This window comes from Serratia proteamaculans (assembly GCF_008830365.1).
Lineage (GTDB): Bacteria > Pseudomonadota > Gammaproteobacteria > Enterobacterales > Enterobacteriaceae > Serratia > Serratia proteamaculans.
On sequence record NZ_WBKI01000007.1, the window covers coordinates 1 to 216,884 of the forward strand.

General features: G+C 55.3%; 200 protein-coding genes, 4 tRNA genes and 1 other RNA gene. 82 read left to right on the plus strand and 123 right to left on the minus strand.

The window, feature by feature from the left end:
• Positions 1–197 precede the first annotated feature (197 nt).
• Entirely contained in the window at positions 198–761 is a 564-nt protein-coding gene (gene gmhB / locus F8R23_RS20030) for a D-glycero-beta-D-manno-heptose 1,7-bisphosphate 7-phosphatase (RefSeq protein ID WP_112347203.1), read from the minus strand.
• 187 nt (positions 762–948) lie between these two features.
• On the opposite strand from gmhB, the gene metN reads away from it, so the two are divergent.
• From metN to proS, 6 genes are all read left to right on the plus strand, one after another.
• Positions 949–1,980: a methionine ABC transporter ATP-binding protein MetN gene (gene metN / locus F8R23_RS20035; protein WP_112347204.1), complete on the plus strand. Its 1,032-nt coding sequence runs from the start codon at positions 949–951 to the stop codon at positions 1,978–1,980.
• Entirely contained in the window at positions 1,973–2,626 is a 654-nt protein-coding gene (locus F8R23_RS20040; protein WP_012146460.1) for a methionine ABC transporter permease MetI, read from the plus strand. The genes metN and F8R23_RS20040 overlap by 8 nt, the downstream gene beginning before the upstream one ends.
• Positions 2,627–2,685: 59 nt before the next feature.
• Positions 2,686–3,501 carry a MetQ/NlpA family lipoprotein gene (locus F8R23_RS20045; RefSeq protein WP_004952177.1) on the plus strand — a complete coding sequence of 272 codons (816 nt, stop codon included), beginning with the start codon at positions 2,686–2,688 and terminating at the stop codon, positions 3,499–3,501.
• Between the two features lie 120 nt (positions 3,502–3,621).
• Entirely contained in the window at positions 3,622–4,026 is a 405-nt protein-coding gene (gene rcsF, locus F8R23_RS20050) for an Rcs stress response system protein RcsF (RefSeq protein WP_085118874.1), read from the plus strand.
• Positions 4,023–4,730 carry a tRNA (N6-threonylcarbamoyladenosine(37)-N6)-methyltransferase TrmO gene (gene tsaA / locus F8R23_RS20055; protein WP_112347205.1) on the plus strand — a complete coding sequence of 236 codons (708 nt, stop codon included), beginning with the start codon at positions 4,023–4,025 and terminating at the stop codon, positions 4,728–4,730. The genes rcsF and tsaA overlap by 4 nt, the downstream gene beginning before the upstream one ends.
• A gap of 123 nt (positions 4,731–4,853) precedes the next feature.
• Positions 4,854–6,572: a proline--tRNA ligase gene (proS, locus tag F8R23_RS20060; RefSeq protein WP_129937107.1), complete on the plus strand. Its 1,719-nt coding sequence runs from the start codon at positions 4,854–4,856 to the stop codon at positions 6,570–6,572.
• A 51-nt stretch (positions 6,573–6,623) separates the two neighbouring features.
• Here proS and nlpE read toward each other — a convergent pair whose 3' ends face one another.
• Genes nlpE through F8R23_RS20075 form a run of 3 tightly spaced genes read right to left on the minus strand, consistent with a single transcriptional unit; the run spans position 6,624 to position 8,302 of the window.
• Positions 6,624–7,307, minus strand: coding sequence for an envelope stress response activation lipoprotein NlpE (gene nlpE, locus F8R23_RS20065; protein WP_112347207.1), 684 nt, complete (start codon positions 7,305–7,307; stop codon positions 6,624–6,626).
• A gap of 29 nt (positions 7,308–7,336) precedes the next feature.
• Complete coding sequence (arfB, locus tag F8R23_RS20070) at positions 7,337–7,750, minus strand: alternative ribosome rescue aminoacyl-tRNA hydrolase ArfB (protein WP_112347208.1); 414 nt, start codon at positions 7,748–7,750, stop codon at positions 7,337–7,339.
• A gap of 3 nt (positions 7,751–7,753) precedes the next feature.
• The gene (locus tag F8R23_RS20075) at positions 7,754–8,302 is read right to left on the minus strand and encodes a YaeQ family protein (RefSeq protein ID WP_129937106.1); all 549 of its coding nucleotides are present in this window, start codon (positions 8,300–8,302) and stop codon (positions 7,754–7,756) included.
• A gap of 213 nt (positions 8,303–8,515) precedes the next feature.
• Between F8R23_RS20075 and F8R23_RS20080 the strand changes: the two genes are divergently transcribed.
• Entirely contained in the window at positions 8,516–8,716 is a 201-nt protein-coding gene (locus F8R23_RS20080; protein ID WP_012146467.1) for a YaeP family protein, read from the plus strand.
• Complete coding sequence (rof, locus tag F8R23_RS20085) at positions 8,709–8,966, plus strand: Rho-binding antiterminator (protein ID WP_368040125.1); 258 nt, start codon at positions 8,709–8,711, stop codon at positions 8,964–8,966. Before F8R23_RS20080 ends, rof begins: the two co-directional genes overlap by 8 nt.
• Before the next feature lie 69 nt (positions 8,967–9,035).
• On the opposite strand, the gene F8R23_RS20090 is transcribed toward rof, so the two are convergent.
• The 8 genes from F8R23_RS20090 to F8R23_RS20125 all read right to left on the minus strand — a co-directional run bounded on the left by F8R23_RS20090 (position 9,036) and on the right by F8R23_RS20125 (position 18,587).
• Positions 9,036–9,353, minus strand: a complete 318-nt coding sequence (locus F8R23_RS20090) for a c-type cytochrome (RefSeq protein WP_165366332.1) — start codon at positions 9,351–9,353, stop codon at positions 9,036–9,038.
• 18 nt (positions 9,354–9,371) lie between these two features.
• Positions 9,372–10,682, minus strand: coding sequence for a tRNA lysidine(34) synthetase TilS (tilS, locus tag F8R23_RS20095; RefSeq protein ID WP_151415933.1), 1,311 nt, complete (start codon positions 10,680–10,682; stop codon positions 9,372–9,374).
• Between the two features lie 56 nt (positions 10,683–10,738).
• Positions 10,739–12,187, minus strand: a complete 1,449-nt coding sequence (dtpD, locus tag F8R23_RS20100; RefSeq protein ID WP_129937104.1) for a dipeptide permease DtpD — start codon at positions 12,185–12,187, stop codon at positions 10,739–10,741.
• A 66-nt stretch (positions 12,188–12,253) separates the two neighbouring features.
• Entirely contained in the window at positions 12,254–14,395 is a 2,142-nt protein-coding gene (gene cadA, locus F8R23_RS20105; RefSeq protein ID WP_129937868.1) for a lysine decarboxylase CadA, read from the minus strand.
• Between the two features lie 91 nt (positions 14,396–14,486).
• Positions 14,487–15,836, minus strand: a complete 1,350-nt coding sequence (gene cadB, locus F8R23_RS20110; protein WP_129937103.1) for a cadaverine/lysine antiporter — start codon at positions 15,834–15,836, stop codon at positions 14,487–14,489.
• A 359-nt stretch (positions 15,837–16,195) separates the two neighbouring features.
• Positions 16,196–17,752, minus strand: a complete 1,557-nt coding sequence (cadC, locus tag F8R23_RS20115) for a lysine decarboxylation/transport transcriptional activator CadC (RefSeq protein ID WP_129937102.1) — start codon at positions 17,750–17,752, stop codon at positions 16,196–16,198.
• A gap of 88 nt (positions 17,753–17,840) precedes the next feature.
• Positions 17,841–18,230 carry a VOC family protein gene (locus F8R23_RS20120; RefSeq protein ID WP_099065018.1) on the minus strand — a complete coding sequence of 130 codons (390 nt, stop codon included), beginning with the start codon at positions 18,228–18,230 and terminating at the stop codon, positions 17,841–17,843.
• Positions 18,231–18,353: 123 nt separating this feature from the next.
• Positions 18,354–18,587, minus strand: a complete 234-nt coding sequence (locus F8R23_RS20125; RefSeq protein ID WP_012146476.1) for a glutaredoxin family protein — start codon at positions 18,585–18,587, stop codon at positions 18,354–18,356.
• A 149-nt stretch (positions 18,588–18,736) separates the two neighbouring features.
• Between F8R23_RS20125 and F8R23_RS20130 the strand changes: the two genes are divergently transcribed.
• Entirely contained in the window at positions 18,737–19,282 is a 546-nt protein-coding gene (locus tag F8R23_RS20130; protein WP_129937867.1) for a MarR family winged helix-turn-helix transcriptional regulator, read from the plus strand.
• On the opposite strand, the gene F8R23_RS20135 is transcribed toward F8R23_RS20130, so the two are convergent.
• The 18 genes from F8R23_RS20135 to rpsB all read right to left on the minus strand — a co-directional run bounded on the left by F8R23_RS20135 (position 19,279) and on the right by rpsB (position 41,269).
• Entirely contained in the window at positions 19,279–21,423 is a 2,145-nt protein-coding gene (locus F8R23_RS20135) for a lysine decarboxylase LdcC (protein ID WP_129937099.1), read from the minus strand. The genes F8R23_RS20130 and F8R23_RS20135 overlap by 4 nt on opposite strands.
• Before the next feature lie 134 nt (positions 21,424–21,557).
• A complete protein-coding gene (gene accA, locus F8R23_RS20140) occupies positions 21,558–22,517 on the minus strand; it encodes an acetyl-CoA carboxylase carboxyl transferase subunit alpha (RefSeq protein ID WP_085118517.1) in 960 nt (319 codons plus the stop codon).
• 12 nt (positions 22,518–22,529) lie between these two features.
• Positions 22,530–26,018 carry a DNA polymerase III subunit alpha gene (gene dnaE, locus F8R23_RS20145; protein WP_129937098.1) on the minus strand — a complete coding sequence of 1,163 codons (3,489 nt, stop codon included), beginning with the start codon at positions 26,016–26,018 and terminating at the stop codon, positions 22,530–22,532.
• Positions 26,019–26,101: 83 nt separating this feature from the next.
• Entirely contained in the window at positions 26,102–26,695 is a 594-nt protein-coding gene (gene rnhB, locus F8R23_RS20150) for a ribonuclease HII (protein WP_085118520.1), read from the minus strand.
• Positions 26,692–27,840 (minus strand): lipid-A-disaccharide synthase, encoded by a 1,149-nt coding sequence (lpxB, locus tag F8R23_RS20155; protein WP_129937097.1) that lies wholly within the window; start codon positions 27,838–27,840, stop codon positions 26,692–26,694. Before lpxB ends, rnhB begins: the two co-directional genes overlap by 4 nt.
• 3 nt (positions 27,841–27,843) lie before the next feature.
• Positions 27,844–28,632, minus strand: coding sequence for an acyl-ACP--UDP-N-acetylglucosamine O-acyltransferase (lpxA, locus tag F8R23_RS20160; RefSeq protein ID WP_012146483.1), 789 nt, complete (start codon positions 28,630–28,632; stop codon positions 27,844–27,846).
• 3 nt (positions 28,633–28,635) lie between these two features.
• Positions 28,636–29,091, minus strand: a complete 456-nt coding sequence (gene fabZ, locus F8R23_RS20165; protein WP_017893789.1) for a 3-hydroxyacyl-ACP dehydratase FabZ — start codon at positions 29,089–29,091, stop codon at positions 28,636–28,638.
• Between the two features lie 161 nt (positions 29,092–29,252).
• Entirely contained in the window at positions 29,253–30,275 is a 1,023-nt protein-coding gene (gene lpxD, locus F8R23_RS20170; protein WP_112347218.1) for a UDP-3-O-(3-hydroxymyristoyl)glucosamine N-acyltransferase, read from the minus strand.
• Positions 30,276–30,278: 3 nt separating this feature from the next.
• Positions 30,279–30,776 (minus strand): molecular chaperone Skp, encoded by a 498-nt coding sequence (gene skp, locus F8R23_RS20175; protein WP_112347219.1) that lies wholly within the window; start codon positions 30,774–30,776, stop codon positions 30,279–30,281.
• Between the two features lie 159 nt (positions 30,777–30,935).
• Positions 30,936–33,341 carry an outer membrane protein assembly factor BamA gene (gene bamA, locus F8R23_RS20180; RefSeq protein ID WP_112347220.1) on the minus strand — a complete coding sequence of 802 codons (2,406 nt, stop codon included), beginning with the start codon at positions 33,339–33,341 and terminating at the stop codon, positions 30,936–30,938.
• 35 nt (positions 33,342–33,376) lie between these two features.
• The gene (rseP, locus tag F8R23_RS20185) at positions 33,377–34,732 is read right to left on the minus strand and encodes a sigma E protease regulator RseP (protein ID WP_099065009.1); all 1,356 of its coding nucleotides are present in this window, start codon (positions 34,730–34,732) and stop codon (positions 33,377–33,379) included.
• Between the two features lie 28 nt (positions 34,733–34,760).
• Complete coding sequence (gene cdsA / locus F8R23_RS20190) at positions 34,761–35,609, minus strand: phosphatidate cytidylyltransferase (protein ID WP_112347221.1); 849 nt, start codon at positions 35,607–35,609, stop codon at positions 34,761–34,763.
• Positions 35,610–35,618: 9 nt separating this feature from the next.
• Positions 35,619–36,377 (minus strand): (2E,6E)-farnesyl-diphosphate-specific ditrans,polycis-undecaprenyl-diphosphate synthase, encoded by a 759-nt coding sequence (gene ispU, locus F8R23_RS20195; RefSeq protein ID WP_085118532.1) that lies wholly within the window; start codon positions 36,375–36,377, stop codon positions 35,619–35,621.
• Positions 36,378–36,655: 278 nt separating this feature from the next.
• A complete protein-coding gene (gene ispC, locus F8R23_RS20200) occupies positions 36,656–37,852 on the minus strand; it encodes a 1-deoxy-D-xylulose-5-phosphate reductoisomerase (protein ID WP_112347222.1) in 1,197 nt (398 codons plus the stop codon).
• Positions 37,853–38,009: 157 nt separating this feature from the next.
• A complete protein-coding gene (gene frr, locus F8R23_RS20205) occupies positions 38,010–38,567 on the minus strand; it encodes a ribosome recycling factor (protein WP_085118535.1) in 558 nt (185 codons plus the stop codon).
• 123 nt (positions 38,568–38,690) lie between these two features.
• Positions 38,691–39,416, minus strand: coding sequence for a UMP kinase (gene pyrH, locus F8R23_RS20210; RefSeq protein ID WP_085118537.1), 726 nt, complete (start codon positions 39,414–39,416; stop codon positions 38,691–38,693).
• A gap of 148 nt (positions 39,417–39,564) precedes the next feature.
• Positions 39,565–40,416, minus strand: a complete 852-nt coding sequence (gene tsf / locus F8R23_RS20215) for a translation elongation factor Ts (protein WP_085118538.1) — start codon at positions 40,414–40,416, stop codon at positions 39,565–39,567.
• Positions 40,417–40,543: 127 nt separating this feature from the next.
• Entirely contained in the window at positions 40,544–41,269 is a 726-nt protein-coding gene (gene rpsB, locus F8R23_RS20220) for a 30S ribosomal protein S2 (RefSeq protein ID WP_020828365.1), read from the minus strand.
• A gap of 356 nt (positions 41,270–41,625) precedes the next feature.
• Between rpsB and map the strand changes: the two genes are divergently transcribed.
• From map to F8R23_RS20240, 4 genes are all read left to right on the plus strand, one after another.
• Positions 41,626–42,420 carry a type I methionyl aminopeptidase gene (map, locus tag F8R23_RS20225; protein ID WP_112347223.1) on the plus strand — a complete coding sequence of 265 codons (795 nt, stop codon included), beginning with the start codon at positions 41,626–41,628 and terminating at the stop codon, positions 42,418–42,420.
• Positions 42,421–42,494: 74 nt separating this feature from the next.
• A complete protein-coding gene (gene glnD, locus F8R23_RS20230; protein WP_129937863.1) occupies positions 42,495–45,173 on the plus strand; it encodes a bifunctional uridylyltransferase/uridylyl-removing protein GlnD in 2,679 nt (892 codons plus the stop codon).
• A 43-nt stretch (positions 45,174–45,216) separates the two neighbouring features.
• Positions 45,217–46,041: a 2,3,4,5-tetrahydropyridine-2,6-dicarboxylate N-succinyltransferase gene (gene dapD, locus F8R23_RS20235; protein ID WP_085118544.1), complete on the plus strand. Its 825-nt coding sequence runs from the start codon at positions 45,217–45,219 to the stop codon at positions 46,039–46,041.
• 129 nt (positions 46,042–46,170) lie between these two features.
• Positions 46,171–46,560: a DUF3461 family protein gene (locus F8R23_RS20240; protein WP_006318690.1), complete on the plus strand. Its 390-nt coding sequence runs from the start codon at positions 46,171–46,173 to the stop codon at positions 46,558–46,560.
• 161 nt (positions 46,561–46,721) lie between these two features.
• Here the strand turns inward: F8R23_RS20240 and F8R23_RS20245 are convergent, their stop codons facing one another.
• The 3 genes from F8R23_RS20245 to F8R23_RS20255 are packed head-to-tail and all read right to left on the minus strand — an operon-like array spanning position 46,722 to position 48,304.
• Positions 46,722–47,171 (minus strand): flavodoxin, encoded by a 450-nt coding sequence (locus F8R23_RS20245; protein WP_129937093.1) that lies wholly within the window; start codon positions 47,169–47,171, stop codon positions 46,722–46,724.
• Positions 47,172–47,204: 33 nt separating this feature from the next.
• Positions 47,205–47,975: a tRNA pseudouridine(65) synthase TruC gene (gene truC, locus F8R23_RS20250; RefSeq protein ID WP_129937092.1), complete on the minus strand. Its 771-nt coding sequence runs from the start codon at positions 47,973–47,975 to the stop codon at positions 47,205–47,207.
• Positions 47,975–48,304 carry a YqcC family protein gene (locus tag F8R23_RS20255; protein WP_165366331.1) on the minus strand — a complete coding sequence of 110 codons (330 nt, stop codon included), beginning with the start codon at positions 48,302–48,304 and terminating at the stop codon, positions 47,975–47,977. Before F8R23_RS20255 ends, truC begins: the two co-directional genes overlap by 1 nt.
• 183 nt (positions 48,305–48,487) lie before the next feature.
• On the opposite strand from F8R23_RS20255, the gene F8R23_RS20260 reads away from it, so the two are divergent.
• Positions 48,488–49,726, plus strand: coding sequence for an MFS transporter (locus tag F8R23_RS20260; RefSeq protein ID WP_151415934.1), 1,239 nt, complete (start codon positions 48,488–48,490; stop codon positions 49,724–49,726).
• A 619-nt stretch (positions 49,727–50,345) separates the two neighbouring features.
• Here F8R23_RS20260 and syd read toward each other — a convergent pair.
• Positions 50,346–50,897, minus strand: coding sequence for a SecY-interacting protein (gene syd, locus F8R23_RS20265; protein ID WP_129937090.1), 552 nt, complete (start codon positions 50,895–50,897; stop codon positions 50,346–50,348).
• Between the two features lie 63 nt (positions 50,898–50,960).
• On the opposite strand from syd, the gene queF reads away from it, so the two are divergent.
• The 3 genes from queF (at position 50,961) to xni (ending at position 54,204) form a co-directional block, all read left to right on the plus strand.
• Positions 50,961–51,806 (plus strand): NADPH-dependent 7-cyano-7-deazaguanine reductase QueF, encoded by an 846-nt coding sequence (gene queF, locus F8R23_RS20270; RefSeq protein WP_129937860.1) that lies wholly within the window; start codon positions 50,961–50,963, stop codon positions 51,804–51,806.
• 215 nt (positions 51,807–52,021) lie between these two features.
• Positions 52,022–53,386 (plus strand): nucleotide 5'-monophosphate nucleosidase PpnN, encoded by a 1,365-nt coding sequence (ppnN, locus tag F8R23_RS20275; RefSeq protein ID WP_112347229.1) that lies wholly within the window; start codon positions 52,022–52,024, stop codon positions 53,384–53,386.
• A 62-nt stretch (positions 53,387–53,448) separates the two neighbouring features.
• Complete coding sequence (xni, locus tag F8R23_RS20280; RefSeq protein WP_151415935.1) at positions 53,449–54,204, plus strand: flap endonuclease Xni; 756 nt, start codon at positions 53,449–53,451, stop codon at positions 54,202–54,204.
• Positions 54,205–54,236: 32 nt separating this feature from the next.
• On the opposite strand, the gene rlmM is transcribed toward xni, so the two are convergent.
• From rlmM to F8R23_RS20300, 4 genes are all read right to left on the minus strand, one after another.
• Positions 54,237–55,340: a 23S rRNA (cytidine(2498)-2'-O)-methyltransferase RlmM gene (rlmM, locus tag F8R23_RS20285; RefSeq protein WP_099064997.1), complete on the minus strand. Its 1,104-nt coding sequence runs from the start codon at positions 55,338–55,340 to the stop codon at positions 54,237–54,239.
• Positions 55,333–55,728: a DUF423 domain-containing protein gene (locus F8R23_RS20290; RefSeq protein WP_099064996.1), complete on the minus strand. Its 396-nt coding sequence runs from the start codon at positions 55,726–55,728 to the stop codon at positions 55,333–55,335. The genes rlmM and F8R23_RS20290 overlap by 8 nt, the downstream gene beginning before the upstream one ends.
• A 51-nt stretch (positions 55,729–55,779) precedes the next feature.
• On the minus strand, positions 55,780–56,697 hold the full coding sequence (locus tag F8R23_RS20295) for a transcriptional regulator GcvA (protein WP_085118561.1): 918 nt from the start codon (positions 56,695–56,697) through the stop codon (positions 55,780–55,782).
• Between the two features lie 391 nt (positions 56,698–57,088).
• Positions 57,089–57,313 (minus strand): YgdI/YgdR family lipoprotein, encoded by a 225-nt coding sequence (locus F8R23_RS20300; protein ID WP_085118562.1) that lies wholly within the window; start codon positions 57,311–57,313, stop codon positions 57,089–57,091.
• A gap of 194 nt (positions 57,314–57,507) precedes the next feature.
• On the opposite strand from F8R23_RS20300, the gene csdA reads away from it, so the two are divergent.
• On the plus strand, positions 57,508–58,713 hold the full coding sequence (gene csdA, locus F8R23_RS20305; protein WP_151415960.1) for a cysteine desulfurase CsdA: 1,206 nt from the start codon (positions 57,508–57,510) through the stop codon (positions 58,711–58,713).
• A gap of 18 nt (positions 58,714–58,731) precedes the next feature.
• Positions 58,732–59,166, plus strand: a complete 435-nt coding sequence (gene csdE / locus F8R23_RS20310; RefSeq protein ID WP_112347231.1) for a cysteine desulfurase sulfur acceptor subunit CsdE — start codon at positions 58,732–58,734, stop codon at positions 59,164–59,166.
• Here csdE and tcdA read toward each other — a convergent pair.
• On the minus strand, positions 59,157–59,963 hold the full coding sequence (gene tcdA / locus F8R23_RS20315; protein WP_012146512.1) for a tRNA cyclic N6-threonylcarbamoyladenosine(37) synthase TcdA: 807 nt from the start codon (positions 59,961–59,963) through the stop codon (positions 59,157–59,159). The two genes, csdE and tcdA, sit on opposite strands and share 10 nt — an antisense overlap.
• 71 nt (positions 59,964–60,034) lie before the next feature.
• Positions 60,035–61,180 carry a murein transglycosylase A gene (gene mltA / locus F8R23_RS20320; RefSeq protein WP_129937087.1) on the minus strand — a complete coding sequence of 382 codons (1,146 nt, stop codon included), beginning with the start codon at positions 61,178–61,180 and terminating at the stop codon, positions 60,035–60,037.
• Positions 61,181–61,393: 213 nt separating this feature from the next.
• Between mltA and F8R23_RS20325 the strand changes: the two genes are divergently transcribed.
• From F8R23_RS20325 to F8R23_RS20335, 3 genes are all read left to right on the plus strand, one after another.
• Positions 61,394–61,470 (plus strand) — tRNA-Met (locus F8R23_RS20325).
• Between the two features lie 63 nt (positions 61,471–61,533).
• Positions 61,534–61,610 (plus strand) — tRNA-Met (locus F8R23_RS20330).
• 64 nt (positions 61,611–61,674) lie between these two features.
• A tRNA-Met gene (locus tag F8R23_RS20335) sits at positions 61,675–61,751 on the plus strand.
• Between the two features lie 105 nt (positions 61,752–61,856).
• Here the strand turns inward: F8R23_RS20335 and amiC are convergent.
• Entirely contained in the window at positions 61,857–63,110 is a 1,254-nt protein-coding gene (gene amiC, locus F8R23_RS20340; protein WP_099064992.1) for an N-acetylmuramoyl-L-alanine amidase AmiC, read from the minus strand.
• Positions 63,111–63,350: 240 nt separating this feature from the next.
• On the opposite strand from amiC, the gene argA reads away from it, so the two are divergent.
• Positions 63,351–64,676, plus strand: a complete 1,326-nt coding sequence (argA, locus tag F8R23_RS20345) for an amino-acid N-acetyltransferase (RefSeq protein WP_112347412.1) — start codon at positions 63,351–63,353, stop codon at positions 64,674–64,676.
• Between the two features lie 42 nt (positions 64,677–64,718).
• On the opposite strand, the gene recD is transcribed toward argA, so the two are convergent.
• The 12 genes from recD to rppH all read right to left on the minus strand — a co-directional run bounded on the left by recD (position 64,719) and on the right by rppH (position 83,318).
• On the minus strand, positions 64,719–66,569 hold the full coding sequence (recD, locus tag F8R23_RS20350; RefSeq protein ID WP_151415936.1) for an exodeoxyribonuclease V subunit alpha: 1,851 nt from the start codon (positions 66,567–66,569) through the stop codon (positions 64,719–64,721).
• Positions 66,566–70,117 carry an exodeoxyribonuclease V subunit beta gene (gene recB / locus F8R23_RS20355; RefSeq protein WP_129937084.1) on the minus strand — a complete coding sequence of 1,184 codons (3,552 nt, stop codon included), beginning with the start codon at positions 70,115–70,117 and terminating at the stop codon, positions 66,566–66,568. The genes recD and recB overlap by 4 nt, the downstream gene beginning before the upstream one ends.
• Positions 70,114–73,002 carry a pitrilysin gene (gene ptrA / locus F8R23_RS20360; protein ID WP_129937117.1) on the minus strand — a complete coding sequence of 963 codons (2,889 nt, stop codon included), beginning with the start codon at positions 73,000–73,002 and terminating at the stop codon, positions 70,114–70,116. Before ptrA ends, recB begins: the two co-directional genes overlap by 4 nt.
• A 179-nt stretch (positions 73,003–73,181) precedes the next feature.
• The gene (recC, locus tag F8R23_RS20365; RefSeq protein WP_151415937.1) at positions 73,182–76,553 is read right to left on the minus strand and encodes an exodeoxyribonuclease V subunit gamma; all 3,372 of its coding nucleotides are present in this window, start codon (positions 76,551–76,553) and stop codon (positions 73,182–73,184) included.
• 33 nt (positions 76,554–76,586) lie between these two features.
• Positions 76,587–76,961 (minus strand): prepilin-type N-terminal cleavage/methylation domain-containing protein, encoded by a 375-nt coding sequence (locus tag F8R23_RS20370; RefSeq protein WP_170287998.1) that lies wholly within the window; start codon positions 76,959–76,961, stop codon positions 76,587–76,589.
• Positions 76,951–77,397: a YgdB family protein gene (locus F8R23_RS20375; protein WP_129937082.1), complete on the minus strand. Its 447-nt coding sequence runs from the start codon at positions 77,395–77,397 to the stop codon at positions 76,951–76,953. The genes F8R23_RS20370 and F8R23_RS20375 overlap by 11 nt, the downstream gene beginning before the upstream one ends.
• Positions 77,394–77,972 (minus strand): prepilin peptidase-dependent protein, encoded by a 579-nt coding sequence (locus F8R23_RS20380; protein WP_112347239.1) that lies wholly within the window; start codon positions 77,970–77,972, stop codon positions 77,394–77,396. Before F8R23_RS20380 ends, F8R23_RS20375 begins: the two co-directional genes overlap by 4 nt.
• Positions 77,960–78,466, minus strand: coding sequence for a prepilin peptidase-dependent protein (locus F8R23_RS20385; protein ID WP_129937115.1), 507 nt, complete (start codon positions 78,464–78,466; stop codon positions 77,960–77,962). The genes F8R23_RS20380 and F8R23_RS20385 overlap by 13 nt, the downstream gene beginning before the upstream one ends.
• Positions 78,467–78,663: 197 nt before the next feature.
• A complete protein-coding gene (gene thyA / locus F8R23_RS20390; protein ID WP_112347240.1) occupies positions 78,664–79,458 on the minus strand; it encodes a thymidylate synthase in 795 nt (264 codons plus the stop codon).
• Positions 79,459–79,465: 7 nt separating this feature from the next.
• Positions 79,466–80,338, minus strand: coding sequence for a prolipoprotein diacylglyceryl transferase (gene lgt, locus F8R23_RS20395; RefSeq protein ID WP_151415938.1), 873 nt, complete (start codon positions 80,336–80,338; stop codon positions 79,466–79,468).
• A gap of 193 nt (positions 80,339–80,531) precedes the next feature.
• Entirely contained in the window at positions 80,532–82,778 is a 2,247-nt protein-coding gene (gene ptsP, locus F8R23_RS20400; protein ID WP_112347241.1) for a phosphoenolpyruvate--protein phosphotransferase, read from the minus strand.
• A gap of 12 nt (positions 82,779–82,790) precedes the next feature.
• Positions 82,791–83,318: an RNA pyrophosphohydrolase gene (gene rppH / locus F8R23_RS20405; RefSeq protein WP_012146527.1), complete on the minus strand. Its 528-nt coding sequence runs from the start codon at positions 83,316–83,318 to the stop codon at positions 82,791–82,793.
• Between the two features lie 696 nt (positions 83,319–84,014).
• Between rppH and mutH the strand changes: the two genes are divergently transcribed.
• The 4 genes from mutH (at position 84,015) to F8R23_RS20430 (ending at position 87,129) form a co-directional block, all read left to right on the plus strand.
• Positions 84,015–84,701 carry a DNA mismatch repair endonuclease MutH gene (mutH, locus tag F8R23_RS20415; protein WP_112347242.1) on the plus strand — a complete coding sequence of 229 codons (687 nt, stop codon included), beginning with the start codon at positions 84,015–84,017 and terminating at the stop codon, positions 84,699–84,701.
• Positions 84,702–84,796: 95 nt separating this feature from the next.
• Entirely contained in the window at positions 84,797–85,513 is a 717-nt protein-coding gene (locus F8R23_RS20420) for a TerC family protein (RefSeq protein WP_012146529.1), read from the plus strand.
• 169 nt (positions 85,514–85,682) lie between these two features.
• Positions 85,683–85,901, plus strand: coding sequence for a YgdI/YgdR family lipoprotein (locus F8R23_RS20425; protein ID WP_151415939.1), 219 nt, complete (start codon positions 85,683–85,685; stop codon positions 85,899–85,901).
• 187 nt (positions 85,902–86,088) lie between these two features.
• Positions 86,089–87,129, plus strand: coding sequence for an NADP(H)-dependent aldo-keto reductase (locus tag F8R23_RS20430; protein WP_012146531.1), 1,041 nt, complete (start codon positions 86,089–86,091; stop codon positions 87,127–87,129).
• A gap of 33 nt (positions 87,130–87,162) precedes the next feature.
• Here the strand turns inward: F8R23_RS20430 and lplT are convergent, their stop codons facing one another.
• From lplT to F8R23_RS20445, 3 genes are all read right to left on the minus strand, one after another.
• Positions 87,163–88,359 (minus strand): lysophospholipid transporter LplT, encoded by a 1,197-nt coding sequence (lplT, locus tag F8R23_RS20435; RefSeq protein ID WP_112347245.1) that lies wholly within the window; start codon positions 88,357–88,359, stop codon positions 87,163–87,165.
• Positions 88,359–90,512 carry a bifunctional acyl-ACP--phospholipid O-acyltransferase/long-chain-fatty-acid--ACP ligase gene (aas, locus tag F8R23_RS20440; protein WP_129937854.1) on the minus strand — a complete coding sequence of 718 codons (2,154 nt, stop codon included), beginning with the start codon at positions 90,510–90,512 and terminating at the stop codon, positions 88,359–88,361. Before aas ends, lplT begins: the two co-directional genes overlap by 1 nt.
• Before the next feature lie 242 nt (positions 90,513–90,754).
• Positions 90,755–93,013 carry a molybdopterin guanine dinucleotide-containing S/N-oxide reductase gene (locus tag F8R23_RS20445; protein ID WP_151415940.1) on the minus strand — a complete coding sequence of 753 codons (2,259 nt, stop codon included), beginning with the start codon at positions 93,011–93,013 and terminating at the stop codon, positions 90,755–90,757.
• A 219-nt stretch (positions 93,014–93,232) separates the two neighbouring features.
• Here F8R23_RS20445 and galR point away from each other — a divergent pair, with 219 nt between their 5' ends.
• Positions 93,233–94,252 carry an HTH-type transcriptional regulator GalR gene (gene galR, locus F8R23_RS20450; RefSeq protein ID WP_099063788.1) on the plus strand — a complete coding sequence of 340 codons (1,020 nt, stop codon included), beginning with the start codon at positions 93,233–93,235 and terminating at the stop codon, positions 94,250–94,252.
• On the opposite strand, the gene F8R23_RS20455 is transcribed toward galR, so the two are convergent.
• Positions 94,249–94,704, minus strand: coding sequence for a GNAT family N-acetyltransferase (locus F8R23_RS20455; protein ID WP_129937077.1), 456 nt, complete (start codon positions 94,702–94,704; stop codon positions 94,249–94,251). The genes galR and F8R23_RS20455 overlap by 4 nt on opposite strands.
• A 149-nt stretch (positions 94,705–94,853) precedes the next feature.
• Here F8R23_RS20455 and F8R23_RS20460 point away from each other — a divergent pair, with 149 nt between their 5' ends.
• Together F8R23_RS20460 and F8R23_RS20465 are read left to right on the plus strand one after the other, a co-directional pair.
• Entirely contained in the window at positions 94,854–95,864 is a 1,011-nt protein-coding gene (locus F8R23_RS20460; RefSeq protein WP_129937076.1) for a LacI family DNA-binding transcriptional regulator, read from the plus strand.
• 190 nt (positions 95,865–96,054) lie between these two features.
• Entirely contained in the window at positions 96,055–96,357 is a 303-nt protein-coding gene (locus tag F8R23_RS20465; RefSeq protein ID WP_085118626.1) for a helix-turn-helix domain-containing protein, read from the plus strand.
• A 33-nt stretch (positions 96,358–96,390) separates the two neighbouring features.
• Here F8R23_RS20465 and lysA read toward each other — a convergent pair whose 3' ends face one another.
• A complete protein-coding gene (gene lysA / locus F8R23_RS20470; protein WP_129937074.1) occupies positions 96,391–97,653 on the minus strand; it encodes a diaminopimelate decarboxylase in 1,263 nt (420 codons plus the stop codon).
• A 132-nt stretch (positions 97,654–97,785) separates the two neighbouring features.
• On the opposite strand from lysA, the gene F8R23_RS20475 reads away from it, so the two are divergent.
• Positions 97,786–98,709 carry a LysR family transcriptional regulator gene (locus tag F8R23_RS20475; protein WP_112347251.1) on the plus strand — a complete coding sequence of 308 codons (924 nt, stop codon included), beginning with the start codon at positions 97,786–97,788 and terminating at the stop codon, positions 98,707–98,709.
• Here F8R23_RS20475 and F8R23_RS20480 read toward each other — a convergent pair.
• Both F8R23_RS20480 and F8R23_RS20485 read right to left on the minus strand, forming a co-directional pair.
• Complete coding sequence (locus F8R23_RS20480; protein WP_151415941.1) at positions 98,699–99,853, minus strand: MFS transporter; 1,155 nt, start codon at positions 99,851–99,853, stop codon at positions 98,699–98,701. The genes F8R23_RS20475 and F8R23_RS20480 overlap by 11 nt on opposite strands.
• Before the next feature lie 317 nt (positions 99,854–100,170).
• Positions 100,171–101,079 carry a LysR family transcriptional regulator gene (locus F8R23_RS20485; RefSeq protein WP_129937073.1) on the minus strand — a complete coding sequence of 303 codons (909 nt, stop codon included), beginning with the start codon at positions 101,077–101,079 and terminating at the stop codon, positions 100,171–100,173.
• 109 nt (positions 101,080–101,188) lie between these two features.
• Between F8R23_RS20485 and F8R23_RS20490 the strand changes: the two genes are divergently transcribed.
• Together F8R23_RS20490 and F8R23_RS20495 are read left to right on the plus strand one after the other, a co-directional pair.
• Positions 101,189–102,073: an MBL fold metallo-hydrolase gene (locus F8R23_RS20490; RefSeq protein ID WP_112347253.1), complete on the plus strand. Its 885-nt coding sequence runs from the start codon at positions 101,189–101,191 to the stop codon at positions 102,071–102,073.
• Positions 102,074–102,149: 76 nt separating this feature from the next.
• The gene (locus F8R23_RS20495) at positions 102,150–102,800 is read left to right on the plus strand and encodes a DsbA family protein (protein WP_112347254.1); all 651 of its coding nucleotides are present in this window, start codon (positions 102,150–102,152) and stop codon (positions 102,798–102,800) included.
• Positions 102,801–102,848: 48 nt separating this feature from the next.
• On the opposite strand, the gene F8R23_RS20500 is transcribed toward F8R23_RS20495, so the two are convergent.
• Positions 102,849–103,556: a tetratricopeptide repeat protein gene (locus tag F8R23_RS20500; RefSeq protein ID WP_151415942.1), complete on the minus strand. Its 708-nt coding sequence runs from the start codon at positions 103,554–103,556 to the stop codon at positions 102,849–102,851.
• A 191-nt stretch (positions 103,557–103,747) separates the two neighbouring features.
• Here F8R23_RS20500 and F8R23_RS20505 point away from each other — a divergent pair, with 191 nt between their 5' ends.
• Positions 103,748–105,484, plus strand: coding sequence for an ABC transporter ATP-binding protein/permease (locus F8R23_RS20505; RefSeq protein ID WP_151415943.1), 1,737 nt, complete (start codon positions 103,748–103,750; stop codon positions 105,482–105,484).
• Between the two features lie 39 nt (positions 105,485–105,523).
• Here F8R23_RS20505 and agaF read toward each other — a convergent pair whose 3' ends face one another.
• The 6 genes from agaF to agaR are packed head-to-tail and all read right to left on the minus strand — an operon-like array spanning position 105,524 to position 110,204.
• Positions 105,524–105,958: a PTS galactosamine/N-acetylgalactosamine transporter subunit IIA gene (gene agaF, locus F8R23_RS20510; RefSeq protein WP_112347257.1), complete on the minus strand. Its 435-nt coding sequence runs from the start codon at positions 105,956–105,958 to the stop codon at positions 105,524–105,526.
• Positions 105,959–105,968: 10 nt separating this feature from the next.
• The gene (locus F8R23_RS20515; RefSeq protein ID WP_012146548.1) at positions 105,969–106,862 is read right to left on the minus strand and encodes a PTS system mannose/fructose/sorbose family transporter subunit IID; all 894 of its coding nucleotides are present in this window, start codon (positions 106,860–106,862) and stop codon (positions 105,969–105,971) included.
• Complete coding sequence (gene agaW, locus F8R23_RS20520; RefSeq protein WP_085118640.1) at positions 106,852–107,631, minus strand: PTS N-acetylgalactosamine transporter subunit IIC; 780 nt, start codon at positions 107,629–107,631, stop codon at positions 106,852–106,854. The genes F8R23_RS20515 and agaW overlap by 11 nt, the downstream gene beginning before the upstream one ends.
• A gap of 14 nt (positions 107,632–107,645) precedes the next feature.
• Positions 107,646–108,122, minus strand: coding sequence for a PTS N-acetylgalactosamine transporter subunit IIB (gene agaV, locus F8R23_RS20525; protein ID WP_085118642.1), 477 nt, complete (start codon positions 108,120–108,122; stop codon positions 107,646–107,648).
• Position 108,123: 1 nt separating this feature from the next.
• Positions 108,124–109,407, minus strand: a complete 1,284-nt coding sequence (locus F8R23_RS20530; RefSeq protein ID WP_112347258.1) for a D-tagatose-bisphosphate aldolase, class II, non-catalytic subunit — start codon at positions 109,405–109,407, stop codon at positions 108,124–108,126.
• A gap of 23 nt (positions 109,408–109,430) precedes the next feature.
• On the minus strand, positions 109,431–110,204 hold the full coding sequence (gene agaR / locus F8R23_RS20535) for a transcriptional repressor AgaR (RefSeq protein ID WP_112347259.1): 774 nt from the start codon (positions 110,202–110,204) through the stop codon (positions 109,431–109,433).
• A gap of 514 nt (positions 110,205–110,718) precedes the next feature.
• Here agaR and F8R23_RS20540 point away from each other — a divergent pair.
• Entirely contained in the window at positions 110,719–111,939 is a 1,221-nt protein-coding gene (locus tag F8R23_RS20540) for a CynX/NimT family MFS transporter (RefSeq protein ID WP_129937069.1), read from the plus strand.
• On the opposite strand, the gene F8R23_RS24190 is transcribed toward F8R23_RS20540, so the two are convergent.
• The 3 genes from F8R23_RS24190 to F8R23_RS20550 form a co-directional block, all read right to left on the minus strand.
• The gene (locus F8R23_RS24190) at positions 111,929–112,102 is read right to left on the minus strand and encodes a hypothetical protein (protein WP_170287999.1); all 174 of its coding nucleotides are present in this window, start codon (positions 112,100–112,102) and stop codon (positions 111,929–111,931) included. The two genes, F8R23_RS20540 and F8R23_RS24190, sit on opposite strands and share 11 nt — an antisense overlap.
• Positions 112,103–112,112: 10 nt before the next feature.
• Positions 112,113–112,226: a YmiA family putative membrane protein gene (locus F8R23_RS20545; RefSeq protein ID WP_085118647.1), complete on the minus strand. Its 114-nt coding sequence runs from the start codon at positions 112,224–112,226 to the stop codon at positions 112,113–112,115.
• Positions 112,227–112,625: 399 nt separating this feature from the next.
• On the minus strand, positions 112,626–114,278 hold the full coding sequence (locus F8R23_RS20550; RefSeq protein WP_129937850.1) for a multidrug ABC transporter permease/ATP-binding protein: 1,653 nt from the start codon (positions 114,276–114,278) through the stop codon (positions 112,626–112,628).
• Between the two features lie 153 nt (positions 114,279–114,431).
• Here F8R23_RS20550 and F8R23_RS20555 point away from each other — a divergent pair, with 153 nt between their 5' ends.
• The 3 genes from F8R23_RS20555 to lldD all read left to right on the plus strand — a co-directional run bounded on the left by F8R23_RS20555 (position 114,432) and on the right by lldD (position 118,442).
• The gene (locus tag F8R23_RS20555; protein WP_129937067.1) at positions 114,432–115,352 is read left to right on the plus strand and encodes a LysR family transcriptional regulator; all 921 of its coding nucleotides are present in this window, start codon (positions 114,432–114,434) and stop codon (positions 115,350–115,352) included.
• Positions 115,353–115,687: 335 nt separating this feature from the next.
• Complete coding sequence (locus F8R23_RS20560) at positions 115,688–117,268, plus strand: L-lactate permease (protein ID WP_129937066.1); 1,581 nt, start codon at positions 115,688–115,690, stop codon at positions 117,266–117,268.
• 34 nt (positions 117,269–117,302) lie between these two features.
• The gene (lldD, locus tag F8R23_RS20565) at positions 117,303–118,442 is read left to right on the plus strand and encodes an FMN-dependent L-lactate dehydrogenase LldD (protein ID WP_112347265.1); all 1,140 of its coding nucleotides are present in this window, start codon (positions 117,303–117,305) and stop codon (positions 118,440–118,442) included.
• Positions 118,443–118,564: 122 nt separating this feature from the next.
• Here lldD and F8R23_RS20570 read toward each other — a convergent pair whose 3' ends face one another.
• On the minus strand, positions 118,565–119,467 hold the full coding sequence (locus F8R23_RS20570) for a LysR family transcriptional regulator (RefSeq protein ID WP_129937849.1): 903 nt from the start codon (positions 119,465–119,467) through the stop codon (positions 118,565–118,567).
• A 140-nt stretch (positions 119,468–119,607) separates the two neighbouring features.
• On the opposite strand from F8R23_RS20570, the gene F8R23_RS20575 reads away from it, so the two are divergent.
• Genes F8R23_RS20575 through F8R23_RS20595 form a run of 5 tightly spaced genes read left to right on the plus strand, consistent with a single transcriptional unit; the run spans position 119,608 to position 124,892 of the window.
• Positions 119,608–121,146 (plus strand): MFS transporter, encoded by a 1,539-nt coding sequence (locus tag F8R23_RS20575; protein WP_129937848.1) that lies wholly within the window; start codon positions 119,608–119,610, stop codon positions 121,144–121,146.
• 41 nt (positions 121,147–121,187) lie between these two features.
• Positions 121,188–122,228 carry an HlyD family secretion protein gene (locus F8R23_RS20580; protein WP_129937847.1) on the plus strand — a complete coding sequence of 347 codons (1,041 nt, stop codon included), beginning with the start codon at positions 121,188–121,190 and terminating at the stop codon, positions 122,226–122,228.
• On the plus strand, positions 122,228–123,673 hold the full coding sequence (locus tag F8R23_RS20585; protein WP_129937846.1) for an efflux transporter outer membrane subunit: 1,446 nt from the start codon (positions 122,228–122,230) through the stop codon (positions 123,671–123,673). The genes F8R23_RS20580 and F8R23_RS20585 overlap by 1 nt, the downstream gene beginning before the upstream one ends.
• Positions 123,654–124,427, plus strand: a complete 774-nt coding sequence (locus F8R23_RS20590) for a siderophore-interacting protein (RefSeq protein WP_129937845.1) — start codon at positions 123,654–123,656, stop codon at positions 124,425–124,427. Before F8R23_RS20585 ends, F8R23_RS20590 begins: the two co-directional genes overlap by 20 nt.
• Before the next feature lie 21 nt (positions 124,428–124,448).
• A complete protein-coding gene (locus F8R23_RS20595; protein WP_129937844.1) occupies positions 124,449–124,892 on the plus strand; it encodes a universal stress protein in 444 nt (147 codons plus the stop codon).
• 55 nt (positions 124,893–124,947) lie between these two features.
• On the opposite strand, the gene F8R23_RS20600 is transcribed toward F8R23_RS20595, so the two are convergent.
• On the minus strand, positions 124,948–125,892 hold the full coding sequence (locus F8R23_RS20600; RefSeq protein WP_151415961.1) for a LysR family transcriptional regulator: 945 nt from the start codon (positions 125,890–125,892) through the stop codon (positions 124,948–124,950).
• 140 nt (positions 125,893–126,032) lie between these two features.
• On the opposite strand from F8R23_RS20600, the gene F8R23_RS20605 reads away from it, so the two are divergent.
• A complete protein-coding gene (locus F8R23_RS20605) occupies positions 126,033–126,422 on the plus strand; it encodes a tautomerase family protein (protein WP_129937843.1) in 390 nt (129 codons plus the stop codon).
• A gap of 44 nt (positions 126,423–126,466) precedes the next feature.
• On the opposite strand, the gene F8R23_RS20610 is transcribed toward F8R23_RS20605, so the two are convergent.
• Entirely contained in the window at positions 126,467–128,233 is a 1,767-nt protein-coding gene (locus tag F8R23_RS20610; RefSeq protein WP_151415962.1) for an ABCB family ABC transporter ATP-binding protein/permease, read from the minus strand.
• A gap of 214 nt (positions 128,234–128,447) precedes the next feature.
• Here F8R23_RS20610 and F8R23_RS20615 point away from each other — a divergent pair, with 214 nt between their 5' ends.
• From F8R23_RS20615 to cspE, 4 genes are all read left to right on the plus strand, one after another.
• A complete protein-coding gene (locus F8R23_RS20615; protein WP_112347269.1) occupies positions 128,448–129,017 on the plus strand; it encodes an HdeD family acid-resistance protein in 570 nt (189 codons plus the stop codon).
• Positions 129,018–129,172: 155 nt separating this feature from the next.
• Positions 129,173–130,102 (plus strand): curved DNA-binding protein, encoded by a 930-nt coding sequence (cbpA, locus tag F8R23_RS20620; RefSeq protein WP_151415944.1) that lies wholly within the window; start codon positions 129,173–129,175, stop codon positions 130,100–130,102.
• Positions 130,095–130,400, plus strand: coding sequence for a chaperone modulator CbpM (gene cbpM, locus F8R23_RS20625; protein ID WP_129937842.1), 306 nt, complete (start codon positions 130,095–130,097; stop codon positions 130,398–130,400). Before cbpA ends, cbpM begins: the two co-directional genes overlap by 8 nt.
• 1,158 nt (positions 130,401–131,558) lie before the next feature.
• Positions 131,559–131,771 carry a transcription antiterminator/RNA stability regulator CspE gene (gene cspE / locus F8R23_RS20630; RefSeq protein ID WP_085118662.1) on the plus strand — a complete coding sequence of 71 codons (213 nt, stop codon included), beginning with the start codon at positions 131,559–131,561 and terminating at the stop codon, positions 131,769–131,771.
• A 165-nt stretch (positions 131,772–131,936) separates the two neighbouring features.
• On the opposite strand, the gene F8R23_RS20635 is transcribed toward cspE, so the two are convergent.
• Positions 131,937–133,277: an anaerobic C4-dicarboxylate transporter gene (locus tag F8R23_RS20635; protein WP_151415945.1), complete on the minus strand. Its 1,341-nt coding sequence runs from the start codon at positions 133,275–133,277 to the stop codon at positions 131,937–131,939.
• Positions 133,278–133,565: 288 nt separating this feature from the next.
• Positions 133,566–134,507, minus strand: a complete 942-nt coding sequence (locus F8R23_RS20640) for an aromatic alcohol reductase (protein WP_129937059.1) — start codon at positions 134,505–134,507, stop codon at positions 133,566–133,568.
• Positions 134,508–134,594: 87 nt separating this feature from the next.
• Here F8R23_RS20640 and F8R23_RS20645 point away from each other — a divergent pair, with 87 nt between their 5' ends.
• Together F8R23_RS20645 and F8R23_RS24385 are read left to right on the plus strand one after the other, a co-directional pair.
• The gene (locus tag F8R23_RS20645; RefSeq protein ID WP_151415946.1) at positions 134,595–135,032 is read left to right on the plus strand and encodes a winged helix-turn-helix transcriptional regulator; all 438 of its coding nucleotides are present in this window, start codon (positions 134,595–134,597) and stop codon (positions 135,030–135,032) included.
• 127 nt (positions 135,033–135,159) lie between these two features.
• Entirely contained in the window at positions 135,160–135,288 is a 129-nt protein-coding gene (locus tag F8R23_RS24385; protein ID WP_255409002.1) for a hypothetical protein, read from the plus strand.
• 40 nt (positions 135,289–135,328) lie between these two features.
• Here the strand turns inward: F8R23_RS24385 and F8R23_RS20650 are convergent, their stop codons facing one another.
• Positions 135,329–136,270, minus strand: a complete 942-nt coding sequence (locus tag F8R23_RS20650) for an AraC family transcriptional regulator (protein WP_129937111.1) — start codon at positions 136,268–136,270, stop codon at positions 135,329–135,331.
• Positions 136,271–136,430: 160 nt separating this feature from the next.
• Here F8R23_RS20650 and F8R23_RS20655 point away from each other — a divergent pair, with 160 nt between their 5' ends.
• From F8R23_RS20655 to F8R23_RS20670, 4 genes are all read left to right on the plus strand, one after another.
• Entirely contained in the window at positions 136,431–137,264 is an 834-nt protein-coding gene (locus F8R23_RS20655) for an oxidoreductase (protein WP_151415947.1), read from the plus strand.
• Positions 137,265–137,442: 178 nt separating this feature from the next.
• Positions 137,443–138,057, plus strand: a complete 615-nt coding sequence (locus tag F8R23_RS20660; RefSeq protein WP_232810893.1) for a 2OG-Fe dioxygenase family protein — start codon at positions 137,443–137,445, stop codon at positions 138,055–138,057.
• Positions 138,054–139,283: a cysteine desulfurase-like protein gene (locus F8R23_RS20665; RefSeq protein WP_151415948.1), complete on the plus strand. Its 1,230-nt coding sequence runs from the start codon at positions 138,054–138,056 to the stop codon at positions 139,281–139,283. Before F8R23_RS20660 ends, F8R23_RS20665 begins: the two co-directional genes overlap by 4 nt.
• A gap of 174 nt (positions 139,284–139,457) precedes the next feature.
• Complete coding sequence (locus tag F8R23_RS20670) at positions 139,458–139,889, plus strand: hypothetical protein (protein ID WP_244953404.1); 432 nt, start codon at positions 139,458–139,460, stop codon at positions 139,887–139,889.
• 451 nt (positions 139,890–140,340) lie between these two features.
• On the opposite strand, the gene F8R23_RS20675 is transcribed toward F8R23_RS20670, so the two are convergent.
• From F8R23_RS20675 to xerD, 8 genes are all read right to left on the minus strand, one after another.
• Positions 140,341–140,895, minus strand: coding sequence for a recombinase family protein (locus F8R23_RS20675; protein WP_151415949.1), 555 nt, complete (start codon positions 140,893–140,895; stop codon positions 140,341–140,343).
• Between the two features lie 661 nt (positions 140,896–141,556).
• Positions 141,557–142,294 carry a hypothetical protein gene (locus tag F8R23_RS20680; RefSeq protein WP_151415950.1) on the minus strand — a complete coding sequence of 246 codons (738 nt, stop codon included), beginning with the start codon at positions 142,292–142,294 and terminating at the stop codon, positions 141,557–141,559.
• A gap of 525 nt (positions 142,295–142,819) precedes the next feature.
• Positions 142,820–142,893: transfer RNA gene (locus F8R23_RS20690), tRNA-Gly, on the minus strand.
• Between the two features lie 168 nt (positions 142,894–143,061).
• Positions 143,062–144,579, minus strand: coding sequence for a lysine--tRNA ligase (lysS, locus tag F8R23_RS20695; RefSeq protein ID WP_112347285.1), 1,518 nt, complete (start codon positions 144,577–144,579; stop codon positions 143,062–143,064).
• A 9-nt stretch (positions 144,580–144,588) separates the two neighbouring features.
• Positions 144,589–145,687 (minus strand): peptide chain release factor 2 gene (gene prfB, locus F8R23_RS20700; protein ID WP_099063837.1). Its coding sequence is split into 2 segments (ribosomal slippage): positions 144,589–145,611 and positions 145,613–145,687, totalling 1,098 coding nucleotides; the frame shifts between segments, so codons are not numbered across the junction.
• A 166-nt stretch (positions 145,688–145,853) separates the two neighbouring features.
• Positions 145,854–147,587, minus strand: coding sequence for a single-stranded-DNA-specific exonuclease RecJ (gene recJ / locus F8R23_RS20705; protein ID WP_129937828.1), 1,734 nt, complete (start codon positions 147,585–147,587; stop codon positions 145,854–145,856).
• A 6-nt stretch (positions 147,588–147,593) separates the two neighbouring features.
• Complete coding sequence (dsbC, locus tag F8R23_RS20710) at positions 147,594–148,310, minus strand: bifunctional protein-disulfide isomerase/oxidoreductase DsbC (protein ID WP_112347287.1); 717 nt, start codon at positions 148,308–148,310, stop codon at positions 147,594–147,596.
• A gap of 27 nt (positions 148,311–148,337) precedes the next feature.
• Entirely contained in the window at positions 148,338–149,237 is a 900-nt protein-coding gene (gene xerD, locus F8R23_RS20715; RefSeq protein WP_129937054.1) for a site-specific tyrosine recombinase XerD, read from the minus strand.
• A 107-nt stretch (positions 149,238–149,344) separates the two neighbouring features.
• On the opposite strand from xerD, the gene fldB reads away from it, so the two are divergent.
• The gene (gene fldB / locus F8R23_RS20720; protein WP_112347289.1) at positions 149,345–149,863 is read left to right on the plus strand and encodes a flavodoxin FldB; all 519 of its coding nucleotides are present in this window, start codon (positions 149,345–149,347) and stop codon (positions 149,861–149,863) included.
• Positions 149,864–149,903: 40 nt separating this feature from the next.
• On the opposite strand, the gene creD is transcribed toward fldB, so the two are convergent.
• From creD to sdhE, 5 genes are all read right to left on the minus strand, one after another.
• On the minus strand, positions 149,904–151,268 hold the full coding sequence (gene creD, locus F8R23_RS20725; protein WP_151415951.1) for a cell envelope integrity protein CreD: 1,365 nt from the start codon (positions 151,266–151,268) through the stop codon (positions 149,904–149,906).
• Between the two features lie 82 nt (positions 151,269–151,350).
• A complete protein-coding gene (creC, locus tag F8R23_RS20730) occupies positions 151,351–152,769 on the minus strand; it encodes a two-component system sensor histidine kinase CreC (RefSeq protein WP_129937827.1) in 1,419 nt (472 codons plus the stop codon).
• Positions 152,766–153,461 carry a two-component system response regulator CreB gene (gene creB / locus F8R23_RS20735; protein ID WP_129937051.1) on the minus strand — a complete coding sequence of 232 codons (696 nt, stop codon included), beginning with the start codon at positions 153,459–153,461 and terminating at the stop codon, positions 152,766–152,768. The genes creC and creB overlap by 4 nt, the downstream gene beginning before the upstream one ends.
• Entirely contained in the window at positions 153,461–153,883 is a 423-nt protein-coding gene (locus F8R23_RS20740; RefSeq protein ID WP_099063843.1) for a protein YgfX, read from the minus strand. The genes creB and F8R23_RS20740 overlap by 1 nt, the downstream gene beginning before the upstream one ends.
• Entirely contained in the window at positions 153,864–154,130 is a 267-nt protein-coding gene (gene sdhE, locus F8R23_RS20745) for an FAD assembly factor SdhE (protein WP_037418284.1), read from the minus strand. Before sdhE ends, F8R23_RS20740 begins: the two co-directional genes overlap by 20 nt.
• A gap of 323 nt (positions 154,131–154,453) precedes the next feature.
• Between sdhE and ygfZ the strand changes: the two genes are divergently transcribed.
• Positions 154,454–155,446: a tRNA-modifying protein YgfZ gene (gene ygfZ, locus F8R23_RS20750; protein ID WP_129937050.1), complete on the plus strand. Its 993-nt coding sequence runs from the start codon at positions 154,454–154,456 to the stop codon at positions 155,444–155,446.
• 84 nt (positions 155,447–155,530) lie between these two features.
• On the opposite strand, the gene trhA is transcribed toward ygfZ, so the two are convergent.
• Positions 155,531–156,205 (minus strand): PAQR family membrane homeostasis protein TrhA, encoded by a 675-nt coding sequence (gene trhA, locus F8R23_RS20755; RefSeq protein ID WP_129937049.1) that lies wholly within the window; start codon positions 156,203–156,205, stop codon positions 155,531–155,533.
• Positions 156,206–156,388: 183 nt separating this feature from the next.
• Here trhA and F8R23_RS20760 point away from each other — a divergent pair, with 183 nt between their 5' ends.
• Positions 156,389–156,997, plus strand: coding sequence for an HD domain-containing protein (locus F8R23_RS20760; protein WP_099063845.1), 609 nt, complete (start codon positions 156,389–156,391; stop codon positions 156,995–156,997).
• A gap of 50 nt (positions 156,998–157,047) precedes the next feature.
• On the opposite strand, the gene F8R23_RS20765 is transcribed toward F8R23_RS20760, so the two are convergent.
• Genes F8R23_RS20765 through F8R23_RS20780 form a run of 4 tightly spaced genes read right to left on the minus strand, consistent with a single transcriptional unit; the run spans position 157,048 to position 161,138 of the window.
• The gene (locus F8R23_RS20765) at positions 157,048–158,373 is read right to left on the minus strand and encodes an MFS transporter (RefSeq protein ID WP_129937048.1); all 1,326 of its coding nucleotides are present in this window, start codon (positions 158,371–158,373) and stop codon (positions 157,048–157,050) included.
• Positions 158,370–159,023, minus strand: coding sequence for a DUF4286 family protein (locus tag F8R23_RS20770; RefSeq protein WP_129937826.1), 654 nt, complete (start codon positions 159,021–159,023; stop codon positions 158,370–158,372). The genes F8R23_RS20765 and F8R23_RS20770 overlap by 4 nt, the downstream gene beginning before the upstream one ends.
• Positions 159,024–159,075: 52 nt before the next feature.
• Positions 159,076–160,425: an amidase gene (locus F8R23_RS20775; protein WP_151415952.1), complete on the minus strand. Its 1,350-nt coding sequence runs from the start codon at positions 160,423–160,425 to the stop codon at positions 159,076–159,078.
• Positions 160,425–161,138: a DUF2848 domain-containing protein gene (locus tag F8R23_RS20780; RefSeq protein ID WP_129937045.1), complete on the minus strand. Its 714-nt coding sequence runs from the start codon at positions 161,136–161,138 to the stop codon at positions 160,425–160,427. The genes F8R23_RS20775 and F8R23_RS20780 overlap by 1 nt, the downstream gene beginning before the upstream one ends.
• A 129-nt stretch (positions 161,139–161,267) precedes the next feature.
• Between F8R23_RS20780 and F8R23_RS20785 the strand changes: the two genes are divergently transcribed.
• On the plus strand, positions 161,268–161,945 hold the full coding sequence (locus F8R23_RS20785; RefSeq protein ID WP_129937109.1) for a GntR family transcriptional regulator: 678 nt from the start codon (positions 161,268–161,270) through the stop codon (positions 161,943–161,945).
• A gap of 90 nt (positions 161,946–162,035) precedes the next feature.
• On the opposite strand, the gene F8R23_RS20790 is transcribed toward F8R23_RS20785, so the two are convergent.
• The 3 genes from F8R23_RS20790 to F8R23_RS20800 all read right to left on the minus strand — a co-directional run bounded on the left by F8R23_RS20790 (position 162,036) and on the right by F8R23_RS20800 (position 163,590).
• Positions 162,036–162,308: a BrnA antitoxin family protein gene (locus F8R23_RS20790; RefSeq protein WP_390900953.1), complete on the minus strand. Its 273-nt coding sequence runs from the start codon at positions 162,306–162,308 to the stop codon at positions 162,036–162,038.
• 168 nt (positions 162,309–162,476) lie between these two features.
• The gene (locus F8R23_RS20795; RefSeq protein WP_129937043.1) at positions 162,477–163,223 is read right to left on the minus strand and encodes an SDR family oxidoreductase; all 747 of its coding nucleotides are present in this window, start codon (positions 163,221–163,223) and stop codon (positions 162,477–162,479) included.
• A 148-nt stretch (positions 163,224–163,371) separates the two neighbouring features.
• Positions 163,372–163,590 carry a hypothetical protein gene (locus tag F8R23_RS20800; RefSeq protein WP_041418694.1) on the minus strand — a complete coding sequence of 73 codons (219 nt, stop codon included), beginning with the start codon at positions 163,588–163,590 and terminating at the stop codon, positions 163,372–163,374.
• Between the two features lie 187 nt (positions 163,591–163,777).
• Here F8R23_RS20800 and F8R23_RS20805 point away from each other — a divergent pair, with 187 nt between their 5' ends.
• Positions 163,778–164,392 (plus strand): response regulator, encoded by a 615-nt coding sequence (locus F8R23_RS20805; protein ID WP_151415953.1) that lies wholly within the window; start codon positions 163,778–163,780, stop codon positions 164,390–164,392.
• A gap of 50 nt (positions 164,393–164,442) precedes the next feature.
• Positions 164,443–165,852, plus strand: coding sequence for a sensor histidine kinase (locus F8R23_RS20810; protein ID WP_151415954.1), 1,410 nt, complete (start codon positions 164,443–164,445; stop codon positions 165,850–165,852).
• A gap of 98 nt (positions 165,853–165,950) precedes the next feature.
• Here F8R23_RS20810 and F8R23_RS20815 read toward each other — a convergent pair whose 3' ends face one another.
• The 9 genes from F8R23_RS20815 to F8R23_RS20855 form a co-directional block, all read right to left on the minus strand.
• Entirely contained in the window at positions 165,951–166,916 is a 966-nt protein-coding gene (locus F8R23_RS20815; protein WP_129937040.1) for a quinone oxidoreductase family protein, read from the minus strand.
• Positions 166,917–167,291: 375 nt separating this feature from the next.
• Positions 167,292–167,498, minus strand: a complete 207-nt coding sequence (locus F8R23_RS24335; protein WP_242503268.1) for a hypothetical protein — start codon at positions 167,496–167,498, stop codon at positions 167,292–167,294.
• Between the two features lie 248 nt (positions 167,499–167,746).
• A complete protein-coding gene (gene gcvP, locus F8R23_RS20825) occupies positions 167,747–170,626 on the minus strand; it encodes an aminomethyl-transferring glycine dehydrogenase (protein ID WP_151415955.1) in 2,880 nt (959 codons plus the stop codon).
• 92 nt (positions 170,627–170,718) lie between these two features.
• Positions 170,719–171,105 (minus strand): glycine cleavage system protein GcvH, encoded by a 387-nt coding sequence (gene gcvH / locus F8R23_RS20830; RefSeq protein WP_085118731.1) that lies wholly within the window; start codon positions 171,103–171,105, stop codon positions 170,719–170,721.
• 45 nt (positions 171,106–171,150) lie between these two features.
• Positions 171,151–172,248, minus strand: coding sequence for a glycine cleavage system aminomethyltransferase GcvT (gene gcvT / locus F8R23_RS20835; RefSeq protein WP_099065327.1), 1,098 nt, complete (start codon positions 172,246–172,248; stop codon positions 171,151–171,153).
• A 543-nt stretch (positions 172,249–172,791) separates the two neighbouring features.
• Positions 172,792–173,994, minus strand: a complete 1,203-nt coding sequence (ubiI, locus tag F8R23_RS20840) for an FAD-dependent 2-octaprenylphenol hydroxylase (protein ID WP_129937038.1) — start codon at positions 173,992–173,994, stop codon at positions 172,792–172,794.
• Positions 173,995–174,077: 83 nt separating this feature from the next.
• Positions 174,078–175,256, minus strand: a complete 1,179-nt coding sequence (gene ubiH / locus F8R23_RS20845) for a 2-octaprenyl-6-methoxyphenyl hydroxylase (RefSeq protein ID WP_112347302.1) — start codon at positions 175,254–175,256, stop codon at positions 174,078–174,080.
• 4 nt (positions 175,257–175,260) lie between these two features.
• Positions 175,261–176,574, minus strand: a complete 1,314-nt coding sequence (pepP, locus tag F8R23_RS20850) for a Xaa-Pro aminopeptidase (protein ID WP_112347303.1) — start codon at positions 176,572–176,574, stop codon at positions 175,261–175,263.
• A gap of 60 nt (positions 176,575–176,634) precedes the next feature.
• Entirely contained in the window at positions 176,635–177,213 is a 579-nt protein-coding gene (locus F8R23_RS20855) for a YecA/YgfB family protein (RefSeq protein WP_099065323.1), read from the minus strand.
• 320 nt (positions 177,214–177,533) lie between these two features.
• On the opposite strand from F8R23_RS20855, the gene zapA reads away from it, so the two are divergent.
• The 3 genes from zapA to F8R23_RS20870 all read left to right on the plus strand — a co-directional run bounded on the left by zapA (position 177,534) and on the right by F8R23_RS20870 (position 178,723).
• The gene (gene zapA / locus F8R23_RS20860; protein ID WP_012146623.1) at positions 177,534–177,863 is read left to right on the plus strand and encodes a cell division protein ZapA; all 330 of its coding nucleotides are present in this window, start codon (positions 177,534–177,536) and stop codon (positions 177,861–177,863) included.
• Between the two features lie 41 nt (positions 177,864–177,904).
• Positions 177,905–178,087, plus strand: a non-coding RNA gene (gene ssrS / locus F8R23_RS20865) — 6S RNA.
• A 27-nt stretch (positions 178,088–178,114) separates the two neighbouring features.
• Positions 178,115–178,723 carry a 5-formyltetrahydrofolate cyclo-ligase gene (locus tag F8R23_RS20870; protein WP_129937037.1) on the plus strand — a complete coding sequence of 203 codons (609 nt, stop codon included), beginning with the start codon at positions 178,115–178,117 and terminating at the stop codon, positions 178,721–178,723.
• A gap of 45 nt (positions 178,724–178,768) precedes the next feature.
• Here F8R23_RS20870 and serA read toward each other — a convergent pair whose 3' ends face one another.
• Positions 178,769–180,007, minus strand: a complete 1,239-nt coding sequence (serA, locus tag F8R23_RS20875; RefSeq protein ID WP_099065321.1) for a phosphoglycerate dehydrogenase — start codon at positions 180,005–180,007, stop codon at positions 178,769–178,771.
• Positions 180,008–180,309: 302 nt separating this feature from the next.
• Complete coding sequence (gene rpiA, locus F8R23_RS20880) at positions 180,310–180,966, minus strand: ribose-5-phosphate isomerase RpiA (RefSeq protein WP_085118743.1); 657 nt, start codon at positions 180,964–180,966, stop codon at positions 180,310–180,312.
• Between the two features lie 203 nt (positions 180,967–181,169).
• Between rpiA and F8R23_RS20885 the strand changes: the two genes are divergently transcribed.
• The gene (locus tag F8R23_RS20885) at positions 181,170–182,063 is read left to right on the plus strand and encodes a LysR family transcriptional regulator ArgP (RefSeq protein WP_012146627.1); all 894 of its coding nucleotides are present in this window, start codon (positions 181,170–181,172) and stop codon (positions 182,061–182,063) included.
• Between the two features lie 49 nt (positions 182,064–182,112).
• On the opposite strand, the gene F8R23_RS20890 is transcribed toward F8R23_RS20885, so the two are convergent.
• The 3 genes from F8R23_RS20890 to F8R23_RS20900 form a co-directional block, all read right to left on the minus strand.
• The gene (locus tag F8R23_RS20890; RefSeq protein ID WP_129937036.1) at positions 182,113–182,844 is read right to left on the minus strand and encodes an oxidative stress defense protein; all 732 of its coding nucleotides are present in this window, start codon (positions 182,842–182,844) and stop codon (positions 182,113–182,115) included.
• Positions 182,845–182,967: 123 nt separating this feature from the next.
• Positions 182,968–183,585: an arginine exporter ArgO gene (argO, locus tag F8R23_RS20895; protein ID WP_129937035.1), complete on the minus strand. Its 618-nt coding sequence runs from the start codon at positions 183,583–183,585 to the stop codon at positions 182,968–182,970.
• A 123-nt stretch (positions 183,586–183,708) separates the two neighbouring features.
• Positions 183,709–184,527, minus strand: coding sequence for an IclR family transcriptional regulator (locus F8R23_RS20900; RefSeq protein WP_129937034.1), 819 nt, complete (start codon positions 184,525–184,527; stop codon positions 183,709–183,711).
• Between the two features lie 362 nt (positions 184,528–184,889).
• On the opposite strand from F8R23_RS20900, the gene F8R23_RS20905 reads away from it, so the two are divergent.
• From F8R23_RS20905 to araD, 11 genes are all read left to right on the plus strand, one after another.
• Positions 184,890–186,443, plus strand: a complete 1,554-nt coding sequence (locus F8R23_RS20905; RefSeq protein ID WP_112347307.1) for a sugar ABC transporter ATP-binding protein — start codon at positions 184,890–184,892, stop codon at positions 186,441–186,443.
• On the plus strand, positions 186,436–187,518 hold the full coding sequence (locus F8R23_RS20910; RefSeq protein ID WP_151415956.1) for an ABC transporter permease: 1,083 nt from the start codon (positions 186,436–186,438) through the stop codon (positions 187,516–187,518). The genes F8R23_RS20905 and F8R23_RS20910 overlap by 8 nt, the downstream gene beginning before the upstream one ends.
• 15 nt (positions 187,519–187,533) lie before the next feature.
• Positions 187,534–188,634 carry an ABC transporter substrate-binding protein gene (locus F8R23_RS20915; RefSeq protein ID WP_129937032.1) on the plus strand — a complete coding sequence of 367 codons (1,101 nt, stop codon included), beginning with the start codon at positions 187,534–187,536 and terminating at the stop codon, positions 188,632–188,634.
• Positions 188,635–188,646: 12 nt separating this feature from the next.
• On the plus strand, positions 188,647–189,507 hold the full coding sequence (locus F8R23_RS20920; RefSeq protein ID WP_129937031.1) for an SMP-30/gluconolactonase/LRE family protein: 861 nt from the start codon (positions 188,647–188,649) through the stop codon (positions 189,505–189,507).
• Positions 189,508–189,763: 256 nt separating this feature from the next.
• A complete protein-coding gene (gene yiaK / locus F8R23_RS20925) occupies positions 189,764–190,762 on the plus strand; it encodes a 3-dehydro-L-gulonate 2-dehydrogenase (protein ID WP_112347311.1) in 999 nt (332 codons plus the stop codon).
• 13 nt (positions 190,763–190,775) lie between these two features.
• Positions 190,776–191,246 carry a NanQ anomerase/TabA/YiaL family protein gene (locus F8R23_RS20930; protein WP_129937029.1) on the plus strand — a complete coding sequence of 157 codons (471 nt, stop codon included), beginning with the start codon at positions 190,776–190,778 and terminating at the stop codon, positions 191,244–191,246.
• A 109-nt stretch (positions 191,247–191,355) separates the two neighbouring features.
• Positions 191,356–192,651 carry an MFS transporter gene (locus F8R23_RS20935; protein ID WP_129937028.1) on the plus strand — a complete coding sequence of 432 codons (1,296 nt, stop codon included), beginning with the start codon at positions 191,356–191,358 and terminating at the stop codon, positions 192,649–192,651.
• Positions 192,651–194,141: an FGGY-family carbohydrate kinase gene (locus F8R23_RS20940; protein WP_151415957.1), complete on the plus strand. Its 1,491-nt coding sequence runs from the start codon at positions 192,651–192,653 to the stop codon at positions 194,139–194,141. The genes F8R23_RS20935 and F8R23_RS20940 overlap by 1 nt, the downstream gene beginning before the upstream one ends.
• Complete coding sequence (gene ulaD, locus F8R23_RS20945) at positions 194,138–194,794, plus strand: 3-keto-L-gulonate-6-phosphate decarboxylase UlaD (RefSeq protein ID WP_112347315.1); 657 nt, start codon at positions 194,138–194,140, stop codon at positions 194,792–194,794. The genes F8R23_RS20940 and ulaD overlap by 4 nt, the downstream gene beginning before the upstream one ends.
• A 1-nt stretch (position 194,795) precedes the next feature.
• The gene (locus tag F8R23_RS20950) at positions 194,796–195,656 is read left to right on the plus strand and encodes an L-ribulose-5-phosphate 3-epimerase (protein ID WP_129937026.1); all 861 of its coding nucleotides are present in this window, start codon (positions 194,796–194,798) and stop codon (positions 195,654–195,656) included.
• Complete coding sequence (araD, locus tag F8R23_RS20955; protein WP_129937025.1) at positions 195,650–196,351, plus strand: L-ribulose-5-phosphate 4-epimerase; 702 nt, start codon at positions 195,650–195,652, stop codon at positions 196,349–196,351. Before F8R23_RS20950 ends, araD begins: the two co-directional genes overlap by 7 nt.
• Before the next feature lie 42 nt (positions 196,352–196,393).
• Here araD and F8R23_RS20960 read toward each other — a convergent pair whose 3' ends face one another.
• From F8R23_RS20960 to F8R23_RS20970, 3 genes are read right to left on the minus strand one after another with little or no spacing between them, the layout of a single operon-like run.
• Positions 196,394–196,837: a cyclophilin-like fold protein gene (locus tag F8R23_RS20960; protein ID WP_165367308.1), complete on the minus strand. Its 444-nt coding sequence runs from the start codon at positions 196,835–196,837 to the stop codon at positions 196,394–196,396.
• Positions 196,838–196,886: 49 nt separating this feature from the next.
• A complete protein-coding gene (locus tag F8R23_RS20965; RefSeq protein WP_129937024.1) occupies positions 196,887–197,915 on the minus strand; it encodes an alpha/beta hydrolase in 1,029 nt (342 codons plus the stop codon).
• 12 nt (positions 197,916–197,927) lie between these two features.
• On the minus strand, positions 197,928–199,121 hold the full coding sequence (locus F8R23_RS20970) for an MFS transporter (RefSeq protein WP_129937820.1): 1,194 nt from the start codon (positions 199,119–199,121) through the stop codon (positions 197,928–197,930).
• 224 nt (positions 199,122–199,345) lie between these two features.
• Between F8R23_RS20970 and F8R23_RS20975 the strand changes: the two genes are divergently transcribed.
• The 3 genes from F8R23_RS20975 (at position 199,346) to F8R23_RS20985 (ending at position 202,717) form a co-directional block, all read left to right on the plus strand.
• Entirely contained in the window at positions 199,346–200,263 is a 918-nt protein-coding gene (locus F8R23_RS20975) for a LysR family transcriptional regulator (RefSeq protein ID WP_151415958.1), read from the plus strand.
• A 177-nt stretch (positions 200,264–200,440) separates the two neighbouring features.
• Positions 200,441–201,139, plus strand: a complete 699-nt coding sequence (locus F8R23_RS20980; RefSeq protein WP_129937818.1) for an RluA family pseudouridine synthase — start codon at positions 200,441–200,443, stop codon at positions 201,137–201,139.
• Between the two features lie 228 nt (positions 201,140–201,367).
• On the plus strand, positions 201,368–202,717 hold the full coding sequence (locus F8R23_RS20985) for an MFS transporter (RefSeq protein ID WP_151415959.1): 1,350 nt from the start codon (positions 201,368–201,370) through the stop codon (positions 202,715–202,717).
• Positions 202,718–202,749: 32 nt separating this feature from the next.
• Here F8R23_RS20985 and mscS read toward each other — a convergent pair whose 3' ends face one another.
• On the minus strand, positions 202,750–203,616 hold the full coding sequence (gene mscS / locus F8R23_RS20990) for a small-conductance mechanosensitive channel MscS (RefSeq protein WP_085118980.1): 867 nt from the start codon (positions 203,614–203,616) through the stop codon (positions 202,750–202,752).
• Between the two features lie 194 nt (positions 203,617–203,810).
• On the opposite strand from mscS, the gene F8R23_RS20995 reads away from it, so the two are divergent.
• On the plus strand, positions 203,811–204,479 hold the full coding sequence (locus F8R23_RS20995) for a DUF1345 domain-containing protein (protein WP_129937019.1): 669 nt from the start codon (positions 203,811–203,813) through the stop codon (positions 204,477–204,479).
• Positions 204,480–204,530: 51 nt separating this feature from the next.
• Here F8R23_RS20995 and fbaA read toward each other — a convergent pair whose 3' ends face one another.
• The 7 genes from fbaA to F8R23_RS21030 all read right to left on the minus strand — a co-directional run bounded on the left by fbaA (position 204,531) and on the right by F8R23_RS21030 (position 213,559).
• Positions 204,531–205,610, minus strand: coding sequence for a class II fructose-bisphosphate aldolase (gene fbaA / locus F8R23_RS21000; protein ID WP_099065300.1), 1,080 nt, complete (start codon positions 205,608–205,610; stop codon positions 204,531–204,533).
• A gap of 116 nt (positions 205,611–205,726) precedes the next feature.
• Positions 205,727–206,887, minus strand: a complete 1,161-nt coding sequence (pgk, locus tag F8R23_RS21005; RefSeq protein WP_099065299.1) for a phosphoglycerate kinase — start codon at positions 206,885–206,887, stop codon at positions 205,727–205,729.
• Between the two features lie 77 nt (positions 206,888–206,964).
• Positions 206,965–207,981, minus strand: coding sequence for an erythrose-4-phosphate dehydrogenase (gene epd, locus F8R23_RS21010; RefSeq protein WP_017893895.1), 1,017 nt, complete (start codon positions 207,979–207,981; stop codon positions 206,965–206,967).
• 366 nt (positions 207,982–208,347) lie between these two features.
• Positions 208,348–209,418 (minus strand): ABC transporter ATP-binding protein, encoded by a 1,071-nt coding sequence (locus tag F8R23_RS21015; RefSeq protein ID WP_112347322.1) that lies wholly within the window; start codon positions 209,416–209,418, stop codon positions 208,348–208,350.
• Positions 209,411–211,180, minus strand: coding sequence for an ABC transporter permease (locus F8R23_RS21020; RefSeq protein WP_129937017.1), 1,770 nt, complete (start codon positions 211,178–211,180; stop codon positions 209,411–209,413). Before F8R23_RS21020 ends, F8R23_RS21015 begins: the two co-directional genes overlap by 8 nt.
• Positions 211,181–211,383: 203 nt before the next feature.
• Positions 211,384–212,439: an ABC transporter substrate-binding protein gene (locus tag F8R23_RS21025; RefSeq protein ID WP_390900952.1), complete on the minus strand. Its 1,056-nt coding sequence runs from the start codon at positions 212,437–212,439 to the stop codon at positions 211,384–211,386.
• Positions 212,440–212,641: 202 nt separating this feature from the next.
• A complete protein-coding gene (locus F8R23_RS21030; protein ID WP_129937817.1) occupies positions 212,642–213,559 on the minus strand; it encodes a DMT family transporter in 918 nt (305 codons plus the stop codon).
• Positions 213,560–213,860: 301 nt separating this feature from the next.
• Here F8R23_RS21030 and F8R23_RS21035 point away from each other — a divergent pair, with 301 nt between their 5' ends.
• From F8R23_RS21035 to brnQ, 3 genes are all read left to right on the plus strand, one after another.
• Positions 213,861–214,193 (plus strand): tRNA-binding protein, encoded by a 333-nt coding sequence (locus F8R23_RS21035; protein ID WP_129937816.1) that lies wholly within the window; start codon positions 213,861–213,863, stop codon positions 214,191–214,193.
• Between the two features lie 36 nt (positions 214,194–214,229).
• On the plus strand, positions 214,230–215,111 hold the full coding sequence (locus tag F8R23_RS21040) for a 2OG-Fe dioxygenase family protein (protein ID WP_012146654.1): 882 nt from the start codon (positions 214,230–214,232) through the stop codon (positions 215,109–215,111).
• Positions 215,112–215,336: 225 nt separating this feature from the next.
• On the plus strand, positions 215,337–216,656 hold the full coding sequence (brnQ, locus tag F8R23_RS21045) for a branched-chain amino acid transport system II carrier protein (protein ID WP_129937815.1): 1,320 nt from the start codon (positions 215,337–215,339) through the stop codon (positions 216,654–216,656).
• Positions 216,657–216,708: 52 nt separating this feature from the next.
• Here brnQ and F8R23_RS21050 read toward each other — a convergent pair.
• Positions 216,709–216,884: transketolase-like TK C-terminal-containing protein (locus F8R23_RS21050; RefSeq protein WP_425326474.1), on the minus strand; the 176-nt coding region annotated here is incomplete at its 5' end.

Below are 216,884 nucleotides of genomic sequence, written 5' to 3' on the forward strand. Positions count from 1 at the left end.
GGTGGCGTATATTACGCTTTCCTCTTTCAGAGTCAACCCCTAAATTTCAGGATTTTTTCTCTTCGAACCCCGGAGACTCTGTGAAGTTGTTCACATGTTCCGTGTCGATGGAGGCGCATTATAGGGAGCTGGTTCAGAATGACAAGGGTTTATATTCACTTTTTATCTGACAGCTCACTATTCATGCATAACGTCTACTAAACCCGCTTTTTGATGGCTTCCGGCAGGTCTGCCAGGCTGTTTAACACCCAATCCGCCAGTTTCTCACCTTGTTCAGTGACCGGTTTGCCGGTACGCACCAGCACTTTGGTCCCGACGCCTGCCGCCATTGCTGCCTGCATATCTTCCGGTTTGTCGCCAACCATATAAGAAGCAGCCATATCAATGTTCAATTCCTGCTGCGCCTGCAATAACATGCCCGGTTGAGGTTTACGGCAGTCGCACACCTGACGGAACTCTTCTATTACTGCTTCTGGGTGATGCGGACAGAAATAGATGCCATCCAGGTCAACATCACGATCGGCCAGCGACCAGTCCATCCACTCGGTCAGGTACATAAATTGGTCTTCGCTGAACTTGCCGCGCGCGATGCCGGACTGGTTGGTCACCAAGACCAGTGCAAAGCCCATCTTTTTAAGTTCGCGACAGGCGTCAATCACGCCATCAATAAAGTGGAAATTATCGATTTCATGGACGTAGCCATGGTCAACATTAATCGTGCCATCACGATCGAGGAAAATTGCTGGAACGCTTTGTGTCACCGGTTTGCTCCTGAGGGCCTGAAAACGCGGACAGTATCGCATGTTTTACCCAGTACTGAGAACGGCAGAGAACCACGTTGATCGTTGACTTAGACGTCTAGACGCCTTAACATCTGACCCATACCTTGGTCCACGCCAAGGTTTACTTTTATCTAGCCACGGGCAACCACGCTAAAATAAGAAGAATATGATTAAACTTTCTAACATCACCAAAGTGTTCCAGCAGGGTTCGCGCACCATTACCGCGCTCTCTGACGTGACTCTTCACGTCCCTGCCGGGCAAATTTATGGCGTTATCGGTGCATCAGGTGCCGGTAAGAGTACTCTGATCCGCTGCGCCAATATGCTTGAGCGCCCAACCTCCGGCCAGGTACTGGTTGATGGACAGGATCTGACTTCACTGTCTGAAGGCGAACTGACGCGCGCTCGCCGTCAGATCGGCATGATTTTCCAGCACTTTAACCTGTTGTCCTCCCGTACGGTGTTTGGCAACGTTTCATTGCCGCTGGAGTTGGACAGCACCCCCCGGGCTGAAATCAAAAAACGCGTAACCGAATTGCTGGAACTGGTCGGACTGTCAGACAAGCATGACGCCTACCCGGCCAACCTGTCGGGCGGCCAGAAGCAACGCGTGGCGATTGCCCGTGCACTGGCAAGCCAACCCAAAGTCCTGCTGTGTGATGAAGCCACCAGCGCGCTGGACCCGGCCACCACCCGTTCAATTCTGGAACTGCTGAAAGACATTAATCGTCGTCTCGGCCTGACCATCCTGTTGATCACCCATGAAATGGACGTGGTGAAACGCATCTGCGATCAGGTTGCGGTTATCAGCCAGGGTCAATTGATTGAAAAAGACAGCGTCAGCGAAGTGTTCTCGCACCCGAAAACTCCGCTGGCCCAGCAGTTTATTCAAGCCACGCTGCATTTGGATATCCCGGACGACTACGCAAAACGCCTGGCACCGGAACGCAGTGGCGGCCGTCAGCCCCTTTTACGTCTGGAGTTCACCGGCCAATCCGTTGATGCGCCGCTGCTGTCAGAAGCTGCCCGTCGTTTCAACGTTAACAACAACATTATCAGTGCACAGATGGATTATGCCGGCGGCGTTAAATTCGGCGTGATGTTGGCAGAGCTGCATGGCAGTGATGAAGACGCGCTGGCAACGATTAAGTTCCTGCAGGAAAATCAGGTAAAAGTAGAGGTTCTGGGTTATGTCTGAGGCAATGATGTGGTTAATGGCTCGTGGCGTGTGGGAAACCGTCATGATGACCTTTGTCTCCGGCTTTTTCGGTTTCGTACTCGGCCTGCCGGTTGGCGTGCTGCTGTATGTGACCCGCCCGGGGCAAATCGCCGCCAACAACACGCTATATAGGACGCTGTCCGGGCTGGTGAACGTTTTCCGTTCCATTCCGTTCATTATTCTGTTGGTGTGGATGATTCCATTTACTCGTTTGATCGTCGGTACCTCGATCGGTCTGCAGGCAGCTATCGTTCCGCTGACCGTGGGCGCTGCGCCGTTTATTGCCCGTATGGTGGAAAACGCCCTGCTGGAGATCCCCTCAGGTCTGGTGGAGGCCGCCCGCGCGATGGGGGCGACCCCGATGCAAATCATCAAGAAGGTGCTGCTGCCGGAAGCCCTGCCGGGCCTGGTTAACGCCGCCACCATTACCTTGATCACTTTGGTGGGTTATTCCGCCATGGGTGGCGCAGTCGGCGCAGGCGGTCTGGGACAGATTGGCTATCAGTACGGTTATATCGGTTATAACGCCACAGTAATGAATACCGTATTAGTATTACTGGTGGTGCTGGTCTATCTGATTCAGTTCTTCGGTGATCGGATCGTCAAGGCCGTCACCCATAAGTAGTTTTACAGCAACTGCGCTCACACAGCGTATTTCAAATGCGAGTCTAATGAGGAAGGGATATGTCGTTAAAATTTAAATCCATCGCGGCAATCGGCGCACTGATCGGTACTCTGGCTCTGGCAGGCTGCGGTCAGGAAGAAAAAGATCCGAACCATATCAAAGTCGGCGTAATCGTGGGTGCTGAACAGCAGGTCGCTGAAATCGCGCAAAAAGTAGCAAAAGAGAAATACGGTCTGGACGTCGAACTGGTGACCTTCAATGACTACGTGCTGCCAAACGAAGCACTGAGCAAAGGGGATATCGATCTGAACGCCTTCCAGCACAAACCGTACCTGGATCAGCAGATCAAGGATCGCGGCTACAAACTGGTGTCGGTCGGTAACTCCTTCGTTTACCCGATTGCCGGTTACTCCAAGAAAATCAAATCGCTGGACGAACTGAAAGACGGTTCTCAGGTTGCCCTGCCTAACGACCCAACCAATCTGGGCCGCTCCCTGCTGCTGCTGCAGAAGGTTAACCTGATCAAACTGAAAGACGGTGTTGGCCTGCTGCCGACCGTATTAGACGTGACTGAAAACCCGAAAAACCTGAAGCTGGTCGAGCTGGAAGCCCCACAGCTGCCACGCTCACTGGACGATCAACAAATCGCCCTGGCGGTAATCAACACCACTTACGCCAGCCAGATTGGCCTGACGCCAGCGAAAGACGGTTTGTTTGTTGAAGATAAAGACTCACCGTACGTTAACCTGCTGGTTGCCCGCGAAGACAACAAAGACGCGGAAAACGTGAAGAAATTCGTTCAGGCTTACCAGTCTGACGAAGTGAACGAAGCAGCCAACAAGATCTTTAACGGTGGTGCAGTTAAAGGCTGGTAATCATTAATTACCGAATTTATTCCTATAATTGCAGGACGGGCTACGGCCCGTCTTGTTATTTCCACCATAGATTGCTTCAATAGCGCCACTTACCTATTCCATCAAGGCAGAGGAATCTCAATGCGTGCTTTACCTCTCTGTTTGTTAGCGCTTGCGCTGGCAGGGTGTTCGTCGCAGCGTTTTGCGCCCCCCTCAACAAACAGCACCAGCAAACCGGTAACAACCACTCCAACGAAAACCACGCCAGCAGCACGTCCGGCACCAGTTAAACTGTACAAAAGTGCAGAAGAATTAGTGGGTAAACCATTCCGCGATCTGGGTGAAGTCTCTGGTGAATCCTGCCAGACAACGGTACAGGATTCACCGCCGAATCTGGCGACCGCCCGTAAGCGTATGCAAATCCGCGCCTCTTATATGAAGGCTAATGCCGTGCTGTTGCATGACTGCCAGATTGTCAGCGGTGTTGCCGGCTGTTACCAACAGGCTATTTGCCAGGGTTCAGCGCTTAACGTTTCGTCCAAATGACCGAATTTGTTTTCAATCAGATCGGTACCATCCGTTCACCATATAAAGAAAAGTTCGCCGTTCCCCGCCAACCGGGGTTGGTCGAAGACGGTGGCGGTGAGTTAGTGCTGCTGCCGCCCTATAATCAGGCGGAAGCGGTACGCGGCCTCAGTGAGTTCAGCCATCTGTGGGTGATGTTTATTTTCCATCAAACCATGGAAGGCGGCTGGCGGCCCACCGTCCGGCCACCCCGTCTCGGCGGTAATGCCCGGATGGGGGTATTTGCCACTCGCTCGACCTTCCGCCCCAACCCGCTCGGCATGTCGCTGATCGAATTAAAAGGCATACGTGTGCAGGGCAGCGAAGTGGTGCTGGAGTTGGGCAGTCTCGATCTGGTTGACGGCACGCCGGTGGTGGATATCAAACCCTATCTGCCGTTTGCCGAAAGCCAGCCGCAGGCCCGCGCCGGGTTTGCTCAGGCGGCGCCCGCCGGGGATATGCCAGTATGCTTTGCCCCAGAGGCGGAACAACAGCTGCAGCAACATCAACAGCGTTATCCGCACCTGCGCCGCTTTATCAGCCAGGTGCTGGCTCAGGATCCGCGTCCCGCCTACCGCAAGGGGCAATCAGCGGAACGGGATTATGCCGTCTGGCTACTGGATTTCAACGTGCGTTGGCGAGTGGTGGATCAACAAACCGAGGTGCTGTCTCTCGACCTGCGTTAAAATTCCACCGTCTCTCTTTTGACAACCCGCTCGCACTGGTAAACTAAATTACTTTTGAAAATTTTGGCTGCCCTACTACTGGCAGCCGGTTGCAATTTGCAGTTCTAACGGAACCAAAACACCATGCGTACTAGCCAATATCTGCTCTCCACTCTGAAGGAGACACCTGCCGATGCCGAAGTGATCAGCCACCAGCTGATGCTGCGCGCCGGGATGATTCGCAAGCTGGCCTCCGGTCTTTATACCTGGCTGCCAACCGGCCTGCGCGTTCTGAAAAAGGTTGAAAACATCGTTCGCGAAGAAATGAACAATGCTAACGCGATCGAAGTTTGCATGCCGGTGGTACAGCCTGCCGATTTATGGCAGGAAAGCGGCCGTTGGGAACAGTACGGCCCTGAGCTGCTGCGTTTTGTTGATCGCGGCGATCGTCCCTTTGTGCTGGGTCCAACCCACGAAGAAGTGATCACCGACCTGATCCGTAACGAAATCAGCTCTTACAAGCAGCTGCCACTGAACTTCTTCCAGATTCAGACCAAGTTCCGTGATGAAGTACGTCCACGTTTCGGCGTTATGCGCTCACGTGAATTCCTGATGAAGGACGCCTACTCGTTCCATACCTCACAGGAATCTCTGCAGGCAACCTACGAAGCAATGTACGAAGCCTACAGTAAAATCTTCAGCCGTATGGGTCTGGACTTCCGTCCGGTGCATGCCGATACCGGTTCGATCGGCGGTAGTGCATCACACGAGTTCCAGGTGCTGGCCGACAGCGGTGAAGACGATATCGTGTTTTCCACCGGCTCCGACTTTGCCGCCAATATCGAACTGGCAGAAGCGGTTGCCCCGGCCGAACCTCGTGCTGCAGCCAGTGAAGAACTGCGCATTGTGGATACGCCGAATGCCAAGACCATCACCGAGCTGGTAGAGCAATTCCAACTGCCAGTGACAAAAACCGTCAAGACGTTGCTGGTACGGGCCAAAGAAGACAGCGGCCACAAGCTGGTTGCTCTGCTGGTGCGTGGCGATCACGAACTGAACGAAATCAAGGCCGAGAAGCTGCCGCAAGTTGCTGCTCCGATAGTCTTTGCCACCGAAGAAGAAATCCGCGCCATCGTGGGTGCAGGCCCAGGCTCACTCGGTCCGGTCAATTTGCAGGTTCCCGTGGTTGCCGATCGCAGCGTAGCGGCGATGAGTGATTTTGGTGCTGGTGCCAACATCGACGGTAAACATTACTTCGGCATCAATTGGGAGCGCGATCTGCCGCTGCCACAGATAGCCGATATCCGTAACGTCGTAGAAGGCGACGCCAGCCCGGATGGTAAAGGCACGCTGCTGATCAAGCGCGGTATCGAAGTGGGTCATATCTTCCAGCTCGGCACCAAATACTCCGAAGCGATGAAAGCTACCGTACAGGGCGAAGACGGCCGTAATCAGGTGCTGACCATGGGCTGCTATGGTATCGGGGTCACCCGCGTAGTCGCTGCCGCCATCGAGCAGAACCATGACGAACGTGGCATCATCTGGCCGGACGCTATTGCGCCGTTCCAGGTGGCGATTCTGCCAATGAACATGCACAAATCCTTCCGCGTGCAAGCGCTGGCAGAAGAGTTGTACAACACGCTGCGTTCCCACGGTATCGACGTGATCCTCGACGACCGTAAAGAGCGTCCAGGCGTGATGTTCGCGGATATGGAACTGATCGGCGTACCGCACTCTATCGTGATCGGCGATCGTAACCTCGACAGCGAAGAGATTGAATATAAAAACCGCCGTGTCGGCGAGAAGCAAATGATTAAAACTGGCGAAGTCATTGATTTCCTGCTGGGACAAATCAAGCGTTAATCCGCTACCGCAGAAACTAAAAACCCGCCTAGGCGGGTTTTTTTATGGCGTTTATTTGCTGTCGCAATTTTTACTACGGTCGAAGGCGATTTTTCCGTCCGGCACCAGCGCCTTCTCGGTAAGCCCCTCTTCCATTGACGGCTGAACGCTAAAGTGGCCATTCAGGGTCAGGAATACCGGTTCACCCGGCGTTTTGTACGCCTTGGCATAACCCTGCTCCAGCGCAATAGTATTGTCGACCGGGAAAGTCTTACCGGTGGCGCAGTCTTTAAACACCGCCGCATCCGCCATGTAGGTGTAGCTGCCTGTCAGCGACATCGGCGTTTTGGGCAAGGCTTTTTCTACCGGATCAAGGCGGTAATTTAGCTGCGATTCAATCGGCATGCCGGTTTGATCCAACATTTCCAAACTTTTACCCACCGGACGGAAATAGCGCTTATCGCCACGGCTGTCGGTCAGCACCAGCTTATCGGCGGTACGCGCCCATTTGCCGTAGTCAGCAAAGGTTTGATCGCCGTCTTTGGTGCCGCGATAGGTTTCCTGCAGCACGAAAGTGCCGTCTTTATCCAGGAACAGATTGGTATCCAGACCACCGCAGTCAGCACAAGGCAGTACGCCCTGATAACTTTGCTGCATCGCCTGAAGAGGTTGTTCTTTCGGCTGGTAGTGGTTATTACATCCCAGTAACGAAAGTGCCCCTGCCGCTAAAAACAGGGCCAGTGTAATTTTTTTCACAGTTATTCTCCTACTGTGTTCATGTGTCCTTAAGTACGGATCTTGCCGCGCAGCGCTTTAGTCGCGCCTTTGCGTACCTTGCCTTCCAGACGACGTAATTTTGCCCCTTTAGTGGGCTTGGTCGCCTTGCGTGTTTTTTCCACCACCATCGCCTGCTGGATCAACGTAACCAGTCTGGCCAGCGCCGCCTCGCGGTTTAATTCCTGGCTGCGATATTCCTGCGCTTTGATAATCACTACGCCATCGGCGGTAATTAAATGATTATTCAGGGCCAGCAGCCTTTCCTTATAATACTCTGGCAGGCTGGATGCCCGGATGTCAAAGCGCAAATGGATAGCCGTTGAGGTTTTGTTCACGTGCTGGCCACCCGCCCCCTGCGCGCGGATCGCCGTCAATTCCACTTCGTTATCCGGTATGGCTACGTTTCTTGACAGTTCAAGCACCGGTCACACCTGTGCCTGTTGCCATTCGGCAAACTGGATTTCCAGACTATTCTGAGCATCAGAAAGCCAGATAGTTCCCTCTTGCAGCGTGGCCTGCAGCGTCATATTGCGGCTGGCCAGCGCCGCCAGCTTGCCTAATTGTTCATCATCCAAAAAACGGATGCTTAGGTTTTTGTGGTTTGCCACTTTGCTCTGCATCGATTGCCACCATACGTGGCCCGCACGTTCGCCGTAAGCGTACAGCACTACTCGCGGTGACTGGTTGCAGGCTTTCTTGATGCGCTTCTCATCCGGCAGGCCCATTTCGATCCACATTTCCAGCCCGTTATGATCGTTACGTCGCCAAATTTCCGGTTCATCATCGGCGCTCAGGCCTTTGGTAAACACCAGACGCTCATCGGCATGGCAGATCCAGGCCAGCAGACGCAGCATCATGCGCTGTTCAGTTTCAGAAGGATGTTGGGCCAGAGTGAGCGTGGCGTCGTGGTAGAAGTGACGGTCCATATCAGCGATATTGACAGTGGCTTTATAAATAGTAGCTTTCAGCGCCATGGGTGACCTCATTATTATCAAGCGACAGTGTACTAGATTTGGCCCAACCGCGGCCAGCACGGCCGGGCAAAGCCCAGTGCGAAAGCCGCGCTGAGGTGCTAATAACTCCACAATAGCTGTGCTATAGTCGTCTAGGATAGAGTCAAGCTCCGAGTGCCTGCGCCTCATCGCTATAGGGCTTCGATGACGCAGAGGTTCTTAAGGGAGGAAACTGTGCAACAATACTGTGAGTTAGTACGCCGTTTTTACGCCGAGATCGGCAGTGGTGATCTCGGCTACGTGCCTGATGCGTTAGCATGTGTATTAAAGGCATTGGACGAAGTTGCTGCGAATAGCACGCTACCGTCCTCCGTTAGGGAACAGGCGGCCTTTGCCGCCGCTAACTTATTGGTGAGCGACTATGTTGATGAATGATGAGTACCAATCCATCAATTGCGATGACTATGAAAGCCTGGAACTCGCCTGTCAGCATAACTACATTCTGAAGCTGGAGTTACGCGACGGAGAAAAATTCGAAGGCAAAGCCACCGAGCTGAAGTTTACCAAGGGCGTTGAGTACCTGATTATCGATCGGGCCGGCGACGCTCTCAGCTTGCGTCTGGATCACATCCTCAGTTTCAGTCATCCGGAAATCGGTACCGTGGTCGTCAGCCTGTCTGATTGATTTAGCGGTAACGCCATCCCAACAGGGCAGCCCAACGGCTGCCCTCGTCATTTATGGTTTGAGACTGGCCTAGGGTTTGAGGCTGGAATAGTAGGCCGCCAGATCGGCAATATCCGCATCAGACAGCGGGGAAACGTAGGCTTTCATCACTTCCGCCTGCCCTCCGTTACGCTCACCTTTCTTATAAGCCTGCAACGCATGCTCCAGATACATGGCGTTTTGCCCAGCCAGATTCGGATACATGGGCATCGACACCTTCCCTTCAGCCCCATGGCACGCCATACAACTGGCGGATTTATCCTTACCCGCCGCCGCATCACCCGCCGCCATCGCCGGCAAACTGCACAATCCCAACATCACCGCCATTGCGCTCACAAATTTCATCATGGTTCCTCAGTCTAATTATTATTTTTTACGCCAATGCAGCCGCCAGGGTTGCTGCCCTTCGGGCACTTGTCCGGCCTCGCTGACAAAAACCCCCAACGCAGCGATAAGCTGGTCATCATAATAGATCAACGGAATACGCTCACGCTGCCACGGAGGAATACCCAACTCCTGCCACAGTTTTTTGATCGGACGAGAATGCGCGCGACCCAGGATGCGGTGTTTGCCCTGAGCGCTAAAACGAATGCTCACTTTTTGCTGTGATTGCGGCGCACGCAAACAGATGTCTCCTTCCCCACTGACCAGTTCACCCAACCCATCCGGCAGCATCAGCGAATCATCCAATGACCAGCTTAGACTGATTTCACGCAGATCGGCCATCAGCGGCAGCAGATACAAGCGGCGGCGGAAGCGGCGAAACTGATATTGCCCCAATTGCAGCTGGGGTTCGGCGTCCTCGCGGCTGAGCGTCACTTCTTCCCATAACCGCTGCAACTGTTCGCGAGAAGGCATGGTAACGCCAAATAGCGCGATCCAACGGCGCAACAAAGCAAAACGCCGGGCTGGCGAACACGTCAGTAACCCATCAATCGCCAGCGTACGGTCTTCGTCGAGCAACAAGTGCAGTTGCTCTGCCAGCAGCTCATCCAGTAATTGCTCCTGCTCGGCACACAGGCTGGCGCTACGCGCCGTCGCAGCGGCAAAATGCGGCCAGCGCTGGTTGAGCAACGGCAATATCTGCAGGCGCAGAAAATTGCGGTCGAAGCGCGAGTCCTGATTACTGTCGTCGTCAATCCAGCTGAGCTGATGCTGCTGCGCGTAGGCTTCCAACTGCTGGCGAGAGTGACCCAGCAGTGGGCGCAGCAAGCTATTCTCCCCCAGCGCTGTCTGTACAGCCATTGCCGACAGGCCCGCCGGCCCGCTGCCACGCTTTAGTGCCAGCAGGAAGGTTTCACATTGGTCGTCAAGGTGTTGTGCGGTAAGCAAGGTTTCACCGGCCGCCAGCGTAGAAGCGAAAGCAGAATAGCGTGCCGCCCGGGCTGCGGCTTCGATCCCCCCGTGCTGGCTATCAACCTGCACGTGCTGAACCACCAGGGGTAGCTGCCAGGCGGCGCATTGTTGCCGGCAGTGCGCCACCCACTGGTCGGCAAAAGCACTCAGACCGTGGTGCACATGTACTGCACGAAGCTGCAAGTCTGGCAATTGCTGGCGTAACCCCACCAGCAGGTGCAACAGCACGCTGGAATCCAGCCCGCCACTGAATGCCACCAACAAGTGCCGGTGTGCGCCCAATTGGCGGGCAAGCTGTGCAGATAATTGATTGCTATTCATTGATTAGGCTTAATGACGTCCAGATAGCTGCACGTTAACCCCCGTCATACCATCAATCAAGCATTAACCGCACGGATATGACGACCGGCCAGCAACCACCACATGGCCAACACGGCGACCACTGCCGCCGTGCATCCCAATGCCCACCAACCAATTTGTGCAAACAGGTGAACATAAGCTTGCGCCGTCGCTCCCGCAACCGGGTCTTCAGCGGTTTTACCGGCGATAATGCCGGCCAGGTAATTGGCTATCGAGCCGGTAGTCAGCATATAAATACCGGTCAGCACCCCGGTAGCGCCGGGGATATTCAGCCGGGTGATTTGTGCCATGGCGACCGGATCGATAAACAGTTCGGCAAGCCCCATCACCGACAGCCCGGCGATCATCAGGCTCATTGACCCTTGGCCGTAACGGGCGTTAAGCGCCATCAGGGTAAAACCGACGCCAATCAGCAGCAAACCAAAGGCGAACTTTCCCCAAATACGCAGGGTGCGACTGCCATTGCCGTTACCCCGCACCAACCAGGCCAGCATCACACCGCCAAACATCACGGCAAAAGCGTTAACCGACTGGAACAATGCAGTCGGCACCGTCCAGGAAAACCATTGGCGGTCGACAAAGCGATCGATAAACAGACTGATCGAGCTCCCCCCCTGCTGGGCAAAGGCCCAGAACAAGGTGCCCAACAACATCAACATCACTATCTGCCACAGCCCACGGCGCTGCACTGTTGTAGCCCGGGCCATTATACGGATCACCATCACGACGGCGGCGGCACACACCAGCATCAGTAATTGGCCGGCCAGGTCGTAAATGAACAGTGAAGTGAAGAACAGAGGGGCCAACAGCAGCATGGCACCAAGCCATACCCAGTTAGGTACCCGCAGCGTGGTGACGCACATCTGCGCCCGATCCACACCGCGCGTATGGCTGAAATGACGGCTGCCGAACAGGAAGATCGTCAACCCGGCCAGCATGCCGATACCCGCCAACGCAAAGCCGACGTGCCAGCCGTAACGTTCTGCCGCCAGCCCACAGGCAATCGGCGCCAGGATCGAGCCCACGTTACCGGCGGCATACAGCAGTGAAAAGCCCCCTTCCCGGCGCGAGTCCTGCGGTTGATACAACTCGCCCAGCAGGCAGCTGATATTGGATTTAAACAGGCCGTAGCCACAGATGATGATCGACAGCGAGAGATAGAGTGATTGTGTCGATACGGCGCTCAGGCCGAGCACGATATGGCCCAGCGTCATCAATACCGCTCCGGCAATGACCGCTACGCGGTTGCCCAGCAGGCGATCGGCAAGCAGGCCGCCGAGGATCGGCGTGACATAGACCAGAGAAGCGTAAGCGCTATAGAGGCTAATGGCGCGGCTATCGGAATAACCAAGTTGGTGGGTAAGATAGAGAATAAGTAACGCACGCATGCCGTAAAAGCTGAAATATTCCCAAATTTGTATGGCTACGACATAGTAGATTGCGCGCGGCTGTGAGGGTGTTTTCATGGTTTTCTCCCATCAGTCGGGGAACGACAAAAGGGGAAGCGCAAGCGCCTCCCCTTGTTAGTTCACTTATTTATCGTTTTTCAACACCTTCACGGTGTAACGTCCATCCGCCTGGCGATAAGCGCCATGGATATCAGTTTCGAAGCCTGGATAATGCGCGCCGATCTCGCACAGCATTTGCAGGAACTCCAGAACCGGACGGCTTTCCTCGGTGAGCATTTCACCCGGCATGACCAGCGGAACACCCGGAGGATATGGCAGGATCATGTTGGCATTCACTTTGCCCACCATGTCTTCCAAATAAACCTCTTCCACTTCACCGTGCAGTTCTTTCTGGAAGGCCTGGAACGGGTTCATTACCATCGCCGGCAGCACTTCAAAGGCGCGGTACATCAGGTCTGGCAGGTTATGGTGTTTCACCAGATTGTGAATGTTCTGGGCCAGTTCCTGGATGCGCATGTTTTCATAAAACTCTGGCGCCTCTTTGTACAGCGAAGGCAGCATGTTTTTCACCCGCAGGTTCAGATCGAACGAGCGTTTAAAGTCAGTCAGACCGCGCAGCAGGCTGAGAGCTTTAGTTTTGTCGATGCCGATACTGAACAGGAACAACAGGTTATATGGGCCGGTTTTTTCAACAATGATGCCGTGCTCATCAAGGTATTTAGCAACCAGACTGGCCGGGATACCAAACGACTCCATTTCGCCGTCTTTGCTCATCCCAGGAGTCAGCATGGTGACCTTGATTGGGTCAAGGTACATATGCTCGTTATCAATACCTTTGAAACCATGCCAGGCGCTGTCGGAACGCAGTGGCCAACATTCAGCTTCATCAATGTGCTCTGGCTGCCAAACGTCAAAGAACCAGCCTTCAGACTCGACGTTCAGGCGTTTGATTTCTTTGCGGAACTTAATAGCACGTTCAATCGAACCGTTAATCAGACGCTTACCGGCATTGCCTTTCATCATTGCCGCTGCGGTTTCGGTAGAAGCCACGATGCCGTAGTGCGGTGAAGTGGTAGTGTGCATCATGTAGGCTTCATTGAAGGTTTCTTCGTTGATGTCGCCTTTCACGTGGATCATCGAAGCCTGAGAGAATGCCGCCAGCAGTTTATGGGTGGATTGGGTTTCATAAATCACCTTCCCTTCCACGCGGCCACCGCTCATACCGCATTTGCCTTTATAAATCGGGTGGAAATTGGTGTAAGGCACCCAGGCAGAGTCAAAGTGGATGGATTTCACATCCAGCGTGCTCTTGATGAAATCAGTGTTATACAGCAGACCGTCGTAGGTCGAGTTGGTGATTACCGCATGTACCGGCCAGGTCGCGTTAGGCGTCTCTTTCACGCGTTTAGCGATAGTGGCGCGAGCAAATTCGCTCTGTGGAATACCACCGAGGATGCCGTAAGCATTACGAGTCGGGCGGAAATAAATTGGTGTAATGTCGCTCATCATCATCAGATGGGTCAGCGATTTATGGCAGTTACGGTCAATCAGCACGGTGCTGCCGGCAGGTGCAGAGTACATACCGACAATTTTGTTGGCGGTAGAAGTCCCGTTTGTCACCATATAGCTGCGTTCAGCGTTGAAGACGCGAGCAATATACTCCTCAGCTTCTTTGTGCGGTCCGGAGTGATCCAGCAGTGAACCCAGTTCGGAAACCGAAATAGAAACGTCGGATTTCATCGCGTTCGGGCCAAAGAAATCATAGAACAGGCTGCCGACCGGGCTTTTCTGGAAGGCGGTACCGCCCATATGACCCGGAGTACAGAAGGTGTATTTACCTTCACGCACGTATTTGAACAGCGCTTTGGTCAGCGGTGGCAGAATGGTGTCAACGTACTCGTCGGTGTTCTGTTTGATCTTGTCGGCAATGTCGTTGGCTGCACCGAGTGCATATTCAAAGAAACGCACCTGCATACGCAAATCGTTCAGGCTAACGTCCAGCGTTGAATAGGTGTTGGCAAAGGCATACAGCGGCATGTACTCATTCAATTCGCTGATTTCTTGGCACAGCTCAAGGTTGTATTTGTCCCAGTCGAAGATCACGCCGCACAGACGGGCATTATTCTCGATCAATTTGAGCAGGTCTTCGCGATCGTTAGGGTAGACAATGCGGAAGTTCAGTTTTTCCAACGCGTTGTGCAGTTCGCGGATGGGCTCTTCTTTGAAGTAGACACCCATGTGGTTCATGATAGCAATAACGTTCATAATCATTTCTCCAGGTAATGCGAGCCCCTTGCCATCACGGATGACAATAGTTACTGCAAGGGGCTGAATTAAGAAGTGGGTCAGTGCGTGCTTAGTGCGCTTTGGCCGTCGAGCTGTCGTCGATGGCTACAGCATTGGCTTTCGCTGTCTGACGGGTATTCATTTTGCGGGCGTAGAACATCAGGATGATCAGGCTGATGATGAAGGTACCGGCCAGTTCGAACGATTCGGCCCCCATCAGTGCGATGAAGCAGAAGCCACAACCCAGAACCGATGCAACCAGGCTCAGCAGGTTACGGATATTGACGCCTTCAAAGCGGATCAGGTCTACGCAAGAGTAGAAGTAAGGCAACATGGTCAGCAGCACCGCAATACCGGTCAACATCCCGAATAGATCGGAAGCCTTACCACCACCGGAGCTCATGGCAGTAATCAGCACCATGAGCGCGGTCATTTTGCAGCTGGCCAACAGCAGGCCTTTTCTAGGAATGCCGTTCTTATCCAGTTCGCCGTACACTTTCGGGAAGTTACCGTCGTTGGCGGCACGAACCCCAGCCTGGCCAACCAGCATCATCCAAGAACCGAGTGAAGTCAGGCAGGCAAAGGCGGTGAAGGCAGAGACCAGAGGTGCGGCCCAGTTACCCATAATGGCGGAGGCACTGACGGCGAACGGTGCGCCGCTGGCAGCCATTTGGCTAGCCGGGAACATACCGCTCATCACCTGAGTGGCCGCAATGTAGATAATCCCGGCCAGCGCGGTACCCAGCATGGTTGCCAGCGGTACGGTACGTTTCGGGTTTTTCACCATGCCGGTGCTCACGGCGGCAGACTCTACGCCGATGAACGCCCACAGGCACAGCAGAATACTTTTGATTACCGCATGGCTGTCGGTGGTACCGGAAGTGTTCCAGTTAGCGTGATAGGTTGCAGCGTCGAACCAATGCCAGCCCGCAGTCGCGGTCACAATAACCGGGATCAGCACCAACACCAGGCCGAGGGTGGTCAAGCGGCTGACCCAGGTCCCGCCAAGCAGGTTAACAAAGGTGAATATCCAGACGATGGCGATACAGGCAATACCTGCCGGTACCGGATTATTCAATTCAGGGAAGAAGGTAGAGAGATAAGAAACTGCGGTAATGCCGATGGCCAAATTACCGATCCAGTTCGCATGGTAATAAAGCACACCGGTCTGGAAACCGAATGCCGGGGATATTTCACCGGCATAAGCAATAGGGCCGCCCTGCTGTGGGTTTTTGGTGGCCAGACGCGCATAAACATAAGCCAGCGACATCGCACCAATAATGGAGATTACCCATCCCCAAATAGCGATAGAACCGAGACTTGCCAGGTTCGCGGGTAATAAGGCAATGCCGCTCCCCATCATATTACCGGCAACGACACCGGTGCAGGCAATAAGCCCTATTTTCTTAGATGAAGCCATGGTCAGTTTCTCCTGATTTTGATTTCTTATAAGTCTTGGTCGTTATGCAATTTTGCTAATGACCGGACTTGATAGTCAGGATGCTAATCATCGGCGGGAATAAAGTCCTAAAGATAAAGTGATATTACGCTCATGATCATACAAATGATAAATTGAGGTTTTTCATTCACAAATCAAGAGATAAATAGATGGTCAAGAAAAGATAAATATTCAATAAAAACAACAATATAAACATGTTAATCGCAATAACAAATGAGAATTCAAGAGGATAATTCATCAACGCTCGGGGTTATTTAACTTAACAAATAAAACACAACAAATAACACCGCCGAGCAATGATATCGCCCGGCGGTGTGAGATTATTGAGACTCTTTGTCTGGGTTGTAGTTTTCGAGGTAGGGAACTACGGTGTTAACTGAGGTATGGAAGACGGCATTGCGGATCCAATGCAAAGTATTCTCACCCGGACGTAGATTAAATGCGGTGATATAGGAGTCTGCAGCCAAACGGTTATGACCCTGCATCTCATAAACCTTGCCGAGCAACACATAATTCATCCATGACATCTGCAGCTCGATACCCTTATTTATCGCCTGATAAGCCTCATCGGTTTTCCCCTCCCCCAGCGCCTGTATCGTACGAATTTGCTGAATAATGGGGCTGTCTTTTAATGCCGGCAGTGTATCCAGGCGGGCGATCTCCGTCTCCAGTTGCGTCAGTTGCACGTTGTCAAAAGGTTGATAAGAGTTACGCAGCAAGTCCGCCAGCGCTTTTTCCGCCGCAACATAAATAAAGTCTGGAGAGCTTTTGGCCATCTCACCCAACAGGTTGCTGGCATGGGTCAGGGAATCGATATCCCCCTGGATCAGCAGCTGATGTGCCTGATAATACTGTTGCAGGGCCGGACCGGAGTTGGGCAACAGCTGCATCAGGCGCTGCTGCAGGGGTGCCGGCCACGGCTGATTAAGTGCAACAGACAGACTGCTCAGGAAGTCTTCCTGGATTTTTAGCTGGTTGTCCGTGGTCACAAAGTAACGCTTGTCCAGCATGATCGAGCTGTCCGCATTGTCCACCAGCCGCACCGACAGGAAGCATTGTTGCGCTCGATAATGGCGCTGGTTGACGAACTCTATGGTCAGTGATTTACCGGAACTGCTGGGTCCGGTGTAGTTATAGTTGGTTTGATCGTGTACCAGAAAGGTGGAATAGGTATTCAGCGAATCCGTCACCACTTCGCTCAGGCCGACAACATAGGAAAGTTGCGGCGTCCAGTTACTGCAACTGTTGCCACCCTGAATGCGGATATCAATATCACGCGGGTTCATCAGCACCGGCATCGTGGATTCCGGTATGCGCTGTGACAAAGTTGCTATAGCCACAAACACCACGCAGGCACTCAACGCGGTCAGGAAAGCCAACCAGACCCAAAACGGTGATTGACGGTAAAAAGGAACCGTCGATTTTGCCGCCGGTTTTTTTGCCACGCTGGGTTTAGGCGGCTCATAATCTATGCCGTCGTCTTCACTGCCATCTTCCGGCTCATGAGTAATGACCGCCACCTGTGGCACCGCAGGCATCGTCGCCTCTTCCCCTTCACACCACATTACCGGGGCGGCCAGCTTATAGCCGCGTTTGGGCACGGTAATAATGTATTCCGGGCTGTTACTGTCCCCGTCTTTCAAGTATTTGCGCAGTTCGGAAATACTCTGGGTCACCACATGATTGGTGACAATGTTGCGCTTCCAAACGTTGTCGATCAGCTCATCGCGACTCAACACCACATCCGGGTGTCGGGCGAAATATTGCAGCATATCGATTAAGCGGGGTTCCAACGCCAGTTGGCGCCCGTCACGGCTTATTTTGTTGTCTGCGGGAGTAACCAACCACTCACCAACGCGAAAAACAGGTTCTTGCATAGTGAAAATAACTCAAAAGGGGGTACGGCAAGCGCGGGATAATACCATATGAGGGCCTGGCCTGCGTCGATACGCCCCGATTAAGCATTCATACCTCATATAATTCTAGAGGTAGCCCATCAGGATCGCTGAAAAAAGTGAAGCGTGACTGGGTATAAGGATCGACACGCACCGGTTCACAAACCACCCCGGCAACCTGCAAGTGCTCAATGGCCTGCTCGATATCGTCGACGCTGAATGCCAGATGGCGCAGGCCACAGGCTTCCGGGCGGCTGACGCGGGCGGGCGGCGACGGGAATGAAAACAGTTCGATACTGTATTGACCATTGAGCGCCAAATCCGCCTTCCAGGAATCACGCTCTTCACGATAGAACTCACCCAACAGGGTAAAACCCAGAATATCGCAGTAAAAATGCTTACTGGCAGCATAATCTGAACCAATGACTGCGATGTGATGGACCTGACGTAGTGCCAACATGGTGATGCCTCATTATCGGTTTGATGAGGCACGGTATCCGGCGACGCGGGCAACGTCAACGGCAAAAAGCCCCGCAGCATAAGGCGGGGCTATCATTCAGCTATCTATAATGCCGCAGGCAGATCAGGCTTTAAGGTCAGCCAATGCTGCACCGTAGTTGATGTGCAGCACCTGCCCATCCACCACCAGCGCCGGCACGCTCTGTACTCCTGCTTTTTCTGCTTCGGCGATGCGCGCCGGTTTTTCACCCAGATGCACCACGTCCACCTGCACATCCTGGCTCAACAGACCCAACAACTGCTGCTCTGCGCTGACACAAACCGGGCAACCGGCATGATAGAAAACGGCCTTAGTCATGATAATTCTCCTTGGTTCTGACTGTGATGAGTGAAATGAACTCACATTTAGTTTCGATTCGAAACAAAATGCACAATAAATCCTCCCTCCTGACTTGTCAATATAGTTTTTAATCGATACTATTTTCACAACCTAATGAGGAGTACATATTGAGACTGTTTGATTTATTGGAGCGGCTGAATAGCCTGCAACGCAGCTGGCTACGCAACCATGAAGAACTGGATAACCTGCCCCCGGTGCAGTTGAGTGCGTTGTATTATCTGGCACGCTGCAACCATTACTCCAACACGCCGATGGCAGTGGCGGAATATCTCGGCCTGACCAAGGGCACAGTATCGCAATCGCTAAAAAAGCTGGAAAGTAATGGGATGATCGCCCGTACTGCGGATGAGAAGGACCGCCGTAGCGTCAGGTTAAAGCTGACCGACAAGTCACGTGTATTGATGGATGCCCTGTTCCCACCGGGCTATTTACAAAATGCGCAGGATGCCATGCAGCAGGACGGGGGGCAGTTGCTGGAACTGTTGACGCAGTTACTGCGCCAGTTGCAAAAGCAGGATGATAACGTGGCGTTATTCGGCGAATGCCATCGTTGCCGTTATCACCAGTGGCAGAACGGCCAACCATTTTGTGGGCTGACACAGGAACCGCTGCCATCAAGCAGCGTGAACCTGATTTGCCGGGAATTTGCTTAAGCCAGCGGCGTTTTCAGCACCTTCACCAGATAACGTCCGTCCTCGGTCAGCTTTGCGCCATGGATATCGGTTTCAAAGCCTGGATAACGTTCACCGATCGAGCATAGCATCAGCAGAAAATCGAGTACTGCGCGGCTCTCTTCGGTGATCATCTCCCCCGGCATAACCAAAGGTACCCCTGGCGGATAAGGCAGGATCATATTGGCCGCCACCTTGCCAACCAACTGATCCAGTTCGCAGGTTTCTACGTTGCCGCGCACCTGTTGCTGGAACATCTGATGCGGCGTCAGCTTCATTTCAGGCAGCACGTCAAATGCCCGTTGCATCAGGCCTGGCAGATCGTGCCGACGGATTAAACTGTGGATCCCAGCCGCCAAATCCTGAATGCGCATATTGCGGTAGAAATCCGGATCTTCCGCAAACAGATCCGGCAGCATGTTCTTCACCCGCAGGTTGAGATCGTAAGCGCGTTTGAAATCGGTCAGACCACGCAGCAGGCTCATCGCCTTGGTTTTATCAATGCCGATGCTGAACAGGAACAGCAGGTTATAGGGCCCGGTTTTTTCTACCACGATACCGCGTTCATCCAGGTATTTCGCCACCAGCGCCGCCGGTATCCCGCTATCTTCCAGCATGCCCAACTCATTCATGCCTGGCGTCAGGATGGTGACCTTGATCGGATCGAGGTACATGTGGTCGCAGTCGGTATTGCCGAAACCGTGCCAGTTATCATCCGGGTTCAGTGGCCAGCACTGCGCTTCGTCGATCTCCTCCGGCTGCCAGATGTCGAAGAACCAGCTATCGCTCTCCCCTCGTAACCGCTGTACCTCACGGCGGAAATGCAATGCACGCTCCACCGAGCGATTAATCAAACGCCGCCCCGGATTACCACGCAGCATCGCCGCCGCGGTTTCCATCGAGGCCACGATGCCATAATTCGGCGAAGTGGTGGTGTGCATCATATAGGCTTCATTAAAGGTGCTCTCATCGTAGTCACCCTTAATGTGGATCATCGAGGCCTGCGAAAACGCCGCCAGTAATTTATGCGTAGACTGGGTTTCGTAGATCACCTTGCCGGGCGTGCGCTCACCGCTCATGCCACTCTTGCCGTCGTAAATCGGATGGAAGTTGGTATAGGGCACCCAGGCTGAGTCAAAGTGAATAGAGGGCACGTCCAGCGTCTGTTTGATGTAGTCGGTGTTATACAGCAAACCGTCATAGGTAGAATTGGTGATCACCGCATGCACCGGCCAACTGGCATTAACCGTTGCCGCGACCCGGCCGGCAATGCTCTCATGGGTAAACTCATGCTGTGGGATGCCACCGAGAATGCCATAGGCGTTACGCAATGGGCGCAGGTAGATCGGGACGATATCGCTCATCATCAGCAAATGGCATAAGGATTTATGGCAGTTGCGATCAATCAATACCGTGCTGCCGGTCGGCGCCGAATACATGCCGACAATTTTGTTGGCGGTGGAGGTGCCGTTAGTCACCAGATAACTCTGTTCGGCGTTAAAGGTACGCGCTATATACTCTTCGGCCTCCAGATGCGGGCCGGTGTGATCCAGCAACGAACCCAGTTCGGTAACCGAAATCGAAACGTCGGCTTTGAGAGTATTGGCACCGAAAAAGTCGTAGAACAAACAGCCGACCGGGCTTTTCTGAAAGGCGGTACCTGCCATGTGCCCTGGGGTACAGAAAGTGTATTTCCCTTCACGCACGTACTTAAACAGCGCCTTGGTCAAGGGCGGCGTAATGGTATCGATATATTCGTCAGTGTATTGCTGGATGCGCTGGGCAATATCATCCGCCGCATTCAGGGCGTACTCGAAGAAATACAGTGCCATGCGCATTTCATGCAGGCTGACGTCAAAGGTGGAGTGGGTGTTGATAAATGCATACAACGGCAAATATTCATTCAGCTCGTTGATGTCGCTGCACAATTCCAGGCTGTAATCGTCCCAGTCAAAAATCACTCCGCAAATGCGCGCGTTGGCCTCGATCAGCTTTAACAGGTCACCGCTGTTTTTCGGATACACCAGTTGGAAATCCATTGCAGTCAGTGCGATGTGAAGCTCGCGGATCGGCTCGTCTTTGTAATAAACGCCAGTTGGGCTCATGATCGCGATGATATTCAACGGCTGCTCCTGTCAGTTAACCAGCAATCGTCTATAACAACATGAAAAACTCGGACTGTGTACCCCAAAAGCTCCCTTTTCATCAGCCCAAAAAAAACCGCCCGGAGGCGGTTTCTTGCAACACATGATAAAACTCAGCAGTAGCCGTAGTTCATCAGGCGTTGGTAACGACGGTTGCGCAACTCTTCGTTGTTCAGACCGTCGAGATCTTTCAGGTCAGCCAACAGCTGTGCTTTCAGCGAGGCTGCCATCGCCGGCACGTCACGGTGAGCAGAGCCCAAAGGCTCCGGGATCACCGAGTCGATCAGCTTCAGTTCTTTCAGACGCGGTGCGGTAATGCCCATCGCTTCTGCAGCCAGAGGAGCCTTGTCGGCACTCTTCCACAGGATGGAGGCACAGCCTTCCGGTGAGATCACCGAGTAGGTGCTGTACTGCAGCATATTCACTTTGTCGCCAACGCCGATAGCCAATGCACCGCCAGAACCGCCTTCGCCGATCACGGTGCATATCACCGGGATATTCAGACGAGACATTTCACGCAGGTTATGGGCTATCGCTTCTGACTGACCGCGTTCTTCCGCGCCCACACCAGGGTATGCCCCTGGAGTGTCGATGAAAGTGATCAACGGCAGTTTGAAGCGAGCAGCCATTTCCATCAGGCGCAGCGCTTTGCGGTAGCCTTCCGGTGCCGGCATGCCGAAGTTACGGCGGATTTTCTCTTTAGTTTCGCGGCCTTTCTGATGACCGATGATCATCACCGGGCGACCATCCAGACGAGCAATACCACCGACAATCGCTTTATCATCGGCATAGGCGCGATCGCCTGCCAGTTCTTCGAAGTCGGTAAAGATGTGTTTGATATAATCCAGGGTATAAGGACGGCGTGGGTGGCGTGCCAATTGGGCAACTTGCCAAGCCCCAAGATCGGAAAAAATCTTGCGCGTCAGCTCAACGCTCTTTTCACGAAGGCGCTGAACCTCTTCGTCCAGATTAATATCTAATTTTTCGTCTTGACGGCTGACTGCAGTCAGCGAGTCAATTTTCGCTTCCAGCTCTGCAATCGGCTGTTCAAAATCAAGAAAATTCAGACTCATAGCATTCCTATTTTAGTCAAATTCCAGTTCCACCTGCTCATTACCTACCAAAGTCCGCAAATCTATCAATAAGCGGTCGGTGGGCGTCACGCGCCAGGTTGCGCCAAAACGCAGCTTGGCCCGCGCATCTTCCCGTTGATAGTAAAGATGCACTGGAATCGTCCCCGAGCGATGGGGTTCCAAAGACTGACGGAGACGGTTCAAAAGCTGGTCATCAATTTGCCTGTCCGTCAGCGAGATAGCAAGTCCGCGAGCGTATTTTTCACGGGCTTCACTGATGTCCATTAGCTCGCGGGCCGTCATTTTAAGCCCACCGCTAAAGTCATCAAAGCTGACCTGTCCACTGGCGATCAGGATACGGTCTTTTTCCAATAAATGCTGGTATTTTTCTAACGCATCGGTGAATAACATCACTTCCAGACGGCCTGAACGGTCATCCAGCGTACAAATTCCGATGCGATTACCGCGCTTGGTGACCATAACCCGTGAGGCGATCACCAGCCCAACGGCGGTCGTCATTTTGCCCCGGTCCGTCGGATGCATATCTTTCAAACGCTGGCCACCGGCATAGCGTTCGATTTCCTTCAGGTACTGGGTGATCGGGTGGCCGGTAAGGTACAACCCCAGGGTTTCCCGTTCACCGTCCAGCACCACCTGCTCCTGCCAGAGGGGCACGTTGGCGTAGGATTGCTCCACCTGCTCCGGCGCTTCCGCCAGTACGCCAAACATGTCCACCTGGCCGATCGCTTCGGCTTTGGCATGCTGATCGGCCGCTTTCAACGCGTCACCCAACGAATTCATCAGCGCAGCGCGATGCGGCCCAAGGCGGTCGAATGCCCCGGACATGATCAGTTTTTCCAGAATACGGCGGTTCAGTTTTTTGATATCAGAGCGAGCACAGAGGTCAAACAGGTCTTTGAAATAACCCTGCTCGCCACTGTTACGCGCTTCAAGAATGGCTTCAATCGGCCCTTCCCCGACGCCTTTGATAGCACCGATGCCGTAAACGATCTCACCTTCGTCGTTAACGTGGAAATGATACTGGCCGCTGTTGATGTCCGGCGGCAGGATTTTCAAGCCCATGCGCCAGCATTCATCCACCAGCCCCACCACCTTATCGGTGTTGTCCATATCGGCGGTCATTACCGCCGCCATAAACTCGGCCGGGTAGTGCGCCTTCAGCCACAATGTCTGGTATGACACCAGTGCATAGGCGGCGGAGTGCGATTTGTTGAAGCCGTAACCGGCGAATTTCTCCACCAGGTCAAAGATTTTTACCGACAGCTCACCGTCGATGCCGCGTGATTTTGCCCCGTCCTCGAAACCGCCGCGCTGCTTGGCCATCTCAACCGGGTTCTTTTTGCCCATCGCACGACGCAACATGTCTGCGCCGCCCAGCGAATAACCGGCCAGCACCTGGGCAATCTGCATCACCTGTTCCTGATACAGGATGATGCCGTAGGTAGGCTCCAGCACCGGTTTAAGCGACTCATGCTGCCACTGAATATCCGGGTAGGAAATCTCTTCACGACCGTGCTTTCGGTCAATAAAGTTATCTACCATGCCTGACTGCAGCGGCCCCGGGCGGAACAGCGCCACCAGTGCGATCATGTCTTCGAAACAGTCGGGCTTCAGGCGTTTGATCAGGTCTTTCATGCCACGTGATTCGAGCTGGAAGACCGCCGTGGTCTCCGAACGCTGCAGCATGTCGAAGCTTTTCTTGTCCTCTAGCGGAATGGCGGCGATATCGATCGGTTCCAGCCCGGTTTTCGCGCGGCGAGCGTTGATCATCGCCAACGCCCAGTCGATGATGGTCAGGGTACGCAGCCCCAGGAAGTCAAACTTCACCAGCCCGGCGTATTCCACATCGTTCTTATCAAACTGGGTTACCGGATGCTGGCCTTCGGCATCGCAGTACAGCGGAGCGAAGTCAGTTATTTTGGTCGGTGCGATCACCACACCACCGGCGTGCTTACCGGCGTTACGCGTCACCCCTTCCAGCTTGCGCGCCATGTCGATCAGCGCTTTGACTTCCTCATCGGCCTCGTAGATTTCCGGCAACTGCGGTTCGGCGGCAAAGGCTTTTTCCAGCGTCATGCCCGGATCGGGCGGCACCAGCTTGGAGATGCGATCGACGAAGCCATACGGGTGACCCAGTACACGGCCCACGTCACGAATAACCGCTTTCGCCGCCATGGTACCGAAGGTAATAATCTGCGATACCGCCTCACGGCCGTACATCTCCGCAACGTGCTCAATCACCAGATCGCGTTTTTCCATGCAGAAGTCGACGTCGAAGTCAGGCATCGAAACACGTTCCGGGTTAAGGAAACGTTCGAATAGCAGGTCAAACTCCAGCGGGTCAAGATCGGTGATTTTCAGCGCATAGGCCACCAGTGAACCGGCACCAGACCCACGACCCGGCCCTACCGGCACGTCGTTGTCCTTCGACCACTGGATGAACTCCATCACAATCAGGAAGTAACCCGGGAAGCCCATCTGGTTGATCACTTTCAGCTCAATATCCAGACGTTCGTCGTATTCAGGGCGGCGCTCAGCACGTACCTGCGGATCCGGGAACAGGAACTCCAGACGCTCCTCCAGCCCTTCCTTCGACTTAAGGACCAGGAAATCCTCAGTGGTCATATCACCGGTTGGGAACTGCGGCAGGAAGTACTCGCCAAGGCGGATAGTCACGTTACAACGCTTGGCGATCTCTACGCTGTTGAGCAACGCCTCCGGGATGTCGGCAAACAGCTCGCACATCTCGTCTTCGTCACGCATGTATTGCTGCGAGGTATAATTACGCGGGCGCTTGGGATCATCCAGCGTGAAACCGTCGTGGATGGCAACGCGGATCTCATGAGCGTCAAAGTCATCCGCTACCAGAAAACGCACATCATTAGTGGCCACTACCGGCAGCCCACGTTCGGTCGCCAGGGCTACCGCTGCATGCAGGTAGTTTTCTTCGTCCGGCCGACCAGTACGGATCAGTTCGAGATAATAACTGTCGGGGAAATACTGCTGATAAAACTCCAGGCACTGCTCCACCTGCGGCTGGTTGCCGCGCAGCAGAAACTTGCCGACGTCGCCCTGACGGGCACCAGAGAGCAGGATAAGCCCTTCACGGTGCTCAATCAGCCAGTCACGATCGATGATCGGACCGGCGGCGCCGTAACCACGCTGATAGGCGCGAGAAATCAGCAACGTCAGGTTTTGGTAACCTTCATTATTGGCGGCCAGCACGGTGAGCTGCGCCAGCTCATCGCCCAGCACTTCGCTTTGCACATGAAAATCCGCGCCGATGATCGGTTTGATCCCGGCGCCGTGCGCGCTGCCATAGAACTTCACCAGACCACACAGGTTGGTAAAGTCGGTAATTGCCAAAGCAGGCATGGCTAACGCGGCAGCTCTTTTCACCAACGGTCCGATCTTGGCTAATCCATCAATCATGGAGTAGTCACTATGAACGCGCAGGTGAATAAAACGAGGTTCGGCCATATCCAGATACCTGAATCTAGGGGCTCAGCGAACTGAACCCGGGTTAACTCTATCGCGTGCCTGGCCCGGATAAGGCCGGCAGATTACAGCGCCAGCACCCTTCTGACCGGGGCAAAGCTGCGGCGATGATGTTCGGTCGCACCCAGCGCGGCCAGCCGCTCCAGATGGAAAGCGGTTGGGTAGCCTTTATGCTGCGCAAAACCGTAGTCCGGAAATTCCCGATCCAACTCAGTCATTTCGCGGTCACGCGTTACCTTCGCCAGAATGGACGCTGCGCTGATTTCCGCCACGCGGCTGTCGCCCTTCACCACCGCCTGCGAGCGCATCGGCAATTTCGGGCAGCGGTTACCGTCAATCAATACCATGTCCGGCGCGATATGCAATCCGGCAACTGCACGCTGCATCGCCAACATAGTGGCATGCAGAATGTTCAGTTGGTCAATCTCGTCCGGCTCGGCACGCCCCAAACTCCAGGACAGGGCCTTCTCGGTAATTTCGTCATACAACGCCAGACGGCGTTTTTCACTGAGTTTTTTCGAGTCCGCCAGCCCTACGATCGGACGCGCGGGATCGAGGATCACCGCAGCGGTCACAACCGCGCCCACCAAGGGGCCACGACCGACTTCGTCCACGCCGGCAATCAGCGTGGCGACAGGATAGATGAAAGGTTCAATCATGCTTTTGCCAGTTCCAACACAGCCTGAGCGGCCTGTTCATCGGCACCACAACGGATGCTTTGGTGCAAATTAAGGAAAGTCTGTTTCAGTTCGTCAGTTTGCGGACTATCTTCCAGCAGCGGCATTAGCGACGCCGCCAACTTGTCCGGCACGCAATCGTGCTGCAACAGTTCGGTGACGATTTCACGACCGGCCAGCAGATTTGGTAATGAGACATACGGCGTCTTCACCAGCCGTTGCGCTATCCAGAAGGTAAATGGTTTCATGCGGTAACCCACCACCATCGGGCATTTGGCCAGCATGCACTCCAGCGCGGCAGTGCCGGAGGCCAGTAATGCTGCGTCGCTGGCGATCATCGCCTCGCGCCCCTGGCCGTTGAGCAGGTGAACCCTTAACTCAGGGGCCACTTCGGCCTTGATGCGCTCGAACTGTTCGCGTCGCTTGGCATTAACCAGCGGCACCACCAGCTCCAGATCCGGATAGCGGGTGCGCAGCAACTGCGCCGTTTTCAGGAAATCGGCGCTTAGCATCTCGACTTCCGCACCGCGGCTGCCCGGTAACAGGGCCAGACAACGTGCATCCGGAGCTATGCCCAGCGTGGCGCGCGCAGCCAGTTTATCCGGTTGCAGCGGCATGGCGTCGGCCATGGTATGGCCGATAAACCGACAGGGTACGTTGAAACGATCGTAAAACGCTTTTTCGAAAGGGAGAAACGCCAGCACCAGATCGGTGGCTTTGCCTATTTTGAAAACGCGCTTTTGACGCCAGGCCCAAACGGACGGGCTGACATAGTGAATGGTGCGGATGCCGCGCTGTTTCAGACGACCTTCCAGGGTGATATTGAAGTCCGGCGCGTCGATACCCACAAACACGTCAGGCGCGAGATCGCTGAACCGGCGGGTAAGATCCTTACGGATCTTTAACAAGCGTGGCAGGCGCTCAAGCACCTCGACCACGCCCATTACCGCCAGTTCTTCCATTTCGTACCAGGTTTCGCAGCCTTCGGCCTGCATCAGCGGGCCGGCGACGCCAACAAAACGCGCGTCGGGGATCTGCGCCTTGAGCGCGCGGATTAAACCGGCGCCAAGAATATCACCGGAAGTTTCTCCGGCGACCAATCCGATGGTCAATGGGCGATTTTGCATAGGTCAGCGAATAATACCGCGGGTGGAACGACCAAAGAAATCAAGGAACTGCTGCACCACCGGCTGTTCTTTCGCCAGGGCTTCGATTTCTGTTTTCGCTTCATCCAGCGTTTTCTCGCTGCGATAAAGAATTTTGTAGGCGTTACGAATGGCCTGCATTTCATCTTTATCAAAACCACGACGCTTCAGGCCAACGGCGTTAACACCGAATGGCGTAGCGTGGTTACCCTGCGCGATGACAAAAGGAGGCACGTCTTGGGCAACGCCGGAACAACCGCCCACCATCACGTGAGTACCGATAATGCAGAACTGATGGATAGCCGTCATACCACCGATAATGGCATGATCATCAATTTCCACATGGCCGGCCAGCGTGGCGTTGTTTGCCAAAATACAGGAGTTACCCACCACACAGTCGTGCGCAACATGCACGTTAACCATCAGCAGGTTATCATTACCTACTTTGGTCAACCCAGTGCCCTGCGCTGTGCCGCGATGAATGGTGACGCTTTCGCGGATGCGATTGCGATCGCCAATCTCGACACGCGTCGGTTCACCCGCGTATTTCAGATCCTGATTCACTTCGCCAATAGAGGCGAACTGATAGATCTGATTATCGCGGCCGATTTTGGTCAAGCCATTCACCACAATGTGGGACTTCAGTACCGTGCCTTCGCCGATTTCCACCTGGGAGCCGACGTAGCAGAAGGGACCGATGTGCGCACCAGCGCCGATAACGGCGCCTTCTTCAATAATCGCGCTAGGATGGATAAAGGCGGTTTTGTCGATCACGGATTAGGCCTCCCGGCTGCGCGCACACATCATGGTTGCTTCGCAGACAATTTTGCCGTCGACGGTCGCCACGCCTTTAAAGCGCGTCAAACCACGACGAGTTTTCTCAAAGGTGACTTCCATGATCATTTGATCGCCAGGCACTACCGGTCGTTTGAAGCGGGCTTCGTCGATACCGGCAAAGTAATACAACTCACCCGGCTCCAACTTGCCGACGCTTTTGAACGCCAGAATACCGGTGGCCTGCGCCATGGCTTCCAGAATCAATACGCCTGGGAAAATCGGCTTACCAGGGAAGTGTCCCTGGAAAAACGGCTCATTTACAGATACGTTCTTCACCGCACGCAGGAATTTGTGCTCCTCAAACTCGAGGACGCGATCGACCAGCAAGAACGGGTAACGGTGAGGAAGCAACTCTAAAATTTCTGCAATATCCAGAGTATGAGTGTCAGTAGTCAAAATACTCTTCCTGTCTCTAAAAACTGATGGCATCAACAACACGGCCTGCGCTGCCCCCAATAAGGAGGAAGTCATGCAGGCCGCAAATTAACAACTCTTTGCGCTTTTGGTCTCATGACCAACGCGTTTCGTTTTGTACCCAGCGAGGCGGGCGGTAGTGATTAGTCTTTTCCGACTTTTCGTTCGACAGCTTTTAAGCGCTTGCTAATCTCATCGATATTCATCACCAACGCAGCGGTTTTACGCCAAACTTTGTTGGGTTGTAACGGAATGCCCGAAGAGTATACCCCAGGTTCGGTGATTGGTCGCATAACCATTCCCATTCCGGTGACAACAACTTTGTCGGCGATCTCCATGTGACCGTTGATCACGCTGGCTCCGCCGATCTGGCAATAACGGCCAATCTTCAGGCTACCCGCCATGATCACACCGCCGGCAACGGCAGTATTGTCGCCAATCACCACGTTATGTGCAATCTGACATTGGTTGTCGATGATAACACCATTCCCGATCAGGGTGTTATCCAACGCGCCGCGGTCAATGGTGGTGCAAGCGCCAATCTCGACGCGATCGCCGATGATTACCGTGCCCAACTGAGGGATTTTAATCCACTCGCCACGTTCGTTGGCATAGCCGAAACCATCAGCACCGATCACAGTACCTGATTGGATCAGGCAGCGCTGACCGATTTCGACTTCATGATAAATAGTTACGTTTGCCCACAGACGCGTATCCGCGCCAATGCGTGCACGTTTGCCGATAAAGCAGCCAGGACCGATAACCACGTTATCGCCCAGAACGGCGCCAGACTCGATCACCGCATTAGCGCCAATGGCCACATTCTGTCCCAGAGTGGCAGCAGGTGAGATAACCGCGCTTGGGGCGATATCCTGAGCCGGAGACGGCGTGGTATCCATCAGTTGCGCCATGCGCGCGTAAGTCAGGTAAGGGTTTTTAACCACCAGCGCCGCAGAACGGCAGTGTGGTAAATCCGCTTCGGTAAGCACTACTGCGCTTGCCAGGCAGGAAGACAACTGCTCTTGATAGCGGCTGTTTGACAAAAACGTGATTTGGCCAGCCTGTGCCGAATGCATAGAAGCAATGCCGGTGATGACGAGATCGCCATCACCGTGCAATTGTGCATCCAACTGCTGCGCTAGATCAGCCAGTCGAATTGAAGGCATGTGTTATTTAACCTGTTTCAGCACGTCAGCAGTGATGTCTTTAGAAGTCCCTGCATAGGCAACTGCGTTAGCATCGATGACTACGTCGTAGCCTTCTTTGCTGGCAACAGATTTCACAGCGTCCTGAATACGGCTCAAGATTTTGTTACGCTCTTCCATCTGACGGCGACGGTTGTCCTGCTCAAAAGCCTGTGCTTTCTGAGAGAACTGCTCGCGCTGTGCCATCACGTCTTTTTCCATCTTGCTGCGATCGCTGGCTTTCATGGTAGCGCCATCACGCTGCAAACGTTGCATTTTGGTCTGAAGGCTACGCTCCATGTTCTGAAGCTCACCCGCACGGCCTTTAAACTCGTTTTCCAGCTGTTTAGCTACGGTTTCACGAGCCGGCAACTGTTGGAAAATGCTGGAGACGTTAACTACAGCGATCTTATCTGCTGCCTGAACGCCAGCTGAAGCAGCCATTGCTAAACCGAGGCCTGCGGCACACAACCACTTTTTCACTATAAACTCCTTACCATCACCCATTTGTGTCATATGACACTTGAAGTACACAATCTGCCAGACTTATCCCGCAAAACAATGAGAATCATCTCTCTATGCTCTGACGGGCGCCTGGCATTTGCGATTCTTAATAACTGCTATGCCCAGAAGCGGGACCTGTTACCAGGTCTTGCCAATGTTAAACTGGAACTGTTCGGACTTGTCGCCTTCGTATTTCTTGATCGGGTTGGCATAAGAGAACACCAACGGACCCAAAGGTGACATCCACTGCAAGGCGATACCGGCAGAAACGCGGATATTGCTCGCTTTACTGTAGTCCGGAATATCGTACATGCTGGTCTGAGCGTCATTCTTCCAGTTGGTATCCCACACGGTCCCCGCATCCATGAACAAGGAGGTACGCACCGAGTTGGCGTATTTCTCGCTGATAAATGGTGTTGGCGTGATCAGCTCCATACTGGCGACGGCCATGGCGTTACCGCCCACCGCATCGTCAGAACTACACACAGCGGCGCCATTGGTACAGCTGTACGAGTTGGAGTTGTAGTATGCCGCTTTCGGACCAATGGTGTTGGAACCGAAACCACGCACGGTGCTCGAGCCGCCGGCGTAGAAGTTCTCGTAGAACGGCATTTCTTTGCCGCCCAGACCATCGGCATAACCCAGACGGCCACGACCCAACAGTACCCAGGTGCGATCGTCATTGATTGGGACGTATTGCACGCTGTCCAGCGTCATTTTGTAGTATTCGTTATCCGACCCCGGAATGGTGACTTTACCATTCAGCGTTGTGCGGTTACCCGAGGTTGGGAAATAACCCCGGTCAAGGTTGTTATAGGTCCAACCCAGGTTCAGCGTGAAGTCATCGGCAGAATAACTGGCCCGATCGGTCTTGTTCGGATCCAGCCCCATCGAGTCCAGATAACGCCACATGGCAACCTGAGGCTGCATGTTAGACAAGCCGTTATGCACGTAACCCAAGCCGGTGCGCAACGAGTTGTTTTCATTGATCGGGAAGCCCAGGGTGCCGTCGATACCATAACTCTTGTTGGTATAGTCGGACAGGTCCGCGTCATCGGCTTTAAAGTCGTTGTAGAAGATACGGCCACCCAAACTCACACCGTCAACGGTGAAGTACGGGTTGGTTACCGACAGCTCGGTGTAAGTCTGGTAGTCGTTCTTGGTACCGCTGATGCCGACGGAATAGCCGGTCCCCAGCCAGTTGTCCTGCTGAACGCCCGCCTGGAAGCTCACGCCGCTCTCGGTGCCGTAGCCGACGCCGAAGTTGAAGGTACCGGTGTTACGCTCTTTCACCTTGTAGGTGACGTCAACCTGATCCGCAGTACCCGGAACGCGCTGGGTTTCCACATCTACCGTTTCAAAATAACCCAAACGGTTCAGACGTTCTTTACCCTGCTCGACCTGAGCGTTGCCCAGCCACGCACCTTCCATCTGACGCATTTCACGGCGCAGTACGGAATCTTTACTGGTGTCGTTACCTTCAAACTTAATACGGCGCACATAGAAACGGTTGCCCGCATCAATGTTCACATGCAACTTCACGGTTTTATCCGCGTCGTTGATTTCAGGCTGGGTAGAAACACGCGGGTAAGCGTAACCATAACGGCCCAACATCGTTTTGACGTTGTCTTCCATCTTGGTCACTTTACTGCCGTTATACAGCTCACCTGGCTCAATCTTGGTCAACTGGGCAACTTCCGCCGAGTGGCCGGCCAGATTGCCGTTCACCACCACGTCGGTGAGCTTGTACTGCTCGCCTTCAGTGATATTGACGGTGATGTAAATGCCTTTTTTGTCCGGCGTCAGGCTGACCTGAGTCGAATCAATATTGAAGCGTGCGTAGCCGCGGTCCAGATAGAAACTGCGCAGGGTTTCGAGGTCACCCGCCAGCTTTTGCTTCTGGTATTTGCGATCGCCAACCACGTTCCACCACGGCACTTCATCACGCAGTTGGAAGCGTGAGATCAGTTCATCGTTGGTGAAGGCATGATTGCCGACAATGTTGATTTGTTGAATCTTGGCGGAAACCCCTTCCGTGAACACCAGTTTCAGGTCGACACGGTTACGCGGCAGCGGCGTGACAACGGCTTTCACCGAGGCACTGTATTTACCGACGCTGTAGTAGAAGTCTTCCAGCCCTTTTTCAATGCTGGATATGGTGGTGCGATCGAGCGCTTCGCCAACCCGAACGCCAGAGGCCTCCAGGTTTTGCTTGAGCATGTCATCTTTCACCGACTTGTTGCCGGAGAAAGTGATGCTGGCAATGGTAGGGCGTTCCTTAACCTGAACAATCAGCGTAGTACCATCGCGCAGCACGCGAACGTCCTCGAAGTTGCCAGTGGCAAACAAGGCACGGATGGTATTACTGATATCATCGTCAGTGACGGTATCGCCTACGCGAACCGGCATGTTGAGTAACGCCGCACCGACGGCGACTCGCTGCAGGCCTTCGAAATGAATATCCTTCACTACGAACCCGTCTGCACCGTATACGGTGGCGCTGCCAAACAGCAGCGACGCTATGAGCAACTTTTTCATCGCCATCGTTGTTATGCGTTCTTCCTAACCTATCCCCGCCCCTAAAGACGAGAAAAATCATTGAAAAGTGCAAGACCCATTAAAAGCACCAACACGATCGAACCTATGCGGTAACTGTAGTCCTGTACTCGCTCGGAAACCGGCCCACCCTTCAGCTTTTCTATCGCCAGGAAGAGGAGATGCCCACCATCTAACACCGGTAATGGGAACAGGTTGATGATACCCAGATTGACACTGATCAACGCCAGGAACATCAGATAATACACAAACCCGACCCCCGCTGACGCCCCTGCTCCCTGTGCAATCGAAATCGGGCCACTCAGGTTGTTCAGCTTTACATCACCGGTTATTAATTTACCCAGCATTTTGACCGTAAGGCTCATAAGCTGCCAGGTCTTGTCCCCAGCCTGATACAGCGCCGGGAAAGGTCCATACTGGCGAATCGTCTTATATTCGTCCGGCAGCGGCAGCACTTTCGGAATGATACCTGCAAACCCCACCGATTTGTCTTTTCCCACCGGCTTTGTATCCGGTATCAGCGTCAAAGACAAGGGGGCGCCGTTTCTTTCGATCTCTAAAACCAGCGGTTGCCCAGGGCCGTTATGGATCCGTTTAACCAACGTTTGCCAACGACCCAATAGCTGACCATCGACTTTAACGATCCTGTCCCCCGCTTGTAAACCTGCCTTTTGCGCTGCCGAGTTCGGCTGCACTTCGGCAAGGACAGATTCTATCTGTGGGCCACGAGGAATAATACCCAGCGCCACCACGGGATCCTGTTTGTCCGGCTCAAAATTCCACTGGCGCAAATCCAGGGTTTTCGTCACCACCCGAGAAGTGCCAAACGGCGCGATACCCACTTCGGTTTCTGCGTCGCCAATCTTCGCCACCAGAGCCAGACGAACTGATTCCCAATCAGGCGTTTCGATGCCATCTACGGACTTAAGTTCCATTCCTGGCGAAATTTCAGCGTTGGCCGCAATCGATTGGGGTGCTATTTCACCGATTACCGGACGGAAGCTGGGAACGCCGATAATGAAGACCAGCCAGTAAGCAAGGATAGCAAACAGGAAATTGGCGATAGGACCGGCACTGATGATAGCGGCGCGCTGCCAAACGGTTTTGTTGTTAAACGCCTGGTGGCGGAGTTCCGGTGCAACCGAATCAACCCGCTCATCGAGCATCTTCACATAACCGCCAAGCGGGATCAGGGCGATGACATATTCCGTGCCCTGACGGTCGGTGCGGCGCCATAAAGCGCGGCCAAAACCGATGGAAAAGCGTTCTACACGGACGCCGCAGCGACGGGCGACCCAAAAGTGCCCGAACTCATGCACGGTGATTAAAACACCGAGCGCAACAAGAAATGCGACTAAGTTCCAGAGCACGCTAACCATAATCCCTTCACTCCCCGCCATTGACGGATTAAAACACTAACAGCATCAGGCAGGCAAATACAGGCACTGCTGCGGTCAGGCTATCGATACGATCCAGTATACCGCCATGACCCGGTATCAAATGACCACTGTCTTTGATACCTGCTTCGCGTTTGAACATGCTCTCGGTAAGATCGCCCAGCACGGAAGCCAGCACGGCAATCACCGAACAAATCAGTAAGGTCGTCGGCACCACATTCAGCGGAGCGTACCGACCAAACAGCCAGGATATCAGGGCTGAAGTAATCAGGCCACCAATCAGCCCCTCCCAGGTTTTCCCCGGAGAAACTTTCGGCGCCAGCTTATGCTTGCCGAACAGTTTGCCGAACATATAGGCGCCGGAATCCGCACCCCAAACCAGTAACATCACATACAGCAGCCACCAGGCGCCGGTGAAGTGGTTCTGTTCATAACCGAACTGGCGCAGCGACAGCATGCCCCAGAAGAACGGCACTATGGTCAGCAGACCGAAAACCAGACGTATCGGGCGTGAGTTACGCCACAACGCAGCCGAGCCGGGATAAAACAGCACCAGCAACAGCGCTACCAGCCACCAGGCCAGCGACAACCACAACGGACCGCCGACCTGAAGCAAATGGACCGACTGGTGATAGGCCGGAATGCTGAGCAGCATCAACGCCAGCAGGAAGCCGCACAGTATCGCCAACCAGATACGCTGCGAGCGGGAGGTAAAACCGGCCAGTTGGCCCCACTCCCAGGCCGCTAACATGCACACCACGAGTGTTACCAGGGCAAAGCCCACCGGCGGCAGCAAAAACAGCGCCGCGATAACAATCGGAATTAAAACCAGAGCAGTTATGAGGCGATACTTCAGCAAAAGTTCCCCCTAGGACGCATCGGCGCCGATAGGTGTTGTTCCCCCGAAGCGACGCTCGCGTTGTGCAAATGCATTCAGCGCACCTTCAAAGACAAGTTCATCAAAATCAGGCCAGAGTACATCAGTAAAGTAAAGTTCGGCGTAAGCAATTTGCCACAGCAAGAAGTTACTGATGCGATGTTCTCCACCGGTGCGGATCACCAGATCCACCGGCGACAGATCGTTCATACAGACCCGCTCACCCAGTAATTCTTCGCTAATTTGATCCGGACGCAGTGAACCGTCCTTCACCTGCTCAGCCAGTTCCCTTACTCCCTGAATAATATCCCAACGGCCGCCATAGTTGGCAGCGATGTTGAGCGTCAGGCCATCGTTATTTTCTGTCAGTTGCTCAGAGCGACGGATCCGCTCCTGCAAGCGCGTGCTGAAACGGCTAATGTCACCGATCACTCGCAATCTGACGTTATGTTTATGCAGGCTTTTTACTTCACTGTCCAAGGCGCGGACAAAAAGCTCCATTAGGGCGGAGACTTCCTGCACCGGACGGTTCCAGTTCTCGCTGCTGAAGGCATAAAGCGTGAGTGCATCCAAATGGTTGTTGGCGGCAAAACTGACCGCACGACGTACCGATTTCACCCCTGCTTTATGACCGAAGACACGTAACTTACCCTGACGTTTAGCCCAGCGCCCATTGCCGTCCATAATAATGGCGACATGCCGTGGCCCCAGAGTGGACAGATTAGCCTCTTGTTGATTTGCGGACGACATAACTCGTACTTATTTCCTCAATAGAAATACAACTGCCTTTCCGGAACATCAGGCCCTTACGCGCAAAAAAAGCCGTGTGCCCGACACGGCTTTTCAGTCTGCCCTGCGATAGCCGGTAATCTGCGCTGCGCTACCGGCTTTCGAGATGTCAATCAGGCCATAATTCAACGGTATAACCGCTGAAAGGTGGCGCAGACTATACCACCTCAGCAAGGCCTGAACAAACGGCCCCACTGCGGCACGCGTAATTTGCGAACAAAATAGGATAATTGCCGGTATCAGTTACACAATGATTTAACCAATCCAACCGCAACCTCACGCGCATGACGATCTATTTCTAAGACCGCATCAATGCAGGACGGTTCCTGCAGTGACAGCCGTTCGACGACTTTTTGGTTCACTGTCGCAATATCGGTAAAGCGAATCTGTTCCTGCAGGAAAGCTGCCACAGCCACTTCGTTGGCCGCGTTCAGCGCGGTAGTTGCCGCCTGGCCCGCATCGAAAGCCTCAATCGCCAGATACAGGCAGGGATAACGTTCCCGCTCAGGTTCGGCAAAGGTCAGCGACCCGATACGGCAGAAATCCAGCGCTTCCACTCCAGAATTGACCCTCTGCGGGTAAGCCATCGCATGGGCGATCGGCGTACGCATATCCGGCGTGCCCAATTGGGCCAACACGCTGCCATCGGTGTAACGCACCATCGAGTGGATCACCGACTGCGGATGCAGAATCACTTCCATTTGTTCGGCCGAGGCGTTAAACAGCCAGCGGGCCTCGATATATTCCAGTCCTTTGTTCATCATGGTGGCGGAGTCTACCGAGATCTTGCGCCCCATCGACCAATTTGGATGGGCACAGGCCTGATCCGGCGTCATCGTGACAAACTGCTCCAGCGGCGTGGTACGGAACGGGCCGCCGGAACCGGTAAGCACGATGCGCGACACACCATGACTTTCTAATGAAGAGTATCCCAACTGACGCTGAATGCTCTCAGGCAAACTCTGAAAAATGGCATTATGTTCGCTGTCGAGTGGCAGTAATTGCGTCTTGCTCTGCTGTACCGCGTCCATAAACAGGCGTCCACAGGTCACCAGCGACTCTTTGTTCGCCAGCAGTACCTGCTTGCCGGCACGGATGGCCGCCAGCGTAGGCAATAGCCCGGCAGCGCCAACAATGGCTGCCGTAACTTGGTCGACGTCGTCCAGTGCCGCCAACTCACAGGCGGCCTGCTCGCCCACCATGACCTCGGTGGCAATACCGTTTTCCGCCAGCAGAGTACGCAGTTCACGCGCAGCGCCTTCGTCCGCCATCGCGGCATACGCCGGGCGAAACTCTATGCACTGTTGCGCCATGACCGCGACATTACGGCCGGCAACCAGCGCTTTAATCGCAAAAAGGTCGGGATTTGCCCTGACCACGGCCAGGGTACTGGTCCCCACTGAGCCGGTGGAGCCAAGAATAGTCAGTTGCTTCATGAGCTCACTCTGAATAACTGTCTGATGAGATCGGAGGTGTTCCAGTGTGTAACCTTGGCCACCGCTTGTCCATGATCAATCAGTACGATGAAACGGGATCTGCGCCACAAAAAACAAAGCGCCGCCCAGGCGACGCTTTTTTTCTGCGCGTTGCTGATTAGAAATCCATCAGCTCTTTTTCTTTATCCGCCAGAGCGGCATCCAGAAGTTTGATATAGGCATCGGTCAGTTTCTGAACGTCGTCTTGTGAACGACGATCTTCATCTTCGCTGATTTCTTTGTCTTTCAGCAGCGCTTTAACTTTATCGTTGGCATCACGGCGCACGTTACGAACCGCCACACGGCCCTGCTCTGCTTCGTTACGGACGACTTTGATCAGATCTTTACGACGTTCTTCAGTCAGCGGAGGCAGGGGAACACGGATCACGCTGCCGGCTGAGCTTGGATTCAGGCCGAGGTCTGAGGACATGATGGCTTTTTCTACCGCTGAACCCAGGGAGCGATCAAACAGGTTGATTGCCAGGGTACGGGAGTCTTCAACGGTCACGCTGGCCAATTGGCGCAGTGGCGTGGCGGAACCGTAGTACTCAACCATAATGCCGTCCAGGATACTTGGAGAAGCACGGCCGGTACGAATTTTGCTGATTTGGGTTTTGAATGCTTCTACGCTTTTTTCCATGCGTGAATCAGCATCTTTTCTAATTTCATTAATCACGTTGCGAACCCTTGAAAGCTGGATACTTGGCAGGCCATACCACAGTATAGCCCGTGAATTTTACTCAAGGAGAGCACGCGACGTCTGGCGTTGCCCGCTCCCGCTAAATTTGGCAGAACAGCTTTATTTGCCGATCAGCGTGCCTTCGTTTTCACCCATTACCACCCGGCGCAGTGCACCTGGCTTGTTCATGTTGAATACGCGGATTGGCAGACCGTGATCGCGGGCCAGCGTAAATGCCGCCAGGTCCATCACTTTCAGCTCGCGCTCCAGCACGTCCTGATAGGTAATATGTTCGTACAGTGTGGCATCCGGATTTTTAACCGGGTCAGCGGAGTATACACCATCCACTTTAGTTGCTTTCAATACCACATCCGCTTCGATCTCGATCCCGCGCAGGCACGCAGCAGAATCGGTGGTGAAGAACGGATTGCCGGTACCGGCAGCAAAGATCACTACGCGGTTATTGCGCAGCAGGCTGATCGCCTCGGCCCAGCTGTAGTTGTCGCACACGCCGTTCAACGGAATTGCCGACATCAGGCGGGCGTTCACATAGGCACGGTGCAGTGCATCACGCATAGCCAGTCCGTTCATCACGGTAGCCAGCATTCCCATGTGGTCGCCCACTACGCGGTTCATGCCGGCTTGTGCCAGACCCGCGCCGCGGAACAGGTTACCGCCGCCAATAACTACACCGACCTGAATACCCAGTTCGACCAGCTCTTTCACTTCCTGAGCCATGCGATCCAAAACGCTAGCGTCGATACCAAAACCTTCTGCGCCTTGCAGGGCTTCGCCACTCAGTTTAAGCAGAATACGCTGATATACGGGTTTTGCATTGGTTGCCATGGTGATCTGTCCTAAGAAGCAGTATTAGTATTGGGGATTTCAGCCGATGAAACGCGCCTGTGCTGTGTATCATGCCACAGGGCTTGCCACCGGTGTAATTCTGGCTGGATAAAATGGAACCGCCAGACGGCGGCTCCATTAACAGTCATTAAGACTGCTTGCTCATTGCTGCAACTTCAGCAGCAAAGTCGTTCTCAACTTTAGCGATGCCTTCGCCCACTTCGAAGCGGATGAAGTTAACCACGTCAGCGTTATGCTCTTTCAACACCTGGCCAACGGTTTTGCTTGGTTCGATAACGAAAGGCTGACCGGTCAGAGAAACTTCGCCGGTGAATTTCTTCATGCGGCCTTCAACCATTTTCTCTGCGATTTCTTTCGGCTTGCCAGACTGCATGGCGATGTCCAACTGAACCTGGTACTCTTTTTCTACCACTTCAGCAGACACATCTTCAGGCTTAACGAATTCAGGCTTGCTTGCCGCAACGTGCATGGCAATTTGCTTAACCAGCTCTTCGCTAGCGCCTGTAGCTGCGATCAGAACGCCGATACGCGCACCGTGCAGGTAGCTACCCAACACTTCGCCTTCCAGGGAAGCAACGCGACGGATGTTGATGTTCTCACCGATTTTCGCAACCAGCGCTACACGTTCTTCTTCGAACTGTGCTTTCAACACTTCAACATCAGTGATTTTGCCGGCAAAAGCAGCATCCAGCACTTTGTCAGCGAATGCCTGGAAACCAGCATCTTTAGCTACGAAGTCAGTCTGGCAGTTAACTTCCAGAATCAGACCGTAGTTGCCTTCAATCTTGGTTTTGATCACGCCGTCAGCAGCTACGTTGCCTGCTTTTTTCGCCGCTTTGATCGCACCAGATTTACGCATGTTTTCGATTGCCAGCTCGATGTCGCCGTTAGACTCAACCAGAGCTTTTTTACAATCCATCATGCCAGCGCCAGTACGCTCACGCAGTTCTTTTACCAGAGCAGCGGTAATATCAGCCATTTCTTTTTCCTCGGTTATCTCGCGTGGAGACAGTCTCATTCAGATAAGCAAAGGGGGCCTATAAAGGCCCCCCTAACCAACATATTCAATACCTGGTTAATAAGGGCTCAGTGACGAGCTTGCCTTATTATTCAGCTTCTACGAAGCTTTCTTCCGCTTGAACGGCCAGATCTTGAGAACGACCTTCACGGACGGCGGCAGCAACGGCAGTCAGGTACAATTTGATTGCACGGATTGCATCGTCGTTACCAGGGATGATGAAGTCAACGCCGTCTGGATCGGAGTTGGTATCAACGATAGAGAATACCGGGATACCCAGGTTGTTGGCTTCTTTGATCGCGATGTGTTCGTGATCAGCATCGATGACGAACAGAGCGTCAGGCAGACCACCCATGTCCTTGATACCACCCAGGGAGTTTTCCAGCTTGGCCAGTTCGCGAGTACGCATCAGCGCCTCTTTCTTGGTCAGCTTGTCAAAGGTGCCATCTTGAGACTGGATTTCCAGATCTTTCAAACGCTTGATTGACTGACGAACGGTTTTCCAGTTAGTCAGCATGCCGCCCAACCAGCGATGGTTCACGAAGAACTGGTCGCAGGTGTTAGCATATTCTTTTACCGCTTCGCTTGCTGCGCGCTTAGTACCAACGAACAGGATCTTACCTTTACGGGAAGAGATCTTGGTCAGTTCAGCCAGTGCTGCGTTGGCCATTGGTACAGTTTTTTCCAGGTTGATGATGTGAACCTTGTTACGTGCGCCGAAGATGAAAGGCTTCATTTTCGGGTTCCAGTAACGGGTTTGGTGACCAAAGTGTACACCGGCCTGGAGCATGTCGCGCATGGAAACAGTTGCCATGATTAAACCTCTATAGAGTTAGTTGGGGTTATGCCTCCACGTATCCCATAACGCCGACCCTGGCGGTGATAAATCACCTCAGGGCACCCCGGCGGATGTGCCGATACGTGTGTGTTATTTACACAAAGTGAGTGCAGTTAAAGTATTTTCGGCTTTTTCCGTCATTATCACAAGGACGAAGAGCGGATCTGCCGGCGCGCTTTATACCATAAACCCGCCCCCGACACCAACTTTTGTTACCAACCAAAGTCCTGCGAGAAATCAAATTTGGCAGCCTCAGGCCGGGCTGATACCATAAGAGACTGCTTCTTATTTCTTTCTGTTGTCGGCGAGCACGACACCTGCGGACGAATTTCATGGCAATTTCAATTAAAACACCTGATGACATCCAAAAAATGCGCGTGGCCGGCCGATTGGCTGCCGAAGTGCTGGAAATCATTGAGCCGCACGTCAAACCTGGCGTAACGACCGGCGAACTGGATCGTATCTGTCACGATCACATTACTAACCAGCAGCAGGCCATTTCTGCCTGTCTGGGCTACCACGGCTTCCCGAAATCCGTGTGTATCTCGGTGAACGAAGTGGTATGCCACGGCATCCCAAGCGATGACAAAGTCCTGAAAGACGGCGACATCGTTAATATCGACGTCACCGTGATCAAAGACGGTTTCCACGGCGATACTTCTAAAATGTTCATCGCCGGCAAACCGACCATTCTGGGCGAGCGCCTGTGCCGCATCACTCAGGAAAGCCTGTATCTGTCACTGAAAATGGTGAAGCCGGGCATCCGTCTGCGGAGCCTGGGCAAAGAGATCCAGAAATTTGTCGAAGCCGAGAATTTCTCGGTGGTGCGCGAGTACTGCGGCCACGGCATTGGCGAAGTGTTCCACGAGGAACCACAGGTACTGCACTATGACGCTGACGACGGTGGCGTGGTGTTGCAAGCCGGTATGGCCTTCACCATCGAGCCAATGGTCAACGCCGGTGATTACCGTATCCGCACCATGAAAGATGGCTGGACGGTAAAAACTAAGGATCGCAGCTTGTCGGCGCAGTATGAGCATACTATTGTGGTCACAGATAACGGCTGCGAGATAATGACGTTGCGCAAGGATGACACCATCCCCAACATCATTACGCACGAGATGTAAGCGCCGCGGCGTTTTGCCGCGATGCATGATGTCACAGGCCGGCTTTTGCCGGCCTTTTTTATGGGCTGCGTATTATGTCTGAAAACTTTCGCCAACAAGACACCTCGGTCATTGTGCAACAGGCCGTGCCGGAGCAGCCTGAATATCCCAACGCCTATGGCGATGAGGAGATCAACTGCATCGCGCTAAAACAGCGCCTTGAACAGTTCCAATTGTGGCTGGCGGCGGCATTCAACGCCGGCTCCAGCGCCGAAAGCCTGGTGGCCGCCCGCAGCGACTTTATCGACCGCCTGCTGCGCCGTCTGTGGATCTACCATGGCTTCGAGGATATCCCGGAAACCGCGCTGGTTGCCGTCGGTGGCTATGGCCGCGGCGAGCTACACCCGCTCTCGGACATTGACGTGCTGGTGCTCAGCCAGCGCCGCCTGAATGAACAACAATCCCAACGCGTGGGGGAATTTATCACCCTGCTGTGGGATCTGAAGCTGGAAGTGGGTCACAGCGTGCGAACGCTGGAAGAATGCCTGCTGGAAGGCCTGGCGGACCTGACCGTCGCCACCAACCTGATTGAGTCGCGGATGATCTGCGGCGATGTCGCGCTGTTCCTGCAAATGCAAAAACATATTTTCAGCGATGGTTTCTGGCCCTCGCCGCAATTTTTCCACGCCAAGGTGGTTGAGCAACAGGAACGCCATCAGCGATACCACGGCACCAGCTACAACCTGGAGCCGGATATCAAGAGCAGCCCCGGCGGCCTGCGCGATATTCACACGCTGCTGTGGGTGGCGCGTCGTCATTTTGGCGCTACCTCGCTGGACGAAATGGTCGGTTTCGGCTTTCTCACCCAGGCTGAACGCAACGAACTGAACGAATGCCAGAGCTTTCTGTGGCGTATCCGTTTCGCGTTGCATCTGGTGCTACCGCGCTACGACAACCGCCTGCTGTTCGATCGCCAGCTCAACGTGGCACAGTTGCTGCGTTATGAGGGGGAAGGCAACGAACCGGTTGAACGCATGATGAAGGATTTTTATCGCATGACGCGCCGCGTCGGTGAATTGAATCACATGCTGCTGCAGCTGTTCGACGAGGCCATTCTGGCATTGGATGCCACGGAAAAACCGCGGCCGTTGAACGATGATTTCCAATTGCGCGGTGATTTGATCGATCTGCGTGACGAGACGCTGTTCATCCGTCAGCCAGAAGCCATCATGCGGATGTTCTACCTGATGGTACGCAACCGTGAAATCAAAGGTATTTATTCCACTACCGTGCGCCAACTGCGCCACGCCCGTCGCCATCTGAAGCAGCCGCTGTGCACTATTCCGGAAGCGCGTGAGCTGTTTATGGCCATTCTGCGCCACCCAGGCGCGGTCTCTCGGGCATTGGTGCCTATGCATCGCCACAGCGTACTGTGGGCCTATATGCCACAGTGGGGCAAGATCGTCGGGCAAATGCAGTTCGACCTGTTCCATGCCTACACCGTCGACGAACACACCGTTCGCGTCCTGCAAAAGCTGGAAAGCTTTGCCGATGCCGAAACGCGACCGCGTCATCCACTGTGTGTCGAGCTGTATCCCCGCCTGCCGAATCCGGAACTGCTGCTGCTGGCCGCCCTGTTCCACGATATCGCCAAAGGGCGCGGTGGCGACCACTCGATCCTCGGCGCGGAAGATGCATTGGAGTTCGCAGCACTGCATGGTTTGAACTCCCGCGAAGCCCAACTGGTCGCTTGGCTGGTGCGCTGTCATCTGCTGATGTCGGTGACCGCCCAACGCCGCGATATCCAGGATCCGACCGTTATTCAGCAATTCAGCGCCGAAGTGCAGAGCGAAACCCGCCTGCGTTATCTGGTCTGTCTGACGGTGGCAGATATCTGCGCCACCAACGAAACCTTGTGGAACAGTTGGAAGCAGAGCCTGTTGCGTGAACTGTACTTCGCCACCGAAAAACAGCTGCGCCGCGGCATGCAAAATAGCCCGGACCTGCGCGAGCGCGTACGTCATCATCGCCTGCAGGCGTTGGCACTACTGCGCATGGACAATATCGACGAGGAAGCGTTGCACCGCATCTGGAGCCGCTGCCGCGCCGATTACTTCCTGCGTCACTCGCCCAATCAGTTGGCCTGGCACGCTCGTCACTTGCTGGCCCATGACTCCACCCAACCGCTGGTGCTGGTCAGCCGACAGGCAACGCGCGGTGGCACCGAAATTTTCATCTGGAGCCCGGACCGCCCGTACCTGTTTGCCGCCGTCGCCGGCGAGATGGATCGCCGCAACCTGAGCGTACATGACGCGCAGATCTTCACTAACCGCGACGGCATGGCGATGGACACCTTTATCGTGCTGGAACCGGACGGCAGCCCGCTGGCTCAGGATCGTCACACGGCGATCCGCCACGCGCTGGTGCAGGCCATTACCCAACGGGAGTATCAGCCGCCGCGCGTGCGCAGGCCCTTTTCCAAGCTGCGCCATTTCAGCGTGCCGACCGAAGTCAGCTTCCTGCCGACCCATACCGACCGCCGCAGCTATCTGGAACTGACCGCACTCGACCAACCTGGCCTGCTGGCCCGGGTGGGTGAAGTGTTCGCCGATCTGGACCTGTCGCTGCACGGCGCACGCATCTCCACTATCGGCGAGCGGGTTGAGGATTTATTTATCCTGGCCGACAGCGATCGACGCGCCCTTAACCCGGAAACGCGCAGAAAGTTGGAACAACGGTTGACAGAGGCCCTCAATCCAAACGATAAAATGTGATACAAGTAACCTTTTCGTAGACAACATCAGGACAGAGAACAGCATGCAGCAATTACAAAACGTTATTGAAAACGCCTTCGAACGCCGTGCGGAAATCACCCCGGCGAACGCAGACACCGTAACGCGCGAAGCGGTAAACCAGGTGATCGGCCTGCTGGACAGCGGCGCCCTGCGCGTTGCCGAGAAGATTGACGGTCAGTGGGTAACGCATCAGTGGCTGAAAAAGGCCGTGCTGCTTTCTTTCCGCATCAATGACAATAAAGTGATGGACGGTGCCGAAACCCGTTATTACGACAAGGTGCCGATGAAGTTCGCTGATTACGACGAAGCGCGCTTCCAGAAAGAAGGCTTCCGCGTAGTGCCACCAGCCACCGTACGCCAGGGTGCGTTCATCGCCCGCAATACCGTGCTGATGCCATCCTATGTGAACATCGGTGCCTACGTTGACGAAGGCAGCATGGTGGATACCTGGGCTACCGTCGGTTCTTGTGCGCAGATCGGTAAAAACGTTCACCTGTCCGGCGGCGTCGGCATCGGTGGCGTACTGGAGCCACTGCAGGCCAACCCGACCATCATTGAAGACAACTGCTTTATCGGCGCACGTTCAGAAGTGGTTGAAGGTGTGATCGTGGAAGAAGGTTCAGTGATCTCCATGGGTGTATACCTGGGCCAGAGCACCCGCATTTACGATCGTGAAACCGGCGAAGTGCACTACGGCCGCGTGCCGGCCGGTTCGGTGGTGGTTTCCGGTAACCTGCCGTCCAAAGATGGCTCTTATAGCCTGTATTGCGCAGTCATCGTCAAGAAAGTCGATGCCAAGACGCGCGGTAAAGTCGGCATTAATGAGTTATTACGCACCATCGACTAAAATAGACATGGCGGGTTAATCACCCGCCATTTTTTTATCTTCATTACGTGAGCAGTCACAGTCTCTGGCGCGGTTATTCGCCATAATCCCAGACCGTGGAATATAGTCTATTTATAAGGTGGCGCTATTATGTATGACAACCTGAAAAGCTTAGGAATCAATCAACCGGAAGATGTCGATCGCTATAGCCTGCGTCAGGAGGCCAATAACGACATTCTTAAGATTTATTTCCGCAAGGATAAAGGCGAGTTCTTTGCCAAGAGCGTGAAATTCAAATATCCGCGCCAACGCAAAACGGTGGTGGCAGACAATGCCGGCCAGGGTTACAAAGAAATCCACGAAATTAACCCGAACCTGCGTTATGTCATTGATGAACTGGATCAGCTATGCCAGCGCGATCAGGTGGAAGTGGATCTGAAGCGCAAAATTCTTGATGACCTGCGTCATCTGGAAGGCGTGGTCTCCCACAAGATTGCCGAGATCGAATCCGATCTGGAAAAACTGACCCGCGGTAAATAAGGGTTCAGCGAACTGGATCTACTGGACTTCATTTTTACCCTATGAATTTCGAGTTGCAGCTAGGCAGCCAACTTGCTCATCCCCAGGAGCTTACTTAAGTAAGTAACTGGGGTGTGCAAGTGCAGCTAACAACGCTGCAACTTGAAAGGCGACGGGTAAATCTATTTCAGCAACGTGCCCCATTTCGCGACCCACGGGCAAGAAACCACTTCCGGCTCCGGCTGTTCCATCGCATCGATTTCCAACACCTCACCCACGCGGGTGGCACCCTGCTCCTGCAACAGTGCATCAAACGCACGCCCGGCACCGCAGAAATTGTCATAGCTGCTGTCACCCAGCGCGATCAACCCATAGCGCAGCTCAGGTTGGTAGCCGACCTGGTCACGGATGGCGTGGAACAGCGGCGCAATGCTGTCCGGCAAATCGCCCTGGCCCGTAGTTGAGGTGATCACCAGCGCATGGTGCTGGCGGTAAAACTGCCAGGCCTCAAGCGTACCCTCTTCAAACAGTTTGACCTCGTGGCCCTGCTCGCTGAGGATAGTTTCAGCCTCTTCCGCCACCAATAATGCGTTGCCGTAGACCGTTCCCACGAAGATTCCAACCTGAGCCATTGCCCCTACTCCCTTCAATACCTTTGAAAATGATCAGTTATCCTGACCGCAAGCCGGGGGAAACTCAACCCTGGCAAGCTCAGGGATACTCTCTGTCCAGCCAAACTGTGACATGACGCCCTGCCAGCGTTCATCCCAGCGCGCAGAAAGATGCAGCGGCTCACCGGTTACCGGATGATTCAGTTGCAGATGACTGGCGTGCAGCATCAGGCGCGGGCAGCCAAAATACTGGGCCATACCCCGGTTCTGGTTCAGGTCGCCGTGTTTACTGTCGCCAATGATCGGATGGCGGATATGCACCATATGGCGGCGTAACTGGTGCTTGCGGCCATTTTCCGGCTTCAGTTCAACCAGGCTGTAGCGCGCACTGTCGTAACGGCCAATCGCCACCGGCATCTCAACCTGTGCCAACGGTCGATAATGAGTGACTGCCGGCTGTGGGCCTTTGTCCTTCGAAGCAAACTTGTCGGCGATCTTGTCCAGCTCTTCCGTCAACGGATAGTCGATGGTAGCGCCTTCCAGCACGTAACCACGCACCACTGCATGGTAGGTTTTCTGCATCTGATGCTGTTCAAACTGCTGCGACAGCAGCCGTGCCACCTCGCTGGACAGCGCCATCAACAGCACCCCGGAGGTCGGTCTATCGAGGCGGTGCACGGTATATACGTGCTGGCCAATCTGATCGCGCACGGTCTGCATCACAAATTGGGTTTCATGGCGATCCAGCCAACTACGGTGTACCAACCACCCAGAAGGCTTGTTCACCGCCACCAAATGCTCATCCTGATAAAGAATCTCAAGCATTATTGTGGCTCTTTATTCAGCATTTGATCCAGGCGCTGCAACAGCACCAACAGCGGCATGCAGTTGGGATCATTATCTTTCAACGCCTCTTCAAAGTAAGGCGTGATAGCAAAACGCGTCGGCAGCGGCGCTCCCGCATCCAGCAACGCGTACATGCGAGGCAGAAAGACCCACTGTAGCCAGGCTTCGGCCGACATGCTGTCTATGCAAAACGGCTCGGGGCTGGCGAAGGCTTCAGGCTCGGGCGGCATAGCTTGCCACAGCGCCAACTCTCGCATTGACTGTTCAATCGCCTGCAAACTATGGCGAACCTGATTTTGTATACTCATCTGCATTCCCGATCTGTTTAAACCATGATATTCAGCGGCACGGCTGAAAGGCGGCAAAGCATAGCATTTTACTTTTTATAGCCCAAATCCAGCTGAATTGATGGCATAGATACATTTGAACTGGTGGCCGGCACGGCCACACGGCACAATAAGTTCACCGAATAAACCACACAGATTAGACAGATGCCCGCAATCACACCGACAAAAAATCACGCCACGCCTGGCAAAGCCATGCTGGCTTCGGTCACCGGCTACGCCATGGACGGCTTTGACCTGCTGATCCTCGGCTTTATGCTGCCGGCCATCAGTATTGAAATGGGGCTAAGCTCCTCCGCCGCCGGTTCACTGGTCACCTGGACGTTGATCGGTGCCGTACTGGGCGGCGTGATTTTCGGCCACCTCAGCGATCGCTTTGGTCGTATCCGGGTGCTGACCATCACTATCCTGATGTTCTCATTGTTTACCGGTCTGTGCGCGTTGGCACAGGGCTACTGGGATTTGCTCGCCTACCGCACACTGGCGGGCATCGGGCTCGGTGGCGAATTTGGTATCGGCATGGCACTGATCGCCGAGGCCTGGCCGGCGGAAAAACGCAATCGCGCCTCGGCCTATGTGGGCATGGGCTGGCAACTTGGCGTGCTGGCGGCCGCCTTCCTCACCCCACTGCTGCTGGCGCATATCGGCTGGCGTGGCATGTTCCTGGTCGGGTTGCTGCCGGCACTGGTGTCATTCCTGATCCGCCGCACCCTGGGTGAACCGGAAGAGTTTGTCCGCCAGCAAAACAGCGGCCAACAGCTGTCGTTCACTCAGCGTGTGCAGCTACTGTTCAAGGACCGAGCCACCAGCAAGGCCAGCATCGGCATTTTTATTTTGTGCTCGGTGCAAAACTTCGGTTATTACGGACTGATGATTTGGATGCCGACTTACCTGGCAAAAAACTTCGGTTTCTCCCTGACCAAGTCCGGTCTGTGGACTGCAGTCACGGTGATCGGCATGACGTTCGGTATCTGGCTGTTTGGCGTGTTGGCCGATCGCTTCACCCGCTGGAAGATTTTTATCTGCTATCAGATCGGTGCGGTGGTGATGGTGGTTGTCTATGCACAACTTAGCGACCCCACGCTGATGCTGTTTGCCGGCGCGCTGATGGGGTTATTCGTGAACGGCATGATTGGTGGCTACGGCGCGTTGATTTCCGATACCTATCCGGTTCAGGCACGCGCCACTGCGCAAAACATCCTGTTTAATCTGGGGCGTGGCGTCGGCGGGCTGGGGCCATTGGTGATCGGCGCCCTGGTGACTCAGGTTTCCTTCACTGCGGCTATCAGCCTGCTGGCAGCTATTTATCTGCTGGATATCTATGCCACACTGTTCCTGCTGCCGAAAAAGCAGGGCAATGGCGATACGCTGGGGGCGATTGGTTAACAATTGAGATGGATTTGAGCAGGGGTAAGCATCCTGGATGCTTAAAACTTGACCTTGTATAAAAAGTTGAGGGCACTGCGCTAACAGTGCCCTCGGTTCGTTTTATAGCTGTCCCGCTACACAGTGTGCTCCCTGCTCAATCCTTGAAAACTTTTCCTGCGGCCATCCTGACCAAAACCATCCTGGCCCTATCCTGTAGCATCATCCTGACGCGGTTCCTCAGTCTTCATGACCCGCCAACCATCCTGTGCCGGCTCTCAATCTCCATCCTGGAGGTGTCCCTGGTTTCAATCCTGAAACATCCTGGCATCTCCTGACGCCTTCCTCCGCTCTTCACTGAACGCATCCACTTCTTCATCCTGAAGCTGCATCATCCTGATGCTTTCCAGCTCCACCGTATCCCTTCCGGTGAACATAAGATCGCTTAATTATCCCGGGTTCACAAGGGCTTACTGGCGGGCTGACAGGAAATTAACGCTAAGAGTTATCCTAAAGAAAATCTAACCAATTGATCTGGATAACAATAAACCCCATGCAAGCCAATGAGAGGGGAAAATTAAAAGCGATCTCTCACAGTCCGTGTGAGAGATCTCGCACACGGATCTCGCCGTAATTGGCCTCAAACACCCAACGTCGGGCGCAATGCATCGAGGAAATTGCCCAACGAAGCCGCCAGCAAAGTGCGTTTATCACTGCCAAACTGCTCCAGCACCACCTTGCCGCTGACGTTACACAGCGAGACCATGGTCATTTCTGATTCAGTGGTTGCCAGGAACAGCGTCGGCGACAGCTTCAGGCGCTTTTGTGTCACCAGATGGCCGATCAGGTTTTCCTGCAGGCGAATAAAGTCGTTCTCGCTCCAAACCTGTAACAGAGTCACGTAGTGCTCACCGAACTGCGCGCTCATGTCGCCTGCATACTGCTGGGTATAAAACAGGTTGATGTCCGGCTGCAAGCGCAGCTCGAGCGCCGTCTCTACCTTTTCCAGCGTCGCCGCCGGGGTAAACGGCTGCGGCAACCACAGCACTTCATCATCGCGATTTTCTACCAGGCAAGGCGACGGCACGCCGTACAGATCCTGGCTGGCTGGGGCATGACCACGCTCTTGCTGCCAAAGATCAACATAACGCTGGGTGAATTCACGCAGGGCGTGCGGTACATCATGGTCCATATTTTTTCTCGCATACGGTAAACTGGCGACCATTGTACCTATCTCTCACCAAGGTGACAGCAGATGTCCTCATATCAAGACCACCATGCCCTGTCGGCGCTAACGCTGGGTAAAGCCACCGCGTACCGCGACCATTACGACGCCACGCTGCTGCAGGCGGTGCCGCGCAGTATGAACCGGGAGCCGCTGGGATTATATCCGGACACCCTGCCGTTCCACGGTGCCGATATCTGGACGCTGTATGAACTCTCCTGGCTGAACGATAACGGCCTGCCGCAGGTCGCCGTCGGCGAGATCAGCCTTGATGCCGACAGCATCAACCTGATCGAATCCAAAAGCTTCAAACTTTACCTCAACAGCTTTAACCAAACCCAGTTCAGCGACTGGGAGGCGGTACGCAGCACCCTGCAACGCGATTTGTCCGCCTGCGCACAGGGCGAGGTCAGCGTCTCATTGTTCCGCGTCGATCAACTGGAAGGCAGTCCGATCGCCCGGTTAGAGGGTGAATGTATCGATCATCAGGACATCCGCATCGATAACTACGAATTCAATGCCGATTACCTGCAAAATGCCGCCGGTTCCCAGCAGGTGGAAGAACGGTTGGTCAGTCATCTGTTAAAGTCCAATTGCCTGATCACCAACCAGCCTGATTGGGGTTCGGTGCAAATCCATTATCGTGGCGCGCAGATCGATCGCGAGGCGCTGCTGCGTTATCTGGTGTCCTTCCGTCATCACAATGAATTCCACGAACAATGTGTCGAACGCATCTTTAACGATTTGCTGCGCTACTGCCAACCACAGAGCCTGACGGTGTACGCACGCTATACCCGCCGAGGTGGGTTGGATATCAATCCATGGCGCAGTAACACTGACTTTGTTCCATCACATGGTCGTCTGGCGCGCCAATAGTGCGAAGCATTGCTCAACAACTGAGCTAACGAGCGGTTTGTATTGGTAAAAACCAGGGGACGGCGGTAAGGTTAAATCAACAGCGCTCGGCGCTATGCCGGGCATTCCGGCAGGCCAACCCATAATGATGTTGCCGCCGTGCGCTCACTATAACGAGATGCTGTTCTGCTGCGTATGGATTACTACTGCCCCATTCCGGGTGCAAAGGAGTTACCTTGATTACACACATCAGCCCGCTTGGCTCTATGGATTTGCTGTCGCAGCTGGAAGTAGACATGCTGAAGCGTACTGCCAGCAGCGATCTATACCGTTTGTTCCGCAACTGTTCGCTGGCCGTCCTGAACTCCGGCAGCCAGACCGACAACAGCAAACAGCTGCTGTCGCGCTATGAAACCTTTGATATTAATGTCCTGCGCCGTGAGCGCGGGGTCAAACTTGAACTGGTGAATCCACCGGAAGACGCTTTTGTCGATGGTCGCATCATCCGTTCGCTACAGGCCAACCTGTTTGCCGTGCTGCGCGATATCCTGTTCGTCCACGGACAGATCGACAGCGCCGGTCGTTTCCAGCATCTGAATCTGGAAAACTCGGCCCACATTACCAATCTGGTGTTCTCTATCCTGCGTAACGCCCGTGCACTGCACCTCGATGAAGATCCTAATCTGGTGGTGTGCTGGGGGGGGCACTCGATCAACGAAAACGAATATCTGTACGCACGCAAGGTCGGTAGCCAATTGGGCCTGCGCGAGCTGAATATCTGCACCGGCTGTGGGCCAGGTGCCATGGAAGCGCCGATGAAAGGTGCTGCCGTAGGCCATGCGCAACAGCGCTACCACAACAGCCGCTTTATCGGCATGACCGAGCCGTCGATCATCGCCGCCGAACCGCCAAACCCGTTGGTCAATGAGCTGGTGATCATGCCGGACATTGAAAAACGCCTGGAGGCCTTCGTCCGTATCGCCCACGGTATCATTATCTTCCCGGGTGGTGTCGGTACGGCGGAAGAACTGCTGTATCTGCTGGGGATCCTGATGAACCCGGAGAACAGCGAGCAGGTATTGCCGCTGATCCTCACCGGGCCGAAAGAGAGCGCCAACTACTTCCACGTGCTGGATGAGTTCATCATGAACACGCTGGGAGATGAAGCGCGCCGTCACTACCGCATTATCATCGACGATCCTGCCGAAGTGGCGCGTCAGATGAAAAAAGCCATGCCGCTGGTGAAAGAAAACCGCCGTAATACTGGTGATGCCTACAGCTTTAACTGGTCTATCCGCATCGCGCCAGAGTTGCAGCTGCCGTTTGAGCCAAGCCATGAAAATATGGCGAATCTCAACCTGTATCCGGACCAGCCTGCCGAACAGCTGGCTGCCGCGCTGCGCCGTGCGTTCTCCGGCATCGTCGCCGGTAACGTGAAAGAAAATGGCATTCATGCCATCGAACAGTTTGGTCCGTACAAGCTGCACGGCGAACCGCAGATGATGAAGCAAATGGACAGCCTGTTGCAGGGCTTTGTTGCCCAGCACCGGATGAAACTGCCGGGCACCGCTTATGTGCCCTGCTACGAAATCGTCGCTTAATAAGCCATCCCGGGCGGCCTAATAACCGCCCTTCTTTTTTCTGATGCCTGACGTTGTTGCCCATGCCTATACACCTACTGATTGTCGATGCCCTCAACCTTATCCGCCGCATACACGCCGTGCAGAGTTCCCCCTGTGTGAATGCTTGCCAGCACGCACTGCAGCAGTTGATCCAGCACAGTCGACCAACGCACGCCGTGGCGGTGTTTGACGAAGATGACCGCAGTACAAGCTGGCGTCACCAAATTCTGCCCGACTACAAGGCGGGGCGTTCGCCGATGCCGGACAATTTGCAGCAGGAAATGCCGCAGCTGCGGCAGGCATTTGAATCGCTTGGCGTTGCCTGTTGGCATTCTCCGGGGAATGAAGCGGACGATCTGGCGGCAACGCTGACCGCCAAGATAGCAGGCGGCGGCCATCAGGTGACGATTGTATCCACCGACAAAGGCTATTGCCAACTGCTGGCGCCCAGCGTGCAGATCCGCGATTACTTTCAAAAACGCTGGCTGGACATGCCCTTTGTGCAGCAAGAGTTTGGCGTATCGCCACAACAATTGACGGATTACTGGGGGCTCGCGGGAATAAGCAGCAGCAAAATCCCTGGCGTGGCCGGTATTGGACCGAAGACGGCGGTATTGCTGCTACAGCAGGCAGGTTCGCTGGATGGAGTGTATCAGGGTTTGGAACAGGTGCCGGAGAAATGGCGCGGTAAACTGCAACAGCACCGCGAGATAGCCTATGTCAGTAAAAGGGTCGCGACCTTGCGAACCGATCTGACGTTAACCGGCAACCTGCAGCAACTGCGGTTACCGGTTTAAATCTGGGCGCAGCACAAGCAACGCCTTATCGATTATTCACGTTCGTCACGACGCCCCGCCACGGCCGACCACATACGGCGGACGTGGATAGTGACTTCTTCACGATCGTGATACAGCTGTTTGGCATGAATTTCTGAGCTGATCCCCGCCGCATCCAACGCTTCCTTGATCGACAGCAGGTTCTGCGAAACCTCTTCGTAACGTTTTTTCATCGGCAGTTTCAGGTTGAAGATCGCCTCACGACACCAGCCTTTCACCAGCCACTGGATCATCAAGCTGGTCACCTTCGCCGGTTTCTCCACCATGTCACACACCAGCCAGTAAATCTTGCTGCTGGAGGGTTCATATTTGAAGCCGTCGGCGCGGTGATGCGTCACCTGGCCGGTATCCATCAGGCTCTGCGCCATGGTGCCATTATCCACCGCATGCACCATCATGCTGCGTTGCACCAGTTGATAGGTCCAGCCACCCGGACAGGCGCCCAGATCGACCGCATGCATGCCGCTGCCCAAACGTTCTTCCCATTCATCGGCAGGAATGAACACGTGAAACGCTTCTTCCAGCTTCAGAGTAGAACGGCTCGGCGCATCGGACGGGAACTTCAGGCGCGGAATGCCCATATAGAACGGGGAGTTGTTGTTGCTGAAGGAGTAACCCACATAGCAGCAACCCGGCGCGATAAAGAATACGTGAACCACTGGACGGGTCTTGTTTTCTCGCGCCATCAACACCTTCTGCTCACGCATCGCCGCGCGCAATGGCACCGTCAGCTTGCGGCAGAACTTCAGCAGCTCTTTGCTTTCGTTGGTGTCCGGCACTTCCACTCGCAGCTCACCGCCACGATCGACCACGCCCATCAACATGCCGACAATCGGTGACACGCGGTCTTCCGGCGGCAAATCACGCAGCAACTCGCCAACCACCAGCATCTGACGGGCAAAAATCAGTTCACGGAACGGGATTTCCCGCGCCAGACGATCGGCATCATCAGGCTGATAGCACTCGAACAGCACATAACCGCTGTTATCTTTCACTCTGGCAAAACCGAATATTTCCAGCTCGGCTGCCTTGGCGGTAATTTCTGCCGCGCACTCTTTTTCAAAGCCTTGACGGCAATACAACGCAAGTCTATTCATGGCGCTCGGCCTTTTTCCTCAGACGCAAAGCGCCAATCAACATCAATGCCCAACCGATCAGGAAACACACGCCGCCAATCGGCGTGATGTAAACCCAGAACTTCAGGTGTGACAGCGCCAGACAGTACAGACTGCCGCTGAACAGTACGGTGCCGAGCGCCAACAGCGCCCCACTCCAATAAAACCACAGGCTGACGCGGCGTTGCATTGCCACCGCCAGTGCCAGGATCGCCAAAGTATGGAACCCCTGATAGTCCAGCCCGGTACGGATCCAGACCATCTCGTTGGCACCCAAGGTGCCACTTAATACATGTGCGCCAAACGCGCCCAGAGCAACAAATACAAAGCCGCTGATAGCGGCAAAAATCAGCATTGAACGACTGCTCATCGTTATTTACCTTTATTGAAAAAGCCGGCTGCGACAACACGGCGACCGGCCTTATTGTTCGTAGCGAAAGCGAAACTTTTCTTGTTCGCTGGCTGCCCGTGCCAGGATCCATTGACGAAAGGCGGCTATTTTACCCAGTTCTGCCTGACTGTCATGACATACCAGATAAAAAGCATTTTTACTGACCAATACTTCGTTAAAGGGACAGACCAGCCGCCCGGCTTCGATCTCGGTCTGCGCCATCACATTATTGACCAGCGCGATCCCCTGACCATGCACCGCCGCCTGAACCACCATGGCGCTGTGACTGAAAATCGGCCCCTGTTGCACGTTGATGTGCTGTAACCCCAACTGACGGGTATAGGCCAACCAGTCGCGGCGTGAAGTATCATGCAGTAGCGTGTGATAAGCCAGATCGCTCGTCACTTTTAACGCATGTTCTCCGGTCAGCAGGCTGGGCGAACACACCGGCAACAGATATTCCGCGTATAAACGTTCGGCTCGCAACCCGGTCCAGTTGCCGCGACCGTAGAAAATAGCCACGTCGACATCATCCGCCAGCTTGTCTTCTTCACGGTCTACCGCCTGGATACGGACATCGATTCCCGGATAAGCTGAGTTAAAGCCTGACAGCCGTGGCACCAACCACTGAATAGCAAAACTTGGGGGCAAACTGACGGTTAATGCCCCCTTGGCACTGCGTGCCTGCAGCTTGCGTGTCGCCTCATTAATAGAGGTGAAGATTTCCTTGATATCCAGGTAATAACTTTGCCCTTCTTCCGTCAGCAACAGCGAGCGGTTACGGCGTCGAAACAGCTTCAGGCCGAGGAAGTCCTCCAGCGACTTGATCTGGTGACTCACCGCGGCCTGGGTGACAAACAGTTCTTCTGCCGCTTTGGTAAAACTCAGGTGACGGGCAGCCGCGTCAAAGACCCGCAGTGCATTAAGAGGTGGTAAGCGTTTAGACATTTATTAGCTACTTTTGTGTAACAATAATCCGAGTGATTCGGCATAAAAAATCAGGCGGCGTTATCTGCCGTGCGATAGGCACCAGACAGCCAAGCGCTACCATTAGTTTTTTTAATCCGAGCCATTATAAATTGTCCGTTGAGCATGCGCCAGTAAATACCTATAGTGGCGGCACTTCCCGGGCCGGAACGAAAAGGGAGTGGGTGTCGAGGACGCCGATGAACTTTTGGCTTGTGGTTGTGATGTTGTGTTTGCAAATTGTCTGGCAATCCAGACGTGGTAGCTAAGCTACTGTTTTTCACTTCCTGTACATTTACCCTGTCTGTCCATAGTGATTTTATGCAGCACCGCAAGCTTTGCGGTGCTTTTTTTTGCCCATTTTGGGCCGAGATTACTGGTCGCTTTCAACCATTTCCTTCACGTCCGAGCGGTTGATCTGCTGCTCAACGCCGTTGGCATCTTTATAGCTGATCATGCCGGTGTCGTTATCCAACGCGGGTTTTCCTTTAGCGACAATGGTGCGTCCATCATTGGTCTGCATCACGTAGTTGCTGGAACAGGCGGCCAGGGTAAACGTTAGCATCAGGGCAGAGATAACTGCGGCTGTTTTCTTCATTGTGGACTCCTTGTAGTTTAAAATGCTGTAAAAACCTTTTATGTTATTTAACGCCATGACTTAGTGCGCACCTAACAGCATAACAAACTTGCCTATAATTTCCAGACGATGAATCCTAATATGCGGGATAGCTTGTCTCTGACGATAAAATAGGACAGGATCAGCCATTGACTCAAGCCAGTGACAATCAGGGTATGACACCTTTTAATCCCATCGCCTTTCGTAATCAGTTTCCTGCCTTGCAGCAAGCGGGCATTTATCTCGACAGCGCCGCCACCGCGTTGAAACCGCTGGCGGTCATCGCCGCTACGCAGCAGTTTTACCGTGACGACGCCGCCACCGTACACCGCAGCCAGCACCGGGCCGCACAGGATCTGACCGCGCGTTTCGAGCAGGCGCGCCAACAGGTTGCGACGCTGATCAATGCCCCTTCGGCCGATGACATTATCTGGACCCGTGGTACCACCGAAGCGATCAATTTGGTGGCTCAAAGCTATGCCCGCCCCCGCCTGCAACCGGGTGACGAAATTCTGGTGAGCGAAGCCGAACACCACGCCAATTTGATCCCCTGGTTGATGGTGGCGGAACAAACCGGTGCACGGGTGGTGAAATTGCCGCTTGGCGCTGACCGCCTGCCAGATCTGGCGCAGTTGCCAAGCCTGCTGAGCGATAAAACTCGCCTGCTGGCGCTGGGCCAAATGTCTAACGTCACCGGCGGTTGTCCGGATCTGGAGTTGACCATTCGGCTAGCCCACGGTGCCGGTGCCCGGGTGATGATCGACGGCGCTCAAGGCATAGTCCACTGCCCGGCTGACGTTCAGCGGCTGAACATTGATTTCTATGCCTTCTCCGGCCATAAGCTGTATGGCCCGACCGGCATCGGTGCGCTATACGGTAAAAGCGAATTGCTGGCGCAGATGGCCCCCTGGCAAGGCGGCGGCAAGATGTTGACTCAAGCGTCCTTTGAAGGCTTCACGCCGCAAAAACCACCGCACTGTTTTGAAGCCGGCACGCCAAATATCGCCGGTGTGCTGGGGCTGGCCGCCGCATTGGAGTGGCTTGGTGAGCAGGATCTGGCGGCAGCCGAGCAATACAGCCGCGAACTGGCCAACCTTGCCGAGCAACGACTGACGCAACTGCCGGGGTTCCGCAGCTTCCGTTGTTCTGGCTCCAGCTTGCTGGCGTTTGATATTGCCGGGATCCATCACAGCGATATCGTCACCCTGCTGGCAGAACAAGGTATCGCGCTGCGTGCCGGTCAACACTGCGCCCAGCCGCTGATGGCAGCGCTCGGCGTCAGCGGGACGCTGCGCGCCTCCTTTGCCCCCTACAACGCAATGGAAGATGTCGATGCCCTGGTGGCCGCACTGCAAAACGCCATCGACCTGCTGGCCGACTAAATGAATCCTGGAGAAGTTATGCTTGCCCCCCACCCCTTTGGCCGCGAAATAACCGGCGAAGCGTTGATAGATAAATTTACCGTGCTGAAGCAGTGGGAAGATCGTTATCGCCAACTGATCATGCTGGCGAAACAATTGCCGCCGCTGCCAGAGGCATTACGCGCAGCGGAAATGGAATTGAGTGGCTGTGAAAATCGGGTCTGGCTGGGGCATCAGTTACTGGCGGACGGCACGTTGCACTTTTACGGTGACAGCGAAGGTCGTATCGTACGCGGCCTGTTGGCGGTACTGCTAACGGCGGTAGAAGGAAAAACGCCACAGCAGATCGCAACGATAGATCCCCTGGCACTGTTCGAGCAACTGGCATTACGTGCTCAGCTCAGTGCCACCCGCGCCAGCGGACTGGCAGCGCTGGCCGCTGCCGTGAAGGAAATGGCAGCTCGCTACGCCTGACGCGCGGCTTTCGCCACCATCTTCTTCAGCGCATGGGAAACGGCGACAAAACCAAAGGTCGCGGTCACCATGGTTGCCGCACCAAATCCCGCACTGCAATCCATACGTTTTGGCCCTTCCGCGGTACTGCGTGACGCGCAAACGCTGCCATCCGGCTGTGGGTAAACCAACGGCTCGCTGGAAAATACGCAGTCAATGCCCAGCTTGCCCTTGCTGTTCTTCACCACGTTAAAATCATTTTTCAACCGCTCACGCAGCTTGGCCGCCAGCGGATCCTGAATGGTTTTGGCCAGATCGACCACTGCAATCTGGGTCGGATCTATCTGACCACCTGCTCCGCCGGTAGTGACCACCGGGATCTTGTAACGACGACAATAGGCCAACAGCGCGGCCTTCGGTCGCACGCTGTCAATCGCATCGATGACATAGCTAAAATTGTTATTCAGCAGCTCGGCAACGTTGTCCGCAGTAATAAAGTCGTCAATGCAGGTCACCCGGCACTCCGGGTTGATCGCCAGAATGCGCTCCGCCATCACTTCCGTTTTTGACTGGCCCACATGCTGACGCAGCGCGTGGATTTGGCGGTTGGTGTTGGTGACACAGACATCATCCATATCAATCAGCGTAATGGCACCGATGCCGGTGCGCGCCAGCGCCTCGGCCGCCCAGGAGCCCACACCGCCGATGCCAATCACGCAAATGTGCGCCTGGGCAAACAGCGCCAGGGCCTGCTGACCGTACAAACGTGCCGTGCCGCCAAAACGCTGCAGATAGGCTTCAGAATAGGCTGTGCTCATAACGCTTTAGTACCTTAACATTGCAAATGATAAGGGCCGGAGTGTCCGGCCCTTGCGGTCAATTGTTGCCGTTAGCGGGTAACCAACAGCGAGCCGCCGGAAGTAGCACCACGGGTCTGGCCGGTGAACAAAGGCGCATTAACGTTAGCACCCTTCAGCACCCAAACGCGGCCATAGTGGTTGTAGAAACCCGCCGAATGACCGGCATCCGGTCCGATGCCCTGGTACATATCGAAGTGCTGGCCTTTGATCGCCCCACCCACGTCCAGAGCTACCATCAGGCGCATCTCATATTTTCCCGTGAATTTACCCTTGTTGTCCAGCAACGGCACTTCTGCCAGCAGCGTGGTGCCCGCCGGGATCAGTGAACGGTCGGAAGCCACCGACGCCTTGGCGACCAACGGAACGGCACTGGCTCCCCGTACCGGCGCAAAGGACTCTGGACGGAAGAAGACAAAAGAAGGGTTTTGCTCCAACAGTTCACGTACTTCGGCGGCGCTGTGAGTATCCGCCCATTGACGAATCGCCTGCATCGACATATCTGCTTTAGCCACTTCGCCACGATCGATCAACACTTTACCGATACTGCGATAGGCATGGCCGTTCTTGCCGCCGTAGCCGAAGAACACCAGCGGCTGACCGTTGCCGTAATCCACATAACCGCTGCCCTGGACTTCCATCATAAAGTTGTCCATCAGCGAGTTGGTGTACGCCACAATATAGCGGTCATCCAATGCGCCCGAGTAAATGCCCGCGCGATCGGGCAGGCGGCCTTTACCTTTTGGCGGCATGCGGTACAGCGGATAACGGAACTCACCCTGTTGGGTGTAGCGCGCCTGCAGCACCGGCGTGTAGTAACCGGTAAATTGTACGTTGCCATAGCTGTCCACGCCTTCCATTTGATAAGCGCTGAGGCCGTATTGGTTCAGAGTACGAGTATCGGCACCGGACGCCATCCAGCTTTGTACTGCCTGAAAGGTGGTGTTGTTGCGATTAAAGAGTGAAGGAGAGGCGTATTTAATCTCCATCAGTTGATCCGAGTAATCCTTGGCATTCACCGGCACGCCCTTGGCATTGGGTTGATTCACCAACTCCAGCGACTGATCCAGGTGACCGTCCTTATATTGTTGTCCCCGGTCGGTCGGCTTGGAAGAACAGCCTGCCAGTACCGCTACCATTAACCCGCCCAGCAGGTATTTGCCCCAACGTCCTTTCATCGCGCACACTCTCTACATATATGATCTACCGGCGAACGATAACAAACGCCCATAGATAAAGGAATCGCCGCCAATAAAAAAAGCCATACGGCCAATAACGATGAAAAAGAACGCACATTGCGGACTAATCCAGCAGAAAGACTGTTTTAGTTCAATTAAATGCAAAAAGGGTTGCAACAAAATGCACGGAGAGTATAGTGCGCTTCCATCGGACGCGGGGTGGAGCAGCCTGGTAGCTCGTCGGGCTCATAACCCGAAGGTCGTCGGTTCAAATCCGGCCTCCGCAACCAACCGATATTGCCAGAGGCAGTATCAAGTAACGTGTTGGATTCGATGAAAAAGTATTATACGGACGCGGGGTGGAGCAGCCTGGTAGCTCGTCGGGCTCATAACCCGAAGGTCGTCGGTTCAAATCCGGCCCCCGCAACCAACCGATACTGTACCAGCGGTATCATATGAAATGTTGGTTTCGATAATACAAGCATTAAGACGGACGCGGGGTGGAGCAGCCCGGTAGCTCGTCGGGCTCATAACCCGAAGGTCGTCGGTTCAAATCCGGCCCCCGCAACCAATCTTAATGACTACAGATAAGCACCTTAACGGGTGTTTTTTTGTATCTGAAATCCGCCAAAAGCCGACCGGGCACCCGCCCAGTCCAGCCGTTCCCACTTTAGCTTTATCCTCTGCGCGCGGCCGCCCCGCCGTTGGCAAAGTACGCCTTGATACCCGCCAGAATAGATTCCGCCACCTGCTGCTGGAAATGCGTAGTGCGCAGCTTGCGCTCTTCTTCTATATTGCTGATAAACGCTGTCTCAACCAAAATAGAAGGGATGTCCGGCGCTTTTAATACCGCAAAACCGGCCTGATCGACCCGATTCTTATGCAAACGGTTAATTTTACTCATCCGGTTTAGCACTTCCTTACCGAATTTCAGGCTGTCATTGATGGTCGCCGTTTGTATCAGATCAAACATGGTGTGATCCAGATAGCGGTCACCACTCTTGCTGACGCCGCCAATTTGATCCGATTCGTTCTGGGTCTGCGCCAGGAACTTCGCCGCCGAACTGGTGGCACCTTTGGTCGACAATGCAAAGACCGATGAGCCACGCGCAGCCCGGCTGGTAAAGGCATCGGCGTGGATCGACACAAACAGGTCAGCACGTTGCTTACGCGCCTTCGCCACCCTCACCTTCAGCGGAATGAACACGTCTTCATTGCGCGTCATAAACACTTTCATGTTCGGCTCACGCTTGATTAGCGTGCTTAGCCGGCGGGCAATCTGCAATACGATGTCTTTTTCACGCGTTTTGAATTTACCTATAGCGCCTGGATCTTCGCCGCCGTGGCCGGGATCCAGCATGATGACAATAGGTCGATCGCGCCCTGCCTTACCGGCCTGTGGTGCTTCCGCCGGCAAAGTACGCTCAAGATCGCCCTTGTTGTAATCTTCCAGTAACGCCAACAACGGATCATAATCTTCGCCACTGCCGCCCTTGCTAGGATACAAGTCCATCACCAGACGATTGCGGTATTCCGGCACCGGCGCCAGGGTAAACATGTGCGGGCTGACGCTGCGTTTAAGCTCCAGCACCAGCCGGACGGTATTTTGATCAAACTGACCGACACGCGCCTGTTTCAGGTAGGGATCGTCGGCACGTACCTGCCCCACAATACCCTTCAGCACGCTATTGAGCTGCACGCCCTCGATATCCACCACCACACGGTCGGGATTGGTCAGCGCAAACTGCTTATATTTCAGTTCAACGTTAGATTCGAGCGTCACCCGGGTATAGGTGGAGGAAGGCCAGACGCGTACGGCGATGACATGCGATGAGGCGGCGACGCCTACGCGACTCACACTCAGCAACCAGCTTGCGGCAACCCCCTGCAATAAACGACGGCGGCCCAGATTGTGATTTGAGTTTGGCATGCGACTCCGGCAGTGGTAACAGATTCAAACAGATGAAAAAAACACCGGTCAAATAGGAATGCCGAAAACTTTAACCAATCATTCCGGCGCTGTCATCAGAAAATCTTTTTATGGTTTTTCAATTTATTAACGACTCAACGCCCATGGCAAAGAAATAGAGACAATTTCTCACTTGCCATTAGGGCTATAAAAGAATAAAAATACAAAAATATCGTATAAATATGCAAATGAGGTTTGGCCGTGAAGGAACGTAGTACAGAGCTGGTCCAAGGATTCCGTCACTCAGTTCCCTATATTAATGCCCACCGTGGCAAGACGTTTGTCGTTATGCTGGGTGGGGAAGCCATAGAACATGAGAACTTTGCCAACATCGTTAACGATGTTGGGCTACTGCATAGCCTGGGGATCCGTTTGGTGGTGGTTTATGGCGCGCGGCCACAGATCGACGTCAATCTGGCGCAGCATAATCTCGAACCGATTTATCACAAGCATACCCGCGTCACCGACGCCCATACGCTGGAATTGGTTAAACAGGCGGCGGGTCTGCTGCAACTGGATATCACCGCCCGGCTGTCAATGAGCCTCAACAACACGCCACTGCAGGGCGCGCATATCAACGTGGTCAGCGGTAACTTTATCATCGCTCAGCCGCTGGGTATTGATGACGGTGTGGACTACTGCCACAGCGGACGCATTCGCCGTATTGATGAAGAAGCCATCCACCGTCAGCTCGACAGTAACGCTATCGTACTGATTGGCCCGGTTGCCGTTTCCGTCACCGGTGAAAGCTTTAACCTGACCTCTGAAGAAGTGGCGACTCAGTTGGCGATCAAGCTGAAGGCCGAGAAAATGATCGGCTTCTGTTCATCCCAGGGGGTGACCAATCAGGAAGGCACCATCATTTCCGAACTGTTCCCCAACGACGCGCAAAAACGCATTGAAGAACTGGAAGAGAACGGCGACTACCACTCTGGCACCGTGCGCTTCCTGCGCGGCGCCGTGAAGGCCTGCCGCAGCGGTGTTCGCCGCAGCCACCTGATCAGCTATCAGGAAGACGGTGCGCTGGTACAGGAACTGTTCTCACGCGATGGTATTGGCACCCAGATCGTTATGGAGAGCGCTGAACAGGTGCGCCGGGCGACGATTAACGACATCGGTGGCATCCTCGAGCTGATCCGCCCGCTCGAGCAACAGGGTATTTTGGTGCGTCGCTCACGTGAACAATTGGAGATGGAGATCGACAAGTTCACCATTATTGAACGCGATAACCTGACCATCGCCTGTGCGGCATTGTATCCGTTCCCGGAAGAGAAAATCGGCGAGATGGCCTGCGTCGCGGTTCATCCCGACTACCGCAGTTCGTCACGGGGGGAAATGCTGTTACAGCGGGTGGAGAGCCAGGCGCGCCAGATGGGCCTGCGTAAACTGTTTGTCCTGACTACGCGCAGCATCCACTGGTTCCAGGAGCGTGGTTTCACACCGGCGGAAGTCGACGTGCTGCCGGTTGAGAAACAGGCGCTGTACAACTATCAACGTCGTTCCAAAATTCTGCTGGCGGACCTGTAATCCTTGGTGGGCGCAGCATGCTGCGCCCCTGCTCACTCTCACTCAGGCGGTGATCTGTAACCGCTCCGCCAACCCGCTGCGACGCTGGGTGGGGGTACGAATGGCTCGCATCAAAACCGCATCGATGGCATACAATGAAAGCTGCCTGCGAGCACGGGTGATCGCGGTGTACACCAATTCACGCGTTAGTACCGGCAGGAAATGATTGGGTAATACCAGTACCGTGTGATCAAACTCCGAGCCCTGCGACTTGTGCACCGTCATTGCATAAGCGGTTTCATGCGCTGGTAAACGGCTCGGCTGCACCGACTTAATGCTGCCGTCCGGCAGTTGGAAGTGAACACGTAGCTCGCCGGTCTCATCCCGCAAGGCAATGCCGATATCGCCGTTAAACAGCCCCAGAGCGCTGTCATTGCGACCAATCATCACCGGACGACCGGAATACCAACGCCCTGCGGCCCCCGGCTTGCGTTGGATCAGACCGGCGCGTTGCAGCCCCGTCTCAATGCGTTCGTTTAACCCAGCAATACCGAAGGGCCCCTCTCGCAGCGCACACAGCACCTGGAAACGACCAAACGCCGCCAGCACCGCCACCGCGTCCGCACCTGCGACCACCTGCTGCAGATAATCACGATAGCCCGTCACGCAGGCATCCAGCAGCGCCTGATAGTCTTGCGTTTCCGCCAACGGATAACCGCTAACGTCACTGAAACGGCCGTCGAGTGCCGCCAGTGCAAGCTTGCCATTGCCGGTATTCACCGCAGAGGCCAGTTGGCCAATGCCCGAGTTGGCATCAAAGCGATAGCTTTTGCGCAGCAGACACAGACTGTCGCGCACTGCGGCCTCCGCCTGGGCACTTTCGCCCTTCAACAGACAGCCGGTTAGCCGAGAGAGTTGCTCTGCGCGCGCCACGCTGTAACCCTGCTCGGCAAAGCGGCAGATATCTCCCAGTACCGCCCCAGCCTCTACCGAAGCCAGTTGATCGCGATCGCCCAGGAAGATCACCCGCGCCTGAGCGGGCAAGGCGGCAATCAAACGCGCCATCATTGGCAAGTCGACCATTGAAGCCTCATCGACCACCAGAACATCCAGATGCAGTCGGTTACCACTGTGATAACGCATGCGCTGACTGTTGGGCTGAGCGCCCAGCAGGCGATGGAGCGTGGAGGCTTCGGTGGGGAACAGCGCACGCTGCTCCGGGGTTAACGCCAGTTGTTTGCCCGCACTGCCTAACGATTCCGTTAAACGCGCTGCTGCTTTGCCGGTAGGCGCCGCCAACTGAATACGTAAACGGCGGCCCTCGGCAAGCTGCACCAGCGCCGCCAGTAATTTGGCGACAGTGGTGGTCTTACCGGTGCCCGGCCCACCAGAAATCACCGCAATGCGTCGCGTCGCGGCCACTGCTGCCGCAATTTTCTGCCAGTCGGGTTCATCAGTCGCTTTGCCAAATAATTGGTCGAGAATGGCGCGCAGTTCGGCTTCTTCAACCGCCTGAGGCAGGCTGTCGCTACTGATAAACTCGGCCACCTCACCCTCGTTCTGCCACATACGCTGCAGATACAATCGCTGCTGTTGCAACACCATCGGCATCGCGGTACTGCCATCGCCCACCGCCGCACTGGCCGACAGACGCCGCTGCCAACCGGCCACATCCAACTGCCCTGCCGCCAACCATGCGGCCTGTGCCAGCTCCGGCTGACGCCCGTCAAAGAGATTTTCCGGCAGCAGCTGTTCCAGCATCAGACAGACATGACCCGCACCGGCCTCTGCGCTGAGGCAGGCCGCAGCCAGCAGCATCTCCGGCTCGTCGCTCCCGGCCACCACACGGGCGAACTGCAGATCCAGCGGGCGCAACACGCCGAGTGCCTGCGCCTGTTCCAGTAGCGCGATCATGATTCATCCTCTGCCACAAGAGCCTCACCGCTGAATAACAAATCCATGCCTTCCACCAATTGCGCCTCCGGGCGGCAGGCGAAAATGCCATTACCCGGATGCTGTGCATCCACACCGCGCAGGAACAGATAAATCACCCCGCCGAAGTGCCGCTGATAATCATAATCCGGCAACCGATGGCGCAGATAGCGGTGCAGCGCCAACGTATATAGCTGATATTGCAGGTCATAACGGTGTTCTGCCATCGCCTGCGCCATCGCCGGTTGGGTATAGGCACTGCTGTCTTCACCCAGCCAGTTGGATTTGTAGTCCAGCAGGTAATATTTCCCCTGCCAGCAGAATACCAGGTCGATAAACCCTTTCAGCATCCCCTGCACCTGTTGGAAATCCAATTCAGGGCAGCGAGCAGAAAGGGGATCGTAGCTTTTCACCAGCTTATCCAGCTCATGCGCCTGCAACAGCTGCCCAATCGGCAGATAAAACTGCAGCTCGGCCTGTTTATGCTGCGGTACCAGCGCCGTTAACACGACACCGGTATCATTAAGCGGCGTGTTCAACAGCACCTGCATCCACGCCAGTAGTATCGGTTGCCAGTGATCGGCAAACCCTTGCTGTTGCAACTGCTCCAGCAACCACGCCTCATCGAGCGGTTGGGTAAAATCGAGTGTTTCAAACAGGCTGTGCAGGAAGGTCCCCGGACCGGCCCCCCGTGGGAAGGTATGCGGTGTGAGCGCTGGCTCACTCTCCTGAGCTTTTTCGCCGGCGGCATCGACATCCAGCCGTGGCAACAAATCCTGCATCAGGCCCGCGCCATGTTGTTGCAGGCCGGTATAACTGGTCACCCGCCAGAAATCCTGTACCTGACGCGGGAAGTGCTTCGCCGCCAGCTCAGTCAAGGCCGGCGTTTGCGGCAGCCAGGGCTGCTCGTCCAGCGTTTCTACCAGCGACAGCGCAACGCCTTCTCCGGCCAGCTGTTGCAGGCATTGCTGCAGATAAGCCGCATCGCCTGCCTGGCCGGACTGCACCAGATAACCCAGCGCGCTGCGGTGTAAATCGGTATCACCCTGTTTCTTGCGGGTGCCTTGAATCAATGGCGCAATGCCAATGCTGCAGTGGTACACCGAACGGGTCAGCGCGACATACAACAGACGTAGATCTTCTGCCAGCCGTTCCTCCTCCGCCCATTCGAGACTTTGTTCATCGGCGTTGAGATCCAGCAAGGCCTGGAAACTCTGGCGATCGTGGTACAGCACCTGTTGCTGCTGGCGGAAATTGCCGACGAACGGCAACCACACCAGATCGAACTCCAGGCCTTTAGATTTATGGATGGTGATCACCTGCACCAGATGTCGGTCGCTTTCCAGCCGCAGTTGCTGGTTATCGGACTGCCGGTTGGGCTGGGAAATCTGCTGTGCCAACCAACGCACCAGCGCATGTTCGCTGTCGAGCTGTGCGGAGGCTTCCTGCAACAGTTCCCCCAAATGCATCACGTCGGTTAACCGACGCTCACCACCGAGGCTGGCCAACAGGTTTTCCGCCAGATGACGCTGATTCATCACTTCACGCAGCATCGGCAACACGCCGCGGCGCAGCCAGAGCGTTCGGTATTTGTCGAACTCATTGACCAGCGCATCCCAGGCGCGCTCATCCTGGTTCAATCCGTCCAGCATTGGTGCATCCAGCCCCATCAGCCCGGTCGCCATGGCACTGCGCAGCGTGCGTTCCTGCTCCGGTGCCAGTACCGCCTGCAGCAGCCACAGCAGATCTTTGGCCTCTGGTGTATCGAATACGCTGTCACGGTTGGATAGATAAACCGAAGGTATGGCCAGCGCACTCAGGGCATCACGCACTAACGCCGCCTCATTGCGGCTGCGCACCAGTACGGTAATGTCTGACGCCTCTACTGCCCGCCGTTTTTCTCCGTCCACCAGCCAGGCCTGCTGGTCTTGCCCGGCACTGAGCCAATCGCGGATTTGCGTGGCGCACAGGCGTGCCATCAATTGTTGGTACTCACTAACGCCAACACCTTCCCCTTGCTGCAGCCAAAACTGCATCGCCGGCTGCGGTTGGTTTTGCAGCTCAAACGCCAACCCCCGGTTTTTCTCAGCGGCGGCAACTTCAATAAAGGGAATTTGGCCGAACAGGAAGGGTTTTTCCACCTGAGCAAACAGATGGTTAACGCTGCCCACCATCGACGGGGACGAGCGCCAGTTGGTTTCAAGTGTATAGTGGGCGCTTACCTCTGAACGGGCGCGCATATAGGTAAAAATGTCGGCACCACGGAAGGCGTAAATCGCCTGCTTGGGGTCGCCGATCAGCAGCAGGCCACATTCTGGCCTGCCGACATAGAGTTTTTGGAAGATGCGGTATTGCTGGGGATCGGTATCCTGGAACTCATCGATCATCGCTACCGGGTAACGCTGGCGGATCGCCTGCGCCAACCGTTCTCCACCGTCACTCTGCAATGCGCTATCCAGTCGGCTTAACAGATCGTCAAAGCCCAGTTCGGCGCGCTGACGCTTCTCCTGCTGAATGGACAACCGTATCTCGCTCAACGCCCGCGCCATGATCAAGTCACGTAACGTCAGCGGTTCATCGAACAGTTCGTCGATCGCCACAAACAGCGCATGCCGTGGCGGCTCGCCTTTTTTGGTTTTATCCAGCAGTACCGACTGGCGGAATTTATCCAGCTCTTTCGGCAGTTGATAGTCCTGAGTTTCCAGCACCACCCATTCACCCACCTTATGCAGCCAGTTGGGCAGATGCTTGCTGCTGTAACTGCGCTTATCAACGCCGGACTGGCTGATCAACGCTTCCAGATCGCCCGCTGCAGCGAGCCACTGCGCTTTAATGGCGTCAATGCGCGCCACAATTTGCTCATGGCGCATCAGCACCGTTTCTTCATCCTTCGGCGGCCGACGCAGCATGGGTGCTTCGCCGTGCAGGTAGCCGGAAAGATCGGCCAGCAGCGCTTCCGGGCCGCTCCATTCCTGGCTCACCGCCCGGGCAACACCAATCGGCAACGGATAACAATGGCGACGCCAAAAGTCCGCACAGGCCTGGCGGCGCAGCGGCAGTTCATCCTGCACCAGCGTTTGCTCAAACAGAATGCCGGACTCGAAGGCGTTGTGGGTCAGCATACGCTGGCAAAAACCGTGGATAGTGTAGATTGCCGCTTCGTCCATCTGCCGTTCGGCAGCCAGCAGCTGCGCGGCGGCATCGGGCAGATCGTCAATTTCCGCCATTAACGCGTTAAATAACGGATTCTTACTGGTGCCGCGCACGCAGGCAATGCGTAATCCATGGATATTGCTACGGATACGCCCGCGCAGCTCCTCGGTGGCGGCTTCGGTAAAGGTCACCACCAGGATCTCCTCAACCGTCAGCGGCCGGGGAAAGGCCGCTGCCTGGCCCAAGCCAAGCAGCAGGCGCAAATACAGCGCGCCAATAGTAAAGGTTTTACCGGTCCCCGCCGACGCTTCTATCAGCCGCTCGCCAAACAGCGGCAACGTTAACGGGTCAAGCCGCTGCGGGGCGGTCTCTGTCATGGTGTCGCCACCTTACGCGGCAGAGTTTTCTGCAGCGCAGAGGCGTTTGGATAAGTCACCCAGTTCGGCTGCACCGCATAATCCGCCTTCTCTTGCCCACTACCACTCACCTGCGACAGCACCGCCAACCCCTGCGGCTTAATCACCGCCTGGTGGAAATAATCCGCCAGTTTAGTCGGCGTCAGCTGTTTGATTTGCTCAATCAGCTTATGACGGGTATCAAATGCGAAGTTGCCACGGTCGAAGTCATTGGAGAAACGGCCGGCTTCTTCGCTCAGGGTTTGTGGACGCTGCTTCAATTCGTTGATCATCGCCTGCTTATACTGCTCGAAGTCCGCCGGTTTCATCTCGCGCAGGCGTTTCTCGGTTTTCGGGTAGAAATCCTGATAGCGCTGATACAGGTACGCCGGTTGCTTGCTGTTACTTTGCAGCAGGAAACCAATCCCCCACTGACGGCCGACGGACATCGGGAAAGCAAACACCGCGTAGCCCAGCTGTTCCTGAGTACGCAATTGGCTGTAGAACCATGGCTGGATAATTTGGCCAAGCAGCGAACTGTAAGCCATGCCGGTCACTTCGTCGTAGCCGGTCGGCACATACACTGCCGCCAGCGCCGAGTCGGTGCTGCTGCCTGCCCGCTGCAGATTGGCCAACTGGCTTTTAGTCACTTCAACGTCTTCGCCATGCCACCATTCAACACCGGTACAACCCAGACGGTGTTTCAGCGTGGAGGCCAGGGTATCCACCTGTTGCTTACTCATATTGCCCACCACCAACAACTCCGGCGTCGCCTCAGCCAGCAGGCTGTCACGGTAGGCCAGCACATCTTTCAGCGTCAGGGTTTTCAGCACCTCGCGGCGCTCAATGCGTTCTGAGTAAGGCACGCGAGAAACCATCTGCACCGGCTGGATCGCCAGCTCAAACGCTTTGCCCTTCTCGGCGGAATCCAACTGTTCCAGATACCAGGACTTGGCCTGCGCCAGTTGATCTTCGGTCGGCGTAAAGCTCGAGTAGCCCTCGATCAGGGAAGTCAGCAGTTGCGGCAAGCGCTGGGTAAAGCCGTTGGCGTTGAACTCCAGACCGTTGTTCGGCGAGGTTGAGAAACTCAGCCCGCCAACCGAAGCCTGGTAGCTCAGTTGATCCAGCGAAATCCCTGCCAGATAGTCCGTCAAAGAGAACAACACCTGGTTGCGTGCAGAATCCATGGTTTTTGCATTGCGGAACGCCACTGTGACGTCAGCCTTAGGCTCATCGGCAAAGTAACGGCTCGGCATATACAACACACGCAGGCCCGGTTGGTCGACCACCATCTCCGGTTTTTTAAACTCGTGTGAAGGCTTGGTCAGACTGAAATCATCCGGAATATACGGGTTCAGCGTGGGTAACGACAGGCTGATCCCTTTACCCAGTTGCTGCCACTGTTCAAAGCGCTGCGGGGTGATTTTATCGACCTGATAAGGCGCATTGACGAAGTAGGCCATCTTGTTATGCGGCTCATTCGGGCTGACGAACCAGATCCGCGCATTCTGTGGCGTCATGGCGTCCAGACGTTCGGCGATCGCCTTGGCGTCATAGCGGTCGGCCAGATAAGGCGAGTCCAGCGTATGTTCGACCGGCACGCGCAGCATGGTATCCACCAGCCATTCGATGTAATCCATATCACGGGTGATCGACGGATAGCGGAAATCCAGATTCAATACGTGGGAGATCTCATCAAAATAGCTTTGCTTGATGCCTTCGCTGCGCAACATTTTCAGATAGTTAAAGATGGCGGCGACAACTTCGTCACGCTTGGCCAAGCCTTTATCGGTCAATGAGACACTGATTGAGAATACGCCGCCGTTGCGATCCACCATAGGATCGGCCCCGGCATTGATGGCATCCGCCAGCCCCTGCTTTTGCAGCCAGTCAGACAGGGTATTTTGGCTGCGGTTGCCAATCAGGTAACTGATGTAGGTATCGGTCTTGCTGCGGAATTCAGCGCTGTTATTGTCAATGCGAAATTCCACTTTCAGCTGCTTGCGCGGCTGGGCCGGGACATAGTGAATAATGATGCCCTGCTGTTCAGGAGTGACCGCCGGGACTTTGATCGGCGGTACGCTGGCGTCACGGTTAGGCACCCGGCCAAAAGTTTTGGCCGCCAGTTCAGCCAGTTCCGGCAATGGCTGGTTGCTGTACAGCACCCCCATCATCAGATTGGCGGAATAATAGCGTTGGTAGAATGCCGTCAGCTCATCGTGCAGCTTGCTGCCCGGCTTGTCTTTTAAGGTATCAAGGTTACCGCCTGAGAAACGCGCACTGGGGTGTGCCGGGTTCAGCGTTTCTGCCCCGACCTGCGCCATGCGCATTCCGTCGCGTGAACGCGCCATTGTCAGCTCGGCATTAACCGCGTTACGTTCACGATCGGCATTGCCCGGCTCCAGCAGCGGTTCGGCGATAGCGTCCGCCATGCGGTCTACCGCCGGGGCCAGCGCGTCGTTTTCCACTTCCAAATAGAACGCGGTGCGATAAGAAGCGGTGCTGGCGTTATGGCTGCCACCGTGTTTCTTCAGGAACTCCGCCAGATTCTCCGCCTGCGGGTAGCGTTTGGATCCCATCAGCACCATGTGCTCCAGGTAGTGCGCCAACCCTAGCTGACTGTTCGGATCTTCCAGCGAGCCGACCGGCAGCGCCAGCGCCGCTAGTGATTTCGGTGCCTGAGCGTCGGAAACCAACAGCACTGTCATGCCGTTCGCCAACTTGATCGCCTGATACTGACGCGGATCGTGATCGCTTTTGTTGATCTTCTCCGCCAGCGGTTGCCATCCCTGTGCGGCCCAGCTCAACGGCGCCCAAAACATAACCACTAATACTAACCCGGTGATGCGGGCCAACTGTCTGCGCATATCCAAAATGAACCCCTATTCTGACGCCGTCGCGCCACATCCCTGACGTTGACGACGTACATAAAAACAACAAAAGCTATATGCCTGTACGTTATGTAAGACCGGAGCTAACCCCGATAGTTGAATATAACCCTGATTATTTTTACCACCTCAGGGCAATCAGTACCACCGGGGGATTGTTACCCAAGGTTATGCCGTGCCACCGGCAACAGATAACGCTCTGTTTCGGCCAGAATTTGCGCTAAATAAATATTGTCCAACTGGCGGAATACCCGTTGCACATAGGGATCCTCGCCTTCACCTGGAATACGCTGATCGCCCTGCCAGGTTTGCAACAGCTTGGCCCGGGCCTTGATTTGCACCTCTTCATCCCAGTCAATCTGCTGCGTCTCCGCCTGATAGCACTGGCTCAGCCACGCCCAGCCACTTTTGTTCAGCAGCAGCAACGGCTGACACAGACCGCGCTGGTAGCCGGCCACCAGTTCAGCCAATTGCTCATGGGCCTCTTGCGCACTTAACGCGGCAAAACGCCAGGCGGCCCCTTTACGTCCGTAAATGCGGCTTTCTCCGCTGCCACCGACGCAGCAGTACACCAGATGTTCCAGCCACAGCAATATACCGTCGACTGCCGATAAGGTTGACGGCCGCCAGCGCAGCAGCCCATCGTCCTGGACCTGATGTAGCCAGCCGCTGATGCGCACACCGGCAATGTCGATATCCAGTTCCAGGCTGTGCCCTTCGCTACGTTCGGCGCGTACCTGTTCGGCCAGCTCGGTCATCTCTTCCTGCTGCTTCTGCCAGTATATTTCGCCGAAGGGGCCAAAAGGCAACCCGCCGGCGGCACGCACCCGCTGAAACAAGCGGGCGGCGTCCCCACCGTCAATCAAAGTGTTCAGCAGTTGGCTATTAAACTGATAGCGACTGAGATTATCCAGAGTGAAGGGCTCTTCGTCCGGCAGCTCGGTTTCTTCCAGAATGAAACTGACCCCCAATCGCAGTTGGAAGAAGGCGCGGATCGGGTGGCGGTAGAACCGCAGTAAATCGTCCAGCGAGATCTGCGTTTTTTCATCCGGCAACAGGGGCTGATTAAACGCGGGATGCGCCGCGCCGCGCCGATCGGCGGCAGGTAACCATTCGGCGGCATAGCTCTGCGCTTCGCTATTGGGCAGGAAATTCTCGGCGGCAAACGGCATGCGTGAATGCCAGTTAAGCAAATGTTTACCCACCTGCTGTGCGCTGCTATCGGCGTCCAGGTTTTCATCGCCCGGCAGACAATAACTTTGCTCAAGGTACTCCAGCAGCTCGGTCACCAGCACCGAAGGAAAACGCTCGCTGTTATCCTGAATGGAGCGGCCAATAAAGCTGATATACAGCCGTTGTTGCGCCGACAGGATCGCCTCCAGGAACAGGTAGCGGTCATCATCACGACGGCTGCGGTCGCCGCGCTTCACCTGTTGCGCCATCAAATCAAAGCCTAGCGGTGGCAAGGTGCGCGGATAAACCCCGTCGTTCATGCCCAGCAGGCAGACCACTTTGAACGGGATGGAACGCATGGGCATCAGCGTGCAGAAGTTGATTTGTCCGGCCAGGAAACGTTGGCTGATGCGTTCCTGATCGAGACGTGCCGCCAGTTCATCACGCAGGATAGACAGAGGCACCTCATCGGGATAGCGTGCCGCCAGCCCAAATTCGAACAGCTTGTTCCACTGCTGTTCTATCAGCGCCAACACCACTTCCGTTTCGCCGTCCTGTTCAAAAAAGGTTTCCAGCAGTTGGCGGCACAGTGGCTGCCACTCCGGCAAACAACGCGCCTGCCCCAACCGTTGCCGCCAGCGGCTCAGCGCCGCCAGCAGTTCCGCCAGTTGCCCGGCCAGTTCGGCTACCAGCCCGCTCGACTCGTCATAGGGCAAAACGCCCTGCCAGTCGCCGGCATTGCTGTCCATGGCGTAACCCAGCAGCATGCGTGTAATACCGAATTGCCAGGTGTGCTGGCCGGTAGCGGGCAGATCCAGTTCACGTACGTTGTCGTCATCCAGCCCCCAACGCACGCCGGACTCGCCGACCCAGTGGCGCAACAGGCGCAGCCCTTCCTCCCGAATGGAGAACCGCGCTGCCAGCGCCGGAACCTCCAGCAAGGCCAGCACCTGCTCTGAGGTAAAGCGGCTCTGCGGCAGATCCAGTAATGAGATAAACGCCTGTAGCGCCGGGTGAGCCTGGCTGGCCTTGCGGTCAGAGATGGCAAACGGCAGGTAACGTTCGGGGGAAGCGTTACCGAATACCGCCTGAATATAAGGCGTATAGCTGTCGATATCCGCCACCATCACGATGATGTCGCGTGGCGTCAGCTCAGGATCGTCCGCCAGCATGCTCAACAGCTGATCGTGCAGTACTTCCACCTCACGCTGCGGGCTGTGGCAGGCGTGCAGGCTAATGGAGCGATCGGCCGGATCAAGCCGACGTTTAGTGACGCTGCTCTCCAGCGTTTCCGGTGTGGTACCGATAACCGCACTGTTCTTCAGCTCCAGCATATCGTGCTGAATAGCATGCAGCAGATTGTCCGCAGGGATATCAACAAAGGCAAAAACTTCCTCTGAGGATTCGATCTGCGAGAGTAAAAAGTGGTGGTCGCGCCCCAGCTTGCCCCATGAAGCCAGCAGCGGGTTTGGCAGGTCTTGCTCGCCGGCGTCGTTAAACAACCCGGCGGCATTATCAGGATCCCGGAATAACGAATATTCCGTTTTGTCGCGATAATGCTGCCGTTTACGGCTCTGCAATTTCGCCAGGAATGACTGGCTCTGAATGTCCCCCCAATAATAGCGGCACGGATTGGTGAACATCAGATGAATATCAATATGCTTGCCCAGCGCCTGCAACGCTTCCAGATACACCGGGGGCAACGCCGAGATACCGCAGATAAAGACCCGAGGTGGCAGCCCCGCCGGCGGGGTTTCCGCTTTCTCTAACGCGCTGATAAAACGGCGATACAGGTTGGCACGGTGCCATTCAGGCTGCCCCAATTCCTGAGTGTATTCGACCAACCGCGCCCATAACGGCGCTTGCCATTGCTGTGCCTCCGCCAGCCCATCAACAGGCTCACCCTGCTGCCAGCTTTCCAGCCATTGCGGGCGATACACCAGATATTGGTCAAACAGGTCAGCCACCCGACCGGCAAGCTGGTGGATTTTACGCTTGTCGCCGTCGTCGGTGAGGTAATGCTGAAGCGGGGCAAATTCAGGTTGGGTGAGCAGATCGGGCAACAGCCACATCAACTTCCAGGTCATGGCGTCTTTGCTGAAGGCGCTCTCTTTCGGGATCCCCGGTAACACCCGGGTGAACATGTCCCAGATGAAGGTGGCCGGCAATGGGAAAGCAATGTTGGCGGCAATGCCAAATTGTTCTGCCAGTTGCATCTGTAACCACTGCGCCATGCCAGGGCTCTGTACCAGCACCACTTCCGGTTGAAAAGGATCGGCCAATGGCTCTCTGGCTATCAACGCGCTGGTTAACGTTTTCAGCAAATCCAACTGATTGGAATGATAAACCCTAAACATTGGGAGCTCCCTTAAAACAAAATATCTGCCGGATCACTGGCGCATGCAGTACCAACGACTGAGTTCCGCCCACTGTCGCTGGGGCGTTTGTATTCTTACCGTCAGCCGTTGGCAGCTGGCTTGCGGGGTGCTTAGCCCTGCCTCACGTTGCCAACCGGGGCCCGGTAGCGGCAGCCCGACGTCCACGCGCCCGCTAGCGGCGAAAACTTCCAATTGCTGATGCGCCAACGACCAGGCCTGTCGATACTGCCACTGACGCTGGAACGACTGCAACAGCACCTGATGATACTGTAACAATCCCAGCAGCGACACCGCGAACAGTAACGCGGCAATCAGTACCTCCGGCAGGCTGAAACCCCGTTGGCGCCATAACGCTGCACCGGACGCGTTGCGCAGCTTACTCCGCACAGTCCACCTGCTTTTTTTCAGGGCAAAAATCCAGCCAACCGCCGGTTTCCACCCTCAGCCCGATGTCGCCCCCCGAGCCTTCTGGCTTGGTTCGTTGGTATAACCGCAACGGTTCCCCACGACCGACCTGCGCATCACCACGTACCAGCACAATGCCCGCCTGAGAGGATAATTTTGCACAGGCACGTAGCTCACCGGTTTGCTGGCACCACCAGCCGTTAGTGGCTAACCGCCCGCGCGGCCAGGACTGCACCACGCCCCAACTGAGCGCCGAAGCGGCCTGATTATAGGCCTGTAGATAACGCTTCTCGTCGGCGGCCAGCAGCAGAGCACTGTCCAGTTGGCGGTGCTGGGCATTCAACAGCATCAACCCCATCACCAGCAACATCATCACTGCCGCCAGGGTGCTGCCTCCCCGCTGCCCGCCAGCCTTCATGGCAGCGAGGCCATATTAACCGCCCACTGCAGGCTGTGTCGTATCCCCTTATCCGCTTTTGAATGGCCACTCAGGGCCAGCGTCACCCAGTTTTTACCGCTGTCGCCCGCATTCACCTTGATGCTGAAGGTTTCAATGCGCATTTCGTCGTTATCGAGCAGACGCTCCCAGCCGGTGCCACGGCAGTGACTTACGCCTCGCTGCCCCTCCAGCATGCCCTGCCGTAACCGGTATCCGAAGTAACCGGCGTCGGCACCGAGAGTTTCCCAGCGTCCGCTGCGGGTGATGTCATAGGCAACTATCACACAGCTGCCCGCCGCCTCCCCGGCCGCACGACTGATCAACAAGGGCTGCCCCTGGCACTGGCCTGCACAGAAACCGGCGCGGCGCAGATCTTTCTCAATGCCAAAGGCTAACTGCCGCAGCACCGATTCCAGCCGATAATGCCGACCGACATCAACACTGTGCTGACGCAACACCGGATAAGTTTTTGCCGCAGCCAACGCAATCAGGCTGCCAAAGGTCAGTGCCAGCATCACCTCCGGCAGCGTAAAACCGCGTTCTAGGGCTGACATGCCGCAATCCCCCTCAGGCTCACGTCTTGGCTGCATAACCGTAGCCGCCCCTTGGCTGACAGCACCAGGCGCAGGCTGCCGGCACCATTCCTGAGCAAAATATGCCCGGCCTGGGCATTGTTACGCAGGCCATAAAACCCGATATCTTTTTGGGTAAACCCCGCCAGTTGCACGTCCCGATAGTCAGGACGGAACACATCATCGCCGAGCGCTGCACAATCCACCGGCGCTTGACCGCTGCCGATGCACCAAGGATCGCCGGTTTTAAACCCCAGCAGCGCCGTGCGATTACGCCAGTTGGCGTCCGCCTGTAACCGGGTGAGAAAGGCCAGCAGCTGCTGCGCGGTATGCTCCAGTCGCAAAGCCTGTTGATAATGACGCCAGTGGCTAACGCCCCAACCGGTCAGCAGGCCCGCCAGGGTAATCACCACCAGCAGCTCAATCAGCGTCATGCCGCGCTGGCCCTCAATGTTGAAAATCATCTTGTCGTTCATACCGGCCAGTGTAACCAGAGGCACAGCAGGATAAAGAAGGCGTTTTCTGGCCTGAAGCACGCTGCGCAACCTTTCTATGAAACTGACGGGGAAACCCAATTAAATGCGAAGCAGAGCGCAGAAACAGCGGAGGTGAATCGGCAGAAAAAACCAAGGGCGCAACCAGTGCGCCCTTGGGGATCAATCATGAGGAAAAATCAGATGGCAACCGGTGCCTTGATGGCCGGGTGCGGATCGTAACCTTCGATTTCAAAGTCTTCGAAACGGTAATCGAACAACGATGCCGGCTTGCGCTTGATCACCAACTTCGGTAATGCACGCGGTTCGCGGGTCAGCTGCAGCTGGGTTTGTTCCATATGGTTGCTGTACAGATGAGTGTCACCGCCGGTCCAGACGAAATCACCCACTTCCAGATCGCATTGCTGCGCCATCATATGTACCAGCAGCGCGTAACTGGCAATGTTGAACGGCAGGCCGAGGAACACATCGCAGGAGCGCTGGTACAGTTGGCAAGACAATTTGCCGTCCGCCACATAGAACTGGAAGAACGCGTGGCAAGGTGCCAGCGCCATCTGATCCAGCTCACCCACGTTCCAGGCGGAAACGATAATACGGCGCGAATCCGGATCCTGTTTCAGTTGGTTCAGCACGGTGGTCAACTGGTCGATCTGACGACCATCCGCCGTCCCCCAGGCACGCCACTGCTTGCCATAGACGGGGCCCAGGCTACCGTTTTCATCCGCCCATTCGTCCCAGATGCTGACGTTGTTTTCCCGCAGATAAGCCACGTTGGTGTCACCATTCAGGAACCACAGCAGTTCATGGATGATCGAGCGCAAATGACACTTCTTGGTAGTGACCAGAGGGAATCCATCCTGCAAATTGAAACGCATCTGGTGGCCGAATATCGACAAGGTGCCAGTGCCGGTACGGTCGGCTTTAGGGGTGCCCTCGGCGAGCACTTTATTCATCAAATCCAGATACTGTTTCATTTGTTCCTCACGACAGTTGTTGCTGCGGGCGACGACGATACGCCCAAATCATCATAATAATACCGGCCACCACCATAGGGACGGACAGGATCTGCCCCATGCTGATAACGCCGTCAAACAGGCCAAGCTGGGCATCCGGCTGGCGGAAAGCTTCGACGATAATACGGAATGCGCCGTAGCCAATCAGGAACAGGCCGGAAACGGCCCCCATCGGCCGCGGTTTGCGGATAAACAGGTTCAGAATGATAAACAGCACCACGCCTTCCAACAGCAGTTCATACAGCTGGGACGGGTGACGCGGCAACACGCCGTATTGGTTCAAGATAGGCAGCAATTGCGGATCGGCGGCAGCCAGCGCCACGTCTTCCGGGCGTGAGCTTGGGAACAGCATCGCCCATGGGGTATCGGTAGTCACACGGCCCCAGAGTTCACCATTGATAAAGTTGCCCAAACGGCCAGCACCCAGGCCGAAGGGGATCAGCGGGGCAATAAAATCAGAAACCTGGAAGAAGCTGCGTTTGGTGCGGCGAGCGAACCAGAACATCACCAGGATCACCCCCATCAGACCACCGTGGAATGACATGCCGCCATCCCAGACTTTGAACAAATACAGCGGGTTATCCATGAACAGCGGCAGGTTGTAGAACAGTACATAGCCCACGCGGCCACCGACGAACACACCGAGGAAACCGGCATACAGCAGGTTCTCTACTTCATCCTTGGTCCAGCCGCTGCCCGGTTTGTTGGCCCGGCGTACCGCCAGCCACATGGCAAAAACGAAGCCAACCAGGTACATCAGACCGTACCAATGCAGAGAGACCGGGCCGATAGAGAAAATCACCGGATCAAATTTAGGAAACGCCAGATAGCTATTGGTCATCTATCACCACAACAAGTCTATTATTCTTCCCCATCCGGGGGCGGCAGGTGCCAAACGCGGTGAAACACAGCAGGAGCATTATTTTTCCGTTGCTTTCAGCGCAGTTGAGGAGGCGGATAATAGCATAAGCTTAACCGCCTCCGGACTGGCCTGCAGGGAAAAGTTCTGTAAAAAAATCAGTCAGCCCACGGCCTTACTTACCGCCGCGGATCAAACCACCCATGCCGCGCCGTTCCATAAATGCCGCTACTTGATGACGCACTTCGGTGGTCATTTGAGCATTCAGCACCCGCTGCACCAGTACTTCGGCGTCGGATAGCTCAATATGCCGCAGCAGATATTTAATGCGCGCCACGCTACGTCCGTTCATGCTCAGATTACGGTAACCCATTCCCACCAGCAGCAGCGCGCCCATCGGGTCACCGGCCAGTTCCCCACACAGGCTTACCTGCAACCCAACTGCCCTGGCCTGCACGGCGATCAGCTTAAGCACCTGCAACATGGAAGGGTGCAGGCTGTCGTACAGCGACGCCACCCGGGTATTGTTGCGATCCACCGCCAGCAAGTACTGGGTCAGGTCGTTGGTGCCTACCGAGATAAACTCAACGCGCCCGGCCAGATGCGGGATCATGAAGATCATCGAGGGCACTTCCAGCATGATGCCTAATTTGGGTTTCGGGATTTCATACCCCAGCATCTCTTCCACTTCTCGCCCTGCGCGGTCGATCAAGCGGCGGGCCTCGTCGATCTCTTCCAGGCTGGTGATCATCGGCAGCAGTATGCCCAGGTTGCCGGTACCGGCATTGGCACGCAGCATGGCACGCACCTGGATCAGGAAGATCTCCGGTTGATCCAGGGTAATACGGATGCCACGCCAACCCAGACAGGGGTTTTCTTCGCTGATCGGCATATAAGGCAGTTGCTTATCGGCGCCAATATCCAGCGTGCGCAGCGTCACGGGCTTATTCGGGTACAGTTGCAGCATGCCCTGATACTGGGCGACCTGTTCCTCTTCGGAAGGGAAGCCGCTCTGCAGCATAAAAGGGATCTCGGTGCGGTACAGACCCACACCGTCAACCCGCCCGCCCAGCAGTTTTTCATGTTCCGGGCTGAGGCCGGCGTTAAGCATTACCTGGACGCGCTCGCCGCTTTTGAGTTGGGCCGGTTGCTCAACGTCGTCTTCGGCCAGCTTGCTTAATTCAAGCTCTTCGCTGATCAGCCGTTGGTATTCTTGCACCAGCACCGGTTCGGGATCGACCAGCAGTTCGCCGCGATAACCGTCGACAATCAGCAGCCGCTGGCTGAGCAGCGCTGGCTGGATATCCGCCCCCATCACCGTCGGCACACCCATCGCCCGCACCAGAATGGCCGCATGGGAGTTGGCGGCACCGTCGCGCACCACCACGCCGACCAGTCTGTCCTGTGGCATTTCTGCCAACAGGGTCGCAGTGAGTTCATCGGCCACCAGCACAAAACGCGCCGGCCACTGGGTAGCGCCCTGGGTGGTGTCATCGAGGTGGAACAACAGACGCTGACCAAGCGCACGCAGATCGCTGGCGCGCTCACGCATATAGGTGTCTTGCAGGCTGGCAAACTGAGCCGCAAAGACCTCGATCACCTGTTTAACCGCCCATTCCGCCACGGAACCGGCATCAATTTCGGCAAACAGTTCGCGCTTGAGGCGCGCGTCGTTTAACAGGTGAGAGTAGAGATCGAAGATCGCCGCGCTCTCTTTTTGCGAACTGGCGGCAAAGCGCTTGCTGAAACGGCGGAATTCCGCGCCGGCTTCTTCCAGCGCCTGGGTCAGGCGTTCGCGCTCGCTGGCAGTATCGAGCGTCGAAGCCTCGTAGACTTGATCGAGTGACGGCTGGCTGCTGTCCTGCCAGCCTTCGGCCACCGCAACGCCTGGGGAGGCCGCCAGTGCGCGAATGCGCGTTTGACGATACTGACCGAAAATGGCGTTAAGCTGTGATTGCGAGAGGATCCCGGCCATTTGCGTGGCCAGGGTCACCATGAAGGATTCTTCGCTTTCGTCAAACTGACGCAGCTCACGCTGCTGCACCACCAGCACGCCCAGCAGTTGGCGGCGATGAATGATCGGCACGCCGAGGAAGGATCGGAAACGATCCTCTTTCACCTGGGGAATGTATTTGAAGCTGGGATGGCTCTGCGCGTCGGCCAGGTTAATCGGCTCCGCACGGCGTCCGACCAAACCGACAATGCCTTCATCAAAGGCCAATGCGATAGCGCGCCCACGCGGTTTTTTTAACCCGCGTGTCGCCATCAGGTAATAGCAGCGGCGGTCGTTGTCCGCCAGATAGATGGAACAAACTTCTGTATCCATTGCCAGACAGGTTTCATTGACCAAAAGATCCAGCGCATCTGTCAGGCTGGCCGCCGCGGCCACCTTCTCAACAATTTCTCGCAAGCGCGTGAGCATAGTCGGCTTAACTTAACCTCTCTTCCGGCGATAAGCGGGGGTCTGCCGCTGTGCTGCCTGCTCCTGCATCGGCATCACGGTGACGGCGAATTCTTTCATCACCCGGCGGTACACGTCACGTTTGAACGACACCACCTGGCGCACCGGATACCAAAAACTCACCCAGCGCCAACCGTCAAACTCCGGCGTGCTGCTGCGTTGCATATTGATATCAGCGTCATTGCACATTAACTGCAACAGAAACCATTTCTGCTTTTGGCCGATACAAACCGGCTTTGTGTCCCAACGCACCAAACGTTTTGGCAATTTATAGCGCAACCAGTTGCGGGTTGAGGCCAGGATGCGTACATCCTTTTTACTCAGCCCCACTTCTTCGAACAGCTCACGGTACATGGCCTGTTCTGCGGTTTCACCAGGGTTAATCCCACCTTGGGGAAACTGCCAGGAGTGTTGACCGTAACGGCGAGCCCACAGGACTTGCCCCTGACGATTACAGATTACGATACCAACATTCGGGCGGTAGCCATCATCATCGATCACCGGACTACCTCGATAAGCTTAAATTCGCATAGATACCCTGATTGTTTCACACAAGCTACAGGCGGTAAACCACTGCTTTGCGGCGCTGCAGACCGGATAACATTGGGATAACTCACAGATAATGGCAAAGTTATAAACATGCGAGGCGATTTACACGCGGTTTTATTCACTTTTTCTGTGGATAGGTGTGTGAAGAACTCAAGGGATAAGCCGGTAAAACTCTGGTGAGCCTAAAAACACCATAAAAATAAAAATAACATTAATCCTTTAAAAACATAAATATATATAATTATCAACAGCCCTATACAGAGCAAAAATGTGATCTATGTCCGTTTAGGATCTTACCCTGGTGAAAGATCCACCAACGTCGTTTTTATCCACAGATTATCCGTATGAGTTACGCACAAAACGGACAATTTCGCAAAAAAGTGCCTGCGTCAAGGCTGTAAATCGAACCAGTGATCGGTAAAAATTTGGGTTATCCCATAAATCTGTGGATAAATAGGTGTAAGATCCTGTTTATTGTCGGTGGCTTCAGGTGCACAAGCGTCGCCCGGAATTTTTCCTCTGCCGGCTGCGAGAAAAAAAGTCATGAAAAATCATGCTACTATTATTCTTTTCCCCAGTCCTTTCCCGCCAAGGTTCTCTGTGGACAAATACAGTACATTTTTCAACCAAATCTAACAGGCTGGTATTATGGCGTTTTTATCTCCTTTGCCCCCTCCTCCAGAAAACGAACAACAGCTGTTTGAACGGGCGCAGCAGCTTGCCGGCTGCCACCTGGGTGAACTGGCCGAACGTGCACAGTTGGCTATCCCCAAAGACCTGAAGCGAGATAAAGGCTGGGTTGGCATGCTGCTGGAGCAGTATCTTGGCGCCATGGCGGGCAGCAAGCCGGAGCAGGATTTCCCCGAGTTGGGCATCGAGCTGAAAACCATCCCGATAGACGCCGCCGGCAGACCGCTGGAAACCACCTTCGTCTGCGTGGCGCCCTTAACCGGCAACAGCGGCGTAACCTGGGCCAGCAGCCATGTGCGCCATAAGCTGGCGCGGGTGTTGTGGATCCCGGTGGAAGGCGAGCGGCAAATCCCGCTGGCACAGCGACGTATCGGTTCACCGCTGTTGTGGAGCCCGAGTGCCGAAGAGGAAGAAATGTTGCGCCGCGACTGGGAAGAACTGATGGATTTGATCGTGCTGGGTCATGTAGAGCGGATCACTGCCCGTCACGGTGAAGTGCTGCAACTGCGTCCCAAGGCAGCCAACAGTAAGGCCCTGACCGAAGCTATCGGCGAACAGGGCCAGCCGATCCTCACATTGCCGCGCGGGTTCTACCTGAAAAAAAGCTTCACCGGCGCATTATTGGCAAGACATTTCTTCATCTGATCCTTTTTGTTTAGGTCGCGTTTAGCTAATAGTGTCGCTGTATCAATAAACGCGTATAATTCAGCCTTTGCTTTTTATTAAGGTGTGGTTTGCCAATGTTCGAGTGGATTATGGATCCCAATGCCTGGTTAGCGTTAGGTACGCTGACCATTCTTGAGATCATTTTGGGTATTGATAACATTATTTTCCTGTCGCTGGTGGTGTCCAAGCTGCCGAAAGCACAGCAGAACAAGGCTCGCCGCATCGGGCTGGCCGGCGCAATGTTAATGCGTCTGGGGCTGTTGGCCTCTATCGCCTGGGTGATCCGTCTGACCCATCCGCTGTTTAGCGTCATGGACCACAGTATCTCGGCACGCGATCTGATCCTGCTGCTGGGTGGACTGTTCCTGATTTGGAAAGCCAGTAAAGAGATCCATGAAACCATCGAAGGCTCCGATGAAGAGCACCACACCAAGGTGCATGGCTTCTTCGGTGCCATCGTGCAGATTATGTTGCTGGACATCATTTTCAGCCTGGACTCGGTGATTACCGCAGTAGGCCTGTCCGACCATCTGTTTATCATGATGGCCGCAGTGGTGATTGCCGTTGGCGTCATGATGTTTGCCGCCCGCCCTATTGGCGAGTTCGTTAACCGCCATCCTTCCGTGAAGATGCTGGCGCTGGCGTTCCTGATCCTGGTGGGCTTCACCCTGATGCTGGAAAGCTTCCAGGTGCATGTGCCAAAAGGCTACATCTACTTCGCGATGTTCTTCTCAATGTCGGTCGAAGCGCTTAATCTGATGCGCAGCAAGAAAAAAACCGTCTCTGAGTAATTCCCCACGGGAGTGCGCGCCAGCCGCTCCCGTTATTATTTTCGCCTTCCGCCCTGCTCAGCGTCACTTTCTCTATAAAGATAAAGACTTATCCGAAACACGGCGCCGCCAGAGTTTGCTAATCTAAGAAGAAGCTTCTTTTTTGCATACATAACAGAGGATCCGCAGGATGAATAAGTGGGTAATGGCAATGTCTGCGTTGGTGATCACCGCCGGGTTGGCGGGATGTTCCAGCGATTACGTGATGGCGACCAAAGACGGCAATATGATCCTGACCCAGGGTAAACCGGAGATTGACCAGGATACCGGCCTGATCAGCTACAAAGATGAAAAAGGCAACAGCCGTCAAATCAACGGCGATCAGGTTTCACAGGTTATCGAACGCTAATCCCCGTCGGCTATCCTGCGTGATAGCCTTCCCCGCACTGAATCCACTTCCCCCATCTTCCCGGCTTGGTTATAGTCGGCAAAGGCGATATCACCGCCTTGCAGGTTGTTTGCCACAGCCTGCCATTTGGCTCCTGTTTCACCGGGCGGTACCGCCCGTTAGCGCTAACATGAAAGGAAGGCCGTTAATGCAATACCACCGTATTCCCCACAGTTCTTTAGAAGTGAGCGTGCTGGGACTGGGCACCATGACCTTTGGCGAACAGAACAGTGAAGCCGATGCCCATGCGCAACTCGACTATGCATTAGCCGCTGGCGTCAACCTGATCGATACCGCAGAGATGTACCCGGTCCCGCCCCGTCCTGAAACCCAGGGGCTGACCGAACAATACATTGGCAGTTGGATCAAGGCACGCGGCAACCGTGAGAAGATAGTGCTGGCCAGCAAGATTGCCGGGCCGGTCCGTGGCACCGACAGCAGCATCCGCCCACAGCAGGCGCTGGATCGCAAAAATATCCGTGTCGCGCTGGACGCCAGCCTGAAACGACTCAACACCGATTATCTCGATCTCTACCAACTGCACTGGCCACAGCGTCCGACCAACTACTTCGGCAAGCTCAATTATCAATACACCGATGATAAAGCCACCGTAACCCTGCTGGAAACGTTGGAGGCGCTGACCGAACAGGTGCGTGCCGGTAAAATCCGCTATATCGGGGTGTCTAACGAAACGCCATGGGGCGTAATGCGTTACCTGCAACTGGCTGAAAAGCACGAGTTGCCGCGCATCGTCTCAATTCAGAATCCCTACAGCCTGTTGAACCGCAGTTTTGAGATTGCCCTGGCAGAGATCAGCCAGCACGAAGGCGTCGAACTGCTGGCCTATTCCAGCCTGGCGTTCGGTACCCTGAGCGGCAAGTATCTGAACGGCGCCAAACCGGCCGGGGCGCGCAACACGTTATTCACGCGCTTTAACCGCTACTCTGCGCCACAAACGCAGTTGGCGATTGCCGAGTATGTCGCGTTAGCCAAAAAGCACGGGTTGGATCCTTCGCAGATGGCGCTGGCCTTTGTGCGCCAGCAACCGTTCGTTGCCAGTACCCTGCTGGGCGCGACCACGCTGGAACAACTGAAAACCAACATCGACAGTTTCGACGTGGTGTTGAATGAAGATGTGTTACAGGGGCTGGAAGAGATCCACACCCGCTTTACCATTCCTGCCCCATAAACAAGATGGGGCGCCTAATCAGCGCCCCATCCATTATTTTGCCCGCCGCTGCGACAGCCACAGTGCGCTAATCGCCAGTGCGAACACCACGCCAAAACCAATCCCCACGCCGACCACCGGCACGCTGATTTTGACCGCCAGAGAATACAACCCGAGCATCAGCAACATGGCGGTGTTCTCCCCCAGGTTCTGCACCGCGATCGCGTTCCCCGCCCCCACCGAGTTTTTGCCCCGCTCCTGCAATAGCGCGTTCAGCGGCACCACAAAGAAGCCGCCCAATACACCGATAATCAGCAGCAGAGCATAAGCGTTAAACAGGGTGGTTTGCAGCGCGAATATTGCCACCGCTACGCCGATCAGGATCCCGGCCGGCATACAGCGCTTCACCGTTTCCAGCGTGACGAAGCGCGCGGCCGCACCGGCACCGATCACAATCCCGACCGCCACCATGGCATTGAGCAGCGTCGGCGTGGCGTTATCGGCGATACCGAGCGCCACCGGCACCCACAGCACCAACAGGAAGCGCAGCGTGACCCCTGCGCCCCAGAACAGGCTGGTGCCAATCAATGAGAAGCGTGTCTGGCCGTCGCGCCACAACACCACACAGGCGTTGAAGAAGGCCCGCGTCATGGCTCGCGGCGTCCAGGAAACGGCAGGATGTGCCGCCGGCAAGCGCGGAATGTACAGGTTGGCAATCACCGCCGCCGCATAGACCACCGCACACACCGCCAGCGCCGCCACGATATGCCAGTCGGCCAGTATGCCGCCGGCCACCGATCCGATCAGGATCGCGGCAATGGTGGAGGCCTCCATCAGGCCATTGGCCTTGACCAGTTTTTCGCCGCTGGTGATCTCGCCCAAAATACCGTACTTGGCGGGTGAATAGGCCGCCGCGCCAACGCCCACCAGGGTATAGCCGAGAAAAGGATTGAAGCCGAAGCAAATCACCAGCGCACCGGCCAGTTTCAGACCGTTGGCCACCATCATCACCCGCCCCTTGGCGAAGCTGTCAGCAACCTGACCAACAAAAGGCGCGAGGATGATGTAGGTGGCGACAAACGCCATCTGCAAAATCGGCTGGCTCCAGTCGGGATAGAGCTGTTGCTTGATCAACGCCAGCGTGGCGAACAGCAGCGCATTGTCGCCGAATGCGGACAGAAACTGGGCGCAAATCACCGCAATCATGCTGCGTGATAGCAAGGGTGAATCAGTATTCAACGTCGGGTTCATCAGACAGTCTCCGGCTCTTCAGCCATGTTACGCAGAGTCACAAAGTCCGGTTTCCCGCTGCCGAGCACCGGTAAGGTTTTCAAAATACGGATATCACGCGGCACGGACAGCTCAGGGTTGCCCAATTCCCGCGCCACCTTCAACAAGGCTTCGCGGGTGATGCCGGCGTCGGTGGTAAACAACACCAACGCCTCACCTTTGCTGCTGTCGCTTTTCACCGTGGCGGCGTGCTGCCCCTCCGGTGCTACGCGCTGCGCCAGCAGCTCCACGCTTTCCAGCGAGACCATTTCACCCGCCAGTTTGGCAAAGCGCTTCACCCGACCGCGGATCACGCAGTACCCCTGCTCGTCCAATGTGACAATATCGCCGGTATCGTACCAACCCGGCTGCAGATTGCCGTGATCATCCTCTGCCGCCGGGGGCTCCAGCTCGCCCGGGCGTTCCACACGCAGATAGCCTTTCATGATATTAGGCCCCTTCAACTGCAAGCGCCCGCCGTTATCGATACCCGGCACCTTCATCAACCGCGCCTCCATATTCGGCATGATACGGCCGACGGTCCCCACCTTGGCCGCCAGCGGCACGTTGATCGACACCACCGGCGCGCATTCGGTCACGCCATAGCCTTCCAGGATGCGAATGCCATATTTGTCCTGATAAATCTGTTTGGTGCTGTCCGCCAACTTTTCCGCCCCGGCCACCACGTAGCGCAAACGAGCAAAATCATACGGGTGGGCAAAGCGGGCATAGTTATTGAGGAAAGTCGCGGTGCCGAACAGCACGGTGCAGTTGCGGTCATAAACCAGCTCAGGTACCACACGGTAATGCAGCGGGCTGGGATAAAGGAAAATGCGGCTGCCGGTCATCAGCGGGGTCAACAGCCCGACCGTCAGGCCAAACGAATGGAACAGCGGTAACGATGACATAAAGCGGTCACGCGGGGTGAAATCGGCGATGGTGCGGATCTGTTCAACGTTGGCCAGCAGGCTGGCGTGAGAATGCACGACGCCCTTCGGATTGCCCTCCGAGCCGGAGGTGAACAGGATCAGCGCCGCATCGTCCGGTTGCTGCGGCAGCATGGCGCGCGCCGGTTGGAACAGGTGACGCAGGATCCACAGCTTGTCCGCCAGAGTAATCGTATCTTTCAGATCCTCCAGGTACACCCAATTGGCCTCCGGCACCTGCTGTGGCAAATGCGTCAACTTGCCCTTTTCCAGGAACTGGCGCGAAGTGACGATGGTTTTGAGGCTGGCGGCGATCATGGCGCTTTTCAGGCCCTTGGAACCGGCGGTGTAGTTGAGCATCGCCGGAATGCGGTTGCGCAGGGAGGCGCCAAAAATAGCCGCTACGGTGATGGTCGCGTTCGGCAATAACATACCGACATGTTCGCCCTCGGCGGTAAAACGTTGCAGGATACGGCTGACGCCCAGCGCTTTCTTGGTCAGCGTCCGGTAACTGTCCTCCTTGAAGTTAATATCCTCGATACACGGCTTGCTGCGGCCATAACGGTGCTGCGCCGCCAGCAGGGCCTGAAACAGGGTCTGCGGCTCACGGGTATCCATCCGCGCCTGCATCATGATCTGGTGCAGCCGATCCCCGGCCAATGCACGGCGATCGCGGGCGCGCGGCGCTACCGGCATCGGCAGCGAGGTCGGCGGTAAAATACGGATGCTGATCTGCGGGAACCAGCGGATCCTGAACACCCCGGCCATGCGCCCAAAGGGACTGAACTCGGCGCCATCCAGCCGTATCGGTACCAGGGTCGCTCCGGATTTGGCGGCGATAAACGCGGCACCGTCATAAACCTTCATCAGCGAACCGGTAACGGTGATACGCCCTTCAGGAAACACCACCACCGGCCGCCCTTGCTCTACCGTGCGCACCAGCTGTTTGATAGCCATGGGTTTGGTCGGATCGAGCGAGACAAAGTCGATATAGGGCCGCAGCCAGCGCATAAACCAGCGTTCGCCAATACTGGCATACACGGCAAACACCGGCTTGATCGGCAAAAACACCGCCAGCAAAACGCCGTCGAGGAAGGAGATATGATTGGGGGTAATCAGCAGCTTTTGCTGATCGAAATGTCGGACGTCGCCCTCGACACGTACCCGGTACAGCAGGCGGAACAGCACCCGCAGTATAGAAAAGATCATGCCCTTCTCCCCTTGGCCAAGATGAGCGTAAATGGTTGTAGGGAAAAGAATACTATATGGCAGGCAAAAAAAAACCTACGCATCCGCGTAGGTTGGTGCAAATTAATATGGGTTCAACAAACAAGTTGCCGAAACTCACCAATCAATACCTCTGGGACGTTCAATTTACCCCGCTCCGGCAAAAGCCAGCCAGCGGGCAATCGCAACATTAAGGTGCAAAGTGTAACCAGGGGTGTAATTATCTATCGAACGCTCACTTCGACCAGGCAGCTCATGGCGTTCGGGCCCTGGGTTAACGGCGAGGTGCCGATATCCAGCGTCAATACGTTCGGGTTGCCAGACTGCTCCACCTCCAGGCGCTCGGCGCCGAAGCCCGGATCAAACCAGGCACCGGTGGCCATCAGTACCACACCTCGGGTGACACCGTCGGTAAGAGAAACGCCTGCCAGACAACGGCCACGCGCATTGCTGACCAGCACCTCAGTGCCATCGACAATACTGCGTTCTGCCGCATCTTGCGGATGCATATACAGCGTCTCGCGACCGGCGGTTTTATTGCCCTGCGCCAGCGGTGCCGGATCCATCTGGCTGTGCAGACGGTCGCTCGGCTGGATGGAAATCAGGTGCAGCGGCCAATCTTTGGCCTGCGGCGCACCCAGCCATTCGGCCGGCGGCTGCCACTGCGGATGCGGTGCAAAATCAGCATAACCGTAGCCGGCGATTTTCTCGCTGAACAACTCAATCTTACCGCTCGGGGTTTGCAGCGGATTGGCCTGTGGATCGGCGCGGAAGTCATCAAAGAACACGAACTCTTTCGCCGGTGCCGGCAGTTCGACATAGCCTTTGCGCCAGAAGTCCTCAAACTCCGGCCATGTCACGCCGGTGCCTGCCTGCGCCTGTCCGCACTGCTGATAGATAGATTCGATCCAGGCGCGTTCGTCGCGGTTCTCGGTGAATTGTTCGCGGTAACCGAGTCGCTCCGCCAGATCGGCAAAAATATCAAAGTCATTTCGCGCCTGATGCTGTGGCGCAATCGCCTGATGCATCGCCAACACATAGCGATCGCGCGATGAACCGCCGATATCGTTACGTTCCAGCGAGGTTGTGACCGGCAGCACGATATCTGCCATTTTGGCGGCCGGTGTCCACCAGATATCCTGCACAATCACCGTATCCGGCTTCTGCCAACCCTCCACCAGTCGGTTTAACTGTTGGTGGTGATGGAACGGATTGCCACCGGCCCAGTGCACCAGATGGATATCCGGATAATGCAGCGTCTCGCCGCGGAACTGGTAAGGTTCGCCCGGTTGCAGCAACATGTCACAGATGCGCGCCACCGGGATCGCCAGCCCGCAAGGATTGACCCCCACCGGCATCATTGGCCCCGGTGTATCCACGCGCGGGTTGCCGACGCCGTTCATTGAACCGTGCCCAAACGAGAAGCCGCCGCCCGGCAGCCCAACCTGACCGAGCATCGCCGACAGGGCAATCATCATCCAGTAGGGTTGTTCGCCACGGTGAGCGCGCTGAACGGAATAGGAACAGGTGATAAAGCTGCGCACGCCGATCAGTTGCTGTGCCAGCAAGCCGATGCGTGCCGCGGGGATGCCGGTGATCGCACTGGCCCACTCCGGCGTTTTCGCTACGCCGTCCTCGGTGCCGCGCAGATAACTCGCCAGTTGGTCGTAACCGGCACAGTGGCTATAAAGGAATGCCTCGTCCTGCGCACCCCGCCGCTGAATTTCATATGCCAACGCCAACATCAGCGCCACATCGGTATTCGGGCGGATCGGGATCCATTCGGCATTGACGAATGCCGGGCAGTCATCACGCATTGGACTGATGTTGATGACTGGGGTGCCTTTCTGCACCAGCTTTTGCAGCCACGGCTTGAGTGAATGCTCCGCCGCACCGCCGGAGGAAACCTGGGCATTTTTCAATGCCAGGCCACCGAAAGCCACAAACAGTTCGCAGTGTTCGACCACGCTCGGCCAACTGGTGACGCGCCCGGTCAATGGGGTGAAGGTGCCAATCACATAAGGCAGGAAAAACTGTGCGGCGCCCCAACTGTAGTTGCCCAACTGGTCAACACCGCCACCGCCGCCGAAATAAAAACGCCGTACCAGCGAGCGCGCATGATGTAAACGCCCGGCGGATGACCAGCCATAGGAACCGGTAAACAGGCCCGAGGGGCCGTAGCGATCGCGCACGCGACGGTTTTCTTCCGCTACCAGATCGAGTGCCAAATCCCAGTCCACTTCGACAAAATCTTCACGCCCCCGTAGCGTACGATCGCTGCCTTCACGCTTTTGCAGCCAGGAGCGACGCACGGCAGGTTTGCGGATACGCTTGTCGGAATAGGCCATCGGCGCGATGGAGGCGAGCATCGGGGAAGGGTCCGGATCGTCGGCGAACGGCTCACAACGGATAAGCCTGCCGTCTTCAACCACGGCGGTATACGCCCCCCAGTGAGCGAGCTGCGGATAACGTTTAATCGACATGCGGTTCTCAAACAAAAGTAGATACCCAAAAGTAACATTAGCCGACCTGCGCCGCCAAAGCACAAATGACTCTATTACTGGGTGCTACAGGTCTAAGCGCACGATAAATCGCCCATATCTGCAACAGCCGCCACAAGTTGCGATCGCCAGTGCTTGCAGCCCCGGGCTTTTTCCGCAAGACTGAGGAATGTAAGCGATTACCCAGGATGTATGACAGATATGGCTACCATAAAGGATGTTGCCAGGCTGGCGGGTGTTTCCGTGGCCACGGTATCCCGCGTAATAAACAATTCCCCGAAGGCCAGCGAAGGCTCACGCACTGCGGTGCAGGCCGCGATGGAACAACTGCAGTACCACCCAAACGCTAACGCCCGCGCGCTGGCGCAGCAATCAACCGAAACGCTAGGGCTGATCGTCTCCGACGTGTCCGACCCTTTTTTTGGCGCCATGGTCAAAGCGGTCGAACAGGTGGCCTACGCCACCCATAACTTCTTGCTGATTGGCAACGGTTACCATGAGGCGGAAAAAGAGCGTCAGGCAATTGAACAACTGGTGCGCCACCGTTGTGCGGCGTTGGTGGTTCATGCCAAAAAGCTGACCGACCGTGAGTTAAGTGGCTGGATGCAGCAAATCCCGGGGATGGTGCTGATTAACCGCACGCTGCCGGGCTTTGAATCACGCTGCGTGGCGCTGGACGACCGTTACGGTGCCTGGCTGGCGACCCGCCATCTGATCCAACAGGGGCACCAGCGCATTGCCATCGTCTGCTCCACCCACCAGATTTCCGACGCCGCAGACCGCCTGCAGGGCTATCTCGATGCATTGCAGGAGCATGGCATTGCGGTGGATGAAAAGCTGATCGCCTACGGCGAACCGGACGAAATCGGCGGTGAACAAGCGATGACCGAACTGCTCGGGCGCGGCAAAAACTTTACTGCAGTGACCTGCTATAACGACTCAATGGCCGCCGGGGCGCTGTCGGTGCTGAGCGACAACAGTGTCGATGTTCCTGGCCAGATGTCGTTGATTGGTTTTGATGACGTGCTGATTTCACGCTACCTGCGGCCACGCCTGACCACTATTCGTTATCCGGTAGTGGCGATGGCGACCCAGGCAGCCGAACTGGCATTGGCGCTGGCCAACAACCAGCCATTGCCGGAGATCACCAATATGTTCAGCCCGACCCTGGTACGCCGCCATTCGGTGGCCAGCATCAATAACGTTTACGAGCAGAACTAGTCCAGTTCCCGGTGATAGACTCGCACCGGGCGGTCGGGGTAATCCAGCGCGTCGCCGATGTAATGCCAGCCGTGACGTTCGTAATAGCCGCTGAAGTCACTGTAGAGATACAGCTCGCTGAAGCCGGCGCCCCGGCTGTAGTCCTGCACATGCTGCTGCAGCCGTAAACCCAGCCCGCTACCGCGTTGGCTTTCATCGACATACAGCGCCGCCAGCCAGGGCGTCAGATCCTGGCGGCTGATCAAATCGCAGCGCCACAGGCCCACGGTGCCGACCAGTTTGTCTCCCAGCAGAGCAATAAAAGTGATGGGCAAATCCGCCCCACGCAGCCCACTGTCTACCACGCTGGCGAAAAATTCCCGGCTGCTTTCGCTACCAAAGGCCCGCCACTGCCAGTCGATCACCTGCTGTCGGTACTGTGGATAATCCGCCAGAAGCACAATGTTAATCATCTCCCCCCCTTTCCCGTTGCCCAAGATCAGTCTACGGGCGTTTGCAGACAACGCAATCCCGGCGACAAAAAGCCACGCAGCCAAGGGCTAACCCTATGCTAGACTGAGCATTATTTGCCACAGCGGATGTTGAAAGGGGTAAGCCATTGATGATCACCATGTTGGATGTTTCCATTCGCGCTGGGGTCTCTAAGGCCACGGTCTCACGCGTGTTAAATGGCACCGGCCAGGTGAAAAAAAGCACCCGCGACGCGGTGTTCAAAGCGATGGACGACCTGGGTTACCGCCCGAATTTCCTCGCCCAATCGCTGGCGAATAAAAGCTCCAACAGCATTGGACTGGTAGTCTCCAACTTCGACGGCCCCTACTTCGGCCGTCTGCTGCGTAAAGCCGCCAAGCTGATCGAAGCCAGCGGCAAGCATCTGATTGTCACCGACGGCCACGACACGCCGGAAGACGAGCTACAGGCAGTGCGACTGCTGGCCGATCGCCGTTGTGACGCCATCATTCTGTATACCCGATTTATGTCCGAATCTGCGCTGATGAACTTGCTGGGAAGCCTGCCGGTGCCGATCATGGTGATCAACCGCGATCTGCCACAGGCACGCGAGCGCTGCGTGTTCTTCGAACAGCAGAGGGCCGCCTTCCACGCGGTGGATTATCTGATCCGGCAAGGGCACCGCGAGATCGCCTGTATTACGGGGCCGATCGCCACGCCCACCGCTCAGGCGCGGTTGGCGGGTTATCAGCAGGCGCTTGATCATCATGAGATTGCCTTCGACCACGCCCGTGTAGCCTATGGCGACAGCAGCGTGCAAAGCGGCTATCAGGGTGCCCGCAGTTTACTGGCCAGGGATAGCGGCTTTAGCGCACTGTTCGCCTGCAACGACGACATGGCGGTCGGCGCCATGAAGGCGCTGCACGATGCAGGCAAACGCCTACCGCAGGATGTCTCCCTGTTTGGCTTTGACGACGAGCCCAGCGCCGCCTATTTGCAACCTGCGCTGTCCACAGTTTATCTGCCGATCGACGTGATGATCGAAGCCGCCATCAGCCAGGCTTTCCGCCTGATTAAAGGAGAGAATATACAGCCACTCCCTCCTTTCACCGGTGAACTACGGCTGCGTGAATCCGTGATACCCGGCCCCTACGCCAACTGATCCCTTCGGGCGCTGGCGCTGATTGCGCGCCGCGCCGCATTTCCCCCACTGCGATTTCCCTTGCCTGCCACTTAGTCGCATATTGTCACAATAATAGCCTTTACACTATATAGCATAAAAGCTATATTTGAGTGCAGCCGTCGAGCGATTCGACAACTGATTTTTATTTGGCAACCCAGAGGTAACGCATATGGCTAAGCCTTTAGCAAACCTAATCGAAAAGCTTGATCCCGCCGTGGTTGAAGCGGCGAGGCAGAAAGCGGACAAAGAAATTTTTGAATTGCGGCTGGCAATGCTGCGGGAAGAACTGGCGGTGTCCCAGGTGGAACTGGCGAAACGACTGGGCATCAGCCAGCCTTCGGTCGCCAATCTGGAAAAACGGGGTAGCGAAATTAAACTCTCGTCACTGAAGCGCTACATCGAAGCCATGGGCGGCACACTCTCGCTGGAGGTCCAACTGCCCAACGGTCAGCATCGACGGATGACGTTGTGAGACGGGCGCAGTTTTAAACTGCGCCCGAAGCACTCAGATCAGTTCCAACGCAATCAGCTCTTCAATGGTTTGGCGGCGACGGATCAAACGAGGTTCGCCGTTCTCAAACAGCACTTCCGGCAGCAGCGGGCGGCTGTTGTAGTTCGAAGACATCGATGCGCCATAAGCGCCGGTGTCATGGAACACCAGATAATCGCCGACCTGCACCGGCGGCAGTTCGCGGGTTTCAATACCGCCACCGGCCTGCTGGGTAAAGACGTCACCGGACTCACACAGCGGCCCGGCAATCACGGTATCGCGCAGCGGCTGGTTGGCGCTATCGCGGCCATCGGCCGGCAGCAGGGAAATATGGTGGTAACTGCCATACATCGCCGGACGCATCAAATCGTTAAAACCGGCGTCCACCAGCACAAAGTGGCGGCTGCCCATGTCTTTTACCGCGCGCACCTCTGCCACCAGCACCCCGGCTTCCGCCATCAGGAAGCGCCCTGGTTCAATTTCCAGACTCACCGGATGACCCAGATGGGCGGCAATACGCTCGCGCGCGCTGTTCCACAGGCCAAAATAGTGTTCGGTATCAATCGCCTCTTCGCCGTACTGATACGGGATCGACAGGCCGCCACCGGCGGAGATAGCGCTGATATCCTGACCCAGGTCGATCACCTGCTGCACCATGGCATCGCACACGCGCTCCAGATGCTGGTAATCCACCCCCGAACCGATATGCATATGCACCCCGATCAATTTCAGGCCGTACTGCTGAATTTTTTCCACTGCCTGCGGCAAATCGGCATACCAAATACCGTGCTTGCTGTTCTCACCGCCGGTGTTGGTTTTCTGGCTGTGACCGTGGCCGAAGCCCGGGTTAATGCGTAGCCACACCGGGTGCCCGGCAGAAACCTGGCCCAGTTGCTCCAGCATGTCGATCGAACCGACGTTGACCGGGATTTTCAATTCACTGACGCGCGCCAGCGTTGCATGATCCAATACGTCGGCGGTAAATACGATTTCGCTTGGCTCACCACCCGGCTGAAAACCGGCCTGCAATGCACGTTCAACCTCCCCCAACGACACCGAATCCACCTTGACGCCCTGCTCACGCATCAGGCGCAGAATATGAATATTCGAACAGGCCTTTTGGGCAAAACGGATCACATCAAAATGACGCAGTTGGCTGATGCGCTCGCTAATGATAGCGGCGTCATAGGCCCATACCGGGCAACCAAAACGCTGAGGCAAGGCCAACAGGTTAGCGGCATTAAGGGCAGTCGTCGTATCGTGTAAAGCACGTGGCATGGTGATATCCCCAAATCAATTGTAATTGCTGTAATACCCCAATATTGCCGCACTCTTTCTTGGGTGGAAAATATCTATTTAGCCAGAGTCTATTCATCTATGATATGGCTTTGCTCATTATGGACACTGCCGATGCACGCGATAACCCTGCGCCAGATTGAAATCTTCTATGCGGTGATGACCACCGGCAATCTGACCGAGGCCGCTGCGCTGCTGCAAACCTCGCAACCCACCGTCAGCCGTGAACTGGCGCGCTTCGAAAAGCTGATCCAACTGCAATTGTTCGAACGGGTGCGCGGCCGGTTATCTCCGACGGTGCAAGGCCTGCGGCTGTTAGAGGAGGTGCAACGCTCCTATTACGGTCTGGATCGCATCGTCAATGCCGCCGCCGGTATCCGCCAGTTCCAGCAGGCGCAGCTGTCGATTGCCTGCCTGCCGGTGTTCTCACAATCACTACTCCCCGCCGTGTGCAAACCCTTTATCGATCGTTATCCCGAAGTGAGTTTCAGCGTAATACCGCAGGAATCACCGCTGCTGGAGGAGTGGTTGTCGGCACAGCGTCACGACTTGGGGCTGACGGAAAATACTCTGACCCCGGCGGGAACCGAACGCATGACGCTGATGACCTTGAACGAGGTCTGCGTGCTACCGGCCGGGCACCCCTTGCTGGCAAAAACGGTACTGACGCCGCAGGATTTTGCCGGGCAAAACTTTATCAGCCTGTCGAATACCGACAGCTATCGTCAGTTGCTGGATTCGCTGTTCAGTGAGGAAGGCGTTAACCGCCGTCTGGTGATGGAAACCCACAGCGCCGCGTCGGTCTGCGCCATGGTTAAAGCAGGGGTGGGCGTGTCGATCGTTAACCCGCTGACGGCGCTCGATTACGCCAGTGATGGCCTGCACGTGCGGCCATTCAGCGTTGAAGTACCCTTTACCGTCAGTCTGATCCGGCCGCTGCACCGCCCATCGTCGGCGCTGGTCACGGCCTTTACTCAGCATTTGCAACAGCAAGCGGAGACACTCCCCGCCCGCCTGGCTGCGGTAATTACACGCTAGCCGGGCGCTTGGCGCGGCTGAAGGTTACCATGCAGAGCAGCAGCCCCAGCAGCGCAATCCCTGCAGCGGCCAGCGGTACGCTGGTCAAGCCCAGCCCCTGCGCAATCACCACACCGCCGACCCAAGCACCGATGGCATTACCAACGTTGAACGCGGCAATGTTCAGCGTAGAGACCAGGTTGGGGGCTTTTTTACCGTAGGTGACCACGTTGATCTGCAGCGCCGGTACGGCGGCAAACGCGGCGGCGGCCCATAGGAACAGGGTGATCTCTGCCGGGACCATCGAATGGCTGGTCCAACTGAACAGCGCAGCGAAACAGGCGATCACCAGGTAGGTACAGGTCAGTGTCAGCGGCAAACGCCAGTCTGCCAGACGGCCGCCCAGGATATTCCCCAGCGTCAGACCCACCCCCATCAGCAACAGCGTCCAGCTCACCCCATGCGATGAAACGCCGGTCACTTCGGTCAGCAATGGCGCAATGTAGGTAAACAGCGCGAACATCGATGCGGCAAAGGCCACGGTCATCAGCAGCGAAAGCCAGATGCCAGCGCCACGCAGCGCCGCCAGTTCTTTTTTCAGGTCGGTCGGTGCCTCGTCCTTCACCGTTGGCAGCTTGCTATACAGCGCCAACAGAGAGAACACACCGATCACCGCCACGGCCCAGAACGTCGAGCGCCAACCCAGTGCCTGCCCCAGCGCGGTACCGAGCGGCACCCCAAGCACGTTAGCCAGCGTCAGGCCGGTAAACATCAGCGCCACGGCAGAGGCCCGGCGGTTTGCCGGAACCAGGTTGGCCGCCACCACCGCGCCAATACCAAAGAACGCACCGTGACACAGGGCAGTGATAATGCGCGCCAGCATCAGGAAGTCGTAGCTGTAACCCAGGGCGCACATAATATTACCGAAGATGAAAATCACCATCAGCAGTAACAGGGTCTTTTTACGCGGTAGCTTCGCCGTCAACAGCGCCATGATTGGTGCGCCGATAGCCACGCCAAGCGCATAGCCACTGATCAACCAGCCGGCAGAAGGAATAGAAACCTGCAGGTCTCTGGCGACCTCAGGCAGCAACCCCATAATAACGAACTCGGTGGTGCCGATAGCAAATGCACTTAATGCCAGTGCGAGCAGAGAAACAGGCATGCGTAACGCTCCCAATTAACAAAGCCCCGGCGTCAGGCGCCCGAGGCCGGTAAAAACACACAAAATTATCGGGCAACCTGACAGGCTGCCCGTGGAAAAGGTCAGAGAGGGTGTTCCAAGAGCCAGGGAAATGTATTTAACCCTATAATTATTAAGTCTTATTCACTCTTTTCACGTTACAGAAATTACACCTCGCCCCACGAGTTAACCAGTGAGAAAGCCAGAGTAGCGCACAAAAAGCCCCCATGAGCCGACTAACCGCTTGAATGCGCTACCGATCAAAAATGTGTGAAAATATTACTGCCGTGTTAACGATATCAGCGCAGCGTCGCCCGCCAACTAGCATCGGTGGCAAACCACTCCACCAAAAAATCCAGCATGGTTCTCAGGGTCGCCGGCATCTGTCGGCGTGAAGTATAAATGCCGTAAATACCCATCGATTGAGGCCGATACTCCGGCATTAGTTCAATCAGATCACCACTGGCCAGCAGCGGCGCCGCCGAATAGTAAGGTTGCATCGAAATACCCGCCCCCTGCACCGTACCCGCCATCAATACCACCGACTCATTGGCACTCAGGTTGCCGCTGACCGCGACCGCCGACTTCACCCCCTGGTGATCAAAATGCCACAGGCTTTTACCGAAGTAGGAATAAGTCAGGCAGTTGTGTAACGCCAGATCCTGCGGATGACGCGGCGTGCCGTACGCCGCCAGATAAGCCGGAGAGGCACAGACCACCGAGGCACAAGAGGATAAAGGCCGGGCGATCAAATTGGGATCCAGCTCGTTGGTAATTCGCAGTGCCAAATCGATACGCTCTTCGACCAGATTCACCGTGCGATTATTCATTTGCAGATCCACCGCGACCTGCGGGTGGCGCTTCAGGTATTGGGCTACCGCCCCCACCAGCGCCGTCTGGCCCAGGGACTGTGAGCAGGTGATACGCAACAGACCGCGCAGCTCATCGCTCTGTTCCCCTTCAACCAAATCAATCTCACCCGCCAGCGCCAGCATCTGCCGACAACGCTCCAGCGTGCGCTCACCGGCGTCAGTCAGGCTAAGCTTACGGGTAGTGCGATGCAGTAAACGTGCACCGGCCCATTGCTCCATCTGAGCCAAATAGCGCGTCACCATAGCTCGTGACATTTCCAACGTTTCCGCTGCCGCAATCATGCTGCCACGGTCAACGATGGTGATAAAAACCTCAGCTGCGGTAATGCGATCCATGATTCGTCCGATTTACGCAATGAATAATTGCTCATTATCCGGTTTTTCTATCGCTTTATGCAACCTAACATCTATACAACATTTAATCGTTACCCAAGGACCTCTGACCATGTTTAACAAATCATTACTGACCCTGGCCTTCGCTGGCATCACTACCTTTAGCGCCTACGCCACTGCGGCTAACACTCTGACCATGGAAGTGTACAACCCAGGTGAGAAAAGCGTTTTCCCGGTGTCCTCTGAAATCATCAGCGGCAAGCACGAAGTGGCACTGATCGACGCCCAGTTCCAGCGTAATGACGCGGAAGAGCTGGTGAAAAAGATCAAGGCGACCGGCAAGAAGCTGACCACCGTTTATATCAGCCATTCAGATCCGGATTTCTACTTCGGTCTGGACGTGATTAAAGCCGCCTTCCCACAGGCGAAAATCATCGCTTCCCCAGGCACCATCGAAGAAATCAACGCCACCAAAGACGGCAAAGTGGCCTACTGGGGCCCAATTCTGAAAGACAACGCACCGAAAGCTGTGGTGGTCCCACAGGCATTGCAGGGTGACAGCTTTACCGTTGACGGCCAGAAAGTCGAAGTGAAAGGCCTGACCGGTCCAACCCCGGAACGCACCTACGTGTGGATCCCGGCGCTGAAAGCGGTAGTGGGCGGTGTTCCGGTCGCGGGCGACAATATCCATCCGTGGGTCGCCGATAACCAGACCGTTGAATCACGCGCACACTGGCAGCAAACGCTGGAAGGCATCAAGGCATTGAAACCGAAAGTCGTTGTCCCAGGCCATTTCCTGCCGGGTGCCGACCAGACGCTGAAATCCGTCACCTTTACCCAGAACTACCTGACCACGCTGGAAGCTGAACTGCCGAAAGCCAAAGACTCTGCGGAACTGGTGGCGGCAATGAAAAAGCATTACCCGAACCTGAAAGATGAATCCAGCCTGGAACTGAGCGCCAAGGTGCTGAAAGGCGAAATGAAGTGGCCGCAATAAGTCCATCTAAACCCACAGGCTAAGGCGTTACTGCTACCCCGCCCTTGAAAGGGGGCGGGTATAACGAGGAATTATTATGACCGGCACGACTCTGCATTACATTTTCGATCCGCTGTGTGGCTGGTGTTATGGCGCAGCCCCCCTGGTGAAGGCGGCCAAAACCATTCCAGGGCTGAACATCGCCCTACACGCCGGTGGCATGATGACCGGCAATAACCGCCGCCAAATCACGGACGAATGGCGTAATTATGTTATTCCGCACGACAAGCGTATTGCGGAGTTAACCGGACAGACCTTTGGTGAAGCCTATTTCAATGGACTGCTGCGTGATACCACGGCGATCATGGATTCTGAGCCGCCCATTACCGCGATTCTGGCCGCTCAGGCGCTGGCGGGACGTGGGCTGGATATGCTGCACCGCATTCAGGAAGCGCATTATCAGGAAGGTCGACGCATCGCCGATACGCCGGTGCTGGAAGCCCTGGCGAAAGAGCTGGGCCTGGCTTCTGCTCCGTTCATCGCCGAGATGCGCTTTAACGCCGGTGCACCGACCGCGCAGCACATCGCCCAAAGCCGGGCGCTGCTGGCCAAAGTTCAGGGCCAGGGCTTCCCGACCTTCGCACTGGAAGACAGCGAAGGTCAGCTACGCCAGATCCCGGCGGGCAACTATCTGGGTAATGTTGAAGCCTGGAAAGAGTTGTTGAGCGGTGCCGCCACCTGGGCGTAATGCCTGCGACAGTCCCCGGTATTCACGAAATTGAATGTCCGGGGCTGATTATTCGATCCGTACGAAACGCCCTTCTGCCCGTACGTTAAAACCAAAACCGCAGTCACCCTGGGTATGCATTTCCAACGCATCCGCGGTGAATTGCATCGTCACATCACAGGCCATCGCGTCCTCAGGCTCCCGTTGACGGTACAGCGCCTTGCCGTGTTCAATCGGTAACGCCGCGGCAAATTCGCCCATATTCGGCCCGTAATACAACCCCATCTGCGGCATATAATAGCCAGAGTATTGGATCAGCCAGCGGCCGTTTTGTGGCTTGACCTCCACTTCGCTCCAGACACCGCGCCCGGCGTACTGCCAGTAGACGCCAGCCGGTCCGCTCAACGGCGGCTGTTTCGCCAAACGCTGCTGCAACAGCTTCAGGTTATGCTGGGATTTACTGTCTTGCGGGGCCAGTTCCAGATAGGCACGCGCTTTAAGCAGTTCACCGGCACGCATCAGCGCCAGCGCCACATTGTTATAGGCCGTGGCGGTCGCCTGACGCTCCAGGCCGCAGAACTCACTCCAGGCGGCCTGATCGCGGAAAATATCGGCGGCTCGCGGGTAATCACCGCGCTGGTAGGCACTTTTCCCGAGTTCGGCATAGCTCGCCACCTTGTGACAATCGGCATCAATATCCGGCTCATCAATCTGTGCCATCGCTTGGCTGCTGGCGAGCGCGCCATAGGCCAACAGCAGGGGAACCCACGCCTTCATCACTCATCCTTTCCGCAGTAAACAAGCCCAATTTCGGCGCCAGTATAACCGCCATCCCTCCTGGCTTCACCTCTGACGATCCAACCACAATATTTCAAACGGTTAGCCGCGTTAAAACTGCTTACAGTCAGGGTTTGTTTGTTACCTGTCCCCGGCCCATGCTGAAAAAAATGCAGAATTAACGAGAGCCCATGAACACAAGCCCCACCCCCAAACACGCCGTCTGGCAGTTGATTAAGCCCTTCTGGGTTTCAGAAGAAAAACTGCGGGCCTGGTCGATGTTGATCGCCATCATCGCCCTGTCGCTCGGGCTGGTCTACATCAGCGTGCTGATCAACCAGTGGAACCAGGTGTTCTACGACGCGCTGCAAAACAAAAACTACCCGGTGTTCAAGGCGCAGCTGTGGCGCTTTACCTACCTGGCGCTGATCTTCATCGTGCTGGCGGTGTATAAAATTTACCTGACACAGGGTCTGCAAATGCGCTGGCGGCGCTGGATGACCGAAAAGTTTATGGGGAAATGGCTGGCTCATCAGGCCTATTACCATACCGAACAGCAACAGATCGTCGATAACCCGGACCAGCGTATTGCCGAAGATCTCAACGTGCTGACCCAGTACACGCTGTCGCTGTCACTCGGGCTGCTCTCCAGCCTGGTGACGCTGTTTTCGTTTATCACCATTCTCTGGCACGTCAGCGGGCCAATGACCTTTGTTATCCATCAGCATGCCGTCACCCTGCCCGGCTACATGGTGTGGTTCGCCCTGCTATATGCGGTGCTGGGGTCGCTGTTGATTTGGTGGGTCGGTAAACCACTGGTGCAGCTCGGTTTTAATCAGGAACGCTACGAGGCGAACTTCCGTTTTGGCCTGATCCGCATCCGTGAAAACAACGATGCTATCGCGCTGTACCACGGTGAACCCCGCGAAGCGCAACAGTTGGGCGATCGTTTTGACAGCATTCGGACCAACTGGGGGTCGATCATGCGTATCACCCGTCGGCTTAACATTGCCTCCAACTTTTACAGCCAGTTTGCCATTGTCTTCCCGCTGCTGGTGGCGGCACCGCGCTACTTTTCCGGCGCTATCCAGATGGGGGGCATGATGCAGATCGCCTCCGCCTTTGGTCAGGTGCAGGGGGCGTTGTCGTGGTTTATCGATGCCTTTAGCGATTTGGCGACCTGGAAGGCCTGCGTTAACCGTCTGGCCGGTTTCAACGCCGCCGTGGATCAGGTGCATCATCAGCAACGAGGCATTCAACTGCCGTCGGAGAACAACCAGCCAGTGATCCTCGACCGCCTCAGCCTGCAATTGCCGGACGGCCAAAGCTTGCTGGAACCGACCTCGATGACGCTGAAACGCGGCGATCGCGTGCTGATCGTTGGCCCGTCCGGCTGTGGCAAATCAACGCTGCTGCGTGCTATCGCCGGTATCTGGCCCTACGGTTCCGGCGCCATCGGCCGGGATGCCGCCAGCAGCAGCTTATTCCTGCCGCAGCGCAGCTATATTCCGATTGGCACATTACGGGAGGCGCTCAGTTATCCGCATCTCGCGGCAGGATACAGCGATGAACAACTGCTGAAAGTGCTGGAAAATTGCCGTCTGAAGCCTCTGCAGCGTTGGCTGGATACCAGCGCCAACTGGAGCCACCGCCTGTCGCCGGGTGAACAACAGCGGCTGGCATTTGCCCGCGCTATTCTGACCCGTCCGGATATTTTGTTCCTCGACGAGGCCACCAGCGCGCTGGACGATGAAACCGAGCAACTGATGTACTGCCTGTTGGTGGATGAACTGCCGCAGGTGACGCTGGTCAGCGTGGCGCACCGCAACAGCGTGGCGAAATATCACCAGAGCTGCTGGCGCTTTAGCCGTACAGAAGAGAATCAACCGGCGCGTATGGCACTTAGCCCACTGCCGGTCGCCAGTTGATCAACCGGGCGCTGCTTCCCTGGCAGCGCCCACTTTCCCTCAAATACCGTCCGTCTGCACGTCCTCACATTTTACCCGGCGTCTCTCGTGCCACAGGCTGGTCAACCCACGCTTGCCACACGCCAGCGCCAGTTCGCGGAATTCATCCAGGCTCAGCCCATCCCGTTCCAGCATCATCTCCGCCACCAATTGCATATTAACGCCCGTCAGTACCTCGCAATGCCCTTGCGCATCCGCCAACTCGCTGGCACAGCGAAACGGTGAGCCGCCGAGCATATCGGTAAGAAACACCACGCCGTCCGGCTGTGCTACCTCGGCCAACGCCGAGATCAGCGCGGCCTTTAACTCTGCGGTACTCATCTGCTCGGGAAAATTAACCGCAACGCAGTACGGCTGCGGCCCCACAACCTGTTCAACCGCCTGCAACAGCCCACTGGCGAAACCGCCGTGGCCGGTAATCACAATGCCTGGCATAAGCCTTTCCTCACAGTAAACCGATAAATTTGCCCACCACTCCAATCACCACCGTCACGCCAATCAGTTTTACCGGTGAGAAGCCACGCTTCATCAGGAAGAAAATCAGCAGCGTAAAGCACAGCGGCAACAGGTTGGGCATCAGTTTGTCCAGCACGTCGGTCTGTAGCGCCACACTGGCCTTACCGGCATGCATCACCAGCGGGGTAGAAAGATGTACATAGGAGGCCACCAGCGCGCCGATCACCGTCATACCGACAATCGAGGCGGCGTGGGATATTCGTCGGGTATGGGTTTTCAGCAGTGCCAGCGCGCTGGTACCAGCCTGATAACCATAGTGAGCCAGCCCGAAGCGCAAACCGAAGTGAAACACGTTAAACAGCAGCAGGAAGACGATCGGCCCGAACAGGCTTCCCTCCAGCGCCAGCGAAGCACCAATCCCGGCGCAGATCGGCAACAGCGTTAGCCAAAACAGCGCATCGCCGATACCCCCCAGCGGGCCCATCAGCGCCACTTTGACCGCACGGATGGTGGAGATCTTCTCTTTGTTTTGCTCCATCGCCAGCACCAACCCGGAAAGGAAGGTGACGTCAAACGGATGCACATTGATAAACTCCATGTGCATTTTCATCGAGTTGGAAAGATCCTGCGGATTGCGGTGGATCTTGCGCAACGCTGGGATCAACTGATACAGCCAGCCGCCGGCCTGCATGCGTTCATAGTTGAACGACGCCTGCAGCAGCAACGAGCGCCAGGCCATGCGATTAATATCACCACGGGTCAAGGCCTCGGCGGGCTGGCTGTCGACGTAGTCGTCCTGCTCCACCTGACTGGTGGCCAGTGCCTGCGCCATACGTTTTTCCGCTTTTTGCGCCAGCAGATCGTCAGAATCATTAAATGCCATCTTCAGCATCCTCCTGGGGTACAGGTTGTTTGAGCGGGTCCGCACCGGCCCGTTGACTGTTAAAGAAATCGATCAGGGCGATCGCCAGCGCACCCAGCGCTACGGCCAGGATCGGCAATTTCAGGAAGGTGACGGAAATAAAGCCGAGGATGAAGTAGGCCACGTAGGTTTTTTTCATCATCACTTTCATCAGCAGTGAGAAACCAATCGCCGGCATCATGCCACCCGCCACGGCCAGGCCATCCAACAGCCAGACCGGGGCCTTTTGCACCATGGCGCTGGCCGCGTCGGCACCGAAATAAATCGGCAGAAACGCCACCACAAAATAGAACGCGAACAGGATGGTAATACCGAGATAGTTCACCCGTTCGATACCGCGCCAGTTCAGCTCTTTCACCATGCGATCGCAGCGGTGCATCATCGGTGAAAACAGGGTGAACAGCAGCGTGATACAGCCCTGTACCGCAATCGAAAACGGTACCGCCACGCCAATCGCCACCTTGGGATCGGCCTTGGTCAGAATGGCAAACGCCGTACCAATCACCCCGCCAATCACCACGTTCGGCGGCTGAGCCCCCGCCAGCGGCACCATGCCCATCCACACCAGTTCCAGCGTGCCACCCACCAACAGGCCGGTGTAGACATCCCCCAGGATCAGGCCGACCAGCGGCCCCAGTACTACCGGACGGTGAAAGTGGGTCAGGCCGTCGAACAAGTCGACCCCCGCCAATCCGGCCAGCAGTGCAATCAATAACGCATCAGTTAACATGGTTTCCCCCGAACTCAAAACAGCAGTTTGCCGATCGCCTCACCCGCTTCATCCGGCACCCGGCGCACCTCACATTCGACGCCCAGCGCCGCCAGCTCGCGAAAGGCAGCCACGTCACCGTCATCCAGCGAGACCGTTTTATGCACCTGCCGCTTCCCCTCGGCAAAATGCATGTTGCCGACGTTGACGAAACGGATCGGCACCCCGCCCTGCACCAGCCGCAAAACATCCTGCGGCGTTTTGCACACCAAAAAGATCTTCTGTCGGTCTGCCGCCTTGTGGATCACATCGATGGTTTTCTGCAGCGTGAAGTAGCGCGTCTGCACCCCCTCCGCCACCACCATGTCCATCAAGTTTTGCTGTACCGGATCGGCTGCCGCTTCGTCATTGGCAACCACCACCAGATTGGCTCCCAGGGTGTTGGTCCAGGTGACGCCGACCTGGCCGTGCACCAGTCGGTTATCGATACGGGTCATCAAGATATTCGGCATTTCAATGCACCTCCGGATAGCAGGCGGCGTGATAATCATCGAGCACCTGCGTCACCTTGTGCATCACCCAGTCCTGCGGATCGTCGCTCAGTTCGCCGGCATTCATCGCACGCGCCTGATCGGGCAAATATTGGCTTAGCAATGCCAGCGGCACCGGATTACAACGCAGGTTGTCGATCAGGCACTCTACCGCCTGCTGGACCTGTGGCTGCGGCCAGTAGTAACGCACCCGGTCACTCAGGCTGTAGTGGCGATCAAGGTACTGTTGATGCGGGTTACCGTGGTAATAGCGGCTCCACTGCTGCGGTTGCTCGCGCATCACCTGTTCCAGCGTGGCACACAGCTGTGCCGACTGATGCTCACCCAGCCATTCTCGTTCGATATGATCCAGGGCAAACAGGGCTTCACGCAGGGCAAAGGTCAGCGCCGGGCCGACTTTCAGGATGGCGAAATGGTCGCCCACCAGTTGCCGGTAGGCCTGTGGGGGTTGGTAATCCGTTGAGTGCGCTTCGTAGACCATTCCCGGTTGCCGTTCGATAAAACGACTCAGTTCATGGGCCCGCTGCGGCTGATAGTGTTCCACGCTGTGATGATCAAACTCCACGCCCGGCTGTACCACCAGCGCAATGGTCCGCGTCCAGGCATCAACCAGCTCCGCCCGCTGCCAGGCCAAGCGATGCACCTCAAGGGTTTGCTGTACCGCCTGCGGTGTAGTGACCTGCATGCCTTCCAGCGCTTCCTGCGCACCACCCGGTACCGGCACTTCGGTACCTATGACATACACCGGTGGCTCACCGCCGCTTGCCTGCCAGGCGCGCTCCGCCACGGCACACAGCCGCGCAGCGCGAACGGCCACGGTTTCATCATTCAGCGGGAAGGGATCGCCGACGCAGGACATCGAGCAATCGAGGTGAATTTTGCGAAAACCGGCGCGGACATAATCGTCGATCAGCGTTTCTGCCAGCTGCATCGCCTCTTCCGCCGGTCGATCCTGCCAGGCATTGGGGCCGAGATGATCACCTCCCAGCCACAGACGATCGCGCGCCAGCCCCACTTCATCCGCCAGTTGCCACAGCGCATCGCGGAACTGCTGCGCCGTCTGGCCGGTGTAACCGCCAAACTGATTGACCTGATTCGAGGTGGCCTCAACCAGCACCGGTGTGCCGCGCGCTTTGGCCTGCCGCAGGGCCGCTTTCAGCACCCAGGGGTGAGCGGAACAAACGGAAAATACCCCAACCGGTTTTCCGGCCTTGTGCTGCTCAACAAGCTGTAACAACTGCTGCATGAATCCCCCACGCAGGCGCCGTACTACCGATCGGCGATGACAACCTCCACGCCCATCTCGGTTAACGCCCGCTCGTAATCGTCCGGAAGAAGGCTGTCGGTAATCAGCCGATGAATTTGTCCGGCTTCGCGAATCATGCAAAAGCTCTTGCGACCAAACTTGCTGGCATCCGCCACGGCGATAATCTCGCGCGCCACCTCGCACATCACGCGATTGAGGTGTGCCTCACCGGGGTGAGGCGTGGTGATACCGGCAACCAGATCGAAACCGTCGACCCCCAAAAACAGTTTGTCGAAGCGGTACTGGCGCAATTGCTGCTCGGCAGCCGGACCGTAGAGCGAGTAGGAGTTGCGGCGCACGCTGCCCCCCAGCACCATCACCTCTGCCCCATCGTTACCTGAAAGCTCATAAGCAATGTTCAGCGCATTGGTCATCACCACCAGATCGCGTCGTCCTTTGAGGAACGGCACTATCTGGGTGGTGGTGGAACCGGAATCAAGGATCAGCGCATCACCATCGCGCACATAGCTGGCCGCTACACTGGCGATCTGCGACTTCACATCGCGGTTTAACCGCCCCTTGTCATGCAATGGGCGATCGAAGGCGAATTGCTGATTGAGCATCGCGCCGCCATAGGCTCGTAGCGCACACCCTTTTCGTTCCAGAAAGCGCAGATCGTTGCGGATCGTCACCGTGGATACTGCAAACTGTTTGCTGAGCTGCTCCACGCGCACGCTGCCGTGCTCGCATAACAGATCGATAATGTGTTCACGTCGCTTTGCGGTATTCACTGGCATGAGCTGCGGTCCTCAGGTTTCCGGCCGGGCCGGGGAGAAGATGGCTTTCGCTCTACTGCGCTGGCATTACAGCAAAGCGAAAGCAATGAAATTGTGATCGGGGTTACAGCGCTGTTTTAGCAGAAAAAGAGGTTAAAAACCTTTCGGATCGAAATGAAATGAAAATATTGAGAAGCAGTGAAAGGCAAAATGAAATCTCAGCGCGCGCACGGCTGCCGGGCTGAGGAGCCCGAAGTGCAGCAGAAAACGAAAGGGGTAACACAGCGGCCCGGCCGGCTGACTTTTAGTTCATCAGGTGATCGGGATCACATAATAACAATTATGCCTCTCCGGCATCCCGCCGCCGACGCCTGAATGGGGCAGGTTCCGCTTAATCGCCCTCTTGTCAGATCAGGGCTTCTTCCCTACACTTGCGCGCAGATATCGGCCCCCTGCCGGTACGTAAGCGTTAACGTCAATCAACGCATCATGCCGTGCAGTATTGATTGACTGCATGCCCTGGTGCGAGGAACTGATGCCCCAATCCGCTTTATCCCCAACGCCTGCCGCCAACAAGCGCAGCCGTTTACGCCACCCGCTGTTACTGATCACCGGGATTATGCTGGTTGCGGCCAATCTGCGCGCCGCACTGACCAGCGTGGGCCCGTTGCTGGAACAGATCCAGCAGCAGTTGTCGCTGTCTGCCACCTCGGCCGGCCTGCTTAACTCGCTGCCGCTGATCCTGTTTGCCGTGCTGTCACCAGTGACCCCCAGCCTGGCCAAACGTATGGGTATTGAACGTACGCTGGGTATGGCGCTGTTACTGTTGATTGGTGGCATTGTGCTGCGTTCTCTGCCGCAAACCAGCATGCTGTGGCTGGGCACGGTATTGATTGGCGCTGCCATTGCATTTGCCAACGTAGTATTGCCGACGCTGGTAAAACGCGACTTCCCAAGCCGTGCCGCCGCCATGATTGCCGGTTATGCGGCGGTGATGTCACTGGTGGCCGCCACGGCCTCCGGTCTGGCAGTGCCACTGGCGGCGTTGAACAATCTTGGTTGGCGTTTTTCCCTGCTGTGCTGGAGCCTGCCAGCCCTGTTGGCGCTGATGGTCTGGCTGCCGCAACTGCGCCGTCCCGCGGCTTCGGCAACGGCTGATACCTCGGCGCTTCAACCTGCGCCGTCCCGTTCTCCCTGGGGTAGTGCACTCGGTTGGCAGGTGGCTTTATTTATGGGCTTACAGTCCATCACCTTCTACACCATTATCGGCTGGTTCAGTGCCTTTGCCGCCAGCCACGGCACCTCGCCACAACAGGCGGGTTTTGAGCTGTTTATCTATCAGGTGGTGGCGATCGCCGCCAACTTTGTCATGGTGTTTATTCTGCCGCGCGCACGCGATCAGCGGGCTATCGCATTGTGCAGTTCATTGCTGATTTTTACCGGCGTCGCCGGTTTGCTGTTGATGCCGGCCAACTCGCTGGTGTGGTTGATTTTTGCCGGGCTGGGGGCGGGAAGTTCCTTGGTGTTGGCGCTGTCCTTCTTTGGTCTGCGCAGCAGCCACCATCATCAGGCCACGCAACTGTCGGGTATGGCGCAATCGGTAGGCTATTTGCTGGCGGCGCTGGGGCCCACGCTGTTCGGTCTGCTACACGATCTGACTCAGGGCTGGCGGTTGCCGCTGGCCATTCTCTTGGCCCTGACGCTGCTGCAAATGCTGTTCGGCATCCTGGCCGGGCGTAATCGGGTTATTCGTTAACTGTGGGGCGGGCGGGTCGCTCTGCGGCATATTCTTCCGCGTCGTCCTGCCAGAGGTCGTTAATAAAATCCTGCTGTTCGGGCGTCAACTGCCAGGAAGGGGGGATCTTGACCGGGCTATCATCCCGGGCGCCCCCCATTTTCTTTACGCGCTTCTTGTCCATCAATAGGTTCCTAAGTAAACAGCCAATAAATCACGGTGGCGACGGCCAGCCAAAATACTCCGCAGCCGATAAATACGCACAACCAAGCTTTACGTTTGATATCCACGTCATCCTTGCTTATCACAGCCGCCCCAACCAATAGATTAAACTAATCAAAATGTGATTATTGATCTGTTTAAACGATCAATAAAGAAGTTTATTCCTATAGATATTTATAAAAGTTCTGCTAACCGTGTACCTAAAGTCAGGTATACAGCTGAAAGACATCAGGATTTATCAGGTCTTTGGCGATGGATCCAGGCTCAATGAATGGATAAGGAAGCAGTGTGTCACAAGCGGATTGATCAAAATTAAACCGCCGGTAAATAAACGAAAAATCAATTAATTGACTTCTCTTAAGCGAAATTGACAATGAATCAGGCTGAGTGGGATGTGGAAATGAATGGATATGCTGGTGTCGCGGATAGCATCGTGCGACTACGAAGCAACACTCGGACCGCTAACGCAGCCCGAGTGATCTGATTCAGTCAATTTGTGAAACGGAATCCTTGCTGGCACGTTCACGATCGCTGCCGGTCAATTCACTGAGCTGCCCATCGCGCATTTGCAGTAGCCGATCGGCATGCTCGAAGTAATGGTCGTCATGGCTGATGGCAAACACCGTTTTACCCAATGCACGTAACTGCGGTAGCAGTTCACGGTAGAAGGTTCGGCGAAATTGTGGATCCTGATCCGCAGCCCATTCGTCCAACAGCAAAATATCCCGTTTTTCAGCCACCGCCAGCAGCAGTGCCAGGCGTTTGCGCTGCCCCTGCGACAGCTGTGGATTGGTCACCCGCAGGCCGTCAAACTGCAGTTTGCTCTTCATGTTCAAGCGGTTAAGCCAGCTTTCCACCAGTTCGGCGTCCGGCTGTTCACCCTCAGGCCCCTGTAAATGATGAAACGGGTGAAAGTCGGTAAAAATGGCGGAGAACAAACGGCGGTAGTCAGACATATCGATCGGAGTTTGTGGCACACCATCCAGCAAAATCTGCCCGCTGACCGGCTGATACAACCCGGTCAGCAACATCGCCAGCGTCGATTTACCGCTACCGTTGCCACCAATCAGAAATACCAGTTCGCCACGGCGCAGCGTCAGGTTGAGCGGCCCGACGGCGAAACCGGTTTTTTGCTCCGTAGCACCATAGTGGAATACCACATCACGCAGTTCCAGGGTTTGCCAGGCCTTGGCTGCCACCGCGGGGAACCCGGGTTGATAATCGGCCAACCGCAGGGCTTTGACCTTGCCGAAGGCCACCTCGGCACCAATCAGCGTCGGGAACGCCCCCACCGCCTGCAACAGCGGGGTTCGCAGGAACAATAATGTCAGTGAATAGGTTGCCGCGACCGGGGTATCGGCCCAGCCCAGGCTGTTGGCCATATAGAACACCAGGCCAATTGCGCCCAACATCATGATATTCGACCAGTTCACCGCGCTGAGATGGTATGTATCGGCACGGATAATATGGTGCCGATAATCTTCGGCATCCGGCTGATAGGCCTGCTGATACAGCGCTTTGGCACGATCGCGGTTCAGCGCCAGCTCTTTGCGGCCGTCAATCGCCGATTGGTAGTGTTCATAAAGGCGCTCTTCAGCCTCACGTACGCTGGTCAGATGACGATACACACGCGATACCAGACACCCGCTGCCAAATACCGTCACCGCCACCCAAACGGCAGTCACCGCCAGCATCTGTGGCGACAACCAGCCCAGATAGGCTGCCGAGCCCAGGGTCAGAACCACACCTTGCACCAGCTCCGGCAGGCGAACAAAGGCAATGGTGATATTGCGAATATCACTGGCCAGGCTCGCCAACAGCGAAGCGCTGCCCAGTTGCTCTATCCGTTCAATATGAGTATCCAGGATCTGCTTCACCAGTTGGCCGCGCAGCCGGAACACAAAATGATGGCCGAGCGTCGTCAGCGCCAGCTGTGAGCCGAGCGTGACCGCCATCAGCAACGCCAGCAGCCCGAGGAACTCCGGCAGCACGGCCAGAGAATTGCCCGCCACCGCCATCAGCCGCAAATTTATAAAGGCGATGATGCCTATGCCCAACGCCGCACTGGCCATGGTCAGCGCCATGACCGCCAGAAACGGCCAGCGATACTGGTGGTAAACCACCCGTAGCAACTCCATGAAGAACCCTTAGCCTGAAATCTTGAGATGGCAGGCATTGTAAGCGGCCAAAAAGTGATATCAATAACAATTCTCATATTGTCGCCGGCGATTGATTCCTGAACCTGAGGATTTACACTGGCTGTTACTCTGGGACGAGGAAAACCCCCATCGATGTTGCCCACACATGAATACGCCAACGACCTGATCCTGTTCGCCCTGATTGTTGATTGCGGTTCTTTCAGCAAAGCCGCTGAAACCGCCGGCATCACCAGTTCGGTGGTAAGCAAACGTATCGGCCGTCTGGAGAAATCCCTCGGTGCACGCCTGCTGTACCGTACTACCCGTAGCCTGACGCTGACCGAAAATGGCCAAAGCCTGTACCGTCAGGCCAAAGAAATCGGCGCAAAAACACAGGAGGCCCTGAACGTCATCAGTGAAAACAGCGATGAGCTGACCGGCGTGATCCGCATGTCGGTGCCAACGATTTCGGGGGAATTGTTGCTAAGTGAAAGCGTGGCGGAATTCTGTGCTCATCATCCCAACCTGAAGGTTGAAATGCGGTTGGAAAATCGCTTTGTCGATCTGGTTAACGAAGGGATAGATCTGGCGATCCGCACCGGTACCCTGCCGGACTCCAGCCTGATTGCCCGTCCGATCCTGAATTCCCGCTGGGTGATCGTTTGCTCGCCCGGTTATCTGCAACAATATTCTGAGCCGCAGTCCGCCGACGACTTGCTCAGGCATAACTGCCTGACCTATACCTATCAGGAGAGTGGCACCGACAACTGGCTGATGAAGCAGCCGGGCAGCAACGAGATTTATGAACTGCAGGTCAATGGCAACCTGTCCGCCAATAACGCCCGGGCGATCCGCAAGGCGGTGATCGGCGGTTATGGCATTGCCATGGTGCCACGCTGCATGGTGTACGAGGATTTGCAGGATGGAAAGCTGGTGGAAATTTTGGCCGGCCACTGTGGCAAGGTATTAGGCATTTATGCGATCTATCCTTACACGCGCAATTTACCGTTAAAAACCCGACTGCTGATCGAACACATCATCACTTCCTACCAAAATATCAGCCATTATTTTTGAAGTGGGTCACCTAATCATTCTGCGCGGGCTCGCCAGCGAGCCGCCGGAATTACCCTGTTTTTGAAGATAATCTATTGATAATTGTTGTGTAATCAATGTGACCCAGCACATTAATCACACAATAAAAAATTATATCTATTTGATTTTTAATACAATAAAAACACCCCCGACCATTAGAAATTGCTCCGCAGAGTCACTCTACCGCCCCACATTTCCCTACGGGAAAATTGCACAATAGAACATCAGCCAGCGTTGTGATTAGAATGAAAATGTTGCGGTAATTAACCTTTCGGCTACATACCTCCACAAATAACAATAATAACGCTGAGGCTCTTATGTCCCTATTTTTCAGTATTGCGCCCATCATTTTGCTAATTTGGATGATGACCAAAAAGAACGGTGTTCCTTCTTATATCGCGCTGCCCTTAACGGCCGCCGCCGTGTATGCCATACAGATGTTTTGGTTCGACAGTCTGCCTCTGCTGCTGCACGCCAATATCATTACCGCACTGGTGTCAGTTTTCACCCCGATAACCATCATCGCCGGCGCGATTTTGCTGAATAAACTGATGCAAATCAGCGGTGCGGAAAACGTGGTTCGTCGTTGGCTGGAAAATATCAGCCCCAATCCTGTTGCTCAGTTGATGATTATCGGTTGGGCATTCGCCTTTATGATTGAAGGCGCCAGCGGCTTCGGCACGCCAGCCGCCATTGCCGCGCCCATTCTGGTCGGCCTGGGTTTTAACCCCCTGCGCGTGGCTCTGTTGACGCTGGTGATGAACTCGGTTCCCGTCTCATTCGGCGCTGTCGGTACCCCCACCTGGTTCGGGTTTGCCAATTTGGGGTTATCCGACGCCAACCTGCTGGAAATTGGCCGTCAGACAGCGTTGATCCACTTTTTCGCCGGATTTGTTATCCCACTACTGGCGCTGCGCTTTATCGTTTCCTGGCGTGATATTCGCCTCAGTCTGCCGTTTATTTTACTCAGCGTCTTAAGTTGCACGGTGCCTTACCTGCTGCTGGCACAGGTTAACTATGAATTCCCGGCACTGGTGGGTGGCGCCATTGGCCTGATGCTGTCGGTTCTGTTAGCGCGTGCCGGCATAGGCCTGTCCCGCTGCGAAGGCAAAACCGCGCCTCAACCCGTGCCCTTCATTCAAGTGATTAAAGCCATGACCCCAACCCTGCTGCTGATTGCTATTTTAATAGTGACGCGCATTCATCAATTGGGGATTAAGGCCTTACTCAACAGCACTGCCCCTTTATGGCAGGGCAAACTCAGCGGGCTGGGCGAGTTACACGTCAGTGATGCCCTGATCGTTGAATTGCAGCAGGTATTAGGCACTTCTGCCGCCGCCAGCTACAAAACGCTGTATGTACCTGCTCTGATCCCTTTCCTGCTGGTGGTCTTACTGTGTATTCCCCTGTTCCGACTGAACTGCGGGCAGGTAAAACAGATGTTCGCAGAGACCGGCGGACGCGTGGCCAAACCCTTTATCGCGCTCTTTGGCGCTTTGGTAATGGTCAACCTGATGATGCTGGGCGGTGACAATGCGCCGGTGATCCTCATTGGCAAAACGCTGGCCTCGCTCACCGGAGAAAGCTGGCTGTTGTTTTCCTCTTTCCTCGGGGCCCTGGGATCGTTCTTTTCAGGTTCCAACACCGTTTCTAATCTGACCTTCGGCGGCATTCAGCATTCGATCGCCCTAAGCAGCGGGCTAAACGTCAACCTGACTCTGGCACTGCAGTCCGTTGGCGGTGCAATGGGTAACATGATATGCCTGAACAATATTATCGCCGTCTGCTCAATTCTTGGGATCGGCAATGCCGAAGGCAAAATTATCAAAAAGACCGTATTGCCCATGCTGGTGTACGGGGGGATCGCCGCTGTGATGGCACAGATCATGATTCTTTGAGCGTAAAAGCACGTTATCGAAATAAGGTAAAACTATGATTATCTCCGCTTCAACCGACTACCGGGCCGCAGCACAGGCTAAGCTCCCGCCTTTTCTGTTCCACTACATTGACGGCGGGGCCTACGCAGAACATACGCTGCGACGTAACACCGAAGACCTGGCTGGCATCGCGCTACGCCAGCGCATACTACGCAATATGTCGGATCTCAGCCTGGAGACCAGCCTGTTCGGTGAAAAACTGGCGATGCCGGTGATCCTCGGCCCGGTCGGGTTGACCGGTATGTACGCCCGTCGCGGTGAGGTACAGGCTGCCAAAGCCGCTGCGCAGAAAGGCATTCCTTTTACCCTATCGACGGTCTCGGTATGCCCGATTGAAGAAGTGGCACCGGCGATCGATCGGCCGATGTGGTTCCAACTGTACGTATTGAAAGACCGTGGTTTTATGCGCAATGCGCTGGAACGCGCCAAAGCCGCCGGGGTGAAAACCCTGGTATTCACCGTCGATATGCCCGTGCCCGGCGCGCGTTACCGTGATGCCCACTCCGGCATGAGCGGTCCCCATGCCGCCGCGCGCCGTATACTGCAGGCGGTGACCCATCCGCAATGGGCCTGGGACGTCGGGCTGTGCGGCAAGCCGCACGATCTGGGCAACGTCTCGGCCTATCGCGGCAAACCCACCAGCCTGGAAGACTATATCGGCTGGCTGGGCACCAACTTCGATCCCTCTATCTCCTGGAAGGATCTGGACTGGATCCGCGAATTTTGGCAAGGCCCAATGATCATCAAAGGCATTCTGGATCCGGAAGATGCCAAAGATGCGGTGCGTTTCGGCGCCGATGGCATCGTGGTTTCCAACCACGGCGGCCGCCAGCTCGACGGCGTGTTATCTACCGCCCATGCACTGCCGGCGATTGCCGAGGCGGTCAAGGGTGATATCACCCTGCTGGCCGATTCCGGTATTCGCAACGGGCTGGACGTGGTGCGTATGATTGCACTGGGCGCAGACGGAGTGTTATTGGGCCGCGCCTTTGCTTATGCGCTGGCAGCCGCCGGGCAGGCCGGTGTCGCCAACCTGCTCGAGCTGATCGATAAAGAAATGCGCGTCGCCATGACGCTGATCGGCGCGAAAACCATCGCGGACATCAACGCCGATTCGTTGGTTAACGGCCGCTGATTACAGCGGCTGCACCCCGTCGGGATAAGCGTTGTAACTCATCTTGTGAATAAAAGCACCGACAGGCGGTACAGTGATTGAATATGTTCACCACCGGCCACGTAACGGGGAGTGAAGCCTGACTACTCTCGCGATAAAAAGAAGTGCTTGATGGTTTGCCGTAACCATTGATGTGCAGGATCACTGTCCAGGCGCGGATGCCAGGCCTGAACGATGAATACCGACTCCAGTTCAAGGGGCAGCTCAATCTCCTCCAAGGGTAGATTGATGCTGCTCACTCCTTGCAACACGTGACGCGGCAACGGCAGGATAAAATCTGACTTCATGGTCAGCATCATCGCCGAATGGAAACCAGGCAGAGTCAGGGCCACCTTACGTTGCAGACCCAGATCCCTCAGAGCATCATCTATCGGCCCTGACGTACGTCCGCGCCGTGAAACGCTGATATGAGGGTAATGCGTCAGGGTTTCAGGCGTAACCCGATCAATGATCGGATGTCCACGACGTACCAGCGCCTGGAAGGTACTGGTGAACAGGCTCTGAGTCTTGATTTCCGGATGCCAGTTGCGCGAGGAACCTATCACCAGATCAACCTTGCCGGTGCGAAGCGCATCATCATCGGTGTCGCTTTCAGCAATAAATTTCAGACTGCTCAACGGCGCCCTTTCCCGCAGCGTCTCCAGCAGCCCTCCCGCCAGCGCACCGATAAAAATATCATTGGCGCGAATGATAAAAGTCCTTTCCATCCTTTCCGGATCGAATAACTCACCCGGCGCTATCAGCGCCGTCGCCTGCTCAATGATATCGCCCAGTTGCCGTTTCAGTTCCAGCGCGCGTGGCGTTGGAACCAGATTTTTGCCTGCTCTGACCATTATCGGATCGTCAAACTGGCGTCGAATGCGCCCCAGGATCCGGCTCATCGCTGGCGCACTCAGGTTCATCTTTTCTGCAGCGCCCCCTACGCTCCCCTCTTCAAGCAGCAGGTTAAGCGCATAGATCAGATTGAAATCAATTTTTTGCGGCATCGTTTTTCCTTTTGACCTCCGCTGATTGGATTGCATTTTATGCAACTATTCCATTACATGATTTCATTTTAAACAATCGAAAGAAGTCTGGATACTGCTCCGGACAACAAAGATCGATGATGAAACAGCAGGAGTATGAAATGGTTGACGCGTCTGTTACGCCTTACCATAAGAATAAGTGGCTCACCAGCGCAGGTGAAATCAGTGGTCGTACCTGGATGGGGTTGTTCGGCGTTTTTTTAGCCGTGATGGCTAGCGGCGTCGGTGAGAACGCCAGCAAATTCGCCCTGGCGGATATTCAGGGGGGCATGTCGCTGAGCCTGGATGCCGGCAGTTGGATAACGACCTGCTATGTCACGGGTTTTGTGATCGGGTCTGGGTTCACCCCTTGCTTCTGGCCGACCTTTTCGCTGCGTCGGGTAGCACTGACGATGTCCGGTATTTACCTGGTCGGCGGGTTGATAACCCCCTGGCTCAGCGGCCAGTACCCTGCACTGTTAGCGGTGCGTAGCCTGCAAGGTTTTGCCGGCGGTGCACTGCCGCCAATGCTGATGACCGTGGTATTGCGCTTTATGCCACCGCTGATCAAAGTACTGGGATTGGGGGCCTATGGCTGGGTTTCCGCCTGGAGCGCCACCCTCGGTGCCACCGCCGCCGCCTTTGCCTTTCACTGGGGATGGAGCGGGTATTTCTATTGGAACCTGCCACTGATGGCGATCGCCGCCATTTGTATGGGTTATGGCCTGCCACAAGATCCGCTGCGACTGGAACGTTTACGGCAGTTTAACTGGCGGGGTTTACTGCTCGGTGGCGCGGCACTCGGTATGCTGACGACGGGCATTTCTCAGGGGGAGCGGCTCGACTGGTTCAATTCACCGTTGATATACGTTTTATTATTGTCTGGCGTGGGATTATTAGCCCTCTTTTTGATCAACGAATGGTTTCATCCATTACCGTTTTTTAATCTGCAGTTATTAAAAAAGAGGAATTTATCTTTTTCATTAATAACGCTGGGCGGCGTGCTGCTTATTATGGTGTCACTGGTCAATATCACATCGGGTTATTTGGCTGCCGTGCAGGGATATCGCCAGGAACAAACCTCCGACATGATGCTATGGGTGGCGCTGCCCCAATTAATTACGCTGCCGATTATCGCCATTATTTGCAACACGCCACGGGTGGATTGTCGCTGGGTACTGGCTATCAGCCTGCTGTTGATGGCTACCGCCTGCCTGTTGGCCGCCCAATTGACGCCCGAATGGAACGGCGACAGTTTCCATACCATCGAGCTGCTGCAGGCGGTAGCCCAACCGATGGCGATTATCCCGCTGTTGATGCAAGCAACCGGCGGACTGCTGCCGACCGATGGCCCATTTGCGGCGGCTTGGTTCAACGCGGTGAAAGGCTTCGCCGCCACGGCGGCCGGCGGGGCCATCTCTTTGCTCAGCCGACAACGCGGAGATTTTCACGCTGGCGTTATTAGCGACAGTTTCGGCTCAACATACCGTGATACCTCACCAGCCTCGACACAGCAGCTGTCGCAGACCGCCGCCCTTCAGGGGCACGTCCTGGCCAGCGCAGATCTTTATATGCTGGTGGCCGGTTTGGCGTTATTGCTGACGGCGCTGATTCTATTTATGCCGACCCGTATTTACCCGCCACGTTCGGTTGCTGCCTAACAATTTATCATCAGGAATAAATAATGAGTGGAGTTAATTTCATGGCACATAAAAAAGTTGCCTTTGCCGTGCTGGCAATTATTTCAGTAACGGTGGGGGTATTAATTAATAAATTTTTCATCAACGAAACACAGCAACACACTAACGACGCCTATATTCGCGCAGATATATCACGTATCTCTCCGCAAATAGCCGGTGAAATAACGCAGGTGCTGGTGAAGGACAATCAATGGGTTCGGCAGGGAGAACTGTTGGCGGTCATTGATCAACGTGAATTCAACGTCGCCCTGTCGCAGGCCGCAGCACAGGTACAATCCGCCCTTGCTCGCCAGCAGGACGCCGGAGCCAATCTGGCACGGCAATACGCCCTGATCGCCGGTGCCCAGGCGGAACGTCAGGCGGCACAGGCGGAACTGGCGTTTGCTCACCAGGAGCAGAGCCGCTATCAGAAAATGGCCAACAGCGGCGCAGGCTCTTTGCAGTCCGCTCAGCAAGCAACAGCGCGCGTGCACACCCTTTCGGCCAACGTGGCCCAGGCTGAAGCAGCACTCAAAGCGACCAATAACATGTTGCAGGTGTTGCAGGCCAAGCAGGCGGACAGCAATGCCGAACTGACACTGGCACAGGCTAAAAAGGCGATGGCTGAACTGAATCTGTCCTATACCCGCATTACTGCCCCGATTGGCGGCATTATTGGCAAGAAAAGCCTGCGGGTCGGTGAATTCGTCAAACCGGGTGACGCCCTGCTGGCCATTGTGCCGCAGGACAAGCTGTACATCATCGCCAATTACCAGGAAACCCAGTTGGAAAAGGTGGCGCACGGGCAACCGGTGGAGATCCGCATCGATACCTTTCCCGACCAAACGCTGAAAGGGCTGGTGGACAGCATTGCCCCGGCTTCCGGCGCCAGCTTTTCGGCGGTAGCGCCGGAAAACGCCACCGGCAACTTCACCAAAATTGTTCAGCGCATACCAGTAAAAATTGTTTTTGATATCGATAAAGAACAGGTCACGTTGCTGAATGCTCTACGCGTCGGTATGTCGGCAGACGTCAACATCAACACGCTGGAACAGGGGTTGTGATGAACAAATCCGTCATCCCTTTACTGTTGATGGCGTTAACCGGCTGCCAGCAGGTTGGACCGAACTATACGCCGCCGCAGAATACGTTACCCGGCGACTGGAATAAACAGTCAGGCAACAAACCTGTGCCGGTGGCCTGGTGGTCAATATTCAATGATGCGCAGCTGTCGCGGCTGGTGCAACAGGCGGCGGCAAACAACCTCGACCTGCAATTAGCTACCGCGCGCATGCAGCAAAGCCGCACAGCGCTGGGGATTGCGGATGCGGCTCTGACACCGGATCTGAACCTGGATGCCTCCTATCAGCGCCAACGTGCCACGTCAGTGGGCAGCATGGATCCGTCCGGCAAAAATGGCGAAGCGGATTTCAACCATTGGCGTGGCGGATTCAGCACCGCCTGGGAACTGGACATGTGGGGCAAGCTGCGTCGGGCATCGGAAAGTGCCCGCGCCGGCTTCGCCGCTTCTGAAGAAAACCGACGCGCCGTGCTGACTTCGGTTACGGCGGAGGTCGCGAGTGACTATCTGCGGCTGCGCGCCACGCAGAAACTACAGGCGATAGCGGAAGAAAACCGCGCCACGGCATTACGCACCCTGCAGTTAACTCAGAACCGCTATCAAAATGGCGCGGGTAACCAGCTGGATATCGATCAGGCGCAGGTGCAATTGGATCGGGTCGAGGCCTTGCTGCCGGAACTGGCCGACCAACAGAATCGGCTGATCAACGCCATCGGTCTGCTACTGGGCGAACGGCCCGGATCGCTGAGAGCAACATTGTCGCCATCGGCTCCACTGCCCTTCCTGACGCGTCCTTTGCCGATGGGTATGCCCTCTGAGCTCGCGCTACGCAGGCCGGATATTCGTGAAGCAGGACAACGTCTGCGCCAGGCAACCGCAGAAATCGGCGTCGCCACCGCCGACTATTATCCGCGTATTACGCTGACCGGTAACGCCGGTTATCAGGCGCTGGCCTTGTCTGACATGGGCAGTTGGGCCACCCACACCTTCGCCATTGGCCCCGCGTTGTATCTGCCGATTTTTGACGGCGGAAAAATCACGCAGCGGGTGCGTTTGAGCGAATACCGGCAGCAAGAAATGGCCATCGCCTACCAGCAAACGGTTCTGCGCGCCTGGCATGAGATTGACAACGCGCTCTCAGGTTACCAATCCCAACAGCAACGCCAAACGCATCTGGCCAACGCGCTGACCGCCAACCAGCACGCCTTCTTGCTGGCGCGTGATAGTTACCTGAACGGCGCCAGCGATTTTATCAACGTCCTGAACACCCAAAGCGCCCTGCTGGAATTGCAGTCCGCCCTGGTTATTTGCCAACAGGAAACCGCACTCGCCGTAGTTAATTTATACCAGGCACTCGGAGGCGGTTGGGAACAAACCTATCCATCAGCAACGTTAAAGGAAGCAACTTATGTACAACACGCTGAATAAAATTGTCGACAAGATGCTGGAAAAAGACACCCGCCGCAAACGCGAAGCCAGGATCAGCGCGGTACGGCAAATCACGGCGAAAACCCGGCGCATCACCCTGAGCGGCGAAGACGTGGACAAGTTTATCGCCGACCCACGCGTGCTCGAGCCGGCAAGTTGGGTCAAGATGTTTTTCCCCTGGCGCGATACCCTGGCCGGCCGAGCTTATACCCTGAGCGGTATAGACAAACTTGCCCGCACCTTCGATATCGATATGGTGCTGCATGGTGAAGGTCCCGCAGCCAACTGGGCCAGGGATGCAATGCCGGGCGATAAACTGGGCTTCGCCGGGCCCTGTTCCGGCGGCTTTCGGTTGTTGCCGCAAACCCGTTGGCTATTGCTGCTGGGTGATGAGACTGCCCTGCCCGCCATGCGCACCATCCTCGCCTCGCTGCCGGAGCTGTTTCCGGTGTTGTGGTTTGCCGAAGTGGGCGACGCTCAGGAAATTCAGGATATCGATTACCCCTTTTTGCAGGTTAACAGCTGGCAAATACGCACCCGACACTTCGACAGCGTAATGAACAGCCCATTGGTGCAGGCCGTCAGCCACTGCACTCTGCCTCCGGGCCAGGGCCAGGTGTGGCTAGCCTGCGAGCACCAGGTCGCCGCCTACCTAAAGAACCGGTTTATCAATGAACTGGAGATCCCAAAAGCCGCGCTGTTTGCCAAAGGCTATTGGAAAAAAGGGGAATCAAATTTTAAGGGTGCTATTTAACCCGCAGGCTCAGGAGCAGATATGATCAATAAAGTGTTATTGGCGGTAGACAATTTCGAACACAGCGGCAACGCCCTGCAGTTTATGCAACGCATGCAAAGCTGCATTGCCAACGTTATGGTACTGACCGTAGTGGACAATGCCTTCGCACTCGGCCGCAGCGGGCTACGTTTAAACCACGCCGAACGCGACGAATATCCGGCCGCCCTGCGGGAAGAGGCGCTGGCACAAAAACAGTTGGGCCAAGTGACCATGGCCCTGAACGAAATGGGTTTCAACGCTCAAGGCCTGTTGGCCGCAGGCGTCCCTATCGAGGTGATCCCGGAGAAAATGGTCCTGTTCAACTGCGACCTGCTGATTATTTCGCATCGCCATCTGTCTTCACTGGGCCGTTGGCTAAATGCCTCCGTCACCCGTGGCCTATTGGATGAGATGAGGCAGCCGGTGCTGGTGATCCCGCGCTAATATTAGTCACCCGATTGCTGACGCGCGGCACTGCGGCAGGAACCCGCTGTACAGTTCAACCTGTGGTGAACCCTTCGGCAAAGACACTGCGCAGATAACGGCTGAACTCCGCCACCGCTCGTGAGACCTGGGGCGCATAAGGGCGTACCACATAAAGGCTGTCAGCAAAGGCATCGACCGGCCGCCAGGCCGGTAATACCTCGATCAATCTGCCGTCTGCCAATGCCTGCTGCGCGCTAAAGTCTGGCAGCAGGGCAATGCCCAAGCCTTCCGCTGCCGCATCACGTATCGATTCGCTGTTATTGGTGGCAAACGGGCCGCTGACCGGCACCCGAGTCTTTTCTGTCTTGTCCTGCGACGCCTGTTTGGCGACAAAGCTCCAGCTCGGGGATTCACTGCTGCGGGGATAATAAAGACACTGATGCCGTTGCAGATCGTCCGGTGAAACCGGCATGCCGTGCCGTTTCACGTAGTCTGCCGACGCCACGGTCAGCGTTTCGGTCGGACACAGCCGCCAGGCAACGTGGGTATCGGGCAGGCTGTCACTGTGGCGGATCGCCAAATCAAACCCTTCGCTGGTTAACGACACCAGCCGGTCGGAAACCTCAAGCTGCAACCGCACCTCCGGATTAGCACGCAGAAAGCCGGTAATACGTGGCACCAGTTGCTGACGGGCAAATGCCACCGGGGCCGTCACCCGCACCGAACCACGCAGCGGCCCGGCCGAATCGCAAATGCCGGAGAAACTCTGCTTTATCTGCGCGAAAGGCTGGCGCAGTTCCTCCACCAGCCGCAGCCCGGCATCGGTCAGCCTGACGCTGCGCGTCGTGCGTTGCACCAGCGGCACCCCGGCCAAGGTTTCAATCTCTTTGATTTTTTGGCTCATCGCCGCTTTGCTGACGTCCAGCCGTTCCGCCGCACGGGTAAAACTCCCCTGCTCGGCCAGCACGGTGAGCCAGTGCAAATGAGTCCACAGGGTTTCTATTTTTGGGTTTTTCATCATCGACTGTTCATTTATATAAACAATGAGTTCAAGTATAGCGCTTCTTCCCACACCGCCGCTTGGCTAAGATGGGTTATCAAAGGCGAAGATAACTCGCTGCCTCATATCGAGATTAACCCACTGACAGGATTATAAAAATGCCATTACTTATCTTTGAAGTCATTGAGGGCCGCAGCGAAGCTGAACTGAAAACCCTGCTTGATGCTGCCCACCGAGCGGTGCTCAGCGCCTTTGACGTCCCGTCGCGTGACAGGTACCAGATTGTTCATGAAAACAAAGCTCAGCACATGGTGATTGAAGACACCGGCCTTAACCTGACTCGCACCCGCGATTTGGTGGTGGTACGGGTGATTACCAGCCCGCGACCCGAGCAGCAGAAACAGCGGTTTTATGCCGATCTAAGCCGGGAGCTGAAGGAGAACTGTGGGATTGAAGGCAGTGACCTGATGGTGTCAATCACCACCAACAGTAAGGGCGACTGGAGTTTCGGCAACGGTGTAGCGCAATACCTGACCGGCGATCTTTAAGCGACTATCCCCCAGGCGCGGCATAGCGCCTGGGGTCAGAACCCTCAGGGCTGCTGTTCGTCGTTATATTGGCTTTGCCACATGGCGGCGTAGCGACCATTGCTGGCCAGCAAGGCGTCATGCCGCCCTCGCTCAACGATTTCACCGGCTTCCAGTACGATGATTTCATCGGCATCCACCACCGTCGACAACCGGTGGGCAATCACCAGCGTGGTATGGTCACGGCTGACTTCGCGCAGGTGAGCCTGAATTTCACGCTCGGTCTGAGTATCCAGCGCGCTGGTCGCTTCGTCAAAAACCAGGATCGCCGGATTTTTCAGGATGGTACGAGCAATCGCCACCCGTTGCTTTTCGCCGCCCGACAGCTTCAGCCCACGCTCCCCCACCCGGGTTTCATAGCCGTCGGGCAGGCTGACGATAAACTCATGAATATGCGCCAACCTGGCTGCCCGCTCGATTTCTTCCTGGCTTGAACCCGTTTTGCCGTAGCCGATGTTGTAGCCCAGCGTATCGTTGAACAGTACGGTATCTTGCGGCACGATGCCGATCGCCGCGCGCAGGCTGGCCTGTTTCAGGTCACGAATATCCTGACCGTCAATCGAGACCGCCCCGCTGCTCACGTCATAGAAACGAAACAGCAGCCGGGACAAGGTGGACTTACCGGCCCCCGAGGCACCGACAACCGCTACCGTATTACCGGCCGGGATGGTGAAGCTGACGTTTTTCAGGATCGGCCGCCGCACATCATAGCCAAAGCTGACCGAGTCAAAACTCACTTCACCCGCGGTCAGTTGCAGCTCCTTCGCATCCGGCTTATCGACAATCTCCTGCTCTTCCTGCAATAAATCGAACATGTTTTCCATATCGATCAGCGCCTGCCTGACTTCGGCATAAATAAAACCGAAGAAATTCAGTGGCTGATAGAGTTGCAGCAGATAGGCATTCACCAGCACAAAGTCACCGACCGTCATCCGCCCTTGCACAATGCCCTGCGCCGCCATCGCCATCATCACAATCAGCCCAATGGAGATAATGGCAGTCTGCCCGAGGTTGATGGCGGTAAAACTGAACTGGTTCTTGATGGCGGCATATTCATACAGCCGGCGCGACATGTTGAAACGTTCGGCCTCAAAGTTTTCGTTACCGAAGTATTTAACCGTCTCGTAATTCAGCAGACTGTCGATCGACTTGCTGTTGGTATCGGCATTGGCCTGGTTGAGCTCACGCCTAAAGCGGGTTCGCCAACGCACGGCCATGACGGTGAACAGGATATAACAGCCGACCGTCGCCAGGATCGCCAGGGCAAACCAGCCGTTTAGCAGATGCCACATAATCACCGAGACCAGGGTGATTTCGAACAAGATGGGGAAAATGGAGAACAGCAGCCGCGAAAGCACCGTCGCTACCGCCTGGGTGCCGCGTTCGATCGATAACGACAACCCGCCGGTTTGGCGCTCCAGATGAAAACGCAGACTCAGCGCGTGCAACTGTCTGAAGACCCGCAGCCCCAATAATCGGGTGGCATTCTGGCTGACATGCACAAACATCACGTTGCGCAGCTCTTCAAATAACGCTCCACCGATACGCGCGACGCCATAGGCCAGGATCAAACCCATGGGAATGGCCAACATCCTGGCGGTTTCGCCGCTCAGGGCGTCGATCATCGCTTTATACGCCAGCGGCACCAGCGTGATGCTGACCTTCGAAATCACCATAAAGAAGAAGGCGATTACCAGGTAATAACGCAGTTTAGGGTTATCTTTAGGCCACAGGTAAGGCAGCAAAAATTTCAGTAAGCGGGAGGGATCCATCATCGGCTATCTATCATCTCGGTCAGCAGCGCAGTATCGGCTTATGATCTATTCTGGCACGTATGCCATGAAAAACCTTATGTAATCCACCCCTGTGGCTCTTTTTGGTACGCAGAGTCAATACACCGCAGCCAGGCATCATCCTCAAGGTGGCGTGTTCCACTATAATAGTCAGTGGGGCAGTACAGGACATTCAAAACAAGGGAGTTACATCATGCTAAATATGAACCATCTCCATTCATTGAAAATCGACGAACAGAGTCTAAAGAAACAACGCACCCCGCTGTTAATCATCTCGATATTGCTGCTATTAGGCGGCCTTTTCTGCCTATTCAGCCCCTTTGCCTCGGGCGCAGCGATCAGTATGGTGGTGGGGATTTTCTTGCTGCTGAGCGGCTTCGGTCTGATTTTCGGCATGGTTGCCAACCGGGTGCAAAATACCTGGCCAATGATAGGCGGCATCCTGCTCGGGGTGGCTTACCTTATTATCGGCTACGTTTTTATCACCAACCCGGCGGTAGGTATTTTCGCCATGGCGATTTATCTCGCGGCCCTGTTTGCGCTGGGCGGTATTGTGCGGTTGATCGCCGGCTACAAGCTGCGTGAAGTCAAAGGAAGTTGGCTGCAACTGGTGATTGGCGTTTTGGATCTGGCGATTGCCTGGTTACTGCTCAGCGCCGATCCGATGACGTCCGTGGTGCTGGTCACCACTATTGTCGGTATTGAAATGCTGTTCAGCTCCTTCAGCCTGTTCCAGGTGGCCCGACAACTGAAACGCGCGTGATCCCATTGCGGGGCCACCCGGCTCCGCTTTTTGGCGCTAAAACCGCCGATGACGTCGGGACCTTAACGACAAACTGCCCGACTAAGAGTAAAGTTTCACCCAATACAGGCTCAACTATCCCCCCTGACCAAAGATTGAAGTGAGATGATAACGCTATGGAATTCAAGGATTACTACGCCATTTTAGGGGTTAAACCAGCGGACGATCTCAAGGCAATCAAAACTGCCTATCGCCGACTGGCGCGAAAGTATCACCCCGACGTCAGCACCGAATCGAACGCCGAAGAGCAGTTCAAACTGGTTGCCGAAGCCTATGAGGTGCTGAAAGACGAAGAGCGTCGCGCCGAATATGATCAACTGCGCCAGCACCGTAACGACCCCAATTTTGGCCGCCAGACGCAACACGGCAATACCCATAACGCCGAAGACTTTTCCGATATCTTTTCCTCTATGTTCGGCGAACACGCCCGGGCTCAGCAGCATCGCCAACGACGCCAGGGCATGCGCGGCCAGGATATTGAGATGGAAGTGGCGATCTTCCTGGAAGAAACTCAGACCGAGCAAACCCGTACTATTCGCTATAGCCTGCCGGTGTATAACACCTTCGGCATGGTGGAGCAGGAAGTCCCTAAAACCCTTAATGTGAAAATTCCCGCCGGTGTCGGCGATGGCGAGCGTATTCGCCTGAAAGGCCAGGGCGCGGCCGGGAGTGACGGCGGTGCTAACGGCGATCTCTATCTGATCATTCGCATTGCGCCGCACCCACTGTTCGACATTGTTGGCCACAATCTGGAGATCGTCCTGCCAGTCGCCCCATGGGAAGCCGCACTGGGCGCCAAGGTGCCGGTCCCCACGCTGAAAGACAGCATTCTGCTGACCATTCCTGCCGGCTGCCAAACCGGGCAGCGCTTGCGCATCAAAGGGAAAGGCCTGGTCGGCAAAAAAGAAACCGGGGATTTGTATGCGGTGATCAAGGTCATGATGCCACCGAAGCCGGATGAAAAAAGCGCCGCGCTATGGCAGCAGTTGGCGGAAGCCCAGCAGACCTTTGATCCACGCAAAGAGTGGAGTAAGCAAAATGGCTAACGTAAAAGTAACTTTCACCATTACCGAGTTTTGCCTGCATACCGGCGTTTCACAGGATGAACTAACCGAAATTGTCGGGCTGGGGGTGATTCAACCACGCGATCCCGCGACGGAAGACTGGATCTTTGACGATCGTGCGTTAATCACTTTCCATCGTGCTGAACAGTTGCACCGTGAACTGGCGCTGGACTGGCCTGGCATTGCGGTCACGCTGACCCTGCTGGAAGAAATTGAGCAATTACGCAAAGAAAACAATCAGCTACACCAACGACTGGCGCGGTTTGTTGCCAAACCCTGATGTGAAAACAGCCCGTTGCCCTGGCAGCGGGCTGCCTCAGTACGGTTATAATCTTGTTTTTTCTCGGCTAATAAAACAATACATATTCCCCCTCCCGCCCTTCAGCATCATTCATAAACAAAATCCCGACAGAATAAATCAAAAAAAATGAGGCCGCACCGCTGAAAACAGCTTCTGGATAAGGCTTAATGGATGATTTTTATCAATACTGTCAATAAAGACATGTTATTAAAAACATGATATTAAAAACAGTATTGACACCCTGTTAAAAACCAGTAGATTGGTATTCATCAGCAGCGAAACAATAGCCAGCTGATAATAGTTAAAGTGTTAGAAATAAGTTATCAAAGTTTTTTTTGCGATAAAGGCCACGAAGCACTTGTTGTATGGGTCATCATATTGAGGAAAAGTAAATCCTCATTGGATGAAGCTTTAAGGCCAGGTAGTCAGTACTACAATCGCAGGGTGTGTACCAAAACGCGATGATGTAAGGCCATGATTTAACTGTTCTTTGCTTGCGATTTATTTTTTCAAAGTTAGTGTACCAAAATCGCAACGGAAGTGAGGCTACGCATCAAAGAGTCTATATCGCGAGGGGAGATGTACTGTTTAAGATGCCCAATCTTCGAATATTCATTCAGATTGGTGAGGAATGTAAACTGGTAAATATAGGGGAGGTTTTAGTTCGCCCAATATTATCTGTGTTAAACCTGTACATTTAATGGTAGTACCTTAGCAGTAAGAAATTAGTAAGTTCATTAATGTTAAATTTGAAGTTGAGAGTACCTTAAAAGCCCTGGCAATCCTTGTCAGGGCTTTTATCTTTTATGCATCAGCCGCACATGACGATAAAAGATGCCGGCGACACAGCCTGAGCCCTGTCTTCATCCCTCATGCAGCACCAGGGATATATTGACCAGCCGATGACATTAAAAAAATTAATCCTTGCTTAATAAATCAAACCAAGCCTACTATGGCGGCATCGGTTTGGAACACAGACCTTATGAAAGCAGTTTTAGTAAAGCAGTTCTCAGTTCAAGCGTTATCTCTAGATACCCTTCTTCATGAGCCTCCTCCTAAGTGCCCAATAAGTAAAAATCTGCAAAACAGGCCATGTTCGCCACGTTGAGTGGCTCAAAAAATGAAAAGGATATATCTATGTCTAACAAAATGACTGGTTTAGTAAAATGGTTTAACGCTGACAAAGGCTTCGGCTTTATCACTCCACAAGATGGCAGCAAAGATGTCTTCGTACATTTCTCCGCTATCCAGAGCAGCGATTTTAAAACCTTGGATGAAGGTCAAAAAGTGGAGTTCTCTATTGAGGACGGCGCTAAAGGCCCATCTGCTGTTAATGTTATCGCGCTTTAATCGCCGATAATCTCGCTAAAACTTACGATAGCGATGAAGGCACCAGCCTGAGCAGTTAAGCATTAGTGATAAAAAACCCGCTTTGAGCGGGTTTTTTGCATTTCTTTTCTAAGCAAATAGTGACTCATCAACAAACGGTTTTATCCACCGCTACACCCCACCCCGTTACAAGAAGCCGTATGCCGCCGCCAGGACCCACCCCATCACGCAGGAAACGGAAACCCCAATCAAACCGACCAGGATAAAGCTGTGGTTGATAACAAATCGTCCGATATTGGTTGTCCCTGAACGGTCGAACTGAATGGCGGCCAGATCGCTTGGGTAGGTAGGCAAAATATAGTAGCCGTAGCAGGCCGGTGCAGAAGCAACAATATAGGCAGGGTCAACACCGATGGCCAATGCCACAGGAACAATCGCGGCCAGTGCCGCAGCCTGGGAGTTAACAAACTTGGAAACGATCAACAAAACGATGGCGTACGCCCAAGGGTATTCTTTAACAATGGTGCCCAGTACCGATTTTATCTCTTCCAGATGAGCACCAAACATCGTTTCGGCCATCCAGGCGATACCATAAACCGCCACTATGGCGATCATACCTGAACGGAAAACTTCGTTTTTAGAGATATTAGCCGGGTTGGTTTTGGTAGCGATAATAATGACCGCACCTGCACACAACATAAACATCTGGATAACCAGCACCATGGACAGCGGCTTTCCATTGATTAATGGACGCAGCTCGGAAAAGGCTCCCAGTAACGCAACAATAGCGATGGTCCCCAGGAAAATCCACATGGCTACCCAATTGCTGGTAGGTAATTTTTTATCCAGCAATGTTGCCGTGTCGCCATAGACGTACTTATAGTTTTCCGGATCTGAAATGAAGTTTTGGAACTTTTCATCTTTATCCAGATCTTTACCCCGGAACCAACTGAAGATACCAATAGCAAGAATACCGCACAGGGTGGATGGAATAGTGATCGCCAGCAGATCCAAAAACTCCAGATGTTTACCATTAAAGGTAAAATTACCTAACATGGCGACCAGTGACACCACGGCGACTGACACCGGGCTGGCGATAATGCCCATCTGCGCCCCAATAGAGCTGGCGGCCATAGGCCTTTCGGGACGAATGTTATTCTTGATTGCCACATCATAGATTATCGGCAAGATGGTGTACACCACATGCCCGGTACCACAGAGAATGGTCAGTATGCAGGTGACGAAGGGGGCAACGATGGAGACATATTTAGGGTTTCGTCGCAGTAAACGCTCTGCAATTTGCAGCATCACATCAAGCCCGCCGGAGGCTTGCAGCGTTGCTGACGCAGCCACCACGGCGATGATAACCAGCATGACATCAACCGGTGGTTTACCGGGTTGTAGATGAAAAACGAAAACCAATATGATTAATCCAATACCGCCAAGTAGCCCCAGTGCAATCCCACCTTTTCTGGCTCCATAAAAGAGACAGATCAGTATGACAATAAGTTGAATAGTAAATAACATGCTAACCTCATTATTCTTTTTAAGAAGGCTAATAATTAACTTCTTTTCATTTTCATTGAGGGATAGCGATCACAAACAGATGGTTTTTATAGTTAAAAAACCATCAAATATTTACGTGTAAATTAGCTTGTTTAAATATGGTTATTTTTATGTTTATTTTTTAATGAGCGGAGGTTAATTATAATAAAAACCTGTAAACAAATACGCTATATAATAGTCAGCAGAAAACATCTTCTGCTTTAAATTGAAAATGATTCTATCACTGCCAGCAAGGCTGGCAGTCATTGATTAAAAATCTGTTCGTTGTTGTTTCAACCATTCCCTGACATCCATCACGGGGATACCCTGGCGGACATTGTAGGTCATCGCTTTATCCCAAGAGACGCCATCTGCACGAGCAAACGCCAGCCGGTAGGCGGCCGTCAGACTCCCGGGTGACGCAGCCACCGCATCCTGCAGTGCCTGGTGATCCTCGACCACCAGAGCATAAAGACATCGGTCATGTTCACTGAGCCGTTCAGCGAGCTGGCGGTAAGTAATGCTATCCCCTGCGATATAAACAATTTCGTTGTCGAACTGCGGCCGATGGAAAAAAATTTTTGCCGTCAGCTGACCGATATCTTCAGGGGTGGTCAGGGTGACAGAGTAGTCTGCGTTACCGGGCGCATTAACCCGGCGACTCTTTCTTTCAACCACGCCGAAGCTGGGTTCGAAAAGATAGCTGGTGAACATTCCCGTGGATACGATGACCCAACGGGTCCTTTTTTGTGCGCGCAGCAGGCCGCGTACAGCAAGCTGCTCATCCCATACCGGTTGACCGCTCCCCATACCGATACGATCATAATCAACTCCGAACTGCCAGGGAAAATAACGGGCAACCTCAGCCAGCAGTACGGCACGCGTAATTTTAAGCTGCGTTCCTTTACCACCGACAAAGCCACTGCAGTTAATTACGGCATCATAGTGGGCAAAAATCGTTGCCAATTCCTGCTCCGATTGCCGACTAAAATCTGCGGTAACGATATCGACATCCCAGGCTTCAAACTGTCTTTGGCGCGACTGGCTTTCCGGTGAGGTCTTGCCTGGTGATGAGGGCCGCAGCAGCACCGTCAGCTTGACTTCGGGCTGCCGTTCTTTTTCCTTCACGAATCCGTTCAACATGGCCATGCCAAGTTCGCCGGCCCCCAGGATCAGAATATTAGATATTTGACGATTATTTGAGATGCTCATACTCTCTCCTGCTGTATTGGTCGGCATATCCTGTCAGCCTGATAACAGGGGAGCAATCAGGCACACCGTTGATACTGCGAGGATGAAATGACACTCAGCGACGAAAAAAAGGCCAAACTTGCCGAAATATGCAGCGCACTCAACGATGATGATGACGGCTTAAAACGTGAAGTGCTCACGCATACCGGCAACCGTTGGTCTCTGAGCATCATCTATGCACTGGGCACCCGCGGGCCCTTGCGTCATGCCGAGCTGGGCCGTGCCATCACGGGGGTGACTCAGCGCATGCTGACACGAACACTGCGTCATCTGGAGCGTGACGGGTTGATCAGTCGCCATGACTTTCAACAAAAATATCCGCACCCTCACGTGGAATATCGGCTGACACCAACTGGCGAAGGCATTCTGGTTAATATGTTGCCGATGTGGGAATGGATCCTGACTAACATTGCCGCGATCCGTGATTCCCGCAGCAAATTTATGGTCGGGGTTAGTGATGATGAAAATGCAAAGACGGCGAAATAACCAAGGTGTCGTTCCCCCTCAATTTAGTTAGGATTTTTACCCAAAAAACAGGTTTAAATTCAATAACATTAGGATTCATCTTAAAGTAATCCCAGGGCATATATGGATATCTATTCCAGGGAACAGGATGAATCAAAAGGATCGTAAACCCGATTATCGGGTTGAATATGGCGAAGAATGGAAGCCGGAAAAGACCTCTAAATGGTTTTGGATCCTACTGATCGCCATTATCGGTGCTCTGGTGGCCATTTCGTGAAGTGCAGTAATACTGAAACCGGGCCCGCGGGTTCTCCCCGTCAGTGAGAGGAAATAAATTCTGAAGGGGTCACGGGTGCAGGCAGCGAAAAATTCTGCCTCATACGTTCAACCTCATTGAGCGGTGTCAGCCCGAATAAACGTTTAAACTCGCGACTGAACTGAGAAACGCTTTCATAGCCGACACGAACACAGGCGGCTGAAGCGGTGAGATTATTTCGCAGCATCAGCAATCGGGCTTGATGCAACCGCGTAGATTTAAGATATTGCATCGGGGACGTATTGGTCACGGTTTTGAAATGACTGTGGAATGTTGGCAGACTCATACCCGCCTCTTTCGCCAGCGCCTTCACATCCAGATACGAGTCATACTCGGCATGCAGTTTTCGTAACGCTTTCGCCACCTTGCCAAACTGCCCCTGCGTGGTCAACGCACTTCGCAGTATCTGCCCCTGAGCACCGGTCATTACACGGTAATAAATCTCCCGCACCATTGCCTGTCCCAGTATTTCTGCGTCCAACGGTGAAGCCATGATCTGCAAGAAACGCAAAACCGAGTGGCTCATAGTGTCATCCATCGGACTCGACACCATACTTCGTGGAGGCTCGCTGAGGTTCGGACTATGCTCATCGAGTTGCAACATCAAATCAGCCGCTAAATTGAAATCCAGCCGCATATAAATCGCCAACATCGGCTCTGAAGCACTGGCATCCGTTTCCATGGTAAAGGGCACCGGGACTGACACCATCAGATAATGCTGCGCATCATACAAATAGACATCGTTTCCCAAAAATCCGCGTTTTCTCCCCTGCACCACAATGACGATCCCAGGTTCATATAAAACCGGTGTGCGCAGCAACGGACGGTTGGAACGTAAAAAACGCACGTCCGCCAGAACCGTAAGATTGTAGCCTTCATGCGGTGTCAACCGGTCCAAAAGCTCAATCATCTGGTCGGTCACCGTTGGCATGAAAAGGGTCATAAACGCCTGCAAAGAGAAGTGGAAAGTCATTGAAGTGTGGCAGCCAGCAACCGGCCCGTCCAGACACTCAGAGGAATAGGCAAACATCAGAGAGGATCCGGGCTACGCGTTTTACTCTGCCCGCCCTATTCTGCCGATCCACCCTACTGAGGATAACGCCATGAACCAATCAAAATTATTTTTCATTACCGGAGTCAGCAGCGGTTTTGGTCGCGCACTGGCAGAAGAAGCGCTAAAAGCGGGCCACCGCGTGGTCGGAACACTCCGCAATCAGCAGGCCAAAGATCACTTTGAAGCCCTGGCACCAGGCCGCTGCTTTGGCCGCATCCTTGATGTCACTCATTTTGCCATGGTTGCCCCGCTGGTCGATGCCGTAGAGCAGGAACTGGGGGCGGTTGACGTACTGGTCAATAATGCCGGTTATGGCCACGAAGGGATTATGGAAGAATCGCCGCTGAGTGACGCGCTCCATCAGTTTGAGGTCAATGTGTTTGGTGCCGTGGCCGTGATTAAAGCCTTTCTGCCTTATTTTCGGACTCGCCGGGCCGGCCATATTATCAATGTGACCTCCATGGGAGGCTTCATTACCCTGCCGGGGATCAGCTATTACTGCGGCAGCAAATTTGCCTTGCAGGGCATTTCCGAAACGCTGACCAAAGAACTAAAGCCCTTTAATATTGCGGTCACTGCCATTCAGCCCGGGTCTTTTCGAACCGATTGGGCTGGGCGTTCGATGGTGCGTTCGCCGCGCAGTATCAGCGATTACGATCAGAGCTTCGGGCCGATCCGTGAAACACGTGAAAAACGCAGCGGCCATCAACCCGGTGACCCGGTTAAGGCCGCCAAAGCCATTCTGCAACTCATCAACAGCCCTGAGCCCCCGGCATCACTGCTACTGGGCAGCGATGCCGTCATGTATGTCAGGGAAAAACTGAATCAATTGAACAGCGATATCGATACCTGGGAAGCTGTCAGCCGCTCAACCGACGGTTAATACCGTCCTACGTTCATTCTTGTTTACAGCAGCATATCGCTTGAAGGTAGTCGACGCTGGCTAAAAATTGCGTTGGCAATAGTGTCGACTACAATTCAATCGAAATACCTCCCTACAAAATCAATATTGATTCATATTTGAGGTGATTATGTTACAGAAACACGAAAACGTAATAAGTATGACTGCACTTAGCCATCAGGCCACCCAACAATTAATGCCGTCGTTTTCTGGATTGCCCCATACACAACACGCCGACGGCAAGTACCGTTTACGCCGCTATTCGGTCGTCAAACATCTCAATGGCCATGTGGTAGAGATTGGTCGACGTAATTTCGTTCAGTCCGATGAGATCAACCATTTCCAGGGTAACGTGGTGCGCCATTTCGAACCCATTGACGATGCCGTGTTGCAAAGCGCCGGCATGGAAGAAATGTGCAATCTGTTTGCAGAAAGCAACGCACTGCCAGAAGGTGCGGAGATAGAAATTCATCAGATGCGCGTCGTCGCCATTCATGATGAAACTCAGGTAGCACCGGAAGGGATCCATCAGGATGGCTTTGATCATATCGCGATGATTGGTATCCATCGGCAAAATATTGTCGGCGGCGAAATCATGTTATACGCCGATAATCACCAGCCCCCTTTCTTTAAAAAAGTGTTGGCTGATGGTGAGGCCGTTTTGCTGGCAGACAGCAAGCTCTGGCATAACGCCACGCCGATCAGCCCCATTGTCCCGGAACAAGAAGGACATCTTGATCTGTTTGTTCTGACCGCACGGGGAGAAAAAGCATGACCTTCTCCCCTGAACTCGCCCGAGCCCAATTTAGCGCGCTAAATCAGCACTATAATGATAAACCGGTTATTTTCTTCGATGGCCCCGGTGGTTCTCAGGTATCACAAGCTGTGTTGGGAAAAATGACCGACTATCTGGGGAAATATAACGCCAACCTGGGCGGGCACTATTTTTCCAGTCATAAGACAACCGAGGTGATGGAGAAAACGAGGGAGTCGGTGCGCGCCTTCTTGAATGCGCCCTCACCCGATAATATCGTTTTTGGCATGAATATGACCTCGCTGACGTTCCACCTCAGCCGGATCATTAGTCGCAACTGGCAAGCCGGCGATGAAATTATAGTCACCGAGCTGGATCACTACGCCAACGTATCCAGTTGGCAGCAGGCGGCCAACGACAAACACGTCACCGTGCATCAAATCCCCCTGCAGCAATCGGATTGTTCTTTGGATGTTGCCCGGCTATGCGAGCAGATCACCGCCAAGACACGCCTGGTCGCGGTCACCTATGCCTCTAATGTCACGGGCAGTATCGTCGATATTAAAACCATTACCGAAGCCGCCCACCGCGTCGGCGCACAGGTTTACGTCGATGCGGTGCATTATGCCCCGCACAACTTGATCGATGTGCAGGCGCTGGGCTGTGACTTTTTGGTGTGTTCCGCCTATAAATTCTTTGGTCCGCATATCGGCATGGCCTATATCGCACCGCAATGGTTGCAACGACTACAGCCTTACAAGGTCGAACCGGCCACCGACGTCGGGCCAGGGCGGTTTGAAACGGGCACGCAAAGTTTTGAAGGGTTGGTTGGCGTCTCGGCGGCCATTGACTACCTGGCGCAATGGGGAACGCCGGGGGCCTCTTTAAGGCAGCGTTTACAGGAAAGTTTTGCCGACTATCACCGACATGAAGAAACCCTGTGTGGGTACTTTTTGCAACGTTTACAGCAAATCGACGGGGTGCAGCTCTACGGTTATCCCGTGGCGGACACCCAACGCCGTACGCCCACGTTTGCATTGACCTTTAAGCAGCACTCCCCCGAACAGATCGCCCGCCGGTTAGGCGAACACAATATCTGCGTCGGCAGCGGACATTTCTATGCACTGGGGTTAGTTCAGCGGTTGAATCTGCAGGACAGCGGCGGTGTATTACGCGTCGGAATGATGCATTACAATACCCTACAGGAAATCGACACTCTGTTTGAGATACTGGCTAGCGGAAGGTAGTGAAAGGAATTTTTTGGAGCGGGTGAAGGGAATCGAACATAGGTACTTCCCGAACTACCGGTAAGTGCCTAATCCCATTGCTGATGCGGTGAATACTACATCAGAGAATGGGATAACGCTATGGGTAACAGTGCGAGAAATCAGTCCCTGTACAGACACGAATCCGGTATTTGGATGTTTCAAATAGCAGTGCCTCAGCATATGCGACATTTAACAAATGGCCGGAGGCTGTTCAGGAAAAGCACTGGTCAGCGTGACGTTCAGAAAGCCCGAACAGTGCGCGACCGATTAGTTTTTGAATGGAACCACGTAAAAGAAAAACACGCTGTTGATACCGAAACTATAACGTTAAATCGCGCCATCAATGCAGTACAGCAACTGGGACAAGTATCAGCAGCGGCTTCCGGTAATCAGGTAATGCTTCGAGCGGTTACTTCCGAATACCTCGCTGAATACAAGAAAACACGCAGCCCCAGCACCATCAGTAAACACGCTCTAGCAGTGCGACTCCTGCTCGAACATTTAACCGTTGCTGATACCGAGATACAGCCGCTTTCATGTCGGAGCTTGAATGCGTCGCTCGGTAGCGTTCGTACGATTGTTTAATTGAGGGGGCTTGCATATCGTTATGAGATGGCACCCAACCATTCTGAAACATACCCCAGTATGTGGCGTCTATTCGGTTCAGCTCTGGCGGAGTGTTATTACCGCCGAATTGTTCAGGTAATTCTTTATCGTCAAACATTCTTTCTCCTATATTGAACCTACTCAGGCGTTATTTATCGCACCACGTGATGAAGTGGTGTGTTTAGGCTTAAGCAGGCTGTATTATTTTGTAGAAGAAAGATTATTCATATTGTGCCTCAAGGGAAAGCATAATATGAATATTCTCTCGATGATTTTTGGCAGTCACTTCCCCCCATCTCCCCTTAGAGTGCAACTCTTAATTGCTATTACTAGCGAAGCCCGCTCTCATAGCGGTGTGAGTTATTACTTCTCATCTCCCTTAGAGTGCATCTCTAAAGAAATTTCAATATGAAGGAATAAGTTATCTGTACTAACTAAATTCCTTTTTTATACGGTAAAAAGTCGCCCGACCACAACCAACCAGCTTGATGATGTCATCATTGCTGTGGGTGCCTAGCCGGATATATCTGTGTATTTTCTCCCGCAGTTCATCATCCTTCTGGCGGCCCTTGAAAGCTCCCCGCTCCTTGGCTGCTGCAATGCCTTCATTCTGCCGCTGTCGGATAAAACTGCGTTCCAACTCTCCCACAGCACCCAGCATAGTAATCATAAACTTACTCGTCGGGCTATTATCAAACGTCATACTATTATCGATGAATGACACGCTGACTCCTTTCGCGGTGAACTCTTCCAGCAGTTCCAGCAAATCCTTTGTATTACGTGCCAAACGGTCTACGGACTTCACCCGCACAGTATCTCCGGCACGAACCATCCCACGGAGTTTAGCCAGCTCTGGCCGGTCGGTGTTCTTTCCACTTACCCTGTCCAGCAGTATCTCATCACAATCAACCAGCGCTAGTGTTTGCCGGTCGGGATTCTGATCTTTTGTTGATACACGTGCATACCCGAAGGTTTTACAGCTCATACATACCTCTCCCTAGTCTTTTATTAATGACCAGAATGATACTGTATCTTTTGAGTTATGCAATAGCGTATTTGAGACTAAACAGATACGTAGTCACGCAGTATCTGTAGGTAATGCTCAAATGAGACAACTCAGTTACCGCTGTTCACATAGAAAATTGGCGATTAGTCACATACGATTACGGGAATTATAAAGATTTATCTAAATTATCTTTATTCTTCGCTTACTTTGAAACAGAATAGCCTTCTAACTTAATGAGCTATTTTAGGTGTCTTTATGTTTTGGTATGGACTAAAAGCGAAGGCTGCGCTTACATCTTTGTTATCTTTTATTGGCTTGATGATTATACTTTTCAGTAGTAAGTATGTAGGGGTCTACATTCAGTATACTGTCGGAGTTATTTTTGTATTTTCTCTCATTATCTGGGGTTTAGCTTCAGGTATCATTCGATTGTTTCGCCTTTAGATTTCAAACCATTACAGAATACTATGATGTTAAATGGGGTCTTAAAGGTTGGTACAGGACGCTTAAGATGTGATGAAATGCCCCCCCCTCCCCTAAGTTCTCAGAAGCATATCGAGAGGGTACGGGGACTGGTGAGCGTGAGTCGGTGGAGGGAGGGCCTTGCATGAGTATAATAAAATTCACTTACTAATATGCACTACGCGCCGCTATTCTTACTTTTTTCGATTATCATATTGAACATCCCAGCGATTTCTTTTAGCTCATGAATTTCTACTTTATTAATTTTAGCACTACTGCCACTGACCAATTGAGAACTAAACCTTTTAGCCCTGACATCATGTAAATCCTTACCTATATACAATAAATATGTCACAAGAAAACCATCTAACATTAAGTAATATATAACACTACGTTTGTCAGTGCCGTGATCAATTCTAAAGTTAGTGATTATGCTTCTAATTATTTCATCTTCGATATTTTTAGTGCTATCTATTATTCGAACTACCGACAACCTGAAAAAATGATCCAGTTTAAGGTTTGTATGTACACTGATTTTCAAATTATTAGAAATAATACTCTGTCTCAATAACTCTTGTAAACTTTCATCTAATGAAACCGCTTGGAATGTGGGATGTGTTGATAAAGAAGCTCGCCACAGAATACTTATGAAAAAAAGATACGTTCTTTTGTAGTCAAACCCATTAATTACGATGTGGTCATCATTCTTGATTACGTTTTCGGACCGTCTAAAAATAACCGTCCCATAAACTTCATAATTAGAACTTAAGAACTGCTCGCAATCACCACACAGTAATCTTTCTTTTGGATCGGAGTTTGTTAGTTTAGGCTCTTCCTCGGTACTTGATACCAATAGCAATTGACCCGATTCTTTTTTCAATCTTTTATAGTAACTACGCGGAATAATATGAGACATTTTGAGAATGGCTTCTTTACCACATAACTTACATATTTCCATTTTTTTTATTAATCCCATCAAGAACGTGCATATTACTTTTAGGTATAGAAGCCATAAAGCCCCGGTTAGTGATACCTAAGCAGCGGAGCGTCAGCGACATCATCAGATTATCATAGCGCATCATCGTTATCAGGTCGCCCGTGCATCCTAAGGAACCGTGGGCCAGCCGGAGATAGAGCCGGGTCTTTCGCTACCGGTGCGTATCACTTTAGCCTGTTTATCCCTGTAAAGGGGCATCGGGGCTGAATGCTGCGATGAACTATGTTTTGGGAGAGTTTAGAGCCGATGGCACGGCATGCTGTTCTTGTTAAGCTATCGCGGTAAGACAGTAGAACGACCGCCAGCGGTTTGATATGCTCCCAGAACCACACACCAAGCCACAACAGCGATGGGCAATTCCTTGGGATACCTTTGTAGGTACCTGAACATTCAACCACTTCTTAACTTGCTGATTTCTACCGAGAAGGTACTAACAGGAAGGCTTGGAGCGGGTGAAGGGAATCGAACCCTCGTATGCAGCTTGGGAAGCTGCCGTTCTACCATTGAACTACACCCGCATCGGTGTGCGGCTGTCATTATAACCGGTTATCCCCGCCGGGCAAGCGGAGATAACGCGTAACTGCTGGTGTTTTAAGCAGTTAACCGCGTTCCCCTCGGTTATCACTCATCAGACGAAAAAAAACCGGCGCAGTCACCTGCGCCGGTTGATATTCATTACAGCGAAGTTATTTCTGCGGGCGCATTGCCGGGAACAGGATCACGTCGCGGATGGTGTGGCTGTTGGTGAACAGCATAACCATACGGTCGATACCGATGCCCAGACCTGCGGTTGGCGGCAGACCGTGCTCCAGCGCGGTAACGTAGTCTTCGTCGTAGAACATCGCTTCGTCATCGCCGGCGTCTTTCGCATTAGCCTGGTCAGCAAAACGCTGCGCCTGGTCTTCTGCGTCATTCAGCTCGGAGAAGCCGTTACCGATTTCACGGCCGCCGATGAAGAACTCGAAGCGGTCAGTGATTTCCGGGTTGTTATCATTACGACGTGCCAGCGGGGACACTTCTGCCGGGTACTCGGTAATGAAGGTCGGCTGAATCAGATGGCTTTCCGCCACTTCTTCGAAGATCTCCGTCACAACGCGGCCCAGACCCCAGCTCTTCTCAATCTTGATGCCGATGGATTCAGCGATAGCCACCGCCTTGCCCATGTCAGCCAGATCGGCCAGCTCGGTTTCCGGACGGTATTTTTTGATCGCCTCGGTCATGGTCAGCTTCACAAACGGCTTGCCGAAGTCGAACACTTCATCACCATACTGCACCTGAGTATTGCCCAGCACGTTCTGGGTCAGGGTGCGGAACAGCGACTCGGTCAGTTCGATCAGATCTTTGTAATCCGCGTAAGCCATATAGAGTTCCATCATGGTGAACTCTGGGTTATGACGCGGAGAAACGCCTTCGTTACGGAAGTTACGGTTGATTTCGAACACACGCTCGAAGCCACCCACAACCAAACGCTTCAGGTACAGCTCCGGGGCAATACGCAGGTACATATCGATGTCCAGCGCATTGTGGTGAGTCACGAATGGACGAGCAGAAGCCCCACCCGGGATCACCTGCATCATAGGGGTTTCGACTTCCATGAAGCCGCGTTCCACCATGAAGTTACGCATCGCCGCCATGATCTGAGAACGCACCTTGAAGGTCTTGCGCGATTCTTCGTTGGCGATCAGATCCAGGTAACGCTGACGGTAACGGGTTTCCTGATCGGCCAGGCCGTGGAATTTGTCCGGCAGCGGACGCAGGGCCTTGGTCAGCAGGCGCAGTTCGGTGCAGTGGATAGACAGCTCACCGGTCTTGGTTTTGAACAGTTTTCCGCGTGCGCCAAGGATATCGCCAAGGTCCCACTTCTTGAATTCTTCGTTGTAAACGCCTTCCGCCAGATCGTCGCGCGCGACGTACAACTGGATGCGGCCACCAACGTCTTGCAACGTGACAAAGGATGCCTTGCCCATGATACGGCGGGTCATCATACGGCCGGCAACGGTGACTTCTACACCCAGTGCTTCCAGCTCTTCGTTGTCTTTATCGCCGTACGCAGCGTGCAGCTTGTCGGACGTGGTGTCGCGACGGAAATCATTCGGGAACGCAATGCCGTTCTCGCGCAGCGCAGCCAGTTTTTCACGGCGTGACTGCAACTCGTTATTGAGATCCAGCGCCTGTTCAGCGCCTTGTGGTTGTTGCTCAGACATTTCTGTTCCTTATAACCCGGCTTTCAAACTTGCCTCAATGAATTTATCCAGGTCGCCATCTAATACGGCCTGCGTGTTGCGCGTTTCAACGTTAGTGCGCAAATCCTTGATACGGGCGTCATCCAGCACGTAAGAGCGGATTTGGCTGCCCCAACCGATGTCGGATTTGTTGTCTTCCAGCATCTGTTTATCAGCATTTTTCTTTTGCATCTCAAACTCGTACAGCTTGGCTCGCAGCTGTTTAAACGCTTGATCCTTGTTCTTATGCTGAGAACGGTCGTTCTGACACTGCACTACGATGTTGGTCGGTAAGTGGGTAATACGCACCGCCGACTCAGTTTTGTTCACGTGCTGACCACCCGCCCCCGAGGCACGGTAAACGTCGATACGCAGGTCCGCCGGGTTGATGTCGATATCAATGTCGTCGTCCACTTCCGGGTAGATAAACACCGAACTGAACGAGGTATGACGACGACCGCCGGAGTCGAACGGGCTCTTGCGCACCAGGCGATGTACGCCGGTTTCAGTACGCAACCAGCCGAACGCGTAGTCACCGATGATCTTGATGGTGGCGGACTTCAGCCCTGCGACGTCACCGTCGGACTCTTCAATCACTTCGGTCTTGAAGCCTTTGGCCTCGGCCCAGCGCAGGTACATGCGCAGCAACATGCTGGCCCAGTCCTGAGCTTCTGTGCCGCCGGAACCGGCCTGGATATCCAGGTAGCAATCAGCACTATCGTATTCACCAGAGAACATACGACGGAATTCTAATTGCTCCAGCTTGGCAGACAGTTGATCAAGCTCAACGACGGCTTCGTTAAAGGTTTCTTCATCGTCGGCTTCAATCGCCAGTTCCAGCAGGCCGGTAACGTCTTCGCCCCCCTGCTCGAGTTGATCGATGGTCTCAACGATGGCTTCGAGCGCCGCGCGCTCTTTACCCAGCGCCTGTGCGCGCTCGGGTTCGTTCCAGACGTCAGGTTGTTCCAGCTCTGCGTTAACTTCTTCTAGGCGTTCTTTCTTGGCATCATAGTCAAAGATACCCCCGAAGAACGGCAGTCCGCACGGACAGGTCCTGAATTCGGTTTTTTACCGGGTTAATTTCAAACATGTTTTTTGCGTTCTTTTACGTTGATGTCGTCGATGGCGAAATGCCATTGGAACCGGTAATTCTAGCGGATCCAGACGTCAGTTTATAGCGAGTTGGTTAGTTTTTGTGGGGGAAGAAAACATGCCGGGGTTTGGCAGAGCAAACCCCGGGCAAAAGCAGCCACAAATTAACGCGGCCAGAGGTGTTGGATCAGTAACTGCACGTTGCGGTTGCCGCGGAACTCGTTGACGTCCAGCTTGTAGGCCAGCTCCACTTCACGCACGCTGCTGTCGGGCCACAAAGTGGTATCGACATTGAAAACGATGCCGTCCAGCAGCGGGCCGCCACCGAGCGGTTCTACCATCAGCTTCAGGTGTTTCTCACCCACCAGCCGCTGCTGCAGGATACGGAAGGTGCCGTCGAAGGTCGGTTCCGGGAAGGCTTGCCCCCAGGGGCCCCCTTCGCGTAACAGCTCCGCCGTTTCCAGCGAAAGTTCCTGCATAGCCAGTTCGCCATCAGACCAGATAACCCCTTCCAGCATCGCCGGATCGAGCCATTCCCCCACCAACTCGCCAAAGCGCTGGCGGAACTCGTCGAATTTGGCCTCTTCCAGCGACAACCCGGCCGCCATGGCGTGGCCACCGAACTTCATCATCAGCCCTGGGTTCAAGGTATCCAGCCGCTCCAGCGCATCGCGCATGTGCAGACCGGCTATCGAACGCCCCGATCCCTTCAGAATGCCCTCACCTGCCGGTGCAAACGCGATCACCGGGCGATGGAAACGTTCTTTAATCCGCGAGGCCAAGATACCCACCACGCCCTGATGCCATTCAGGATGATACATCGCCAGTCCGTAAGGCAAGGCGGTGCTGCTGCGCTCCAGTTCGTCGCACAGTTGCAAAGCTTCAACCTGCATGCCCTGCTCAATCTCACGCCGGGTCAGATTGAGCGCATCGAGATCGTTGGCCAACATACGCGCCTGCGCGATGTCGTCACTCAGTAACAGTGCCACACCGATCGACATATCATCCAGTCGCCCGGCGGCATTGAGCCGCGGCCCCAGCGCAAAGCCGAGATCGTTGGCTGCCAGTTGGCGTGCGTCACGATTAGCCACTTCTAGCAACGCCTTAATGCCCGGCCGACATTTGCCGGCACGGATGCGGTTCAGACCCTGATACACCAGAATACGGTTATTGGCGTCGAGCGGTACCACGTCGGCCACCGTTCCGAGCGCGACCAAATCCAGCAGTTCCGCCAGGTTTGGCATCGCCAATGCCCGTTGTTCGAACCAGCCGTCGTCACGCAGCCGGGCACGCAGCGCCAGCATCAGATAAAAAGCTACGCCGACACCGGCCAGAGATTTGGACGGGAACTCACAGCCACGCAGATTCGGGTTAACGATCGCCTCCGCCGCCGGCAGGGTTTCCCCCGGCAGGTGGTGGTCGGTCACCAGCACCTGCATACCTTTAGCGTGAGCCACGTCTACACCGGCGTGGGAAGAGATGCCGTTATCCACAGTGAGGATCAATTCTGCACCGCGCGTTGCCGCCTGCTCTACCACTTCGGGGCTCAGGCCGTAGCCGTCCTCAAAGCGATTCGGCACCAGATAGTCGATCGCACTGCCACCCATGCTGCGCAGCGCCAGCACCGTCAACGCGGTACTGGTGGCGCCATCGGCGTCGAAGTCGCCCACCACGATAATGCGGCGACTCGCGACTAGCGCCTGTTGCAGAATGCCAACGGCGGTATCTATGCCGTCCAACTGCTGCCAGGGCAGCATGCCTTTGACGCTGCGCTCTAATTCCTGCTCAGCCTGAACGCCGCGCAGCGCGTATAGACGACGCAGCAATGGGTGCAGGCTGGTAGGCAAATGGCTGTCGTCCGTCGCCGCACGGCGGCGTAGTTGTGTTTTGATGCTCACCGGCGATTAACCACCGGTTTTGGTTGCGGTCTGATGCGCGTCCAGCATGGCGGCCATCTCTTTCGGCCCCTGATAGCCTGGGATCATCATGCCGTTTTCCAAAATGATGGCCGGAGTGCCCTGAATACCGAACTGCACGCCGAGCGCGTAGTGTTTGCTGATGTCGGTTTTACAGGTCGCCGGGGAAACCGCATCGCCTTTCATGGCGGTATCGAAGGCTTTGGCTTTGTCGGCAGTACACCAAATTGACTGCATGTCTTTCTCGGCCTGAGAATTCAGCCCCTGGCGCGGGAATGCCAGATAGCGGACGGTAATCCCCAGATCGTTATATTCTTTCATCTGCTGGTGCAGCTTGTGGCAGTAGCCACAGGTGATGTCGGTAAACACGGTGATCACGTGTTTTTGCTTTGGCGCTTTGTAGACGATCATCTGATCTTTCAGCGCTTCCAGCTTGCCGGTCAGCAGTTGGTTGGTCACGTTAACCGGCTCTTTGCCACTGACGTCGTACAGCGGGCCTTGCAGAATGTGTTTGCCGTCTTCGGTCACATACAGCACGCCGTTATCGGTCAACACGGTTTTCAGGCCATTCACCGGTGAAGGCTGCACGTCCGCCTGTTGAATGCCCAGGCTGCCAAGCGCTTTTTGGATTGCCGCATCGTCGGCATGGGCCGCGCCGGTCACTGAAGCCACCAGCAGGGAGAGCAGCATTAAACCTTTCTTCATTCTTCCAATCCTTTTGAACCCGGCATGTCAGGCACGCGGGTGGTGCTGTTGATGTAGCTGTTTAAGTCTTTCAGTCGCTACATGCGTATAAATTTGTGTGGTCGAGAGGTCGCTATGCCCCAATAACATCTGTACGACACGGAGATCGGCCCCATGGTTCAGCAAATGGGTGGCAAACGCGTGGCGCAACACGTGCGGCGACAGCCTCTCGCTGTCAATGCCCGCTAGGATCGCATAGTGTTTGATGCGATGCCAGAATGTCTGCCGGGTCATTTGCTGGCTGCGGTTACTGGGAAACAGCACATCCAGCGCCTGGCCGTTGACCATCCACGGGCGGCCGTGCTCCAAATAGTTTTCGATCCAGTACACCGCTTCTTCGCCCAGCGGTACCAGCCGTTCCTTATTACCCTTGCCGATCACCCGCACTACGCCCTGGCGCAGGCTGACGTCGCTGATGGTCAGCCCGACCAACTCGGAGACCCGTAGCCCGGTAGCGTACAGCACTTCCAGCATGGCCTTGTCACGCAGCTCCAATGGCTGATCGACACAGGGCGCCTGCAACAACGCATCGACCTGCGCCTCGCTCAGATCTTTCGGCAACCGCTGCGGCAGTTTCGGTGAGGCAAGCAGCGCGGTAGGGTCGTCGGTGCGCATATTTTCGCGGTACAGGTACTGGAACAGACGACGCATGGCGCTCAGCAAACGCGCGGAGCTGGTAGCCTTGTAACCCCCCTCCACCCGCTTGGCGAGGAAAGCCTGCAGATCCAGCGCCTGCGCCTGCAACAACGAAGTATTTTGCTGGTTCAGCCAGGCAACCAGCGCCTGCAAATCCAGTCGATAAGAGGCCAGCGTATTTTCTGCCAGATTGCGTTCGAGCCATAGCGCATCCAGGAATTGCTCAATCAACGCACTCTCTTGCTGTTGCACGCGATCCTCTCTTTGTTACGTTTATGCCACAGGCATTATGCCTTAAGCCGGGACAAATCGGGTATACTCGCTGCAATTCTACCTACGGCAATATAAACGGTTTAAACATGAAGATTGGTCTGTTTTACGGCTCCAGCACCTGCTACACCGAGATGGCAGCAGAAAAAATCCGTGAGATTCTGGGTGAAGACCTGGTCGACCTGCACAACCTGAAAGACGTCTCCCCCAAGCTGATGGAAGAGTATTCCATCCTGATCCTCGGCATGCCTACCTGGGACTTTGGTGAGTTGCAAGAAGACTGGGAAGCAATTTGGCCACAGCTGACCACGCTGGATTTGCAGGGGAAAATCGTTGCCATGTATGGCATGGGTGATCAACTCGGTTACGGCGAATGGTTCCTCGATGCGCTCGGCATGCTGCACGATCATATTGCCCCGCTCGGGGTGCAGTTTATCGGCTTCTGGCCAATCGAAGGTTTCGAATTCACCAGCCCGAAACCGCTGAGCGCCGACGGCAAACACTTTGTCGGCCTGGCGCTGGATGATGTGAATCAATACGACATGAGCGAAGACCGGCTGCAACAGTGGTGCGAACAGATCCTGCTGGAGATGGAACCGCTGCTGTAATGCCCATGGGCGCGGCAATGAACCGCGCCCAATCTGGTACTTATTTCCACAACCGGAAGCGATTTTCACCCTCGCCGCTCGGTGTTTCACTATTCAGGCGTGCCGGATCGGCCACCTGATACCAATCCAGCTTGCGCGTCAGCAGCATAATTCCCGCCAAAATTGCGAACAACAGCCCTGCCCCCAGTACCAGTGCGTTATCTTCCGACTGCAGCAACAGATACAGCACGCCATACAACATCAACAGGCTGGCGGCGAACAGCGCCCCCCGCAACCTGCCGCGCAGTACCGCGCTGAGGTAAAAGGCGATCAGTCCGCTGCAGGCGATACTGGCCAACAGGTAGGCGGTAGCGAAACCGAAGTGCTCGGAGAATGCCAGCAGGATCAGGTAGAACAGCACCAGTGCCGCGCCAACCAGCAAATACTGAATCGGGTGTACCCGCAAACCGGTCAGGGTTTCGAACAGGAAGAACGCCATAAATGTCAGGCCGATAAACAGCACCGCATACTTCACCGCGCGTTCGGTCAGTTGGTAGTGATCCACCGGTTCAATCAGGCTGGTGCTGAAGGTTGGCAACTTGTCTTCGCCAAGAATTTCGTCATCGTAATGGAAAGCGCTGTTGATGTTGTTGGCAAACCAGGTGCTGCGCCAGCGGGCACTGAAGCCTTTTTCCGTCACTTTGCGTTCGTCCGGCAAGAAATTACCGAGGAAGTTCGGATGTGGCCAGTTGCTCTGCAACGTCAACTCACTGCTACGGCCGAGCGGTACCAGTGACAGGCTGCTGGTGCCCGCCAGCGTCAGGGTGAACTCGGCATCCAGCCCCGCTTTTTGCAATGCGGCCAGCGTCAGCGGCGCATGGATCCCCTGATGCAACACATTGACCTGAGTGCCCGGCTCAAAGGTCGTTTGAGACTCTGTGCTGGTCAGTGGCGAGATGCTCTTGATACCGCGTGAATCACTCAATGAAACCAGCAGGAAAGGCTGACCCACCGTCACGTTAGTGCGCTGCAAGTCCGTCAAATCCGGCTGGCCAAACTTCACCTTAAACTGCAACGGCCCCTGATAGACCTGAGTCTGGTAAATGCCCAGCTTGCGCACCTCCACGTTCGGCTTGCCGTTAACCTGTAAAGCCTCCGGCAGCAGATAGCGATGATGTCGAACCATTTGCACCACCTTCTGCCCCTTGTCATCCGTCTTCTCTTCCCGCTCGCTGTAAGGGATGACGATCAGCGGCCCCAAAATGCGCTGCGCCCGGCTGGTGCTTTCGCTGACCTGCCCGACCACGCTCTGGCGGTAGCCGCTGCGCTCATCAATCACATTCATTAACTGCGTTACCGGGATGATCATTAAAATCATCAATCCCAGCAGAGTGGTTATTTTCCAAAACAGTACCGATTTCATCATCGCCGCGCTCCATGTAGGTAATAGCGCTACGATAAAAGCCTCAGGTGAAAGCCGGATGTGGTTATGTGAAGGGACGGTGAAGTCAGAGCGATAAGGTGAAAATAGCGGTCACGCCGTGCGGCTGACGATTGCTCAACTGGATACTGCCACGGTGCAAGCGCGCCACCTCCTGCACAAAGTTCAGCCCCAGGCCGCTGCTTTTCGGCTTGTCCGATCGGGCCAGCGAATAAAAACGTTCAAACACTTTGTCCAGCGCGTAATCCGGAATGCCACTACCGTCGTCACTGACGGTGACCTGGTAGTGGCCATCGAGGCGTTCGCCACGGATACTGATGCTGCCGCCCGGTGGTGTAAAATCCAGCGCATTGTCGAGCAGGTTAGTCAGCGCCTGGCTGATCAGCAATCCATCTCCGCTCAGAGTGATCTCTTCTGCCACATTCAACTGCAGCAGAACGCTGCGTCGCTCTGCCTGCGCCTCTTTGCTTACCACCGCCTGACGCACCAGCGCCGCCATTGCCAGCGGAGCCAGCTCCAGACCAGGCCGGCTCTCCAGCCGTGCCTGCACCAGCAATTTATCCACCAGTTGCTGAATGCGCGTACTTTGTTGTTCGATATTGGTCAGGAAACGCTGGGCAGTGGCCGCTGGCGGCTGTTCCTGCAACAGCTCGGCTGCGCCACGGATGGCTGCCAGCGGGCTTTTCAGCTCGTGGGTCAGGGTATGCACATATTGTTCGATGTGGGCCTTGCCCTCCAGCTTCACCCGCATGCTGTCCAGTGCCTGCGCCAGCTGCGTCAGCTCATGACCGCCCATTTTTGGCAAGGGTACGCTTTCGCCCTTTGCCACGCCGTCAGCATAATGCACCAGCCGGCCAATTGAGCGGTTGATCCACCAGACAAAGCCCAGCCCGATCAACAAGGCAATGCCCAGCAGCAGCGCACCCGCCCAAAGAATGCGTCGCTCACTGCGCTTGATCACCGGTGCCATGGTGCTGTTCGGTTTACCGACGCTGAGCACACCGATAATTTTGCCCTGATCCATTACCGGCGCGGCGACGTACATCACCGAGCTGTTTTCATCCTGCGGATCGCTGCGCGTACTGCGTGCGCCATACTGGCCGAGCAGCGTCAGATAAACATCATTCCAGCGAGAGTAGTCCTGGCCGAGCGCCTTGCCGCTGGAATCAAAAATGACCTTGCCTTGTTGATCGGTGAGATAGACATGGTATTCGCTGCGATCCTTACGGATACCGGCAATATTGGCACCAATAGGTCGTTGATTAAGTTGAGCAAACGCCTGCGCCAGTTTCCCGTGCGCCACATCTGCGTGCTGCATATCCAGACGCGCGATCTGCGCCAGCAGGTTGGCGGTATCCACCAGCGTGCCTTCGGTAGCACGCCGCACGCCGGGCTTCACTTCCTGCACGAAAATGCTCAGCACGAAATAGCCCGCCACCGCCACGATCAGGAAATATCCCAACAGCAGCCGCAGGCCTATTCTCATGACTGGCGGCTCACGCTGTAACCGAGACCGCGGTGGGTGTGGATCGGCGGTTCCGCAGGGTCGATGGCTCGCAGCTTGGCGCGCAGCGTTTTGATATGGGTGTCGACGGTGCGATCCAGGCTTTCTTCGGCCAACGCCCAGACGCTCTCCATCAATTGTTGGCGTGAAAATACCCGGCCGGGGGCCAGCAACAGGGTTTTCAACAGCAGAAATTCGTAACGGGTCAGCGGCAGCGGCTGCTGATGGTAATAGATGGCCGCGGCTTGTTCATCCAGGCCAAAAGGACCGAAGCTGTACAGAGCAGGTTGCTGCAGGCGCTGCTGTTTTTGCAAACGGCGCAGAATGGTACGCACCCGGGCGCTGACCTCTCGTGGGGAGAAGGGTTTGGCGACATAATCGTCGGCGCCGATTTCCAGCCCAATCAGGCGATCGACCTCATCGCTGCGGGCGGTGAGAAACAAAATCGGTAAATCCGCCGACTGTGATAACAGCCGACGGCAGAGTTCAAAACCATTGATGTCTGGCAGGCCAACATCGAGGATCGCCAGCGCAGGTACTCCTTGCGCCAACGCCTGTAATGCCGGCTCACCACGTTCGAACCAGCGCACCTGAAAGCCTTCGCTCTCCAGGGTATAAATCAGCGTATCGGCAATGCTGGGCTCATCTTCCACCAGCCAGAGCGTCGGCTTCATCAGGGTTCCTCGTCATCACTGGCCGGCGGATAGAGCAACTGCTGGCGCAGATGCCGCCAATCGGCTTTGGCCATGGCATCGGATGCCAGCCACAGTCGACGGCGCTTTTTGCCTCCCACGGGCTGCAAAGTCAGCAGAATGCCGTAACGCGGCATCCAGGGCTGCTTCACCAGTTGCCATTCCTGGCCGTGCCAACCCAGACGTTGGTTTTCCAGCAGGCGTAGTTCACCCTGCCGCGACGCAATGCGCTTTTGGCTGCGAATGCACTCAAACACCACCAGCGTCAGCAACACCAGCCAGATCGGTCCGTAGCCTTCCGGCCAGGGTGAAATCAGGATCAGCAGGATCAGTGCGCCGTGTGTCAGCAACGAAAGTAACTGGGTGCGCCAGGAAATACGGACGTCACATCGCCACTGGGCCACGGTCTTTATTTCGCGTCTGGATCAGTGTCACCATTCTCTGCAGTTCACTGTCCTGCGGAGCGCCATGATTCATCAGCCAGTTGAAGAGATCGGGATCGTCGGACTCCAGCAGGCGGATAAACAGCGCTTTGTCTGTGTCATTCAACTGGTCGTATTCATACTCGAAGAACGGCATGATGGAGATGTCCAGCTCGCGCATACCACGGCGACAAGCCCAGTGGATGCGTGCTTTGTTATTAATATCCATGTTGTTATGACTAACCTCTTTTCAGCGTGGCAACGCCATCGCAGGGTTCAACTGACACACTGTATGGCAACACCGTCGCGATATAATTCCATCAGCCAAAGATCTGTCTGCAAGGGTAACCCTTGGCCGCAAGCCTATAGAGTAACAATTTGACATACTCGCCGGGAAGGACGTTCTCTGTGTAAAGCGTAATAAGGCGCTAAATGTCAAAAAAAGCGCTGCCGGAGAAGCAAGCGTGAATAACAGTTTGCAAAGCCCGCCACCTCTTTTACCATGGGGTCAACACACCTTCAGGTAAGCTAAACGTTAAGCAGGATCTTACTATGGCGTATAAAATTCCATTTCCACCCCGTCAGCCTTCCGCTTCTTCCCATCTGCCCCTGACCCTGATCTCGCTGGAAGATTGGGCAATGGTGACGCTGAACGGACCGGATACGGTGAAATACCTTCAGGGCCAGGTGACTGCCGATATCGAAGCGCTGCCGGCCGATAGTCATGTGTTGTGCGGCCACTGCGATGCCAAGGGCAAAATGTGGAGCAATCTGCGTTTGTTCCATCGCGGTGAAGGCTTTGCCTATCTGGAACGCCGCAGCGTGCTGGACAGCCAACTGGCAGAGATCAAGAAGTACGCTGTGTTTTCCAAACTCACCATTGCCGCCGACAACGAAGCCGTCTTATTGGGCGTCGCCGGTTTTCAGGCACGTGCGGCGCTGGCGGGGGTGTTCAACAGCCTGCCGGATGCTGAACATCAGGTGGTGCAGGACGGTGAAACTACCCTGTTGCACTTCTCTCTACCGGCGGAACGTTTTCTGCTGGTTACCACCGCTGCCATTGCCGAACAGTTGGCTGACAAGCTGCACGAACAGGCAGAACTGAACGACAGTCAACAGTGGCTGACGCTGGATATCGAAGCCGGTTACCCGGTAATTGATACCGCCAACAGCGGGCAATTGATCCCACAGGCCACCAACCTGCAGGCGCTGGAAGGCATCAGTTTCAGCAAGGGTTGCTACACCGGTCAGGAAATGGTGGCTCGTGCCAAGTTCCGCGGTGCCAACAAGCGTGCGTTGTACTGGCTGGAAGGCAAAGCCGGGCGAGTGCCACAGGCCGCTGAAGACGTGGAGTTGCAACTGGGTGAGAACTGGCGCCGTACCGGTACGGTGCTGAGTGCTGCCAAGCTGGCCGACGGCACGCTGTGGGTACAGGTAGTGTTGAATAACGATCTGGATGCCGACAGCAAGCTACGGGTTCGCGATGATGCCACCAGCCACCTGGCCATCAAACCGCTGCCATATTCGTTGATAGAAGAAAAATAGGGGCAGTCAGAGCTTCTTAATCTATCCGCAATAGATTTCGCACTGCAGCCAGCAACGCTGCGGTGCGAAAGATATCAGCGGAGATCAGACGTACAGATAAATAGCCATAAAATGGCACAGGCTGCCGCCGAGCACGAAACCATGCCAAATGGCGTGACCGAAGCGGAAACGCTTTGATGCATAGAAGATCACTCCCAGGGTATAAACCACCCCCCCCACCGCCAGCAGCGTCACGCCGCCCACCGCCAGTCGGGTCGCCAGCTGATAAATCACGATCAGCGACAGCCAGCCCATGGTCAGATAGGTCACCAGCGACAGTGCTTCAAAACGGTGGGCAAAGGCCAGCTTGAACAATACACCCAGCAACGCCAATCCCCAGATTACCGCCATCAACCCTTTAGCCAGCGGTGAGTTCAGCCCAACCAACAAAAACGGCGTGTAGGTACCGGCAATCAAAAGATAAATGGCACAGTGGTCAAATTTTTTCAGCCAGTGCTTGGCCTTTTGGTGGGGAATAGCATGGTAGAGCGTGGAGGCAAGGAACAGCAGGATCATGCTGCCACCATAAAGACTGTAGCTGGCGATGGCCGTCACATCAGCGCCGGTATCGACCGCCTGAACTAACAGCAGAACCAGACCGACAATGCCGAAAACCAGACCGATGCCATGGCTGATACTATTAGCGATCTCTTCCGCCCACGGATAGGCCGCAGCGGCAATTTTTTCGCTACCGGCTTTTACTACGCCCGTTTTTCCCATAAAGCACAACCCCCCAAAACAGCCAACATTGTTCGAAATTACCGCAAAGCAGCTTAACTGAGAATAATTTCAGTGTACACGTGTACGCTAAAATAAAACTGTGTGCGCGTGTAACCATCGAAATCCCTCGCCCGCTGGTCTACAATCGTTCGGCTTCAACCCATCTACCTTGAGGTTTACACCATGTCATCCGCTGTACCCGCGTTAGATTTCGGCTCCATGACCCAGGTCATCCAGTTCCTGATGGAAATCGACAAGTTGAAAAGCGTGCAACGCCGCACCAAAGTACTGGGCACCCAACGCCAGGAAAACTCCGCTGAACATAGCTGGCACTTTGCTATTGGCGCCCTGAGCCTGGCGCCTTACGCCGGTGAAGGCGTGGATATCCAACGGGTGATCCAGATGGCACTGCTGCATGACATCGTTGAGATCGATGCCGGTGACGTGCTGGTCTACGATCTGGCGGCCCGCGCAGCGATCCATGATAAAGAAGTGGCGGCAGCCCGCCGGTTGTTCGGTATGCTGCCAGATACTCAGCGCGAGTATTTCACCGCTTTATGGCAGGAATATGAAGATGGCGAGAGCGCCGACGCGCGTTTCGCACTGGTGCTGGATCGCACCATGCCAATGCTGATGAACCTGCATAACGAAGGCCAAAGCTGGGTCGAAAATGGCATCAGTCTGGAGCAAGTGCTGTCGCGCAACGCAGCCATTGCCGATGTCCAGCCAGAGCTGTGGAAGTACCTTCTGCAACACCTGCAGGACGCTCAGCGTAAAGGCTGGCTGAAGTAACGCTGTTGCTGTTGCGACAAGCCGGGTGATCCTCTCACCCGGCAAGCGATTCACAACGGCTTGTGCGCCGTTTCCTTTGCGGCAATCACCGCCCACAGCGTGATCAACAACGCCACCACCACATAGGCTGAGATCGCCAGCGTGCTGTCGTAAGACTTGAATAACGATGCGATAATCAAGGGTGCAAAACCACCACCGATAATACCTGCCAGCGTATAAGCCAACGACGATCCCGCATAGCGCACCCGGGTCGGGAACTGTTCGGTGATAAAAGCCGCCTGCGGGCCGTACATCGCCGCATGGATCAACAACCCCACCACCACCGCCAGGCAGATCAGCACCGGCTGGCTACTGTCGAGCAGCATAAAGAACACAAATGCCCAAACCATCGCCGCCAGCGCCCCGCCGATATACACCGGTCGACGGCCAAAACGATCGGACAGTGCGCCAAACATCGGTACGGTAATCGCGTTACCGATCGCCCCCAACATGGTAGCGGCCAACGCCAGCGGGCGCGGCAGGTTCAGTACCGTGGTGACATAGGTCAGGGTAAAGACCACCACCAGCGCATACAGCACATCGGAACCGATACGAGAACCACCGGCGATCAACAATGGACGCCGATGCTGGGTGAAGACCTCGCGGATCGGCGAATGGGTAACGTCTTTGGATGCCTCCAGTTTCAGAAACGCCGGCGTTTCCCCCACCCCACGGCGCAGCCACAGGCCAAATATCACCAACACCAGGCTAAGCAGGAAAGGAATACGCCAACCCCACTGCTGGAAATCTTCTGCCGACATAGCCACCGTCACCAGCGTAATCAAGCCGGTACCGATCAAAGTACCGCAGGAAGGACCGACCTGAGCAAAGGAAGCATTACGCCCACGCTGATGAGGTTTACCGTGTTCCATCGACAGCAATACCGCCCCCGCCCATTCGCCTCCCAACGCAATCCCCTGAATAAAGCGCAGCGTGACCAACAGCAGCGGGCTCCAAATACCCCAACTGGCATAACCCGGCAGCAGCCCCATCAGCGCGGTAGTCACGCCCATGATCACCAGCGTGGTCACCAGGACAAAACGGCGCCCCAGCACGTCACCGAGATGACCAAACACGATGCCGCCAATCGGCCGTGAAACATAACCGACCGCGTAGGTGGAAAACGCCAAAATAGTGCCCACCAGCGGATCGAAAGACGGGAAAAACACGTGGTTGAAAATCAGCGCCGCCATGATGTTGTAGACGGTGAAGTCATACCACTCCAGTGCGGTGCCGATCGAACTGGCCGCAGCCAGCTTGCCGGTATTCGGTGGATGCGCGGCAGTATCGTCGGCAGATAAATCCGCGGTCGGTGTTTCCGTGGTTGAAGTGCTCATGATGACAGCTCCTGCGTGGTCAGTTGCCAGCCAAGGGCATAATGCACCGCATCGGTGGCGGGGATTTTCAAGTGGTGACAGGCCAGCTCATTCAGCCGCTGGCCGGCTTCGGCACTGCTGCTTTCGATCAACAGCATCGGCAATAACTGGCGATTTTCCCGCGACTCTTTCGGCAGCGGTGAGCTGAGTTCAACATCCGGCGACAGCAGGCTGCTGCGTACAAAACCGGGTTGCTCGGCCAGCATCGCCCCCAAATGATGGATACCGGCCTTTAGGACTTCCGGTGCCGTCGGCTCCAGGGTAACAATGGCCAAATGGCTGCCGCAGCCCTGCCCGGTCACCGCCTCTACCGCACAGACCCGGCGCATTGGGTCGCGCATTTTGTCGAGGCTTGCCACCGACCAGGGGGTCTGTTGGTTAAACGCGGCGCGGTAAGCCGCCGAGGTAAAACTGGCCAGGGATTCGGTTTTATACAGCCCCAGGTATTTACGCCCGCCTTGTAGCGCCTGATAACGCGTGCCCGACAAAAAGCCGGGCACGCGCACCCGCTCTTCCACGTGCTCACGGTCGTACCACTGATTGAAATCCGCCTCGTCCTGCGCGGCGACATCTGTTGCAACAAACAGCATTCCGTTCGGGGAACCGGTCATGGGTACTCTCCTGTTAGCTCAAAGTAAGGCGGGGTCGCCCCCCACCGGAAAATCACACCTCGGTGAGGCAACGTTCGATCGCCAGCGCCCAACCCAGTAGCGCCTCGTCCTGCAGGGGCAGTCCGGCCAACATCAGGCCAACCGGTGCCGCACCGGGCGATTGGCAAGGCAGCGACAGCGCACAACCGTCGAGGAAGTTGATCACCGAAGGGTTACGCAGCGCAGCGCCGTTGATACGAAAATAAGCGTCTTCATCCGCTTCCAACTCGGCAATGGTTGGCGCGACCATAGGCACCGTCGGCATCAATAGTGCGTCAAACCCTTGCACTACAGCAGTCACCCGCCGTTGCCAATCGGCACGCAGCAACCGCAATTGCTGTAGATCCTGCTCATTCAGCCATTGGCCGCGACGAATACGCGATAACACCCGTGGGTCATAGCCATCGGCATGTTCGGCAATCAACGGCTGATGCCAGCGCCAGGACTCCAGCGCGCTGAAACCACCGGCGGCGTTGATCGTCGCCAGCTCGGCGAACTCATGAAAGGGAATAAATTCAATCTGTGCCCCAGCCTGCACCAGCCGCTGGACGCTGAGATAAAAGGCGGTGGTGACCTCATCGTCCATGCCATCCAGCACCAACGTTTGGGGTACGGCAAAACGCGCCTGACTCAAGGTTTTCTGCTGCGGATACAGTGGCAGATCGGCTATCGCCGCATCCAGCGCTATGCAACCGGCAACGTCATGAGCGATCACGCCGATCGAATCCAGTGAGGGCGACAACGGCAGCAGACCGTGGCTGCTGATACGACGGGCGGTGGGTTTATAACCGGTCAGGCCGCAGAAGGCCGCCGGAATACGTACCGAGCCGCCGGTGTCGCTGCCTATCGCACCAAAGCACATGCCATCAGCTACCGCGACTGCCGCACCGGAAGACGAACCACCGGGAATGCGGCGAGCAGAGCGATCCCAGGGATTGGCAGGCGTGCCGTAGTGGGGATTGATCCCCAGCCCTGAATAGGCAAACTCGGTCATGTTGGTTTTTCCGATGACCACCGCGCCAGCCTGCAACAACCGCTCCACTACGGCGGAATGGCGGTTAGCCACCGGCGCGTCGACCAGCACCCGCGACCCGGCGGCGGTGACTTCCCCGGCGACATCAAACAGGTCTTTGACCGACACCGGTACGCCATCCAGCGCCGACAGAGGATCACCCGCAGCACGCCGTCGATCGGCCGCCAGTGCCTGCTGCTGTGCCCAGTCGGTATAAACATGGGTAAAAGTGCGAGAGCCCTCGCCCTGGTCGTCGGCAATTTGCGCCAGCGCAGCGGCAGTCAACTGCACAGCCGTTAATTCACCAATGGTCAACCCGGCAACGACCTGCGTTAAAGTCAGTTTTTCCATCACGCCACCACCGGCAGTTCAATACTGCGATAGCTATGGCTGATAGTTCGCCCCAGCACCTTGTCCACCAGTTCCATACGGAATTCGGCCGCCGGCCGGATACCGCCAATCGCCGCCACCGTACCGCAGGCCATCGCCAGACCGTCACGCGGCTGAGGTACCGTCAGCCCGCCCTCCGGTACCTGCTGGCCACTCAGATAACGATCCAGCAGATCGCCAGGAGTACGCAGACTGGCAAGGTAACCCTGCTGATAAAGCCGGAACTCACCGTCCTCTTTGATCCAGGATCGCAGGATCAACGAATCCCAATGTGCGATCACTTCCCGCAGGGGCCAGGCGGCACGTGCTACCGGCTTGACGCAGATTTGCTTGGACAGCGCTACGCTGTGCGCCTCCAGTTGACGATCGGTATGATCCGAGGCCAGCGAAACAAACAGCTCGCCGCGATGAGTGAAGATCAGCGGTTCCGCTTCGCCGGAGCTGGCATTGCCGATCACTTCAATGCAGTCGCTCTGGCTAAGCTGATTAACGGCCACCCGATAAAACAGTGGGATTGCACTGGGTTGGGGCACACCCAGCTCCGCCAACTCCCTAATATGGTGCAGGATCGCCTCGCGATCGCGGCCAGTCCAGCCGGCAATCACCAGATGGTCGATCTCAACATCCAGCCCCCCGGCACCGCTGGATTCAGGTAAAGTGAAGGTCAGTCTCATGGCGTTTGTGCCCCTTTGGTTAAAATGCTGTGAAATTTCACTATATCTTTAGTTACCAAATAAGCGATTTCCGTGCCATGTTTTTGTGTACTATGTCTAAAAACTTTCTTCTTGCAGGAGCAGAACGTGATGACCCTTGACGCAGAGAGCCAGGAACTCCCGACGGCAGAGGAAGCCGGAATATCACTGAATGAACTGGCCTACCGGCGCTTTAAGCAAGCACTGGTGACGTTAAGCTACAAACCTGGTGAATATCTCAATACCGCGCAGGTGATGAGTGAGCTGGATATGGGCAGAACGCCGATCAATCAGGCGATCCACCGGCTGGCCAATGAAGGGTTGCTGCAGGTGATCCCGCGTAAAGGGGTGATGGTCTCGCCACTGTCGATGGATGATGCACTGGAACTGATTGAAGTGCGGCTGGCCAATGAAATGCTGTGTATGCGGTTGGCTAGCAAGCGAATTACCGAACCACAGATCGCCGCACTGACGGCCCTCAATCAACAAATCGAAGCCGCCAGCCAGCGCCGTGACCGGGTACAGATGATGACGCTGGACCACCAGTTCCACCAGCAACTGGCGCAGATCGCCGGGAATAATATGCTGGCAGACATCCTGAGCGTGCTGCACGCCAGAGCACAGCGTTTCTGGGCCAGCACGCTGTCACGCGAAGGCCATATGCGGGAGGTGATCGAAGAACATCGGGCGATTATCGCCGCTCTGGCAGCACAGGACGACGCCGCCGCGGCCAATGCGGCAGAGGCGCACATTCTGTCTTTCCGCAGTGCGCTGCTGCATGAGGGCTGATTGGAGAGAGGTGATATTGTATCAAAAACCCGGCGCCTCTAAAGCTACCGGGTTTTAAACTGCAGGATAAACAGCTACGGATAGATAATTTTACTCTTCGAGCTCTTGGCCTTTCAACATAGCGGCACGCAAGACCGCGTTCAAACGCTTCTGGTAGCCCTTACCCGGTCTCTGGAGCCATTCCAAAATGTCAGCATCAATTCTGACCGTTTTTGATACCTTCATCGGTTTGTAGAACCGCCCCTGTAAGGCCGTTCCCCATTGCTCATCGCTAAGCGCGGGGGCGTCACCATAGTCAATCCCATCATCAATGCGTTCAATCACCGCTAGCTGGTTTGGATCCGAAAAAACATGCTGCGCCAGCTCGAAGCTTATGTGATGTTTCGCCAGATTACTTTGGCTTTTTCTTTGATTCCATTCAAAAGAAAACTACATTTTTGTAACTACAATTTGGTTGATATTTAAGCAATGGCTACACCCAATCATCTTGGGTGTCAAAAGGAGACTTTCTGCAAGGGGAGTGGCGAACCGTCAGCGGCCGCCGGAGGCCTCGATAAAGCTACCGGTGACGTAAGAAGCGGCATCGGACAGCAGCCAGGCGATGGCTTCTGCCACTTCTTCCGGGGTGCCACCACGCTGCATCGGCAGGTTGCCCTTCACCCGATCAACACGCCCCGGCTCACCGCCACTGGCATGCATCTCGGTGTAAATACAGCCCGGCCGCACCGAGTTAACGCGAATCCCCTGGGCTGCCACTTCCAGCGCCAGTCCGGTGGTCAGTGTGTCGACCGCCCCCTTCGATGCCGCATAGTCGATATACTCCCAGGGTGCCCCTAAACGAGAGGCGGCGGAAGAGACGTTGACGATAGCCCCGCCCTGTCCACCATGACGCTGCGCCATGCGCTTCACCGCTTCGCGGCAGCAAAGGAAATAGCCGGTGACGTTGGTGCTCAATACTTTGTTGATACGTTCGGCGGTCAATTGCTCAATGCTTGTCTGTTGAAACAGAATACCGGCATTGTTGACCAGCGCCCCCATCGGGCCAAGGGTGGCATCCAGTTCGCTAAACATCGCTACCACCTGGCGTTCGTCACCAATATCGGCCTGCAACGCCAGCGCCCGACCGCCCAGGGAGGTTATCTCTGCGACCACCTGCAGCGCCGCAGCCTCATCCTTCAGATAGTTAACACCCACTGCGTAGCCCTGACGGGCCAGCAGCAGTGCCGTGGCGCGGCCAATACCCCGGCTGGCACCGGTGACCAATGCAACTTTAGTCATGTTGTTCCTTTCTTTGATTGGGAAGTCATAACCGGTAACTGGCGCTCAGCAAAGCTACCTCAGCCACCTTCTTCAACAGAGTATAGATATCCATGCTGCAGAATATCCAAGGGTATTTTTCCACTTGTTGCCCTTATTAAAATAAACCTTATAACTGCACCAAACGACGCAGCTGTTTTTTAATCCGTGGCTTTAAGCTTTTATAAAAAATCAGGGACTGCGCATGCTGAATATGCGGTAAAGGAGAGGAAATCTGGACGGGATGATTACCCCCTTGCGCGCCAACGTCGGAAGGCAGTATGACCAATACCAACAATAAAATTGCGCCTGTACAGGTAACCGCCATTGAAAAGTTGTCGACACGCATTTTTCCTACCCTGATGATTTGTGCAGGAATCAGCGTACTCGAAATATATCGACGCTCCCTTAACGCCAAATTAATCCCAGATTAAGGTTTGCTTAAGAACGATGGTGCAAAAAGGATGACGCCGTTGTCTTCCCATGAGGGTTGTAGTTATATAGCCGCCAGCGCCGTGACATAAACCGGATACCCCGTGAACATATTGTTAGTGGAAGACGATCTGCAATTGGGCAAGGCCCTGTGCCGGGCACTAGAGCTGGCGGGTTTTGAGCTATGCTGGGTGCGGCTGGTGCATGATGCTCAAACCAGGCTCTCACAGGGCAGTTTCGATTTAATGCTGTTAGACCTGACCCTGCCAGACGGGGATGGATTAAAAAAACTGGTCGAGTGGCGGGCCGCCGGACAAAATATCCCGATCATTATTCTGACCGCCCGCGACCGGATTGAGAGCCTGGTCAATAGCCTGGACTCCGGTGCGGACGACTTTCTGGCCAAACCTTTCGCCTTGCCTGAGTTGATATCCCGCGTGAAGGCGGTGAACCGCCGCATGGCCGGGTTTGCCTCCCAAACCTGGAGCCTGGGCAATTTGTATCTGGACCCAATGAACCACCAGGTGACACTAGATGGTGAACTGCTGCTGTTATCGAAAAAGGAGTATCGGCTGCTGCATGAACTGATGCGCTGTGCCGGCACCGTGGTACGTAAAACCGCACTGGAGCAAAGTCTGTTCGGCCATGGCGACAGCGTGGAAAGTAACTCGCTGGAGGTGCATATGCATAATTTTCGGCGCAAGATAGGTAGAGAGTGAATTATTACCGTGCGCAGCATTGGCTATTTATTAAAAAAAGAGACGCTGGGATGATTAGTTTTAAATCCTTTTTTATGCGCACCATTATTTTCCAGGCATTAGCCATATTACTGCTGTGGGGCGTATTGATGGGCTGGGTAAAATATTTTTATTACCCCGACGCCGAAAAATACTTGGATAATCAGCAACGCATTGTCGCACGCGGAATTGCCAACATTCTTGATAAGACTGACGTCAACGACCACAATTTCATTGAGGTAATTAAAGATATCGAAATAATGTATATCGACTCGATAAAAAACGGCATGCAGGATGAAATAGACTACCGCCCCTTATTCGTGGTTTACGATCGTAACAATAAGATGCTTTACGCCTCGCCGGCGCAGGAAATACCGTTGTTCCTGCCGCCTACCGTGCTGTCCGGCACTATCAGTTACGCCAATATGAAGTGGCATATCGCCGGCAGTTGGAGCGACAAGCAGCAATTTAGGGTGATCGTCGGCGAATCCTTTGACAACCGCACCACCATTTTCGGTAATCCGGCGGAAAGCACCGCTATCCCACTGCTGCTAACCTTGGCGGCAACCATTGCCGCCCTGTTGATCACCGCCTATTTCAGCCTGAGGCCGCTACGGCAAATCGCCAGAATGATCTCTGATCGCAAGCCCGGTACCTTGTCACCGATCAATGCAACCGAGCAATATCAGGAAATCCAGCCAATAGTATTGGAAATCAATAAGCTGATGGCACGTATCGATGCCGCAAATCAGCGCGAAAAACGCTTTATGGCTGACGCGGCGCATGAGCTACGCACCCCGATCGCCGCCGTACTGGCACAGTTGCATCTGCTGACCCAGGTGGCGGATAAAACCGAACGACAGGAAATCATTGAAGACATGCAACAGGGGCTGGATCGCGCCGCATCGCTTTCGCGCCAACTGATTGACCTGGCCAAGCTGGAGTCAGAAGACTTCCCGCTAAAGATTGAAACCGTGAATATTCACGCGGAAATCAGCAAATGCATTGCCCAACACGTGCCCTACGCGCTGGAAAAGAACGTCGAACTTTCGCTGGATGGCAGTGAAAATGTGATGATTGATACCGATCGCCAATCACTGATTACCATCTTCACCAACCTTTTGGAAAACGCCATCAAATACGCGCCGGAGAATGGGCGAATCGAAGCCAATATTCGCTCGCTGTCACCGCTGGGTTGCTACATTACCTTGCGCGACAATGGCCCTGGCATCGGCCCGGAATACCACAAACGGCTGTTCGAGCGCTTTTACCGCGTGCCGGGCACCCTGCAAGTCGGCAGCGGTCTGGGGCTGGCGATAGCCAAAAATCTGGCCGATAAAATCGGTGCGCAGCTGCGGCTCACCGAAGGACTCGATGAACGCGGTATCGGGTTTGTTATCGACTTACCGGAAAATTATCTCGCGCCACCAGAAGAAAGTTAAACCGACATGAAAATCGCTATTTAACTGCCGCGGTATCGGTTTGATTGACTGTGACAGACAATGGGCAAAATTTTGTTTGCCCATAAACCTGAGAACAGTTATCCGGCAATACGGATCACCGATCGCACATCGCTTTTCTTGTTCCGATCCCACACTTCGGCGATATCGGATAAGCCGTGCTCCTGAGTTTCAACCGAGATCTGCCCTACGGCCGCCAACGCCAGGATCTCACTGGCATATCGCTGCATCTCAACCGGCGGAGGGAAATTGCCGGTGCCACTGCCCAAAATCTGCAGCTGATTGCTGCGCAATACCGCTGCCGGCAAGCGGATGTCTGGCCCGGCCATTGAACCTACGTTGACCAGGCGAATACCACGCCCACCGGCATAGGAAGACAGGTCGTGATTGTTCAGCGTGGCCAGCAGCGCTTCGGTAGCCGCCCCCCAAATGTAATCGACAATCACCTGATAGCCGTTCGGGCCTGCAGCAGCAGCGAAAGCCTGCACCAGTGCATCTCCTTCCAGGCTGAGGTCCACCGTCGCATCGACGTCCAGCGCATCCAGTACGCTCTGCCGACGCCCAGCCGCGACAATCCGCCCTGCTCCCGCCTGACGTGCAGCGGCCACCGCCAGCTTACCCGAGGTGCCGGTCGCACCAATAATCAGCACCGTTTCACCCGCCTGAAGCTCAGCGCGCCAGTGCAGCGGCAGCCAGGCGGCAAATGCCGGATTAATCAATGCCGCCGCAGTGGCATCATCCACGCCCTTCGGCACCGGCACGCTCCAGGAAGCGACGGTACGCTCTGCCAGTGCGCCGTGAGGCTGCCGGAAAGAGGCGAAATAAACCCGCTGGCCATCCGGTGCATAGCCAACACCATCGGTACCTGGCACGATCGGCAACACCTTAGGGCTGGAGTAATGGGTTCCCGCCACCATGGCGCGATCCAATTGTTTGATACCGGCGACAATCACTTCGATCAGGGTTTCCCCTTCTCTGGCTATCGGCTCATCCACATCACCGACTACGGGTGCCTGGCCTAACGCGTTAACTATTGCAGCTCTCATCATTGCTCCTTAATCCGCTGGGGTTGCGGTGCGGCGACAGTAAAAAAGGGACACTGCATCATGCAATGTCCCTTGAGAGTACGCTTTGCCGAACGTGTTATTGATATTGACTCACCGGCATTTTGTTGGAGAAATCAGAACCGCCAGCTCACAGACTTATTGCCCTCTAATGAATTACGGCCCTGGCGGAACAACTCGCTGGAAAGCCCGGCCCTAACTGAAACATCTTTGTTCAACTGATATTGCACACCCGCCTGCGCCGCCAACCCATCACGCCCAGCCAAGGCGCAGGGTAGCGGACAAGGCCTCTGTCCTCTGGAACAGCGCCTCTACACCCAGTGTGCTTTGCAGAGAGTCGGCATAGCGCCCTTTAATCTACATCGGCAAGGTGCCACTACCGGTCTCCTTAATCGTGCGGCGCTGAGGGACACCTTCATCAGTAAAATAGCCGTCATTGGTGGGGGTGTAGAAATTCAGTTTAAATACCCTTTGCCCGCTGTTATTTCGTACTTCATAACGTTCAACCGCCTGCACGGAGCAGAAGGGTAAAGCCGCAATGATTGCGATAGCCAACCTTTTCATAGAGCACTCCTTGTGAGTCCATCTTCCCTACAAAATATTTTGCTGATGTCAATTTAACCACCAGAGTTTAAGCGGAATGTAAACCGGACAGTGTCTTAAATCAGGTTGGAAGCAAACTGCGTGGAACCGCATAAAAAGAAGATAATTAGCAATTAATCAAAGATATAAGCAAGAAAAGCATGGGCATGATGGACAAAAAAAAGCAGCGCAAAATGCGCTGCCTGTTTATCAACTCCCCGCCGAAGGGTTTATTCGTATTCGCTCATCGGTACACAAGAACAGAACAGGTTACGGTCGCCGTACACGTCATCCAGACGTTTCACGCTCGGCCAGTATTTGTTCTCACGCACACCAGCGATTGGGAACACCGCCAGCTCGCGGCTATAGGCGTGCTGCCAGTCGCTGACCAGTTCTGCCTGAATGTGCGGCGCGTTCACTAATGGGTTGTCTTCCAGCGGCCATTCACCTTTCGCGACCCGATCAATCTCGCCGCGGATAGCCAGCATCGCGTCGATAAAGCGATCCAGTTCTACTTTGCTTTCAGATTCGGTAGGTTCAACCATTAGCGTACCCGCTACCGGGAACGACATGGTCGGCGCATGGAAACCGTAGTCAATCAGACGTTTGGCGATATCCATTTCACTGATGCCGGTCTCTTCTTTCAACGGACGAATGTCGAGAATGCATTCATGCGCCACGCGGTGATCGCGGCCGGTATACAGCACCGGGTAAGCATCTTTCAGACGGGTCGCAATGTAGTTGGCGTTCAGGATCGCCACCTGGCTCGCCTGCTTCAACCCTTCTGCGCCCATCATGCGGATATACATCCAGCTGATTGGCAGAATTGAGGCGCTACCAAACGGCGCCGCAGAAACTGCGCCCTGCTGGGTCGTCACACCGTCGATCTGCACCACGCTGTGGCCCGGAACGAAAGGCGCCAAATGCGCTTTGACGCCGATTGGCCCCATGCCTGGACCGCCACCGCCGTGCGGAATACAGAAGGTTTTATGCAGGTTAAGGTGTGAGACGTCCGCACCGATGTAACCTGGGGTGGTGATGCCCACCTGAGCATTCATGTTGGCGCCGTCGAGGTACACCTGGCCGCCGAACTGGTGAACGATCTGGCACACTTCACGGATAGTTTCTTCGTACACGCCATGGGTCGACGGGTAAGTCACCATGATACAAGACAGCTCTTCACCCGCTTGCTCTGCCTTGACGCGCAGGTCGTGCAGATCGATATTGCCATTCTTGTCGCAGGCCACCACCACCACGCTCATGCCCGCCATTTGGGCAGAGGCTGGGTTGGTACCGTGTGCGGAGCTTGGGATCAGGCAGATGTGACGGCCCGCTTCGTTGCGGCTTTCATGGTAATGACGGATCGCCAACAGCCCGGCGTATTCACCCTGCGCGCCGGAGTTCGGCTGCATGCAAACCGCGTCGTAGCCAGTCAATTGCACCAGCCACTGTGACAACTGGCCGATCATCTGCTGATAGCCGGCAGTCTGTTCCGGCGGGCAGAACGGGTGCAGCTCAGAGAACTCAGGCCAGGTAATCGGGATCATTTCCGCCGCAGCATTCAGCTTCATGGTGCAAGAACCGAGCGGGATCATCGCCTGGTTGAGCGCCAGATCCTTGCGTTCCAGACGGTGCATATAACGCATCATCTCGGTTTCGCTGTGGTAGCTGTTGAATACCGGGTGAGTCAGGATCGGATCCTGACGCAACATACCCGCCGGGATCGACTGGCTATTTTTGCTCACCGCCGCGTCCAGTGCGTCGATGTCCAGACCGTGCTCGTCGCCCGCCAGCAAGGCGAACAGCGTTTGCACGTCTTCACGTGAGGTAGCCTCGTCCAGCGTGATGCCCACCGCACCGTGAATATCGGTGCGCAGGTTGATGCCGAAGCTCAAGGCGCGTTCCAGCACCGCGGCTTTGTCTTTCACTTCCACCGTCAGGGTATCGAACCAGGTTTTGTGACGCAGTTGCAGCCCGACCTGTTGCAGCCCGGCAGCCAAAATGTCGGTCAGGCGATGAATACGCCCGGCAATACGTTGCAGGCCTTGTGGGCCATGGTACACCGCATACAGGCTGGCGATGTTGGCCAGCAGTACCTGCGAGGTACAGATATTCGAGTTGGCTTTTTCGCGACGGATATGTTGCTCACGGGTTTGCATCGCCATGCGCAGAGCAGTGTTACCGGCTGCATCGCGAGAAACACCAATGATGCGGCCCGGCATCGAACGTTTGAATTCGTCACGGCAGGCGAAGAAGGCCGCGTGTGGACCACCGTAACCCATTGGCACGCCAAAGCGCTGTGCGGAGCCGAACACCACGTCGGCGCCCTGTTTGCCCGGTGCGGTCAACAGCACCAGTGCCATAATGTCGGCAGCCACGCTGGTACCGATTTTGCGGGTTTTCAGCTCGGCCAGCAGTTTGCTGTAGTCGTGCAGTTCACCGGTGGTGCCAACCTGTTGCAGCAGCACGCCAAACACGCCCTGCAGCTCCAGCACTTTCTCGGCTTTATCGACGATCACTTCAAAACCGAAAGTGGCGGCACGGGTACGTACCACGTCCAGAGTTTGAGGATGCACGTCGTCAGCCACAAAGAAACGATTAGCGTCTTTCAGCTTGCTGGCGCGTTTGGCCAGTGCCATCGCTTCGGCGGCCGCGGTCGCTTCGTCCAGCAATGAAGCCGATGCCAGATCCAGACCGGTCAGATCGAGAGTCACGGTCTGGAAGTTCAACAGCGCCTCAAGGCGGCCCTGCGACACTTCCGGCTGATAAGGGGTATAAGCGGTGTACCAGCCCGGATTTTCCAGCATGTTGCGCAGGATCACCGGCGGTGTCAGCACCGCGCTGTAGCCCATACCGATATAGGATTTGTAGCGCTGATTCTGCGAGGCAATCGCCTTCAGTTCGGCCAGCGCCTGATGTTCAGTAGCCGCATCGCCCACCGGCGGCGGCGCAGGCAGTTGAATGTCTGCCGGCACAATCTGTTGGATCAGCGCGTTGAGCGAGCGTGCGCCCACCGCTTCCAGCAACTGCTGCTGTTGTTCTGCAGAAGAGCCGATATGGCGTTCGATGAACGCACCGCTGTGTTCAAGTTGGCTGAGTGTCTGAGTCATTGCTACAAATTCCTGAATGCTTACGGGGTACGGGATATAGCCTGATCTATAACTAAAACGCCCCGGTCAATGGGCCTGGGGCGTTACAACAGTTACTCGTCGATAGAAGCCTGATACGCACCGGCATCCAGCAGGTTGCCGAGTTCGGCACTGTCAGAAGCCTTGATGCGGAACAGCCAGCCTTCGCCGTACGGGTCGCTGTTAACCAGCTCCGGAGAGCTTTCCAGCGCATCGTTGGCAGCGATGATTTCACCGCTGATAGGTGCATAGATATCGGAAGCGGCTTTCACCGACTCCGCTACTGCGCAGTCTTCGCCTGCGTTAACCGCGGTGCCCACGTCAGGCAGGTCGACAAACACCATGTCGCCCAGCAGTTCCTGCGCGTGTTCGGTAATGCCTACCACGTATTCGCCGTTGCCTGCGTCACGCACCCACTCATGGGATGTTGCGTATTTCAATTCTGTTGGCACATTGCTCATCGCCAGCTACTCCTTCAAAGAAATAAAGAATCAATAAACAAAAATTTAATTAGTCAGTGGCTTACCGGCACGCACGAATCCAGGTTTGGTGACCTTGACCGGCATTTCACGGTTGCGGATCTGAACGATGGCCTGCTCGCCGATACCGGCGGGTACGCGGGCCAGGGCGATGCTGAAGCCCAGGGTCGGTGAGAATGAACCGCTGGTGATCACCCCTTCATGCGTCTGACCTGCTTCATCGGTGAAACGCACCGGCAGCTCATTACGTAATACGCCTTTTTCCGTCATGATCAAGCCGACCAGTTGTTCGGTACCCACTTCGCGCTGTTTTTCCAGCGCTTCACGGCCGATAAACTGACGGTCTTCCGGCAGCCAGGCAATGGTCCAGCCCATGTTGGCAGCCAGCGGCGAAATGCCTTCATCCATCTCTTGCCCGTACAGGTTCATACCCGCTTCCAGACGCAGGGTGTCACGTGCACCCAGGCCAGCAGGCTTCACGCCCGCCGCCAGCAGTTTCTGCCAGAAATCGACCACCTGCTCTTTCGGCAGGGCAATTTCATAACCCGCTTCGCCGGTATAACCGGTAGTGGCAATAAACAGATCCCCGGTCTGTACGCCGAAGAACGGCTTCATGCCTTCAACCGCGCTTTTTTGTTCCGGGGTAAATAAGGTGGCGGCGCGCTCTTTGGCCTGTGGGCCCTGCACCGCAACCAGCGCCAGATCGTCACGCACCGTCAGCGCTACGCCGTACGGAGCTGCGTGTTCTTCGATCCAGGCCAGGTCTTTGTCGCGGGTGGCGGAGTTCACCACCAGGCGGAAATAGTCTTCAGTAAGGAAATAAACGATCAGGTCGTCGATCACACCGCCAGACGCATTCAGCATGCCGGTGTACAAGGCTTTGCCAGGTTGAGTGAGCTTGGCGACGTCATTCGCCAGGAGGTAACGCAGGAATTCGCGGGTGCGGGCACCGCGCAGATCTACAATGGTCATATGGGAGACGTCGAACATACCGGCATCCTGACGCACGGCGTGGTGCTCATCGATCTGGGAGCCGTAATGCAGCGGCATCATCCAGCCATGAAAATCTACCATGCGCGCACCGCACGCCACGTGCTGGTCGTACAGTGGGGTTTGCTTTGCCATCTTTTCCCTCATTTCACTCAGAAGCTGAAGATAGGGTGCTACTACGCAATACATCAGATAATGGCTCGCGGCCGGATTGCGTGGCGCACTGACTGCCCAACAGAAACGCTGCGCCGAACGTGCAAAAACTGCGGCTAACCGCTGCGACGCAAACGATACCTTTGTCCTGACGTTATCACCGAACGACCCCATTAACCATAAGTTAAAATAGGCTTGGCGTCGCTCAGGTCCAGTAAAAGGCTGGGCTAGTGTGCAGAGTTTTTGACTGGAAAAATGCGCTTTAAGGCACAAAACCAACAATTAAAGCACCAAAAATCCGAAGTTATATAACAAACCCAAGGCCGGATACGGAATTTCGACTTTTGATAACCGAACATGGAATTAGAAAAACTAATGGCAAAACCGACCTGGAATTAGATTATTTCAAATGAAGGGTTATATAAGAAAAAGCTATGGGTATAAGGCGCAGGGCTGCGCCTTTGAGAATCGATGTATCGCGGGGAAATGAGGCAGAGAGGCCTGACGACCTCTCTCAGGCTGCCGTCAGGCCAGCCATTCAGGCAGGTCATTCAGGCCCATCGCCTGACGCACCAGCTTGGGCTTCACGCCCGGCAAACTGTCGGCCAGGCGCAACCCGACATCACGCAACAGTTTCTTCGCCGGGTGGTTACCATCAAACAGTTCGCGGAACCCTTGCATGCTGGCCAGCATCACCGCAGCACCGTGTTTGCGACGGCGTTCGTAGCGGCGCAGATACAGGTGTTGACCAATATCCTTGCCCTGACGTTGCAGACGGCGCAGTTCGGCGATCAGCTCTGCCACATCCATAAAGCCCAGATTCACCCCCTGCCCAGCCAGCGGATGCACGGTATGCGCCGCATCGCCCACCAGCGCCAGACGGTGCGCGGCAAAGTTGCGGGCATAACGCCCGGTCAGTGGGAAGGTCTGACGTTCACTTTCCAGGGTGCAGGCACCGAGGCGCAGGTCAAAAGCCATCGCCAGCTCACGGTTAAACTGCTCCGGCTCCAGTTGCTTCAGGCGTTCAGCCTCTTCCGGTGCCACCGACCAGACGATCGAGCTTAAATGCGGATCGCTGAACGGCAGAAACGCCAGAATGCCATCGCCGTGGAACACCTGCCGCGCCGTCGCCAAATGCGGCTCTTCGGTGCGGATCGTGGCCACCAGCGCATGGTGGCGGTAATCCCAGAAGGTCAGCGGGATATCGGCATGCTGACGCAGCCAGGAATGGGCACCATCGGCCCCAATCACCAGTCGGGCGGTCAGCATGCGGCCGTCTTCCAGAGTGATGAAAGCGTCGTTTTCGCCCCAGGCCACCTGCTTGAGCGCCGCAGGCGTCATCAGCGTGACGTCGCTCAGGTTTTCCGCCCGCTTCCACAACGCCTGCTGGATCACCGAGTTCTCGATGATATGACCAAGATGATTAAAACCGCATTCGTCACCACGGAAGGCTATTTTGCCGAAACTGTCGCGATCCCAGACTTCCATGGCGTTATAGGCGCTGGCACGCAGGTTGAGGATCTCGTCCCACACGCCAATGTGCTGCAGCAGGCGCTCGCTGGCGGCATTGATGGCGGAAACGCGCAGTTCCGGCTGTGGTTGCGGCGGCGTCATATCCGGTTGCTGCTGTTCCAACACCGCAACGCGCAGACCGCTGCCCTGCAAACCACAGGCCAATGCCAACCCCACCATACCGCCGCCGGCGATAACCACGTCAAATGATTGCATGCTGCTTAATTTCCTTAAATGACTCGCTGTGCCATTGCCCAGCGCTTTGGGCACAGCATGCTGCGCCTGTGCTTATACACCGCTTAGCGATCCACCCAGCCCAAAGTACGTTTGGCAAAGGCGTCCCGCACTGACGGTAGCTGGGCCATCGCCATCAGACCCAGATTACGACCGACCACCAGGGGGCCGTAGCGATTGGCAAACAGCCGGATCAGGCCGTCTGTCACACCGATGGTGGCCTGCTGATCTTGCTGTCGCCGTTGTTGATAACGCCCCAACAGCGCATAACCACCGGGATCTTCTCCGGCCTGCTGCGCCTCGGCCAGCGTTTCCGCCAGCGACATCACGTCACGCAAACCAAGATTAAACCCCTGCCCGGCGATCGGATGAAGCGTCTGTGCGGCATTGCCCACCAGTGCCAGCCGGTGGCTGACATGCTGATTGGCGGTCAGCAGGCTGAGCGGGTAGCTGTGGCGTTTGCCGGCGCGAAGAATTCGCCCCAGACGCCAGCCAAATGCCTGCTGCAATTCACTGATAAAACGCTCATCGTCCCATCCGTCGACCTGCTCGCGATCTTCACGCGCATGACACCACACCAGTGAGCTACGCCCCTGAGACATCGGCAGTAAAGCCAAGGGCCCGTGACGGGTGAAGCGTTCAAAAGCGCGCCCCTGCGGATGCTCTGCAGTGGTGACGTTGGCAATGGTAGCAAACTGCGGATAGTCACTTTGCTGCCACTGCAGATTACAGGCCTGTGCCAGCGCCGAACGTGAGCCGTCCGCCGCCACCAGCAGTTGCCCGCTAATGCGCTGACCGTTATCCAGCAGTACTTCGGCCTGCTCTACTGTACGCACCACATCGACCACCCGGGCCGGACAGTGCAACGTCACACCCGGTGCCTTGGCAAGCAGCGCAAACAACCGTTGACCGGCATCGTGCAGCTCAATCACCTGCCCCAACGCATCGACCTGGTAATCCTGCGCGTGCAAATTAACAAACCCGGCATGACCGCGATCGCTAACGTGCACCTGGGTAATGGCCGTCGCACAGTCACTCAGCACCGGCCAAACGCCAATGCGCGTCAACTGCTGACAGGTGCCCTGCGCCAAGGCAATGGCGCGGGCGTCAAATCCCGGATGGCTGCGGTCGTCCGGTCGGGTCGCTTCAACCAGATCAACCGCCAATCTTCCCTGAGTCAACGAGGAAATAGCCAGCGCCAAAGTCGCCCCCGCCATACCACCGCCAACGATGATTACACTCATGCTGTTACCTTGCCGCCGCCATCAGTGCTTCGATGGCGTCTGCATCTTTCACTACGCTGGCCGTCAGATTCTCAATGCCGGTGGCGGTGATCAGGATGTCGTCTTCAATACGAATGCCCATGCCACGATATTCTTCCGGCACATCAGCATTCGGCGCAATGTACAGCCCCGGTTCGACGGTCAGCACCATACCCGGTTCCAACGTACGGTCGCGATCTGGCGTACCGTAATGGCCGACATCATGCACATCCAGCCCCAGCCAGTGACCCAGGCCATGCATGTAGAACGGACGATGTGCCTGTTCGGCAATCAACTGCTCGACTTCGCCTTTCAGGATCCCCAACTCCACCATCCCGGTAATCATGATGCGTACTACCTCATCGTTGACCACACGAATGCTGATGCCCGGTTTGAACATTTCCAGCGCCCGTTGCAACGACGCCAGCACGATGTCATACACCGCGCGCTGCGGTCGGCTGAATTTGCCGTTGACCGGGAAGGTACGGGTGATGTCGCCAGCATAGCCTTTATACTCGCAGCCGGCGTCGATCAGCACCAAATCGCCATCGCGCAATTCACTTTCGTTCTCGGTGTAGTGCAGGATACAGGCGTTGTCACCGCCACCGACAATGGTGTTGTAAGACGGGTAGCGGGCACCGAAGCGGGTAAACTCATGATGAATTTCCGCCTCGAGCTGATATTCGAACATGCCGGGACGGCATTTCTGCATTGCACGGGTATGGGCCAGCGCGCTGATCTCACCGGCGCGACGCATAATCACCATCTCTTCCGATGACTTGAACAGACGCATTTCATGCAGCCACGGACGCCAGTCGGTCAGAGTTGCCGGTGCCTGCAGGTTCTGGCGGAAACCCTTGCGCAGCTTGTCCAGCGCAGCAAACAGGATTTGATCGGCATAGTCGTATTGGCCCTGCGCGTGGTAGATCACGTCCAGGCCATTGAGCAGCAGGGGCAATTGGTCGTTGATTTCATCGAACGGCAGCGCGCGGTCCACACCCAGCGTCGCCGGAGCAGCCTCTTGGCCCAGACGGCGGCCAAACCAGGTTTCCGCCGTCAGATCGCGCACCCGGTTGAACAGCACGCTGTGGTTATGCGTCTCGTCACTCTTCACCAGAATCAATACCGCGCCCGGCTCGTTGAAGCCGGTCAGGTACCAGAAATCGCTGTTCTGACGGTAAGGATATTCGGTATCGGCACTGCGCGTTGCTTCCGGCGCAGAGAAAATAATCGCCGCGCTGGCCGGAGCCATTTTCGCCAACAGCGCCTGACGGCGGTTGTTGAATTCCTGCTGAGTCATCACCTTCTCCTGAAATCAATCTGCCTGTGCTCACGGCCTCAAGGACGTGAAATAGGATGTTTAGTGCAAGGTCGGTTTGGCATTTTCCGGCGCCGTCGGCTTGCGGCGAGTAAATTCGGTGTGGCACAAAATGGCCGCCATCCGCACATACTCCACCACTTCCTCCAGAGAGTGCTCAAGCTCTTCCTGGTCTTCATCTTCTTCATAACCGAGTTGGGCGATGTTGCGCAAATCGTCGATCGCCTCACCCAGCTCGTCTTTCACCTGGGCCAGTTTCGGCTGCATCATACCGAGTCCGAGCAGGAAGTGGTTCACCCAGCCGCTCAGCGCGTCGGCGCGATCAAACACGCTGACCGTTTCGCCTTCCGGCATCATCAGTTGGAACATGAAATCGTCGTCTTCCAGCGTTTCACGCGTAATTTCATGAAGTTGCTGAAGTGGCAAGCTTAGCGCCTGCGGGAAGGCCACGCCTTCGTTTGTCAGATCATAGACCAGCGATTGCCAGCCGGCATCGCGGCTGCCACCGCACAACAGGCCACTGATCAGGCCGTGCATTTCTGCTGCGGTCAACGCCACCGCTTGCTGGTTAAGGGCAAGGGTCAAAGATTGGTAACTTGGAAATGTATTCTGTATAGACATGCGCATTCGTCATCGTTGGCAGGATAAGTTCGTGTTATGCTACCACCAAGGTCCGTCGCTGTGCCAGATAAGCACGACACCTCAGTGGCTAGTTATAATCGTGATGTGTCAGAATTAACACAGTACCGGCAGGGAACAAAATGAAGCTAAATACGCATTTTGAAACCCTTTTTTGACTGGTAATGTCTGTCGCGGTAGATTACAACCAGGTACTGAAAAAGGGGTTGTATCTTGGTACCGAGGTATATATAGTGGCGCCCGCTTTGGTGGCCCGGTAAGGGTAGACTGGGGCTGGCGCGAAATTTAGGCAGGAAGGTGGCATGTCTGCACAACCGGTAGATATTCAAATTTTTGGTCGCTCTTTAAGAGTCAATTGCCCGCCAGAACAACAAGATGCGTTGAACATGGCAGCGGTCGATCTTAACGAACGGTTGCAAGATCTTAAAGTTCGCACTAGAGTCACAAATACTGAGCAGCTCGTTTTCATCGCAGCATTGAATGTTTGTCACGAACTTGCTCAAGAACGGTTGAAAACCCGTGATTATGCGTCCAATATGGAACAACGCATTCGCATGCTACAACAGACCATTGAACAGGCTTTGCTTGAACAAGGTCGCATCTCTGAACGTCAGGATGCACAATTCGAATAACTTAAGTTGCTGAAATCCTGGATTTTGGCAATGAGTAAAAAATTTCTCTGAGATGTTCGCCAGCGGGCCAGTCCCCTGAGCCGATAATTAGTACCAACAGAATGTGATGATCCGCGATCGGTGTGCATGCTCGGCCCGCCGAGAAGCCTTAAGATTGCGACAGCACGTTCACCTTGAACCATGGGTTCAAGGGTTACAGCCTGCGACGGCATCTCGGAGATTCCCCTTCCTCAGCGGTAAGTGTGCTGACTATGTCTTTTCAAGCCCAATATGCCCAACAGCGGCAAAACATCCGAAACCAAATCCGTCAACTTCGACGCGCCTTAACACCCGAACAACAAAATAATTTCGCCCTGCAGACGGCTGAACGCATCGCTGCGCATCCGCGCATCCAGGCGGCACAAAGCATTGCGGTGTTTTTGTCGTTCGATGGCGAGCTCGATACCCGTCCGCTGATTGAACGGTTATGGCAGCAAGGCAAACAGGTTTATCTACCGGTGTTGCACCCGTTTAGCCCCGGCAATCTGCTGTTCCTGCGCTACACCCCGGAAACGCCGCTGGTTAACAACCGCTTCAATATCCTTGAGCCACAGCTCGATGTGCGCAATGTCTTGCCGGTCGGCTCACTCGACGTAGTGCTGACGCCACTGGTGGCGTTTGACAGTACGGGTCAGCGTTTGGGGATGGGGGGAGGTTTTTACGATCGCACTTTGCAAAACTGGCAACATCTCGGCCCCTACCCGATCGGGTTGGCACATGACTGCCAGCAGGTGGAACAGCTGCCGGTGGAACATTGGGATATCCCGCTGCCGGAGATCGTTACCCCATCGCAGAATTGGGTATGGCGGATAGCCGAATAGCAAAAGGCCGGATAAATCCGGCCTTGGTTGTTACAACGCGTTCAATCAGAGCAGCAAGCGAGCACGGATAGTGCCGGCAATCGCCTTCATACGTTGCAGTGCCGCATCGGCACGTTCAGTTTCAGCTTCGATGTCGATCACCACATAGCCGATTTCCGGACCGGTTTGCAGATACTGCGCGGCGATGTTCACCCCTTCTTCAGCGAAGATCTGGTTAATCTGCGTCAGTACGCCAGGACGGTTTTCATGGATATGCAGCAGACGGCTGGCATTCGGGCCATGCGCCGGCAGTGACACTTCCGGGAAGTTAACCGCCGACAGGGTCGAACCGTTGTCGGAGTATTTCGCCAGCTTACCGGCCACTTCGTCACCGATGTTCTCCTGCGCTTCCTGAGTCGAACCGCCAATGTGCGGGGTCAGGATCACGTTGTCGAACTCGCACAACGGTGAGTTGAACGGCTCACTGTTGGTCGCAGGTTCTTCCGGGAAGACGTCGATTGCCGCACCGGCCAAATGCTTGCTGGCCAATACTTTGCACAGTTCAGGAATGTCCACCACGGTACCGCGCGAGGCGTTGATCAGAATCGAGCCCGGCTTCATCAATGCCAGCTCTTCTGCGCCCATCATATTCTTGGTCGACAGGGTTTCCGGCACGTGCAGCGTCACTACGTCGCTCATGTTGAGCAAATCGGACAGGTGGCGTACCTGTTGGGCATTGCCCAACGGCAGCTTGTTCTCGATATCGTAGAAGAACACTTTCATGCCCAGGCCTTCGGCCAGGATACCCAACTGAGTGCCGATATGACCGTAGCCGATAATCCCCAGCTTCTTGCCGCGCGCCTCAAACGAGCCCACGGCCAGTTTCTGCCATTCACCGCGGTGTGCCTTGGCGTTGGCGGACGGAATGCCGCGCAGCATCAGCAGCAACTCGCCCAGCACCATTTCGGCCACGGATCGGGTATTAGAGAAAGGTGCGTTAAACACCGGAACGCCGCGCTTGGTCGCCGCCTTCAGATCAACCTGGTTAGTACCGATACAGAAACACCCTACCGCCACCAGCTTTTCTGCAGCGGCGAAAACTTCTTCGGACAGATGCGTACGCGATCGGATGCCGACGAAGTGAGCATCGCGGATCGATGCCTTAAGCGATTCGGTGTCTAACGCACCTTTGTGATATTCAATGTTGGTATATCCGGCTGCCAGCAGATTATCTACCGTGCTCTGATGAACCCCTTCCACCAACAGGAATTTAATCCTGTCTTTCTCCAATGATACTTTTGCCATTTACCCGACCCTATGTTCAGACTTCAGAAGCGGCTGTTGTGAAACAGCACGCATCCAACATAACAAAAATAACGCAGGCGGCAATACAAACGATTGCCCGCCCGTCAGGACAAGGCTCAGCGTTGTTGCTGGTTTCTGGCAGAAAATGCCATAGGGAAAGAAATAGGCAGAAGCTTCGTGGAGCTATCGCTCGTAATGTGACATATGTCACCAAATTTAGCGCTTTTAATAAAAGATATTTTAACCAGTGAATTATGCGGCCCGGTGGGATCCAAGACCGCATACCTGTAGAGGACTCTACATTATCCGATGACCTTCACGCCATCAGGCGTACCGACCAGCGCCACGTCGGCGCCACGGTTGGCAAACAGCCCCACGGTCACTACACCGGCGATGCCGTTGATTTTATTTTCCAGCGCAATGGCATCAAGAATGCTGAGATTATGCACATCCAGGATCACGTTGCCGTTATCAGTCAGGACATTCTGACGATACTCCGGCAGTCCGCCCAGCTTCACCAGCTCACGCGCCACGTAGGAGCGCGCCATTGGGATCACTTCTACCGGCAGCGGGAATTTACCCAGCACGTCGACCTGCTTGGTGGAGTCGACAATACAGATAAACTTGCGCGCGATGGCGGCAATGATTTTTTCACGCGTCAGCGCAGCGCCGCCACCTTTGATCATCTGCATCTGGCGGTTGATTTCATCCGCACCGTCGACATAAATATCCAGCGAGTCCACTTCGTTGCTGTCGAACACGTGGATGCCGAGGCTTTTCAGCTTGGCAGTGGAGGCGTCGGAGCTGGACACCGCGCCTTCGATCTGGTGTTTGATCGAGCCGAGCGCGTCAATAAAGTGGGCGGCGGTCGAGCCGGTACCCACCCCGACGATGGTGCCCGGGGTCACGTAATCCAGCGCTGCCCAGCCAACCGCTTTTTTCAGTTCATCCTGCGTCATAATATGTCCATTGCCTCTGTACGAAAACGTGTGCGTATTATAGGGTAAATCGCTATTTTTCACTTAGGCAGGATCACACTTCTTCACCCTGAGCCGCATTTTTAGGCGCAGTGCGGCAAGATGGCCCTGTGATTTTCCACCTGTAATACACCAGAGATGTGGCATAGTGCCTGTATCAATTTACTTTAAGGGATATCTTTCCGATGAAACGCCCAGACTATCGAACGCTGCAAGCGCTGGACGCGGTGATCCGTGAGCGTGGCTTTGAGCGCGCCGCGCAAAAACTTTGCATCACACAATCGGCAGTATCCCAGCGCATCAAGCAGTTGGAAAACCTGTTTGGCCAACCGCTGCTGGTACGTACCGTGCCGCCACGTCCGACCGAACAGGGCCAGAAGCTGTTGGCGCTGCTGCACCAGGTGGAATTGCTGGAAGAAGAGTGGCTGGGCAACGACACCGGCATTGATACGCCGCTGCTGCTGTCGCTGGCAGTTAACGCCGACAGCCTGGCGACCTGGCTGCTACCGGCATTGAAACCGGTGCTGACAGATTCCCCTATCCGCCTGAACCTGCAGGTAGAAGACGAAACCCGCACTCAGGAACGTCTGCGCCGGGGTGAAGTGGTTGGCGCTGTGAGTATCCAGCCACAGCCGCTGCCAAGCTGCCTGGTGGATCAACTGGGCGCGCTGGACTATTTGTTTGTCGCCTCGAAGGGTTTTGCCGAGCGTTACTTCCCGAACGGGGTTACGCGCTCCGCGCTGCTAAAAGCGCCGGCGGTGGCGTTCGATCATCTCGACGACATGCACCAGGCTTTCCTGCAGCAGAACTTTGATCTGTCGCCGGGGAGCGTGCCCTGCCATATCGTGAACTCGTCGGAAGCCTTCGTGCAGTTGGCACGCCAGGGCACCACCTGCTGTATGATCCCGCATCTGCAGATTGAGAAGGAGTTGGCTTCGGGCGAACTGATCGATCTGACGCCGGGTCTGTTCCAGCGCCGCATGCTGTTCTGGCACCGCTTCGCGCCGGAGAGCCGCATGATGCGTAAAGTGACCGATGCCCTGCTGGAGCACGGCCGCCAGGTTCTACGCCAGGATTAAATAGAAAAGGTTCGCCGCGGCGAACCTTTTTTACTGAAACCCACCTGCGTTACTGTGCCGCGTTGCGCTGCAACTCAAACACTACATCCACCTGATCGTCAAAGTGAATGCTTTGCTGTTCGTAGGTTTGCGCCGCATCGCTTTCCGCTGCCGCCCCCGCGGATTTATACATGCGTGCTACCGGCATCGGCTGGTAGTTGGCGACATGGTAACGAATGCTGTATACCGGCCCCAGCTTGGCGTTAAAGCCTTTCGCCAGAGACGCGGCCTGCTGAGTTGCGTTCTCGATAGCCTTCTGACGCGCCTGCTCCCGGTAAACATCCGGTTTTGCCACACCCAGCTCAACGGAACGGATCTCATTGAGACCGGATTTCAACGCCCCGTCCAGCAGCTCGTTCAGCTTGTCCAACTGGCGCAATGTCACCTGCACCTGACGAACGGCACGGTAGCCTTTCAGCACTGACTCACCGGTTTTCAGGTAATCATATTCCGGCTGGGTGCGCAGGTTGGCGGCGCTGATGTCTTTCTTCTCAATATTGTTTTTCTGCAGGAAATCAAAATATTGCGCTACGCGCTCATCAACCTGCTTCTTCGCCTGGGCGGCGTCTTTGGATGAAACGCTGACCTCGATCGCCAGGGTGGCGATATCAGGCGTCGCGTCAACGCTGGATGTGCCCGAGGTCACCACGTGTGGCCCTTCCGGCACTTCTGCCGCTTGCAGCGCCAGAGGTAACGTCCCTAATCCAACCATTGCGGCCATAGCCAATGCTTTAAGCTTCACAGTGTCTCCTTGATGACAGGCTGTAACTGATTTACCGGCCTTTCTCTTCTGAGAACAACCGGTTCCTTGGCATCAAACGTAGCATATCGCGCGGGCTTTTGAATTCGGATTAGTGACAAATTCTTATAAACCTGCCCCCTGCCAGGCCAACTGCAAAGCGATGCCCCACATCACCACGCCGACCAGCGTATTGATGATGCGCTGCGCCATTTGGGTTTTCAGCCACGGCGCCAGCCAGGAAGCCAACAGCGCCAGGGCGAAGAACCAAACGATGGAAGCACTCACCGCCCCCAGTGCAAACCAGGAACGTACGTCCGGCGTCAGTTGCCCTCCCAAACTTCCCAGCACCACAAAGGTGTCGAGATAGACATGCGGATTCAACCAGGTCACCGCCAGCATGGTAACCACCAGCCGCCAGCGGCTTTGCTTCAGCTCTTCGGCCGTCGCCAGCGCCAGTTGCCGGCTAAATGCGGTACGAAAGGCTCCCCAGCCGTACCACAGCAGAAAGGCTACCCCACCCCAGGTCACCAGCGCCAGCAGCAGCGGCGAGCGGCTCAGCAAGGCACTGCCACCGAAAATCCCCCCGCAGATCAGCACGATGTCGCTCAACGCACACAGCGACGCGACCATCAGGTGGTACTGACGGCGAATGCCCTGATTCATGACAAAAACATTTTGCGGGCCCAGCGGCAGGATCATCGCGGCACTCAGGGCAAAGCCCTGTAAAAAGACAGCTAGCATGGTATTCCTCACAGAGAAAAGAGCGCCGGGCAGCGGCGCGTATCGGTCAATACGCGCATCATAGGAGGAAAAAATTATTAGGTGAAATTGATATTTCTAATCAACTATCAGCAATGCTAATAGTCAGGCCGGAGTAACAAACCCCAGTTCCTGAGAAATACGCTGTGCGGTCGCCAGCACCGGCTTAATCAGGGCTTTGACACCAATCTGTTGCAGTTTGGCGGTCGGCAAAGAGACCGACACCGCATAAGGCACCCGCTGTTGAATATCAAATACCGGTGCCGCCACGCAGGACACCCCCAGCTCATTCTCTTCGCGATCCATCGCCATGCCCTGCTTGCGAATATCGGCCAGTTCCTCATACATCTTCGGCAACTCGGTGATGGTATTGCGCGTCAACGTCTGAATTTCATGCTGATGGGTTTGCCAGTAGCGATCGGGATAATCGCTGTTGCCGTAGGCCATAAAAATCTTGCCCATCGCCGAGCAATACAGCGGCATATGCTGGCCGATATAGGCACGGGTACGCATCATGCCGGTAGTCGGTTCCAGCTTGTAGATCAAAATGACGTGGTCGTCTTCGCGGCTGGAGAAGTTGACCGTCTCCCCCACTTCCAGATTGAGTTGCTCCAGGTGCGGCGCAGCGACATGGATAATATTCAGCGAGGAAAGCGCCTTCTGACCGATAGAAATAAACTTGGTGGTCAGGCGATAGCTGCCGGGCGACGGGGCCTGGGTGACATAGCCGCTGGTATGCAGCCCTTGCAGCAGGCGATGGACGGTACTTTTATTCATGCCTGCCAACTCAGACAGGTGCGCCAATGGGCAGCCGTTAGGGAAGTTGCTCAGGATCTCAATCAGTTGCAAACCGCGGAACAGGCTTTGACTACCCAGGGGTTTGTCTTTCTTGTCATCTTTCTCGTCGACAGCTTTCAGGCTCATAGCGCAATTTCTCCAGTGTCGAGCCGCCAGCCAACGCCACGGCGTGGTAAACGGACCCTTTGCCGGGAATGTTACCCCAAGGCCCGCATCAGGTGAAGACGGAACGCCGTTTCATTGTCGGTAGCAGGTTAAAAATACGCAACATGCCGCTAACTTCCGAAGTGAGTTGTGCGTCACAATTCCGCAAAGATATAAATAACCACTTGTTTTAAAAAGACAATTAAAACCTCTCCGGCTTTGCTTTAGATCGGCAATCGGCATATTATTTTTGAAATTGAATTTCGCATATTGAAATTTAAAGGCGATATAACCATCAATCAGCATCTCGTCGATCGCGGATGCAGGGACCAGGGGCGCATCACATGACACCAGATAATGCGGAACAACCCATTCTTAGCCTCAGCCATATCGTTAAACGCTTTGGCGGCAACGTCGCGGTGAATGACGTCAGCCTGCAGGTGATGCCGGGCGAAGTCCTGGCCCTGCTGGGCGAAAATGGTGCGGGCAAATCGACGCTGATCAAAGTACTGGCCGGGGTTTACCCACGCGACGGTGGCGATATTCAGTTTCAAGGGGCCAGCATAGCCTCCGCCGCAGCAATAAAAAGTGACAACCGCCAGCCTATTGCCTTTATTCATCAGGATCTCGGGCTGATCGAGTGGATGACGGTGGCGGAAAATATGGCGCTGGTGATGGGTTTCCCACGCCGCTTCGGCCTGATCGACTGGCGTGCCAACCGTCGCCGCGCCGTTCAGGCACTGCAGGATGTCGGCATCGCGTTGGATCCCGATGCCAGAGTCTTCGAACTGTCGCGCACCGAAAAATCGCTGCTGGCGATCGCCCGTGCGGTCGCGGTTAACGCCGAACTGCTGGTGTTGGATGAACCCACCGCGTCCTTGCCCGCCAACGATGTGCGCCATTTGTTCGCGGTAATTAACCGGCTACGTGCCAAAAAGGTCGGCATGATTTACGTCACCCACCGGCTGGATGAAGTGATCGAGATCGCCGATCGGGTGTGTGTCATGCGCGACGGCCGCTACGTGGCAGGCGGCAATACTGCCGACTATTCGTTACGCGATCTGGTGCAGATGATCGTGGGTGAAGCGATGGCAGACGATCAGCGCGAACCCTTGCCGGAGGATCGCCCACCGGTGCTGCAGCTCAATAACGTGGCGGTAGGCGATATCGGCCCGGTCAGCTTCACTCTGCAGCCCGGAGAAATGCTGGCGCTGGCCGGCCTGCGCGGTGCCGGTCAGGAAGAGATTGGCCGGTTGCTGTTCGGCCTGCGTCACGCCGATGAGGGCGAAATCCGCTTTCGCGATCTGCCTTACACCGCCAGCAGCCCACAGCAAGCCATGGCCTGCGGCGTCTCGCTGGTTGCGGGGGATCGCACCGGCGAAAGCCTGGTGATGTCGATGAGCGTGCGTGAAAACCTGTTTATCAACCCTGTGGTCAGCGGTCACAAACTGCTGTCACGCTACAGCCGCCGGGCCGAGATTGGAGCCAGTTGGTGGAAAGTACAGCTGTTCGACGTGCGGCCCAAGGACGTCAATATCGATATCAGCGCCCTGTCCGGCGGTAACCAGCAAAAGGTGGTAATGGCGCGCTGGATGCACCTGGGCGCCCCGCTGCTGATCCTGGAAGACCCCACCGCTGGCGTAGACGTGGGTGCACGGGCAGAAATCTATCATCTGTTAAATAAATCTCTGGAAGACGGCGTGGCGGTATTGGTGATCTCCAACGACTTTGAGGAGATCGCCCATATCTGCAACCGCGCACTGGTGTTTAACCGGGGAAAAGTGGTCGGCGAGCTGAAAAATCAGCAGGTGTCATTCGCCAATTTATTGGAGCTGGCCTCCGCCAGCGCCGGGGAAACCCTCGCGACAACGTTAGAATCTGAGGTGGGTCATGTCTAAAACATCTGTTAAATCAACGGCACTGGAGCAAAGAGTCAGCCTGTCACAGGACGGTACCGGCCCGTGGCTGATGCAGGTTCTCACCCGCTACGGCCTGCTGCTGCTGTGCATTGCGCTGGTGATCCTGTTTTCGCTGATCTCCCCCTCGTTCGCTTCAATGCTAACGCTGCAGGCAATCCTCTCCAGCAAGGCCAAGATCGCCCTGCTGGCGCTGGCGGCGACCATCCCGATGATCGTCGGCAAGATTGACCTTAACGTCGGCTTCGGCATCGTGCTTTGGCATATCCTGGCCATCACGCTGCAGGTGGAATACGGCTTTTCGTGGCAGATGGCGGTGCTGACGGTGCTGGTACTCTCCGCGCTGTACGGCCTGTTGAACGGTATTCTGGTGGCGCTGGCGGATATCGACAGCTTTGTCGCCACCCTGGGCTCCGGCACCGTGCTGTACGCCATTGCGCTGTGGCACTCCGGCGGGCGACAGATCGTCGGCGATCTGCCTGACGCCTTTACCGCCCTGCACCACACCGAGATCGGCGGGATCCCGATCGTGGCCTTCTACGTGTTGATCGTCGCGGTGGTGCTGTGGTTGGTCACCGAACACACCCCACTGGGACGTTGCATGTACGCGGTGGGCGGTAACCCGGCGGCCGCGCGGCTGAATGGCATTCCGGTCAATCGCTTTACCATCGGCGCCTTTATTGCCTCCAGCGTGCTGACCGGCTTTAGCGGAGTGTTGATCGCCGCCGAGCAAGGGGTTGGCCAGGCCAGCGTCGGCATGGACTACCTGTTACCGGCGCTGGTTGGCGCCTTCCTCGGCAGTACCACTATTCGTCCCGGCCGGGTTAACGTCTGGGGCACCGTAGTCGGCATCGCCATTCTGGCCATCGGCATCGCCGGTATCCAGCAATTCGGCGGCGATTTCTGGGTCGAACCGCTGTTTAACGGCGCGACGCTGTTGCTGTCGATCACCCTGGCGGGTTATGCCCAGCGCCGCCGGTTACTCAATCAAAAAGCGGTACAACGCAGCCCAGCCACTCCGGCTGATAAAAATAACCAAAAAGCGATCAATCCTTAACCAGGAGTTCACCCTATGAAACGTCTTTGGATATTACCGACTACCCTGCTGCTGGCCGGCGCGGCCTCATCCGCCTGGGCCGATGCCTATCTTGATCAAGCCACGGCGGCGGTCACCAAGGCCACTGCCAGCGTGACCCAATGGGACGGGCCAACCAGCGGACCGAAGCTACAGGCCAACAAGAAAATCATCTTTATCGCTTCGGACATGAAAAACGGCGGTGTGCAGGGAGTGCAGGAAGGACTGAGTGAAGCGGCGAAAGCGGCCGGCTGGAAATTGGAAACCCTGGACGGCGGCGGCTCGGTAAAAGATCAGCTGGCGTCGCTGAACCAGGCGATTGCCCAGAAGCCGGACGGCATCGTTATTGGCGGCTGGAACCCGAACGTGGCCAAGATCCCGCTGCAGAAAGCCATCCAGCAAGGAATAGTGCTGGCCGCCTGGCATGCGGTGCCTGAGCCGGGACCGATCGCCAAGTACAACGTGTTTTACAATGTCACCTCCGACTCCAACGAAGTGGCGCGCATCGCTGCCCAATATGCGGTGGTGCAGTCCGGCGGCAAGGCCAGCGTGCTGATCTTTACCGATTCGCTGTACCAAATCGCGTTGGACAAGGCCAATGTAATGAAAGAGGAAATCGGTAAATGCAGCGGCTGCAAGGTGGTTGAGTTTATTGACACCCCGCTGGCCGATACCGCTAACCGCATGCCAACCATGACCTTCAGCCTGCTGCAAAAATACGGCGACCAGTTCCAGTACGCGCTAGCCATCAACGATCTGTATTTTGATTTCATGGCACCGGCGCTGAAAACCGCCGGTAAAGGCGGCAAGAATGCGCCCTACAGCATCTCTGCCGGCGACGGCTCTATTTCTGCCTACCAGCGCATCCGTTCCGGGGGCAGTCAGTCGGCCACGGTACCGGAACCGCTCAAACTGCACGGCTGGCAGCTGCTGGACGAGTTCAACCGCGCCTTCGCCAAACAGCCGCCTTCCGGCTACGTTACCCCGGCGCATCTGGTGACCCGCGACAATATCACTGCCGACGGTGGCAGCAGCAATCTGTATGACCCGCAGAATGATTATCAGGGCCACTACAAAGCCATTTGGGGCGTGAAGTAAGCGGAGGTCAGCATGATTGAACTGATGGCGGATCACCCGCTTGAACGCCTGTGCTCACCGGCCATTTGGGCCGAGGGGCCGGTGTGGCTGCCGCAGCAGGATGCGGTGGTGTTCAGCGATGTGAAGGGCAACCGCATGTTCCGCTGGTCGCGACAGGGGGAACTGAGCCTGTGGCGCTCCCCGTCGCACTACGCCAATGGCAATGCGCGCGACGCCGAAGGCCGGGTGGTCAGTTGCGAGCATGGGCGGCGCGGCATCAGCCGTACTGAAAGTAACGGCGAGGTACAGATGCTGGTCGATCGGGTGGATGGCAAGCGTTTCAACTCCCCCAATGACCTGGCGGTTCGCTCCGACGGCACCCTTTGGTTTACCGATCCGCCCTATGGCATTACCGGTAATGAAGAGGGCTACAGGTCGGAAAGCCAGGTGATCGGCTGCTACCTGTACTGTTTTGACCCGCGCGACGGCTCGCTGAACATTGCCGCCAGCGATCTACAACGGCCGAACGGCCTGGCGTTCTCACCGGATGAGTCGCTGCTGTATGTGGCAGACATGTCGATCGTCGATTTCCCGACCCTCGGGCGCAGTGAGCTGCGAGTGTATCAGGTCAACGGACGCGAACTGGAAGCCGGTCGGCGTTTTGCCCAGGTTGCGCCCGGTTTTCCGGACGGTTTTTGTGTCGACAGGGCCGGAAACCTGTTTTGCAGCTGTGCCGACGGGGTGCTGATCTTCGACAACCAGGGTAAACAGCTCGGTAAAATCAATCTGCCGGAACGCGTCTCTAACTGCACCTTCGGCGGGCCGGACGGCAATGAGTTATACATTACCGCTACTACCTCGTTATACCGCATGGTGCTGAATACTCGCGGATAATGGGCAAAAATGAAGATCGCAGAGCGGGCCTGTTCCGCTCTGCTTTGCCACGTCTGAAACACGCCAGCAGGCCAAAACGTGCCGCCGATCACAAATTCACCAAGTTAATTTAACACACTGTTTTATATAAATAACTTTCTCCCCCCTCGCTTTGACTTCATCTAACCGCAGGTATAGCATTTATTTGAAATGCAATTTCGCATAATGAAATTTAAAGAACACAAAACAAACAAATGCGCCGTAGCGGAGAATCAGCATGAGAGTGAGTTACCCCGATCTGAAACAGCAATTCAAACGCGTGCTACTGGCGCGGGGCGTGGCCGAAACCACCGCCGATGACTGTGCCGGTATGTTCGCCGACACCTCCGCCAGCGGCGTTTACTCCCACGGCGTTAACCGTTTCCCCCGCTTTATCCAACAGTTGGACGCGGGTGATATCGTGCCGGACGCCGAACCCAGCAAGCTGCTGTCGCTGGGTGCCATTGAGCAGTGGGACGCCCATCAGGGCATCGGTAACCTCACCGCCCGCAAAATGATGGATCGCGCCATGCAGTTAGCCGACAGTCACGGCATCGGCCTGGTGGCCCTGCGTAACGCCAACCATTGGATGCGCGGTGGCGGCTACGGCTGGCAAGCGGCGGAGAAAGGATATATCGGCATTTGCTGGACCAATTCGGCAGCCGTGATGCCGCCCTGGGGGGCCAAAGAGTGCCGTATCGGCACCAACCCGTTGATCGTGGCGGTACCGGGCAACCCGATCACCATGGTGGATATGTCGATGTCGATGTTCTCCTATGGCGCGCTGGAGCTGAACCGGCTGGCGGGCAAAACCCTGCCGGTGGACGGCGGCTTTGACAATGACGGACAGTTGACGCGCGATCCCGCCACCATTGAAGAAAACCGGCGCATTCTGCCGATGGGCTACTGGAAAGGATCGGCGCTGTCTATCGTGCTGGATATGATCGCCACCCTGCTGTCCGGCGGCTCTTCGGTGGCGGAAGTGACCGAAGACAACCGCGATGAGTACGGCGTGTCGCAGGTGTTTATCGCCATTGAGATCGAACGGCTGATCGACGGTGCCACCCGCGATGCAAAACTACAGCGCATCATGGACTACATCACCAGCGCCGAACGTGATAACCCAGAAGTGGCTATCCGCCTGCCGGGCCATAAATTCCCGCGCATTCATGCAGAAAACATGCGTGACGGCATCCCGGTGGATGAGCGCATCTGGGCGCGCATTCAGGCGCTGTAACAGGAGAATAACCATGATCTTCGGCCATATCGCCCATACCTCACCGGAGCAGTATCCGGCACCGGTGGCTAGCGCCATCGCCTATTTGCAAAGTACCGACTTTGGCGCCCTGCCCGCCGGACGCTATCAAGATCCCGCCACCGGCTACGTGGTGCAGGTGCTGGATCTGCACACCCAACAGCCGGGCGATCTGCGGCCCGAAGTACACCGCAAAAATGTCGATGTGCAGTTTCTGGTCAGCGGCACCGAATTGATCGGCGTGGCAGCCGATCGCGGCGATAACCTGATCCACCAGGAGTTACTGGCGCAGCGCGACATCATTTTTTATCAGGAGGTCGCGGATGAATCCTGGTTAACCATGCAGCCCGGTAACTTTGCGGTATTTTTCCCGCAGGACGTTCATCGCCCAGCCTGCATTAATCAACAGCCCGGCGCTATTCGTAAAGTGGTGGTGAAAATACCGCTGGAATTATTTAGCGCCTAACCGACAGCAAAGAAATTAAAGATAAAAAAACATCGGCCTGCGGGCCGTTGCGGGCGCCCCTACGCCTTAAACCACCAAAACAATAAAATCTGACTCTACAGGTGTACATATGAACACTGCCTCTGTTTCTGTCACTCAAGGCCAGGCGATCCCTAAATTACGCTGGTTGCGGATCGTGCCGCCGATCCTGATTACCTGCATCATTTCCTATATGGACCGGGTGAATATCGCCTTCGCCATGCCCGGCGGCATGGATGCCGAGCTGGGTATCACCGCCTCGATGGCCGGGCTGGCCGGCGGCATCTTCTTTATCGGTTATCTGTTCCTGCAGGTGCCCGGCGGCAAGCTGGCGGTGTACGGCAACGGCAAAAAATTCATCGGCTGGTCGCTGCTGGCCTGGGCGATCATTTCGGTGCTGACCGGGCTGGTCAGTAACCAGTACCAACTGCTGTTCCTGCGCTTTGCCCTGGGCGTCTCCGAGGGCGGCATGCTGCCGGTGGTGCTGACCATGATCAGCAACTGGTTCCCGGACAAGGAACGCGGGCGCGCCAATGCCATCGTCATCATGTTCGTGCCGATTGCCGGTATTCTCACCGCCCCGCTGTCCGGCTGGATCATCACCGTCTGGGACTGGCGCATGCTGTTCCTGGTGGAAGGCGCGCTGTCGCTGGTGGTGATGGTGCTGTGGTATTTCACCATCAGCAACCGCCCGCAGGAGGCAAGGTGGATTTCAGCAGCGGAAAAAGACTACCTGATCAAAACGCTGCATGACGAACAACTGCTGATCAAAGGCAAAACGGTGCGCAACGCCTCGCTGCGCCGGGTACTAGGCGACAAGATCATGTGGCAACTGATCCTGGTGAACTTCTTCTACCAAACCGGGATTTATGGCTACACCCTGTGGCTGCCTACCATCCTCAAGGGGCTGACCAACGGCAATATGGAGCAGGTGGGAATGTTGGCGATCCTGCCTTATATCGGCGCCATCTTCGGCATGCTGGTGATTTCCTCACTTTCTGATCGTACCGGTAAACGCAAAATCTTCGTCGCACTGCCGCTGGCCTGCTTCGCCATCTGTATGGCGCTGTCGGTACTGTTGAAGGATCACATCTGGTGGTCCTATGCCGCGCTGGTCGGCTGCGGCGTATTCATCCAGGCGGCGGCCGGGGTGTTCTGGACCATTCCGCCCAAACTGTTCAACGCCGAAGTGGCCGGTGGCGCACGCGGTGTGATCAACGCGCTGGGCAATCTGGGCGGCTTCTGTGGCCCCTATATGGTCGGCGTATTGATCAGCCTGTTCAGCAAGGACGTCGGCGTTTACAGCCTGGCGGTATCGCTGGCCATCGCCTCGGTACTGGCGCTGATGCTACCGAACAAATGCGACCAAAGTGCGAGGGCCGAATAATGGACTATTGGCTGGGACTGGACTGCGGCGGCACCTTTATCAAGGCTGGGCTGTATGACCGTCAGGGTGCTGAGTTGGGTATCGCTCGCCGCAACCTGGAGATTATCTCGCCCCAGCCCGGCTGGGCGGAACGGGAAATGCCCGCGCTGTGGCACACCGCTGCCGAGGTGATCCGTGAGCTGCTGACCCGCAACCAGATTGCCGCCGGAGATATTCAGGCAGTCGGCATCTCGGCGCAGGGCAAAGGCGCGTTTCTGCTGGACAAGCAAGGTCTGCCGCTGGGCAACGCCATGCTGTCCTCCGATCAGCGCGCGCTGACGCTGGTGCAGGAATGGCAAAAACAGGGCGTGCCGCAAGCGCTGTATCCGCAGACCCGGCAAACCCTGTGGACCGGTCACCCGGTGTCGTTACTGCGTTGGGTTCGACAACATCAGCCGGAACGTTATCGCCAGATTGGCAGCGTGCTGATGGCGCACGATTACCTGCGCTACTGCCTGACCGGCGAGTTGGCCTGTGAAGAAACCAATATCTCCGAATCCAATCTTTACCAAATGGCAGAGGGTCGCTATGACCCGGCGCTGGCACAGCTGCTGGGCATTGGCGACATCATGCCCACCCTGCCGCCGATTGTCGGTTCGGCCGAAATCGCCGGACGGATCAACGCCGCCGCTGCAAAGGCAACCGGGCTATTGCCAGGTACGCCGGTGGTCGGCGGGCTGTTCGACGTGGTGTCCACCGCGCTGTGCGCTGGGTTACGGGACGAAACGCGGCTCAACGCAGTAATGGGCACCTGGTCGGTCACCAGCGGTATTACCGACAAAATCACCGAAGGTTTCGACTACCCGTTTGTCTATGGCCGCCACGCCGAGGCCGATCAATACATTGTGCACGAAGCCAGCCCGACCTCGGCCGCCAACCTGGAATGGTTCTGCCGCCAATGGGGACTGCAGGACTACGCCCAGCTCAACGACTGGGTGGCAACGCTGCCGAAGGCCGACAGCAGCCTGCTGTTTGTTCCCTTCCTGTACGGCTCCAACGCCGGATTGGGCCTGAGCGCCAGCTTCCATGGCCTGCAGGCCTTCCACCAGCGCGAACATCTGGTGCAGGCAATTTACGAAGGCGTGGTGTTCTGCCATATGACCCACCTCAACCGCATGCGGCAACGCTTCCCTGCGGCTACTGCGCTGCGCGTCACCGGTGGCCCGGCCAAATCCGCCCCCTGGATGCAAATGTTCGCCGACGTCAGCGGCCTGCCGGTGGAACTGCCGCAGGTGGAAGAAACCGGCTGCCTGGGTGCGGCCATGGCGGCAATGGTCGGCAGCGGCGTATTCAGTGATTTCACTGCCGCCCAGCGAGCGCTGGCACCGCGCATCGAACGGGTGCTGCCGGATACCGCAACAGCAGAGGCTTACGGTAAAAAATATCAGCGTTATCAGGCGCTGGTAGCAACGCTGCAAACGCTAAATCAACCCGGTCAGGAGGCTCTATGAGCAATAAACCGCGCCTGCAACTGGCGCTCGATCACACCCGGCTGGACGCCGCCCTGCAGACGGCAGAACGCCTGCGACCGCATGTCGACATCATCGAGGCCGGTACCATTTTATGCATCAGCGCCGGTATTCAGGCGGTGAGCGCGCTGCGTGAACGCTGCCCGCAACATACGCTGGTGGCCGACCTGAAAGTGGCCGATGCCGGCGGCACGCTGGCACAGCAGGCCTTCAGCCACGGCGCCAACTGGATGACGGTGATCTGCGCCGCCCCGTTAGCCACCATGGCCAGTGCGCTGGAAGTGGCGCAACAACACCAGGGGGAGATCCAGATTGAGCTGTTCGGCCGCTGGACGCTGGACGACGCCCGGCAGTGGCGCGAACTCGGTATCCGCCAGGCGATCTACCACCGTGGCCGCGACGCGCAGGCCAGCGGGCAAACCTGGAGCCCACAAGATTTGGATCTGATGAAAGCCCTGTCGGATCTGGGCATTGAGCTGTCGGTCACCGGTGGCATCACACCGACCGACTTACCGCTGTTTAAAGACATCGCCGTCACCGCCTTTATCGTCGGCCGGGCGCTGGCGGAGGCCGCCGATCCGCTGGCCGCCGCCGGTCAGTTCCGCACCGTCATTGATGACATCTGGAGAAGTTAATATGCGCCAGCACCCGTTGGGAATCTATGAAAAAGCCCTGCCGAAGCACCTGACCTGGCCCGAGCGGCTGGCGCTGGCCAAGGCCTGCGGTTTTGATTTTGTCGAAATGTCGGTGGATGAAAGTGACGAACGACTGGCACGCCTGAGCTGGAGCAAGGAACAGCGGCTGTCGCTGGTCAGCGCCATGCTGGAAACCGGTATCAGCATCCCGTCGATGTGCCTGTCCGGCCACCGCCGCTTTCCATTCGGCAGTCATGACGATGCGCTGCGCCAGCGCGCCTTCGAGGTGATGGAACAGGCGATTCAACTGGCGAAGGACGTGGGTATCCGCACCATTCAGCTCGCCGGTTATGACGTCTATTACGAGCAGCAGGATGAAAGCACCCTCGCCCGCTTTACCGAAGGCATGCAATGGGCGGTCGAACGCGCCGCCGCCGCCCAGGTGATGCTGGCAGTGGAAATCATGGACACCGCGTTTATGAACTCGATCAGCAAGTGGAAAGCCTGGGACGCCTGCCTGGCATCGCCGTGGTTCACGGTCTATCCGGACGTCGGCAATCTCAGCGCCTGGGGCAATGACGTGGCGCAGGAGCTGGCGCTGGGTATTGATCGCATCGCCGCTATCCATCTGAAAGACACCTATCCGGTCACCGAAAGCTCGCCAGGACAGTTCCGCGATGTGCCGTTTGGCGAAGGCTGTGTCGACTTCGTCACCGTGTTCCGCACGCTGAAACAGCTTAACTATCGCGGTGCTTTCCTGATCGAAATGTGGACCGAAAAAGCCGAAGAACCGGTGGCCGAAATCGTTCAGGCACGCCGTTGGATAGAACAAAAAATGCAACAAGGGGGTATGACATGCTAACGCTGCCGCAACTGAAACAACAGGTACTGGAAGCCAACCTCGACCTGCCGCGCCACAATCTGGTGACCTTCACCTGGGGCAACGTCAGCGCGGTGGATCGCGAACGCGGGCTGGTGGTAATCAAACCTTCCGGCGTGGAATATGAACACATGGCGGCCGGGGACATGGTGGTGGTCGATCTCACCAGTGGGCAAACCGTCGAGGGCACCAAAAAGCCCTCTTCGGACACCGCCACCCATCTGGCGCTGTACCGCGAATTTGCCGATATTGGCGGCATCGTGCACACCCATTCACGCCACGCCACCATCTGGGCGCAGGCCGGACTGGACATCCCCGCCTGGGGCACTACCCACGCCGACTACTTCTACGGTGCCATTCCCTGCACCCGGCTAATGACCGAGGCCGAAATTGCGCAGGATTACGAACTGGAGACCGGCAAGGTGATTATCGACACCTTCCGTCGCCGCGGTATCAGCCCGAACGCCATTCCGGCAGTGCTGGTCAACTCACACGGTCCCTTCGCCTGGGGCAAGGACGCACACAGCGCGGTGCACAACGCGGTGGTGCTGGAAGAAATTGCCTATATGGGGATTTTCTCGCGCCAGCTGACGCCGGGCATCAGCAGCATGCAGCCCGCGCTGCTGGATAAACACTACCTGCGTAAGCATGGCAAGAATGCTTACTATGGGCAGTAGATTGGCCGGGGCCCCATGATGGTTTTCGGGGCTTAACACTCTCTAATCGCGGTAAAAGTGCACGGCAATGTTTTTATCACCTACCGCCTTTTTCAGCCCCTCTGGCGCAATAACCTTGCCAATGGGGGTGTAGCTGTAGGATGTCTGAAACGTTTCGTAGAAAAGAACCAGGGTCTGGTGGCCGTAGAGCATCAGATCCCCTGTATGGAGGGCTCCCGGTCTGCTCTGGCGGGTGGGTAAGGTATGATCGAGATCGGCAAATTTCTCATTGCCGTTAAGCTCTTCCATGTTGAGCGTCAGAGGGAGTTGTTCAACAAAAACCTTGGCTGCCGCTGTATCCGACAACGAAATTTCGTATGTCTGCTGATTGATACTCATATTGATTGTCATAGGATTTTCCTTTTCCGTCTGACCTGGGGTAATGGCATAAACGGGAAACAGGCCATTCGCGACCAGGCAAAGTAACAGAAAGCACGGTTTATTCATTCCACCTCCTCCGAAATATGCCGCGCCTTTTCGGGCGCGGCTTTTGTCATTATTTCAGGTTAGTCTTGAAGAACGATGTCAGCTTAGCAAAAGGGATCAGGTCAGTGCGGTCATACAGATCGACATGGCCAGCCCCTGGAACCACAAACAGTTCCTTCGGCTGCCCGGCGCGTTTATACGCATCTTCACTGAATTCTTTCGAATGTGCCTGGTCGCCAGTAATAAACAGCATTGGGCGTGGTGAAATGGTTTCAATATCATTGAACGGATAGAAATTCATAAACTTGCCGATACTGCTCAACACAGGCTTCGTAGTCAGTTCCTCTTTATCGCCCTTAGGCGTGTAGCCGCCGCGCTCAGTACGGTAGAAGTCAAAGAATTCACGCTGGATTGCCGGTGTAGAATCATCCAGCTTATTAACCGTTCCAGGGATGTAAACCGTAGCGCCGCCTTTAAATTCGGCAAATCGCTGTTCGATGGCAGACTTAATAAAGGCCTGGCGTTGTGCTAACGACTGAGAATGATTCAGTCCATTACGGAAAGCTGAGCCCATATCGTACATGCTGACCGTGGCGATCGCTTTCATGCGAGGGTCTATTTTGGCGGCGCTAATAACAAAGCTGCCACTGCCGCAAATACCCAACACACCGATTTTCTCTGGATCTACATACGACTGCGTGCTCAGGTAATCGACTGCCGCGCTGAAGTCGTCAGCATAGATTTCCGGCGAGATTAAGTGCTGCGGTTTACCTTCACTTTCCCCCCAAAATGACAGATCAATCGCCAACGTCACAAACCCCTGTTCCGCCAGTTTTTGCGCGTACAGGTTTGAACTCTGCTCTTTCACTGCGCCCATCGGGTGGCCAATAACGATCGCCGGATTTTTCACATGACGGTTGATCTCTTTCGGAATAAACAGATTGCCGACGACGTTCATCTGGTACTGATTTTTGAAGGTCACTTTTTCCAGTATGACCTTATCGCTTTGGTAGAAGTTGTCCGCGCCATTGGACATATCGGCAGCAGTGACGGCGAACGAGCTGATTAACAGCCCCAGCGCCAGGGTCATATTTTTCATGAAGCTAATCCTCTAATGTGTGTTGTGTTTTTGACGTGCGGTGAGAAAGGTCAGTGCGGCCGCGATGAGAAGCAACCCGCCGCTCAGGGCAAATGTGCTTTGCCAGCCGAGATGGTCAAATGCAAAGCCACCGGCGGTGGATCCCAGTGCTATGGCAAGCTGAATGGCTGCCACCATCAGCCCGCCCCCCGCCTCCGCATCATTCGGCAGCGTTCGTGCGACCCATGCCCACCATCCGGTTGGTGCGGCAGTCGCAATCAGTCCCCAGATACCCAGCAAGGGGGCAACTACCCAAACGCTGTGCCCGACCAGGATCAACATCCCGGCAATGCTCGCCATCAGCAGAGGAATGGCAATCAGTGTCGGGTAAAAACCGGCTTTCAAAAATGCGCCAATGACCAGTGTGCCAATAAAACCCGCCACGCCGATGATGAGCAGAATGAGGGTTAAGGTGCTGACATCGACCCGGGTCACCGTCTCAAGGAACGGGCGTAGGTAGGTAAATAGCGCGAACTGGCCCATGAAGAACAGTCCACAAGCCAACAGGCCAGTAGGTACACCGGGGTAGCTGAACAGACGAAAAATAGAGCCGCGTGACTGGCGACCTTTATCGGCTGCCATTGAGGGCAGGCTGAACCACTGCCAGATGAAGGCCACTATCGCCACCGGCAACAAGCAGAAAAAGGCCCCGCGCCAGCCGATGGTTGCCCCCAGATAGCTACCCAAAGGTGCTGCCACAACGGTAGCCAGCGCATTACCCCCGTTAAAAATGGCTAATGCGCGTGGCACCAGACGCTGAGGGACCAGGCGAATGGCGGTCGCAGCGGACATCGACCAGAATCCCCCGATAGCGATACCAATCAGCGCTCGCCCCACCATATAGACCAGGTAGCTGGAGGACAGGGAGATAATCATCCCCGACATTGCCATCAGAACCGTCATCCCCAACAGAAGAGCTTTACGGTTCAGATTTCCGACAACGCTGGACATTGTCAGGCTGGTCAATAGCGCCAGCCCCCCGGAAATGGCAATACCCTGCCCTGCCAAGCCCTCAGTCACGCCCAGGTCCCTGGCAATGGGTGTCAGCAAGCTGACCGGCATAAATTCCGATGCAATCAGCACAAACACACACAGGGTCATGGCAAAAACGCCGCTCCAGCATGCGCGCTCTTGGTTATGCAGTATTTCACGGCTCAATGTGGACATAATCAACCTCTCTGACGCTCCCCTGGCCAAATTCAGGCAAGCCGGGGGCGGACGCTATTCACCGGAATAGCGACTCAAAATGTGTATCAAGAATGAAGAGCAATAGTTGTTTATCGCCGGGGTTATCTCTTACTGAAATTTTCACACGACCGGTGTAGGCTGACTAGCTAATGAATACTTAATGGGCTTATAAGCTGTGGTTATTAATCCTGAGGGCCTCGCTAATGAAACGTAACCTGAATGACCTGCTTTATTTCGTTACCGTGGCCCGTGAAGGGAGCTTTACGCGTGCAGCGGCTCATCTGGGTGTGACGCAACCGGCTCTCAGCCAGGCGATTTCGGCCCTGGAAGAGCGTATGCAAATCCGCCTACTCACCCGAACCACCCGGAGCGTCTCGCCTACGGTTGCCGGAGAACGTCTCTTGCAGGCTATCGGTAATCGCTTCGACGAGATTGAAGCTGAGCTGGATATGCTCACGGAGCTGCGCGATAAACCCGCAGGCACCGTGCGAATCACCTGCGGCCCGGATGTCCTGCGCACCACACTGCTGCCAAAACTGACGCCGCTGCTGCATGAATACCCGGATATCCGTATCGAGTTCGATGCTAACCACGGCTTCCGCGATATCGTCGCCGACCGTTTTGATGCCGGGGTTCGCCTGGGAGATACCATCGATAAGGATATGATTGCCCTGCCCATCGGCCCGAAATTACGCATGGCGGCCGTCGCCTCGCCGGACTATTTCTCACGTTATCCCATCCCGCAAACGCCTCATGAACTGACGCAACATCAATGCATTAATCAGCGCATGGTCAGGTCAGGCGGGCTCTATGTCTGGGATTTCGATCAGGATGGGGGCGATCTGAATGTGCGGGTGAGCGGACAGCTTACGTTCAATACATCCGAACATATTGTCGATACGGCGCTGGCAGGCTTGGGCATTGCTTTTCTTCCGGAAGAAGAGTTTGGCTCACACATCAGGGAGGGCCGCCTGCTCCGGGTCCTCGAAGCCTGGTGTCAGCCTTTTCCCGGATACTACCTCTACTATCCCAGTCGCAAGCAAGTCTCTCCCGCATTTTCATTGGTGGTTGATGCCCTGCGCATATCCCGGAAACGACAACCGGCAAATTTAATCAAATGAAACAGAGAACTGAGATAACCCTTCTGGCTCTAAAATTGTTGGCATTATCCTTTCGTCACAACGCCAGCTTATGACAGCAAGCTGCCCACAGGCGGTTTTGAACGATACAGGGTCGTCATTCGCCTGTCGGTTTAAAATTCGTTATCATCCGCACCCACTCTCCCTCTGGTTGGCCTGATGTCCAAGATTATCGATACCTTTATTGCCCCACCCTGCCATGACCAGATCGAGATCCTCTATCAGGACGAGAGTCTGGTGCTGATCAATAAACCCACCGGGTTACTCAGCCTGTCGGGGAAGAATCCGCAAAATCTCGATTCAGTGCATCATCGGCTGGTACAGCAATTCCCCGGCTGTACTTTGATCCACCGCCTGGATTTCGGTACTTCCGGGCTGATGGTGATTGCCCGCAATAAGGCTATCAATGCCGCCCTCTGCCAACAGTTCAGCCAGCGTACAGTGACCAAAGTGTACAGCGCACTGCTGTGTGGACATCTGGACCACAATGAAGGGGTGATAGACGCAGCGATTGCCAAAGACCCGGCGCTGTTCCCGCTGATGTCGATTTGCGCCATCCACGGCAAGCCCGCTCGCTCCGGCTATCATGTCATTGAACGCTTTTACCACAAGTTGGAAGACGGGAGGTCACTGCCATTGACGCGGGTACAGCTAACCCCGGAAACCGGGCGCACCCATCAACTGCGCATCCACTGCCAGCAGTTGGGCCACCCTATTTTGGGCTGTGACCTGTATGGCGGTCGCCTGCTGCCGGGTACCGAACAGACCCCGCGGTTGATGCTGCACGCCAGTGAGCTGCATTTTGTTCATCCTATCAGCCAAGAGCCGATCAAAGCCCATAATGCCAGCCCGTTCTGAACGCGAAAGTATCTATACTTAGCGCCACCTGCCTCCCCCGCGTGAAAACCCGCAAAAGATCATCGGCTTCCCCCGTAACATCGCTGCAAGCCCCAGACTCTGGTGTATACTCGGGGCTCTACGCCATGCAAGCCAAAGCGGCTTTGGATCAGGCCCGTTTCAGCAAGAACCTGACGCCTACATTGCCCTCCAGCCAGCTCCACACCAGCCCAATTTAGTGGAACCTCCATGAGCCAAAACACCGCTCGTATCAGTGAGATCATCGACAACGCGAAGATCTCGCCTTACCAGATCCTGATCCTCAGCCTGTGTTTTCTAATCGTCCTGCTGGACGGTTTTGATACCGCCATCATTGGCTATATCGCCCCCGCCCTGCGCGAAGAGTGGGATCTGCTGCCTGCGCAGTTATCCCCCGCCTTTGGTGCCGGGTTGTTCGGTCTGCTGCTCGGCAGTTTGATCTTCGGTCCGGTCGCTGATGCCATTGGCCGCAAACGCGTGCTGCTGGTCTCGATACTGATCTTTGGCGGGGGCACTCTGGCCTCGGCCTATACCCATTCCATCGAGTCGCTGACCCTGCTGCGTTTAATCACCGGTATTGGTTTGGGTGGCGCAATGCCCACCTGTATCACCCTCAGTTCGGAGTACTCCCCGGCACGGCGGCGGATGATCATGGTCACCCTGAGTTGGAGCGGTTTCACCGCTGGTCTGGCCCTGGGCGGCCTGCTGGCCGGGCAGATTATTCCGGTGTTCGGCTGGCGTGGTGTGCTGATGTTGGGTGGCATAGCGCCGTTATTGCTGCTGCCGTTGCTGGCCTGGCAGATGCCCGAATCGGTACGCTTTATGACTTCCAGCCCAAAACATGCCGATAGGTTACGTCTGGTGGTCGAACGCATTACTGGTAAAAGCTGGGCCGGCGTGGCGATTATCGATGAAGAGTGCCCAACGCAGGTCAGATCGCCGATATCGCACCTGTTCATCGAAGGCCGCGCGGTGCGTACCCTGCTGCTGTGGCTGGCCTTCTTCTGCTCGCTGTTCGTGTTTTACCAGCTTACCAGTTGGCTGCCGAGCCTTCTCAAGGATGCCGGTTACGATATCGTCCACGCATCACGCATTGGGGCGATGGTGCCACTGGGCGGGACTCTCGGGGCCATCCTGATGGCACTGCTGATGGACCGCGTTGGGCCTTACCGGGTGTTGGCCCTGTCCTACCTGGGTGCCGCGATGGTTGTCGGTGCCACCGGCTATTTGATGGGAGACGTCTATACGCTGGCCGCTACCGTGTTCCTCATCGGTTTCGGCGTGGCTGGTGCACAGAACGGTTTGAATCTGGTTTCCGCCACTATCTACCCCACTGCGGCTCGCGTCACTGGGGTAAGTTGGGCGATGGCCAGCGGCCGCTTCGGTTCCATCGTCGGTTCGATGCTCGGAGCCTGGATGATTGCCGCTGCGGGTTCCTCTGAAGTGTTCTTTATCTGGCTGGCGCTGCCGGTGTTGGTGGGCTCTGCCGCCATCTTCCTGCTCTACCGGCTCAGTTTGAGTCACCGGGCATCTGCGACTGACTCTGCATTACCCAACTGACCCAATAAAAAAGGGGCCTGGGCCCCTTTGCGTTATTCCGCTTTCGCGGTGGTCGCATCGTTGCGATACAGATGAACGTCCATCTGCGGGAACGGAATACCGATGTTGTTGGCATCCAGCGCGCGCTTGAAGTTCTCCATCAGATCGAAGTACACGTTCCAGTACTCGGCATTGGTGGTCCAGGAACGGGTCACGAAGTTCAGTGAAGAAGGTGCCATCTCGTTCAGACGCACGGTCACGCCTTTGGCGTGCATGATGCGCTTGTCGGCGGCGATCACATCGCCCAGCACCTTTTTCACCACATCGATGTCCGCGTTATAAGCCACGCCGACCACGATATCCACACGGCGGTTCGGCTCGCGGGAATAGTTGATGATGTTACCGGCGATGATTTTACCGTTCGGTACCACGATGGTTTTGTTGTCTGCGGTGCGCAGCGTGGTGGAGAAAATCTGCACCTGGTCGACGGTACCGGCTACGCCGCCCAGATCAACATACTCACCGGCACGCAGTGGACGGAAGGCTACCAGCAATACGCCTGCGGCGAAGTTGGACAGCGAGCCCTGCAGCGCCAAACCGACGGCCAAACCGGCGGCACCCAGCACGGCGATCACCGAGGTGGTCTGTACGCCAACGCGCCCCAGCACAGCGATAAAGGTGAAGGCCAGAATGCCGTAACGCGCCATGGCCGACAGGAAATCCGCTACCGTGGCATCGATGCCGCGCAGCTTCATCACGCGGTTTACCGCATTGCTGACTATACGGGCAATGATCGAACCAATGATGAAAATAACGATCGCCGCGACGATGTTCACCGCATACTGAATCAATAAATCCTGGTTCTGCACCAGCCAGTTACCGGCACCGTTGATGCCGTCTACTACGTTCAGATCTTTCATTCGTGTCGTCCTAACTTTTCCCTAAGGGGATAAACTCGCAAAAAAGACTGACATAGGGCGTCAGTCGGAAACCACCGCCCTAGGTTAACTAACATTTCCGCAGCATGCCAACCGTAAGCGGTAAAAATAGCCGAACTTCCTCTATGCTGAACACAGCGCTATCACCTTTATCAGGATAAGGAACTTCGCTCGTTATGCACATTTCCTCATCGATTAAACACTATTGGCAGGTCCGCCCCAGGCTGCTGCTTTCCGTCGCTGCGGGTATCCTGTGTTATCTGCTGCTGCCGCACCGGCTCAATGAATTGCAACGATTGATGCTCGGCTGGAACACCTTGGCCTGGATTTATCTGTTGTCTCTCTGGCGGCTGATGCTGATCAGTACGCCGAAGCATATCCGCCAGCTCGCCCGCAGGCAGGATGAAAGTGCCAGCATGGTGCTGGCGCTGGTCAGTATCGGCTGTCTGGTGAGTATTCTGTCGATTCTGTTCGAGCTGAGTACCGCCAAGCAGGTCAGCGACTCGCTGAAAACGCTGCATCTGGTGCTGACCGGTGCCACGCTGGTGGTGTCCTGGCTACTGCTGCCCACCGCATTCACCATGCACTATGCTCATCAATTTTATCGTCAGGACGCACAGCAAGATCCGCTGCCTTTGCTGTTTCCCGGCGATCTCAAAGAACCGACCTATTGGGACTTCGCCTATTTCTCGTTCACCATTGCCGTGGCGTCGCAAACCGCCGACGTGGCGGTCGGCGCGGCCGAAGTGCGCAAAATCGCCCTGCTGCAATCGGTGATTTCCTTTGTCTTCAACCTGGTGATCCTGGGGCTGTCGATTAACGTCGGTGCCAGCCTGCTGGGCTAGAAACGAAAAAGGCTCCCCGAGGGGAGCCTTGATATCAGCAGCTAACCGAGATTACAGAACGTCTACTGCGTTCAGATCTTTGAAAGCCTGTTCCAGACGAGTAATCATCGAAGTCTGGGCTGAACGCAACCATACGCGTGGGTCGTAGTATTTCTTGTTCGGCTTGTCAGCACCTTCTGGGTTACCCAGTTGGCCTTGCAGATAGCCTTCGTTCTTTTTGTAGTACTGCAGGATGCCGTCCCAGGTTGCCCATTGGGTATCGGTATCGATGTTCATTTTGATCACGCCGTAACCTACGGACTCTTTGATCTCTGCGTCGCTAGAACCAGAACCGCCGTGGAACACGAAGTTCAGGCTGTTGTGCGGCAGGTTATATTTCTTGGAAACATAGTCCTGAGAATCACGCAGAATAGTCGGGGTCAGTTTCACGTTGCCTGGCTTATAAACGCCGTGCACGTTACCGAAGGACGCCGCGATAGTGAAACGTGGGCTGATCGCATTCAGTTTTTCGTAAGCGTAAGCCACGTCTTCTGGCTGAGTGTACAGGGAGGATGCGTCCATATGGCTGTTGTCCACGCCATCTTCTTCACCACCGGTGCAGCCCAGTTCGATTTCCAGGGTCATACCGATTTTCGCCATGCGAGTCAGGTATTTGCTGCAAATCTCGATATTTTCTTCCAGAGACTCTTCAGACAGGTCGATCATGTGGGAAGAGAACAGTGGTTTACCGGTAGTCGCGAAATACTTCTCGCCGGCGTCCAACAGGCCGTCAAGCCATGGCAGCAGTTTCTTCGCGCAGTGGTCGGTGTGCAGAATAACCGGCACGCCGTAATGCTCAGCCATCTGGTGAACATGGTGTGCACCGGAGATAGCGCCCAGAATTGCTGCACCCTGTGGAACGTCAGTCTTCACGCCTTTGCCGGCGATAAACGCGGCACCGCCGTTAGAGAACTGAACGATAACCGGAGCACGTACCTTCGCGGCTGTTTCCAGCACGGCGTTGATAGAGTCGGTACCTACACAGTTCACTGCTGGCAGAGCAAAGTTGTTCTCTTTAGCTACTGCGAATACTTTCTGAACGTCATCACCAGTGATGACACCCGGTTTTACGAAATCAAAAATTTTAGACATGTTACTTTGTCCTGTTTCGTCGGCCGTAGATGGATGTAAATCGATTTTTTCATGCCGCGCCGCCTATGCCGCGCGGTATAAAATAAACGGGCGACTTTCGCCTCCCGCTGTCTGAATTACTGCTTGGCGCGCTCTTCCAGCATTACTACTGCCGGTAACGCTTTACCTTCCACAAATTCAAGGAAAGCACCGCCGCCGGTAGAGATATAAGAGATTTTATCTTCAATACCGAACAGATCGATAGCCGCTAGCGTATCACCACCACCAGCGATAGAGAATGCATCGCTCTCTGCGATAGCGCGTGCAACAATTTCGGTGCCCCGGCGGAAGTTAGGGAACTCGAATACGCCAACCGGGCCATTCCACAGAATGGTTTTGGCTTCTTTCAGCAACTTGGCCATAGCCAGCGCGGTTTCGTCACCGAAGTCCATGATCTCTTCATCATCTTTCACTTCACTGACTTTTTTCAAGGTAGCAGGGGCAGTTTCAGAGAACTCCGTGCCTACGCGAGAATCGGTAGGAACCGGAATTTTAAACTCGTCACGCAGTTTTCTCGCTGCATCGACGAAGTCAGGTTCGTACAGGGATTTACCAACGTTGTTATCGATAGCCACGAAGGTGTTGGCGATACCGCCGCCCACGATCACCGTATCGGCGATTTTCACCAGCGAGTTCAGCACATCAAATTTGGTTGAAACCTTAGAACCACCCACCACGGCAACCATCGGACGAGCCGGGCTTTTCAGCGCTTTGCCCAGGGCTTCCAGTTCTGCTGACAGCAGCGGGCCCGCACAGGCGACTGGGGCGAACTTGCCCACGCCATGAGTGGAAGCCTGCGCACGGTGTGCAGTACCGAAGGCATCCATCACGTACACGTCACACAATGCCGCATATTTCCTGGACAGGGTTTCGTCGTCTTTTTTCTCGCCCTTGTTGAAACGGACGTTTTCCAGCACGACCAGTTCACCTTCTGCAACGTCAACACCTTCCAGGTAGTCTTTAGCCAGACGAACCGGAGCTTTCAGGTGGTCTTTCAGATAGTTAACAACAGGCAGCAGGGAGAATTCTTCGTTGTACTCGCCTTCGGTAGGACGACCCAGGTGGGAGGTTACCATCACGCGGGCGCCTTGTTTCAGCGCAGCTTCAATAGTCGGCAGGGAGGCACGGATACGTGCATCGGAAGTCACTTTACCGTCTTTCACTGGAACGTTCAGATCGGAGCGGATCAGAACGCGTTTACCGGCCAGATCCAGATCGGACATGTTAATTACAGACATGGTGAACCCTCTTGGTTGATTCTCTATAAACTATAAAGTTGCCTGGGCGGCGCATCGGTCATGCCAATGCCGCCGTACTAGAAACCGCTAGCGGCCATTGCCCGTGTTGTATCCAACATCCGGTTGGCAAAGCCCCATTCATTATCACACCAGACCAAGGTCTTGATCAGGTGCTGACCGCTGACCCGGGTCTGCGTACCGTCGACGATAGCGCTATGCGGGTCATGGTTAAAATCGATCGAGACTAATGGTAGTTCCGTATAGTCAACTATACCACGAAATGATCCCCGTGCGGCCATTTGCAACAGCTGGTTGACCTCTGCCACCTTCACCGCCGAGCTGACGCTGACGCTGAGATCGATGGCCGTCACGTTGATGGTTGGCACGCGCACCGAAATCGCTTCGAAACGATCGCAAAACTGCGGGAAGATACGGGTAATGCCCGCGGCCAGCTTGGTGTCGACCGGAATAATCGACTGGCTCGCCGCCCGGGTACGCCGCAAATCCTGATGATAGGCGTCTATCACCGGCTGATCGTTCATCGAAGAGTGAATGGTGGTCAGGGTGCCCGATTCGATGCTGTAGGCATCGTCCAGCAGCTTGATCACCGGAATAATGCAGTTGGTGGTGCATGACGCATTGGAAACAATGCGGTGTTCTGCCAGCAGCGTCTGATGGTTGACCCCAAACACAATAGTAGCATCCAGATCGTTACCGCCAGGGTGGGCGAACAACACTTTTTTCGCCCCCGCCGCCAGATGGGCTTCGCCATCCGCCCGGCTGCCGTACACACCGCTGCAATCCAGCACCACGTCGACGCCCAGCTCGCCCCAGGGAAGCTGTTCCACCGCCGGTTGATGCAACAAACGAATGGTGTCGTCCCCGACGGTTAGCATGTCGCATTCCTGGCGGACATCCCAGGCAAAGCGGCCATGGCTGGAGTCGTATTTCAGCAGGTGGGCCATCCCCTCGGCATTCGCCAATTCGTTGATCGCCACCACGGAAATTTCCGCTCTTCGTCCCGATTCATACAGTGCGCGTAAAACGCTGCGGCCTATGCGGCCAAAGCCGTTTATCGCTATGCGGATTGTCATGCTGCTCCTGAAAAAGGGCCTTCTCTCACCGGGCATACTCACCGTGTTCAAGAGGGCGCTGACTGGTTACCAAGCTAACCCGCATAGAGTACTTTAGCGCACCACCTGCTGTGAATCGGCACATCACATTATTCCTTCGGTCCGGCGCTGTTTCACCGGTCTCACTCCGCCGTTTCAGTTGAACACTGTCACAACTGAAACGCTTCAGCCGAGCATAAACCAAAGTTTTACCAAAAGGAACAGGTGCGGCAGCCTGCCTGACAACGGAACGACACTTTGCGAGAATAAGATGATCTGGCGCACACTTTTTCATAGCCAATCCTTGGTCGTGCGCCAGATATTTTGACAATAATGAGGCTCGAAGCCTTAAATTTTAGGAAAAATCCACAGGTGCTCGGCTGGCAGGGAGAGCCGACACAGGGTTTGACCACGCACTTCGGTGCCATAAGCGCGTACCACAAAATCCTCGGCTACGGTACGGAACAGGTATTCCCAACGATCGCCGAGATACATGCTGGTCAGCAACGGCAACTCAAGTTGATTGCCCTGCGGATCATCCCCCAGCCGCACGCGCTCTACACGGATCACCGCCGTGGCTTCTTCGCCGACTTTTACCCCTGCGCCCGCCATGCCCCACAGCGTCCAGTCTTTGCCTTCGATACGCGCTTTACCCTCACTCACCTCGGTTATCTTGCCGTGCAGACGGTTATTACTGCCCATAAACTCGGCGGTAAACAGGGTCGACGGCGAACCGTACATTTCCTGCGGCGTGCCCTGTTGTTCGATTTTTCCGTTGTTGAGCAACAAGATGCGATCGGAGATCGCCATCGCCTCGTTCTGATCGTGAGTCACCATCAGTGCCGAAAGCCCCAGCTTGATAATCAGCTCACGCAGGAACACCCGCGCCTCTTCACGCAGCTTGGCGTCGAGGTTCGACAAGGGCTCATCCAGCAGGATCACCGGCGGGTTGTACACCAGCGCCCGGCCAATCGCCACACGCTGCTGCTGGCCACCGGACAACTGATGCGGATGACGCTTGCCCAAATGCCCCAGCCCAAGCTGGTCCAGCACTCCCTGTACCCGCTGATTGATTTCCGCCGAGGCGACCTTGCGTAATTTCAGCGGGTAGGCGACGTTTTCAAACACGGTTTTATGCGGCCACAGGGCGTAAGACTGAAACACCAGCCCCAGATTGCGCTCTTCCGCCGGAATTTCGCTACGCGCGCTGCCGTCGTAAACGGTATTGCTGCCGATGATAATGCGGCCCTGGGTCGGTTTCTCCAGCCCGGCGACCGCACGGAGCAGCGTGGTTTTACCGCTGCCCGACGGTCCCAACAGCGAAACCACCTCGCCGCGCTTTAAGTCCATCGAGACGCCCTTCAACACCGGGTTGTCGCCGTAGGTCAAATGCAGGTTTTCTACCGAAAGTTCAATCATGTAATTTCACTCCAAAGCGCAGGGCGATACCCAGACCCAACACCACCAGCAGGATGTTAATAAACGAGAGCGCGGCAACGATATCAATGGCGCCCGCCGCCCACAGGGAAACCAGCATCGAGCCTATGGTTTCGGTACCCGGAGACAACAGATACACCCCGGTGGAATACTCACGTTCAAAAATCAGGAACATCAGCAGCCACGAGCCAATCAGGCCGTAACGCGACAGCGGAATGGTGACGTGACGGGTGATCTGTCCCCGGGTCGCGCCAGCGCTGCGCGCCGCCTCTTCCAGCTCAGGGCCCACCTGCAGCAGCGTCGAAGAAATCAGCCGCAGGCCATAGGCCATCCACACCACGGTGTACGCCAGCCAGACGCTGAAGATAGTGCTGCGCAAAGACCGCAACCAGACGATCAGGTTCTCCCGCAGCCACTCGGCCACCGGCAACGCCGACAACCAGCCCTCTTTCAATGATTTATCCAGCCACATCGGCAGGAACAGGAACACCCACAGGAACGCCAGCCCCGCCAGCAGGCCCGGCACCGCACGCGGCACCAGTACGCTGTAATCGAGGAATCGGGTAACACCATCGGGTTTACGGTGCATGGCAATGCCGATAAACAGGTAGCAAACCACCGCCAGCGCGCCGCCGAACACCCCAATCGCCATCGAGTTGACGATTGCCCGCAGCAGGTTCGGCTGCTGCCAGATGGTGCGGAAGGTATTGAGCGACAGCTCATCCCAGATTGAAACGCCCACGCCCCAGTTGGAGATAAATGCGCGCAGCACTACCCCTACCAGCGGTACGCCGATGGTCACCGTCAGCCAGAACACCACTACCGCACCGGCAACCCAACGCCATTTACCCAGCGGCAGCGCCCGCGCCTGCGACGCCTTGCCCTTGACGGTGACGAAGCGGTTAGCGGTGCGCATCAGACGGCGCTGTAACATCACCAGCGGTATGGTGATGCAAATCAGCACCACCGCCACCGCCGCCATCAGATGGTAGGACGGCGTGCCCAGCTTATTGGTCAGTTGATACAGGTAGGTCGCCAGCACCAGGTTGCCTTCCGGATCGCCCAGCACCAACATCAGGCCAAACACTTCCAGCCCGAGGAAAAACAGCAGTACTCCGGCGTACAAAATCGACGGTCGCACCATCGGCAAACTGACCGCGGTCATCACCTGCAAAGGCGAAGCCCCCGCCGTTCGTGCAGCCTCTTCCACGTCAGAACCGACGCTGCGCAAGGCCGAGGAAATATAAAGATAGGCGTGCGGTACGTGCGTCAACCCGGCGATCACCACGATGCTGGCCATCGAGTAGATATTCCACGGAACAAAGCCGAACAGCGCTTCCGCCCACAGCGAAAAGAAGCCGACCGGCCCGGCGGCCACCACGTAGCCAAAGCCCAGAACCATCGGCGAGACAAAGATCGGCACCAGGATCAGCGGCTCAATAAAACGCCGGCCCGGCAAATCGGTCCTGACCATCAAAAAGGCCAGAATCCCCCCTAGCGGAATGGCGATCACCACCAGGCCGAAAGCCAGAATAAACCCGCTTTTCAGCGCCTTGTAAAAGTCCGGATCGGTGAAAATAAACTGGAATGCCTCCAGGCTGAAGACCTTGGAGGGGGAGAAAAAGGGAGCGGAGAGGAAACTTTGAATCACGATAAACGACAACGGTACATAGATAACCAGTGCGGTTATCAGCACCACCAAGCCGCGCGGCAGGTTCTGCCACTTTCTGCGCCATGCTTCCATAATATATCCCGATGGTTGTAAACGACGACGACCAAAGGGCGCGCGCCACAATGGCAGACGCGCGTCCGTATCCTGTTATACCCAAAATAATTGGCGCTGCATCAAGGCGGCAAGAGCGCTTATCCCGATGAGCTTACTTCAGTAAGTGATTCGGGTAAGTGAGTGCCGCCAACACAGAGGCAGCGCCAAGTATGACGGGTATATTATTTTGCTGCGGCGGTACGCCACTGCTTGATGTAATCCAGGCGTTTGGTCGGTTGCAGATACTCCAGCAGGCTTTCATCTACCGGGATCGGTTTCAACGCATTGCCAAGCATTTTGGTCATGCCTTCAATGTCGTTTTTGCCTTCAATATCATTGCGAATCGAAGGAATGTCGGCCTGGTTGGCAAGAATGCTCTGACCTTTTTCCGACAGCACATAGTTAAGCCACAGTTTTGCCGCATTGGCGTTGGCCGCCTCTTTGCTGATAAAGGACACGCGCGACAGCACCAGGGTGTAATCCTTCGGATAAGAGATACCCAGCGAAGGATCGGTTTTGGCACGGGCCTCGGCGTAGGAACCCAGGATGTTGAACCCAATCAGGTTCTCACCGGATGACACCCTTTCCATCATGGTACCGGTGGAGGATTGCACCGCCAGACCGCCTTTGGCGACCTCAGCCAGCGTGGCGAAATAGTTAGGATCGGCCTTGAAGTCCTGCACCGACAGCATGAAGCCCAACCCTGACTTTTCAATGTCATAGGTGGTGACTTTCTTTTTGAACTTGTCGGTCTGGCTGGCAATTAGCTTGGCCAGCGCGGCGTGAGAGTCCGGTACATCACCCTGCGGGATCAACCGTTTGTTATAGATGAAGACCACCGGTTCGTAGGTGGTACCGTAGGCTTTATCTTTCCATACCGCCCACTTGGGCAGTTGGCCCTGTTCCGGCGAAGCGTATTCCTGTGCATAGTCGGTCGCCAGTTTCAGCGCGGTATCCATCGACGAGCTCCACACCACGTCGCCGCTGGTGCCTCCCGCCGCCTGTTCGCTGATATACCGGTTGTACAGCTCGGTGCTGTTCATGTCGTTGTATTCGACTTTAACGCCAGGATACAACGCCTCGAACCCCTGGATCAGCGGCCCGGCGGCCTTGGTATCCGTGGTGGAGTACACCACCACCTTGCCCTCTTTCTTCGCGCCATCCACAATTTTTTGATAGTCGGCTGGATAGCCTGTCGGGAATTCAGCGTAAGCAGGCACCGCGCCCAGTACAGCCATCGCCACTACCGACGCGCCGATTCTTGTCAACATAATCAACTCCTGGTTACATTTAAGAAACTAAAAATTAACATATAGTTAATAAGTGTTCTTAAGCAACGCCGTTGATTTTTTATCTTTTGGTTTTGTGAGGTTGGACGTTTTTCAGTCAAAAAAATCCATGGTCATCCCCGGTTTTAAACCAAGGACGAAATAACCGGTGTTATTGCATCAGTTTGGAACGCCGCAGCAGGCGGATCTTCTGTACGATAGCCACGCCGAGCAATGTCAGGCAAAAACCCGCCAGTTGCACCAACGACAGCGCTTCGCCAAACAGGAAATAAGCCTGCAATGCGGCAGCCGGCGGCACCAGCAGCATCAGCGCGGTAATGCGCGTCAGATCGCCATGCCGCACCATCCAGATAAACAACGCGGTACCGCCCAGCGACAATATCCCGGCCGACCACAGCAGCGAGAACCACAGCGTTGGCGAATTATCCCATTCTCCTGATCCCATCACCGCCGCCAAAACGCCGGTGACCAACGCCGCGCCAAGATGCTGGATAGCCCCCGCGGCCCGGAGATCCGCCGCCGCCAGCGAAGACTTCTGCACCATGATGCCAATCGTCAGCGCAACGATGCTGCCAAAACCCAGCAGGATGGGCAGCAGCGCCATGTTACCGACGTCGATGCCGGTCAGCCGCGGTGACAGCACCAACGCCACGCCGATAAAACCGAGCGCCAGCCCCGTCCAGGAACGCAGGCCTATCGGCTTGCGCAACACCAAAGCAAAAATCAGCGCCGTGAACAGCGGTTGCAGGCCGCCGATCAATGACATGACGCCGGCCGCCAGGCCGTTCGCCACCGCCCACCAACTGGCGGCGAGATAAACGCCGTTCATCAGCATGCCGGTAAGCAGGTGCATGATGAACTGCCGCCCTTTAGGCCAGGCGCAGTTGGCGGCCAGCAGGGCAAAAACCGCGGCGGCGATCAGGAAGCGAAAGGTCAGAAAGAGATTGGGATCGGCATGATCCGCCACCGCGCGGGCGGCTATAAACCCGGTCGACCAGATCAGTATCAGGAAAAACGGCGCAATAATGGATTTGCGCCGATAGAAGCTTTCCTTGCCGGTAATTACCATAAAAATACCTAAATAATGCTGTTGGTGGTTCACTACAAAGCATACTAACTAATTTAACATTGCCTTAACAGGGCTTATTGCAGAAAGTTTTGGCGAAAAGCATAGCCAAGATAATCATAATAAAAATAGGAAAAAATATAATTAACATGGCTTATAATTCATTTTAACTCATTACACCAATGTAAATTTATTGTTACTCCACGGGTGGTTAATTTCTATTCTCCACCACCGTTCGCAAGTTGTCGACTTTTCCTCCCTTTGCTAGCCTTCTGGTGGTCTCTCATTTATCAGGCGAATGACCATGGCCGAATTAACCGATTTTATGAAGCTGGATATGCGCATCGGCGAAATCATCTCTGTCGAATATAACGATAAGGCATTAAAGCCGGCGTATAAGTTGCAGATCGATTTTGGCGAAGAGATCGGCGTGAAAAACAGCTCAGCACAGTTATGTGAAAACTATAAAGAAGATGAACTGCTTGGCCAGAAAGTTATTTCCGTAGTTAATTTTCCCGCCAAACGGGTCGCCGGATTTAAATCCGAAGTATTGGTACTTGCTGCAGTCACCAGGGATAAAGGAACCGTCTTGCTGAAACCCGATTTCGACGTTGAGATCGGCAGCAAGGTTTTATAACTGTCAGTTTATCCTAATCCAAGAGGCAATAGAGCAATGCAACAGCTATCTCAGCTTGACGCTATAAAGAAGGAATACCAGGAAAAGCGCTCTGTGTTTATTCCCGGTGATACCATGAAGGACATTTTATTGACTCTTGGCGCTCAGCCCGAAGACTTTACCAAACTGACGCAGGTCAGCAATAACCTGGCGGACGATCCCACGCTGCCCTTTCGCAAATCGAGAAACGGCCGCTTCTGCTTTAACTTTGATAATGACCGCATAGAGAGACTGGAATTCCAGCCTTTTGTGCTGTCGGTCGAGGAAGACTTTATCCGCCATGATTCGGGGCAAATTCGCCACTTCCGCGGCATCAACGACGACCTGCAATTAAACACGGTATTCCAAGCGATAATGCGCTTTAAGGCCTACATTATCGATGGCGTCAGCGTAGCCCCGCGCGCCAGGCTGAATCAGGACATCAATAAATTTGTCTGTACCGTTTTCAACCTGCGCACCCTCACAACCCCGCAGATACTCGGTGAGCCGGCTCTGGAAGGTGTGCACAGCGATGGCGTCGATCACACCATGACCACCTTCCTGGGCAGCGAGAATATGACCGCTGACAGCGCCAAAACGTTTATCCATGACATGCAGGAAACCAGCGGGATCAAATATCATCAGGCGAACAAGACGCTGATTCTCGGTGAAATACAGCATAAGACATTCCTTGATACCTTGCTGGTCGTCGATCATGAAAGGAAGCACAGCCTGTCACCGGTGGTCGCGCAGGATAAAGCCAAAGACTCGACCAGGGACATGCTGATTTTCTTCACCCGAAAACCGGTTGAGGATGGTCATGTCTCGTTTAAATATGACTCTTTCAACCCGCACACCGAAATACCGCTTTCCATAGACATGCTTGCCAAAGCCGGCTAACGCCCTTTGTTATTTCAACCGGTTGCCGTTTATTCCCTGCTGCCCGGCAACCGGTTTATTTCCAGCTTTGAGCTGATTCATCGCAGCGTAACTCAGGCTTTTCTCGGCAAAATATCATATCCTGCATGCCGAAATTTTTATGGGTGCCCGTTTGCCCATCGCGCCTGCCCTTGAGTTTATCGGCGCCAGGTTGTTTTTATCGTACACAGGCAACGCAATACCGTTATGACAACACGCTTATCTCCCAAAGACATCATCGCCCTGGGCTTTATGACCTTCGCCCTGTTTGTCGGCGCCGGCAATATCATTTTCCCGCCAATGGTGGGCCTGCAGTCCGGTGAACATCTGTGGCTGGCCGCCGCAGGCTTTATCGTCACCGCCGTCGTCCTGCCGGTGATCGCGGTGATTGCGCTGGCGCGTGTCGGCGGCAGCATCAGCCTGTTGACCGCACCAATCGGCCGCAGGGCCGGCCTGCTGCTGGCTACCCTCTGCTATCTGGCGCTCGGCCCGCTGTTCGCCACACCGCGCACCGCCAACGTTTCTTTCGCTTTGGGCATCGCGCCTTTTACCGGCGACGGCGCCCTGCAGCAGTTTATCTACAGCCTACTGTTCTTCACGCTGGCAATGATTATCTCGCTGTACCCCGGGCGGCTACTGGATAACGTCGGCCATATTCTGGCACCGCTGAAGATCCTCGCACTGGCCGCACTGGGCGTCGCCGCGTTGATTTGGCCCGCCGGCGCGCCCATCCTCGCCAGCGGCAGCTATCAGGACGCGGCGTTTTCCACCGGTTTTGTGCAGGGATATCTGACGATGGACACGCTGTCGGCGCTGATGTTCGGCTCGATTATCGTTACCGCCGCACGGTCGCGCGGCGTCAACGATCGGGGGTTATTGATGCGCTACACTCTGTGGGCCAGCCTGATTGCCGGCATCGGCCTGACACTGGTTTATATCTGCATGTTCAAGCTGGGTGCCGGCAGCGGCGGCCTGGTTGCCGACGGGCAAGACGGCGCGGCAATCCTGCATGCCTATGTACAGCACACCTTCGGCAATTTGGGCAGCGTCTTTATGGCCATCCTGATGTTCATCGCCTGTCTGGTGACTGCGGTGGGCATGACCTGCGCCTGCGCTGATTTCTTCTCCCGCTATCTGCCGCTGTCTTACCGTTCACTGGTGGTCCTCCTCGCTGCGTTCGCCATGCTGGTGTCCAATCTCGGGCTGGCCAATCTGATCCGCGTATCGATTCCGGTGCTGACGGCCATCTATCCTCCGTGCATCGCCCTGGTATTGCTCAGCTTTAGCCAGAGCCGTTGGCGCAGCGCCAACCGCGTGTTCACACCGGTGATCGCCACCAGTCTGCTGCTTGGCCTCGCCGATGGAATAAAGGCCTCCAGCTTCAGCGGCCTGCTGCCGGCCTGGTTCGATCAACTGCCGTTGGCGGATCAGGGATTGGTTTGGTTGCAGCCGACGCTGTTAGTGCTGTTGCTGGCGGCGGTTTACGATCGGTTGCGCGCACCGCGCCGCGCCGGGACGATGGCCTGAAATAAAAAAACCGGTCAATGACCGGTTTTTTTATCAGCTTGCGAAGGACCGCTTATTTCAGCAGTGCCTGCGCCTTGGCCACCACGTTGTCCACGGTGAAGCCAAACTCTTTGAACAACTGCTCCGCCGGGGCTGACTCGCCGAAGCTGGTCATGCCCACGATGGCGCCGTTCAGACCCACATACTTGTACCAGTAGTCCGCAATACCCGCTTCCACGGCCACACGGG

What these genes read in the sequence shown, in the direction of transcription:
- metN (WP_112347204.1), top strand. Translation starts at nt 949, where the DNA reads ATGATTAAACTTTCTAACATCACCAAAGTGTTCCAGCAGGGTTCGCGC.
- F8R23_RS20040 (WP_012146460.1), top strand. Translation starts at nt 1,973, where the DNA reads ATGTCTGAGGCAATGATGTGGTTAATGGCTCGTGGCGTGTGGGAAACC.
- F8R23_RS20045 (WP_004952177.1), top strand. Translation starts at nt 2,686, where the DNA reads ATGTCGTTAAAATTTAAATCCATCGCGGCAATCGGCGCACTGATCGGT.
- rcsF (WP_085118874.1), top strand. Translation starts at nt 3,622, where the DNA reads ATGCGTGCTTTACCTCTCTGTTTGTTAGCGCTTGCGCTGGCAGGGTGT.
- tsaA (WP_112347205.1), top strand. Translation starts at nt 4,023, where the DNA reads ATGACCGAATTTGTTTTCAATCAGATCGGTACCATCCGTTCACCATAT.
- proS (WP_129937107.1), top strand. Translation starts at nt 4,854, where the DNA reads ATGCGTACTAGCCAATATCTGCTCTCCACTCTGAAGGAGACACCTGCC.
- F8R23_RS20075 (WP_129937106.1), bottom strand. Translation starts at nt 8,302, where the DNA reads ATGGCGCTGAAAGCTACTATTTATAAAGCCACTGTCAATATCGCTGAT.
- rof (WP_368040125.1), top strand. Translation starts at nt 8,709, where the DNA reads ATGAATGATGAGTACCAATCCATCAATTGCGATGACTATGAAAGCCTG.
- F8R23_RS20090 (WP_165366332.1), bottom strand. Translation starts at nt 9,353, where the DNA reads ATGATGAAATTTGTGAGCGCAATGGCGGTGATGTTGGGATTGTGCAGT.
- tilS (WP_151415933.1), bottom strand. Translation starts at nt 10,682, where the DNA reads ATGAATAGCAATCAATTATCTGCACAGCTTGCCCGCCAATTGGGCGCA.
- dtpD (WP_129937104.1), bottom strand. Translation starts at nt 12,187, where the DNA reads ATGAAAACACCCTCACAGCCGCGCGCAATCTACTATGTCGTAGCCATA.
- cadA (WP_129937868.1), bottom strand. Translation starts at nt 14,395, where the DNA reads ATGAACGTTATTGCTATCATGAACCACATGGGTGTCTACTTCAAAGAA.
- cadB (WP_129937103.1), bottom strand. Translation starts at nt 15,836, where the DNA reads ATGGCTTCATCTAAGAAAATAGGGCTTATTGCCTGCACCGGTGTCGTT.
- cadC (WP_129937102.1), bottom strand. Translation starts at nt 17,752, where the DNA reads ATGCAAGAACCTGTTTTTCGCGTTGGTGAGTGGTTGGTTACTCCCGCA.
- F8R23_RS20120 (WP_099065018.1), bottom strand. Translation starts at nt 18,230, where the DNA reads ATGTTGGCACTACGTCAGGTCCATCACATCGCAGTCATTGGTTCAGAT.
- F8R23_RS20125 (WP_012146476.1), bottom strand. Translation starts at nt 18,587, where the DNA reads ATGACTAAGGCCGTTTTCTATCATGCCGGTTGCCCGGTTTGTGTCAGC.
- accA (WP_085118517.1), bottom strand. Translation starts at nt 22,517, where the DNA reads ATGAGTCTGAATTTTCTTGATTTTGAACAGCCGATTGCAGAGCTGGAA.
- dnaE (WP_129937098.1), bottom strand. Translation starts at nt 26,018, where the DNA reads ATGGCCGAACCTCGTTTTATTCACCTGCGCGTTCATAGTGACTACTCC.
- rnhB (WP_085118520.1), bottom strand. Translation starts at nt 26,695, where the DNA reads ATGATTGAACCTTTCATCTATCCTGTCGCCACGCTGATTGCCGGCGTG.
- lpxB (WP_129937097.1), bottom strand. Translation starts at nt 27,840, where the DNA reads ATGCAAAATCGCCCATTGACCATCGGATTGGTCGCCGGAGAAACTTCC.
- lpxD (WP_112347218.1), bottom strand. Translation starts at nt 30,275, where the DNA reads ATGCCTTCAATTCGACTGGCTGATCTAGCGCAGCAGTTGGATGCACAA.
- bamA (WP_112347220.1), bottom strand. Translation starts at nt 33,341, where the DNA reads ATGGCGATGAAAAAGTTGCTCATAGCGTCGCTGCTGTTTGGCAGCGCC.
- rseP (WP_099065009.1), bottom strand. Translation starts at nt 34,732, where the DNA reads ATGGTTAGCGTGCTCTGGAACTTAGTCGCATTTCTTGTTGCGCTCGGT.
- ispU (WP_085118532.1), bottom strand. Translation starts at nt 36,377, where the DNA reads ATGTCGTCCGCAAATCAACAAGAGGCTAATCTGTCCACTCTGGGGCCA.
- ispC (WP_112347222.1), bottom strand. Translation starts at nt 37,852, where the DNA reads ATGAAGCAACTGACTATTCTTGGCTCCACCGGCTCAGTGGGGACCAGT.
- pyrH (WP_085118537.1), bottom strand. Translation starts at nt 39,416, where the DNA reads ATGGCAACCAATGCAAAACCCGTATATCAGCGTATTCTGCTTAAACTG.
- tsf (WP_085118538.1), bottom strand. Translation starts at nt 40,416, where the DNA reads ATGGCTGATATTACCGCTGCTCTGGTAAAAGAACTGCGTGAGCGTACT.
- rpsB (WP_020828365.1), bottom strand. Translation starts at nt 41,269, where the DNA reads ATGGCAACTGTTTCCATGCGCGACATGCTCCAGGCCGGTGTACACTTT.
- map (WP_112347223.1), top strand. Translation starts at nt 41,626, where the DNA reads ATGGCAATTTCAATTAAAACACCTGATGACATCCAAAAAATGCGCGTG.
- glnD (WP_129937863.1), top strand. Translation starts at nt 42,495, where the DNA reads ATGTCTGAAAACTTTCGCCAACAAGACACCTCGGTCATTGTGCAACAG.
- dapD (WP_085118544.1), top strand. Translation starts at nt 45,217, where the DNA reads ATGCAGCAATTACAAAACGTTATTGAAAACGCCTTCGAACGCCGTGCG.
- F8R23_RS20240 (WP_006318690.1), top strand. Translation starts at nt 46,171, where the DNA reads ATGTATGACAACCTGAAAAGCTTAGGAATCAATCAACCGGAAGATGTC.
- F8R23_RS20245 (WP_129937093.1), bottom strand. Translation starts at nt 47,171, where the DNA reads ATGGCTCAGGTTGGAATCTTCGTGGGAACGGTCTACGGCAACGCATTA.
- truC (WP_129937092.1), bottom strand. Translation starts at nt 47,975, where the DNA reads ATGCTTGAGATTCTTTATCAGGATGAGCATTTGGTGGCGGTGAACAAG.
- F8R23_RS20255 (WP_165366331.1), bottom strand. Translation starts at nt 48,304, where the DNA reads ATGAGTATACAAAATCAGGTTCGCCATAGTTTGCAGGCGATTGAACAG.
- F8R23_RS20260 (WP_151415934.1), top strand. Translation starts at nt 48,488, where the DNA reads ATGCCCGCAATCACACCGACAAAAAATCACGCCACGCCTGGCAAAGCC.
- syd (WP_129937090.1), bottom strand. Translation starts at nt 50,897, where the DNA reads ATGGACCATGATGTACCGCACGCCCTGCGTGAATTCACCCAGCGTTAT.
- queF (WP_129937860.1), top strand. Translation starts at nt 50,961, where the DNA reads ATGTCCTCATATCAAGACCACCATGCCCTGTCGGCGCTAACGCTGGGT.
- xni (WP_151415935.1), top strand. Translation starts at nt 53,449, where the DNA reads ATGCCTATACACCTACTGATTGTCGATGCCCTCAACCTTATCCGCCGC.
- rlmM (WP_099064997.1), bottom strand. Translation starts at nt 55,340, where the DNA reads ATGAATAGACTTGCGTTGTATTGCCGTCAAGGCTTTGAAAAAGAGTGC.
- F8R23_RS20290 (WP_099064996.1), bottom strand. Translation starts at nt 55,728, where the DNA reads ATGAGCAGTCGTTCAATGCTGATTTTTGCCGCTATCAGCGGCTTTGTA.
- F8R23_RS20295 (WP_085118561.1), bottom strand. Translation starts at nt 56,697, where the DNA reads ATGTCTAAACGCTTACCACCTCTTAATGCACTGCGGGTCTTTGACGCG.
- F8R23_RS20300 (WP_085118562.1), bottom strand. Translation starts at nt 57,313, where the DNA reads ATGAAGAAAACAGCCGCAGTTATCTCTGCCCTGATGCTAACGTTTACC.
- csdA (WP_151415960.1), top strand. Translation starts at nt 57,508, where the DNA reads ATGACACCTTTTAATCCCATCGCCTTTCGTAATCAGTTTCCTGCCTTG.
- csdE (WP_112347231.1), top strand. Translation starts at nt 58,732, where the DNA reads ATGCTTGCCCCCCACCCCTTTGGCCGCGAAATAACCGGCGAAGCGTTG.
- tcdA (WP_012146512.1), bottom strand. Translation starts at nt 59,963, where the DNA reads ATGAGCACAGCCTATTCTGAAGCCTATCTGCAGCGTTTTGGCGGCACG.
- mltA (WP_129937087.1), bottom strand. Translation starts at nt 61,180, where the DNA reads ATGAAAGGACGTTGGGGCAAATACCTGCTGGGCGGGTTAATGGTAGCG.
- amiC (WP_099064992.1), bottom strand. Translation starts at nt 63,110, where the DNA reads ATGCCAAACTCAAATCACAATCTGGGCCGCCGTCGTTTATTGCAGGGG.
- recD (WP_151415936.1), bottom strand. Translation starts at nt 66,569, where the DNA reads ATGATCGCGCTACTGGAACAGGCGCAGGCACTCGGCGTGTTGCGCCCG.
- recB (WP_129937084.1), bottom strand. Translation starts at nt 70,117, where the DNA reads ATGACAGAGACCGCCCCGCAGCGGCTTGACCCGTTAACGTTGCCGCTG.
- ptrA (WP_129937117.1), bottom strand. Translation starts at nt 73,002, where the DNA reads ATGCGCAGACAGTTGGCCCGCATCACCGGGTTAGTATTAGTGGTTATG.
- recC (WP_151415937.1), bottom strand. Translation starts at nt 76,553, where the DNA reads ATGTTTAGGGTTTATCATTCCAATCAGTTGGATTTGCTGAAAACGTTA.
- F8R23_RS20375 (WP_129937082.1), bottom strand. Translation starts at nt 77,397, where the DNA reads ATGAAGGCTGGCGGGCAGCGGGGAGGCAGCACCCTGGCGGCAGTGATG.
- F8R23_RS20380 (WP_112347239.1), bottom strand. Translation starts at nt 77,972, where the DNA reads ATGTCAGCCCTAGAACGCGGTTTTACGCTGCCGGAGGTGATGCTGGCA.
- F8R23_RS20385 (WP_129937115.1), bottom strand. Translation starts at nt 78,466, where the DNA reads ATGAACGACAAGATGATTTTCAACATTGAGGGCCAGCGCGGCATGACG.
- thyA (WP_112347240.1), bottom strand. Translation starts at nt 79,458, where the DNA reads ATGAAACAGTATCTGGATTTGATGAATAAAGTGCTCGCCGAGGGCACC.
- lgt (WP_151415938.1), bottom strand. Translation starts at nt 80,338, where the DNA reads ATGACCAATAGCTATCTGGCGTTTCCTAAATTTGATCCGGTGATTTTC.
- ptsP (WP_112347241.1), bottom strand. Translation starts at nt 82,778, where the DNA reads ATGCTCACGCGCTTGCGAGAAATTGTTGAGAAGGTGGCCGCGGCGGCC.
- mutH (WP_112347242.1), top strand. Translation starts at nt 84,015, where the DNA reads ATGGCGTTTTTATCTCCTTTGCCCCCTCCTCCAGAAAACGAACAACAG.
- F8R23_RS20420 (WP_012146529.1), top strand. Translation starts at nt 84,797, where the DNA reads ATGTTCGAGTGGATTATGGATCCCAATGCCTGGTTAGCGTTAGGTACG.
- F8R23_RS20425 (WP_151415939.1), top strand. Translation starts at nt 85,683, where the DNA reads ATGAATAAGTGGGTAATGGCAATGTCTGCGTTGGTGATCACCGCCGGG.
- F8R23_RS20430 (WP_012146531.1), top strand. Translation starts at nt 86,089, where the DNA reads ATGCAATACCACCGTATTCCCCACAGTTCTTTAGAAGTGAGCGTGCTG.
- lplT (WP_112347245.1), bottom strand. Translation starts at nt 88,359, where the DNA reads ATGAACCCGACGTTGAATACTGATTCACCCTTGCTATCACGCAGCATG.
- aas (WP_129937854.1), bottom strand. Translation starts at nt 90,512, where the DNA reads ATGATCTTTTCTATACTGCGGGTGCTGTTCCGCCTGCTGTACCGGGTA.
- F8R23_RS20445 (WP_151415940.1), bottom strand. Translation starts at nt 93,013, where the DNA reads ATGTCGATTAAACGTTATCCGCAGCTCGCTCACTGGGGGGCGTATACC.
- galR (WP_099063788.1), top strand. Translation starts at nt 93,233, where the DNA reads ATGGCTACCATAAAGGATGTTGCCAGGCTGGCGGGTGTTTCCGTGGCC.
- F8R23_RS20455 (WP_129937077.1), bottom strand. Translation starts at nt 94,704, where the DNA reads ATGATTAACATTGTGCTTCTGGCGGATTATCCACAGTACCGACAGCAG.
- F8R23_RS20460 (WP_129937076.1), top strand. Translation starts at nt 94,854, where the DNA reads ATGATCACCATGTTGGATGTTTCCATTCGCGCTGGGGTCTCTAAGGCC.
- F8R23_RS20465 (WP_085118626.1), top strand. Translation starts at nt 96,055, where the DNA reads ATGGCTAAGCCTTTAGCAAACCTAATCGAAAAGCTTGATCCCGCCGTG.
- lysA (WP_129937074.1), bottom strand. Translation starts at nt 97,653, where the DNA reads ATGCCACGTGCTTTACACGATACGACGACTGCCCTTAATGCCGCTAAC.
- F8R23_RS20475 (WP_112347251.1), top strand. Translation starts at nt 97,786, where the DNA reads ATGCACGCGATAACCCTGCGCCAGATTGAAATCTTCTATGCGGTGATG.
- F8R23_RS20480 (WP_151415941.1), bottom strand. Translation starts at nt 99,853, where the DNA reads ATGCCTGTTTCTCTGCTCGCACTGGCATTAAGTGCATTTGCTATCGGC.
- F8R23_RS20485 (WP_129937073.1), bottom strand. Translation starts at nt 101,079, where the DNA reads ATGGATCGCATTACCGCAGCTGAGGTTTTTATCACCATCGTTGACCGT.
- F8R23_RS20490 (WP_112347253.1), top strand. Translation starts at nt 101,189, where the DNA reads ATGTTTAACAAATCATTACTGACCCTGGCCTTCGCTGGCATCACTACC.
- F8R23_RS20495 (WP_112347254.1), top strand. Translation starts at nt 102,150, where the DNA reads ATGACCGGCACGACTCTGCATTACATTTTCGATCCGCTGTGTGGCTGG.
- F8R23_RS20500 (WP_151415942.1), bottom strand. Translation starts at nt 103,556, where the DNA reads ATGAAGGCGTGGGTTCCCCTGCTGTTGGCCTATGGCGCGCTCGCCAGC.
- F8R23_RS20505 (WP_151415943.1), top strand. Translation starts at nt 103,748, where the DNA reads ATGAACACAAGCCCCACCCCCAAACACGCCGTCTGGCAGTTGATTAAG.
- agaF (WP_112347257.1), bottom strand. Translation starts at nt 105,958, where the DNA reads ATGCCAGGCATTGTGATTACCGGCCACGGCGGTTTCGCCAGTGGGCTG.
- F8R23_RS20515 (WP_012146548.1), bottom strand. Translation starts at nt 106,862, where the DNA reads ATGGCATTTAATGATTCTGACGATCTGCTGGCGCAAAAAGCGGAAAAA.
- agaW (WP_085118640.1), bottom strand. Translation starts at nt 107,631, where the DNA reads ATGTTAACTGATGCGTTATTGATTGCACTGCTGGCCGGATTGGCGGGG.
- agaV (WP_085118642.1), bottom strand. Translation starts at nt 108,122, where the DNA reads ATGCCGAATATCTTGATGACCCGTATCGATAACCGACTGGTGCACGGC.
- F8R23_RS20530 (WP_112347258.1), bottom strand. Translation starts at nt 109,407, where the DNA reads ATGCAGCAGTTGTTACAGCTTGTTGAGCAGCACAAGGCCGGAAAACCG.
- agaR (WP_112347259.1), bottom strand. Translation starts at nt 110,204, where the DNA reads ATGCCAGTGAATACCGCAAAGCGACGTGAACACATTATCGATCTGTTA.
- F8R23_RS20540 (WP_129937069.1), top strand. Translation starts at nt 110,719, where the DNA reads ATGCCCCAATCCGCTTTATCCCCAACGCCTGCCGCCAACAAGCGCAGC.
- F8R23_RS24190 (WP_170287999.1), bottom strand. Translation starts at nt 112,102, where the DNA reads ATGGACAAGAAGCGCGTAAAGAAAATGGGGGGCGCCCGGGATGATAGC.
- F8R23_RS20550 (WP_129937850.1), bottom strand. Translation starts at nt 114,278, where the DNA reads ATGGAGTTGCTACGGGTGGTTTACCACCAGTATCGCTGGCCGTTTCTG.
- F8R23_RS20555 (WP_129937067.1), top strand. Translation starts at nt 114,432, where the DNA reads ATGTTGCCCACACATGAATACGCCAACGACCTGATCCTGTTCGCCCTG.
- F8R23_RS20560 (WP_129937066.1), top strand. Translation starts at nt 115,688, where the DNA reads ATGTCCCTATTTTTCAGTATTGCGCCCATCATTTTGCTAATTTGGATG.
- lldD (WP_112347265.1), top strand. Translation starts at nt 117,303, where the DNA reads ATGATTATCTCCGCTTCAACCGACTACCGGGCCGCAGCACAGGCTAAG.
- F8R23_RS20570 (WP_129937849.1), bottom strand. Translation starts at nt 119,467, where the DNA reads ATGCCGCAAAAAATTGATTTCAATCTGATCTATGCGCTTAACCTGCTG.
- F8R23_RS20575 (WP_129937848.1), top strand. Translation starts at nt 119,608, where the DNA reads ATGGTTGACGCGTCTGTTACGCCTTACCATAAGAATAAGTGGCTCACC.
- F8R23_RS20580 (WP_129937847.1), top strand. Translation starts at nt 121,188, where the DNA reads ATGGCACATAAAAAAGTTGCCTTTGCCGTGCTGGCAATTATTTCAGTA.
- F8R23_RS20585 (WP_129937846.1), top strand. Translation starts at nt 122,228, where the DNA reads ATGAACAAATCCGTCATCCCTTTACTGTTGATGGCGTTAACCGGCTGC.
- F8R23_RS20590 (WP_129937845.1), top strand. Translation starts at nt 123,654, where the DNA reads ATGTACAACACGCTGAATAAAATTGTCGACAAGATGCTGGAAAAAGAC.
- F8R23_RS20595 (WP_129937844.1), top strand. Translation starts at nt 124,449, where the DNA reads ATGATCAATAAAGTGTTATTGGCGGTAGACAATTTCGAACACAGCGGC.
- F8R23_RS20600 (WP_151415961.1), bottom strand. Translation starts at nt 125,892, where the DNA reads ATGAAAAACCCAAAAATAGAAACCCTGTGGACTCATTTGCACTGGCTC.
- F8R23_RS20605 (WP_129937843.1), top strand. Translation starts at nt 126,033, where the DNA reads ATGCCATTACTTATCTTTGAAGTCATTGAGGGCCGCAGCGAAGCTGAA.
- F8R23_RS20610 (WP_151415962.1), bottom strand. Translation starts at nt 128,233, where the DNA reads ATGGATCCCTCCCGCTTACTGAAATTTTTGCTGCCTTACCTGTGGCCT.
- F8R23_RS20615 (WP_112347269.1), top strand. Translation starts at nt 128,448, where the DNA reads ATGCTAAATATGAACCATCTCCATTCATTGAAAATCGACGAACAGAGT.
- cbpA (WP_151415944.1), top strand. Translation starts at nt 129,173, where the DNA reads ATGGAATTCAAGGATTACTACGCCATTTTAGGGGTTAAACCAGCGGAC.
- cbpM (WP_129937842.1), top strand. Translation starts at nt 130,095, where the DNA reads ATGGCTAACGTAAAAGTAACTTTCACCATTACCGAGTTTTGCCTGCAT.
- cspE (WP_085118662.1), top strand. Translation starts at nt 131,559, where the DNA reads ATGTCTAACAAAATGACTGGTTTAGTAAAATGGTTTAACGCTGACAAA.
- F8R23_RS20635 (WP_151415945.1), bottom strand. Translation starts at nt 133,277, where the DNA reads ATGTTATTTACTATTCAACTTATTGTCATACTGATCTGTCTCTTTTAT.
- F8R23_RS20640 (WP_129937059.1), bottom strand. Translation starts at nt 134,507, where the DNA reads ATGAGCATCTCAAATAATCGTCAAATATCTAATATTCTGATCCTGGGG.
- F8R23_RS20645 (WP_151415946.1), top strand. Translation starts at nt 134,595, where the DNA reads ATGACACTCAGCGACGAAAAAAAGGCCAAACTTGCCGAAATATGCAGC.
- F8R23_RS24385 (WP_255409002.1), top strand. Translation starts at nt 135,160, where the DNA reads ATGAATCAAAAGGATCGTAAACCCGATTATCGGGTTGAATATGGCGAA.
- F8R23_RS20650 (WP_129937111.1), bottom strand. Translation starts at nt 136,270, where the DNA reads ATGACCCTTTTCATGCCAACGGTGACCGACCAGATGATTGAGCTTTTG.
- F8R23_RS20655 (WP_151415947.1), top strand. Translation starts at nt 136,431, where the DNA reads ATGAACCAATCAAAATTATTTTTCATTACCGGAGTCAGCAGCGGTTTT.
- F8R23_RS20660 (WP_232810893.1), top strand. Translation starts at nt 137,443, where the DNA reads ATGACTGCACTTAGCCATCAGGCCACCCAACAATTAATGCCGTCGTTT.
- F8R23_RS20665 (WP_151415948.1), top strand. Translation starts at nt 138,054, where the DNA reads ATGACCTTCTCCCCTGAACTCGCCCGAGCCCAATTTAGCGCGCTAAAT.
- F8R23_RS20670 (WP_244953404.1), top strand. Translation starts at nt 139,458, where the DNA reads ATGTTTCAAATAGCAGTGCCTCAGCATATGCGACATTTAACAAATGGC.
- F8R23_RS20675 (WP_151415949.1), bottom strand. Translation starts at nt 140,895, where the DNA reads ATGAGCTGTAAAACCTTCGGGTATGCACGTGTATCAACAAAAGATCAG.
- F8R23_RS20680 (WP_151415950.1), bottom strand. Translation starts at nt 142,294, where the DNA reads ATGTCTCATATTATTCCGCGTAGTTACTATAAAAGATTGAAAAAAGAA.
- lysS (WP_112347285.1), bottom strand. Translation starts at nt 144,579, where the DNA reads ATGTCTGAGCAACAACCACAAGGCGCTGAACAGGCGCTGGATCTCAAT.
- dsbC (WP_112347287.1), bottom strand. Translation starts at nt 148,310, where the DNA reads ATGAAGAAAGGTTTAATGCTGCTCTCCCTGCTGGTGGCTTCAGTGACC.
- fldB (WP_112347289.1), top strand. Translation starts at nt 149,345, where the DNA reads ATGAAGATTGGTCTGTTTTACGGCTCCAGCACCTGCTACACCGAGATG.
- creD (WP_151415951.1), bottom strand. Translation starts at nt 151,268, where the DNA reads ATGATGAAATCGGTACTGTTTTGGAAAATAACCACTCTGCTGGGATTG.
- creC (WP_129937827.1), bottom strand. Translation starts at nt 152,769, where the DNA reads ATGAGAATAGGCCTGCGGCTGCTGTTGGGATATTTCCTGATCGTGGCG.
- creB (WP_129937051.1), bottom strand. Translation starts at nt 153,461, where the DNA reads ATGAAGCCGACGCTCTGGCTGGTGGAAGATGAGCCCAGCATTGCCGAT.
- sdhE (WP_037418284.1), bottom strand. Translation starts at nt 154,130, where the DNA reads ATGGATATTAATAACAAAGCACGCATCCACTGGGCTTGTCGCCGTGGT.
- ygfZ (WP_129937050.1), top strand. Translation starts at nt 154,454, where the DNA reads ATGGCGTATAAAATTCCATTTCCACCCCGTCAGCCTTCCGCTTCTTCC.
- trhA (WP_129937049.1), bottom strand. Translation starts at nt 156,205, where the DNA reads ATGGGAAAAACGGGCGTAGTAAAAGCCGGTAGCGAAAAAATTGCCGCT.
- F8R23_RS20760 (WP_099063845.1), top strand. Translation starts at nt 156,389, where the DNA reads ATGTCATCCGCTGTACCCGCGTTAGATTTCGGCTCCATGACCCAGGTC.
- F8R23_RS20765 (WP_129937048.1), bottom strand. Translation starts at nt 158,373, where the DNA reads ATGAGCACTTCAACCACGGAAACACCGACCGCGGATTTATCTGCCGAC.
- F8R23_RS20770 (WP_129937826.1), bottom strand. Translation starts at nt 159,023, where the DNA reads ATGACCGGTTCCCCGAACGGAATGCTGTTTGTTGCAACAGATGTCGCC.
- F8R23_RS20775 (WP_151415952.1), bottom strand. Translation starts at nt 160,425, where the DNA reads ATGGAAAAACTGACTTTAACGCAGGTCGTTGCCGGGTTGACCATTGGT.
- F8R23_RS20780 (WP_129937045.1), bottom strand. Translation starts at nt 161,138, where the DNA reads ATGAGACTGACCTTCACTTTACCTGAATCCAGCGGTGCCGGGGGGCTG.
- F8R23_RS20785 (WP_129937109.1), top strand. Translation starts at nt 161,268, where the DNA reads ATGACCCTTGACGCAGAGAGCCAGGAACTCCCGACGGCAGAGGAAGCC.
- F8R23_RS20795 (WP_129937043.1), bottom strand. Translation starts at nt 163,223, where the DNA reads ATGACTAAAGTTGCATTGGTCACCGGTGCCAGCCGGGGTATTGGCCGC.
- F8R23_RS20800 (WP_041418694.1), bottom strand. Translation starts at nt 163,590, where the DNA reads ATGCGTGTCGACAACTTTTCAATGGCGGTTACCTGTACAGGCGCAATT.
- F8R23_RS20810 (WP_151415954.1), top strand. Translation starts at nt 164,443, where the DNA reads ATGATTAGTTTTAAATCCTTTTTTATGCGCACCATTATTTTCCAGGCA.
- F8R23_RS20815 (WP_129937040.1), bottom strand. Translation starts at nt 166,916, where the DNA reads ATGAGAGCTGCAATAGTTAACGCGTTAGGCCAGGCACCCGTAGTCGGT.
- F8R23_RS24335 (WP_242503268.1), bottom strand. Translation starts at nt 167,498, where the DNA reads ATGAAAAGGTTGGCTATCGCAATCATTGCGGCTTTACCCTTCTGCTCC.
- gcvP (WP_151415955.1), bottom strand. Translation starts at nt 170,626, where the DNA reads ATGACTCAGACACTCAGCCAACTTGAACACAGCGGTGCGTTCATCGAA.
- gcvH (WP_085118731.1), bottom strand. Translation starts at nt 171,105, where the DNA reads ATGAGCAATGTGCCAACAGAATTGAAATACGCAACATCCCATGAGTGG.
- gcvT (WP_099065327.1), bottom strand. Translation starts at nt 172,248, where the DNA reads ATGGCAAAGCAAACCCCACTGTACGACCAGCACGTGGCGTGCGGTGCG.
- ubiI (WP_129937038.1), bottom strand. Translation starts at nt 173,994, where the DNA reads ATGCAATCATTTGACGTGGTTATCGCCGGCGGCGGTATGGTGGGGTTG.
- ubiH (WP_112347302.1), bottom strand. Translation starts at nt 175,256, where the DNA reads ATGAGTGTAATCATCGTTGGCGGTGGTATGGCGGGGGCGACTTTGGCG.
- pepP (WP_112347303.1), bottom strand. Translation starts at nt 176,574, where the DNA reads ATGACTCAGCAGGAATTCAACAACCGCCGTCAGGCGCTGTTGGCGAAA.
- F8R23_RS20855 (WP_099065323.1), bottom strand. Translation starts at nt 177,213, where the DNA reads ATGTCTATACAGAATACATTTCCAAGTTACCAATCTTTGACCCTTGCC.
- zapA (WP_012146623.1), top strand. Translation starts at nt 177,534, where the DNA reads ATGTCTGCACAACCGGTAGATATTCAAATTTTTGGTCGCTCTTTAAGA.
- F8R23_RS20870 (WP_129937037.1), top strand. Translation starts at nt 178,115, where the DNA reads ATGTCTTTTCAAGCCCAATATGCCCAACAGCGGCAAAACATCCGAAAC.
- serA (WP_099065321.1), bottom strand. Translation starts at nt 180,007, where the DNA reads ATGGCAAAAGTATCATTGGAGAAAGACAGGATTAAATTCCTGTTGGTG.
- rpiA (WP_085118743.1), bottom strand. Translation starts at nt 180,966, where the DNA reads ATGACGCAGGATGAACTGAAAAAAGCGGTTGGCTGGGCAGCGCTGGAT.
- F8R23_RS20885 (WP_012146627.1), top strand. Translation starts at nt 181,170, where the DNA reads ATGAAACGCCCAGACTATCGAACGCTGCAAGCGCTGGACGCGGTGATC.
- argO (WP_129937035.1), bottom strand. Translation starts at nt 183,585, where the DNA reads ATGCTAGCTGTCTTTTTACAGGGCTTTGCCCTGAGTGCCGCGATGATC.
- F8R23_RS20900 (WP_129937034.1), bottom strand. Translation starts at nt 184,527, where the DNA reads ATGAGCCTGAAAGCTGTCGACGAGAAAGATGACAAGAAAGACAAACCC.
- F8R23_RS20905 (WP_112347307.1), top strand. Translation starts at nt 184,890, where the DNA reads ATGACACCAGATAATGCGGAACAACCCATTCTTAGCCTCAGCCATATC.
- F8R23_RS20910 (WP_151415956.1), top strand. Translation starts at nt 186,436, where the DNA reads ATGTCTAAAACATCTGTTAAATCAACGGCACTGGAGCAAAGAGTCAGC.
- F8R23_RS20915 (WP_129937032.1), top strand. Translation starts at nt 187,534, where the DNA reads ATGAAACGTCTTTGGATATTACCGACTACCCTGCTGCTGGCCGGCGCG.
- F8R23_RS20920 (WP_129937031.1), top strand. Translation starts at nt 188,647, where the DNA reads ATGATTGAACTGATGGCGGATCACCCGCTTGAACGCCTGTGCTCACCG.
- yiaK (WP_112347311.1), top strand. Translation starts at nt 189,764, where the DNA reads ATGAGAGTGAGTTACCCCGATCTGAAACAGCAATTCAAACGCGTGCTA.
- F8R23_RS20930 (WP_129937029.1), top strand. Translation starts at nt 190,776, where the DNA reads ATGATCTTCGGCCATATCGCCCATACCTCACCGGAGCAGTATCCGGCA.
- F8R23_RS20935 (WP_129937028.1), top strand. Translation starts at nt 191,356, where the DNA reads ATGAACACTGCCTCTGTTTCTGTCACTCAAGGCCAGGCGATCCCTAAA.
- F8R23_RS20940 (WP_151415957.1), top strand. Translation starts at nt 192,651, where the DNA reads ATGGACTATTGGCTGGGACTGGACTGCGGCGGCACCTTTATCAAGGCT.
- ulaD (WP_112347315.1), top strand. Translation starts at nt 194,138, where the DNA reads ATGAGCAATAAACCGCGCCTGCAACTGGCGCTCGATCACACCCGGCTG.
- F8R23_RS20950 (WP_129937026.1), top strand. Translation starts at nt 194,796, where the DNA reads ATGCGCCAGCACCCGTTGGGAATCTATGAAAAAGCCCTGCCGAAGCAC.
- araD (WP_129937025.1), top strand. Translation starts at nt 195,650, where the DNA reads ATGCTAACGCTGCCGCAACTGAAACAACAGGTACTGGAAGCCAACCTC.
- F8R23_RS20960 (WP_165367308.1), bottom strand. Translation starts at nt 196,837, where the DNA reads ATGAATAAACCGTGCTTTCTGTTACTTTGCCTGGTCGCGAATGGCCTG.
- F8R23_RS20965 (WP_129937024.1), bottom strand. Translation starts at nt 197,915, where the DNA reads ATGAAAAATATGACCCTGGCGCTGGGGCTGTTAATCAGCTCGTTCGCC.
- F8R23_RS20970 (WP_129937820.1), bottom strand. Translation starts at nt 199,121, where the DNA reads ATGTCCACATTGAGCCGTGAAATACTGCATAACCAAGAGCGCGCATGC.
- F8R23_RS20975 (WP_151415958.1), top strand. Translation starts at nt 199,346, where the DNA reads ATGAAACGTAACCTGAATGACCTGCTTTATTTCGTTACCGTGGCCCGT.
- F8R23_RS20980 (WP_129937818.1), top strand. Translation starts at nt 200,441, where the DNA reads ATGTCCAAGATTATCGATACCTTTATTGCCCCACCCTGCCATGACCAG.
- F8R23_RS20985 (WP_151415959.1), top strand. Translation starts at nt 201,368, where the DNA reads ATGAGCCAAAACACCGCTCGTATCAGTGAGATCATCGACAACGCGAAG.
- mscS (WP_085118980.1), bottom strand. Translation starts at nt 203,616, where the DNA reads ATGAAAGATCTGAACGTAGTAGACGGCATCAACGGTGCCGGTAACTGG.
- F8R23_RS20995 (WP_129937019.1), top strand. Translation starts at nt 203,811, where the DNA reads ATGCACATTTCCTCATCGATTAAACACTATTGGCAGGTCCGCCCCAGG.
- fbaA (WP_099065300.1), bottom strand. Translation starts at nt 205,610, where the DNA reads ATGTCTAAAATTTTTGATTTCGTAAAACCGGGTGTCATCACTGGTGAT.
- pgk (WP_099065299.1), bottom strand. Translation starts at nt 206,887, where the DNA reads ATGTCTGTAATTAACATGTCCGATCTGGATCTGGCCGGTAAACGCGTT.
- epd (WP_017893895.1), bottom strand. Translation starts at nt 207,981, where the DNA reads ATGACAATCCGCATAGCGATAAACGGCTTTGGCCGCATAGGCCGCAGC.
- F8R23_RS21015 (WP_112347322.1), bottom strand. Translation starts at nt 209,418, where the DNA reads ATGATTGAACTTTCGGTAGAAAACCTGCATTTGACCTACGGCGACAAC.
- F8R23_RS21020 (WP_129937017.1), bottom strand. Translation starts at nt 211,180, where the DNA reads ATGGAAGCATGGCGCAGAAAGTGGCAGAACCTGCCGCGCGGCTTGGTG.
- F8R23_RS21025 (WP_390900952.1), bottom strand. Translation starts at nt 212,439, where the DNA reads ATGGCTGTACTGGGCGCGGTGCCTGCTTACGCTGAATTCCCGACAGGC.
- F8R23_RS21030 (WP_129937817.1), bottom strand. Translation starts at nt 213,559, where the DNA reads ATGGTAATTACCGGCAAGGAAAGCTTCTATCGGCGCAAATCCATTATT.
- F8R23_RS21035 (WP_129937816.1), top strand. Translation starts at nt 213,861, where the DNA reads ATGGCCGAATTAACCGATTTTATGAAGCTGGATATGCGCATCGGCGAA.
- F8R23_RS21040 (WP_012146654.1), top strand. Translation starts at nt 214,230, where the DNA reads ATGCAACAGCTATCTCAGCTTGACGCTATAAAGAAGGAATACCAGGAA.
- brnQ (WP_129937815.1), top strand. Translation starts at nt 215,337, where the DNA reads ATGACAACACGCTTATCTCCCAAAGACATCATCGCCCTGGGCTTTATG.